Annotated in this window: 216 protein-coding genes, 8 tRNA genes and 1 pseudogene (2 of these 225 cut by a window edge); 145 read left to right on the top strand and 80 right to left on the bottom strand. The window is 64.3% G+C overall.

Features of this window, described 5'->3' with window-relative positions; translation table 11 throughout:
- Positions 1–375, bottom strand: the 5' portion of a protein-coding gene (gene ompA, locus NCR39_RS09980; protein WP_250452023.1) for an outer membrane protein OmpA. Its footprint begins 291 nt before the window's first position; the window shows 375 of its 666 coding nt (coding positions 1–375); the start codon lies at positions 373–375; the stop codon falls past the left edge of the window.
- Positions 376–1,051: 676 nt separating this feature from the next.
- On the opposite strand from ompA, the gene gyrA reads away from it, so the two are divergent.
- The 16 genes from gyrA (at position 1,052) to cysM (ending at position 19,106) form a co-directional block, all read left to right on the top strand.
- On the top strand, positions 1,052–3,700 hold the full coding sequence (gene gyrA, locus NCR39_RS09975) for a DNA gyrase subunit A (protein WP_250452022.1): 2,649 nt from the start codon (positions 1,052–1,054) through the stop codon (positions 3,698–3,700).
- Positions 3,701–3,879: 179 nt separating this feature from the next.
- Entirely contained in the window at positions 3,880–4,488 is a 609-nt protein-coding gene (locus NCR39_RS09970; protein WP_040049557.1) for a DUF2059 domain-containing protein, read from the top strand.
- Positions 4,489–4,693: 205 nt separating this feature from the next.
- Positions 4,694–5,776, top strand: a complete 1,083-nt coding sequence (gene serC / locus NCR39_RS09965; protein ID WP_250452021.1) for a 3-phosphoserine/phosphohydroxythreonine transaminase — start codon at positions 4,694–4,696, stop codon at positions 5,774–5,776.
- A gap of 28 nt (positions 5,777–5,804) precedes the next feature.
- Entirely contained in the window at positions 5,805–6,887 is a 1,083-nt protein-coding gene (gene pheA, locus NCR39_RS09960; RefSeq protein ID WP_250452020.1) for a prephenate dehydratase, read from the top strand.
- Positions 6,888–6,949: 62 nt separating this feature from the next.
- The gene (locus NCR39_RS09955; protein ID WP_250452019.1) at positions 6,950–7,882 is read left to right on the top strand and encodes a prephenate dehydrogenase; all 933 of its coding nucleotides are present in this window, start codon (positions 6,950–6,952) and stop codon (positions 7,880–7,882) included.
- A gap of 19 nt (positions 7,883–7,901) precedes the next feature.
- Complete coding sequence (gene aroA / locus NCR39_RS09950) at positions 7,902–9,206, top strand: 3-phosphoshikimate 1-carboxyvinyltransferase (RefSeq protein ID WP_040049513.1); 1,305 nt, start codon at positions 7,902–7,904, stop codon at positions 9,204–9,206.
- Positions 9,207–9,281: 75 nt separating this feature from the next.
- Entirely contained in the window at positions 9,282–9,962 is a 681-nt protein-coding gene (cmk, locus tag NCR39_RS09945; RefSeq protein WP_087128384.1) for a (d)CMP kinase, read from the top strand.
- A 155-nt stretch (positions 9,963–10,117) separates the two neighbouring features.
- Positions 10,118–11,851 carry a 30S ribosomal protein S1 gene (gene rpsA / locus NCR39_RS09940; protein WP_250452018.1) on the top strand — a complete coding sequence of 578 codons (1,734 nt, stop codon included), beginning with the start codon at positions 10,118–10,120 and terminating at the stop codon, positions 11,849–11,851.
- A 22-nt stretch (positions 11,852–11,873) separates the two neighbouring features.
- The gene (locus tag NCR39_RS09935; RefSeq protein WP_035959682.1) at positions 11,874–12,203 is read left to right on the top strand and encodes an integration host factor subunit beta; all 330 of its coding nucleotides are present in this window, start codon (positions 11,874–11,876) and stop codon (positions 12,201–12,203) included.
- A gap of 317 nt (positions 12,204–12,520) precedes the next feature.
- Positions 12,521–12,814, top strand: coding sequence for a LapA family protein (locus NCR39_RS09930; RefSeq protein ID WP_250452017.1), 294 nt, complete (start codon positions 12,521–12,523; stop codon positions 12,812–12,814).
- 93 nt (positions 12,815–12,907) lie between these two features.
- A complete protein-coding gene (gene lapB / locus NCR39_RS09925; RefSeq protein ID WP_040051334.1) occupies positions 12,908–14,083 on the top strand; it encodes a lipopolysaccharide assembly protein LapB in 1,176 nt (391 codons plus the stop codon).
- 71 nt (positions 14,084–14,154) lie between these two features.
- Positions 14,155–15,558: a UDP-glucose dehydrogenase family protein gene (locus NCR39_RS09920; protein ID WP_250452016.1), complete on the top strand. Its 1,404-nt coding sequence runs from the start codon at positions 14,155–14,157 to the stop codon at positions 15,556–15,558.
- Positions 15,524–16,501, top strand: coding sequence for a D-glycero-beta-D-manno-heptose-7-phosphate kinase (gene rfaE1, locus NCR39_RS09915; protein ID WP_250452015.1), 978 nt, complete (start codon positions 15,524–15,526; stop codon positions 16,499–16,501). Before NCR39_RS09920 ends, rfaE1 begins: the two co-directional genes overlap by 35 nt.
- A 19-nt stretch (positions 16,502–16,520) precedes the next feature.
- Positions 16,521–17,513, top strand: coding sequence for an ADP-glyceromanno-heptose 6-epimerase (gene rfaD, locus NCR39_RS09910; RefSeq protein WP_250452014.1), 993 nt, complete (start codon positions 16,521–16,523; stop codon positions 17,511–17,513).
- A gap of 72 nt (positions 17,514–17,585) precedes the next feature.
- A complete protein-coding gene (locus NCR39_RS09905; RefSeq protein ID WP_250452013.1) occupies positions 17,586–17,954 on the top strand; it encodes a ComEA family DNA-binding protein in 369 nt (122 codons plus the stop codon).
- Positions 17,955–18,203: 249 nt separating this feature from the next.
- A complete protein-coding gene (gene cysM / locus NCR39_RS09900) occupies positions 18,204–19,106 on the top strand; it encodes a cysteine synthase CysM (RefSeq protein ID WP_250452012.1) in 903 nt (300 codons plus the stop codon).
- A gap of 56 nt (positions 19,107–19,162) precedes the next feature.
- On the opposite strand, the gene mltB is transcribed toward cysM, so the two are convergent.
- A complete protein-coding gene (gene mltB, locus NCR39_RS09895) occupies positions 19,163–20,320 on the bottom strand; it encodes a lytic murein transglycosylase B (protein WP_250452011.1) in 1,158 nt (385 codons plus the stop codon).
- A gap of 307 nt (positions 20,321–20,627) precedes the next feature.
- Between mltB and NCR39_RS09890 the strand changes: the two genes are divergently transcribed.
- Positions 20,628–21,551, top strand: a complete 924-nt coding sequence (locus NCR39_RS09890; protein WP_250452010.1) for a histone deacetylase family protein — start codon at positions 20,628–20,630, stop codon at positions 21,549–21,551.
- Here the strand turns inward: NCR39_RS09890 and NCR39_RS09885 are convergent.
- The gene (locus NCR39_RS09885; protein ID WP_250452009.1) at positions 21,548–22,429 is read right to left on the bottom strand and encodes an alpha/beta hydrolase; all 882 of its coding nucleotides are present in this window, start codon (positions 22,427–22,429) and stop codon (positions 21,548–21,550) included. The genes NCR39_RS09890 and NCR39_RS09885 overlap by 4 nt on opposite strands.
- A 175-nt stretch (positions 22,430–22,604) precedes the next feature.
- On the opposite strand from NCR39_RS09885, the gene NCR39_RS09880 reads away from it, so the two are divergent.
- The 6 genes from NCR39_RS09880 (at position 22,605) to NCR39_RS09855 (ending at position 28,877) form a co-directional block, all read left to right on the top strand.
- Positions 22,605–23,639, top strand: a complete 1,035-nt coding sequence (locus tag NCR39_RS09880) for a methionine ABC transporter ATP-binding protein (protein ID WP_250452008.1) — start codon at positions 22,605–22,607, stop codon at positions 23,637–23,639.
- The gene (locus NCR39_RS09875) at positions 23,629–24,282 is read left to right on the top strand and encodes a methionine ABC transporter permease (RefSeq protein ID WP_250452007.1); all 654 of its coding nucleotides are present in this window, start codon (positions 23,629–23,631) and stop codon (positions 24,280–24,282) included. Before NCR39_RS09880 ends, NCR39_RS09875 begins: the two co-directional genes overlap by 11 nt.
- 25 nt (positions 24,283–24,307) lie before the next feature.
- A complete protein-coding gene (locus tag NCR39_RS09870; RefSeq protein WP_087128241.1) occupies positions 24,308–25,102 on the top strand; it encodes a MetQ/NlpA family ABC transporter substrate-binding protein in 795 nt (264 codons plus the stop codon).
- A gap of 190 nt (positions 25,103–25,292) precedes the next feature.
- Positions 25,293–26,042: an electron transfer flavoprotein subunit beta/FixA family protein gene (locus NCR39_RS09865; protein WP_250452006.1), complete on the top strand. Its 750-nt coding sequence runs from the start codon at positions 25,293–25,295 to the stop codon at positions 26,040–26,042.
- Complete coding sequence (locus NCR39_RS09860; RefSeq protein WP_250452005.1) at positions 26,042–26,977, top strand: electron transfer flavoprotein subunit alpha/FixB family protein; 936 nt, start codon at positions 26,042–26,044, stop codon at positions 26,975–26,977. The genes NCR39_RS09865 and NCR39_RS09860 overlap by 1 nt, the downstream gene beginning before the upstream one ends.
- A gap of 109 nt (positions 26,978–27,086) precedes the next feature.
- Positions 27,087–28,877, top strand: a complete 1,791-nt coding sequence (locus NCR39_RS09855; protein ID WP_250452004.1) for an acyl-CoA dehydrogenase — start codon at positions 27,087–27,089, stop codon at positions 28,875–28,877.
- 61 nt (positions 28,878–28,938) lie between these two features.
- Here NCR39_RS09855 and NCR39_RS09850 read toward each other — a convergent pair whose 3' ends face one another.
- Entirely contained in the window at positions 28,939–30,231 is a 1,293-nt protein-coding gene (locus tag NCR39_RS09850; protein ID WP_250452003.1) for a D-amino acid dehydrogenase, read from the bottom strand.
- 139 nt (positions 30,232–30,370) lie between these two features.
- On the opposite strand from NCR39_RS09850, the gene NCR39_RS09845 reads away from it, so the two are divergent.
- A complete protein-coding gene (locus tag NCR39_RS09845; RefSeq protein ID WP_087128234.1) occupies positions 30,371–30,859 on the top strand; it encodes an Lrp/AsnC ligand binding domain-containing protein in 489 nt (162 codons plus the stop codon).
- Positions 30,860–30,929: 70 nt separating this feature from the next.
- Positions 30,930–32,054: a PA0069 family radical SAM protein gene (locus NCR39_RS09840; RefSeq protein ID WP_250452002.1), complete on the top strand. Its 1,125-nt coding sequence runs from the start codon at positions 30,930–30,932 to the stop codon at positions 32,052–32,054.
- Between the two features lie 9 nt (positions 32,055–32,063).
- Here the strand turns inward: NCR39_RS09840 and NCR39_RS09835 are convergent, their stop codons facing one another.
- Positions 32,064–32,555: an NINE protein gene (locus NCR39_RS09835; RefSeq protein ID WP_250452001.1), complete on the bottom strand. Its 492-nt coding sequence runs from the start codon at positions 32,553–32,555 to the stop codon at positions 32,064–32,066.
- Positions 32,556–32,799: 244 nt separating this feature from the next.
- On the opposite strand from NCR39_RS09835, the gene rpsP reads away from it, so the two are divergent.
- The 6 genes from rpsP (at position 32,800) to NCR39_RS09805 (ending at position 37,109) form a co-directional block, all read left to right on the top strand.
- Positions 32,800–33,054 (top strand): 30S ribosomal protein S16, encoded by a 255-nt coding sequence (gene rpsP / locus NCR39_RS09830; RefSeq protein ID WP_035925539.1) that lies wholly within the window; start codon positions 32,800–32,802, stop codon positions 33,052–33,054.
- 112 nt (positions 33,055–33,166) lie between these two features.
- Positions 33,167–33,895 (top strand): ribosome maturation factor RimM, encoded by a 729-nt coding sequence (gene rimM / locus NCR39_RS09825; RefSeq protein WP_250452000.1) that lies wholly within the window; start codon positions 33,167–33,169, stop codon positions 33,893–33,895.
- A gap of 42 nt (positions 33,896–33,937) precedes the next feature.
- Entirely contained in the window at positions 33,938–34,708 is a 771-nt protein-coding gene (trmD, locus tag NCR39_RS09820; protein WP_250451999.1) for a tRNA (guanosine(37)-N1)-methyltransferase TrmD, read from the top strand.
- Between the two features lie 137 nt (positions 34,709–34,845).
- On the top strand, positions 34,846–35,235 hold the full coding sequence (gene rplS, locus NCR39_RS09815; RefSeq protein ID WP_040051354.1) for a 50S ribosomal protein L19: 390 nt from the start codon (positions 34,846–34,848) through the stop codon (positions 35,233–35,235).
- A 146-nt stretch (positions 35,236–35,381) separates the two neighbouring features.
- Positions 35,382–36,035 (top strand): CoA pyrophosphatase, encoded by a 654-nt coding sequence (locus NCR39_RS09810; RefSeq protein WP_250452052.1) that lies wholly within the window; start codon positions 35,382–35,384, stop codon positions 36,033–36,035.
- A gap of 135 nt (positions 36,036–36,170) precedes the next feature.
- Positions 36,171–37,109: a CobD/CbiB family protein gene (locus tag NCR39_RS09805; protein ID WP_040051355.1), complete on the top strand. Its 939-nt coding sequence runs from the start codon at positions 36,171–36,173 to the stop codon at positions 37,107–37,109.
- Between the two features lie 4 nt (positions 37,110–37,113).
- On the opposite strand, the gene NCR39_RS09800 is transcribed toward NCR39_RS09805, so the two are convergent.
- From NCR39_RS09800 to NCR39_RS09790, 3 genes are read right to left on the bottom strand one after another with little or no spacing between them, the layout of a single operon-like run.
- Entirely contained in the window at positions 37,114–37,437 is a 324-nt protein-coding gene (locus NCR39_RS09800; RefSeq protein ID WP_250451998.1) for a putative signal transducing protein, read from the bottom strand.
- Complete coding sequence (rsgA, locus tag NCR39_RS09795) at positions 37,434–38,369, bottom strand: ribosome small subunit-dependent GTPase A (RefSeq protein WP_250451997.1); 936 nt, start codon at positions 38,367–38,369, stop codon at positions 37,434–37,436. The genes NCR39_RS09800 and rsgA overlap by 4 nt, the downstream gene beginning before the upstream one ends.
- A complete protein-coding gene (locus tag NCR39_RS09790; protein WP_250451996.1) occupies positions 38,366–39,634 on the bottom strand; it encodes a M48 family metallopeptidase in 1,269 nt (422 codons plus the stop codon). Before NCR39_RS09790 ends, rsgA begins: the two co-directional genes overlap by 4 nt.
- 120 nt (positions 39,635–39,754) lie before the next feature.
- Here NCR39_RS09790 and orn point away from each other — a divergent pair, with 120 nt between their 5' ends.
- Complete coding sequence (gene orn / locus NCR39_RS09785; RefSeq protein WP_250451995.1) at positions 39,755–40,357, top strand: oligoribonuclease; 603 nt, start codon at positions 39,755–39,757, stop codon at positions 40,355–40,357.
- Here the strand turns inward: orn and mog are convergent.
- Positions 40,354–40,974, bottom strand: a complete 621-nt coding sequence (gene mog, locus NCR39_RS09780; protein ID WP_250451994.1) for a molybdopterin adenylyltransferase — start codon at positions 40,972–40,974, stop codon at positions 40,354–40,356. The genes orn and mog overlap by 4 nt on opposite strands.
- Positions 40,958–41,587 carry a ribosome biogenesis factor YjgA gene (gene yjgA, locus NCR39_RS09775; RefSeq protein WP_250451993.1) on the bottom strand — a complete coding sequence of 210 codons (630 nt, stop codon included), beginning with the start codon at positions 41,585–41,587 and terminating at the stop codon, positions 40,958–40,960. Before yjgA ends, mog begins: the two co-directional genes overlap by 17 nt.
- 218 nt (positions 41,588–41,805) lie before the next feature.
- Between yjgA and pmbA the strand changes: the two genes are divergently transcribed.
- Entirely contained in the window at positions 41,806–43,176 is a 1,371-nt protein-coding gene (gene pmbA, locus NCR39_RS09770; RefSeq protein WP_250451992.1) for a metalloprotease PmbA, read from the top strand.
- 252 nt (positions 43,177–43,428) lie between these two features.
- Here pmbA and NCR39_RS09765 read toward each other — a convergent pair whose 3' ends face one another.
- Both NCR39_RS09765 and NCR39_RS09760 read right to left on the bottom strand, forming a co-directional pair.
- Positions 43,429–43,941: a dihydrofolate reductase gene (locus NCR39_RS09765; RefSeq protein ID WP_250451991.1), complete on the bottom strand. Its 513-nt coding sequence runs from the start codon at positions 43,939–43,941 to the stop codon at positions 43,429–43,431.
- A gap of 112 nt (positions 43,942–44,053) precedes the next feature.
- Positions 44,054–44,248: a hypothetical protein gene (locus tag NCR39_RS09760; protein WP_250451990.1), complete on the bottom strand. Its 195-nt coding sequence runs from the start codon at positions 44,246–44,248 to the stop codon at positions 44,054–44,056.
- A gap of 662 nt (positions 44,249–44,910) precedes the next feature.
- On the opposite strand from NCR39_RS09760, the gene NCR39_RS09755 reads away from it, so the two are divergent.
- Together NCR39_RS09755 and NCR39_RS09750 are read left to right on the top strand one after the other, a co-directional pair.
- The gene (locus tag NCR39_RS09755) at positions 44,911–46,290 is read left to right on the top strand and encodes a sigma-54 dependent transcriptional regulator (protein WP_040051363.1); all 1,380 of its coding nucleotides are present in this window, start codon (positions 44,911–44,913) and stop codon (positions 46,288–46,290) included.
- Positions 46,291–46,437: 147 nt separating this feature from the next.
- Complete coding sequence (locus tag NCR39_RS09750; protein ID WP_250451989.1) at positions 46,438–47,409, top strand: thymidylate synthase; 972 nt, start codon at positions 46,438–46,440, stop codon at positions 47,407–47,409.
- A gap of 32 nt (positions 47,410–47,441) precedes the next feature.
- Here NCR39_RS09750 and NCR39_RS09745 read toward each other — a convergent pair whose 3' ends face one another.
- Positions 47,442–48,158 (bottom strand): ArsR/SmtB family transcription factor, encoded by a 717-nt coding sequence (locus NCR39_RS09745; protein WP_250451988.1) that lies wholly within the window; start codon positions 48,156–48,158, stop codon positions 47,442–47,444.
- A gap of 143 nt (positions 48,159–48,301) precedes the next feature.
- Between NCR39_RS09745 and NCR39_RS09740 the strand changes: the two genes are divergently transcribed.
- Both NCR39_RS09740 and NCR39_RS09735 read left to right on the top strand, forming a co-directional pair.
- Entirely contained in the window at positions 48,302–48,451 is a 150-nt protein-coding gene (locus NCR39_RS09740; RefSeq protein WP_250451987.1) for a hypothetical protein, read from the top strand.
- Positions 48,452–48,509: 58 nt separating this feature from the next.
- Entirely contained in the window at positions 48,510–49,037 is a 528-nt protein-coding gene (locus tag NCR39_RS09735) for an acyl-CoA thioesterase (protein ID WP_250451986.1), read from the top strand.
- A gap of 28 nt (positions 49,038–49,065) precedes the next feature.
- Here the strand turns inward: NCR39_RS09735 and fumC are convergent, their stop codons facing one another.
- The 5 genes from fumC to NCR39_RS09710 all read right to left on the bottom strand — a co-directional run bounded on the left by fumC (position 49,066) and on the right by NCR39_RS09710 (position 55,856).
- Complete coding sequence (fumC, locus tag NCR39_RS09730) at positions 49,066–50,472, bottom strand: class II fumarate hydratase (protein ID WP_250451985.1); 1,407 nt, start codon at positions 50,470–50,472, stop codon at positions 49,066–49,068.
- A gap of 25 nt (positions 50,473–50,497) precedes the next feature.
- Positions 50,498–52,171 (bottom strand): phospholipase D family protein, encoded by a 1,674-nt coding sequence (locus NCR39_RS09725; RefSeq protein WP_250451984.1) that lies wholly within the window; start codon positions 52,169–52,171, stop codon positions 50,498–50,500.
- Between the two features lie 215 nt (positions 52,172–52,386).
- The gene (locus NCR39_RS09720; RefSeq protein ID WP_250451983.1) at positions 52,387–53,598 is read right to left on the bottom strand and encodes a glycosyl hydrolase; all 1,212 of its coding nucleotides are present in this window, start codon (positions 53,596–53,598) and stop codon (positions 52,387–52,389) included.
- Positions 53,599–53,989: 391 nt separating this feature from the next.
- On the bottom strand, positions 53,990–55,438 hold the full coding sequence (locus tag NCR39_RS09715) for an MATE family efflux transporter (RefSeq protein ID WP_250452051.1): 1,449 nt from the start codon (positions 55,436–55,438) through the stop codon (positions 53,990–53,992).
- 190 nt (positions 55,439–55,628) lie between these two features.
- Positions 55,629–55,856 (bottom strand): RNA-binding S4 domain-containing protein, encoded by a 228-nt coding sequence (locus tag NCR39_RS09710; protein ID WP_250451982.1) that lies wholly within the window; start codon positions 55,854–55,856, stop codon positions 55,629–55,631.
- A gap of 307 nt (positions 55,857–56,163) precedes the next feature.
- Here NCR39_RS09710 and NCR39_RS09705 point away from each other — a divergent pair, with 307 nt between their 5' ends.
- The 3 genes from NCR39_RS09705 to NCR39_RS09695 all read left to right on the top strand — a co-directional run bounded on the left by NCR39_RS09705 (position 56,164) and on the right by NCR39_RS09695 (position 59,209).
- Entirely contained in the window at positions 56,164–56,580 is a 417-nt protein-coding gene (locus NCR39_RS09705; protein WP_250451981.1) for a hypothetical protein, read from the top strand.
- Between the two features lie 70 nt (positions 56,581–56,650).
- A complete protein-coding gene (locus NCR39_RS09700; RefSeq protein WP_250451980.1) occupies positions 56,651–56,908 on the top strand; it encodes a hypothetical protein in 258 nt (85 codons plus the stop codon).
- Between the two features lie 210 nt (positions 56,909–57,118).
- Positions 57,119–59,209, top strand: a complete 2,091-nt coding sequence (locus NCR39_RS09695; protein WP_502800200.1) for an ATP-dependent helicase — start codon at positions 57,119–57,121, stop codon at positions 59,207–59,209.
- Between the two features lie 12 nt (positions 59,210–59,221).
- Here NCR39_RS09695 and NCR39_RS09690 read toward each other — a convergent pair whose 3' ends face one another.
- From NCR39_RS09690 to NCR39_RS09665, 6 genes are all read right to left on the bottom strand, one after another.
- Positions 59,222–59,986, bottom strand: a complete 765-nt coding sequence (locus tag NCR39_RS09690) for a DUF4088 family protein (RefSeq protein ID WP_250451979.1) — start codon at positions 59,984–59,986, stop codon at positions 59,222–59,224.
- 141 nt (positions 59,987–60,127) lie between these two features.
- Positions 60,128–60,451, bottom strand: coding sequence for an AzlD domain-containing protein (locus NCR39_RS09685; protein ID WP_250451978.1), 324 nt, complete (start codon positions 60,449–60,451; stop codon positions 60,128–60,130).
- Positions 60,448–61,119 (bottom strand): AzlC family ABC transporter permease, encoded by a 672-nt coding sequence (locus NCR39_RS09680; RefSeq protein WP_250452049.1) that lies wholly within the window; start codon positions 61,117–61,119, stop codon positions 60,448–60,450. The genes NCR39_RS09685 and NCR39_RS09680 overlap by 4 nt, the downstream gene beginning before the upstream one ends.
- Before the next feature lie 178 nt (positions 61,120–61,297).
- Positions 61,298–62,125 (bottom strand): helix-turn-helix transcriptional regulator, encoded by an 828-nt coding sequence (locus tag NCR39_RS09675; protein WP_250451977.1) that lies wholly within the window; start codon positions 62,123–62,125, stop codon positions 61,298–61,300.
- A gap of 61 nt (positions 62,126–62,186) precedes the next feature.
- Positions 62,187–62,666 (bottom strand): CreA family protein, encoded by a 480-nt coding sequence (locus NCR39_RS09670; protein ID WP_250451976.1) that lies wholly within the window; start codon positions 62,664–62,666, stop codon positions 62,187–62,189.
- Positions 62,667–62,950: 284 nt separating this feature from the next.
- The gene (locus NCR39_RS09665) at positions 62,951–63,721 is read right to left on the bottom strand and encodes a FadR/GntR family transcriptional regulator (RefSeq protein WP_250451975.1); all 771 of its coding nucleotides are present in this window, start codon (positions 63,719–63,721) and stop codon (positions 62,951–62,953) included.
- A 123-nt stretch (positions 63,722–63,844) separates the two neighbouring features.
- Here NCR39_RS09665 and NCR39_RS09660 point away from each other — a divergent pair, with 123 nt between their 5' ends.
- From NCR39_RS09660 to NCR39_RS09650, 3 genes are read left to right on the top strand one after another with little or no spacing between them, the layout of a single operon-like run.
- Complete coding sequence (locus NCR39_RS09660) at positions 63,845–64,588, top strand: (Fe-S)-binding protein (protein ID WP_250451974.1); 744 nt, start codon at positions 63,845–63,847, stop codon at positions 64,586–64,588.
- Positions 64,585–65,976, top strand: a complete 1,392-nt coding sequence (locus NCR39_RS09655) for a lactate utilization protein B (protein ID WP_250451973.1) — start codon at positions 64,585–64,587, stop codon at positions 65,974–65,976. The genes NCR39_RS09660 and NCR39_RS09655 overlap by 4 nt, the downstream gene beginning before the upstream one ends.
- A complete protein-coding gene (locus NCR39_RS09650; protein ID WP_250451972.1) occupies positions 65,973–66,557 on the top strand; it encodes a LutC/YkgG family protein in 585 nt (194 codons plus the stop codon). Before NCR39_RS09655 ends, NCR39_RS09650 begins: the two co-directional genes overlap by 4 nt.
- A 13-nt stretch (positions 66,558–66,570) precedes the next feature.
- On the opposite strand, the pseudogene NCR39_RS09645 reads toward NCR39_RS09650, so the two are convergent.
- The 4 genes and pseudogenes from NCR39_RS09645 to fdxA all read right to left on the bottom strand — a co-directional run.
- A pseudogene (locus NCR39_RS09645) lies at positions 66,571–66,762 on the bottom strand (lipid A hydroxylase LpxO); the annotation flags it as partial.
- A gap of 101 nt (positions 66,763–66,863) precedes the next feature.
- Positions 66,864–66,939, bottom strand: a tRNA-Asn gene (locus NCR39_RS09640).
- Positions 66,940–67,015: 76 nt separating this feature from the next.
- Positions 67,016–67,091: transfer RNA gene (locus tag NCR39_RS09635), tRNA-Asn, on the bottom strand.
- Positions 67,092–67,228: 137 nt separating this feature from the next.
- Positions 67,229–67,552, bottom strand: coding sequence for a ferredoxin FdxA (fdxA, locus tag NCR39_RS09630; protein WP_035959621.1), 324 nt, complete (start codon positions 67,550–67,552; stop codon positions 67,229–67,231).
- A 267-nt stretch (positions 67,553–67,819) separates the two neighbouring features.
- On the opposite strand from fdxA, the gene pncB reads away from it, so the two are divergent.
- The 5 genes from pncB to NCR39_RS09605 all read left to right on the top strand — a co-directional run bounded on the left by pncB (position 67,820) and on the right by NCR39_RS09605 (position 73,663).
- Positions 67,820–69,010 (top strand): nicotinate phosphoribosyltransferase, encoded by a 1,191-nt coding sequence (pncB, locus tag NCR39_RS09625; protein ID WP_250451971.1) that lies wholly within the window; start codon positions 67,820–67,822, stop codon positions 69,008–69,010.
- Between the two features lie 122 nt (positions 69,011–69,132).
- Positions 69,133–69,804, top strand: a complete 672-nt coding sequence (locus NCR39_RS09620; protein ID WP_087128200.1) for a LutC/YkgG family protein — start codon at positions 69,133–69,135, stop codon at positions 69,802–69,804.
- Between the two features lie 47 nt (positions 69,805–69,851).
- Positions 69,852–71,219, top strand: a complete 1,368-nt coding sequence (locus NCR39_RS09615; RefSeq protein WP_250452048.1) for a sodium:proton antiporter — start codon at positions 69,852–69,854, stop codon at positions 71,217–71,219.
- Positions 71,220–71,228: 9 nt separating this feature from the next.
- Entirely contained in the window at positions 71,229–72,209 is a 981-nt protein-coding gene (locus NCR39_RS09610) for a 2-hydroxyacid dehydrogenase (RefSeq protein ID WP_250451970.1), read from the top strand.
- Positions 72,206–73,663, top strand: coding sequence for a DNA recombination protein RmuC (locus NCR39_RS09605; RefSeq protein ID WP_250451969.1), 1,458 nt, complete (start codon positions 72,206–72,208; stop codon positions 73,661–73,663). Before NCR39_RS09610 ends, NCR39_RS09605 begins: the two co-directional genes overlap by 4 nt.
- A 7-nt stretch (positions 73,664–73,670) precedes the next feature.
- Here NCR39_RS09605 and NCR39_RS09600 read toward each other — a convergent pair whose 3' ends face one another.
- The 6 genes from NCR39_RS09600 to NCR39_RS09575 form a co-directional block, all read right to left on the bottom strand.
- Positions 73,671–74,099, bottom strand: coding sequence for a GNAT family N-acetyltransferase (locus NCR39_RS09600; protein ID WP_250452047.1), 429 nt, complete (start codon positions 74,097–74,099; stop codon positions 73,671–73,673).
- A 56-nt stretch (positions 74,100–74,155) separates the two neighbouring features.
- Positions 74,156–74,431 (bottom strand): hypothetical protein, encoded by a 276-nt coding sequence (locus NCR39_RS09595; protein WP_250451968.1) that lies wholly within the window; start codon positions 74,429–74,431, stop codon positions 74,156–74,158.
- 69 nt (positions 74,432–74,500) lie between these two features.
- Positions 74,501–75,817 (bottom strand): molybdopterin molybdotransferase MoeA, encoded by a 1,317-nt coding sequence (moeA, locus tag NCR39_RS09590; protein WP_250451967.1) that lies wholly within the window; start codon positions 75,815–75,817, stop codon positions 74,501–74,503.
- Between the two features lie 109 nt (positions 75,818–75,926).
- Positions 75,927–76,547: a molybdenum cofactor guanylyltransferase MobA gene (gene mobA, locus NCR39_RS09585; RefSeq protein ID WP_502800195.1), complete on the bottom strand. Its 621-nt coding sequence runs from the start codon at positions 76,545–76,547 to the stop codon at positions 75,927–75,929.
- Between the two features lie 14 nt (positions 76,548–76,561).
- Positions 76,562–77,668: a GTP 3',8-cyclase MoaA gene (gene moaA / locus NCR39_RS09580; RefSeq protein WP_250451966.1), complete on the bottom strand. Its 1,107-nt coding sequence runs from the start codon at positions 77,666–77,668 to the stop codon at positions 76,562–76,564.
- Between the two features lie 224 nt (positions 77,669–77,892).
- Positions 77,893–81,303, bottom strand: a complete 3,411-nt coding sequence (locus NCR39_RS09575; RefSeq protein ID WP_250451965.1) for an Rne/Rng family ribonuclease — start codon at positions 81,301–81,303, stop codon at positions 77,893–77,895.
- Positions 81,304–82,195: 892 nt separating this feature from the next.
- Here NCR39_RS09575 and rluC point away from each other — a divergent pair.
- From rluC to NCR39_RS09555, 4 genes are read left to right on the top strand one after another with little or no spacing between them, the layout of a single operon-like run.
- Positions 82,196–83,191, top strand: coding sequence for a 23S rRNA pseudouridine(955/2504/2580) synthase RluC (rluC, locus tag NCR39_RS09570; RefSeq protein WP_250451964.1), 996 nt, complete (start codon positions 82,196–82,198; stop codon positions 83,189–83,191).
- Positions 83,192–83,851, top strand: coding sequence for an HAD-IIIA family hydrolase (locus tag NCR39_RS09565; RefSeq protein ID WP_087128187.1), 660 nt, complete (start codon positions 83,192–83,194; stop codon positions 83,849–83,851).
- Positions 83,848–84,243 carry a Rieske (2Fe-2S) protein gene (locus NCR39_RS09560; RefSeq protein ID WP_250451963.1) on the top strand — a complete coding sequence of 132 codons (396 nt, stop codon included), beginning with the start codon at positions 83,848–83,850 and terminating at the stop codon, positions 84,241–84,243. Before NCR39_RS09565 ends, NCR39_RS09560 begins: the two co-directional genes overlap by 4 nt.
- Positions 84,244–84,287: 44 nt before the next feature.
- Positions 84,288–85,256, top strand: a complete 969-nt coding sequence (locus tag NCR39_RS09555) for a S49 family peptidase (RefSeq protein ID WP_250451962.1) — start codon at positions 84,288–84,290, stop codon at positions 85,254–85,256.
- 3 nt (positions 85,257–85,259) lie between these two features.
- Here the strand turns inward: NCR39_RS09555 and NCR39_RS09550 are convergent, their stop codons facing one another.
- Positions 85,260–85,979, bottom strand: a complete 720-nt coding sequence (locus tag NCR39_RS09550) for an SAM-dependent methyltransferase (RefSeq protein ID WP_250451961.1) — start codon at positions 85,977–85,979, stop codon at positions 85,260–85,262.
- The gene (locus NCR39_RS09545) at positions 85,976–86,587 is read right to left on the bottom strand and encodes a Maf-like protein (protein ID WP_250451960.1); all 612 of its coding nucleotides are present in this window, start codon (positions 86,585–86,587) and stop codon (positions 85,976–85,978) included. The genes NCR39_RS09550 and NCR39_RS09545 overlap by 4 nt, the downstream gene beginning before the upstream one ends.
- Before the next feature lie 332 nt (positions 86,588–86,919).
- Between NCR39_RS09545 and NCR39_RS09540 the strand changes: the two genes are divergently transcribed.
- The 22 genes from NCR39_RS09540 (at position 86,920) to nagZ (ending at position 106,819) form a co-directional block, all read left to right on the top strand.
- Complete coding sequence (locus NCR39_RS09540; RefSeq protein WP_250451959.1) at positions 86,920–87,537, top strand: DUF177 domain-containing protein; 618 nt, start codon at positions 86,920–86,922, stop codon at positions 87,535–87,537.
- 133 nt (positions 87,538–87,670) lie between these two features.
- The gene (gene rpmF / locus NCR39_RS09535; RefSeq protein ID WP_250451958.1) at positions 87,671–87,850 is read left to right on the top strand and encodes a 50S ribosomal protein L32; all 180 of its coding nucleotides are present in this window, start codon (positions 87,671–87,673) and stop codon (positions 87,848–87,850) included.
- Between the two features lie 138 nt (positions 87,851–87,988).
- On the top strand, positions 87,989–89,137 hold the full coding sequence (plsX, locus tag NCR39_RS09530; RefSeq protein WP_250451957.1) for a phosphate acyltransferase PlsX: 1,149 nt from the start codon (positions 87,989–87,991) through the stop codon (positions 89,135–89,137).
- Complete coding sequence (locus NCR39_RS09525) at positions 89,137–90,126, top strand: beta-ketoacyl-ACP synthase III (RefSeq protein WP_040051399.1); 990 nt, start codon at positions 89,137–89,139, stop codon at positions 90,124–90,126. The genes plsX and NCR39_RS09525 overlap by 1 nt, the downstream gene beginning before the upstream one ends.
- A 130-nt stretch (positions 90,127–90,256) precedes the next feature.
- A complete protein-coding gene (gene fabD, locus NCR39_RS09520) occupies positions 90,257–91,189 on the top strand; it encodes an ACP S-malonyltransferase (RefSeq protein ID WP_250451956.1) in 933 nt (310 codons plus the stop codon).
- 17 nt (positions 91,190–91,206) lie between these two features.
- Entirely contained in the window at positions 91,207–91,947 is a 741-nt protein-coding gene (gene fabG / locus NCR39_RS09515; protein WP_250451955.1) for a 3-oxoacyl-ACP reductase FabG, read from the top strand.
- A gap of 239 nt (positions 91,948–92,186) precedes the next feature.
- Positions 92,187–92,426 (top strand): acyl carrier protein, encoded by a 240-nt coding sequence (gene acpP, locus NCR39_RS09510; RefSeq protein WP_004197638.1) that lies wholly within the window; start codon positions 92,187–92,189, stop codon positions 92,424–92,426.
- Between the two features lie 146 nt (positions 92,427–92,572).
- The gene (gene fabF, locus NCR39_RS09505; protein ID WP_040051402.1) at positions 92,573–93,811 is read left to right on the top strand and encodes a beta-ketoacyl-ACP synthase II; all 1,239 of its coding nucleotides are present in this window, start codon (positions 92,573–92,575) and stop codon (positions 93,809–93,811) included.
- A 90-nt stretch (positions 93,812–93,901) separates the two neighbouring features.
- Positions 93,902–94,306: a protein YgfX gene (locus NCR39_RS09500; protein WP_250451954.1), complete on the top strand. Its 405-nt coding sequence runs from the start codon at positions 93,902–93,904 to the stop codon at positions 94,304–94,306.
- Positions 94,307–94,401: 95 nt separating this feature from the next.
- Positions 94,402–95,001 carry an RNA polymerase sigma factor RpoE gene (gene rpoE, locus NCR39_RS09495; RefSeq protein ID WP_159836660.1) on the top strand — a complete coding sequence of 200 codons (600 nt, stop codon included), beginning with the start codon at positions 94,402–94,404 and terminating at the stop codon, positions 94,999–95,001.
- A gap of 83 nt (positions 95,002–95,084) precedes the next feature.
- Positions 95,085–95,735 (top strand): sigma-E factor negative regulatory protein, encoded by a 651-nt coding sequence (locus NCR39_RS09490; RefSeq protein WP_250451953.1) that lies wholly within the window; start codon positions 95,085–95,087, stop codon positions 95,733–95,735.
- A gap of 57 nt (positions 95,736–95,792) precedes the next feature.
- Positions 95,793–96,779 carry a MucB/RseB C-terminal domain-containing protein gene (locus NCR39_RS09485; protein WP_250452045.1) on the top strand — a complete coding sequence of 329 codons (987 nt, stop codon included), beginning with the start codon at positions 95,793–95,795 and terminating at the stop codon, positions 96,777–96,779.
- A 22-nt stretch (positions 96,780–96,801) separates the two neighbouring features.
- Complete coding sequence (locus NCR39_RS09480; RefSeq protein WP_250451952.1) at positions 96,802–98,331, top strand: DegQ family serine endoprotease; 1,530 nt, start codon at positions 96,802–96,804, stop codon at positions 98,329–98,331.
- Between the two features lie 9 nt (positions 98,332–98,340).
- Positions 98,341–98,598, top strand: a complete 258-nt coding sequence (locus NCR39_RS09475) for a glutaredoxin family protein (protein ID WP_250451951.1) — start codon at positions 98,341–98,343, stop codon at positions 98,596–98,598.
- A gap of 123 nt (positions 98,599–98,721) precedes the next feature.
- Positions 98,722–100,512 carry a translation elongation factor 4 gene (gene lepA, locus NCR39_RS09470; protein WP_250451950.1) on the top strand — a complete coding sequence of 597 codons (1,791 nt, stop codon included), beginning with the start codon at positions 98,722–98,724 and terminating at the stop codon, positions 100,510–100,512.
- Positions 100,513–100,575: 63 nt separating this feature from the next.
- The gene (gene lepB, locus NCR39_RS09465) at positions 100,576–101,469 is read left to right on the top strand and encodes a signal peptidase I (RefSeq protein WP_250451949.1); all 894 of its coding nucleotides are present in this window, start codon (positions 100,576–100,578) and stop codon (positions 101,467–101,469) included.
- A 141-nt stretch (positions 101,470–101,610) separates the two neighbouring features.
- Positions 101,611–102,678 (top strand): ribonuclease III, encoded by a 1,068-nt coding sequence (rnc, locus tag NCR39_RS09460; RefSeq protein WP_250451948.1) that lies wholly within the window; start codon positions 101,611–101,613, stop codon positions 102,676–102,678.
- A 60-nt stretch (positions 102,679–102,738) separates the two neighbouring features.
- Positions 102,739–103,638, top strand: a complete 900-nt coding sequence (gene era / locus NCR39_RS09455; RefSeq protein WP_250451947.1) for a GTPase Era — start codon at positions 102,739–102,741, stop codon at positions 103,636–103,638.
- A 16-nt stretch (positions 103,639–103,654) separates the two neighbouring features.
- Positions 103,655–104,560 (top strand): DNA repair protein RecO, encoded by a 906-nt coding sequence (recO, locus tag NCR39_RS09450; protein ID WP_250451946.1) that lies wholly within the window; start codon positions 103,655–103,657, stop codon positions 104,558–104,560.
- On the top strand, positions 104,557–105,330 hold the full coding sequence (gene pdxJ / locus NCR39_RS09445) for a pyridoxine 5'-phosphate synthase (protein ID WP_250451945.1): 774 nt from the start codon (positions 104,557–104,559) through the stop codon (positions 105,328–105,330). Before recO ends, pdxJ begins: the two co-directional genes overlap by 4 nt.
- A 10-nt stretch (positions 105,331–105,340) precedes the next feature.
- Positions 105,341–105,745 (top strand): holo-ACP synthase, encoded by a 405-nt coding sequence (gene acpS, locus NCR39_RS09440; protein WP_250451944.1) that lies wholly within the window; start codon positions 105,341–105,343, stop codon positions 105,743–105,745.
- A gap of 45 nt (positions 105,746–105,790) precedes the next feature.
- On the top strand, positions 105,791–106,819 hold the full coding sequence (gene nagZ, locus NCR39_RS09435; protein WP_250451943.1) for a beta-N-acetylhexosaminidase: 1,029 nt from the start codon (positions 105,791–105,793) through the stop codon (positions 106,817–106,819).
- Positions 106,820–106,898: 79 nt separating this feature from the next.
- On the opposite strand, the gene NCR39_RS09430 is transcribed toward nagZ, so the two are convergent.
- From NCR39_RS09430 to earP, 4 genes are all read right to left on the bottom strand, one after another.
- Positions 106,899–108,284: a sigma-54-dependent transcriptional regulator gene (locus tag NCR39_RS09430; protein ID WP_040051415.1), complete on the bottom strand. Its 1,386-nt coding sequence runs from the start codon at positions 108,282–108,284 to the stop codon at positions 106,899–106,901.
- A 185-nt stretch (positions 108,285–108,469) separates the two neighbouring features.
- The gene (locus NCR39_RS09425) at positions 108,470–108,802 is read right to left on the bottom strand and encodes a BON domain-containing protein (RefSeq protein WP_250451942.1); all 333 of its coding nucleotides are present in this window, start codon (positions 108,800–108,802) and stop codon (positions 108,470–108,472) included.
- A 315-nt stretch (positions 108,803–109,117) separates the two neighbouring features.
- Positions 109,118–109,675 (bottom strand): elongation factor P, encoded by a 558-nt coding sequence (gene efp, locus NCR39_RS09420; RefSeq protein WP_250451941.1) that lies wholly within the window; start codon positions 109,673–109,675, stop codon positions 109,118–109,120.
- A gap of 176 nt (positions 109,676–109,851) precedes the next feature.
- Complete coding sequence (earP, locus tag NCR39_RS09415) at positions 109,852–111,030, bottom strand: elongation factor P maturation arginine rhamnosyltransferase EarP (protein WP_250451940.1); 1,179 nt, start codon at positions 111,028–111,030, stop codon at positions 109,852–109,854.
- 122 nt (positions 111,031–111,152) lie between these two features.
- Here earP and uvrC point away from each other — a divergent pair, with 122 nt between their 5' ends.
- The 6 genes from uvrC (at position 111,153) to NCR39_RS09385 (ending at position 115,120) form a co-directional block, all read left to right on the top strand.
- Positions 111,153–113,225 (top strand): excinuclease ABC subunit UvrC, encoded by a 2,073-nt coding sequence (gene uvrC / locus NCR39_RS09410; RefSeq protein WP_250451939.1) that lies wholly within the window; start codon positions 111,153–111,155, stop codon positions 113,223–113,225.
- Between the two features lie 135 nt (positions 113,226–113,360).
- Positions 113,361–113,957, top strand: coding sequence for a CDP-diacylglycerol--glycerol-3-phosphate 3-phosphatidyltransferase (gene pgsA, locus NCR39_RS09405; protein ID WP_250451938.1), 597 nt, complete (start codon positions 113,361–113,363; stop codon positions 113,955–113,957).
- Positions 113,958–114,121: 164 nt separating this feature from the next.
- Positions 114,122–114,197 (top strand) — tRNA-Gly (locus tag NCR39_RS09400).
- An 80-nt stretch (positions 114,198–114,277) separates the two neighbouring features.
- Positions 114,278–114,353: transfer RNA gene (locus NCR39_RS09395), tRNA-Gly, on the top strand.
- A gap of 91 nt (positions 114,354–114,444) precedes the next feature.
- A tRNA-Cys gene (locus NCR39_RS09390) sits at positions 114,445–114,518 on the top strand.
- 107 nt (positions 114,519–114,625) lie between these two features.
- Positions 114,626–115,120: a GNAT family N-acetyltransferase gene (locus NCR39_RS09385; RefSeq protein WP_250451937.1), complete on the top strand. Its 495-nt coding sequence runs from the start codon at positions 114,626–114,628 to the stop codon at positions 115,118–115,120.
- On the opposite strand, the gene NCR39_RS09380 is transcribed toward NCR39_RS09385, so the two are convergent.
- Positions 115,027–115,935, bottom strand: coding sequence for a cytochrome c oxidase assembly protein (locus NCR39_RS09380; protein WP_250451936.1), 909 nt, complete (start codon positions 115,933–115,935; stop codon positions 115,027–115,029). The two genes, NCR39_RS09385 and NCR39_RS09380, sit on opposite strands and share 94 nt — an antisense overlap.
- Before the next feature lie 2 nt (positions 115,936–115,937).
- Positions 115,938–116,579, bottom strand: coding sequence for an SCO family protein (locus NCR39_RS09375; RefSeq protein WP_250451935.1), 642 nt, complete (start codon positions 116,577–116,579; stop codon positions 115,938–115,940).
- A 264-nt stretch (positions 116,580–116,843) separates the two neighbouring features.
- Here NCR39_RS09375 and otsB point away from each other — a divergent pair, with 264 nt between their 5' ends.
- Both otsB and otsA read left to right on the top strand, forming a co-directional pair.
- On the top strand, positions 116,844–117,596 hold the full coding sequence (gene otsB, locus NCR39_RS09370; protein ID WP_250451934.1) for a trehalose-phosphatase: 753 nt from the start codon (positions 116,844–116,846) through the stop codon (positions 117,594–117,596).
- Positions 117,593–118,975 (top strand): alpha,alpha-trehalose-phosphate synthase (UDP-forming), encoded by a 1,383-nt coding sequence (gene otsA, locus NCR39_RS09365; protein WP_250451933.1) that lies wholly within the window; start codon positions 117,593–117,595, stop codon positions 118,973–118,975. Before otsB ends, otsA begins: the two co-directional genes overlap by 4 nt.
- Before the next feature lie 66 nt (positions 118,976–119,041).
- On the opposite strand, the gene NCR39_RS09360 is transcribed toward otsA, so the two are convergent.
- Positions 119,042–120,865, bottom strand: a complete 1,824-nt coding sequence (locus NCR39_RS09360) for an ABC transporter ATP-binding protein (protein ID WP_250451932.1) — start codon at positions 120,863–120,865, stop codon at positions 119,042–119,044.
- Positions 120,866–121,763: 898 nt separating this feature from the next.
- Here NCR39_RS09360 and NCR39_RS09355 point away from each other — a divergent pair.
- From NCR39_RS09355 to NCR39_RS09345, 3 genes are all read left to right on the top strand, one after another.
- Positions 121,764–122,825 (top strand): glycosyltransferase family 4 protein, encoded by a 1,062-nt coding sequence (locus NCR39_RS09355; RefSeq protein WP_250451931.1) that lies wholly within the window; start codon positions 121,764–121,766, stop codon positions 122,823–122,825.
- 291 nt (positions 122,826–123,116) lie between these two features.
- Positions 123,117–123,947 (top strand): hypothetical protein, encoded by an 831-nt coding sequence (locus NCR39_RS09350; protein WP_250451930.1) that lies wholly within the window; start codon positions 123,117–123,119, stop codon positions 123,945–123,947.
- A gap of 44 nt (positions 123,948–123,991) precedes the next feature.
- Positions 123,992–124,465 (top strand): DUF2214 family protein, encoded by a 474-nt coding sequence (locus NCR39_RS09345; protein WP_250451929.1) that lies wholly within the window; start codon positions 123,992–123,994, stop codon positions 124,463–124,465.
- A gap of 108 nt (positions 124,466–124,573) precedes the next feature.
- On the opposite strand, the gene NCR39_RS09340 is transcribed toward NCR39_RS09345, so the two are convergent.
- The 4 genes from NCR39_RS09340 to NCR39_RS09325 form a co-directional block, all read right to left on the bottom strand.
- Positions 124,574–124,648: transfer RNA gene (locus tag NCR39_RS09340), tRNA-Val, on the bottom strand.
- A 67-nt stretch (positions 124,649–124,715) separates the two neighbouring features.
- Positions 124,716–125,453 (bottom strand): DNA polymerase III subunit epsilon, encoded by a 738-nt coding sequence (gene dnaQ / locus NCR39_RS09335; RefSeq protein WP_250451928.1) that lies wholly within the window; start codon positions 125,451–125,453, stop codon positions 124,716–124,718.
- Positions 125,454–125,478: 25 nt separating this feature from the next.
- Positions 125,479–125,937, bottom strand: a complete 459-nt coding sequence (gene rnhA, locus NCR39_RS09330) for a ribonuclease HI (RefSeq protein WP_250451927.1) — start codon at positions 125,935–125,937, stop codon at positions 125,479–125,481.
- Positions 125,937–126,758 carry a class I SAM-dependent methyltransferase gene (locus NCR39_RS09325; RefSeq protein ID WP_040051430.1) on the bottom strand — a complete coding sequence of 274 codons (822 nt, stop codon included), beginning with the start codon at positions 126,756–126,758 and terminating at the stop codon, positions 125,937–125,939. The genes rnhA and NCR39_RS09325 overlap by 1 nt, the downstream gene beginning before the upstream one ends.
- A 17-nt stretch (positions 126,759–126,775) precedes the next feature.
- Here NCR39_RS09325 and gloB point away from each other — a divergent pair, with 17 nt between their 5' ends.
- From gloB to NCR39_RS09290, 7 genes are all read left to right on the top strand, one after another.
- Entirely contained in the window at positions 126,776–127,615 is an 840-nt protein-coding gene (gene gloB, locus NCR39_RS09320; RefSeq protein WP_250451926.1) for a hydroxyacylglutathione hydrolase, read from the top strand.
- A gap of 160 nt (positions 127,616–127,775) precedes the next feature.
- Entirely contained in the window at positions 127,776–129,416 is a 1,641-nt protein-coding gene (locus tag NCR39_RS09315; RefSeq protein ID WP_250451925.1) for a transglycosylase SLT domain-containing protein, read from the top strand.
- Between the two features lie 115 nt (positions 129,417–129,531).
- Positions 129,532–130,764, top strand: a complete 1,233-nt coding sequence (locus tag NCR39_RS09310) for an MFS transporter (protein ID WP_250451924.1) — start codon at positions 129,532–129,534, stop codon at positions 130,762–130,764.
- A 335-nt stretch (positions 130,765–131,099) separates the two neighbouring features.
- Positions 131,100–132,242, top strand: coding sequence for a glutamine-hydrolyzing carbamoyl-phosphate synthase small subunit (gene carA, locus NCR39_RS09305; protein WP_250451923.1), 1,143 nt, complete (start codon positions 131,100–131,102; stop codon positions 132,240–132,242).
- Positions 132,243–132,276: 34 nt separating this feature from the next.
- The gene (gene carB, locus NCR39_RS09300) at positions 132,277–135,531 is read left to right on the top strand and encodes a carbamoyl-phosphate synthase large subunit (RefSeq protein ID WP_250451922.1); all 3,255 of its coding nucleotides are present in this window, start codon (positions 132,277–132,279) and stop codon (positions 135,529–135,531) included.
- A 114-nt stretch (positions 135,532–135,645) separates the two neighbouring features.
- Positions 135,646–136,122: a transcription elongation factor GreA gene (gene greA / locus NCR39_RS09295; RefSeq protein WP_250451921.1), complete on the top strand. Its 477-nt coding sequence runs from the start codon at positions 135,646–135,648 to the stop codon at positions 136,120–136,122.
- Positions 136,122–136,637, top strand: coding sequence for a DUF4149 domain-containing protein (locus NCR39_RS09290; RefSeq protein ID WP_250451920.1), 516 nt, complete (start codon positions 136,122–136,124; stop codon positions 136,635–136,637). Before greA ends, NCR39_RS09290 begins: the two co-directional genes overlap by 1 nt.
- A 54-nt stretch (positions 136,638–136,691) precedes the next feature.
- On the opposite strand, the gene NCR39_RS09285 is transcribed toward NCR39_RS09290, so the two are convergent.
- Positions 136,692–137,231 (bottom strand): YhbY family RNA-binding protein, encoded by a 540-nt coding sequence (locus tag NCR39_RS09285; protein WP_087128690.1) that lies wholly within the window; start codon positions 137,229–137,231, stop codon positions 136,692–136,694.
- A 344-nt stretch (positions 137,232–137,575) separates the two neighbouring features.
- On the opposite strand from NCR39_RS09285, the gene NCR39_RS09280 reads away from it, so the two are divergent.
- The 11 genes from NCR39_RS09280 (at position 137,576) to phoR (ending at position 149,788) form a co-directional block, all read left to right on the top strand.
- A complete protein-coding gene (locus tag NCR39_RS09280; protein ID WP_250451919.1) occupies positions 137,576–138,250 on the top strand; it encodes an RlmE family RNA methyltransferase in 675 nt (224 codons plus the stop codon).
- Between the two features lie 173 nt (positions 138,251–138,423).
- Positions 138,424–140,310 (top strand): ATP-dependent zinc metalloprotease FtsH, encoded by a 1,887-nt coding sequence (gene ftsH / locus NCR39_RS09275; protein WP_040051438.1) that lies wholly within the window; start codon positions 138,424–138,426, stop codon positions 140,308–140,310.
- 189 nt (positions 140,311–140,499) lie between these two features.
- The gene (gene folP / locus NCR39_RS09270; protein ID WP_250452044.1) at positions 140,500–141,312 is read left to right on the top strand and encodes a dihydropteroate synthase; all 813 of its coding nucleotides are present in this window, start codon (positions 140,500–140,502) and stop codon (positions 141,310–141,312) included.
- A 113-nt stretch (positions 141,313–141,425) separates the two neighbouring features.
- Positions 141,426–142,784, top strand: coding sequence for a phosphoglucosamine mutase (gene glmM / locus NCR39_RS09265; protein ID WP_250451918.1), 1,359 nt, complete (start codon positions 141,426–141,428; stop codon positions 142,782–142,784).
- Between the two features lie 225 nt (positions 142,785–143,009).
- Positions 143,010–144,041, top strand: coding sequence for a phosphate ABC transporter substrate-binding protein PstS (gene pstS, locus NCR39_RS09260; protein WP_250451917.1), 1,032 nt, complete (start codon positions 143,010–143,012; stop codon positions 144,039–144,041).
- A 145-nt stretch (positions 144,042–144,186) separates the two neighbouring features.
- Positions 144,187–145,170 carry a phosphate ABC transporter permease PstC gene (pstC, locus tag NCR39_RS09255; RefSeq protein WP_250451916.1) on the top strand — a complete coding sequence of 328 codons (984 nt, stop codon included), beginning with the start codon at positions 144,187–144,189 and terminating at the stop codon, positions 145,168–145,170.
- Positions 145,171–145,220: 50 nt separating this feature from the next.
- Complete coding sequence (gene pstA / locus NCR39_RS09250) at positions 145,221–146,054, top strand: phosphate ABC transporter permease PstA (RefSeq protein ID WP_250452043.1); 834 nt, start codon at positions 145,221–145,223, stop codon at positions 146,052–146,054.
- 15 nt (positions 146,055–146,069) lie between these two features.
- Positions 146,070–146,945 carry a phosphate ABC transporter ATP-binding protein PstB gene (pstB, locus tag NCR39_RS09245; protein ID WP_250451915.1) on the top strand — a complete coding sequence of 292 codons (876 nt, stop codon included), beginning with the start codon at positions 146,070–146,072 and terminating at the stop codon, positions 146,943–146,945.
- 45 nt (positions 146,946–146,990) lie between these two features.
- On the top strand, positions 146,991–147,695 hold the full coding sequence (gene phoU / locus NCR39_RS09240) for a phosphate signaling complex protein PhoU (protein WP_040051445.1): 705 nt from the start codon (positions 146,991–146,993) through the stop codon (positions 147,693–147,695).
- 36 nt (positions 147,696–147,731) lie between these two features.
- Positions 147,732–148,433: a phosphate regulon transcriptional regulator PhoB gene (phoB, locus tag NCR39_RS09235; RefSeq protein WP_040051446.1), complete on the top strand. Its 702-nt coding sequence runs from the start codon at positions 147,732–147,734 to the stop codon at positions 148,431–148,433.
- A gap of 41 nt (positions 148,434–148,474) precedes the next feature.
- On the top strand, positions 148,475–149,788 hold the full coding sequence (gene phoR / locus NCR39_RS09230) for a phosphate regulon sensor histidine kinase PhoR (RefSeq protein WP_250451914.1): 1,314 nt from the start codon (positions 148,475–148,477) through the stop codon (positions 149,786–149,788).
- A 14-nt stretch (positions 149,789–149,802) separates the two neighbouring features.
- Here phoR and ppk1 read toward each other — a convergent pair whose 3' ends face one another.
- Entirely contained in the window at positions 149,803–151,866 is a 2,064-nt protein-coding gene (gene ppk1, locus NCR39_RS09225; RefSeq protein WP_250451913.1) for a polyphosphate kinase 1, read from the bottom strand.
- 258 nt (positions 151,867–152,124) lie between these two features.
- Between ppk1 and ppx the strand changes: the two genes are divergently transcribed.
- Entirely contained in the window at positions 152,125–153,639 is a 1,515-nt protein-coding gene (ppx, locus tag NCR39_RS09220) for an exopolyphosphatase (RefSeq protein ID WP_250451912.1), read from the top strand.
- Positions 153,640–153,642: 3 nt separating this feature from the next.
- Here ppx and NCR39_RS09215 read toward each other — a convergent pair whose 3' ends face one another.
- Positions 153,643–154,434: a GNAT family N-acetyltransferase gene (locus NCR39_RS09215; RefSeq protein ID WP_250451911.1), complete on the bottom strand. Its 792-nt coding sequence runs from the start codon at positions 154,432–154,434 to the stop codon at positions 153,643–153,645.
- A gap of 119 nt (positions 154,435–154,553) precedes the next feature.
- Positions 154,554–155,012, bottom strand: a complete 459-nt coding sequence (locus tag NCR39_RS09210) for a SixA phosphatase family protein (protein ID WP_250451910.1) — start codon at positions 155,010–155,012, stop codon at positions 154,554–154,556.
- 108 nt (positions 155,013–155,120) lie between these two features.
- Between NCR39_RS09210 and NCR39_RS09205 the strand changes: the two genes are divergently transcribed.
- The 3 genes from NCR39_RS09205 (at position 155,121) to NCR39_RS09195 (ending at position 155,705) form a co-directional block, all read left to right on the top strand.
- Positions 155,121–155,197 (top strand) — tRNA-Pro (locus tag NCR39_RS09205).
- A gap of 73 nt (positions 155,198–155,270) precedes the next feature.
- Positions 155,271–155,447 carry a hypothetical protein gene (locus tag NCR39_RS09200; RefSeq protein ID WP_167550974.1) on the top strand — a complete coding sequence of 59 codons (177 nt, stop codon included), beginning with the start codon at positions 155,271–155,273 and terminating at the stop codon, positions 155,445–155,447.
- A 114-nt stretch (positions 155,448–155,561) separates the two neighbouring features.
- A complete protein-coding gene (locus NCR39_RS09195; protein WP_250451909.1) occupies positions 155,562–155,705 on the top strand; it encodes a hypothetical protein in 144 nt (47 codons plus the stop codon).
- 9 nt (positions 155,706–155,714) lie between these two features.
- Here the strand turns inward: NCR39_RS09195 and NCR39_RS09190 are convergent, their stop codons facing one another.
- The 3 genes from NCR39_RS09190 to NCR39_RS09180 form a co-directional block, all read right to left on the bottom strand.
- Positions 155,715–156,044: a hypothetical protein gene (locus NCR39_RS09190; protein WP_250451908.1), complete on the bottom strand. Its 330-nt coding sequence runs from the start codon at positions 156,042–156,044 to the stop codon at positions 155,715–155,717.
- Between the two features lie 29 nt (positions 156,045–156,073).
- Entirely contained in the window at positions 156,074–156,805 is a 732-nt protein-coding gene (locus NCR39_RS09185; RefSeq protein ID WP_250451907.1) for a peptidoglycan DD-metalloendopeptidase family protein, read from the bottom strand.
- A gap of 106 nt (positions 156,806–156,911) precedes the next feature.
- Positions 156,912–157,826: an aldose epimerase family protein gene (locus tag NCR39_RS09180; protein WP_250451906.1), complete on the bottom strand. Its 915-nt coding sequence runs from the start codon at positions 157,824–157,826 to the stop codon at positions 156,912–156,914.
- A 550-nt stretch (positions 157,827–158,376) separates the two neighbouring features.
- Here NCR39_RS09180 and NCR39_RS09175 point away from each other — a divergent pair.
- From NCR39_RS09175 to NCR39_RS09165, 3 genes are all read left to right on the top strand, one after another.
- Complete coding sequence (locus NCR39_RS09175) at positions 158,377–159,207, top strand: undecaprenyl-diphosphate phosphatase (RefSeq protein ID WP_250451905.1); 831 nt, start codon at positions 158,377–158,379, stop codon at positions 159,205–159,207.
- Positions 159,208–159,267: 60 nt separating this feature from the next.
- Positions 159,268–159,344: transfer RNA gene (locus tag NCR39_RS09170), tRNA-Arg, on the top strand.
- 330 nt (positions 159,345–159,674) lie between these two features.
- Positions 159,675–160,133 (top strand): response regulator, encoded by a 459-nt coding sequence (locus tag NCR39_RS09165; protein WP_250451904.1) that lies wholly within the window; start codon positions 159,675–159,677, stop codon positions 160,131–160,133.
- Between the two features lie 68 nt (positions 160,134–160,201).
- Here the strand turns inward: NCR39_RS09165 and NCR39_RS09160 are convergent, their stop codons facing one another.
- The gene (locus NCR39_RS09160; RefSeq protein ID WP_250451903.1) at positions 160,202–161,764 is read right to left on the bottom strand and encodes an acid phosphatase; all 1,563 of its coding nucleotides are present in this window, start codon (positions 161,762–161,764) and stop codon (positions 160,202–160,204) included.
- 183 nt (positions 161,765–161,947) lie between these two features.
- Here NCR39_RS09160 and NCR39_RS09155 point away from each other — a divergent pair, with 183 nt between their 5' ends.
- From NCR39_RS09155 to NCR39_RS09145, 3 genes are all read left to right on the top strand, one after another.
- Entirely contained in the window at positions 161,948–163,345 is a 1,398-nt protein-coding gene (locus tag NCR39_RS09155; protein ID WP_502800194.1) for a cytochrome-c peroxidase, read from the top strand.
- Positions 163,346–163,438: 93 nt separating this feature from the next.
- Positions 163,439–163,837 (top strand): RT0821/Lpp0805 family surface protein, encoded by a 399-nt coding sequence (locus tag NCR39_RS09150; protein ID WP_250451902.1) that lies wholly within the window; start codon positions 163,439–163,441, stop codon positions 163,835–163,837.
- Between the two features lie 22 nt (positions 163,838–163,859).
- A complete protein-coding gene (locus NCR39_RS09145; protein ID WP_250451901.1) occupies positions 163,860–164,321 on the top strand; it encodes an NUDIX hydrolase in 462 nt (153 codons plus the stop codon).
- A 21-nt stretch (positions 164,322–164,342) separates the two neighbouring features.
- Here the strand turns inward: NCR39_RS09145 and NCR39_RS09140 are convergent, their stop codons facing one another.
- Complete coding sequence (locus NCR39_RS09140; protein WP_502800199.1) at positions 164,343–165,251, bottom strand: transporter substrate-binding domain-containing protein; 909 nt, start codon at positions 165,249–165,251, stop codon at positions 164,343–164,345.
- A gap of 160 nt (positions 165,252–165,411) precedes the next feature.
- Positions 165,412–167,121: a glutamine--tRNA ligase/YqeY domain fusion protein gene (locus NCR39_RS09135; RefSeq protein WP_250451899.1), complete on the bottom strand. Its 1,710-nt coding sequence runs from the start codon at positions 167,119–167,121 to the stop codon at positions 165,412–165,414.
- 318 nt (positions 167,122–167,439) lie between these two features.
- Between NCR39_RS09135 and NCR39_RS09130 the strand changes: the two genes are divergently transcribed.
- Entirely contained in the window at positions 167,440–167,652 is a 213-nt protein-coding gene (locus tag NCR39_RS09130; protein ID WP_040051459.1) for a hypothetical protein, read from the top strand.
- A gap of 15 nt (positions 167,653–167,667) precedes the next feature.
- Here the strand turns inward: NCR39_RS09130 and NCR39_RS09125 are convergent, their stop codons facing one another.
- Positions 167,668–168,888: a CaiB/BaiF CoA transferase family protein gene (locus NCR39_RS09125; RefSeq protein ID WP_250451898.1), complete on the bottom strand. Its 1,221-nt coding sequence runs from the start codon at positions 168,886–168,888 to the stop codon at positions 167,668–167,670.
- A gap of 282 nt (positions 168,889–169,170) precedes the next feature.
- Between NCR39_RS09125 and alaS the strand changes: the two genes are divergently transcribed.
- The 11 genes from alaS (at position 169,171) to NCR39_RS09070 (ending at position 179,221) form a co-directional block, all read left to right on the top strand.
- The gene (alaS, locus tag NCR39_RS09120) at positions 169,171–171,795 is read left to right on the top strand and encodes an alanine--tRNA ligase (RefSeq protein WP_250451897.1); all 2,625 of its coding nucleotides are present in this window, start codon (positions 169,171–169,173) and stop codon (positions 171,793–171,795) included.
- 138 nt (positions 171,796–171,933) lie between these two features.
- Positions 171,934–172,170, top strand: coding sequence for a hypothetical protein (locus NCR39_RS09115; protein WP_250451896.1), 237 nt, complete (start codon positions 171,934–171,936; stop codon positions 172,168–172,170).
- A gap of 123 nt (positions 172,171–172,293) precedes the next feature.
- Positions 172,294–173,349 carry a threonine aldolase family protein gene (locus tag NCR39_RS09110; RefSeq protein WP_250451895.1) on the top strand — a complete coding sequence of 352 codons (1,056 nt, stop codon included), beginning with the start codon at positions 172,294–172,296 and terminating at the stop codon, positions 173,347–173,349.
- Positions 173,350–173,441: 92 nt separating this feature from the next.
- On the top strand, positions 173,442–174,590 hold the full coding sequence (gene gbd, locus NCR39_RS09105; protein WP_250451894.1) for a 4-hydroxybutyrate dehydrogenase: 1,149 nt from the start codon (positions 173,442–173,444) through the stop codon (positions 174,588–174,590).
- A gap of 3 nt (positions 174,591–174,593) precedes the next feature.
- A complete protein-coding gene (locus NCR39_RS09100) occupies positions 174,594–175,031 on the top strand; it encodes an acyl-CoA thioesterase (RefSeq protein ID WP_250451893.1) in 438 nt (145 codons plus the stop codon).
- 70 nt (positions 175,032–175,101) lie between these two features.
- Positions 175,102–175,983 carry a branched-chain amino acid ABC transporter permease gene (locus NCR39_RS09095; RefSeq protein ID WP_250452041.1) on the top strand — a complete coding sequence of 294 codons (882 nt, stop codon included), beginning with the start codon at positions 175,102–175,104 and terminating at the stop codon, positions 175,981–175,983.
- Positions 175,976–177,064, top strand: coding sequence for a branched-chain amino acid ABC transporter permease (locus NCR39_RS09090; RefSeq protein ID WP_250451892.1), 1,089 nt, complete (start codon positions 175,976–175,978; stop codon positions 177,062–177,064). The genes NCR39_RS09095 and NCR39_RS09090 overlap by 8 nt, the downstream gene beginning before the upstream one ends.
- Positions 177,061–177,798, top strand: a complete 738-nt coding sequence (locus NCR39_RS09085) for an ABC transporter ATP-binding protein (RefSeq protein ID WP_250451891.1) — start codon at positions 177,061–177,063, stop codon at positions 177,796–177,798. The genes NCR39_RS09090 and NCR39_RS09085 overlap by 4 nt, the downstream gene beginning before the upstream one ends.
- The gene (locus NCR39_RS09080) at positions 177,795–178,493 is read left to right on the top strand and encodes an ABC transporter ATP-binding protein (protein ID WP_250451890.1); all 699 of its coding nucleotides are present in this window, start codon (positions 177,795–177,797) and stop codon (positions 178,491–178,493) included. Before NCR39_RS09085 ends, NCR39_RS09080 begins: the two co-directional genes overlap by 4 nt.
- A gap of 63 nt (positions 178,494–178,556) precedes the next feature.
- Positions 178,557–178,805, top strand: coding sequence for a FitA-like ribbon-helix-helix domain-containing protein (locus NCR39_RS09075; protein ID WP_250451889.1), 249 nt, complete (start codon positions 178,557–178,559; stop codon positions 178,803–178,805).
- Positions 178,802–179,221, top strand: a complete 420-nt coding sequence (locus tag NCR39_RS09070; RefSeq protein ID WP_250451888.1) for a type II toxin-antitoxin system VapC family toxin — start codon at positions 178,802–178,804, stop codon at positions 179,219–179,221. The genes NCR39_RS09075 and NCR39_RS09070 overlap by 4 nt, the downstream gene beginning before the upstream one ends.
- Before the next feature lie 7 nt (positions 179,222–179,228).
- Here the strand turns inward: NCR39_RS09070 and iolB are convergent, their stop codons facing one another.
- The 7 genes from iolB to NCR39_RS09035 all read right to left on the bottom strand — a co-directional run bounded on the left by iolB (position 179,229) and on the right by NCR39_RS09035 (position 188,007).
- Positions 179,229–180,035 carry a 5-deoxy-glucuronate isomerase gene (iolB, locus tag NCR39_RS09065; protein ID WP_250451887.1) on the bottom strand — a complete coding sequence of 269 codons (807 nt, stop codon included), beginning with the start codon at positions 180,033–180,035 and terminating at the stop codon, positions 179,229–179,231.
- The gene (gene iolE / locus NCR39_RS09060; RefSeq protein WP_502800198.1) at positions 180,032–180,949 is read right to left on the bottom strand and encodes a myo-inosose-2 dehydratase; all 918 of its coding nucleotides are present in this window, start codon (positions 180,947–180,949) and stop codon (positions 180,032–180,034) included. The genes iolB and iolE overlap by 4 nt, the downstream gene beginning before the upstream one ends.
- Before the next feature lie 12 nt (positions 180,950–180,961).
- Positions 180,962–182,818 carry a 3D-(3,5/4)-trihydroxycyclohexane-1,2-dione acylhydrolase (decyclizing) gene (iolD, locus tag NCR39_RS09055; protein ID WP_250451885.1) on the bottom strand — a complete coding sequence of 619 codons (1,857 nt, stop codon included), beginning with the start codon at positions 182,816–182,818 and terminating at the stop codon, positions 180,962–180,964.
- On the bottom strand, positions 182,815–184,806 hold the full coding sequence (locus tag NCR39_RS09050) for a bifunctional 5-dehydro-2-deoxygluconokinase/5-dehydro-2-deoxyphosphogluconate aldolase (protein WP_250451884.1): 1,992 nt from the start codon (positions 184,804–184,806) through the stop codon (positions 182,815–182,817). Before NCR39_RS09050 ends, iolD begins: the two co-directional genes overlap by 4 nt.
- Positions 184,807–184,817: 11 nt before the next feature.
- Positions 184,818–185,606 (bottom strand): ATP-binding cassette domain-containing protein, encoded by a 789-nt coding sequence (locus tag NCR39_RS09045; RefSeq protein WP_250451883.1) that lies wholly within the window; start codon positions 185,604–185,606, stop codon positions 184,818–184,820.
- Between the two features lie 10 nt (positions 185,607–185,616).
- Positions 185,617–186,786: an ABC transporter permease gene (locus tag NCR39_RS09040; RefSeq protein WP_250451882.1), complete on the bottom strand. Its 1,170-nt coding sequence runs from the start codon at positions 186,784–186,786 to the stop codon at positions 185,617–185,619.
- Positions 186,787–186,954: 168 nt separating this feature from the next.
- Positions 186,955–188,007: a sugar ABC transporter substrate-binding protein gene (locus tag NCR39_RS09035; RefSeq protein WP_250451881.1), complete on the bottom strand. Its 1,053-nt coding sequence runs from the start codon at positions 188,005–188,007 to the stop codon at positions 186,955–186,957.
- 234 nt (positions 188,008–188,241) lie between these two features.
- Between NCR39_RS09035 and NCR39_RS09030 the strand changes: the two genes are divergently transcribed.
- Genes NCR39_RS09030 through NCR39_RS09020 form a run of 3 tightly spaced genes read left to right on the top strand, consistent with a single transcriptional unit; the run spans position 188,242 to position 191,127 of the window.
- The gene (locus tag NCR39_RS09030; RefSeq protein WP_250451880.1) at positions 188,242–189,120 is read left to right on the top strand and encodes a MurR/RpiR family transcriptional regulator; all 879 of its coding nucleotides are present in this window, start codon (positions 188,242–188,244) and stop codon (positions 189,118–189,120) included.
- On the top strand, positions 189,110–190,114 hold the full coding sequence (gene iolG, locus NCR39_RS09025) for an inositol 2-dehydrogenase (RefSeq protein WP_250451879.1): 1,005 nt from the start codon (positions 189,110–189,112) through the stop codon (positions 190,112–190,114). The genes NCR39_RS09030 and iolG overlap by 11 nt, the downstream gene beginning before the upstream one ends.
- Positions 190,111–191,127 carry a Gfo/Idh/MocA family protein gene (locus NCR39_RS09020; protein WP_250451878.1) on the top strand — a complete coding sequence of 339 codons (1,017 nt, stop codon included), beginning with the start codon at positions 190,111–190,113 and terminating at the stop codon, positions 191,125–191,127. The genes iolG and NCR39_RS09020 overlap by 4 nt, the downstream gene beginning before the upstream one ends.
- Positions 191,128–191,155: 28 nt before the next feature.
- Here the strand turns inward: NCR39_RS09020 and NCR39_RS09015 are convergent, their stop codons facing one another.
- Both NCR39_RS09015 and NCR39_RS09010 read right to left on the bottom strand, forming a co-directional pair.
- Positions 191,156–191,491, bottom strand: coding sequence for a helix-turn-helix domain-containing protein (locus tag NCR39_RS09015; protein WP_250451877.1), 336 nt, complete (start codon positions 191,489–191,491; stop codon positions 191,156–191,158).
- Complete coding sequence (locus NCR39_RS09010) at positions 191,488–191,841, bottom strand: type II toxin-antitoxin system RelE/ParE family toxin (RefSeq protein ID WP_250451876.1); 354 nt, start codon at positions 191,839–191,841, stop codon at positions 191,488–191,490. The genes NCR39_RS09015 and NCR39_RS09010 overlap by 4 nt, the downstream gene beginning before the upstream one ends.
- 225 nt (positions 191,842–192,066) lie before the next feature.
- Between NCR39_RS09010 and NCR39_RS09005 the strand changes: the two genes are divergently transcribed.
- The gene (locus tag NCR39_RS09005) at positions 192,067–192,294 is read left to right on the top strand and encodes a sulfurtransferase TusA family protein (RefSeq protein WP_040051477.1); all 228 of its coding nucleotides are present in this window, start codon (positions 192,067–192,069) and stop codon (positions 192,292–192,294) included.
- 71 nt (positions 192,295–192,365) lie between these two features.
- On the opposite strand, the gene galU is transcribed toward NCR39_RS09005, so the two are convergent.
- A complete protein-coding gene (gene galU / locus NCR39_RS09000; protein WP_040051478.1) occupies positions 192,366–193,247 on the bottom strand; it encodes a UTP--glucose-1-phosphate uridylyltransferase GalU in 882 nt (293 codons plus the stop codon).
- Between the two features lie 76 nt (positions 193,248–193,323).
- On the bottom strand, positions 193,324–196,200 hold the full coding sequence (locus tag NCR39_RS08995) for a valine--tRNA ligase (RefSeq protein WP_250451875.1): 2,877 nt from the start codon (positions 196,198–196,200) through the stop codon (positions 193,324–193,326).
- Between the two features lie 177 nt (positions 196,201–196,377).
- On the opposite strand from NCR39_RS08995, the gene NCR39_RS08990 reads away from it, so the two are divergent.
- The 5 genes from NCR39_RS08990 to NCR39_RS08970 all read left to right on the top strand — a co-directional run bounded on the left by NCR39_RS08990 (position 196,378) and on the right by NCR39_RS08970 (position 202,314).
- On the top strand, positions 196,378–198,744 hold the full coding sequence (locus NCR39_RS08990) for a UvrD-helicase domain-containing protein (RefSeq protein WP_250451874.1): 2,367 nt from the start codon (positions 196,378–196,380) through the stop codon (positions 198,742–198,744).
- Complete coding sequence (locus tag NCR39_RS08985) at positions 198,741–199,493, top strand: 5'-methylthioadenosine/adenosylhomocysteine nucleosidase (RefSeq protein ID WP_250451873.1); 753 nt, start codon at positions 198,741–198,743, stop codon at positions 199,491–199,493. Before NCR39_RS08990 ends, NCR39_RS08985 begins: the two co-directional genes overlap by 4 nt.
- Before the next feature lie 120 nt (positions 199,494–199,613).
- Positions 199,614–199,865, top strand: coding sequence for a hypothetical protein (locus NCR39_RS08980; RefSeq protein WP_250451872.1), 252 nt, complete (start codon positions 199,614–199,616; stop codon positions 199,863–199,865).
- The gene (locus NCR39_RS08975) at positions 199,862–200,323 is read left to right on the top strand and encodes a hypothetical protein (protein ID WP_250451871.1); all 462 of its coding nucleotides are present in this window, start codon (positions 199,862–199,864) and stop codon (positions 200,321–200,323) included. Before NCR39_RS08980 ends, NCR39_RS08975 begins: the two co-directional genes overlap by 4 nt.
- A 92-nt stretch (positions 200,324–200,415) precedes the next feature.
- On the top strand, positions 200,416–202,314 hold the full coding sequence (locus NCR39_RS08970; RefSeq protein ID WP_250451870.1) for a propionate--CoA ligase: 1,899 nt from the start codon (positions 200,416–200,418) through the stop codon (positions 202,312–202,314).
- A 57-nt stretch (positions 202,315–202,371) separates the two neighbouring features.
- Here NCR39_RS08970 and NCR39_RS08965 read toward each other — a convergent pair whose 3' ends face one another.
- Entirely contained in the window at positions 202,372–203,610 is a 1,239-nt protein-coding gene (locus tag NCR39_RS08965) for an MFS transporter (RefSeq protein ID WP_250451869.1), read from the bottom strand.
- 308 nt (positions 203,611–203,918) lie between these two features.
- Here NCR39_RS08965 and NCR39_RS08960 point away from each other — a divergent pair, with 308 nt between their 5' ends.
- Positions 203,919–205,541 (top strand): methyl-accepting chemotaxis protein, encoded by a 1,623-nt coding sequence (locus NCR39_RS08960; protein WP_250451868.1) that lies wholly within the window; start codon positions 203,919–203,921, stop codon positions 205,539–205,541.
- Between the two features lie 769 nt (positions 205,542–206,310).
- Here NCR39_RS08960 and NCR39_RS08955 read toward each other — a convergent pair.
- Positions 206,311–207,783 (bottom strand): HDOD domain-containing protein, encoded by a 1,473-nt coding sequence (locus tag NCR39_RS08955; RefSeq protein WP_250451867.1) that lies wholly within the window; start codon positions 207,781–207,783, stop codon positions 206,311–206,313.
- Between the two features lie 142 nt (positions 207,784–207,925).
- Positions 207,926–209,800, bottom strand: coding sequence for a putative bifunctional diguanylate cyclase/phosphodiesterase (locus NCR39_RS08950; RefSeq protein ID WP_250451866.1), 1,875 nt, complete (start codon positions 209,798–209,800; stop codon positions 207,926–207,928).
- A 509-nt stretch (positions 209,801–210,309) separates the two neighbouring features.
- Between NCR39_RS08950 and NCR39_RS08945 the strand changes: the two genes are divergently transcribed.
- The 3 genes from NCR39_RS08945 to NCR39_RS08935 are packed head-to-tail and all read left to right on the top strand — an operon-like array spanning position 210,310 to position 212,716.
- A complete protein-coding gene (locus tag NCR39_RS08945) occupies positions 210,310–211,590 on the top strand; it encodes an EAL and HDOD domain-containing protein (protein ID WP_250452040.1) in 1,281 nt (426 codons plus the stop codon).
- Between the two features lie 40 nt (positions 211,591–211,630).
- Positions 211,631–212,200: a peroxiredoxin gene (locus NCR39_RS08940; protein WP_250451865.1), complete on the top strand. Its 570-nt coding sequence runs from the start codon at positions 211,631–211,633 to the stop codon at positions 212,198–212,200.
- A gap of 36 nt (positions 212,201–212,236) precedes the next feature.
- A complete protein-coding gene (locus tag NCR39_RS08935; RefSeq protein ID WP_250451864.1) occupies positions 212,237–212,716 on the top strand; it encodes a hypothetical protein in 480 nt (159 codons plus the stop codon).
- Positions 212,717–212,729: 13 nt separating this feature from the next.
- On the opposite strand, the gene cydB is transcribed toward NCR39_RS08935, so the two are convergent.
- A complete protein-coding gene (gene cydB, locus NCR39_RS08930) occupies positions 212,730–213,737 on the bottom strand; it encodes a cytochrome d ubiquinol oxidase subunit II (protein WP_250452039.1) in 1,008 nt (335 codons plus the stop codon).
- Between the two features lie 42 nt (positions 213,738–213,779).
- Complete coding sequence (locus NCR39_RS08925) at positions 213,780–215,249, bottom strand: cytochrome ubiquinol oxidase subunit I (RefSeq protein WP_250451863.1); 1,470 nt, start codon at positions 215,247–215,249, stop codon at positions 213,780–213,782.
- 216 nt (positions 215,250–215,465) lie between these two features.
- Between NCR39_RS08925 and sugE the strand changes: the two genes are divergently transcribed.
- The 7 genes from sugE (at position 215,466) to NCR39_RS08890 (ending at position 222,042) form a co-directional block, all read left to right on the top strand.
- Positions 215,466–215,786: a quaternary ammonium compound efflux SMR transporter SugE gene (sugE, locus tag NCR39_RS08920; protein WP_250451862.1), complete on the top strand. Its 321-nt coding sequence runs from the start codon at positions 215,466–215,468 to the stop codon at positions 215,784–215,786.
- A gap of 232 nt (positions 215,787–216,018) precedes the next feature.
- Entirely contained in the window at positions 216,019–216,648 is a 630-nt protein-coding gene (locus NCR39_RS08915) for a DUF4126 domain-containing protein (protein WP_250451861.1), read from the top strand.
- On the top strand, positions 216,645–219,248 hold the full coding sequence (locus NCR39_RS08910) for an ABC transporter permease (protein WP_502800193.1): 2,604 nt from the start codon (positions 216,645–216,647) through the stop codon (positions 219,246–219,248). The genes NCR39_RS08915 and NCR39_RS08910 overlap by 4 nt, the downstream gene beginning before the upstream one ends.
- Before the next feature lie 19 nt (positions 219,249–219,267).
- A complete protein-coding gene (locus NCR39_RS08905) occupies positions 219,268–219,702 on the top strand; it encodes a group II truncated hemoglobin (protein ID WP_250451860.1) in 435 nt (144 codons plus the stop codon).
- An 85-nt stretch (positions 219,703–219,787) separates the two neighbouring features.
- Complete coding sequence (locus tag NCR39_RS08900) at positions 219,788–220,519, top strand: alanyl-tRNA editing protein (RefSeq protein WP_250451859.1); 732 nt, start codon at positions 219,788–219,790, stop codon at positions 220,517–220,519.
- A gap of 2 nt (positions 220,520–220,521) precedes the next feature.
- Positions 220,522–221,100, top strand: a complete 579-nt coding sequence (locus NCR39_RS08895) for a DUF924 family protein (RefSeq protein ID WP_250452037.1) — start codon at positions 220,522–220,524, stop codon at positions 221,098–221,100.
- A gap of 66 nt (positions 221,101–221,166) precedes the next feature.
- The gene (locus NCR39_RS08890) at positions 221,167–222,042 is read left to right on the top strand and encodes a DUF5672 family protein (RefSeq protein ID WP_250451858.1); all 876 of its coding nucleotides are present in this window, start codon (positions 221,167–221,169) and stop codon (positions 222,040–222,042) included.
- Positions 222,043–222,066: 24 nt separating this feature from the next.
- On the opposite strand, the gene NCR39_RS08885 is transcribed toward NCR39_RS08890, so the two are convergent.
- The 6 genes from NCR39_RS08885 to NCR39_RS08860 all read right to left on the bottom strand — a co-directional run.
- Positions 222,067–222,813: an SDR family oxidoreductase gene (locus tag NCR39_RS08885; protein WP_250451857.1), complete on the bottom strand. Its 747-nt coding sequence runs from the start codon at positions 222,811–222,813 to the stop codon at positions 222,067–222,069.
- Between the two features lie 11 nt (positions 222,814–222,824).
- A complete protein-coding gene (locus NCR39_RS08880) occupies positions 222,825–223,409 on the bottom strand; it encodes an LOG family protein (protein WP_250451856.1) in 585 nt (194 codons plus the stop codon).
- Entirely contained in the window at positions 223,409–224,146 is a 738-nt protein-coding gene (locus NCR39_RS08875; RefSeq protein WP_040051500.1) for a TetR/AcrR family transcriptional regulator, read from the bottom strand. Before NCR39_RS08875 ends, NCR39_RS08880 begins: the two co-directional genes overlap by 1 nt.
- Before the next feature lie 171 nt (positions 224,147–224,317).
- Positions 224,318–224,848, bottom strand: a complete 531-nt coding sequence (locus NCR39_RS08870; protein WP_502800197.1) for a diacylglycerol kinase — start codon at positions 224,846–224,848, stop codon at positions 224,318–224,320.
- Entirely contained in the window at positions 224,806–225,837 is a 1,032-nt protein-coding gene (locus tag NCR39_RS08865) for a glycosyltransferase family 4 protein (protein WP_250451855.1), read from the bottom strand. The genes NCR39_RS08870 and NCR39_RS08865 overlap by 43 nt, the downstream gene beginning before the upstream one ends.
- 28 nt (positions 225,838–225,865) lie before the next feature.
- On the bottom strand, positions 225,866–225,926 hold the 3' end of the coding sequence (locus NCR39_RS08860; protein ID WP_040051503.1) for a UDP-2,3-diacylglucosamine diphosphatase. It continues 851 nt past the right edge of the window; 61 of the gene's 912 nt are visible here — the last part of the coding sequence; the start codon falls outside the window, past its right edge; its stop codon occupies positions 225,866–225,868.

Genomic DNA, 225,926 nt, shown 5'->3' with positions numbered 1-225,926 from the left:
CTTCGATGCCAGATCGTCCAGCGCGGTCTTGCCAGCCGGCTTCAGAACAGCCTTGTCGAAGTCGAACAGAGCGTCAGCTTGGTACGTGACCTTCTGCGACTGGATTTGCTGCGGCGGCGGCGGCGGCGGAACGACTGCCGGAGCCGGTGCCTGCGCAACCAGTGCGCCGTCGCACTTTGCGTTAGCCGTTGCCGGCGTCCAGAACGCGTCGCGCCAGCACAGTTCGTTCGTGCCGTTCATCCACACATACTCGCCCGTACCGTTCACCCAGTTGTCATTCACGGCTTGTCGCGAGGCCGGCACCGACTGTGCCGAGGCCGATGCAGCCATAACTGCGGTAGCTGCAATGAACGCGAGCTTTGAAAGTTTATTCATATTTCTCCTCTCGAAATTGAGATTACCGCAGGTTTACTGCGAGCCTGTAGACGAAGACAAGTCATACATTGCTCGAAGTATAACATTCCCCGCGGTGCAAAACGCTGTGTGTAGACTTCGAGCAGTGTCTAACTTTGTGCGTTCGCATTTTGCCATATCGTTCCCTTGCAACGATAAAAATATCCCCGCACCCAGTCTGCCCGCAACCTTATGTGGTGCGTCCGCAACAAGAAAGGGACAGGAGACTGCGAGCGTCAGCGAAGGCGCCCCACATGCGCATTTCGCGTGCCCGAAACCCCTTTCCTGCGTATTCCCGTCGCGGGCGATTGCGCGCGATGGAAACCGGTGAGGCGGCATGATAGCCCGCCTTCATGACGAATTGCCGGAAAACGTTCCCCACTTTTTGTAAGTAATTGGTACGAGAGTGCGGAAGCGCCGCTTCGATCTGCAAACGGCGCTTTCAACGGCCTCTTTTGACGCCACAACACTATGTATACGGTGACGGTCGGGCGCGAATATCCCGCATGGTAGAATCTTGGGATGCGCTGCGTTCGCGGCGCCGCAGCGTACGTCGGCTGCGCGCCTGCCCGGCGCGGGCCGCGCGGCCGGCGGATGGGTCTCGCGAGTTTCCTGAGCGCGCTGCCGTGTCGCTGCTGCACAGTTGAAGACACGGATAATGGATCAATTCGCCAAAGAGACTCTGCCAATCTCCCTCGAGGAGGAAATGCGCCGTTCGTATCTCGATTACGCGATGAGCGTAATCGTCGGGCGTGCGCTTCCCGATGTCCGCGATGGCCTGAAGCCGGTGCATCGCCGGGCGCTGTACTCGATGCACGAACTGAACAACGACTGGAATCGCGCATACAAGAAGTCGGCGCGTATCGTCGGGGACGTGATCGGTAAGTACCATCCGCATGGCGACGCGTCCGTCTACGAGACGATCGTTCGCATGGCGCAGCCGTTCTCGCTGCGCTACATGCTCGTGGACGGTCAGGGCAACTTCGGTTCCGTCGACGGCGACAACGCCGCGGCCATGCGTTACACCGAAATCCGCATGGCGAAGATCGGCCACGAGCTGCTGGCCGACATCGACAAGGAAACCGTCGACTTCGGCCCGAACTACGACGGCAGCGAAAACGAGCCGCTCGTTCTCCCGGCGCGCATCCCCAATCTGCTGATCAACGGCTCGGCCGGCATCGCCGTCGGCATGGCGACGAACATTCCGCCGCACAATCTGCGCGAAATCGTCGATGCCTGCCTGCATCTGCTCAACACGCCCGAGGCCACCGTCGACGAACTCATCGAGATCGTGCCCGCGCCGGACTTCCCGACCGCCGGCATCATCTACGGCGTCGCGGGCGTGCGCGACGGTTATCGCACGGGACGCGGGCGCGTCGTCATGCGCGCGGCCACGCACTTCGAGGAAATCGATCGCGGGCAGCGTATGGCGATCATCGTCGACGAGATTCCGTATCAGGTGAACAAGCGCACGCTGCTCGAGCGCATCGCCGAACTCGTCAACGAAAAGAAGATCGAGGGCATTTCCGACATTCGCGACGAATCCGACAAGAGCGGCATGCGCGTCGTGATCGAGCTGAAGCGCGGCGAAGTGCCGGAAGTCGTGCTGAACAACCTGTACAAGCAGACGCAGCTTCAGGACACGTTCGGCATGAATCTGGTCGCGCTCGTCGACGGCCAGCCGAAGCTCCTGAATCTGAAGGAAATGCTGGAGTGCTTCCTGTCGCACCGGCGGGAAGTGCTGACGCGGCGCACTGTATACGAACTGCGCAAGGCGCGCGATCGCGGGCACGTGCTCGAAGGTCTCGCCGTCGCGCTCGCGAACATCGACGAATTCATCGCGATCATCAAGGCCGCGCCCACGCCGCCTATCGCGAAGCAGGAGTTGATGAACCGTCCGTGGGACTCGTCGCTCGTGCGCGAAATGCTCACGCGCACCGAAACCGAGGCATCGGGCGGGCGCATCGCGTATCGGCCGGAAGGACTCAATCCGGCGTACGGTCTGCAGGAAGACGGTCTCTACAAGCTGTCGGACGTGCAGGCGCAGGAAATCCTGCAGATGCGTCTGCAGCGCCTGACCGGTCTCGAACAGGACAAGATCGTCGGCGAATATCGCGACGTGATGGCGCAAATCGCCGATTTGCTCGATATCCTCGCGCGTCCGGAGCGTATTCGTCAGATGATCGTCGACGAACTCGGCCAGGTGCGTACCGAATTCGGCGACGAGCGCCGTTCGCGTATCGAAATGAACGCGACCGAGCTGAACACCGAAGACCTGATCACGCCACAGGAAATGGTCGTGACCATGTCGCACGCGGGCTACGTGAAGTCGCAGCCGCTTTCCGAGTATCGCGCGCAGAAGCGCGGCGGTCGCGGCAAGCAGGCCACGCAGATGAAGGAAGACGACCTGATCGACACGCTGTTCATCGCGAACACGCACGATCACATGCTGTGCTTCTCGAATCGCGGCCGCGTCTACTGGATCAAGGTCTACGAGGTGCCGCAAGGCTCGCGCAACTCGCGCGGCCGTCCGATCGTCAACATGTTCCCGCTGCAGGACGGCGAGAAGATCAACGTCGTGCTGCCGATCAAGGAATTCTCGGCGGACGCCTACGTGTTCATGGCGACCTCGCTCGGCACCGTCAAGAAGACGCCGCTGGAAGCATTCAGCCGGCCGTTGAAGAAGGGCATCATCGCGGTCGATCTGGACGAGGGCGATTACCTCGTCGGCGCGGCGATCACCGACGGCGCACACGACGTCATGCTGTTCTCCGACGCGGGCAAGGCCGTCCGCTTCGACGAGAACGACGTGCGCGCCATGGGCCGCGGCGCGCGCGGCGTGCGCGGCATGCAGCTCGAAGACGGGCAGCAGGTCATCGCGATGCTGGTCGCGGGCGGTGAAACGCAGTCGGTGCTGACGGCGACCGAGAACGGCTTCGGCAAGCGCACGCCGATCAACGAATACACGCGCCACGGCCGCGGCACGAAGGGCATGATCGCGATCCAGACTTCGGAGCGCAACGGCAAGGTCGTCGCGGCGACGCTCGTCGAGCCGGAAAGCGAGATCATGCTCATCACCACGGCAGGCGTGCTGATCCGCACCCGCGTTTCCGAGATACGCGAAATGGGCCGTGCAACCCAAGGTGTTACACTCATCAGCCTTGACGAAGGGACGAAGTTGTCGGGACTGCAGCATATCGCCGAGGCAGAGGCTGAAGCCGAACTCGACGAAGCCGATGCAGCCGCGAACGGCGCCGCGCCCACGCCGGGCGACACGGAAAACGGAGAAGGTGGCGAAACCGCCTGATATTTTTTGTGTCGCCGGTTTCCCGTTATCGCTTTTGTAAGCCTGGATTGGTTAAGCTGCGCGACGTGAGCTTCGTGCCGGCGCTGCGCTTCGCTTCCCGTGAAGCCGGCGTCGAGCGCATATCGGCATGTAAGGCTCGTCGCCAGGGCTGAACTGAATATTTTTTACAGGGAGTAATGATGCAAGGACGTTTCAAGCAGTGGATGTTGCTGGCCGCTTTCGTGCCGACTTTCGCGATGGCTCAGTCGCTTCAGAACCAGGCGCCGAACCAGGCGGCGGCACCGGCCGCAGCAGCACCGGTTGATCCGGCCAAGCAAGCCGCGATCAAGGATCTGCTCGACGCAATCGACGCGCAAAAGCTCGTCGGCGCAATCGGCAACAGCGCACAGATGCAGGCAAAGCAGCTGGTCCCGGCGATCCTGTCGGACGCGCTGTCGGAAAACAAGTCGCTGAACGACAAGCAGAAGCAAGCCGCTGTTCCGACGCTGCAAAAGAACGCAGTGCCGAAGCTGGTTGATTCGGCAGGCCAGGTTTTCGCAACGGACAGCTTCCGTCAGGACGCCATGAAGGCTCAGTACGACGCGTACGCGAAGTACTACTCGACCGACGAAATCAAGGACCTGACGAACTTCTACAAGAGCACGACGGGCCGCAAGTTCATCCAGGTTCAGGACCAGGTTGGCCGCGACGTGGTGAACGGTCTGATGCAGAAGTACATGCCGCAAGCCATCAAGGCAACGCGCACGCAAGCGGATTCGGAAGTGGCAAGCGTCAAGCCGGCCAAGTAAGTTCGGACCCGCCGTCCGCGGGAATTCGCCGCCGGGGCATGCCGCCCCGCGCGTTGGCGGGTTTTCAAGACGATGCGATAATGGCTGTTTGCGCGCGAGCGCAAGCAGCCATTTCTTTTTCAGGCGCGGCGCGACGAAAGAGAGGAGCGGAACGTCTCTTCGCCAGTCCAACTCCCGGCCAGCGCCTGCCAATCAGGACCTTCAGATGCGCGTGTTCAATTTCTCCGCCGGCCCCGCCGCGATGCCCGAAGAAGTGCTGAGGCAAGCTGCCGATGAAATGCTCGACTGGCAAGGCAGCGGCATGAGCGTGATGGAAATGAGCCACCGCGGCGCCGAATTCATGTCGATCCACGAGGCGGCGCTCACCGACCTGCGCGAATTGCTGAACGTGCCCGCGTCGCATCGCATTCTGTTTCTGCAGGGCGGCGGCATCGGCGAAAACGCCATCGTGCCGATGAACCTGCTCGGCACGAAGAAGACCGCGGATTTCGTCATCACCGGTTCATGGTCGACGAAATCGTTCAGGGAAGCGCACAAGTACTGCACGCCGCACATGGCGGCCACCGGCAAGACCGAAGCGGGCTTCACGCGCGTGCCGGGCGTCGACGAATGGAAGCTGTCGGACGACCCCGCCTACGTGCATCTGTGCACGAACGAAACCATCGACGGCGTCGAAGCCTTCGACATTCCCGATCTCGGCGACGTTCCGCTCGTCGCGGATGCGTCCTCGCATATCCTCTCGCGCCCGATGGACGTCGCCAAGTACGGCGTGCTCTTCGGCGGCGCGCAGAAGAACATCGGAATGGCGGGCGTGACGGTGGTGATCGTGCGCGAAGATCTGCTGGACCGCGCGCTGGCCATCTGCCCGTCGGCGTTCGAATGGAAGACGGTCGCCGAGAACAATTCGATGTACAACACGCCGCCCACGTATGCCATCTACATCGCCGGGCTCGTCTTCAAGTGGCTGAAGAAGCAGGGCGGCCTGCAGGCGATCGAAGCGCGCAACGTCGAGAAGGCGAAGCTGCTGTACGACACCATCGATTCGAGCGATTTCTACATCAACAAGATCGAGCGGCAGAACCGTTCGCGCATGAACGTGCCGTTCTTTCTCGCCGATGAATCGCGCAACACCGACTTCCTGGCCGGCGCAAAAGCGCGCGGCCTGTTGCAACTGAAGGGCCACAAGTCCGTCGGCGGCATGCGGGCATCGATCTACAACGCGGTGCCGGTCGAGGGCGTACGGGCCCTCGTCGAATACATGAAGGAATTCGAGCGCGAAAGCGCCTAATACCTCGCCTCAGACCTCAAAGCACCGCATGGACGACGATCTCAATTCAAGACTCAAACCGCTGCGCGAGCGCATCGACGCGCTCGACGCGCAACTCATCGCGTTGCTGAATCAGCGCGCTTCCGTCGCGCTCGAAGTCGGCGAAGTGAAGAAGCATTTCAACGCGCCGGTTTTCCGTCCGGAGCGCGAGATGCAGGTCATCGCGCGGCTGCAGGAAATGAGCGAAGGCCCGCTCGCGGACGATCACATCAGCGCGATCTGGCGCGAGATCATGGCGGCGAGCCGCTCGCTCGAACAGACCATCCGCGCCGCGTTTCTGGGGCCGGTCGGCACGTACAGCGAACAGGCGATGTTTGAATACTTCGGCCATTCGATCGAAGGCATGCCGTGTCCGTCCATCGATGAAGTGTTCCGCTCCGTCGAGGCGGGCGCGGCGCAGTACGGCGTCGTGCCGGTCGAGAATTCGGCGGAAGGCGCGGTGTCGCGCACGCTGGATCTGCTCTTGCAAACGCAGTTGCTCATCGGCGGCGAACTCGCGTTGCCGATTCATCACAATCTGCTGACCGCGTCCGGCACGCTCGATGGCGTCACGCGCGTGTGCGCGCATCCGCAGGCGCTCGCGCAGTGCCAGCGTTGGCTCACGGCGCACGCGCCGCGTCTCGAGCGGCAAGCGGTGTCGAGCAATGCGGAAGCGGCGCGCATCGCGGTGTCGGATCCGACGGTCGCGGCCATCGCCGGCGATCGCGCGGCCACGCATTACGGCCTGGGCGTCGTCGCTCCGATGATTCAGGACGATCCGCACAACCGCACGCGCTTCGTCGTCATCGGCAAGCAGCCGACCGGCGCGAGCGGTCACGACCAGACTTCGCTCATCGTCTCGGTGGCGAACGAGCCGGGCGCGGTGTTCAAGCTGCTGGAACCGCTCGCGAAGCACGGCGTCTCCATGACGCGCTTCGAGTCGCGGCCCGCGCGCATCGGCACGTGGGAGTATTACTTCTATATCGACGTGGAAGGCCATCGCGACGATGCCGCCGTCGCCGCCGCACTCGATGAACTTGGTCAAAAGGCCGCGTTCCTGAAGATTCTCGGGTCGTATCCGCGCGCCCGGTAAAATCCGCGCTTTGATCCGTTTGATCGTTCCGCGTCCTCGCGACGCGTTTTTCCCGGTGTTCCGTGACCGCGTTCACATTCAATAAACTGGTTATTTTCGGCGTCGGCCTGATCGGGGGCTCGCTCGCGCGCGCGCTGCGCGAACGGGCGGGGCTGGCGGGGCGCGTCGTCGGCGTCGGGCGCTCGGCGCAGTCGGTGGCGCGCGCGCTGGAAATCGGCGTGATCGACGAAGCCGCCGCCCTCGACGACGACGCCGCGCTCGCCCGCGCGCTCCAAGGCGCGGACGTCGTGCTGCTCGCCGCGCCGGTCGCGCAGACCGGGCCGCTGCTCGCGCGCATGGCGCCGTTTCTGGATGCGCGGACCATCGTGACCGACGCGGGCAGCACCAAGAGCGATGTCGTCGCGGCGGCGCGTTCGGCGCTCGGCGTGCGCGTCGCGCAGTTCGTGCCGGGGCATCCGATAGCCGGGCGCGAATCGAGCGGCGTCGATGCCGCATTGCCCGAACTTTATGTCGATCGCAACGTGGTGCTGTGTCCGCTCGCCGAGAACGCGCCGGAGACGGTCGAGCGCATCGCGGCGATGTGGCGCGCGACCGGCGCGTGCGTGCGTCAGATGAGCGAGGGGCAGCACGATCGCGTGTTCGCGTCGGTGAGCCATCTGCCGCATGTGCTGTCGTTCGCGCTCGTCGAGCAGATTCTCGAAGCGCCCGACGCGCAACTCAAGTTTTCATTCGCCGCGGGCGGTTTCCGCGATTTCACGCGCATCGCTGCGTCGAGCCCGGAAATGTGGCGCGACGTGTGCCTCGCGAATCGCACCGCGCTGCTCGCCGAACTCGACGCGTACACCGACGTGCTCGCGCGTTTTCGCGCGGCCATCGACGCATCCGACGGCGCCGCGCTCGAAGCGGCGTTCGCGCGTTCGCGCGTCGCGCGCCAGGAATGGCAGGAACGCGGCGGCATCAGAAATTCCGGCGACGGCGATCGCGCCGCGAAATAGGCACATCCCAGGACACACCATGGAACATCTCGATCTCGGACCTTTTGCTCGCGCGTCCGGCACGGTGCGGCTGCCCGGCTCGAAGAGCATCTCGAACCGCGTGCTGCTGCTCGCGGCGCTGTCGGCGGGCGAAACCACGATCACCAATCTGCTCGATTCCGACGACACGCGCGTGATGCTCGCCGCGCTCGAAACGCTCGGCGTTTCGGTAGAGCGCGATGGCGAGCGCGTGATCGTGACCGGCACGGGCGGCGCGTTTCCGTCGAAATCGGCGGAGCTTTTTCTCGGCAACGCGGGCACGGCGGTGCGCCCGCTCACGGCGGCGCTGGCCGTCAACGGCGGCGAATATCGCGTGCACGGCGTGCCGCGCATGCACGAGCGGCCGATCGGCGATCTCGTCGACGGCTTGCGCCAGATCGGCGCGTCGATCGACTATGAGCAGAACGACGGCTTTCCGCCGCTCAGGATTCACGCGGCGAAGATCGCCGTCGACAAGCCCATCCGCGTGCGCGGCGACGTGTCGAGCCAGTTCCTCACCGCGCTCCTGATGAGCCTGCCCGTGATCGAAGGCCGCAGCGGCCCGGTCACGATCGAAGTCGAAGGCGAACTCATCTCGAAGCCATACATCGAGATCACGATCCGGCTGATGGAGCGCTTCGGCGTCACGGTCGAGCGCGACGGCTGGGCCAGCTTCACGGTGCCGGCGGGCGCGGGCTACCGTTCGCCGGGCGCGATCATGGTCGAAGGCGATGCGTCGTCGGCGTCGTATTTCCTCGCGGCGGGCGCGATCGGGCATGGCCCGGTGCGCGTCGAAGGCGTCGGGCGGTCGAGCATTCAGGGCGACGTCGGTTTCGCGGACGCGCTCAATCGCATGGGCGCGAACGTGATGATGGGCGACGACTGGATCGAAGTGCGCGGCGTGGAGTCGGACGACGGCAGGCTCGCGCCCATCGACATGGACTTCAACCTGATTCCCGATGCCGCGATGACCATCGCCGTGGCCGCGCTTTTCGCGAGCGGCACGACGACGCTGCGCAATATCGCGAGCTGGCGCGTGAAGGAAACGGACCGCATCGCCGCGATGGCGACGGAACTGCGCAAGGTCGGCGCGACGGTGGAAGAGGGCGCGGATTACCTCGTCGTCACGCCGCCCGCCACGCTCACGCCGAACGCCGCGATCGACACCTACGACGATCACCGCATGGCCATGTGTTTTTCGCTCGTGAGCTTGGGCGGCGTGCCGGTGCGCATCAACGATCCGAAGTGCGTCAACAAGACGTTTCCCGATTATTTCGACCGTTTCGCGACGCTCGTGACGGCATGACCGGAGCGATGCATCGTGAAGCGCGACGATTTTCAGTTCAACGACCGCAACAACGGGCCTGATGGGCCACACGCAATGAAACCGACCCGTCCTTTCGACCCCATTTCAGTGATCACCATCGACGGGCCGACGGCTTCGGGCAAGGGAACCGTCGCGGCGCTGGTCGCGGCCACGCTCGGCTTTCACCTGCTCGACAGCGGCGCGCTCTACCGGCTCGCGGCGCTGGCGAGCATCCGCTACGGCATCGACAACGGCGACGCCGCCGCGCTTGCAAAACTCGTCGGCGACCTGCATATCACCTTTCGCGAAGGATGCGCGCAGCTCGACGGCGTCGACGTATCGAGCGAAATCCGGGCGGAAGAAGTCGGCAATCGCGCGTCCGCCATCGCCGTTCATCCGGAAGTGCGGCAGGCGCTGGTCGCCCGCCAGCGCGCGTTCCGCAAGCGTCCGGGCCTCGTCGCGGACGGCCGCGACATGGGCACCGTGATCTTTCCGGACGCCACGCTTAAGGTCTTTCTTACCGCGAGTGTCGAGGCCCGCGCGGCGAGGCGCCATAAGCAATTGATGCAAAAAGGCTTTTCTGCTAATATGGATGACTTGCTGCGCGATTTGCGCGAACGCGACGCCCGGGACACCAACCGCGCCGCCGCGCCGCTCAAGCCCGCGGCGGATGCGAAGACGCTGGATACCTCCGGCTTGTCCATCGACCAGGCGGTCGAGCAGATCATCGGCTGGTACAGCGCGGTTCGCGTCTGATTTCTCGTAGTAGCCCAGTAGTAGCTGTGTCGTAAAGCAAGGTGTTCCGCCATGAGGCGGAGCGTGTGTTAAACCCCTTAACCCCGTACGGCTTCGCGCACTTACCGGTCCAGCGCCCGGCAATCCGGACCACCGAGGACCATCGCGCCAAGGCTGTGCAAATATCGATTTTTATGTCCGACCTGCAAACCTCCACCCCGAATAACGAATCTTTCGCGGCTCTGTTCGAAGAGTCGCTGACCAAGCAAGACATGCGCGCCGGCGAAGTGATCTCCGCCGAAGTCGTGCGCGTCGACCACAACTTCGTGGTCGTCAATGCTGGTCTCAAGTCCGAAGCCTATATTCCGCTCGAAGAGTTCCTGAACGACGCGGGTGAAGTGGAAGTGCAGGCGGGCGACTTCGTTTCCGTCGCGATCGACGCGCTGGAAAACGGCTATGGCGACACCATTCTGTCGCGCGACAAGGCGAAGCGTCTTGCTTCGTGGCTGTCGCTGGAAAAGGCGCTGGACAACAACGAACTCGTGACCGGCACGATCACCGGCAAGGTGAAGGGCGGCATGACCGTGATGGTCAACGGCATCCGCGCGTTCCTGCCGGGTTCGCTCGTCGACACGCGTCCGGTCAAGGACACGACGCCGTACGAAGGCAAGACGCTCGAATTCCGCGTCATCAAGCTCGACCGCAAGCGTAACAACGTCGTGCTGTCGCGCCGCGCCGTCATCGAAGCGACGCAAGGCGAAGAGCGCGCGAAGCTGCTCGAGACGCTGAAGGAAGGCGCGATCGTCGAAGGCGTGGTCAAGAACATCACCGACTACGGCGCGTTCGTGGACCTCGGCGGCATCGACGGCCTGCTGCACATCACCGACATCGCATGGCGTCGTGTGCGTCACCCGTCGGAAGTGCTGTCGGTCGGCCAGGAAGTCACCGCGAAGATCCTCAAGTTCGACCAAGAGAAGAACCGCGTTTCGCTCGGCATCAAGCAACTGGGCGACGATCCGTGGGAAGGCATCTCGCGCCGTTACCCGTCGGGCACGCGCCTGTTCGGCAAGGTCACGAACATCACCGACTACGGCGCATTCGTCGAAGTGGAATCGGGCATCGAAGGCCTGGTTCACGTGTCGGAAATGGACTGGACCAACAAGAACGTCGCGCCGTCGAAGGTTGTTCAGCTCGGTGACGAAGTCGAAGTCATGGTCCTCGAAATCGACGAAGACCGCCGCCGTATCTCGCTCGGCATGAAGCAGTGCAAGCCGAATCCGTGGGATGACTTCAGCCGCAACTTCAAGAAGGGCGACAAGATCAGCGGCGCCATCAAGTCGATCACCGACTTCGGCGTGTTCATCGGTCTGCCTGGCGGCATCGACGGTCTGGTTCACCTGTCGGATCTGTCGTGGTCGGAAACCGGCGAAGAAGCCGTCCGCAAGTACAAGAAGGGCGACGAAGTCGAAGCCGTGGTTCTGGGCATCGACGTCGAGAAGGAGCGCATTTCGCTCGGCATCAAGCAGCTCGAAGGCGATCCGTTCAGCAACTTCGTCGCGATCAACGACAAGGGCGCTATCGTCGACGGCGTCGTGAAGTCGGTCGATCCGAAGGGCGCGGTCATCACGCTGTCGGGCGAAGTCGAAGGCTACCTGCGTGCTTCGGAAATCGCGCAAGACCGCGTGGAAGATGCCCGCAACGTCCTGAAGGAAGGCGACAAGGTCAACGCGATGATCATCAACATCGATCGCAAGTCGCGCGGTATCAACCTGTCGATCAAGGCGAAGGATTCGGCCGAACAGCAGGAAGCCATGCGCGGCCTGCAGGCTTCGGATTCGAACGCCGCCGCGACCGGTACGACCAACCTCGGCGCGCTGCTCAAGGCCAAGCTCGACGGCCAGAACAGCTAAGCCTTAAAGGCACTGCTGCAGTATGACCAAAAGTGAATTGGTCGCCCAGTTGGCGCTGCGATTTCCGCAACTTGTCCTCAAGGACGCGGATTTCGCAGTGAAGACGATGCTCGATGCAATGTCGGAGGCTTTGGCCAACGGTCATCGCATCGAGATTCGCGGCTTCGGCAGCTTCGGGCTCAATCGTCGTCCGTCGCGCGTGGGTCGCAATCCCAAGTCGGGTGAAAAGGTGTTGGTACCGGAGAAATTCGTGCCGCACTTCAAGCCGGGCAAGGAATTGCGCGAACGCGTCGATGGCCGCGCGGGCGAGCCGCTGAAGGCGTCGAATGACGACGATGCGGACGATCTCTGATCGGCGCGCATCGGTGCCGGCCGGTACCTGCGTATGCGGGAAGACCGATCGTCGCGACGTCCGGCCATGAGGCAATCGACCAGAAAGCACCCCTCGGGGTGCTTTTTTTACGTCCGCCGCGCGCGCTTCGCGCCGACGTTGCCGTCCGCACGTTCGGTAGCGCACACAGACGCTTACATTCCGGCCGAAGCGCTGCGCGTGCTTCGATGCGTCCGGCCGAACGCATACATTACAATACCGGTCACTTTGACTCGGGTAATCACGTAGGCCGACCGGCGGGAAGGCCGCGAGATGCAACCGCTCTTGCGAGACCCCACATGAAATTCATTGTCTGGCTGATCCGCGTTCTGGTCTTCGTGCTGCTGCTGGTGCTGGCGCTCGCCAACACTCAAACGGCGGAACTGAAATTCCTCGCAGGCTATGTCTGGCAGGCGCCGCTGATTCTCATCGGGCTCGCGTTCTTCGGCGTGGGCCTGCTGGCGGGGCTCGTCTCGGCGGTCACGCCCATGCTGCGCCTGCGCATGGAGAACGGCCGCCTGCGGCGCGAACTGCGCGTCGCGCGCGAAACGCCGGTGGTCCGGGAAGAACCGCCGATGCCGCCGCTCATCTGAGCGCATCGCGCGCACCGGCGACGCGGCGGGCTTCGCAACCGCCTTAAAAACTGCGAAACGGCAGACACCTAACCGACTCAACGACAAATTCGCATGGATCTAGACTTTTGGTGGCTGCTCGTCATCCCCGTGGCCTTCGCGCTGGGCTGGATGGCGTCGCGTTACGATCTCAAAACGCTGCTGTCGGAGAATGCGAACCTGCCGCGCTCGTACTTTCGCGGCCTCAATTTCCTGCTCAACGAGCAACACGACAAGGCGATCGACGCGTTCATCGAAGTCGCCAAGCTCGATCCCGAAACCATCGAACTGCACTTCGCGCTCGGCAATCTGTTTCGCCGGCGCGGTGAGACGGATCGCGCGATCCGCGTGCATCAGAATTTGTTGAGCCGTGCGGATCTTCCCGCCGCCGAACGCGATCACGCGCTGTATGAACTCGGTCAGGACTTTCTGAAAGCGGGCCTTCTCGATCGCGCCGAAGAGACGTTCCGGTCGCTCGAAGCGGGCGAATACTCGCTCGGCGCGCAGCGCGCGCTGCTCACCATTTACGAGATCGAAAAGGACTGGCCCAAGTCCATCGCGACGGCGGAGCGCATCGAGAAAATGGGCGCGCCTTCTCTGCACATGGAAATCGCGCATTTCCATTGCGAACTCGCCCAGGAAGCGTTGCAGCGCAAGAATCTCGACGATGCGCGCGCCGAACTGAAGCTCGCGCTGGCATCGAACCCGGACAACGTGCGCGCGACCATTCTCGCCGGCGATGTCGAAGCCGCCGCCGGCAATCTCGACGCCGCGATTGCGGGATGGAAGCGCGTCGAAGCGCAGAACGAGGCGTATCTGCCGCTCGTCGCGGAAAAGCTGATGAAGGCTTACGCCGCGCTCGGGCGCAAGGAAGAGGGCGTCGATCTGCTGATCGACTACGCGACGCGCTATCCGTCGAACGATCTGCTGGATGTCGCGTACAAGCACGTTCAGGAACTGCGCGGCCTCGATGCGGCGCACGCGCTCGCACGCAGGCAGATGCAAAGCGCGCCGAATCTCGCCGGCATGACGCGCCTGCTCGAAGCGCAGGAAGCGACCGCCGAGGAGCCGCGCCGAGGCGAACTCGAACTGATGCGCACGCTCGTCAGGCAGCGCACGAAGAATTTGCCGCGATATACCTGTCAGACGTGCGGCTTCCGCGCGCGTCTATTCTATTGGCAGTGTCCTGGATGCAGCGGCTGGGAAACATACACGCCGCGACGCGTCGAACCCATCACGAGCCCGGCCTGAATCGCCGTGAAGGCGGGCGTGTGCTTTTCAACGCCCGCCACGGCCGGCTCCTTTGAAACCAACGGAGAGCTATGAAAGTTACCATCGTGGGTACGGGTTATGTCGGTCTGGTGACCGGCGCATGTCTCGCTGAAATTGGCAATGATGTGTTTTGCGTCGACGTCGATCCGCGCAAGATCGATATCCTCAACAGTGGCGGCGTGCCGATTCACGAGCCGGGCCTTCAGGAAATGCTCAAGCGCACGCGTGCAGCGGGGCGCATTCAGTTCTCCACCGACGTCAAGGCGAGCGTCGAACACGGCGATATCCAGTTCATCGCGGTCGGCACGCCGCCCGACGAAGACGGTTCCGCGGACCTGCAGTACGTGCTCGCGGCGGCGCGCAACATCGGGCGCTATTCGAACGGCTTCAAGGTGATCGTCGACAAATCGACGGTGCCGGTCGGCACGGCGCTGCAAGTGAAGCGCGTCGTCGAAGAAGAACTGAAGGCGCGCGGTCTCGACGGCGCGGACAAGCACGGCTTCTCCGTCGTATCGAATCCGGAGTTCCTGAAGGAAGGCGCGGCGGTGGACGACTTCATGCGACCGGATCGCATCGTGATCGGCATCGACGACGATCAGGCCGGCAATCGCGCGCGCGAAATGATGAAGCGCCTCTACGCGCCGTTCAACCGCAACCACGAACGCACGCTGTACATGGACGTGCGTTCCGCCGAATTCACGAAGTACGCCGCGAACGCGATGCTCGCCACGCGCATCTCGTTCATGAACGACCTTTCGAATCTCGCGGATGCCGTCGGCGCGGATATCGAATCGGTGCGCCGGGGTATTGGCTCGGACCCGCGAATCGGCTATCACTTTCTGTATGCGGGCTGCGGTTATGGCGGCTCGTGCTTCCCGAAGGACGTGCAGGCGCTCGTGCAGACGGCGCGCGAGAACGGGCATCGGCTGCGGATTCTCGAATCCGTGGAAGAGGTCAACAACGGCCAAAAGGAAGTGCTCGTCAACAAGATCATCAAGCGCATGGGCGAAGACCTGCGCGGCCGCACGTTCGCCGTGTGGGGACTCGCGTTCAAGCCGAACACGGACGACATGCGCGAGGCGTCGAGCCGCCGCCTGATCGCGTCGCTATTGGAGCGCGGCGCGACGGTGCGCGCGTATGATCCCGTCGCGATGCAGGAAGCGCAGCGCGTCTTCGCGCTCGATCTTGCCGATCGCAACGACGACATGCAGCGTCTCAATTTCGTGAACACGCAGCAGGAAGCGTTGACGGGCGCCGATGCGCTCGTCATCGTGACGGAGTGGAAGGAATTCAAGAGCCCCGACTTCGGGCACTTGAAGAGCGAGCTGAAGATGCCGGTGATCTTCGATGGCCGCAATCTGTATGAACCGGAAACGATGGCCGAACTGGGCATCGATTATTTTGCAATAGGACGTCCCCATGTCGAACTCGACGGCAATGGCAGCCGGCAATAAGCCGGCCAATATCCCTGTGGTGCCGCGCGCCCGCATTTCGGCGGCGCGCGTGCTGGTGGTCGGCGATGTCATGCTCGACCGGTACTGGTTCGGCGATGTGAACCGCATCTCGCCCGAAGCGCCGGTGCCGGTCGTGCACGTGCAGAAGAAGGAAGATCGTCTGGGCGGCGCGGCGAACGTCGCGCGCAACGCGGCGGCGCTCGGCGCCCAGGCGGGCCTGCTCTGCGTGGTGGGGCATGACGAACCGGGCGAGCGCATCGTCGAATTGCTCGGCGAGAGCAAGGTGACGGGGCATCTCGCCCGCGATCCCGAACTGCTCACGACCATCAAGCTGCGTGTGTTGTCGCGCCAGCAGCAACTGCTGCGCGTCGATTTCGAGAACACGCCGAACCACGAAGTGCTGCGCGCGTGCCAGGAACGCTTCGCGGAACTGCTGCCGCAGCACGACGTCATCCTGATGTCCGATTACGCAAAGGGCGGCCTGACGCACGTCACGCAGATGATCAGCGACGCCAAGGCCGCCGGCAAACCCGTGCTCGTCGATCCGAAAGGCGACGACTGGGAGCGCTATCGCGGCGCGACGCTCATCACGCCGAATCGCGCGGAGTTGCGCGAAGTCGTCGGCCAGTGGAAGTCGGAGGAAGACTTGCACGAACGCGTGACGAAACTGCGCGCGGACCTCGACCTGAGCGCGCTCCTGCTCACGCGTTCGGAGGAGGGCATGACGCTCTTCACGGAGAGCGAAGTGCTGCACAATTCGGCCGAAGCGCGTGAAGTGTATGATGTATCGGGTGCCGGCGACACCGTCATTGCAACGGTCGCAACGATGCTCGGCGCGGGCGTGCCGCTCGTGGACTCCATCGTCTACGCCAATCGCGCGGCGGGTATCGTCGTGGGCAAGCTCGGCACGGCGACCGTCGAATACAACGAACTCTTCGCCTGATCCACTTCCACACATCGCCATGACTTTTATCGTTACCGGAGCGGCCGGCTTCATCGGCAGCAATATCGTCAAGGCGCTCAACGAGCGCGGTGAGCATCGCGTGATCGCGGTTGACAACCTCACCCGCGCCGACAAATTCAAGAATCTGGTCGATTGCGAGATCGACGATTACCTCGACAAAACGGAATTCGTCGAGCGTTTTCGTCGCGGCGATTTCGGCCGCGTGCGTGCCGTTTTCCACGAGGGCGCCTGTTCGGACACGATGGAAACCGACGGCCGCTACATGATGGACAACAACTTCCGCTACAGCCGGGACGTGATGGACATCTGTCTCGAGCAAGGCGCGCAGTTTCTGTACGCGTCGTCGGCGGCGACTTACGGCGGTTCGAGCCGCTTCGTCGAAGAACGGGAACTCGAGAAGCCGCTCAACGTGTACGGCTATTCGAAGTTCCTGTTCGATCAGATCGTGCGTCAGATCCTGCCGAAGGCGGGCAGTCAGATCGTCGGCTTCCGCTACTTCAACGTCTACGGGCCGCGCGAGACGCATAAAGGGCGCATGGCGTCCGTCGCGTTCCACAACTTCAACCAGTTCCGCGCGGAAGGCAAGGTCAAGCTCTTCGGCGAGTACAACGGTTATGCGGCGGGCGAGCAGACGCGCGATTTCGTGTCCGTCGAAGACGTGGTGAAGGTCAATCTGCACTTCCTCGATCATCCGGAGAAGTCGGGCATTTTCAACCTCGGCACCGGGCGGGCGCAGCCGTTCAACGACATCGCGTCCACCGTCGTCAATTCGCTGCGGGCGATGAACGGCGAAGCGCCGCTGTCGCTCGCCGAACTCGTGCAGCGCGGGCTGATCGAATACGTTCCGTTCCCCGATGCGCTGCGCGGCAAGTACCAATGCTTCACGCAAGCCGATCAATCGCGCCTGCGCGCAGCCGGCTACGACGCGCCGTTTTTGACCGTTCAGGAAGGCGTCGATCGCTACGTGCGTTGGCTATTCGGCCAGCTATAAACGGCCTCGAAGTCTCTCTACACTGGTCTCGCGGTCGGCACTGTTCGCCGGCCGGTTCTTCTGGAGACCAGTATGTTCAAGCAAGCACTCTCAACCATCGTCGCGTTCGCGCTCACCCTTTCCATCGGGTCGGCGCTCGCGGCGGTCGACGTCAATACCGCCAATACCGATGCGCTGCGCGGCATCAAGGGCATCGGTCCGGCGAAAGCGAAAGCCATTCTCGACGAACGTCAGGCGCACGGCCCGTTCAAGGACGCAGCCGATCTCAGCTCGCGCGTGAAAGGCATGGGCGGCAAGACCGTGCAGCGTCTGGAGGCGGAGGGCCTGAGCATCGGCAACGCGCCGAAGACGGCAGCCGCCGGGACTAACGGCGCTAACGGCGTGAACGCGACGCCGGTGGTGTCGTCGGCGGCTTCGAAGCCGGTCGTCGTCAAGAAGTAAGCAGCGCGGCGTGCCGGCGCTGCCTCCGCGCCGGCACGCCGGATCGGATCACGCTCCTTCAGCCTTCGGATGGTTTGGGCTCCCCGCGGCTGTCTCGCCGCGGGTTTTTGCGTGAGCGCGGAAGCCATCCGCGCAAGAGGGGCGCGACGCATCCGGGAGACCGGTGGGCTACAATCGATCAATTCCTACCTCACAATCCCCCGAGCGCCGCCGATGCGTTCGCCGCGGGATTCGACATCCGGTCCGCTTATGGCTTACATGACTATCGAAGACACGATCGGCAACACGCCGCTCGTGCAACTCGTCCGCGTCGTGGACGATGAAATCCGCAGCCGCAATAACGTCGTGCTGGGCAAGCTCGAAGGCAATAACCCGGCGGGCTCGGTGAAAGACCGTCCGGCCTTGTCGATGATCAGGAAAGCTGAAGAGCGCGGCCGCATCAAGCCGGGCGACACGCTGATCGAAGCGACGAGCGGCAACACGGGCATCGCGCTCGCCATGGCCGCCGCCGTGCGCGGCTACAAGATGGTGCTGATCATGCCGGAGGATTTGTCGATCGAACGTCGCCAGAGCATGGGCGCGTACGGCGCGCAGATCATCCTGACGCCGGTGACGGGCGGCATGGAATACGCGCGCGATCTCGCCGAGCAGATGCAGCGCGACGGCAAGGGCATCATCCTCGATCAGTTCGCGAATCCGGACAATCCGCTCGCGCACTACGAAACGACCGGCCCGGAACTCTGGCAGCAGACCGACGGCCGCATCACGCACTTCGTCTCGTCGATGGGCACGACGGGCACGATCATGGGCGTGTCGAAGTATCTGAAAGAGAAGAACGCGAATATTGAGATCGTCGGCGCGCAGCCGGAAGAAGGCTCGCGCATTCCGGGCATTCGCAAGTGGCCGGAAGCGTATCTGCCGAAGATTTTCGATCGCAGCCGCGTCGATCGCGTGGAGAACGTGAGTCAGGCGGCGTCGGAAGCGATGGCTCGGCGGCTCGCATCGGTGGAAGGCATTTTCGCCGGCATTTCGTCGGGCGGCGCGTGTGAAGTCGCGTTGCGCGTGGCGCGCCAGGTGGAGAACGCGACCATCGTGTTCGTCGTGTGCGACCGTGGCGACCGCTATCTGTCGACGGGCGTTTTCCCCGCCTGAACGAACAACGCGCGGTCGCCGCAACCGGCGAACCGCGCGTTTTTATCGGATGCCGCTTACTGGCTGGCGCTCGTCGCCGCCATGCGTGCTTTCACCGCTTCGCCGAGCTGATACACCGCGAGCGCATAAAAGAAGCTGCGGTTATAGCGCGTCAGCACGTAGAAGTTCTTGAGGCCGAGCGTGTACTCGGTCGCGCGGCCGGGCGTCGGCAGATCGACGACAGTCAGCGGCGTCGCCGCTTCAGCCGCGACATCCAGTCCCGGCTCGGCCATCAGCATGCCGGCCTTCGTCAACTGGGCGAGCGACCAGTGCGGCTCCGCCTGACCATCGGCGGCGGCTTGCGCGATGCCCTGGCTGCCTTCATCGCCCGCAATGCGCCACACGACCGGACGGCCCGGCTCCCAGCCGTTCTGCTTCAGATAATTCGCGACGCTGCCGATGGCATCGGCCTGGCTCGTGCGCAGATCGATGCGGCCGTTGCCGTCGAAATCCACCGCGTATTGCACGATGCTGCTCGGCAGGAACTGCGGAATGCCGATCGCGCCGGTGTACGAGCCGAGCACGGTCGACGGATCGATCTGCGAATCGCGCGTCCACACCAGCAGGTCTTCGAGATTCTTGCGGAACGTCGCCTGACGTTCGAGGCGGTTCGGCGTGTTCGGGTAATCGAACGTGAGCGTGGTCAGCGCATCGAGCGCGCGAAAGTTGCCCATGTAGCGGCCGTAGATGGTCTCCACGCCGATGATCCCGACGATCACCTCCGGCGGCACGCCGAACTGCGCGGACGCGCGTTGCAGCGTCGCCTGATTCGCGCGCCAGAACTTCACGCCCGCGTCGATGCGCACCGGCTCGATGAAGCGCGACTGATATACGCGCCAGTTCTTCGTCGACGGCGTCGGCGACGGCAGCACCAGTTTCACGGCCGTCGCGGAATAGCTCACGCGATTGAAGAGATCGTGCAGCTTCGCGGAATCGAAGTCGTAGCGCGCGACCATGTCGTTGATGAACGCTTCGACATTCGGGTTGTTCGCGTAACGCTGCGGCACGATCTCTTCTTCGAACACTTGCCCTTGCTGCGTGGCGTTTTGCGGCTGCTGGGACTGCGCCACGGCACTGGTGCCGGACATGACGCCGATCGCGCAGAAGAGGGAAGCGATGAACGCGCGCGTCAGCGGCCTGAAGGCGGAGTCGAGCGGGGCAAACTGAAAAGTCATAGTGTGCGTGATGAGGCGATAGGGGGCGATGCCGGATATTCGAGCGCGCTTTCTTCGACGCGCCGCCGTTCCCGATGCAACGATTCTCGACCGGACGCAACGTCCTGCAACATGCCGTCGATCATGGCCCGGCCTGCCGAGGCGTCGGGGCAGTATAACCGACGCCCCACGCGCGCAAGCCCGATGCCCGCCCGGAAGCAGCGGTTCGGAACGGTGTGGTAACTTAACGCCAAAGACGCGGCGCGGGAATCGCGTATGACGAAAAAACACGAGACGAGAGCCGACGACAACGGCACTGCGAGACATCATGGCCACCGGCTTCTATACCCATCCCGACTGCCTGCAGCATGACAACGGCCAGTGGCATCCCGAGTGCCCGGCGCGGCTGCAGGCGATCGAAGACCAGCTCATCGCGAGCCGCATCGATTCCCTGATCGAGCGCGAAGAAGCGCCGCTCGCCGAGGAGATCGATCTCGCGCGGGTGCACACGCAGGCGCATATCGATTACATCAAGAGCCGGACGCCCGAGCACGGGCGCAGCGAGCTCGATCCCGATACGTCGATGTGCCCGGCGTCGTATCGTGCGGCGCTGCGAGCGGCGGGCGCGGCGATCGCCGCCACCGACGCGGTCATCGAAGGGCGTTACGACAACGCGTTCTGCAGCGTGCGTCCGCCGGGGCATCACGCGGAGCCCGCGCGCGCGATGGGCTTTTGTCTCTTCAACAACGTCGCGATTGCGGCGCGTCACGCGCTCGAAGTGCACGGCTTGCAGCGCGTCGCCGTGATCGATTTCGACGTGCATCACGGCAACGGCACCGAAGCCGCCTTCACCGGCGACTCGCGCGTGCTGATGTGCAGCTTCTTCCAGCATCCGTTCTATCCGTTCAGCGGCGCGGACAATCACGCGTCGAACATGGTGAACGTGCCGCTGCCCGCGCGCACGAAAGGCATGGCGGTGCGCGAGGTCGTCGATCTGATGTGGCTGCCGCGTCTGGACGAGTTCAAGCCGCAGATGATCTTCGTGTCAGCCGGCTTCGACGCGCATCGCGAGGACGATCTCGGCAACATGGGCCTCGTCGAAGACGACTACGCGTGGATCACCGAGCAGATTCGCGCGGTGGCGAAGCGCCACGCGCAAGGCCGCATCGTGAGTTGTCTGGAAGGCGGATACAACCTGTCGGCGCTCGGGCGTAGCGTGGTCGCGCACTTGCGCTCGCTCGCGGAAATCTAGACCGGGCGGCTGCGCGCATAGTCCGCGCGCACCGTCGTCCAGTCGATGATCGCGCGGATCACGCGGTCGCGGTCGAGGTCGTTCAGCGTCTCGTGATAGCTGCCTTCGTAGATGGCGAGCGTCGCGTCGGTCGAACCGGCGCTGGCTTCGAATTCGCGTGTGCCCGCCGGATCGCAGATGGCGTCGGCGGCGCCGTGGAAGATCAGATACGGCAACTCGATTTCGGCGCGTTTCGCCGCGATACGTTCCATCGCCGCGAGAATCTGCGCGGCGGTGCGCGCGGTAATGGGTCCGTGATGCACGAGCGGATCGCGCCGATATGCCTCCACGACGCCCGGTGCCCGCGACAGCAACGCGGCATCGATTTCGAACGCGCGCCAGCGCGGCAGCAGCGTCCCGACGATCCGGCTCAGCTTCACTTTCCAGCGCGGCATTTGTTGACCGGGCACGAGCGCCGGACTCGACAGAATCAGTCCGGCGAGTTTGCGCGTCTGCGCGCGTTCGGCGGCGTACAGGGCGGCGATCGTTCCGCCCATGCTGTGGCCCATCAGGAAGAGCGGCGTATTCGTCGGCGGGGTGGCGGCGCACGCTTCGAGCAGCACGTCGGCATCGCTCAGATAGTCGCTGAAAACGCGCACGTAGGCGCGCTCGCCCGTCGACTTGCCGTGTCCGCGCAAATCGAGCGCGATCAGTTCGATGCCCGCCGCGTTCAGCGCCAGCGCGAGCGCGTCGTAGCGGCCGCCGTGCTCGCCCAGTCCGTGCAGCAGCGCGATGCGCGCCCGCAGTTCGGTCGGCGGCGCAGGCTGCCAGCGATGCAGAAAGAGTTCGACGCCTTGCCGTGTCGTAATCGTGCTCGTCGAATAAACGTTCCGTGCCATGAGCCTTTAAATATCCCGCAGTAATTAGTCGATCGGAATTCATTATTAAACAGAATGATGGCCGTCCTGTAAAATTACGCTTCTCATAAAACAGCAGAAAAACCAGCGGCGGCCGGCTGCGCGGGTGTCTTCACCCGGCGAAGCCTTCCGCCGTTTGCATTTTCATGACCGGCGCATGATCGAAATTCGTAATCTCTCGCAGCGCTTCGCGGGACCCCGAGGCTGGGTCGAAGCGCTGCATAACGTCAATCTGGCGATTCCCGCCGGCGAAATCTTCGGCATCATCGGGCGCAGCGGGGCGGGCAAGAGCACGCTGGTCCGCACGATCAACCTGCTCACGCGTCCGAGCGAAGGCAATGTCGTCGTCGATGGACGCGATCTCACCACGCTCGGCAAGGACGATCTGCGCGCCGCGCGCCGCGACATCGGCATGATCTTTCAGCACTTCAATTTGCTGTCGTCGCGCACGGTGTTCGGCAATGTCGCGCTGCCGCTCGAACTCGCGGGCAAGAATCGCGCGGAGATCGAAGAGACCGTTCTGCCGCTGCTCGATCTCGTGGGCCTCACGCAGCACAAGGACAAATATCCGGCGCAGATCAGCGGCGGCCAGAAGCAGCGCGTGGGCATCGCGCGGGCGCTCGCGAGCAAGCCGAGCGTGCTGCTGTCCGACGAAGCCACCTCCGCGCTCGATCCGGAAACCACGCGCGCCATTCTGGATTTGCTGCGCAAGATCAATCGCGAACTCGGTCTGACGATCGTGCTCATCACGCACCAGATGGAAGTGATCAAGCAGGTCTGCGATCGCGTCGCGGTGCTCGATGCCGGTCGCGTCGTCGAAGAAGGCAAGGTGGTCGATGTCTTCATGCAGCCGCGTCACGAAGTCACGCGCGCGCTGATCGGCGATGTCATCGCGCACGAGTTGCCGCCTGCGCTGAAGGCGCGCGTCGCGGAGCGTCTTTCGACCGGCAGCGGCCATTTGCTGCGGCTCGCGTTCACGGGCTCGGGCGTCGATCAGCCGATTCTCTCGGAAACGATTCGCCGCTACGAACTCGATTTCAACATCCTGCACGGCCAGATCGATGAGATTCAGGGCCAGGCGTTCGGCTCGCTCGCGGTACTCGCGGGCGGACAGCCGGTGAAGGTCGCCGAGGCGATCGCTTATTTGCGCTCGCAAGGCGTCGTGGTAGAGGAGCTTTCCCATGTTGAGTGAAATGTTCGACATGTTCGTGCAGTCGTTTTGGGAGACGCTGGTCATGGTCGGCATCTCGGGACTCGTCGGCGCGGCGCTCGGCTTGCCGCTCGGCGTGCTGCTCTATCTGACCGATCGCGACGGCGTGCTGCAGAACGTCGGCGTGAATCGCGTGCTCGGCGGCGTCGTCAACGCGGTGCGCTCGACGCCGTTCATCATCCTGCTCGTCGCGGTGATTCCGTTCACGCGGCTCGTCGTCGGATCGTCGATCGGCACGGCGGCGGCAGTCGTGCCGCTGACCATCGCGGCGGCGCCGTTCATCGCGCGTCTCGTCGAAACCGCGCTGCGCGAAGTGGACCGCGGGCTCATCGAAGCGGCTCAGGCGATGGGCGCGACCACGAGCCAGATCGTGTTCAAGGTGCTGTTGCCGGAATCGCTGCCGGGCGTCGTCGCGGGGTTGACGATCACGTTCGTGTCGCTCGTCGGCTATTCGGCGATGGCGGGCGCGATCGGCGGCGGCGGCCTGGGCGATCTGGGCATCCGCTACGGCTATCAGCGCTTCCTGCCCGAAGTGATGCTGACGGTCGTCGTGATCCTGATCGTCTTCGTGCAGCTCGTGCAGTCGTTCGGCGACTGGCTCGTGCGCCGTCTGAGTCATAAATAAAACCATCGAAAGGAAAGGTCAGCAGATGCAACGTCGATTCATTCTGAAGTTCGCAGCCGCGCTGGGCGCGGCGTCGCTGTTCGGCGCGGCTCATGCCGATGACAACGCCATCAAGGTCGGCGTGACGGGCGGCCCGCACGCGCAGGTCATGGAAGTGGTGAAGCAGGTCGCCGCGAAGAACGGGCTGAAGATCACCGTCATCGAGTTCTCGGACTACGTGCAGCCGAATGCCGCGCTCGCCGCCGGCGATCTCGACGCGAACAGCTATCAGCATCAGCCGTATCTCGACGCGCAAGTGAAGGATCGCGGCTACAAGCTCATCAAGGTGGCCGATACCGTTACGTTCCCGATGGGCATCTATTCGAAGAAGCTCAAGTCGCTCTCCGAATTGCAGAACGGCGCGCGCATCGCGGTGCCGAACGATCCGACCAACGGCGGCCGCGCCTTGCTGCTGCTTCAGAAGCAAGGCTTGCTGAAGCTGCGCGCGGACGCGGGGCTGAAGGCGACGCCGCTCGATATCGTCGAGAATCCGAAGAAGCTGAAGATCGTGGAACTGGACGCGGCGCAGATTCCGCGCTCGCTCGCCGACGTGGATGCCGCCGCCATCAACACGAACTTCGCGATGGAAGCGGGCCTCAAGCCGAAGTCGGACGCGATCGCCATTGAAGATCCGCACGGCCCGTACGCGAACATCATCGCGATCCGCGCCGCCGACAAGAACAAGCCGTGGGTCGGCAAGCTCGTCGCCGCGTATCACTCGGCAGAAGTGAAGCAGTTCATCGAAGGCAAGTACGCGGGCGCGGTCATCACGGCGTGGTAATCGCGGCGACGGCTGTTGGGGTTTTTTGGGATTGAAATCGAACGGTCGTTCTTTTACATTGGACGCAAGCTCGATTCAATCCCAATCTATTGCACGCTGACCCGGCCCACCCGTTTAAGGGGGGAAATGGCGGACGCGCCGCTCGTATAATGAGCCTGGGTTGACGTAATCGTAACTTTGGAGCGTGTGCATGAAAATTCTGGTGCCAGTCAAGCGCGTGGTCGACTACAACGTGAAGGTCCGCGTGAAGTCGGACAACACGGGCGTCGATATCGCCAACGTGAAGATGTCGATGAACCCGTTCGATGAAATCGCCGTGGAAGAGGCGGTTCGTCTGAAGGAAGCGGGCGTGGCGACTGAGGTGATCGCCGTGTCGTGCGGCGTGACGCAGTGTCAGGAAACGCTGCGCACGGCGCTCGCGATCGGTGCGGACCGCGCGATTCTCGTCGAGTCGAGCGAAGATCTGCAGCCGCTCGCCGTCGCGAAGATTTTGAAGGCGCTTGTCGATCAGGAAAAGCCTGAACTGGTGATTCTCGGCAAGCAGGCCATCGACGATGATTCGAATCAAACCGGTCAGATGCTCGCGGCGCTGGCGGGTCTGCCGCAAGCGACGTTCGCATCGAAAGTGACCGTTGCCGATGGCAAAGCCACCGTATCGCGCGAAGTCGATGGCGGCGCGGAAACGCTGTCGCTCAAGCTGCCTGCCGTGGTCACAACCGACCTGCGCCTGAACGAGCCGCGCTATGTGACGCTGCCGAACATCATGAAGGCGAAGAAGAAGCCGCTGACGACGGTGAAGCCCGCCGATCTGGGCGTCGATGTCACGCCGCGTCTGAAGACGCTGAAGGTCGTCGAGCCGCCGAAGCGCAGCGCGGGCGTCACGGTGCCCGACGTCGGCACGCTGGTCCAGAAGTTGAAGAACGAAGCAAAGGTGATCTGATGACGACTCTCGTAATAGCTGAACACGATAATGCGTCGATCAAATCGGCGACGCTGAACACGGTCGCGGCAGCGGCCAAGATGGGCGGCGACGTGCATGTGCTCATCGCCGGTTCGAACGCGCAAGGCGCGGCGGATGCGGCGGCGAAGATCGCGGGCGTGTCCAAGGTGCTGCTCGCCGATGCGCCTCAACTCGCCGAAGGCCTCGCTGAGAACGTCGAAGCGACGGTGCTGAACATCGCGAAGGATTACTCGCACATCGTCGCGCCGGCTACGGCTTACGGCAAGAACGTTGCGCCGCGCATCGCGGCTCATCTCGATGTCGCCCAAATCAGCGACATCACTGCAGTCATCAGCGCCGATACCTTCGAGCGCCCTATCTACGCGGGCAACGCAATCGCGACGGTTCAATCGAGCGATCCGATCAAGGTCATCACCGTTCGCGGCACCGGCTTCGATGCGGTCGCGGCGGAAGGCGGCAATGCATCGGTCGAGAAAATCGAAGCGGCGCCGGATGCGGGTATCTCGTCGTTCGTGAGCCGTGAAGTGACGAAGCTGGATCGGCCGGAACTGACGAGCGCGCAAATCATCGTGTCGGGTGGTCGTGGGCTTGGCAGCGGCGAGAACTACACGCAAGTGCTGGAACCGCTCGCCGACAAGCTCGGCGCGGCGCTCGGCGCATCGCGTGCGGCGGTCGATGCGGGTTATGTCCCGAACGACTATCAAGTCGGTCAGACGGGCAAGATCGTCGCGCCGCAGTTGTATGTCGCGGTCGGCATCTCGGGCGCGATTCAGCACCTGGCCGGCATGAAGGACAGCAAGGTTATCGTGGCGATCAACAAGGACGCCGAAGCGCCGATCTTCAGCGTGGCCGATTATGGCCTCGTCGGCGATCTGTTCGCGGTCGTGCCGGAACTGGTCAAAGAGCTCGGCTGAGCGCGCGCGGCGTGAGCCGCTGCACGCTGGAGCGAAGGGCGCGACGACCGTTGCGCCCTTTTTTGTATCCGCTGGACGAGAAAGCATTGCAAATGGAGGAGAGACGACAATGAGCTACCGCGCCCCGATCAAGGACATGCTGTTCGTCATGAGGGAACTGGCGGACCTGGACAGCATCGCCACGCTGCCCGGTTTCGAAGACGGCAACCTCGATACCGCGCAGGCCGTCGTCGAAGAAGCCGCGCGTTTTTGCGGCGAAGTGATCGCGCCGCTGAACGTCGCGGGCGATCGCGATCCGAGCGCATGGTCGAACGGCGAAGTGCGCACGACACCCGGCTTCAAGGACGCGTTTCGCCAGTTCGCGGAAGGCGGCTGGCAAGGCGTCGTGCATCCGTCCGAGTTCGGCGGACAAGATCTGCCGAAGCTGATCGCCACCGCGTGCATCGAAATGCTGAACTCCGCGAATCTTTCGTTCGCGCTGTGTCCGCTCTTGACCGACGGCGCGATCGAAGCGCTGCTCACCGCCGGCACCGACGAGCAGAAGGCGCGCTATTTGCCGAAGTTCATCGCGGGCGAATGGACCGGCACGATGAATCTCACCGAGCCGCAAGCCGGCTCCGATCTCGCGCTGGTGCGCACGCGCGCCGAACCGCAGGGCGATGGCACGTACAAGGTCTTCGGCACGAAGATCTTCATCACGTACGGCGAGCACGACATGGCGGAGAACATCGTGCACCTCGTGCTCGCGCGCACGCCCGACGCGCCCGAAGGCGTGAAAGGCATATCGCTTTTCATCGTGCCGAAGTTTCTCGTCAACGACGACGGCTCGCTCGGCGCGCGCAACGACGTGCATTGCGTGTCGATCGAGCACAAGCTCGGCATCAAGGCGAGCCCGACCGCGGTGCTGCAGTTCGGCGATCACGGCGGCGCAACCGGCTATCTGATCGGCGAGGAAAATCGCGGGCTCGAGTACATGTTCATCATGATGAACGCGGCGCGCTTTGCTGTCGGCATGCAGGGCGTGGGCGTGTCGGAGCGTGCGTATCAGCACGCGGTCGCGTACGCGAAAGAGCGCGTGCAAAGCCGTCCCGTCGATGGCAGCGTGAAGGAAGCGGCGACGATCATTCATCATCCCGACGTGCGCCGCATGCTCGCGACGATGCGCGCGTACACCGAAGGCGCGCGTGCGCTCGCGTATGTCGCCGCCGCGCACAGCGATATCGCGCATGCGCATCCGGACGAGGCGCAGCGCAAGAAGCATCAGGCGGTCTACGAATATCTCGTGCCGATCATCAAAGGGTTCAGCACGGAGATGTCCGTCGATGTCGCGAGCATCGGCGTGCAGGTTCACGGCGGCATGGGCTTCATCGAAGAGACGGGCGCCGCGCAGTATTACCGCGATGCGCGCATTCTGCCGATCTACGAAGGCACGACCGCGATTCAGGCGAACGATCTGATCGGCCGCAAGACCGTGCGCGACGGCGGCGCGACCGCGCAACTGCTGCTCGCGCAGATCGATCAGACCATCGCGGCGCTTTCCGATGTCGAAGGCCAGCCGTTCAAGTCGATGCATCGGCATTTGAGCGCGGGCAGCCTGTCGCTCGGGCGGTCGATCGAATTCGTCGTCGCGAAAGTGAAAAGCGATCCGAACGCGGTGTTTCTCGGCAGCGTGCCGTATCTGCGGCTTGCGGGCATCGTGCTGTGCGGATGGCAAATGGCGCGCGCCATGCTCGTCTCCCACACGCGGCGCGCGGAAGACGAGCCGTTTCATTCGGCGAAAATCGCGACGGCGCAGTTCTACGCGGAGCACATTTTGTCGCTCGCGCCGGGACTCGAAGCGGCGATCGTCAGCGCGAACGGCAGCGAAGGCGTGCTCGCGCTGAGCGAAGATCAGTTCTAGAAACGACAACGGCGCCTTCGATTTCGAAGGCGCCGTTTTCTTGCCGGATGCAACTCTACGATCAGACTTCCGCGTAAGCCGGACGCGTATTTCTGCCGACATCGCCGGTATAGCGATGCACCGACAAGTCGTCCGAGCGGATGGCCGGCTGCCTGCCCGACATCAGATCGGCGAGCAATTGGCCCGAGCCGCACGACATCGTCCAGCCGAGCGTGCCGTGGCCCGTGTTCAGGAACAGATTCGGCACCGGCGTGCGGCCGACGATCGGCGTGCCGTCCGGCGTCATCGGGCGCAGACCGGTCCAGAATCTCGCGCTGGCCGTGTCGCCGCCGCCGGGGAACAGGTCGTTCACGCACATTTCGAGCGTCTCGCGGCGCGCCTGCTTCAGCGTCTTGTCATAACCGACGATTTCCGCCATGCCGCCCACGCGGATGCGGTCGTCGAAGCGCGTGATCGCGATCTTGTACGTCTCGTCGAGCACCGTCGAAACCGGCGCGCGGTTCGCGTCGACGATCGGCGCGGTAATCGAATAGCCCTTCAGCGGATAGACCGGAATCTTGACGAGATCGCCCAGCAGCTTCGGCGAATAAGAGCCGAGCGCGACGACATACGAATCGCCCGTGACAAGCTCCGCGCCGCATTTCACGCCCGCGATCCGGCCGTTGTTGACGGCGAGGGCATCGATCGGCGTGTTGTAGCGGAACTTGACGCCGAGCGCTTCGGCCATCGCGGCCAGGCGCGTGGTGAACATCTGGCAGTCGCCGGTTTCGTCGTTCGGCAGACGCAGGCCGCCCGTCAGCTTGTGCGACACGGCGGCGAGCGCCGGCTCGGCCTTCGCCAGTTCCGCCGACGACAGCAGCTCGAACGGCACGTTCGCATCCTTCAGCACTTCGATGTCCTTCGCGGCGCCGTCCAGTTGTTGCTGCGTGCGGAAAAGCTGCAGCGTGCCGCCCGTGCGGCCTTCGTACTGAATGCCGGTGTCGGCGCGCAGCGCCTGCAGGCAATCGCGGCTGTATTCGGCGAGCCGCACCATGCGGCCCTTGTTCACCGTGTAGCGCTCCTGCGTGCAGTTGCGCAGCATTTGCCACATCCACTGAAGCTGATTCGCCGTGCCGTCGAGACGAATGGCGAGCGGCGCGTGTTTCTCGAACATCCATTTGACGGCCTTCAGCGGCACGCCCGGCGCGGCCCACGGCGACGCGTATCCCGGTGAAATCTGTCCCGCGTTGGCGAAACTCGTTTCCAGCGCGGGGCCGGCTTCGCGGTCGATGACCGTGACTTCGTGTCCGGCGCGAGCCAGATAGTAAGCACTCGTCACGCCGACGACGCCGCTTCCGAGAATAACGATACGCATGAGATCTCCGTTTCTTCGATGGACGGGACACGGCAGCCAACGTGGTCTGCGACAGATTGTCCGTCTAGTGTTATCGCCTATAATATTGAGAGCGAGCCAGTTTTAGTTATCGTATTTGGCGGATTTTCAGGAATAACACATGAGAACGCAGCGAAATCCAGTCCGGGCGCTCGACAAGCTCGACCACAAGATCCTGAATATTCTTCAGCAGGACGGACGCATTGCGATGAAGGATCTGGCGGAGCGCGTCGGGCTGTCGGTGACGCCGTGCATCGAGCGCGTGAAGCGCATGGAACGCGATGGCGTCATCACCGGTTATTACGCGCGCGTGAATCCCACGCACCTCGGCGCGGCGCTGCTGGTTTTCGTCGAGATCACGCTGGATCACAAGAGCGGCAACATGTTCGAGCAGTTCCGGCGCGAAGTGCAGCGCATCCCGGAAGTGCTCGAATGCCATCTCGTTTCGGGCGACTTCGACTATCTGATCAAGGCGCGCATCGGTGAAATGGCGGATTACCGAAAGCTGCTCGGCGACATCCTTTTGCAATTGCCGGGCGCGGTGCAATCGAAGAGCTATGTGGTGATGGAAGAGATCAAGGAGACGCTGACCATCCCCGTCGAAGTGTGAAATTTCCGCTTGCGGTGACGTGCTAATACTGTATATTTATACAGGTATATCGACGAACGTACTCACCGCAATGCCCACGCCGGACCGCGAATTTCCCGTTGCTCCGCCTGCGCCGCTCAAAGGGCGCGGCGCGGTCACGAACATGCAGGGGCGGTACGAGAAGGACGCGCGCGAATCCGTCGATGACGGGTGGACGCACGAAACATCCGAAGACGAAGGCGCGCCCGTGTTGCGCACGCAGGTCTTCGAGGAGCGCGCGAAGAGCATCCTCACGCGCAACAACTCGCCGGACATTCCGTTCACCGTTTCGCTGAATCCGTATCGCGGTTGCGAGCACGGCTGCATCTACTGTTTCGCCCGGCCGACGCACAGCTACCTCGGGCTGTCGCCCGGGCTCGATTTCGAAAGTCGCATCTACGCGAAGGTCAATGCCGGCGAACTGCTGGAGCGCGAGCTTGCGAAGCCGAACTATCAACCGGATCCCATCGCGCTGGGCGTCAACACGGACGCCTATCAGCCGGTCGAGCGCGACCTGAAGCTGACGCGCCGCGTGATCGAAGTGCTGCACGACTGCGGGCATCCGTTCGCGGCGATCACGAAGTCGTCGCTGATCGAGCGCGATATCGATCTCCTCGCGCCCATGGCCGAGCGCGGGCAGTTCATGGCGGCGATCACCGTCACCACGCTCGACGCCGACATCGCGCGCACGCTGGAACCGCGCGCGGCCACGCCGTCGCGCCGGCTACGCACCATCCGCACGCTCGCCGAGGCGGGCATTCCGGTGGGCGTGAGCATCGCGCCGGTCATTCCGTTCGTGACGGAGCCGGATCTCGAGCGCGTGCTCGAAGCGTGCGCGGAGGCGGGCGCCACGTCCGCGAGCTATATCGTGCTGCGCTTGCCGTGGGAAGTCGCGCCGCTTTTCAAGGACTGGCTCGCCGCGCATTTCGCCGGGCGCGCGGATCGCGTGATGAGCCGCGTGCGCGACATGCGCGGCGGCAAGGACTACGACTCTGATTTCGCCAAGCGCATGAAGGGCGAGGGCTTATGGGCCGACATGTTGAAGCAGCGCTTCCATCAGGCAACGAAGAGGCTCGGACTGAATCAGCGCAATCGCGGCATTCTGGACATGTCGGATTTCAAGCGGCCGGCGATCGTGAAAATGCCACCAAAAACTGGGCAGCTCGACTTGTTCTGAGGCCGGCGATTACTGCGACAGCGTCTTCGCAGCCTCGACCTGGCCTTCGAAGTAAGTCTGGAACGTCAGCGCCAGTCCGGTCATGAGCAGGAAAGCGCCGATCAGCAACGAGAAGATCACGACGAAGATGACGGTCCACCCGGAATTGCTCTGACGATTCGTATGCGCGTTGAACTGCGCGTCCCACTTTGCGTCGGGACGCAGGCCGTAGACGATCGCCGACAGAAACGCCGCCAGCAGCGAGATGGCGCCGGGCACCGCAAGCGCCCAGCCGAGCACCGACGTGCGCTCGGTGGCCGCGAGCAGCAGATAGCCGAACGCGCCCATCACGATGCCGACGATATGCGCCCAGCCGTACTTGTCGCGCAGGCCATACAGATAGAAGCGGTGCAAACCGATGCTGCCGAAGAAAAACGCCAGCGCCGCGGTGAGCGTCTTCGAGCGAAAGTAAGTCGGATTCGGCTTCGGGGCGGAATGCGCGGCGACGGACGGGGAAGTCATCAGCGAAAGCAGTGTTTAAGTGGTGAGCGCGCGCGGAGGCGGCGCAATCCGTCATTCTACGACGCGGGCGACAGCGGCAACAGAACGTCACATTGCGGCTTTTCGGGCGGCCGGGCGTCGGTCAAAAATCTTCCCAAGCGCACGCCGTTCGCGAAAAATGCGTTAAGTGTTTGTTCGCGCTTTGGTTTCCCGCTATAATCGCGTGTTCTGGTAGTTCCGAACCCCGGTTTTCAAGGATTTCAGCATGGTCATCATCCGTCTGGCTCGTGGCGGCTCGAAGAAGCGCCCGTTCTACAACATCGTCGCAACCGATTCGCGTAGCCGCCGTGACGGCCGCTTCATCGAGCGCGTGGGTTTCTACAACCCGGTCGCCACGAAGGGCGAGTCGCTGCGTATCGCTCAAGATCGCCTGACCTACTGGCAAGGCGTTGGCGCGCAACTGTCGCCGACCGTCGAGCGTCTGGTCAAGCAGTCGCAGCAAGCTCAGCCGGCTGCCTAAGTCAGCTTTCGAGGCTGGCTTACAAGTCGTCTGATCGATCGAAGCGATCCATTCGCGCTGCAGAGCGCGGCTTGATCGCCGAGTCGTTCCAAATTTGCCCAAAGGTTCGCTGATGCCCGCGCGTGATCCCCAAAACGGCCGCGAAACCGGCGCCATCGGTCAACCGAAGCCGGGGCAACAGGAAGGTGCCGCCACGTTTGGCGCGTTCGCCCGCAAGCCGGGCGCGCGCCGCGTGGCGGCCGGCGCTTCTGCCGTTGTCAAGGAAGAGCCCGCCGGCGGTATCGAGTCAGTCGAGCAGCTTCCGGAAGACGCGGTGGAAGTCGGTTTCATTGCGGATGCCTACGGCCTGAAGGGATGGGTCAAGGTCATGCCGCATGCGAACGGCAAGTCGGGCGGCGACGCATTGCTGGCCGCGAAGCGTTGGTGGCTCGTCAAGAACCGCGATCGCAAGTCCGCGCGCTGCATGCAGTCGAAGGTGCACAGCGATTCGATCGTCGCGCGCCTCGCAGGCTGCGACGACCGCGACGCCGCGCTCGCGCTGAAGGGTCATACGGTGCATATCGCCCGTAGCGACTTTCCGAAGCTCGACGACGAAGACGAGTTCTACTGGGTCGATCTGATCGGCATGGAAGTCGAAAACGAGGCGGGCGTTGCGCTCGGCCGCGTCGCCGACATGATCGACAACGGCGCGCATTCCATCCTCCGGATCGAGTATCCGAGCGCGACGAAGGATGGCGAGCCTGTCACCGGCGAGCGGCTCGTTCCGTTCGTCGGCGTGTATGTGAAGACGGTGGATCGGGCGGCGAAGCGCATCATCGTCGACTGGGACGCCGACTATTAATCCGGTGTTCGTTTCAGGCATCGGCAGAAAACGGAGAGGGCGATGCAGTTCGATGTCGTGACGCTCTTTCCCGAGATGTTTCGCGCATTGACCGACTGGGGTATCACCAGCCGGGCGGTGAAGCAGGCGCGATTCGGCCTGCGCACGTGGAATCCGCGCGATTTCACCACGGACAACTATCGCACGGTGGACGATCGCCCGTACGGCGGCGGCCCCGGCATGGTGATGCTGGCGCGTCCGCTGGAAGATGCGATCGCGGCGGCGAAAGCCGCGCAGCGCGAGCAGGGTATCGAAGGCACGCGCGTCGTGATGATGTCGCCGCAAGGCGCGAAGCTCGACCACGATCGCGTCATGCGTTATTCGCAGGAACCCGGCCTCGTGCTGTTGTGCGGCCGCTATGAAGCGATCGACCAGCGTCTGATCGACCGCGTGGTGGACGAGGAAGTCAGTCTCGGCGACTTCGTGCTGTCGGGCGGCGAATTGCCCGCGATGGCGTTGATGGACGCCGTGGTGCGCCATCTGCCCGGCGTGTTGAACGACGCGCAATCGGCCGTGCAGGACAGTTTCGTCGACGTGTTGCTGGATTGTCCGCACTACACGCGGCCCGAGGAATACGAAGGCGTGCGCGTGCCGGATGTGCTGCTCGGCGGCCATCACAAGGAAATCGACGCCTGGCGCAGGCGCGAAGCATTACGCAATACCTTTTTCAAGCGGCCCGATCTGATCGAGCGGGCGCGCGCAAGCAAGATGCTGAGCCGGGCCGACGAGGCGTGGCTCGCAGATCTCGCGAAGGAAGCGTCGAAGCGGCAGTAGCGCATCGCGCCGACGAGCGGGACACATGGGGGCGCCGAGTCATGTCGGCGCCGGAAGTAAACCCATCCTCTACCGGGGCCTCATCAAGAAGCTGTGCGAGGCACACAACTCCGGCAAGATGGCACAAGGAGTCAGTAATGAATCTGATTGAACAACTCGAGAAGGAAGAGATCGCGCGCGTGCTGGGCGAGAAGTCCATCCCCGACTTCGGTCCGGGCGACACGGTCATCGTCAACGTGAACGTCGTCGAAGGTACGCGTAAGCGCGTTCAGGCTTACGAAGGCGTCGTGATCGCAAAGCGCAATCGTGGCCTCAACTCGAACTTCATCGTCCGCAAGATTTCGTCGGGCGAAGGCGTCGAGCGTACGTTCCAGACCTACTCGCCGCTGCTCGCGAGCATCGTCGTGAAGCGCCGCGGTGACGTCCGTCGCGCGAAGCTTTACTACCTCCGCGAGCGTTCGGGCAAGTCGGCTCGAATCAAGGAAAAGCTGGTCTCGAAGGACCGCGCTGCTCCCGCCGCCGAGTAAGTGGCTCAGTAGTTCGCTGCACCGGAAAAAGCACCCCTCGCGGGTGCTTTTTTCTTTGATGTGTTCCAATCGTATCTTCCCCATTCAGGCTTGAGACCGTGTCCACCGGCAAGACATCGACTCCGCGCATTCTCGAACCCGAACGGATGCCCGTTCTCTCGACCGGCAAAAGCATGCCGCCGGTCGCGCCCGAACTTCTCACGCCGGACGGCCTGCGCGCACGATTCGCGAAGGAACTCGAATGGACGCAGGAGCCGCCCGAGCAGCGCATCAAGGCGATCGGCGGCGATCCGCGCGTGGCGTCGGTGCTCGTGCCGCTCGTCGTGCGCGAGGGCGGGCTGACCGTGCTGCTGACACAGCGCGCCGATCATCTGTCGGATCACGCGGGCCAGATCAGCTTTCCCGGCGGACGACGCGAGCCAGAAGACGTCGATGCCGCCGCGACCGCGTTGCGCGAAGCCCGCGAGGAAGTCGGCTTGGGCGCGGCGCATTGCGAAGTGATCGGCGCGATGCCCGACTATCTGACGGGCACTGGTTTTCGCGTGACGCCGGTCGTCGCGCTGGTTCATCCGCCGTTCTCGCTCGAGGCCGACACGCGTGAAGTCGCCGATATCTTCGAAGTGCCGCTCGCGTGGTTGATGGATCCGTCGAATCACGAAGTCCGCGTGTTCCGATGGGAAGGCGGCGAGCGCCGATTTTTCGCCATGCCTTACACGCCCGGCGAGCGTAAGGCGCCGTATTTCATCTGGGGCGCGACAGCCGGCATGTTGCGCAACTTCTATCGCTTTCTCGTCGCGTGAGCGCTGCATGAGCGCCTTCGCGCGAAGCCGTGCGTGATGCGCGCGCGCCACGCGATTGTCCCGCGTGCGAAACGCGCGAGGTGCTGTGCTATCGTTACGCGAAACTCGAACTAACCGACTGTTTCGGCGCTGCGCATGACTTTTTTTTCCGTATTGCTGGCCCTCATCATTGAGCAAGTGCGCGCGCTCACGCCGCACAATCCTGTTTCGGCGTTGCTTCACTATCATGCGGAGTCCACTGCGCATGGCTTCGATGCCGGCAAGCAGAAGCATGGCATCGTAGCGTGGCTCGTCGTCGTGCTGCCGTGGACGCTGGCAGTCGGCCTCGTCTATTACGTGCTTTATCGCATCAACTTCGTGCTCGCGTTCTTGTGGAACGTGGTCGTGGTCTACTTCACGCTCGGCTTTCGCCAGTTCAGCCACTACTTCACCGATATCCACCTCGCGCTCAATAACGACGACGTGCCTCGCGCGCGCGAAGTGCTCGCCGAGTGGACCGGGCTCGATACCGTCGATATGCCCGTCAGCGAAATCGTGCGTCATACGCTGGTTCATGCGGTGGTGGCGTCGCATCGGCATGTGTTCGGCGTGTTCTTCTGGTTCCTGATCCCGATCGGACCGGCCGGCGCGGTCTTCTATCGCATCGCGGAGTATCTGGCGCGCGCGTGGGCCGCGCCGAGTCCGGAGCGCACCGCCGAGTTCTCGTCGTTCGCGCAGCGCGCGTTCTTCGTGATCGACTGGATTCCGACGCGCCTCACCGCGATGGGCTTCGCCATCGTCGGCAATTTCGAGGACGCGATCTACGCGTGGCGCAATCACGCGCGCCAGTGGCCGGACGCGAATCAGGGCGTGTTGCTTGCGGCCGGCAGCGGCGCGTTGGGCGCGCGTCTCGCGGGGCCGCTCGCGGAGCCGCTGAGCGTGGAAGCGCTGGCTGTCGGCGATGCAAGCCCGCTGCCCGTCGGCGACGACTGCACGCCGCGCACGCTGCAATCGGCGGTGGGCCTCGTGTGGCGCGCGGTCATTCTGTGGATGTTGCTGCTGCTGATGCTGACCATCGCCGTATGGCTGGCGTGAGCGGTCAATCGTCGAGCGGATCGCGTTCCGTCTGACACTGCCAGCACACGGTGAACTGCGGTTCGAGCCATTCGCCGCAATGCTTGCAAATCCAGGGCCGGGCGTTCGCGTCCGGCCCTTTTTGCGCGCGCTCGAGAATGCGCTGCGCCAAGGTCTCGTCGCGATCGTCGACTAGCCAGATTTCCGGCGCGCACTGATCCGCCGGAATCTCGCCCATCGCGCCGTTCAGATAGCGGTTATGCAACTCGCACGGCACGCCCGCCGTCTTCAACACGTTCAACCAGTGATGCGCGGTGATGAGGTTGGGCGCGCGCGTGAGCCGTTTCATCGCACGATCTGGCTGGCTTCGTGGACCAGTTGCGCGTAGAGCGCGTGGCGCTCCGGCCTGATCTTGCCGGCATCGACCGCTTCGAGCACCGCGCAGCCCGGCTCGTGCAGGTGATGGCAGTTGTAGAAGCGGCAGTGGCCGAGATACGGCCGAAAGTCCGCGAACGCGCGCTCCAGTTGGCCTTCGGACAGATGATGCAGGCCGAACTCCTGGAAACCGGGCGAATCGATCAGCGATCCGCCGCCCGGCAACGCGTAAAGCCGCGTGAACGTGGTCGTGTGGCGGCCGCTGTTCAGCGCCGACGAGATTTCGCGCGTGGCGGCGTCGGCGTCGGGGACGAGGAGGTTCACGAGCGTCGATTTCCCCATGCCGGACTGGCCGAGCAGAATCGTCGCGCGATCTTTCAGATGGGCGTCGAGTTGAGAATGCACCTCGCCCGGCTGCATCTTCGCCGACAGCTCGATGACCGTGTATCCCAGCTCGCGATACGGCGCGAGCCGCTCGCGCGCCAGCGGCAGCGCGCCTTCGACATCGATCTTGTTGAGCACGATCAGCGACTCCAGCCCGTGCGCTTCCGCGGCGATCAGCGCGCGCCCGAGCAGGTCTTCGCTGAAATGCGGCTCCGTCGCGAGCACGACGAGCAGTTGATCGAGATTCGCGGCAAAGAGCTTCGACTTGAACTGATCCGACCGATACAGCAGGTTGCGCCTTTCCCCGATCTCGACGATCACGCCCTGATCCGCCGACGACTGCTCGTACAGCACGTGATCGCCGACGGCAACCTCGCTGCGCTTGCCGCGCGGGAAGCACTGAAGCATCGGGCCGCCGTCGCCGGGCGTGACGAGATAGTGCCGCCCGTGCGCGGCGATGACCGTGCCCGCGAGACGTCCGGCGGCCGCCGCGCCGCCCTTGCGCGTGGGACGCGCGGTCATGCGGCGTGCTGCATCAGGCGATCGATGCGTTGCGATGCCGGCGGATGCGAGTAATAAAACGCCGTGTAGAGCGGATCGGGCGTGAGCGTCGACGCGTTGTCCTCGTACAGCTTCACGAGCGCGTTGACGAGATCCTTCGGATCGGTCTGGCTGGCCGCGAACGCGTCCGCTTCGAACTCGTTCTTGCGCGAAGTGAGACTGCCGAGCGGCGTGATGAAGAACATGAACACGGGCAGCACCAGCATGAAGAGTACGAGCGCGAGTCCGTTATTGCCGCCGACGAGCGACGGCCGCACGCCCAGCCCTTCGTAGAACCACACGGTCTGCGCGAGCCAGCCGAGCAGCGCGAGCATCGCGAGGCTGATGCCGAACATCACGACCATCAGCTTCAGCACGTGGCGGCGCTTGAAGTGGCCGAGTTCGTGCGCGAGCACGGCTTCGATTTCGCTGCCTGACAGACGCGCGAGCAGGGTATCGAAGAAAACGATGCGCTTCGTCGCGCCGAAGCCCGTGAAATACGCGTTGCCGTGCGCCGAGCGGCGGCTGCCGTCCATCACGAAAAGCCCTTTCGCCGCGAAGCCCGTGCGCGACATCAGATTTTCGATGCGCGCGACGAGCGCCTCGTCCTTCAGCGGCTCGAACTTGTTGAAGAGCGGGGCGATGAACGTGGGATAAATGACCATCGCGAGCAACTGGAACGCGACCCAGACCATCCACGTCCAGAGCCACCAGTACGCACCGGCGCGGTCCATGAGCCACAGCGTCAGAAGCAGAAGCGGCGCGCCGACGATGACGCCGATCAGCGCGCCCTTCACGAGATCCGCGAAAAACAGCTTCTTCGACATGCGATTGAAGCCGAATTTTTCCTCGATCACGAAGTGGCGGATGTAATCGAACGGCAGGTCGATGACGCTCGTGATCACCACGACCGACGCCACCAGCGCGATCTGCCCGAGATAGCCGCGCCCGAGCCAGTCGGTGATGGCGTTGTCCAGCGCCTGCACGCCGCCGAAAAGCGTCAGCACGACGAGCACGACGGCGCTCGTCACCACTTCGATCATCGTGAGCCGCGTGCGCTCGACCGTGTAATCCGCCGCGCGCTGATGCGCCGTGAGCGGGATCGTGCCGGTGAACTGCGGCGGCACGCCGTTGCGGTGCGAGGCGACGTGCCGGATCTGGCGCGACGCGAGCCAGAGCTTGGTCGAAACCATCGCGACCAGGGCGACGACGAAGATCGTCGAGAAAGCGAGAGTGAGATTGGTCATCCGGGAATTCCGATTGAACTATGCGAGAATTATAGGTTCTTGGCTCTGCCGCCGTCGTCACATCATGCCATCGCGCGACGGGCGCGCACGCGGCCTCATCCTCTTCCCTGGGCAGCACTCATGACCGACTCTTCCAGCCTTCCCGCCGAACCCGTTCTCGCGCGCAGCGACATGAATCTCGTGTGGCTCGACATGGAGATGACGGGGCTCGATCCCGACAACGACCGCATCATCGAGATCGCGGTGGTCGTGACGAATTCGACGCTCGACAAGATGGTGGAAGGCCCGGTGCTCGCCATCCACCAGTCGGAGGAAGCGCTCGGGCGCATGGACGAATGGAACCGCAACACGCACGGCCGCTCGGGGCTGACGGAGCGCGTGAAGGCATCGACGGTGGATGAAGCCGAAGCCACGCGGCAGATTCGCGAATTCCTCGGCCAGTACGTGCCGCCCGGCAAGTCGCCGATGTGCGGCAATTCGATCTGCCAGGATCGCCGCTTCATGGCGCGCTGGATGCCGGAACTGGAGACGTTCTTCCACTACCGCAATCTCGACGTCAGCACGCTGAAGGAACTGTGCCGCCGCTGGCAGCCGGCCATTTACAAGGGCTTCCAGAAGCGCGCGATGCACACGGCGCTCGCCGATATCCACGAATCCATCGACGAGCTGAAGTATTACCGCGAGCACTTCCTGATTCCGTCGGCGGTGGCCGACGCGTCTTAATCCTTCGGCGGACGGATCGCGCTTTTCGGACGGAACGCGGCGACTACTTCGGCCCGCGTTTCCATGTACGGCCCGCCGATCAGATCGATGCAGTACGGCACCGCCGCGAAGATGCCCGGCACGGCCGTCTTGCCTTCGGCGTCTTTCACGCCTTCGAGCGTTTCGCGGATCGACTTCGGCTGTCCCGGCAAATTGATGATGAGCGCGGCGTGATCGGCTGTTTCGCGGATCACCGCGACCTGCCGCGAAAGAATGGCGGTCGGCACGAAGTTCAGGCTGATCTGCCGCATCTGCTCGCCGAAGCCGGGCATTTGCTTCGTGGCGACGGCAAGCGTCGCTTCCGGCGTCACGTCGCGGCGCGCGGGGCCGGTGCCGCCCGTGGTCAGCACGAGATCGCAGCCGAGCGTATCGACGAGTTCGATAAGCGTCGCTGAAATGGTCGCGGTGTCGTCCTGAATCAGCCGCGTTTCGGCGCGCCACGGCGACGACAACGCCTCGCCCAGCCACGCCTGAAGCGCCGGCAAGCCTTTGTCCTCATAGACGCCCTGCGACGCGCGATCGCTGATCGACACGAGCCCGACGATCAGCTCGTCGGGATGATTACGCTTCGGAATCATCGCGGTCCTCGTCGTCGCTCTCGTCGCCTTCGGCCAGTTCGTCGATGTCGTCGTCGGCTTCGACGCCCGCCGCGTTCTTGATCCACTGGAACAGCTCGCGATAGTAGCGCGGCGGCTTCTGCTGCTCGCGCTCCTTGCGCGTGTTGCGAATGATCGTGCGGCCTTCCTGCGCATCGACGCCCGGATGCTGGCGGATGAATTCGGTGAGCGCGGCGTCGTCGGCGAGCAGCTTGTCGCGCGTGCGTTCGATCCAATGCAGCCGCGCCGTTTCCGCCTTGTTCACGCCCCGATGCGTGTCGAGCGCGGTGCGCAGCGCGGCGATCTGTTCCTCGCCGAGCGAGCGCATGACCTTGCCGACATACTGCAACTGACGGCGCTTGCCTTCGTGATCGGTGATGCGGCGCGCCTCGCGCACGGCGTCGCCCAGGTCTTCGGGCATCGGCATGCGCTTGAGCGCGTCCTTCGGCAGCGCGATGAGCGCCGCGCCCAGTTCCTGCAGCGCGTGCATGTCGCGCTTCAGTTGCGATTTGCTCGGGCGATCGTAGCCGTGATCGTCGGCGTCGCCGTCGTTGCGATCGGCTGCGATGGGTTGAATGCGGGTTTTACGGTTCATCCCGTCATTGTAGCTTGCGCCCGCGCGGCGCCGGCGCGGCCGACGCGTGCCGGCGAGTGAATGCACGCCGTCCTTGCTATGATCGCGTGACGGGTCGATGCGTCAGCGAATGCTTCGCGCATCGGCCGGCATCGTCACCGAATTCCGGAATGACCCGAAGACCCGAAGGCGTGTACTCGCCCGGCTCCCGCAGTCAACGAAACCCAAGGCAACGACAAATGGCAGCAGACATCGACGTCAAGCAGCGCTTTTTCCCGCATACGCAAGACGAACTGAAGGAGATCGCCTCCGACATCCTGCGCTACGCGAAGGAGTTGGGCGCGAGCGATGCCGCCACCGAAATCTCCGAAGGCGACGGCCTCTCGGTGAGCGTGCGGCGCGGCGAAGTGGAAACGATCGAGCACAACCGCGACAAGATGGTCGGCGTGACGGTGTTCATCGGCAAGAAGCGCGGCAACGCAAGCACCGCCGACTTCACGCGCGAGGCGTTGCGCGACACGGTCGCGGCGGCGTACAACATCGCGCGATTCACGGCGGAAGACAGCGCGGCCGGGCTCGCCGAGGAAGATTTGCTCGAGAAGGCGCCGCAGGATCTCGATCTGTATCACCCTTGGGACATCGACGCCGACGAAGCCGCCGAGATCGCGCGCCGCGCCGAGCAGGCCGCGTTCGCCGTCGACAAGCGCATCAGCAATTCGGAAGGCGCGAGCGTGTCCGCGCAGCATTCGCAATTCGTGCTCGCGACGTCGCGTGGCTTCGTGGCGGGGTATCCGTATTCGCGGCATTACATCGCGTGCGCGCCCATCGCGGCGAGCGGGCGCGACATGCAGCGCGACGACTGGTACACGTCCAAGCGCGATGCCTCGCAACTCGCCGATCCCGAAGCCGTCGGGCGTTACGCTGCCCAGCGCGCGCTTGCTCGTTTGAACGCGCGCAGCCTCGATACGCGCAAGTGCCGCGTGCTGTTCGAAGCGCCGCTCGCGGCGGGCATTCTCGGCGCGTTCGTGCAGTCGGTGAGCGGCGGTGCGCTTTATCGCAAGACGACGTTTCTCGTCGATAGCCTCGGCAAGCCGGTGTTCGCGCCGCACGTTCAGATCGTCGAAGACCCGCATGTGCGCGGCGGCATGGGCAGCGCCCCGTTCGACGAAGAAGGCGTGCGCACGCAGAAGCGCAATGTCGTCGAGGATGGCGTCGTGCAGGGGTATTTTCTGTCGACTTACTCGGCGCGCAAGCTCGGCATGCAGACGACCGGCAACGCCGGCGGTTCGCATAATCTTTCCATGCGAAGCACGCATACGCGGCCCGAGGATGATTTCGAAGCGATGCTCAAGAAGCTCGGCACCGGGTTGCTGCTCACCGAGTTGATGGGGCAGGGCGTGAATTACGTCACCGGGGATTATTCGCGCGGCGCGTCGGGGTTCTGGGTCGAGAATGGGCAGATTCAGTATGCCGTCGAGGAAATTACTGTCGCTAGCACGCTGCAGGAGATGTTTCGACACATCGAAGCCATTGGCGCCGATACCGTCGTGCGTGGCACTAAAGCTATCGGGTCTGTGCTCATCGAAAGGATGACTGTCGCGGGACAGTAAGCCTTTTTTCGGGGAGCTTGTTTTCGGGGAGCTTGTTTTCGTGTCGGTCTATTAGGTCGCCCCTCCCCGGGGCGGGGGTCACTTTCTTTGCTGCTGCAAAGAAAGTAACCAAAGAAAGCAGCTTTTTCGCCCGCTGTTCGTTTCGATGGTGCACTCCGTAGAAACACGTTGGCACTCAGCTTGACACAACCCTGAATCACCTTCCGCGCCCGCTGAGCGCCACGTCCTCCGAGCCCCTCGGCTCGTTAACACCTACGCGTCTTTCGTTTTATTCGCGCGTTCGTAGGTCACGAACGCATAGTCAAACTCATTCGGGGGCGCCGCCCTATGGCGCTCGCGCGATACTTCCCGCCATCGCAGCGCGTCCGGTGCTTCGAAGTGCGCGTTGCCCTCGAAATCCGCATCGATCTCCGTCACGATCATCTTTTGCGCGCGACCGATTCCGTCGCCGTACAGTTGCGCGCCACCTATCAGGAACGCCTCCGCCGCACCATCCGCCGACGCCAGCGACAGCGCCTCCTCAATGCTCGTCACCGTATCGCAGCCCTCATAGCGGCGCGCCGCATCGCGCGTCACCACGATGTTGCGTCGGCCCGGCAGCGGCCGACCAATCGACTCATGCGTCTTGCGACCCATGATGATCGGCGCACCCATCGTCGTGCGCTTGAAAAAGGCCAGGTCCTCAGGAAGGCGCCACGGCAGTTGGTTGTCACGCCCAATCACGCCATTGCGCGACCGCGCGACAATCAAAGTCAACGTCGTCATGTGCAGTAGAAAGTCAGGCCACAACGGCCGGGCACGATTCTAACCCGCGCACGCAAGCCGCCGTGACCATCGGCACGAATGGCGAACGTCGCGGGGAGTGCCGTCGAGGCCGTCAGGCGTCCGGCGAATCGTCGTCGCGGTCAGGCATCGAACGCTGAATCTCCGGCGATACCTCGTCCCACAGCGTCACGCTATGACTCACGCCCGCCGGACGTTCAATCACGCGCCAGCCGATGTCTGCACTGCGCTCCGAATTCCAGCCCGAGCCGTCGGTTTCGTCGCCATCGGCGAATTGCGCGGCGGCCAAGGCGCCACGCGGTAAATTCTTGTCGAGAGCCATCATTGACCACGAAAATACCAGCAATTTATTCCGGGACGCTATTCGCGGAAATAAAGTTATTAGAAACCCGGTATGAAAGGCATTACCGGAAAATCATTCCGGTTACGCTCGCCGTCGCGGCAGATATGTCGTGCGCAACGCGAGCGCAATTAAGCCAAATGCGTGCCATTCTCGGTTGGCGCTTGCTGCACATGGCTTCGAGGCAATCTCGTGTAAAGTGTTGGCGTGCAATCGCGCGAAAACGTTTCAATCGTGATACGCCACGCGAGAAAAACCTGAATTTCCGTCGGATACGTTATATGCTTTCGTCCTATAAAAATGGGGACGCAAATTTTTAACCGACGCGTGTGAAGATCGTGCGGAGCCACAGCCAGTAAGGTTTCGTGGCTATTGCCGCGCCTTTTCATGGTATTTGTTTTCGCTGTTTCTGGGTTATAGTAGTCTCTCCATCGCGGCGCAGAATCATACAAAAAGGGTTTCGCGGAAGGGGCGCAGGTGTTTCGTGCGCGTGTTCCCGGGGGCAACGTATTGAAATTGCAAGTCCGTTCGACGCACCTGCGAAGTCTGCATGTAGCGAGAGCCTGAACTACGCGACCTTTTCAACGAACGTTGAACCAAGGATCTGAATAATGGACGTCGCTCGGCGGCAACTCATCTATGTGACTCGCGATCCCAGCGAGACGCTATGCGCGCGTTTCGAGGAGCGCGGCTGGCAAATCGAGATCGTGGCGAGCGCGCGCGATACGCGCAAGGCGCTGCGCAGCGACCTGGCAATGGGCGGGCTGCTGGATCTCTCGAGTCATTTCGAATCGCACGAACTCGCGGCATTCGAATCGTCGCTGACCATGACCAACGTCGGCTGGGTCGCGGCAACCATTTCCGGCCAACTGGAAGACGCCGCCGTGCGCCGGCTGATCCGCGATTATTGTTTCGACTACGTGACGCTGCCGACGTCGAATGACCGCATCGTCGATTCCGTGGGCCACGCGTTCGGCATGGTCTCGCTGCACGACGCCGCCTCGAACGATCCGCGCATCGAAGGCCGCGCGGAAGGCGAAATGGTCGGTTCCTGCGACGCCATGCTCGCGCTGTTCCGCTCCATCCGCAAAGTCGCCATGACCGACGCGCCCGTGTTCATCTCCGGCGAATCGGGCACCGGCAAGGAACTCACGGCAGTCGCCATTCACGAGCGCTCGGCGCGCCGCGATCAGCCGTTCGTCGCGATCAACTGCGGCGCGATCCCCGCGCATCTGCTGCAATCGGAACTCTTCGGCTACGAACGCGGCGCATTCACGGGCGCGAACCAGCGCAAGATCGGGCGCGTGGAAGCGGCCAACGGCGGCACGCTGTTCCTCGACGAAATCGGCGATCTGCCGCTCGAAAGCCAGGCGAGCCTGTTGCGCTTCCTGCAGGAGCGCAAGGTCGAACGTCTGGGCGGACACGGCTCGACGCCGGTGGACGTGCGCATCATCTCGGCGACGCACGTGGACATGCAAACCGCGATGATCGAAGGGCGCTTCCGCGCCGACCTCTATCACCGCCTGTGCGTGCTGCAGATCGACGAGCCGCCGCTGCGCGCGCGCGGCAAGGACATCGAACTGCTCGCGAAGCACATGCTCGACCGCTTCAAGAAGGACGCGAGCCGCCGTCTGCGCGGATTCTCGCCGTGCGCCATCGCGGCGATCCACAACTACGGCTGGCCGGGCAATGTGCGCGAGCTGATCAACCGCGTGCGCCGCGCCATCGTCATGTCCGAAGGGCGGCAGATCACCGCGCGCGATCTCGAACTGGGCGAATACGTCGAAGTCGCGCCCGTTTCGCTTGCGCAGGCGCGCGAAGCGGCGGAGCGGCAGGCGATCGAACTTGCGCTTCTGCGCCATCGCGGACGCCTGGGCGACGCCGCGCACGAACTCGGCATTTCGCGCGTGACGCTGTATCGGCTGCTGAGCGCGCACGGCATGCGCCACATCGAAGTCGATGCCCCGCCGGAACACGCCACGCGCGGCTGATCCTGCAAGATTGCTGCTGGAAAACGGGCGCCGGAAGGCGCCCGTTTCTATTTTCGCGACGCGGCGCAGCCCGTTGTTCCGCTTGGTAAAATCGATTTTTTTCCGCCTCTTCTCGCGCGGCACGTGCCGGCATCCAAGGAACATCGAATGAAACAGTATCTCGAGCTCGTCCAGACGATCCTCGATACCGGCACCTGGCAGGAAAACCGCACCGGCATCCGCACGATCAGCATGCCCGGCGCCATGTTGCGCTTCGACCTGCAGCAAGGCTTTCCCGCCGTGACCACGAAGAAGCTCGCGTTCAAGTCGGCGATCGGCGAAATGGTCGGCTTCCTGCGCGCGTCGCGCAGCGCGGCGGACTTCCGGGCGCTCGGCTGCAAGGTCTGGGACGCCAACGCGAACGAAAATCCGCAGTGGCTCGAGAACCCGTATCGGCAGGGACCGGACGATCTCGGCGATGTCTACGGCGTGCAATGGCGTCAATGGCCCGCGTACAAGCTGATCGACGCGAGCGCGGGCGAGCAGATCGCCGACGCCACGAATCGCGGTTACGAACTGGTGACGAGCTTCGTCGAAAACGGGCGCGAGCAGGTGCTGCTGTACAAGGCCATCGACCAGTTGCGCCAGTGTCTCGACACGATCATCGAGCGTCCCACCGACCGGCGCATTCTGTTTCATGCATGGAACCCGGCCAAGCTCGACGAGATCGCGCTGCCCGCGTGCCACTTGCTTTACCAGTTCCTTCCGAACGTGACGAAGCGCGAGATTTCGCTGTGTCTGTATATCCGCAGCAACGACGTCGGGCTCGGCACGCCGTTCAATCTGACGGAAGGCGCGGCGCTGCTGCATCTCGTCGGACGGCTCACGGGTTATACGCCGCGCTGGTTCACGTACTTTATCGGCGATGCGCACATCTACGAGAATCAGCTCGACATGCTCAACGAGCAGTTGAAGCGCGAGCCGTATCCGTCGCCGCAACTGATCATTTCGGATCGCGTGCCGGACTACGCGGTCACGAAGCGGTACGAGCCGGAGTGGCTGGAGAAGGTCGAGCCGGCGGATTTCGCGCTCGAAGGGTACAAGCATCACGATCCGATTAGCGCGCCGATGGCGGTCTGATCGAACGAAGCGCGGTTTCAGCCGCGCTTTTTTTACGCCTGCCGCCGGGACAGGAAGTCGTCGAAATGCCGCTGTCCGGCGGGCGTCACGCGCAACACGCGACGCTTCGCCGTCCGCTCGATCCATCCGTGCGTCTCGCAGGCGTCGAGATAAGCCGCGCCCAGCGCGCCGCCCAGATGCGGACGCCGCTCGCTCCAGTCGATGCACGTGCACGCAAACCGCCGACGCCGCGCGCGCTGCGCATTCAGATCGATGCCGAGCCGCGCGAACGCCATCGCACCGTCGGGCGTGGCGTCGAGCGCTTCGGATGCCGCCGTGAGCCATCCACGGGCCATCATGCCGTCGAAAAGCCGCACGGCGAGTTCGCCCGCGAGGTGGTCGTAGCAAGTGCGCGCGTAGCGCATTTCCAGCGGCACCGCGCTCGGCCGATGCTCCGTCGCGCGTTGCGGCGCGCTCGCGCGGGCGAGATTGGCGAGCGCTTCGATGGCAGCGGCGATATCCGCCGTCGCGATCCTGTAATAGCGATGCCGCCCGCTGACTTCGAGCGCCAGCAGCCCGCCCTCGGTCAGCCGCGCGAGATGCCCGCTCGCAGCGGACGGGGAAACGCCCGCGATCATCGTGAGTTCGCCGGCGGGGCGCGCGGCGCCGTCCATCAGCGACCAGAGCATCGCGGCGCGGCCGGGATCGGCGAGCAGCGCGCCGATGCGCGACAGGCCGGGAAAATGCCGGGAGCGGGAGTCGTCGTTCATGTCGATTGATCCGAAAGCAGTCGATGCTCTCACTCTAACGCGCCCGCGCAACCGACGTTTCACGGCTGCATGAAATGTCGATGCAAGACGTGCGGCGCTAAAATGGCCGCTCGCATTGCACGCACGTCGGAAGGGGAGTGAGCATGTCCAGATTCATCGCCATCGGCGCCGCGCTCGGCGCCTTGATGCTCTGCGCGGGATGCGCGGGCGGGCCATCGTCGGCGTCGTCGGGTTCGGGCGGCAGCATCACCATGTACGGCACCATCGATCAGGGCATCACCGTGCGTAACTAGCCGCGCGTTTTGTCGGTCCTATAATGCGCGCTTCGTCACTTTGCGCTTCGCCATCGCCATGAACACGCCGATTCAGTCTTCCGCCGCCGCGCCCGCGCCGCCCAACGGCCGCGCCGAAACCACGTTTCGCTTTCTCGCCGAGCCAAGCTCGGTCAACTTCGGCGGCAAGGTGCACGGCGGCGCGTTGATGAAGTGGATCGACGAAACCGCCTACGCCTGCGCCGCGATGTGGTCCGGGCGCTATGCGGTGACGGTGAGCGTCGGCAACATCCGCTTCCGGCGGCCCATTCTCGTCGGCAATCTGGTGGAACTGCGCGCGCGCGTCGTCGCGACGGGCCGCACGAGCATGCACATCCATATTTCGGTTCACGCGGGCGATCCTAAAGTCGGCGAGCTTGCACAGACCACGGATTGCCTGATGGTCTTCGTCGCCGTCGATGAAACCGGCCAGCCGACGCCCGTGCCCGCGTTCGTGCCGGAATCGGACGAAGAGAAGCGCCTCGCGCGTTACGCGATGGACGTGAAGGACGCGCTCGACGCGATCGTCGAGCTGAAGCCGGAAGAAGTGGCGGCGGGCAAGGTCTGACCCGCCGCGCGGTGCCCGAGGAAGCCGCTCAACCGTTGCCGACCATGTCCTGCGGCTTCACCCATTCGTCGAACTGCTGCTCGGTCACATGGCCGAGCGCGAGCGCCGCGGCCTTCAGCGTGGTGCCTTCCTTGTGCGCTTTCTTCGCGATCTGCGCGGCCTTGTCATAGCCGATGTGCGGATTGAGCGCCGTCACCAGCATCAGCGATTCGTTCAGCAGGCTCTCGATGCGCGCCTCGTTCGCCTCGATGCCGACCGCGCAGTTGTCGTTGAAGCTCTGCGCGCCGTCCGCGAGCAGGCGCACCGACTGCAGCACGTTATGCGCGATCATCGGCCGGAACACGTTCAGCTCGAAGTTGCCGCTCGCCCCGCCGATGTTCACCGCGACGTCGTTGCCGAACACCTGGCAGCAGAGCATCGTGACGGCTTCGGACTGCGTCGGGTTCACCTTGCCCGGCATGATGGAACTGCCCGGCTCGTTCTCCGGAATCGACAATTCGCCGAGCCCGCAGCGCGGTCCGCTCGCGAGCCAGCGGATGTCGTTGGCGATCTTCATCAGGCTCGCGGCGACGGTTTTCAGCGCGCCGTGCGCGGCGACGAGCGCATCGGCGGCGGCCATCACTTCGAACTTATTCGGCGCGGTTTCGAAGGGCAGGGCGGTGAGCTTGCCGATCGCCTGCGCGACCTTCACCGCGAATTCCGGATGCGCGTTGAGTCCCGTGCCGACCGCCGTGCCGCCTTGCGCCAACTGATACAGATGCGGCAGCGTGGCTTCGACGTGACGAATGCCCTGATCCAGCTGCGCGACGTAGCCTGAAAATTCCTGGCCGAGCGTGAGCGGCGTCGCGTCCTGCAGATGCGTGCGGCCGATCTTCACGATATCCGCGAACTGCTTCGATTTCTGATCGAGCGTCGCGCGCAGCGTCTTAAGCGACGGCACGAGATGCTTGACGATCGCGTACGCGGCGGCGACGTGCATCGCGGTCGGGAACACGTCGTTCGACGACTGGCCGCGATTCACGTCGTCGTTCGGATGCACGAGCCGTTCCTCGCCGCGCGGCCCGCCGAGAATCTCGCTCGCGCGATTGGCGATGACCTCGTTCAGGTTCATGTTCGTCTGCGTGCCGGAGCCCGTTTGCCAGACCGCGAGCGGAAATTCGTCCGGATGCTTGCCGTCGATGATCTCGTCGGCGGCCTGCATGATCGCCTGCGCCTTTTTCGCGTCGAGCTGCTTGAGTTCCGCGTTCACTTCGGCGGCGGCGCGCTTGATGACGGCGAGCGCGGTGATCAGTTCGGGCGACTGCTTCTCCGACGAAATCCTGAAGTTTTGCAGCGAGCGTTGCGTCTGCGCGCCCCAAAGCTTGCCGTTCGGCACGGCGATCTCGCCGAACGTGTCCTTCTCCATGCGTACATCGCCCTGCGCGTTCTGTGTCATGGTGCGAAGTTCCTCGTGAGTTTCATCAAAGCTGATTGTCGACGGGCAGCAGCATGAAGAGGCCGGTCATCATATTGCGGTAAAGGCCGGCTTCAGGGTCCAGGTCGTAACTGACCGTGCCTTTGTCTTCGTGCGTCGTCCAGACGAGGCCGGATTGCGGCGACCCCGTGCGGCGCCGTTCCGCCGTCACCGCCGCGCTCGCCAGTTCCACGCGATAGCTCGCTTGCGGCGAGATTCCGCGATCGAACAGGCCGGCGGCTTCTTCCGCGATTGGCTTGCTGTGGATCACGAGCGCGAGTTCGGTGTTGAGTTGCGCCGAGCGCGGATCGAGATTCATCGAGCCGATCACGAGGATACTCCGATCGATCACATACGCCTTGGCGTGCAGGCTCGCGCGCGACTGCGACCCGAACAGCCCCGCGCGCGGGCGGCCTTCGCCTTCGGCCTGCAGCGGCTTGAATTCGTACAGTTCGACGCCGTTCTCCAAAAGCGGAATGCGATACGGCGAATAGCCGGCGTGGACCGCGACGGCATCGGTGGCGGCGAGCGAATTCGTCAGCACCGCGACGCGCACGTTCCGGTGCGAGACATCGGCGAGCGCCTTCACGCCGACGTCGTGCGGCACGAAATACGGCGAGAGGATCAGGAATTCGCTCTGCGCGTTCTTCAGCAGATCGACGAGACGCGTCATCGGCGGGCTTTTGTAGTCGTCGCTCGGATGCTCGATCTTCGACGGCGAATCCACCTGGAATTCGATCGGCGCCCACGTGAGGCTCATTTCCTCGCGCGCGATCTGCTGCGCGAGCGGCGTCGCGTTGAGCGGCTTCGCGTTGAGCGGCTCGGCGTCGTGCCGCCAGTGCGCGCGCAGGTCTTCGCGCGTCTTGTCGAGATCGGCGGGATCGAACTTCTGCTTGTTCAGAACGCGCAGCGGATACGAGAGCGTGCTGTTCCAGTAATCGTCGAAGCTCGCGGAAATCTGCTGCGTGACGGGGCCGGCGGCGAAGGCGTCGAGGTCGCGGAACTGCAGCGTCGGACTGGCGCTGAAGTATTCGTCGCCGAGATTGCGCCCGCCGACAATCGCGATCTGGTTGTCCGCGATCATCGCCTTGTTGTGCATGCGGCGCGTGAAGTGATCGAGGTTCGTGAAGAAGTTGCGCGTGCGCTCGGAGAAGCTGCGCTGCGCGCTGCCGTACGGATTGAAGACGCGAATCTCGATGTTGTCGTGCGAGTTGAGCGCCGCCATGATGCGGTCGATGTCCTTGAAATTCAGGTCGTCGACGAGCATGCGCACGCGCACGCCGCGATCCGCCGCATAGAGCGCGGCCCCGAGCAGCAGCTTGCCGGTGTTGTCTTCCTCGGCGATGTAGTACTGCATGTCGAGCGTCTTCGTCGCCGCGCGAGCGAGCGCGATGCGGGCCTGCAACGCATCGGTGCCGGTGGGAAGCAGGCGCACGGCGGATTCGTCCGGATGCTGCTTTTCGAGCGGCGCCAGCGCGGCGGCGAGCGGCGTTTCCACGCTGGTCGCGAGCGCGTGACTCGGCGGACGATCGAAGGCCGTCGCGGGCGGACGGGTCGCGCAGGCGGTGAGCGCGAGCGCGGCCGAGGCGGCTAACGTGGCGATGCATCGCGCCGCGATGTTCCGCGCGCTCGATGCATTCCGTCCTTCGTTCTTTACAACCTTATTTGCAGCTTCTGACATTCCCCGGCTTTCGAACACTGGCAACCTCTTCTTGTGATCGTCTTGGCCCGGCTCGAGCGAATGCGAGCGCGGTATGTAAGTTCGCGCGGAGCAAGGAACGTGCTCGGTACTTTTTATTTTGCCGGAAAGATTCCGGGGCGACGGACGATCACGCGCGCTTCACACGCGGTGCGGCGGGCGCCGGCAGGAACCCGCCTGAAGGTTGCGTACTCGAATTACGCCGGGTTCGCCGCGACGAAATTCTTGAACACGGCGTAGGCCGGATTCTTCGTCACGCCGTCGGCCTGAATGAGACCGTAGTCCGCGTCGATCACCGCGTACATCATGATCGACTGGATGTTGTAGCGGTCCTTGATCGCGCGATACTGCGCGAGCGCCTTCGCCGTGTACGCAGCAGCCGACTGCGGCGTGTCGTTCGCGCCGGACCAGCCCCATTCGGTCAGCCAGATCGGCACGTTGAACGAATCCTTCAGCACTTGCAGCACGTCGACGCACGCGTTGTTGCGGCCGCCGCACTGGATATCGCCCGAACTCTTGTACCAGTGATACGTCGTGAAGTCCCAGCGCAGCGATGCCGCGCCGCTCACGCCTTGCGCCGTGCCGTCGGGCGCGATGCCGTTCCACAGCATTTGCAGCGCGCGATAGGCCATCGGGATGCCCACGTTGACGCCGCACTGGATGGTCGGATCGATCGCGCGCACGCCGTCGATCATGCCGCGCAGCACGCCGCGGAACGACGGCCAGCACGCCGGATCCCAGTCGGCGGTCGAGCTGCCGTCGCCCGCGATCTTCAGATCCACGTCGAGTTCGTTGCCGCACTCGATGTACTTCACGAGTCCCTTCAGCGGACGCGTGCAGCGCACGGCGAGGTCGTAGCCGAGCGAGTAGGCATCGGCTTCGCTGCTGTGCGGGTCCCAGTGCGCGGAAAGCGGATTGAACACCGGCAGGATCGATACGCCGCTGTTGGCGAACGGTCCCTTCAGCGCGTTGGCGAGCGTGGTCGCCATGCCGCCGTCCGCGATGTCGCAGCGATAGTTCGTCACGCCGAGATCCTGCAGGATGGCGAGCTGGGCGGCGGGCGGCATCGTCTTGTAGATGCCGTCGCCCCACGCCATGTGACCGTTGATGCCGTAGAAGAGGCCATCCGATGCGGATGCCGATGCGCTTTGCGTCGCGGTCTCGGTCTCGGTCGCCGATTGCGCGGCGCTGTTTGCGTTCGTGCTCGTGTTCGTGCTTGCGCTGGTGCTGGTGCTTGCGCTCGTGCTCGTGCTCGTGCTCGTGCTCGTGCTCGCGGTGCCGGTTGCCGCCTGCGTGCCGGCATCGGGTGTCGGCGTTGCCTTGGTGGCGCTGCCGGGAACCTGCGCGCTGCCGCCACCGCCGCCGCCGCAACCGGCGAGCACGGCGCTGCCGGCCGACGCGAGCATCATCGCGAGAAACGTCCTGCGCTTTGGCGAATTGAGTGGATCGGTTGAAACGGCAAGAGGACGTCGTGAGGCTTCGTTGTGAGCGTGCATGGCCGCAAAGGGTGGCGTTGATGCTCACGTTTACGGCGATGCAAAGAGGGGCTTGACCCGTCTTGAGTGCGTCCGCTTAAAAACATTCGATGCGCGCCGACACTTTTACCGATGCATGCGCGATCGGGCTGCTGACGGGACGCAACACACGACATGCCAATCGAGCCGGCGAAAAAAAGCCCGCTCGGCAGAGCGGGCCTACAACCCCTGTTACTGGAGTCTCAAGGAGGAGACGGCTTCATCGTAGCAACGCGGCGCGCGCGGCCCAACCAAGCATTCATGCTTTGCATATGCAAGCGCGAACTCAGGCTGCGCGACGCGGCGACGGATCGACGGAAGCCGCCGAAGGCGCCACGCCCGACGCCACGAGCCGCTTGCTGATGCGATGAAACCGCAGCGTCATCAGCACCGCGACGCTCGCGAGTCCCGCCGCGAGTCCCCACCACAAGCCCTTCGCGCCGAGGCCGAAGTGGAACGCGAGCGCATAGCCCGTCGGGAACCCGACGCCCCAGTAGCCGAACGCCGCCGCGAGCATCGGCACGCGCGTGTCCTTCAGACCGCGCAGGCAGCCGGAGCCGACCGTCTGCATGCCATCGACGATCTGGAACACGGCCGCCACGCCCAGCAGCGACGCCGCGAGCGACACGGTGTGCGCGTTGGCGGGATCGTCGAGATGGAGATACAGGCCGACGATCGCGTGCGGCGCGGTAATCAGCACGAGCCCTGAGCACATCATGAAGCCGACGCCCAACGCCAGCGCGACGAAGCCCGCATGCCGCGCGGCGACCGGCACGCCCGCGCCGACCCAGTAGCCGACGCGCACGTTCGCCGCCTGGCCGATGGCAAGCGGCACCATGAACGCCACCGACGCGACGTTCAGCGCGATCTGATGCGCGGCGAGCGGCGCTTCGCCGAGCAGGCCGACCATCATGCCGGTCGCGAGAAAGAGCGTGGATTCGACGCCATACGTGATCGCCACCGGCCAGCCGATGCCGAACAGTTCGCCGAGCAGCGGCAGATGCGGACGCGCCGCCACCACGAAATGCCGGTAACGCGGACGCAGATGCAACAGCGCGACGAGCGCGAAAGCCGTCAGCCACACGGTGATGGTCGTCGCCGCCGCCGAGCCGACGAAGCCCTCGCGCGGCAGGCCGTATGCGCCGTGAATCAGCCCGTAGTTGAGAAAGCCGTTGACGAACACGCCGCCGATCGACACCCACAGAAGCCGCTTCGCCGCGCCGATCGCGGGCAGGAACGCACGCATCATCCCGATGCCGATCAGGCTGCCCGGCGTGCCCCAGCGCAGCATCGCGCAATATTCGCCGACGTTGCGCGCGAGCGTCGCGGGTTCGTGGAACGCGAGCAGAATCGGCTCGGCGTAGCTCAGGAGCACGAACGCGGGCACCGCGAGCAGCACGGAAAGCAGCAGCCCCGTCCAGTAGATGCTGGGCACGCGCTCTTCCGCGTTCGCGCCGCGCGCATGCGCCACCGATACGCTCACCGACGTCAGCACGCCTTGCAGCAGCGTCACCACGACGAAGAACAGGTTCGCGCCGAGGCCGCCGGCCGCGAGCGCGTCGGGGCCGAGCGAGCCGAGCAGGATGGTGTCGGTGACGCCCATCGCCATTTGCGAAAGCTGCGCGATGGCGAGCGGCGCGGCGAGGCGCGCGGTATCGACGGCGTGGCGCGAGAGCGTCGGCGGCCCCTGATGCGCGTGTTGCGCGTTCTTCACGCGCGTGGTGTGCGATTGCATGATCGAAGGAAACTGAGCGGGAACGGGCGGCAACGGCCAGGCGCGGTCCACGCTCGAAAGGCTTGAACCGGGGCGCTGAAACCCGAACGAAAGACGACTAGCTTATTGCGTGGCGCGCGGCATGTCGATGACGCGTCCTGTTATGGCCGGGTTTTGACAATCCGGCGGCGCTTTCGCGCAAGCGCTGCGCTCACTCGGCGGCGGGCGCGCGCACGCGGATCTTCTGCCCGTCGAGCATCACCACCTGGCCCGCGCGGATCTTGCAGGTCTTGCGCAGTTCCACTTTGCCGTCGACGGTGACATCGCCCATTGCGACGCGCGCCTTCGCGGAGCCGCCGCTGTCGGCCAGGCCCATCAGCTTGAGCAGGTTGTGGAGTTCGACGAAGTCGCCCGTGAGGGTGAAGTGAAGCTGGGGCATGGCGGGCGGGGGAGAGCGGTGCAAAGACAGCCATCATAAATCATCGGGTACGCGTCGTGCTCCTGCTTCGTGGACCGCGAACGATCGAACGGAAAGCCGGTTCGATCCATTCAGCGGCGGGACCGGCGGGAAATGTAGCCAAGTGAAACGGTCGGTAACAGTGACTGATTTCGTGAAACTCGACGGGTGATCGCCCGGTCTCTCAGTTTGATCGATGCAGCTTCGGTCATCTTCGAAACGACAAGCGTCGTGCGCTGCGCTTCTCCTGAAGCCACGCGTTCGCGCTACCAAAAGAGAGGAATCGCTCATGACTAAGGCTCGAATTCTGATGATCAGTACCGCTTTCGCGGCCCTCGCCACCACTGCCGCGCACGCGCAGACCGCCCAGCCGATGCAGGCCGCGCCGGGCGCCGACGCGCAAGGCCAGGTCTCGATGCAGGCCCAGCAGCCGATGTCGCCGCCGCCGCAGAACATGGTCGCGCCGGCATCGCAGGATCCGCTGGTGCAAAAGCGCAACGCCGACGCGCAGGCGAACGCGGAATATCGCGCGTCGAAGAAGGCATCCAAGGCCGAAATGAAGGCCGCGAACAAGGAAGCCAAGGCGCAATACAAGCAGCAAGTGCGCAACGCGAAAATCAACAAGAAGGCCGACAAGGAAACCGCGAAGGACGATCTGAACGCCGCGGCCGACCACGCGCCGAAGGATCAGGGCGAGCAGCACTAAGCTGCCGGACTGAGACAAGCCGCGAGGCTCCCGGCCGGGACTTCGCGGCAGCCACCAACGGGAGGACACCATGACACGACGCACGAATGCACTGCTGGCCGCGCTCGTCGCGGGCGCGCTGGCGAGCGTGAGCGCGGCATCGATCGCGCAAACGGCCAACGCTCCGGCGACGCACGCCGACAAGAAGGCCGCGAAGAAGCAGGCCGAAGCCGACAAGGACGCCACTGTCGCGCAGGCGAAGGCCGACAAGAAGAAGACGGAATCGCAATCCGAAGCAAACGAAGCCGCAGCGGACGCGAAGCTGAAGGACGCCAAGAAGGCGGACTGACGCGTGTGATTCGACGCAGAGACGGCCCGGGCCAGTTGCCCGGGCCGTTTGCTTTTTAGGGCCAAAAGGCGAGCGCCGACAAAGGGTTGCACGCGCGCATTGTATGGATATACAGTGTCGCGTCGCTTCCATCCGCCGTCCATTCCCGTGCTCACCGTTCCCGACAGCCCCGCCGACACCGCCGCCGACACCGCCGCCGATGCGCCGCCCATTCAGGATCGAGCCGCCGCAGCGTATCTCGCGAAACTCAACGACGCGCAGCGGCAAGCCGTCGAATTCGGCGTCGACGAACCCGGCCGCTGCGGCGGGCCGCTGCTCGTCATCGCGGGCGCGGGATCGGGCAAGACGAACACGCTCGCGCATCGCGTCGCGCATTTGCTGGTGAAGGGCGCGGACCCGCATCGCATTCTGTTGCTCACGTTTTCGCGGCGCGCGGCGCTCGAAATGACGCGGCGCGTGACGCGCATCGCGACGAACGCGCTCGGCAACAAAAGCGCCATCGCGCAGGGCCTGACGTGGTCCGGCACGTTTCACAGCGTCGGCGCGCGGCTCTTGCGCGATTACGCCGATATCGTCGGGCTCGCGCCGTCGTTCACCATCAACGACCGCGAAGATTCCGCCGATCTCATGAACCTCGTGCGGCACGAACTCGGGCTGTCGTCGAAGGAAAAGCGCTTTCCGGCGAAATCCACGTGCTTCAGCATTTACTCGCGCGTGGTCAACACGGGCGCGTCGCTCGCGACCGTGCTCGACCAGTGGTATCCGTGGTGCCGCGAGTGGGAAGCCGACCTGAAGCGCCTGTTCGCCGCGTACGTCGGCGCGAAGCAGTCGCAAAGCGTGCTCGATTACGACGACCTGCTGCTCTACTGGTCGCATCTCGCGGCCGAGCCGGCGATTGCCGCAGATTTGTCGAGCCGTTTCGATCACGTGCTCGTCGACGAATATCAGGACACGAACCGCCTGCAGGCCACCATTCTCCTCGCGATGAAACCGGACGGGCGCGGCCTGACCGTCGTCGGTGACGATGCGCAGTCCATCTATTCGTTTCGCGGCGCGACGGTGCGCAACATCCTCGATTTTCCACAGCACTTCACGCCGCCCGCCGCGACCGTCACGCTGGACCGCAATTACCGTTCGACGCAGCCGATTCTCGAAGCGTCCAACGCGGTCATCGGGCTCGCCGCCGAGCGCTACACGAAGGACTTGTGGACCGACAAGGCATCGGCGCAGAAGCCGCGCGTCGTCGCTGTCGCGGACGAGGCGGATCAGGCGCGCTATGTCGTCGAGAAAGTGCTGGAGGCGCGCGAGGGCGGCATGAAGCTGAAGTCGCAGGCGGTGCTGTTTCGCGCGGCGCATCACAGCGCGACGCTCGAAATCGAGCTGACGCGCAAGAACATTCCGTTCGTGAAGTTCGGCGGACTGAAGTTTCTGGATTCGATCCACGTCAAGGACGTGCTCGCGGTGCTGCGCTGGGCCGAGAATCCGCGCGATCGCGTCGCGGGCTTTCGTGTCGCGCAATTGCTTCCGGGCGTCGGCCCGGCGATCGCGGGGCGCCTGCTCGACAGCGTGAGCGCGCCGGACGCGGTGGCATCGAACGCAATCGCGGGCTTTCAGGCGCCCGCGCGCGCGAGCGAAGACTGGCCGCGTTTCGTCGCGCTGATGGCGAAGCTCTGCGGGCGCGAGTCCGGCTGGCCCGCCGAGTTCGAAATGATCCGCCGATGGTACGAACCGCACCTCGAACGCAATCACGAGGACGCGGCCATCCGCATCGGCGACGTGATGCAGATGGAGAGCATCGCGTCCACGTATCCGACGCGCGAGCGCTTCCTGACCGAACTCACGCTCGATCCGCCCGACGCGACGAGCGACGAATCGGGCGTGCCGCTCATCGACGAGGACTATCTGATTCTGTCGACCATCCACTCGGCGAAGGGCCAGGAATGGCGCAACGTGTTCGTGCTGAACGGCGTGGACGGCTGCATTCCGTCCGATCTCGGCACGGGCAGCGAAGAGGAAATCGACGAAGAGCGCCGCCTGCTCTATGTCGCGATGACGCGCGCGAAGGAAGACCTGCACATCATCACGCCGCAGCGCTTCTACGTGCACAACCAGACGAATCTCGGCGACCGGCACGTGTGGGCGCAGCGTACGCGCTTCATCCCGCCGCATCTGATGCAGAACTTCGAGGCCGCCGCCTGGCCGCCGGCGCCGGTTGCCGCCGCGCCGACGGCAGCGGGGCTCGCGGCCGCCGCGAAAGCGAAGATCGATATCGCGGCGCGGCTGAAGGGAATGTGGGAGTAGGGCGCGGGCCGCTCAGCGCGACGCCCGCGTGGGTTTCGGCACGCGCGGCGCGTTGCCGAAAATGCTTCGGAGCCATGCGGCGAAGCGCGTGAAGCCGTCGTAAGGCTCGTCGATGAAAAGCTCCGGCCGCAGCGACCGCAAATATTCGAGCAATTGCTGCGCTTCCTGCTTCTGCACCGATCCGTAGAAAATCGCGAGCCGCAGCAGCGCGCGCAGTTCGCCGAGCTTCTCGCGCGCCGCCGAGCCGACGTTCGCTTCCACCGCGATCTTCCCTTCGTACACGCGCTGGCGCAGCGAATCGGCGAGACGCCACGCGGGCGTCTGCATCTTTTCCTCGACCTCGCGGATATCCGCCGCCGCCGACTTGATCTGCGACGCGAGCACGTCCACTTGCGATTCGTCGCCCTTTGCCTCGGTGACGATCGCCGTCGCCCACGCACGCGACGCCTTCAGCAGATCCTCGGCGCTCCAGTCGGAACGGATCGCGAACGCGAAGCCGTGCTCCGCCGCCTGACGGATCAGAATTTCGACGACGTCCGGAAACTCCTTGTCGAGCGCGCGCTTCGCCCACGCGTACTGGCCGTGCGTGAGCATGCGCTGCACGGCTTGCTCGGTGAGCGGCGTGTCGTTGTCGAGCAGCTTCGCGCGCAGAAAATCCTCGAACGACGGCGTGATGAACTGCGGATCGAGCTTGAGCGAAAGACGCAGGAACGCCTCGAAATCGCGTTGCAGCGAAGCGATCGTTTCGTCGCGAAGCGAAAGGGTGATTTGACGCATGTTGGTTTCCGGTTCCGCGCTGGGGTGGCCTGGGCGGGAAATGCTGTCGGCCCGCCGCAAAAGCGGAAGGCCATTCGTTTCTGATATCGGCGCGGGAGCCGGAAACTTGAGGGGTATTTGAAAGGCGCGAGGCTGCGATGTCTAGCGCAGCACGACCAGTTGCCAGAAGAAGAACACCGCGAGCGACACGGCGATGGTCAGCAGCGCGCGCCGCGTCAACGCGCACACGATAACCGCGACAGCCGCCGCCACGAGCTGCGGATTGCGCCACGTGATTTCCGCGCCGTTGCCGTGCGGCGAGACGGTCATCGGCACGATGATCGCGGTCAGCACCGTCACCGGCACGAAGCCGAGCGCGGTCCGCACGACGGGCGGAAACGCGAGCCGCTCGCCGAGCACGAACACGGCGGCGCGGATCAGATAGGTGACGAGCGCCATTCCGAGAATCAGCACGACATAGTTCATTGCGCGCGCTCCTTGTCGAGGCGAGGCTTCGCTTCGAGCATCGTCAGCATCATGCCGACCGCGACGCCCACGAGCACCGCCGCCAGCAGCCCGAGCTTGTACGGCCAGTCCTGCCACGCGAACGACAGCACGCCCGACGCGAGCGCCGCCGCCACGAAGCGCAGCGCGACGAGCTGCGGCACGATGATCGCGATGAACGTGGCGACCATCGCGAAGTCGAGCCCGAGCGATTTGAGCCCCGGAAACGCCGCGCCGAAGAAGAGGCCGACGAGCGTCCACGCCTGCCAGTTCAGATACATCGCGACGCCGGAGCCGAAGAAGTAATGCGGGCCGATCTCGCCCGCCGCGCGCTTCTGATAATGCGCGTACGCGACGGCGAAGACTTCGTCGGTCATGAGGCCGGCAAGCGCCCAGCGCCAGCGCGCGGGCAGATGCGCGACGTAAGGCGCGAGCGTCGCGGAATAGAGCACGTGCCGCAGATTGACGACGAAGGTCGTCGCCCAGATCACCGCGAAGCTCGCGTTGCCCGCGATCATGCCGGCCGCGATGAATTGCGCCGATCCCGCGAACACCGCGAGCGACATGAACTGGCCGTGCCACAGCGCGAGCGGACTCGCGGTGACGAGCGTGCCGAAGATGACGCCGAACGGCGCGGCGCCGATCATCATCGGAATGGTGTCGCGTGCGCCGGCGGCGAATTCGTTGAGGGCGTTGGGCGATGCTGCGGTCAAGATTGTTTCCTCCTGCTGGCCGGAAACCGTTCCGGCCGATACGACGTGATGGCGGAGGATAAGCCAACGCCGCCCTTGCTGGCTTGTACGTTCTTGCGGTCGCGTCGTGGGAAAACTAGCGCCAGCGTCCCGGCGCAACGCCGAACGCGCGCTTGAAATGCCGCGTGAAATGACTTTGATCGGTGAAGCCGCTGGCCGCCGCGACATCCGCGATGGACGCCCCCGCGCGCAACGCCGGCAACGCCCGCACGATGCGCAACTGATTGCGCCACGCGTGCGGCGCAAGCCCCGTCTCGCGCGTGAAAAGCCGCGCCGCATGGAACGTCGAAAGCCCGACCGTGCGCGCGAGTTCCGTGAGCGTGACCGGTTCGAGGATATCGTCGGCGAGGCGGGCTTTCATCGTGGCGACGCGCGCGGCGTCGGCGGCGGGCGGCGCGGCCGATGGCCTCTCGAGCGCATGGCGCGCGAGCAGCGTGCTGACGGCATCGACGAGCGCGGTTTCGGCGGCGAGCGGATCGGCGCGGTCGCCCGCGTTTTCCAGCGCGCGATGCGCGATCACGAGGCGCCGCGCCAGATCGGCATCGCGGATGATCTCGGCGGCGAACCACGGCGACGCGGCGCGCGGCGACATCTCGCGCGCGATGCCTTCGACGAACGGCACCGGCAGATAGAACACGCGATACCGCCATCCGGCATCGACGGCACGCGCGCCGGTATGCAGTTCGCCCGGATTGATGACCGGCACCGAGCCCGCTTCGGCCACGTAGCGCGAGCCGCGATAGTCGTAGCATTCCGCGCCCGCTTCGATGACGGGCACCGTGTACGCGTCATGCCAGTGCGGCGTGAACTCGTGGTCGTAGTACTCGGCGGTGACCATGTCCGCGTCCGGCACGAGCGGCGAGCGCCAGTAGCGTGCGGCGTTGGAAAAGCGCGGAGCGTTCATGGCGTGGCTCGGTCGAAGGCGAATCGTTCAGTTTACAACTTCGCCGGCCCGCGAGCCGCGCTCACTTCACCGGGATCGCCGTGCCTTCCGGCACCGGCACGGCCGTCACGCTGTTCTTCGCGCTGCCGCTCGCAATGCGGTCGCTGTACGTCAGATACACGAGCGTGTTGCGTTTGGCATCGACGATCCGCACGACATGCAGCGTCTTGAAGATGAACGACATGCGGTCCGTGAAGACATCGCTCTTTTGCTTGAGCGGCCCGGCGAACTTCACCGGCCCGACCTGACGGCACGCGATGGACGCTTCCGTCGGATCTTCCGCGATGCCGAGCGTGCCCTTCACGCCGCCCGTGCGCGCCCGCGACACATAGCACGTGACGCCGCCGACGAGCGGATCGTCGTAAGCCTCGACGCTCACTCGGTCCGAACCGGTGATGCGGAAGTTCGTGTTGACGCTCGCAATCTCCTCGCCGTGCGCGACGGTCGCGCCAAGCGAAAGTACGAGCGATGCGGTTGCTGCAAAACGGGCGGCGCGGTTCATCGCAATCCTTCAGGGAAAAAGAAAAGGGCGTCGTATTGTAACGACGCCCTTCGTTCGCTTTGATGCGGTCTTGCGGCCGCCCTCCAACCTTCAATGGAAGATCAGATACAGGATCACCAGCACCACGACCGGCACACCGAGCAGCCATCCGAGAAGATAAGGCATGTTGTCCTCCTTGCTCATGTTGTTTTAGACGGTTCCAGTATCGCGGAGCCGCGAAGCGCGCGTTAGCCGTGTGCGTCCGAAATGCGTGTAGGTGAAGTCCTATCGTCTATTACGCGGGCTTACGGATTGGTCATGTCATCGTGAGAAAGGCGGCTGCGCGTTCGTCTGGCCGGCCGGTCGCGATAAAGCGCGCGCACGTAGTCCAGATGCGCGCCGGCGCAGTCGCGGGCGCGCGCGGGATCGCGGGCGACGATCGCATCGAGCATCGCGCGATGCTGGGCGAGCAGGTCGGCTTCGACTTCGTCGTCGTAATCGACGAGACGATGCGAGCTCAGCATCGATTCGCGCACGAGTTCATTCAGCCCGTGCATCACATGCGCGAGCGCGATGTTGTGCGTCGCGTCCGCGATGGCCAGATGGAACGCCGCATCCTTCTCCGCGATGCGCGCGCTTTTCTCGGCGACGGCGGCCTGTAGCGCATCGAACGCAGCGGCGATGCGCGCGAGATCGGCTTCGGTCGCGCGCTCGGCGGCGTAGGCGGTCGCGAGCGTTTCGAGGCCGTGACGCAGTTCGAGCACGTCGGCGCTCGCGTTCGGCTGCTGTTCGAGCAAGGCCGCGAGCGGCAGCGACACGAGCGGCGCCGTCACGTCCGACACGACGAAGCCGCCGCGCGCCACCGCGCGGATGAATCCATCGGATTCGAGACGAATGAGCGCCTCCCGCAACGATGGCCGCGACACGTTCAACTGCTCGGCCAGATCGCGCTCGGCGGGCAGGCGCTGGCCGGGCAGCAGCGTGCCGTTCGAAATCAGTTCCCGGATCTGGCCGGACACGACATCGGACAGGCGCACGCGGGAATATGAGTGGGAATGGACGGGCTGGAAAGTCATCGTTCGGTTGAAACGCAATTGCAGGGACGCTGGATTAACCTAGTTTGACACGAAAGCCCCGCATCCTTAAAGTCTTGGTCAGACCAAACTGACCAAGACGCAGTTTTCTTCCCCACGATGCCCATGAAAGTTGCCCTGTTCGTCCCCTGTTTCATCGATGCGTTCTATCCGCAGGTCGGCATCGCCACGCTCGAATTGCTGGAGCGGCTGGGCGTCGATGTCGATTATCCGCAAGATCAGACGTGCTGCGGCCAGCCGATGGCCAACAGCGGCGCGCACAAGGATGCCGCCGGCGCGGAGCGCGTGTTCGCGCGCAATTTCGCGGATTACGACTACGTGGTCGGGCCGTCGGCGAGTTGCACGCATCACGTGCGCGAGCATTTCACGGCGATCGAGCAGACGAGCGACGTGCAGAAGGTTCGGCGCAACACGTACGAACTCGTCGAATTCCTGCACGACGTGCTGAAGGTCCGCGAGTTTCCGTGGGCCGAGTTTCCGCATCGCGTCGGGCTGCACAACAGTTGCAGCGCGGTGCGGCATCTGCGCGAGACATCGAATTCGGAAGTCGCCGGGACGCGCTTTTCGAAACCGCGCGCGTTGCTCGAAGGCGTGAAGGGCATCGAGTTCGTCACGCCCGCGCGGCCCGACGAGTGCTGCGGCTTCGGCGGCACGTTCTCGGTGACCGAGGAAGCGGTGTCCGTGCGGATGGGGCAGGACAAGGTGCGCGATCACATCGGCGCGGGCGCGGAGTACATCGTGTCGGGCGACATGTCGTGCCTCATGCATCAGCAAGGCTGCGCGGAACGCATGAAGCTCGACGCGCGGTTCATCCACATCGCGCAGGTCTTGAACGGAGCGCGCGCATGAGCAAGACCGTGAAGATCGACCACGCGAAGGCGGCGGGCGCGTTCCTGCAGAAGACCGATCACGTCGCGTTCCACGACAAGCGCCTCTGGGACTTGCGCAGCAAGCGCGATGCGCAGGCGCACGGCATTCCCGAATGGGAAGCGATGCGCGAACTCGCCTCGGGCATCAAGGAACACACGCTGTCGAATCTCGCTGATTACATTACGCAGTTCGTGGAACAGGCGGAGAAGAACGGCGTCGTCGTGCATTTCGCGGCGAACGCGGAAGAGCACAACGCGCTCGTCCACACGCTGATGAGCGAGCGCGGCATGACCACGCTCGTCAAGAGCAAGTCGATGCTCACCGACGAATGCTATATGCGCGACTATCTGGAGCCGCGCGGCATCACGGTGATGGAAACCGATCTCGGCGAGCGCATCCAGCAGCTCGATCATCAGGACCCGAGCCACATGGTCGTGCCGGCCGTGCACAAGCTGCGCGCGGACGTGGCCGAACTGTTCGGCCGCACCATCGGCACCGATCCCGCCAACAGCGACATCCACTATCTCGCCGAAAGCCAGCGCATGAACACGCGGCCGTACTTCGTGCGCGAGAAGACGGCGGGCATGACGGGCTGCAACTTCGCGGTCGCGGAAACGGGCACGGTCGTCGTGTGCACGAACGAGGGCAACGCGGATTTGTCGGCGAACGTGCCGCCGCTGCATATCGCGTCGATCGGCATCGAAAAGCTCATTCCGACGATCGCCGATCTCGGCGTGTTCGTGCGCATGCTGTCGCGCAGCGCGCTCGGCTCGCCGATCACGCAATACACGTCGCACTTTCGCGCGCCGCGTCCGGGCACGGAGATGCACTACATCCTCGTCGATAACGGACGCTCCGAGCGGCTCGCGCTCGACGACTTCTGGTATTCGCTCAAGTGCATCCGCTGCGGCGCGTGCATGAACACGTGCCCGGTGTATCGGCGAAGCGGGGGACTGTCGTATGGAGGCACGTATTCCGGGCCGATCGGCGCGATCATCAACCCGACTCACGATCTGAAGCGCTATAGCGCGCTGCCGTTCGCCTCGACGATGAACGGCAGTTGCACCAACGTCTGCCCGACGAAGGTCAACATTCACGAGCAGATCTACAAGTGGCGCGAGGTGATCGCGGAGAAACACGAAGTGCCGTTCGTGAAGAAGGAAGTGCTGAAGATGGCGGGGCGCCTGCTCGCGAGCCCGACGCTTTATCGCGCGACGGTCGCATCGCTCGGCGGCGCGCTGAAGCGCTTGCCCAACTTCGTGCTGTACAACCCGCTCAACATCTGGGGGCGTCAGCGCGATCTGCCCGAAGCGCCCGCCGAGACCTTTCACGAGTGGTACAAGAAAAACAGGAAGCCCGCCAAATGACGACTCGCGAAGCGTTTCTATCGAAGATTCGCGCGGCGCAGCCCGCATCGCGCCCGCGCCCGGAAGTGCCCGTGTTTCCGTCGCCCGAAGGCGATCTCATGACGCGCTTCATCACCGCGCTCACCGCGATGGGCGGCACCTGCGCGCACGCGCACGGCATCGACGAAGTCAACGCGATGATCGCCGCGCGCTTCGGCGAAGACGCGGTGGTGGCGTCGGCGGTGGAGGGCATCGCGGCTACGCGCGCGCTGTCGCCGGATACCGTGCCGTCGTCGCTGCAGGACGTCGACGTAGGCGTCGTGCGCGGGCGCTTCGGCGTCGCGGAAACCGGCTCCGTGTGGTTCAGCGAAGCGGAATACGTCGTCAATTCGATCGGTTATCTCGCGCAGCATCTCGTCGTGCTGCTCGATCCGGCGCAACTCGTCGACGGCTTGCAGCAGGTTTATCGACGGCCCGATTTCCAGTCCGCGCGCTATGCGGTGCTGGTCACGGGACCGTCGGCGACGGCGGATATCGAAGGCGTGCTTATTCGCGGCGCGCAGGGCGTGCGCTCGCTGACGGTCGTGTGGCTGGCCAAATAAGACTCAAGATCGCCAAAATAGCGACCGCGATGCCGCCGAACAGCAGCCACTTCACGATGTAGTAGGCGGTCCGGTTTCACGACTTCAGGCGCTTGCCGACGAGCCAGATCGAATAGAGATACTTGAACGCTCGATTGAGGCCGCCGGTGCGCTCGCCGCTTTCGTTCGGCGACGCCGCCGTGCGCATCAGAAAGCCGCCGACCGCGTTGTCTTGTTCTTGAAACGCGTACTGAAATGCGGCGGGAAGGGCAGAAACAAGCGCGGAAAAGCAAAAAGCCCAGTCGAATGACTGGGCTTTCAATGCTTTGGCTCCCCGACCTGGGCTCGAACCAGGGACCTACGGATTAACAGTCCGGCGCTCTACCGACTGAGCTATCGGGGAACATCTACCACTAAAAATCGATTAAAAAACCCAGCAATCCGACTGGGTTTTTGAAAAACTGACGTTGCTGAAGTGTTGGCTCCCCGACCTGGGCTCGAACCAGGGACCTACGGATTAACAGTCCGGCGCTCTACCGACTGAGCTATCGGGGAACATCTACAGCAGAGAAGCGGAATTATAAGGAGCGACTTTTAGCCTGTCAACGCCGAATTCTGACTCAATACAACTTGTTTCATTGCATCGAACTTGTCCTAAATGAACAAACGCGCTGCCGAAACACCGCCGTGCTTTAACGTTCGAGCAGATTCAGCTTGTCCTTCACGTCCTTGAATTCTTCGGCTTCGGGCAGCGGCGCCTTCGTCTTGGTGATGCTCGGCCAGTTGCGTGCGAGTTCGGCGTTCAGCTCGGTGAAATGCTGCTGATCGCCCGGAACGTCTTCCTCGGCGTAAATGGCGTTCACCGGGCACTCGGCCACGCAGACGGCGCAGTCGATGCACTCGTCCGGATCGATCGCGAGAAAGTTGGGACCTTCACGGAAGCAATCCACCGGGCACACATCCACACAGTCGGTGTAGCGGCACTTGATGCAGCTTTCGGTCACAACGTGAGTCATTCAGGCTCCTGCATGCGGAATTCGTGGGGGGCGCCCGGCGCGCTGCGTGGCGCGGCGGGTCTTCGCCAAAACGCATATTGTAGCTTAACGATAAAAACCGGCGCGAAGGCCAGCGGGCGCGGCTTATATCGATTTGCAATGTATGTATGCGCGGTTTCTTTAAAGGGTACGCATGGTCATGCCCGGCCGCGCATTCGGGTAACATGGCCCAAAGGCCCGCTGCGCATCGTCGCGCGGTCTGCTCGCTTCGCTGTCCCAGCCAGAACCATGATCATCAATTCGCTGCTCGATACCGATCTCTACAAGTTCACGATGATGCAGGTCGTGCTGCATCACTTCCCGGCCGCGCATGTCGAATATCGCTTCCGGTGCCGCACGCCGCAGGCCGATCTCGTGCCGTACATCAACGAGATCCGCGATGAAGTGCGCCACCTCTGCAGCCTGCGCTTCAAGGAAGAAGAGCTCGACTATCTGCGGCGCATGCGCTTCATCAAGAGCGATTTCATCGACTTTCTGGCGCTTTTTCATCTCAGCGAGAAGTCCATCGACATCTCGCCGTCGAAGAATAACAACGGCGAGATCGACATCGTGATCGAAGGGCCGTGGCTGCATACGATCCTCTTCGAGATTCCGGTGCTCGCGATCGTCAACGAGGTCTACTTTCGCAACACGCAGCGCAAGCCCGAGTATGAAACCGGCCGCGAGCGTCTGCGCGACAAGATCAAGCTGCTCGCCACGCCGCCCGAATATTCGGATTGCAAGATCGCCGATTACGGCACGCGCCGCCGGTTCTCCAAGCAGTGGCACGAAGAAGTGGTGCTGACGCTGAAAGAAAGGCTCGGCGAGCAGTTCGCCGGCACGAGCAACGTCTTCTACGCGATGAAGCACGGACTGCGTCCGCTCGGCACCATGGCGCACGAATATCTTCAGGCGTGTCAGGCGCTCGGTCCGCGCCTGCGCGATTCGCAGATCTTCGGCTTCGAAATGTGGGCGAAGGAATATCGCGGGGATTTGGGAATCGCGCTGTCGGACGTGTACGGCATGAAGGCGTTCCTGCGCGACTTCGACATGTACTTCTGCAAGCTCTTCGACGGCGCGCGCCACGATTCCGGCGATCCCTTCGACTGGGGCGAGCGTCTTCTCAAGCATTACGAGGAAAATCGCTGCGATCCGCGCACGAAGGTGCTCGTGTTCTCGGACGCGCTCGATATCCCGAAAGTGCTGCAACTCTACGAACGCTTTCGCGGACGCTGCCAGCTCGCGTTCGGCGTCGGCACGAATCTCACCAACGATCTCGGCTATCAGCCGCTGCAGATCGTCATCAAGATGGTTCGCTGCAACGGCCAGCCGGTGGCCAAGCTCTCCGATTCGCCGGGCAAGAACATGTGCGACGACAAGGCGTACCTCGCCTATCTGCGTCAGGTTTTCGGCATCGAGCAGCCTGCCGAGGAAGGCTGATTCAGACTCGGCCTATGCCGTTCGGATGAGGTCCGTGCGCGCGGACCGGTCGATATAATTTGCTTCGCGTCGCGGATCGATCGCCGCGAACGTTTCCCCGCAGGCAATATGAGGACGGCACCATGGACACATCGGCCGCGCGCCGCAATATTCTCGCGCGCATCCGCAGCGCGCAGGGCAGGCGAGGAGCGCCGACGGACGCCGAACGCGCCGCCGCCGAAGATTATCTGACGCGGCATCCCGCTGGCCCGCGTCCGCCGCTTCCCGTCACGCGCGACGAACTGATCGCGCGTTTCAGTCTCGAAGCCGAACGGCTCGCCACGACCGTCGCCGAAGTCGATTCTTTGGACGACGCGCCCGCCGAAGCCGCGCGCTATCTGCACGCGCTCGATCTTTCATCCGATGTCGTCGCGTGGCCCGCGCTCGCCGGTCTGCCGTGGGCGAACGCGGGCATTCAGGCGTCGCTGCGCAAACCGGCGGACGCGGATCTCGTCGGCATCACCGGCTGTTTTTGCGCGACCGCCGAAACCGGTTCGCTCGTGCTGCTGTCGGGCGCCGAAACGCCTGCATCGGGCGCGCTGCTGCCGCAGACGCATATCGCGATCGTGCCGGCGTCGCGCATCGTGGCTTCGCACGAAGACGCGTTCGCGCTGATCCGCGCCGAGCGGGGCGAGTTGCCGCGCGCCGTGAACTTCGTGTCGGGACCGTCGCGCACGGGCGATATCGAGCAGACCATCGTGCTGGGCGCGCATGGGCCGTATCGCGTGCATGTGATCGTCGTGCGGGGAGCGTGAGCAGCGTGCGGCGTTTCGTTTTCGGCTTCCTGCCGCCGCTTTTCGCGATGTCCGATGCAACGGCCGCCACGCTCGATGGCGCATCGCTGTCCGCGGCGTGGGGCATTCCGTTCGTCGGCATCCTGCTTTCCATCGCGGTGTTGCCGCTCGTCGCGCATCGGCTGTGGCATCACCATTTCGGCAAGATCGCGGCGGCGTGGGCGCTTGCGCTGCTCGCGCCGTTCGCCGCCGCGTTCGGCGCAGGCGCGGCGTTCGGCGTGCTCGTCCACGCCATGCTCGAAGAGTACGTGCCGTTCATCGTCCTGCTGGCGTCGCTTTACACGGTGGCGGGCGGCATCTGCGTGCGCGGCAATCTGCACGGCTCGCCTGCCGTCAACACGGCGCTTTTGGCACTCGGCACCGCGCTCGCCAGCATCATGGGAACGACGGGCGCGGCCATGCTGCTCATCCGCCCGCTCTTGCGCGCGAACGACAACCGCAAGCACGTCGTGCATGTCGTCGTGTTCTTCATTTTTCTGGTGGCGAACGCGGGCGGTTCGCTGTCGCCGCTCGGCGACCCGCCGCTCTTTCTCGGCTTTCTGAACGGCGTCGGGTTCTTCTGGACCACGCTGCATCTCGCGCTGCCGATGCTCTTCATCTGCGGCATCCTGCTCGCGCTGTTCTATGTGATCGACCGCTACTACTGGCGCAGGAAAGAAGAAGCGCGATCCGCCTTTCTCGATCCGACGCCGGACACGCATGGCCTGGGCATCGACGGCAAGATCAACTTCGCGCTGCTTGCGGCAATCGTCGCGCTCGTGCTGATGAGCGGCCTCTGGAAGCCCGGAATCGAGTTCAGCGTGTTCGGGACGCACGTCGCGCTGCAGAACATCGTGCGGGACGCGGCGCTCGTGATCGTGCTGTTCGCATCGCTCGCGCTCACGCCGAAGAGCGCGCGCGCGGGCAACGCATTCGGCTGGGCGCCGATCCAGGAAGTCGCCAAGCTCTTCGCGGCCATCTTCGTGACTATCGCGCCGGTCATCACGATCCTGCGCGCGGGCGAGGCGGGCGCGTTCGCGGGCATCGTGCACGCGGTATCGGATGCGAACGGCAAGCCGGTCGATCTCGCGTATTTCTGGGCGACCGGCCTCTTGTCCTCGTTTCTCGACAACGCGCCGACCTATCTCGTGTTCTTCAATCTCGCGGGCGGTGATGCACAGACGTTGATGACCACCGGCGCGACGACGCTCGCCGCCATCTCAGCGGGCGCGGTATTCATGGGCGCGAACACGTATATCGGCAATGCGCCGAATTTCATGGTGAAGGCGATCGCGGAATCGCGCGGCATCCGCATGCCGGGTTTCTTCGGCTATATGGGCTGGTCGTGCGTCGTCCTGTTGCCGCTTTTCGCTGTTTCCGGCTGGCTTTTTTTCTAGGAGCAATCGATGAAGAAGGTACTTGTCGCACGTCCCACTTTTCCCGATGTGATCGAGCGCCTAAAGCAGCATTTCGAAGTCGATCTGAACCCGGGCGACGTGCTCCCTCAAGACGAGTTCGCGCGGCGTCTCGCCGACAAGGACGGCGCGTTCACGGCGGGCGAGATGGTCGGCGAGAAGGAACTGGCGGGCGCGCCGAACCTGAAAGTCGTCGCGAACATGGCGGTCGGCTACAACAACTTCGACATGCAGGCATTCGACGCGCACAAGGTGCTCGGCACCAACACGCCGAACGTGCTGAACGAAAGCACCGCCGATTTCGGCTGGGCGCTGATGATGGCGGCCGCGCGCCGCGTGACCGAGTCGGAGCACTTTCTGCGCGCGGGCAAATGGCAAAAGTGGTCGTTCGACTCCTTCCTCGGCGCCGATGTGTACGGCTCGACGCTCGGCGTGATCGGCATGGGACGCATCGGTCAGGCGCTCGCGCGGCGGGCGAGCGGCTTCAACATGCGCGTGATTTATCACAACCGCTCGCGCGTCGCGCCGGAGATCGAGGCCGAACTGAACGCGGAGTACGCGTCGAAGGAAGACTTGCTCAAGCGCGCGGACCATGTCGTGCTCGTGGTGCCGTACTCGAAGGAAAGCCACCATACGATCGGCGCGGCCGAACTCGCGCTGATGAAGCCGACGGCGACGCTGACGAACATCGCGCGCGGCGGAATCGTCGATGACGCCGCGTTGATCGCGGCGCTGCGCGAAAAGCGCATCGCGGCGGCGGGCCTCGATGTGTTCGAAGGCGAGCCGAACCTGAACCCCGGTTTCCTGGCGCTGGAAAACGTCGTGCTGACGCCGCACATCGCGAGCGCGACCGAATCCACGCGCCGCGCGATGGCGAACCTCGCCGCCGACAACCTGATCGCCGCGCTCGGCGAAGGACCGCGCGCCGGCAATCCGCCGAATCCCATCAACCCTGGCGTGCTCGCGAAATGATCGAACTGCTGTACGGCGCGGTCGCGGTGCTCGCGGTCGCGTTAGTCATCGTGCTGTTCGCGCTGCTCTCGACGATGCGGCGCGGATCGAACGTCGATCTCGAAGAGGAATTCGCGGCGCTCACCGATCGCGTGAACGACATGGGCGAAGCGCACGCGCGCGCGCAGGAGCGGCTCGAACGCGGCTTGCGCGGCGATATCGCGGAGAGCGCGCGCGTGTCGCGGATGGAATCGCAGGGCGGCTTCGCGCAATTTCATCAGACGCTTTCGACACAACTCGCCAGCACGTCGAGCGTGCAGAACGCGCAGTTCGACGCGCTCGCGCAGCAACTCGCGCAGCAAAGCCAGCAGGCGCGCGAGGATCAGGGCAACGCGCTGAAGCGCTTCGCGGATTCGATGACGCTGCATCTCGCGCAACTGTCCGAGACCAACGACCGTCGGCTTGCCGAAGTGCGCGCGACGCTCGAAGCGCGTCTCAAGGACATCGAAGCGAACAACGCCGCAAAGCTCGAGGAAATGCGCCGCACCGTCGACGAAAAGCTGCACGCCACGCTGGAGCAGCGGCTCGGCGAATCGTTCAGGCTGGTGTCCGAGAGGCTGGAGCAGGTGCATCGCGGGTTGGGCGAGATGCAATCGCTGGCGGCGGGTGTCGGCGATCTGAAGAAGGTGCTCACCAACGTCAAGACGCGCGGCATTTGGGGCGAAGTGCAGCTCGAATCGCTGCTGGAGCAATTGCTCACGCCGGACCAATACGCGAAGAACGTCGCGACCATTCCGAAGAGCAGCGAGCGCGTGGAGTTCGCGATCAAGCTGCCGGGGCGGCACGACGCGCCGGGCGTCGCCGGTTCATCGGGCGATGTCGCCACGCCCGTGTGGTTGCCCATCGACGCGAAGTTTCCGCGCGAGGACTACGAGCGGCTCATCGATGCGCAAGAGCGCGCGGACCCGGTCGCGGTGGAAGACGCATCGCGTGCGCTGGAAGGGCGTTTGCGCGCCGAGGCGAAAGCCATCGCGCAGAAATACGTCGCGCCGCCGCATACCACCGACTTCGCGTTGCTCTTTCTGCCGACCGAGGGACTGTACGCGGAAGTGCTGCGTCGTCCGGGCCTGAGCGACTTCCTGCAGCGTGAATATCGCGTGAGCGTGGCCGGACCGACAACGCTCACCGCGCTGCTCAACAGCCTGCAGATGGGTTTCAGGACGCTCGCCATCGAGAAGCGGTCGAGCGAGGTGTGGCAGGTGCTCGGCGCGGTGAAGACGGAGTTCGGCAAGTTCGGCGACGTGCTCGCGCGAACGAAGGCGCAGCTCGAAACCGTCACGCGATCCATCGAGGCGGCGCAGACGCGCACGCGTCAGATGGGCAAGCGCCTGCGCGACGTCGAGGCGTTGCCGCATGAACAGGCGGCGGGATTGCTCGGGGATGCGTCGTCGCCCGAAAGCGACGACGAACTGTGATGAACCGTCAGGCGGCGTGGTTGGCGAGGCGGTCGAGCGAATCGCCCGTCACGCGCACCACGCGCCAGTCCGGCAGCACCGTCGCGCCCATCTTCTCGTAGAAGTCGATCGCGTTCTGGTTCCAGTCGAGCACCGACCATTCGAATCGTCCGCACTGGCGTTCGACCGCGAGCGCGGCCAGCTTCTTCAGGAGCATGGTGCCGAGGCCGCTGCCGCGCATCGCCGGGCGCACGTACAGGTCTTCGAGATACAGGCCGCGCCTCGCGAGGAATGTCGAAAAGTTGTGGAAGAAGAGCGCATAGCCGACGATCTCGCCCGCGTGTTCCGCGACCAGCGCTTCCGCCGCGGGCCGCGCGCCGAAGAGCGCATCGTGCAGGGCGCTTTCGGTCGCGACGAAAAGATGCGTGAGCTTCTCGAATTCGGCCAGCTCGTACATCAACGCGAAGATCGCGCCGACATCGGCGGGCGTGGCGGCACGAACGGACGCGGCGCTCACGCTTCCTCCGGCGCGTCGGACAGCACGATCTCGATGCCGCCGAAACGCGACGCCACCCAGTTGTACGCATGGCACGCGATCCACAGCAGCACGAAGCCGAGAATTGCGTTCAGGAGCAGCGCGCTCGTGACCGTGGAGACTTCGACGGAGCCGTATCGCACGAAGGCGACCACCACGCCCAGCAGCACGATCGGCACGCTGAACGTGAGATACACGAGGATCAGCGCCTTCGCGGTCTGCCCCGGCGCGATGAATGAAATCTGCTTTTTCATGGAAGGAAAACCCCGTCTGTCGATGATTGGAGTGGTTGCCGCGGCGGCGCGTGCCTGTCTTGGCCGCCGTCAGATGAGGCCATCGAAGGGAACGATGTCCACTTCGTCGCCGGGTTCGACGTTCTCGCGCGCGTGTTCGAGCACGATGAAGCAGTTCGCGTCGCTCATCGAACTCAGCACGCCCGAGCCTTGCGGACCGGTCGTGACGACGCGCCATTGGCCTGCGTCGTCGCGCGTGGCGCTGCCGCGCTGGAACTCGGTGCGGCCCGCGCGTTTCTTGATCCGCTCGCCGGCGTGCGCGCGAACGGTCACGAGCGTGTGCGGCGCCGCGCCGGACATCGCGAGAAGCGCCTCGCGCACGATGAAGTAGAACGTCGCCATGACCGCGACGGGATTGCCCGGCAGTCCGAAGAACAGGGCGGATTTGCCCGCGCCCGCGCGCTCGCCCGACCAGAGGCGGCCGAACGCGAGCGGCCGGCCCGGGCGCATCGCGATCTTCCAGAACGCGACGTCGCCGAGCGAATTCATCAGTTCGCGCGTGAAGTCGGCATCGCCGACCGACACGCCGCCCGAACTGATGACCACGTCCGCCGCTTCCGTCGCCCGGCGCAGCGCGTTTTCGAGCGATGCGCGGTCGTCGCGGACGATGCCGAGATCGACGGTTTCGACGCCGAGCCGGCGCAGCATCGCGAAGAGCGTGTAGCGGTTGCTGTCGTAGAGGCTGCCCGGCGTCAGCGGTTCGCCGATGGAGCGCAGTTCATCGCCCGTCGAAAAGAATGCGACGACGATGCGCTTTCGCACCGCCACGTCCGCGATGCCGAGCGACGCGAGCAGCCCCAGATCCGACGCGCGCACGATGCGTCCCGCGCGCAACGCTGGCTTTCCGCGCGCGAGATCCTCGCCCGAAAGCCGCCGGTTTTGGCCTGCGCGCACGGCGGTGGCGGGGAAGCGGACGGCGTCGCCGTCGCGCATCGCGAGTTCCTGCGGGATGACGGTATCGCAGCCGGGCGGCATCAGCGCGCCCGTCATGATGCGCACGCACTGGCCGGCATCGGCTTGCGCCGTGAACGGCTGGCCGGCGAACGCGGTGCCCGCCACGTTCAGCTCCACCGTTTCGCGCGCCGATGCGAGCGCGGATGCGAGCGACCCGCCGGCGAACGCGTAGCCGTCCATGGCGGAGTTGTCGAAGGCGGGCACGTCGATGGGCGAAATCACGTCTTCCGCGAGCACGCGGTTGAGCGCGTCGAACAGGCCGACGCGTTCCATGCGCGCTTCGTGCTCTCGCGGCATCGCCCATTGACGCACGATTTCCCGCGCCGCTTCGACGGGCAACGCGTTGGGATCGTAGTGGGCGACGCAACCGGAGAGTGGCTTCAACGTGGTCATGAATCGGAGTGAGGCGCGACGAACGCCGAGCGAGGAATGGCCGCGAGGCCGTGTGACGACAGCGCGCCGGGCGGCTGGCGCGAGCGGCTGAGCGCGACCGATGCTTCGGTTACCGGCGCTCCAGCTCGGCTAGCTGGCGCAAATCATTGATATTGTAAAACGCACGATCATCGTCAAAAGGCACTTGCACCGCCTTGTGGCGTTCGTACCACGCGCGCACTTTGCGCTCGCCGGACGCGAGCCAGGCGTCGAGATCGTCCGCGAGCGACGCCCGCACGAGCGCGAACACCGGATGCGGCATGCGCTCGCCCGAAGTCTCCGTCGTCGCGGCATAGGCGATGTCGGCTTGCGCTTCGTCGAGCGCGTGCGCCAGCAGGACGCCGAGCCGCGCATCGACGAACGGGGCGTCGCACGGCGCGGTCAGCACGAACGGCGTCTGCGCGGCGCGCAGGCCGGCCGCGATGCCCGCGAGCGGGCCGGGATAATCGGCGAGCGCATCCGCGATGACGCGTGCGCCGAACGGCGCGGCCAGTTGCGCGTAGGCTTCGGCGTTGCGGTTGGCGCTGACGAGCATCGCGCCGACTTGCGGTTGAAGCCCGCGCAGTACGTGGAGAGCAAGCGGCTCGCCGCGATAAGGCTGCATGCCCTTGTCGACGCCGCCCATGCGCGAGCCGCGTCCGCCCGCGAGCACGAGCCCGGTGATATTGGAGGGAGAAGCGGGGACGGCCACGAGCGACGCGTCCGTCAGCCGCCGATGTACGACATTTCCACGCGCGGCCCGTCTTCGCGCGAAACCGCCGACGCGCTGCCGCGCAATTGCGAATAGCGGTCGCCGCGCGCTTCCCAGATTCGCGCGATGGCCGTCGCGACGGCTTCATCGCTCGCGCCGCCGCGGATGAGTCCGCGCAAGTCGTGGCCGGCCGTCGCGAAAAGGCAGAGATAGAGCTTGCCTTCGGTGGAAAGCCGCGCGCGCGTGCAGGTGCCGCAAAACGCGCGCGTGACGCTGGAAATGACGCCGATTTCGCCGCTGCCGTCGCGATAGCCCCAGCGCTGCGCGGTCTCGGCGGCGGTGTGCGCTTCGAGCGGCGCGAGCGGGAAGTATTCCGAGATCCGCTCGACGACTTGCGCCGACGGCAGCACTTCGCTCATGTTCCAGCCGTTCGACGCGCCGACATCCATGTATTCGATGAACCGCAGGACCGCGCCGCTTCCCTTGAAGTGACGCGCCATCGGCACGATTTCCTCGTCATTCGTGCCGCGCTTGACGACCATGTTGACCTTGACCGGCGATAGCCCCACGGCTTGCGCGGCGGCGATGCCGTCGAGCACGTCGGCGACGGCGAAATCGGCGTCGTTCATGCGGCGAAATAACGCATCGTCGAGGGCGTCGAGACTGACGGTGACGCGCGTCAGGCCGGCATCCTTCAGCGATTGCGCCTTGCGCGCGAGCAGCGATCCGTTGGTGGTCAGCGTGACATCGAGCGGGCGGCCTTCGGGCGTGCGCAGCAACGCGAGGCGCTCGATCAGGAATTCGATGTTCTTGCGCAAAAGCGGCTCGCCGCCCGTCAGCCGGATTTTTTCGACGCCATGCGCGACGAACACACGCGCGAGCCGCTCGATTTCCTCGAACGAGAGCAGCGCGGAATGCGGAAGGAACTGATAGTTCTTGTCGAAGACTTCGCGCGGCATGCAGTAGACGCAGCGGAAGTTGCAGCGGTCCGTCACCGAAATGCGCAGGTCGCGCAACGGGCGCGCGAGCGTGTCCGTCAGCAGCCCGGATGGCGACGACACGCCGCCGGAGAAATCCGGAATCGCGCTGACATCGGCTAAGGGGATGATGCGTCGGGACATAGGGCGTTGGCGAGGCGTTGGACTCGGTTCGGACAATGCTGAATCGTCCCATTTTAGCGGAAGCGCGTCAGACAAGTCGGCGTCGTCCGTGGCGCGGCGGCTCGGGCTTTCCACTACGTTTCATTGCGCCGGGCGAAAAAAAACGCCATCGACCGGAATCGATGGCGTTTTCGGTTACTTCCCATGCAGCCGGACTTGCCGGCCACATGTCTACGCGATACCGCTCAATGCTCGTTCTTCGCGGTTTCGACTTGCTGCATCGGCGCGGTGTCGGCCGGCGGAAGCGGCTTGCGCTCGCGCGGCACGCGCGCCGGCTGCGGCTCACGCGCGGCGGCGTCGCTGGCTTCGCGCAGCTTGTCGGCGTCGGTGTTGACCCAGACGAGGCCGGCGGTTTCGAGCATCGGCTTGAGCGAGTCCGTTCCCGTCGACGATGCCTTTGCCGTCGTCGTCACCGTCGATGCCGGCTTTTCCACCGATACCGCCGATACCGCCGATACCGCCGTTGCTTCCGGCGTCGACGCGACCGCTTCGGTCTTCACCGGCTCGGACTCGATCGCGAGCGGCTCCGTGCTGGCCGTTGCGACCGGTTCGGCCGACTTGATCGGCTCGACGGAGGTTGCTTCCGGCGTGCTGGCGATCGCCGCGGGCTTCAGCGGCGCGGACAGTTCCGCCGCTTCGACTTCGTCGGCCGTCTGAGCCGGCTTCGACGCTTCCGCCGGGGCGGGCGCGAACGGATCGGCCATCTTCGTTTCGGCGACCTTCGGCGTCGGGCCGAACGGATTCTCGACCGGCGCCGCGGGTGCGGGCTTCGCGAAGATATCCGGCGTCGGCGCGGCTGCCTGCGGCGTTTCCACCGACTCCGGCTTCGCTTCGACCTTGGGTTCAACCTTGGCTTCCAGCGGCTCGGCTTGCGCGGGCGGAACTTCTGCCATGACCGGCGCGGATTCCACCGGCTTCACGTCGCTTTCGGCGGCTGCCGGCTGCTCCGCAGCGGCGGGGCGCGGTTCGCGGCGTGCGGCGGCTTCCTGGTCGGCTTCGGTGTCGAACACGCCGGCTTGCGCGGACATGCTGTCGGCTGCGCCTTCCGCTTCGGCGACATCCGCGGCGTGATTCACCGTGATGCCTTCTTCCTCGCGATCGCGCCGGCCACCACGACGGCCACGGCGGCGACGACGGCGCTCTTCGCCATCGCGCGCGGCGGCCTGATCGGCGGAAGCGGCGTCGAAACCTTGCTGCTCGGCATCGGCGTTGAGCTGCGCTGCGTCGACGATATCGGACTCAACCGGCTCCGCTGCCGTCAGCGCCTCGACGGCTGCGTCGGGTTGCGGCTGCTTGCGGCGTTCGCCGCGTTCCGGACGCTCGGCGCGTTCCGAACGTTCTGCACGTTCTGGGCGCTCGGCACGCTCCGGACGCTCGACGCGCTCACCGCGTTCCGCACGTTCCGGACGCGGCGCGCGCTCGGCGTTGCGATCCTGGTTGCGTTCGCGTGCCTCACGCGGCTCACGGCCTTCGCGCGGCTCGCGTGCTTCACGCGGTTCGCGAGCCTCACGCTGTTCACGTGCTTCGCGCGGTTCACGGGTTTCACGCGGCTCGCGAGCTTCACGCGGTTCACGTGCTTCACGCGGCTCACGCACTTCGCGCAGTTCACGACCTTCGCGGCCGCCACGCGCCTCGCGATCTTCACGACGCGCGCCCTGACGACCCGCACCGTTACCGCCGGTCGCAGCACCGGCAGCACCTGCCGCCGCGCCTTCACGCCCTGCGCCACCACGACGATTGCGACTGCGATCGCCACCGCCCGCGCGCTCGCCACGTTCCGTGCGTTCGGTGCGCTCGCGTTGCGGACGCGCCGCCGGCTGTGCCTCGACGGGCGCCGGAGCCGGTTTCACTTCCGGCTGAATGCCGAACAGATTCTTGATCCACGCGATGAAACCGCCGCTCGCAGCCACCGGAGCCGGTGCCGGTGCGGGCGCGGCCTCGACCGGCGCGGGCTTCACCGGCGCGCTCGGCGCCGGCTTTTCGGGCGTGATGCCCTTGACCGCCGCTTCCTGCTTCGGCTTCACTTCTTCGGTGCGCTTGCTGTAACCGGTCTCCGATTCCAGTTCGCTCGCCGCTTCGACGGCCATCTTCCACGATGCGCGCGGATCGTCGAGGCGTGCATCGTCGTGACGCAGACGTTCCAGCTTGTAGTGCGGCGTTTCGAGATGCTTGTTCGGAATCAGAACGACATTGACCTTGAAGCGCGACTCGATCTTGTTGATCTCCGAGCGCTTTTCGTTCAGCAGGAAGGCGGTCACCTCGACCGGCACCTGGCAATGGATCGCCGCGGTGTTTTCCTTCATCGCTTCTTCCTGAATGATCCGCAGCACTTGCAGCGCGGACGATTCGGTATCGCGGATATGGCCCGTTCCGTTACAGCGCGGGCACGTCACGTGGCTGCCTTCGGAGAGCGCCGGACGCAGACGCTGACGCGACAGCTCCATCAAACCGAAACGCGAAATCTTGCCCATCTGCACGCGCGCGCGATCGTGCTTCAGCGCGTCTTTCAGACGCTGCTCGACTTCGCGCTGGCTCTTGGCCGATTCCATGTCGATGAAATCGATCACGATCAGCCCGCCCAGATCGCGCAGACGCAACTGGCGCGCGACTTCGTCGGCGGCTTCGAGGTTGGTGCGCGTGGCGGTTTCCTCGATATCCGCGCCCTTGGTCGCGCGCGCCGAGTTCACGTCGATGGCGACGAGCGCCTCGGTGTGATCGATCACGATCGCGCCGCCCGACGGCAGCGGCACCGTGCGCGAGTACGCGGTTTCGATCTGATGCTCGATCTGGAAGCGCGAGAAGAGCGGCACGTCGTCGTGATAGCGCTTCACCTTCGAGAGGTTGTCGGGCATCACGATATCCATGAAGGCGCGCGCCTGATCATGGATTTCGGTCGTGTCGATGAGGATTTCGCCGATATCCGGCTGGAAGTAGTCGCGAATCGCGCGGATGACGAGGCTCGATTCGAGATAAATGAGCATCGGCTGGCCGGCGACGCCGCTCTGCGACGCGGCTTCGATCGCGCGCCAGAGTTGCATCAGGTAGTTCAGGTCCCACTGAAGCTCTTCCGCCGAACGGCCGATACCCGCCGTGCGCGCGATGATGCTCATGCCTTCCGGCAGTTCGAGCTGCGCCATGGTTTCGCGCAGTTCCTGCCGCTCGTCGCCTTCGATCCGGCGCGACACGCCGCCGCCGCGCGGGTTGTTCGGCATCAGCACGAGGTAACGGCCGGCCAGCGAGATGAACGTGGTCAGCGCCGCGCCCTTGTTGCCGCGCTCTTCCTTTTCGACCTGGACGATGAGTTCCTGGCCTTCGCGCAGCGCGTCCTGGATGCGCGCGGAGCGCATCTCGACGCCGTCGCGGAAATACTGGCGGGCGACTTCCTTGAACGGCAGAAAGCCGTGGCGGTCTTCGCCGTAGTTGACGAAGCAGGCTTCGAGCGACGGCTCGATGCGGGTGACGACTCCCTTGTAGATGTTGCCTTTGCGCTGTTCGCGCCCGGCGGTTTCGATGTCGATATCGATGAGCTTCTGCCCATCGACGATGGCGACGCGGAGTTCTTCCTGCTGCGTCGCATTAAACAGCATGCGTTTCATTGAACGGCTCCAGAGCAGCTCTGCCGTCCCTCGTCTTGCGAATCGCCGCCGTGAGTCGACATCGGGCGCGCGAAGCGGGAGGGCGGGCATGCCACGCTTCTTGTGTGTTGTCACAAAGCACGCTGGAGCGGAACTTCTGGCGGGAGAATTGCCGAAAGCTGGCTTCGGCGCGAAAGCGGCGGCGAAGCCATGGGGCACATGCGACAACCGAGGCGCCGAGGGCGATGCGGCCCGCGTGAGGATGAACGGCGGCGCCGGGATTCCGCGTCTCAGAATAGACGCGCCGAACCCGCTGCGCTCTTCAAGCAGAGCCTTGTCCTCCCGACGGCGATCGCGACGCGAAGAGCGGGCTTCAGGCAGTGTCGCGCGAACCGGCGCGATGCCTGGTTACCGTTCTTCGTCATTGCGGTCGTGCCGCGCGGCGGCCGCGGGCTCACGTGCTCCCGGCGGCTTGCCGTGTCTCGCCTCGATGCGACGCTTATCTAGCGTCTCGCGCTTCGCCGGAATCAGCGCAGCAGCGAGTTGCGTCGTCAGTTGTTCGCAAACCGGCGAGCCGCGATGTGCCGTTTTCGCCCGATGCTCGATGGCAGGGCTGAATCGGGCGAGCGTCCGGTTCTACGCCGGGCGCCAATCGCTTCTCGCCGATGAAATTCTTTTTGACCAGAAATCCGTTACCGTCGGCGATCGACCCGACCGAACGCGCCTGTGGGCTCCGTCCCTGCCGGTGATATCGCCGTGCGTGCAACTCGTCGCTCGATTTTCCGGGTGAGCAACCGGCCCTGGGCGCAAGTAAAATGATGGTTTATTGCTTGCGCCTGTACAGTCTGATCAATCGCGGCTGCGGCTCTTATTCACCGCAGCCCATTCAGGCTGCTCGCAAATTATATTCAGAATGAATGAGTTAGGCAAAACATCCCATAAACCGGTCGCAAGCGAGCAGGTGTCGATGATCGAAATCGACGAAAACGCCGCCGGGCAGCGCATCGACAACTTCCTTTTACGCGTCTGCAAAGGCGTGCCGAAAAGCCACATTTATCGCATTTTGCGCAGCGGCGAAGTGCGCGTGAACAAGGGCCGGATCGATGCCGCGTATCGGCTGGAACTGGGCGATCTCGTGCGCGTGCCGCCCATTCGCGTCGCGCAGGCCGAGGAAGCGCCGGTGTCGTCGAATGCGCCCGCCGCCGAATTCCCGATCATTTTCGAAGACGACCACCTGATCGTCATCGACAAACCGTCGGGCGTCGCGGTGCACGGCGGCAGCGGCGTGGCGTTCGGCGTCATCGAGCAATTGCGCAATGCGCGGCCGCACGCGAAGTTCCTCGAACTGGTGCATCGGCTGGACCGGGAAACGTCGGGCATTCTGATGCTCGCGAAAAAACGCGCCGCGCTCGTGAATCTGCACGAGCAGATCCGCGAAAATCGCGTGGACAAGCGTTATTACGCGCTCGGCCACGGCGAATGGCAAAGCGATTGGGGACGGCGGCGCATCGTGAAAGCGCCGCTGCACAAGTACGTCGCGGCGGACGGCGAGCGGCGCGTGCGGATTCAGGAAAACGGCCTGCCGTCGCATACGGTCTTCAATCTGATCGAGCGCTGGGAGGATTACGCGTGGGTCGAGGCCGAACTGAAGACCGGCCGCACGCATCAGATTCGCGTGCATATGGCGAGCATCGGCCTGCCGATCGCGGGCGACGCCAAATACGGCGACTTCGCGCTGAACAAGGAACTGGCGCGGCCGAGCGCGAAACCCTCGCTCAAGCGCATGTTTTTGCACGCGTATCGCCTGAAAATCACGCATCCGGCGACGGGCGCGCCGCTGCAATTCGAAGCGCCGCTTCCGGCGGAGTGCCGGCGCTTCATCGAACAACTCAAAAACCGAGAGACATAAATGGCGCGGCAGCAATTCGATCTGATCGTTTTCGACTGGGACGGCACGCTGATGGATTCCACCGTCCACATCACGCGCAGCATTCAGGCGGCCTGCCGCGACCTGGGGCTGCCCGTTCCCGCCGATGAATCCGCGAGCTACGTCATCGGCCTCGGGCTGAAAGACGCGCTGCAGATTTGCGCGCCGACGCTCGATCCGAAGGACTATCCGCGTCTCGCCGAGCGTTATCGCTTCCATTTTCTGACGACGGGCCAGCAAACCGAGCTGTTCAAGGGCGTGCGGGAACTGCTGCAGGAATTGCGCGACGAGGGCTATTTTCTGGCGGTCGCGACGGGCAAGAGCCGCGTCGGGCTGAACCGGGCGCTGGATCAGTCGCGGCTGACGAGTCTTTTCGACGGCACGCGCTGCGCCGACGAAACCTTCTCGAAGCCGCATCCCGCGATGCTGCACGAACTGACGCGCGAACTCGGCCAAGACTTGTCGCGCACGGTGATGATCGGCGACACCACGCACGATCTTCAAATGGCCATCAACGCGGGCGCGGCGGGCGTGGGCGTCGCGTACGGTGCTCATCCGGCGGATTCGCTCACGGCGCTGCAACCGCGTTTTTGCGCGGATAGCGTCGCGTCGCTGGCAGGCTGGCTGCGGGAGCACGCATGAGCGAACCATTGCGGGAAACGGCGGACGCGGTGCGCGTGTGCGCATCGGGCGAACTCGTCGACGGCGGCGCGGGCGTGCGCGTCGATGCGAAGGAAGCGAGCGGCGAGGCCGTCGTGTTCTTCGTGCGATACGACGGCAAGCCCTACGGCTACCTGAACCGCTGCGCGCACGTGCCGATGGAACTCGACTGGGCCGAAGGCCAGTTCTTCGAAAGCTCCGGCCTGTATTTGATGTGCGCGACGCACGGCGCCATCTACGAGCCCGACACCGGCAAATGCGTCGGCGGACCGTGCCGCGGCGGGCGTCTTCGACCCGTGAACGTCGAGGAACGCGAGACGCCGGAAGGCCGCGCGGTCTTCTGGCTACCCGACGACACGCTTCGCCCCGCCTGACCCTTTTTCTACTTTGACGCGGCTGCACGCCCGAACGACCACGCATGTCCGATAACCTTTCTCCCAATCCGCGCGGCAACGACAACTGGGAGCGCGACGCACTCGAGCGCATTGCGCTCGCCGCCATCCGCGAGCAGCGCGCGGCCCGGCGCTGGCGCATCTTCTTCCGGTTCGTGTTTCTCGCGGTGATTCTCTTCATCGCGTGGGGCGTGTTCGATTTCACCGGCGATCACGTGTCGAAGGCGACGAAGCACACCGCGCTCATCGACCTGCAAGGCGAAATTTCCGCCAACAGCGACGCCAGCGCCGACAACATCGACGCCGCGCTCGAAAGCGCGTTCGAGGACGACGGCACGGCGGGCGTGATCCTGCGCATCAACAGTCCGGGCGGCAGCCCGGTGCAGGCGGGCATCGTGTATCGCGAGATCGGGCGGCTGCGCGCGAAGTATCCGAAGACGCCGCTCTACGTCGTCGTCGACGACATGTGTGCGTCGGGCGGCTACTACATCGCGGCGGCGGCGGATCGCATTTATGTCGACAAGGCGAGCATCGTCGGGTCGATCGGCGTGCTGATGGACGGCTTCGGCTTCACCGGCCTGATGGACAAGCTGGGCGTCGAGCGCCGCATGCACACGTCCGGCGCGAACAAGGGCGCGTTCGATCCGTTCTCGCCCGAGACGCCGAAGATGACCGCGCACGCGCAGGACATGCTGGACCAGATCCACGCGCAGTTCATCGACGCCGTGAAGCAGGGCCGCGGCAAGCGCCTGAAGGACGATCCGGACCTCTTCTCCGGCATGTTCTGGACGGGCGAAAAGAGCGTGCAACTCGGTCTCGCCGATGGCTTCGGCGACGCGAATTACGTCGCGCGCGAAGTTATCAAGCAGCCGGATATCGTCGATTACACGCAGAAGGAAAGCATCAGCGAGCGCGTGGTGCGGCGCTTCGGGGCGTCGATCGGCGATGCCGCCGTGCGCGCGCTGACGCTCGGCGGCAAGGTGCAGTTGCGTTGAGTCTTACGACGCCAGCAGCAGGAAGATCGCCGGGCGCTTTTGCAGTTCGGGCGCGGCGGCTTTCTTCCAGTCCGCCGCGGTGCGCGTGACGATGGTTTCGCCCGGCAGCGTCAGATCGACGGCCACGCAAATCAGCGTCGACGGCGCGCAGGCAGCGATGAGCGTATCGAGCATCTGCCGGTTGCGATAAGGCGTCTCGATGAAAATCTGCGTCTGGTTCGCCTTGCGCGACAGTTGCTCCAGCTCGCGCAGGCGCTTGCCGCGCTCGGCGGCATCGACCGGCAAATAGCCGTTGAACGCGAAGCTCTGGCCGTTCATGCCGGACGCCATCAACGCCAGCAGAATCGAACTCGGACCGACGAACGGCACCACTTTCACGCCACGCTGATGCGCGCGCCGCACGAGCAGCGCGCCCGGATCGGCGACGGCGGGGCAGCCCGCTTCCGAGACGAGGCCGGCGTCCGCGCCCGCGAGAATCGGCGCGAGCAGCTTGTCGATTTCGGCGGGCGGCGTATTCACGTTCAACTCGCGAATCTCGATTTCCTGAATCGGCCGCACGGTGCCGACTTTCTTCAGGAACGCGCGCGTGGTCTTCGCGTTTTCGCCGATGTAATAGCCGAGCGCGGCGGCCTGCGTGCGCACCGGTTCGGGCAGGACGTGCGCGAGCGCGTCGGCGTCGCCTTCGCCGAGCGTGTTCGGGATCAGATAGAGAACGCCGCTCATGCCGCCCCCAGCATCGGAAAACCGGCGGCGCGCAGCATTTTCGTCAGCGCGATGAGCGGCAGGCCGATGAGCGCGGTCGGGTCGTCGGACTCGATCGCATCCAGCAGCGCGATGCCCAATCCCTCCGATTTCGCGCTGCCCGCGCAGTCGTAGGGCGTTTCGGCGCGCAGATACGCTTCGATCTCGCCGTCGGTGTAATCGCGAAAACGCACGCGCGTGACGATATCGGCGGATTGATGGCCGCCCGTGCGGGAATCGAACACGCAGAGCGCGCTGTGGAAATCGACCGCGCGGCCGCGCATCGCCCGAAGCTGCGCGACGGCGTTCTCGTGCGTGCCGGGCTTGCCGATCTGACGGCCATCGAACGTCGCCACCTGATCGGACCCGATGACGAGCGCGCCGCCCGCGTGCCCGACGCGCCCGGCCGCAGCGCGCGCCTTCGCGATGGACAGCCGCACGGCCGTCGCCTCGGGCGTTTCGCTGGGCAGCGGGGTTTCGTCGATATCGGGCGAAATGACGTCGAACGGAATGCGCAGGCGTTCGAGCAACTCCCGCCGATACGGCGAGCTGGACGCGAGGACGAGGTGCGGTAAGTCTGTAGCCGGCATGAACGAAATGGGTGAAAGATGAAGAAAGGAACGGCGGGGCGCGCGTGCAACAGTGGCGCACCCTTAAGTGTTTGACTCGAAAGAATAAAGCCTATATGATTTTGGGCTTTTCATCGCCTGGCCGGTTGAGCCTTGTTCGATGAAGCGCGGGCGCCAGTGAGAACGCGAGTGCCGCCGGTGCGGCTGGTGCGGCGGTTGGCAATCGGGCTAAGCCACGCCTGCGATCGTGCAACCAAGATGCGGCGGACGGTGCATACTGAGCCCACGCCATGTCCGGCGCGCCGGACATGCTTGAAACGCAAGATGAACAAACGGCATAGGCAGGAGCGCACATGACTCAGAATCCTGGCAAACCTGCGAGCCCCGCCGATCTGCGCGCGCTCGACCTCTACGATTTCGCCGAACACAAGCGGCAGGCCGCGGGCGCGCTGCGTGTTTCGCAATTGCCGCGCATGTTAGCCGAAGTCCCGGCGGATGCGCCAGAGCGCGACACCGTGTTCACCTGGCAGGGCGAGGGTTCCACCCAGCCGGAATTGCAGGACGACGGCACGGAAGCGCCGCAGCCTTATCTGCGCCTCGCGGTGCACGGTTCGGTGTGGCTCATGTGCCAGCGCTGTCTTTCGCCGTACTCGCAACATCTCGACGTCGACGCGACGTATCGGATCGTGGCGACGGAGGAAGAAGCGGACGAATTTCCGCTCGACGAAGATGAAGTCGAAGTGATCGTCGGCTCGCGCCAGTTCGATCTCGTCGACCTGATCGAAGAAGAGTTGTTGTTGTCGCTGCCGCTCGTGCCGAAGCACAGCGTTTGTCCGGAAGTGCACGAGAGCCTGCTCTCGGGCAGCGAAGAGGACGAGGCGGTCGAGGGCGGCGAGAGCGACGAGAAACCGAATCCGTTTGCCGTGCTGGAAAAGCTCAAATCGAGCGATCCGAACGACAAGAAGCATTGATGTGGCGGCGCGGCGAAGTCATGGCCGCGCGGCGACCTCCCGCTTCAGGCGGTGGGCCAGACGGCCCGGCAGTTCCTCCGCGAACGCGGAGTTGGGCCTGTGTTAGAATTCGCAAAATTTTTCTGGAGTAATCATGGCAGTTCAGCAAAACAAGAAGTCGCCGTCGAAGCGCGGCATGCACCGTTCCCACGACTTCCTCACGACGGCTCCGCTGGCTGTCGAGCCGGGCACGGGTGAAGTGCATATGCGTCACCACGTGAGCCCGAACGGCTACTATCGTGGCAAGAAAGTCGTCAAGACGAAGAACGACTAAGCGTTCGTTCAACGCTTTGCCGCATGCGCGTGGCCGTTCTGCGGCCTTGCGCGCCTGGCACGCTTTGACACTTTCCCGGTGCGACAAGAAGGCGGCATTTCACTGCCGCTTTTTTGTGCCTGAAATTCGTCGCTTTCCATGACCGTAAAGATAACCATTGACTGCATGGGAGGCGACCACGGACCGGCCGTGACCGTTCCCGCCGCCGTCAATTTCGTGCGCTCGCATCCCGATGCGCACCTGATGCTCGTCGGCATCGAGCAAGCGATCCGCGCGCAGCTCAAAAAGGCGAAGGCGCAGGACGAGCCGCGGCTGACGGTCGTTCCCGCGACCGAAGTGGTCGCCATGGACGATCCCGTCGAAGTCGCGCTGCGCAAGAAGAAAGATTCGTCGATGCGCGTCGCGCTGAACCTCGTCAAGGACGGCGAGGCGCAGACCTGCATTTCCGCCGGCAACACCGGCGCGCTCATGGCCGTGTCGCGCTATGTGCTGAAGACGCTGTCGGGCATCGAGCGCCCGGCCATCGCGTTCGCCATGCCGAGCCAGAAGGGCTACACCACGGTGCTCGATCTCGGCGCGAACGTCGACTGCGAGCCGGAGCATCTGCTGCAGTTCGCGGAGATGGGCCACGCGCTCGTCTCGGCGATCGAAGGGCGCGATCGCCCCACCATCGGGCTGCTCAATATCGGCGAAGAAGTCATCAAGGGCAACGAGACGATCAAGCGCGCGGGCGAACTGCTGCGCGCGAGCACGCTCAACTTCTACGGCAACGTGGAAGGCAACGACATTTATAAAGGCACCACCGATGTCGTCGTGTGCGACGGTTTCGTCGGCAACGTCGCGCTGAAGACCTCCGAAGGTCTCGCGAAGATGCTCTCCGACATGATCAAGGAAGAGTTCACGCGCTCGCTGTCCAGCAAGCTGATGGCGCTCGTCGCCATGCCCGTGCTCAAGCGCTTCAGAAAGCGCGTCGATCCGGCGCAATACAACGGCGCCGCGCTGCTCGGCCTGCGCGGGCTCGTCATCAAGAGTCACGGTTCGGCGGAAGCCTACGGCTTTGAGTGGGCGATCAAACGCGGGTATGATGCCGTCAAAAATGGCGTGCTCGAACGCCTCGTACGCGCGATGGAAGAGAATGCTCAGCCCGCGCGCGACGCCGGCCCGAGCGCAGCGGCTACCGATGCCGCCAGTCCCGCCGATGCAGCAACCGGCGCTGCGGCCGCTCAGCCGAATTCCCTGCCAAACCCGCCGGACGCGTCCGGCACCGCGCTACCCACGAAGGCATAATGGCTCAATCCAATCTTTACGCTCGCGTGCTGGGCACCGGCAGCTATCTGCCGTCCGAGCGCATCACGAATCAGGCATTGGCGGATCGTCTCGCGTCGCAAGGTGTCGAGACGAGCGACGAGTGGATCGTCGCGCGCACCGGCATCCATGCACGCCACTTCGCGGCGCCGGATCAGACCACGAGCGATCTCGCGCTGATCGCATCGCAGAAGGCCATCGAGGCCGCGGGCATCGATCCGCAGTCGATCGATCTCATCATCGTCGCGACGTCCACGCCGGACTTCGTGTTCCCGAGCACCGCGTGCCTGCTGCAGAACAAGCTGGGCATCAAGAATAACGGCGCGGCCTTCGACGTGCAGGCCGTGTGCTCCGGCTTCGCGTACGGCATGGCGACGGCGGACAGCTTCATTCGCAGCGGGATGCATCGCACGGCGCTCGTCGTCGGCGCGGAAACGTTCTCGCGCATTCTCGACTTCAAGGACCGCACGACCTGCGTGCTGTTCGGCGACGGCGCGGGCGCGGTCGTGCTGCAGGCGTCCGAGGAACCGGGCGTGCTGGCGAGCGCGCTGCACGCGGACGGCAGCTATGCGGACATTCTCTGCACGCCGGGCAACGTGAACGGCGGCGTGGTCGCGGGCAGCGCGTTCCTGCACATGGACGGCCAGGCGGTGTTCAAGCTCGCGGTCAACGTGCTGGAGAAGGTCGCGATCGAGGCGCTGCAAAAGGCGAAGCTCACGCCGCAGGAAATCGACTGGCTGATTCCCCATCAGGCCAACATCCGCATCATGCAGAGCACGTGCCGCAAGCTGCACTTGCCGCAGGAGCGCATGGTGGTGACGGTCGGCGATCACGGCAATACGTCGGCGGCGTCGATTCCGCTCGCGCTCGACGTCGCGGTGCGCGACGGCCGCATCAAGCGCGGACAGAATGTGCTGATCGAAGGCGTGGGCGGCGGCTTCACCTGGGGCGCATCGGTCTTCCGCTACTGATCCGTTCATCCATCCCCTCTATTCATCTGCAACTGATCCTCTTCACGACCGCCGCCGCGCGCCGCACGCGCGCGCGGCCCGCGCGACAGCCCGTGAAGGCCTCCGGATCATTCCAATCAACGAGGACGATATGAAATTTGCGTTCGTTTTTCCGGGCCAAGGCTCGCAATCGATCGGCATGCTCAACGCATTCTCCGATCACGCCGTGGTGCGCGAGACCGTGCAGCAGGCATCCGATGCGCTCGGGCAGGACCTAGGCAAGCTGATCGCGGAAGGCCCGGCGGAAGAGCTCAATCTCACGACGAACACGCAGCCCGTGATGCTGACCGCGGCCTACGCGATCTATCGCGTGTGGGAAAAGGAAACGGGTCTTGCGCCCGCGCTCGTCGCCGGCCATAGCCTGGGCGAGTACACGGCGCTCGTCGCGGCAGGCGCGCTCGCTTTCGCCGATGCCGTCCCGCTCGTGCGTTTCCGCGCCCAGGCGATGCAAAACGCGGTGCCGGTCGGTGAAGGCGGCATGGCAGCGATCCTCGGCCTCGACGACGACACGGTGCGCGCGGTGTGCGCCGAAGCCGCGTCGGCGGGCGTGGTCGAAGCGGTCAACTTCAATGCGCCCGCGCAGGTGGTGATCGCCGGCGCGAAGGCGGCGGTCGAGAAGGCATGCGAAGTGGCGAAGGCGAAGGGCGCGAAGCGCGCGTTGCCGCTGCCGGTGTCGGCACCGTTCCATTCGTCGCTGCTGAAGCCCGCATCGGACCAGTTGCGCGAGTATCTCGCCAAGGTCGAGATCAAGGCGCCGCGCATTCCGCTGATCAATAACGTCGATGTCGCGATCGTCTCCGATCCCGCCGCCATCAAGGACGCGCTCGTGCGTCAGGCGGCCGGTGCCGTGCGCTGGGTCGAGTGCGTTCAGGCGATGGCGCGCGAAGGCGTCACGCACGTCGTCGAATGCGGGCCGGGCAAGGTGCTCGCGGGCTTGACGAAGCGCATCGACGGCAATCTGGTCGGCGGCTCGATCTTCGATCCGGCGTCGCTCGAGGAAACGCGCAAACTGATCGCTGGATAAGCAAGAGAGAGAACGACATGAACTTGGACAATCAGGTAGCCATCGTCACGGGCGCGTCGCGTGGCATCGGACGCGCGATCGCGCTGGAACTGGCGCGCCAGGGCGCGACGGTCATCGGCACGGCCACGAGCGAAAGCGGCGCGGCGGGCATCGGCGAAGCGATCGCGCAGGCGGGCGGCAAGGGCCGCGGCGCGGTGCTGAACGTGAACGACGCGGCAGCCGCCGATGCGTTCATCGACGCGGCCGTGAAGGAATTCGGCGGCCTGAACATTCTCGTGAACAACGCGGGCATCACGAAAGATCAGCTCGCGATGCGCATGAAAGACGACGAATTCGACGCCGTCATCGACACGAACCTGCGTGCCGTGTTTCGCCTGTCGCGCGCCGTGCTGCGCCCGATGATGAAGGCGCGCGGCGGACGCATCATCAACATCACGTCGGTGGTGGGCAGCTCGGGCAATCCCGGCCAGGCCAACTACGCGGCGGCGAAGGCCGGCGTCGCGGGCATGACGCGCGCGCTCGCACGCGAGATCGGCAGCCGCGGGATCACGGTGAACTGCATCGCGCCGGGCTTCATCGACACGGACATGACCAAGGTTCTGCCGGAAGAGCAGCGCACCGCGCTGACCGCGCAGATTCCGCTCGGCCGGCTCGGCAGCCCGGACGATATCGCGCATGCGGTGGCGTTCCTGGCGTCGCCTTTCGCGGGCTACATCACGGGCACGACGCTGCACGTGAACGGCGGCATGTACATGTAATAGGCATTTCGCCGAAATTCGCTTAATATCCGCGCCGGAGACGGGCGCGCGAAATGCTTGACCGGCATGCGCGCACCGTCGGAAGCGCGGCGGCAACAAACGATGCGACCCGTCACGAACGCCCTTGATGAAGCGCAGCGGGCGGCGGAGCATGAACTGAAGCGCCGTATTTTGCGGGACCAAACCTGATAAAATGCGCGCACTTGTATTTTTGAACTTTTATTCCCTCGGAGGGTTGCATGGACAACATCGAACAGCGCGTGAAGAAGATCGTCGCCGAACAACTGGGCGTGGCGGAAGCCGAAATCAAGAACGAAGCGTCGTTCGTGAACGATCTGGGCGCTGACTCGCTCGATACCGTTGAACTGGTGATGGCGCTGGAAGACGAGTTCGGCATGGAAATTCCCGATGAAGAGGCGGAGAAGATCACCACGGTTCAGCAAGCGATCGATTACGCTCGCGCGAACGTCAAGGCCTAAGGCCGGACGCGTCGGCGACTCGTCGCTCTTCGAGCTTGAAGCATCGTCGCTGCGAAAACCGATTTAACAGCCACAGGGCACACAGGGCGGTTTCCTGTGGCCGCTGTGGCTTTTGCTTTTTGTCATTCTATGGATAAGGGGTTACCGTGAGCCGTCGTCGAGTTGTTGTTACAGGCCTTGGGCTCGTTTCGCCTGTCGGCAATACCGTTGCCGACGGCTGGGCCAATCTGGTGGCGGGCAAGTCGGGCATTGCCAATATCACGAAGTTCGATGCCACGAACTTCTCGACCCGTTTCGCGGGCGAGGTGAAGGGCTTCAACATCGAGGACTACATGCCCGCGAAAGAAGCGCGCCACATGGATACCTTCATCCATTACGGCTTCGCTGCGGGCGTCCAGGCAATGCAGGACAGCGGCCTCGAGATCACCGAAGACAACGCCGAGCGCGTGGGCGTGGTGGTCGGCTCGGGCATCGGCGGTCTGCCGATGATCGAAGTCACGCAGACCGAATTGCTCAATCGCGGTCCGCGCCGCATTTCTCCGTTCTTCGTGCCGGCGTCGATCATCAACATGATCTCCGGCCATCTGTCGATCCGCTTCGGTCTCAAGGGCCCGAATCTCTCGATGGTCACCGCGTGTACCACCGGTCTGCACTGCATCGGCGAGGCGTCGCGTCTGATCGAATACGGCGACGCCGACGTGATGATCGCGGGCGGCGCCGAAGCGACGGTGTCGCCGCTTGGCATCGGCGGGTTCGCGGCGGCGCGTGCGCTTTCGCAGCGCAACGACGATCCGGCCACTGCCAGCCGTCCGTGGGACAAGGACCGCGACGGCTTCGTGCTCGGCGAAGGCGCGGGCGTGATGGTGCTCGAAGAGTACGAGCACGCGAAGGCGCGCGGCGCGAAGATCTACGCTGAAGTGCTGGGCTACGGCATGAGCGGCGATGCGTACCACATGACCGCACCGCCCGAAGACGGCGACGGCGGCCGCCGCGCGATGGTCAACGCGCTGAAGAACGCGAAGGTCAACGCGGACGAAGTGAACTACGTGAACGCGCACGGCACGTCCACGCCGCTCGGCGATATCGCGGAAACCATCGGCATCAAGCGCGCGCTCGGCGATCAGGCGAAGAACGTCGTCGTGAATTCCACCAAGTCGATGACCGGCCACCTGCTGGGCGGCGCGGGCGGGCTCGAGTCGGTGTTCACGGTGCTCGCGATCCACAACCAGATCTCGCCGCCGACCATCAACATCTTCGACCAGGACCCGCAGTGCGACCTGGACTACTGCGCGAACACCGCGCGGGAAATGAAGATCGATGTCGCGGTGAAGAACTCGTTCGGCTTCGGCGGCACGAACGGCTCGCTCGTCTTCAAGCGTCATTGAGCTGAAGCGCTCGCCGGAACGGGGAACGTGATGTCGGGCGCGCATGAAAATCGGCCGCATCGGGAGACAGGCACACCGCCGCGCATCCCGATGCGGCCGTCTCGCTTTCTGCTCGTCGCGCTTGGCGCATTCGTCGCACTGGCGGGCACGGCGGTCTTCGATTGCGCGGCCGGCCATTTCGGCGCGTGGCACGGCGCAGTGGCGGCATTCGTCGTCGTCGCGCTGCTCGGAATCGCAGCGTTCCGATGGGCGCGCCGCCAGCCGGCCGCGATCGGCCTGCACGGGAACGGCGTCACCGTCTGGGATCGTGCGGGCGAGGCGGAATTTCTCGCCATCACCGGCTGCGCGCAATGGAGCGGGCGGCTGCTCGCGCTGACCGTGTCGTCGGGAAAAGGCCGTCCGCGCACGCTTTTCGTCGCCGCCGATTCCATCGACCCCGACGCCTTCCGCCAACTTGCAGTGCGTGCCCGCCGCGCCGCGAGCGCATTCCTGTAACGACTGTAACGGTGCATGAGCATCGGGGATAACGCGAAGTCGGTAACGCTACAATAGCCGTCCGCGAACAGCCCCCATGTCAAACGGATTCCCAGGTGAGCGAAAAAGAAATCGACCAAGTGCTGGTCGAACGCGTGCAGAAGGGTGACAAAGCCGCGTTCGAACTGCTGGTCGCCAAATACCACCGCAAGATCATTCGACTGATCTCGCGCCTCGTGCGCGACCCCGCCGAGGTCGAGGACGTCGCCCAGGACGCCTTCATCAAGGCTTACCGCGCGCTGCCGCAATTTCGGGGCGAATCCGCCTTCTATACCTGGCTGTACCGGATTGCCGTCAACACGGCAAAGAACTACCTTGCCACGCAGGGCCGCCGCGCTCCCACTTCTACCGAAGCAGATGCGGAAGAGGCGGAAACTTTCTCCGACGCCGACCAACTAAGGGATATCAACACGCCCGAGTCGATGTTGATGAGCAAGCAGATCGCGCAAACGGTCAATGCTGCGATGGCCCTGCTGCCGGAAGAACTGCGCACCGCCATCACGCTCCGGGAAATAGAAGGATTGAGCTACGAAGAAATCGCTGAAATGATGGATTGCCCGATCGGCACCGTCAGATCGAGAATTTTCCGTGCTCGCGAAGCCATTGCGGCAAAATTGCGTCCGTTGTTGGACACTCCCGAAGGCAAGCGCTGGTAGGCGGCGAAATCCACGGGACAGGGACGCGATATCTGGGTTAGGTGGTGTCACTACGGGGTGGTATCAGAGGATTGGGGAGCATCATGGGGTCGGTCTCGATGCAAGCGCACGGAAATTCGCAGACAAATTCTCAGGCGGGCACGCGCGGCGAGCGCATGTCGGCGTTCGTCGACGGTGAATCGCTCGACGAAATTCAAAACATCAGCCAGTTCCTTGCGGGACTGACGAGCCAGGACCGCGCGGCGTGGTCCGACTATCATCTGATCGGCGACGCGCTGCGTTCCGACGATCTTGCCGAAAGCCCCGTGCGGAGCAGCGCGTTCATGGCTTCGTTCTCCGCGCGTTTCGAGGCCGAAGCGCATGTGCTCGCGCCCGCGGCGCTCCCGGCGGCGTCGAAGGCGCGCGGCGGCCTGCTGCGCCGGCGCGTGGTGCCGGCGTTCGCGGTGGCGGCTGCGGCGGCCACGCTGACGTGGATCGTCGTGCCGCAGATGCAGGGCATCGGCAGCCGTTCGGGCGCGCAAGTGGCGAGCGTCGCGCAGCCGGATGCGGTGCAGCGCGTGGCGCTGGCGTCGGTGCCGGCGGTGAGCACGGGGTCGCCGGTCGTGGAGGCGAACATCATCCGCGACGCGAATCTCGATCAATATCTCGAAGCGCATCAGCAGTTCTCGCAGCAGCCTGCGATGCCCGGCTCCATGCCTCTGATTCGCGCGGCCGTGACTTCGCAAAGCCAATAACCGAGGGCGGATGTGCGGTTGAACAAAACTAGATATTGGGGGCGGCTGCCGGCATTGATGTTCTGCGCAGCCGCGTTGTTGTCGGCGGCATCGAGTTCGTTCGCTGACGGCAACGACTCCGCGCAGCGCAAGACAGCGGCCAGCCTGCTCAACCGCATCCACGAAGCGGCCCAGCAGCAGAATTACGAGGGCACTTTCGTCTACCAGCGCGGCACGACCGTGCAGTCGTCGCGCATCACGCATGTCGCGACGCGCGGCGACGGCGAATACGAATCGCTCGAAAGCCTCGACGGCGCCCCGCGCCGCATGCTGCGTCACGACGACGACATGATGACGTTCGTCCCGGAGCGGCATTTGCTCGTGATGGAGCATCGGCAGAGCCGGGACTCGTTCCCCGCGTTGCTCGCCACGAGCGGCGACCAGGTCTTGTCCGTGTACGAGCCGAAGCTGCTCGGCAACGACCGCGTGGCGGGCGTGGACAGTCAGGTCATCGAGCTCGATCCCAAAGATTCCTATCGTTTCGCCTACAAGCTCTGGGCCGATGCCAAAACCGGCCTGCTGCTGCGCGCGCAAACGCTCGATCCGGACGGCCAGGTGCTCGAACAGCTTTCGTTCTCGCAGGTGAGCATCGGCGGGGCGATCGACAAGGCGTCGATTGCGAACGGCATGCGCAGCACGTCGGGCTGGACCGTCGTGCGGCCGCCGGTGCAGCCGGTCGACATGGAAGCGCAAGGCTGGCAACTGAAGCCGACCATCCCGGGCTTCAAGAAGATCCGCGAATTGCGCCGGCCGATGGCGTCGAGCCAGCAAGGTCAGGCGCCGATTCCCGTCGATCAGGCCGTGTTCTCGGATGGCCTCGCCGCCATTTCCGTGTTCGTGGAACCGGTCGAGAAGAGTTCGCGCAAGGAAGGCGCGGGCAATAGCGGCGCGACGCACGTGCTTGTGAAGCGCCGTGGCGATTTCTGGATTACCTTGCTTGGGGAAGTGCCGCAAGCCACCTTGCAGCAATTTGCCTCTACCATAGAATACAAGCCTTCCCGGTAATCGAATCCCTCGCCTCCAGCCTATGAGCCACTACTCGCTGCGCAAGTTCATCGCGGCCGCGGCGCTCGCCGTGTGCCTGCCGTTCGTCTCGCAGACGGCGGCGGCGGTGCCCACGGTGAACCTGCCGGATTTCACGTCGCTCGTCGACAAGGTCGGGCCCTCGGTCGTGAATATCCGCACGACATCGCGCGTCGGCACCGCGAACGATCTGCGCGGTCTGCCGCCCGGCCTCGATGAAGGCGACATGTCCGAGTTCTTCCGGCGCTTCTTCGGCATTCCGATGCCCGGACAGCCCGGCTCGCCACGCGGCGGTGGAGGCGGCGGTGGCGGCGGCGATCAGGGCAAAGGCGGCAGCCGCAGCCTTCCGCCCGACGACAGCCAGGACAACTCCGAGCAAAGCAGCGGCGTCGGCTCGGGCTTCATCCTGTCGACGGACGGCTACGTGATGACCAACGCGCACGTCGTCGACGACGCGGACACCATCTACGTCACGCTCACCGACAAGCGCGAGTTCAAGGCGCGGCTCGTCGGCGTCGACGAACGCACGGACGTCGCGGTCGTGAAGATCAGCGCGGCGAACTTGCCGGCCATCACCATCGGCGATTCGAACAAGGTGCGCGTCGGCGAATGGGTGCTGGCGATCGGCTCGCCGTTCGGCCTCGACAACACCGTGACCGCGGGCATCGTCAGCGCGAAGGGGCGCGATACGGGCGACTACCTGCCGTTCATCCAGACCGACGTGGCGGTCAATCCCGGCAATTCGGGCGGACCGCTCATCAACATGGCGGGCGAAGTCATCGGCATCAACTCGCAGATTTACAGCCGCACCGGCGGCTTCATGGGCATCTCGTTCGCGATTCCGATCGACGAAGCCATGCGCGTCGCCGATCAATTGAAGACGTCGGGCAAGGTCGTGCGCGGGCGCATCGCGGTGGCCATCGGCGAAGTGACGAAGGACGTCGCGGATTCGCTCGGGCTGGCGAAGGCGCAGGGCGCGCTCGTGAGCAGCGTCGAGTCGGGCGGTCCCGCCGACAAAGCCGGCGTGCAGCCGGGCGACATCATCCTGAAATTCAACGGGACGAATGTCGAAACGGCGACGGATCTGCCGCGCATGGTCGGCGACAGCAAGCCCGGCACGAAGGCGACCATCACGATCTGGCGCAAGGGCCAGTCGCGCGACCTGCCGATCACCATCGCCGAAATGCAGCCGGACAAGGTCGCGAAGACCGAGCAGCGCCGCACGCCGCAGCCGAAGGAGCGCGCGAGCAATTCGCTGGGTCTCGCCGTGAGCGACATTCCCGCCGAGCAGAAAAAGGCGCTGAAGCTCACGACCGGCGTAATGGTCGATGCCGTGGAAGGGCCGGCCGCGCGCGCGGGCTTCCAGAAGGGCGACATCATCATGCGTATCGGCGATACGGACATCACGAGCGCGAAGCAGTTCGAAGCGGTCGCCCAGAATCTCGATGCGAGCAAGATGGTCGCGGTTCTCGTGCGCCGTGGCGACAACACGCAGTTCGTGCCGTTGCGCCCGCGCGTGCCGGCGCAGAAGTAACGTTCGACGATGATCGAAGAAGGCGCGCCTTTTGTCCTGTACGGGCGCGCCTGGTGTCATCTGTGCGAGGACATGCGCGCCGAACTCGAACCCATCGCAAAGCGGTTCGGCGTCGGGATTCAATGGATCGACATCGACGAAGATCCGCTGCTCGAAGCGCGTTATAACGAGCGCGTGCCGGTGCTGATGCTCGACGGCATCGAATTGTGTCACTACCGGCTGGACCGGGACGCCGTGCACGCGGCGCTCCGGCGGCGCCGCTCATGAGCCATCCGAAGCCGAAAACGCCTGTACACCCCCTTTTCGGCTAAAATGCAGAAGTTTTCCCCAAATTTTCAAGGCGTGCTCCGCGTGTGTGAGGGCGCGCCTTTTTCGCTTGATCGGCACTGAATGAATCATATTCGTAACTTCTCGATCATTGCGCACATCGATCACGGTAAATCGACGCTCGCCGACCGCATCATCCAGTTGTGCGGCGGCCTGTCGGATCGTGAGATGGAAGCGCAGGTGCTCGATTCGATGGACCTGGAACGCGAGCGCGGCATCACGATCAAGGCGCAGACCGCCGCGCTGAGCTACAAGGCGCGCGACGGCCAGGTCTACAACCTCAACCTGATCGACACGCCCGGGCACGTCGACTTCTCCTACGAAGTCAGCCGCTCGCTGTCGGCGTGCGAAGGCGCGCTGCTCGTCGTCGATGCCAGCCAGGGCGTCGAAGCGCAGACCGTCGCCAATTGCTACACGGCGATCGAGCTCGGCGTGGAAGTCGTGCCGGTGCTGAACAAGATCGACCTGCCCGCCGCGAACCCCGAGAATGCGATCGCCGAAATCGAAGACGTGATCGGCATCGACGCGACCGACGCCGTGCATTGCAGCGCGAAGACAGGCCTGGGCGTCGAGGACGTGCTCGAATCGCTGATCGCGAAAGTGCCGCCGCCCAAGGGCGATCCGGACGCGCCGGTGCAGGCGCTGATCATCGATTCGTGGTTCGACAATTACGTCGGCGTCGTGATGCTCGTGCGTATCGTCAACGGCACGCTCAAGCCGAAGGACAAGATCAAGATGATGGCGACCGGCGCGCAGTATCCGGTCGAGCATCTCGGCGTGTTCGCGCCGAAGTCGACGAACCTCGCGCAGTTGTCGGCGGGGCAGGTGGGCTTCGTGATCGCGGGCATCAAGGAATTGACCGCTGCCAAGGTCGGCGACACGGTGACCGTCGCCAGCCGTCCGGCGCAAGAGCCGCTGCCGGGCTTCAAGGAAGTGAAGCCGCAGGTGTTCGCGGGACTTTATCCGGTCGAAGCGAACCAGTACGACGCGCTGCGCGAATCGCTCGAAAAGCTGAAGCTGAACGACGCTTCGCTTCAATTCGAGCCGGAAGTGTCGCAAGCGCTCGGCTTCGGCTTCCGTTGCGGCTTCCTCGGCCTTCTGCACATGGAAATCGTGCAGGAACGGCTCGAGCGCGAATTCGACATGGACCTCATCACCACGGCGCCGACCGTGATCTATGAGGTCGTCCAGCGCGACGGCACGACGATCTCCGTCGAGAATCCGGCGAAGATGCCGGAGCCGCAGAAGATCGAGGAAGTGCGCGAGCCGATCGTCACCGTGAACCTGTACATGCCGCAGGAATATGTCGGCTCGGTCATCACGCTGTGTACGAACAAGCGCGGCCAGCAGACGAACATGCAGTATCACGGCCGCCAGGTGCAGCTCACCTACGAAATTCCGATGGCGGAAATCGTGCTCGATTTCTTCGACCGCCTGAAGTCGACGTCGCGCGGCTATGCGTCGATGGACTACGAGTTCAAGGAATACCGCGCGGCCGATGTCGTGAAGGTGGACATGCTCATCAACGGCGACAAGGTGGATGCGCTCTCGGTCATCGTGCACCGCTCGCAGAGCCAGCATCGCGGCCGCGAAGTGGCGTCGAAGATGCGCGAACTCATTCCGCGCCAGATGTACGACGTGGCGATTCAGGCGACCATCGGCTCGAACATCATCGCGCGTGAAAACATCAAGGCGCTGCGCAAGAACGTGCTCGCGAAGTGTTACGGCGGCGACATCAGCCGCAAGAAGAAGCTGCTCGAAAAGCAGAAGGCGGGCAAGAAGCGCATGAAGCAGGTCGGATCGGTCGAGATTCCGCAGGAAGCCTTCCTCGCCATCCTGCGCGTGGACGAATGACGTTCGCGCGCCGCAACCCGGCGCAGAACAACAACAACCGACGATAACAACCGGAAGCGTTTGATGAATTTCGCACTGATTCTTTTGATCCTCGTCGTGGTGACGGGTATTGCATGGGTGCTCGACAAGCTGGTGTTCGCGCCGCAACGCCGCCGCGCGGCGGATGAAGCCGCGGCCGAATTCGACCGTCAGCAGGAACGCGTCGGCGAGCGTTTCGCCGATGAAAACGCCGCCGAAACGCGCGCGCGTCTGCGCAACGAGCGGCTGCGCCAGCCGTGGTGGCTCGAGTACACGGCGAGCTTCTTCCCGGTGATTCTCGCGGTGTTCGTGGTGCGCTCGTTCATCGTCGAGCCGTTCAAGATTCCGTCGGGATCGATGGTGCCGACGCTGCTCGTCGGCGACTTCATCCTCGTGAACAAGTACGAATACGGTCTGCGCATGCCGATCAGCAACACCAAGCTGACCAACGGCAAGCCGCTCACGCGCGGCGACGTGGTGGTGTTCCGCTATCCGAAGGACGAATCGGTCGACTACATCAAGCGCGTGATCGGCTTGCCGGGCGACACCGTCGCGTACGAAAACAAGCAGCTCACGATCAACGGCAAGCCGGTGCCCGAAGCGCCGCAGCCGGATTACTTCGACGAAGAGCGCATCGGTTACGCGAAGCAGTTCGTGGAAGACCTCGACGGCCGCAAGAACGCCATCCTCAACAATCCGCAAGTGCCGCCGTTCGTCATGGGCGCGGACGATTTCCCCTATCGCGACAACTGCGTCTACAACGCGCAAGGCGTGACGTGCAAGGTGCCGCCGGGCCATTACTTCATGATGGGCGACAACCGCGACAACAGCGCCGACAGCCGCTACTGGGGCTTCGTGCCGGACAAGAACATCGTCGGACGGGCGTTCTTCATCTGGATGAACTTCAGCAACCTGAAGCGCATCGGCTCGTTCCAGTGATGATTCGCGCGCGCCGCCGGGAACGTGCCGGCGCGCGCTTCGAAACGGCGTGAAGAAGCGCGGCTAACACCGTCTCGCCACGCGTTTTCCCGGCCCGCCGGGCGGAATCAGCCGCCTTGGCGGGCGCGTTATACTCTGTCCATGCCCTCTTCTCCGTTGGAAAGCCGGCTGCGGTACGAATTCCGCAATGCGGAATTGCTGCGCCAGGCGATGACCCACCGCAGTCACAGCGCCACGCACAACGAACGGCTCGAATTTCTCGGCGATTCCGTTCTAAATTGCGTGGTAGCTGCGCTTTTGTTTCAGCGATTCGGCAAACTCGACGAAGGCGACCTGTCGCGCGTCCGGGCGAATCTGGTCAAACAGCAATCGCTTTACGAAATCGCGCAGGCGCTGAACGTGTCCGAAGGGCTGCGGCTCGGCGAAGGCGAACTGCGCAGCGGCGGTTTCCGCCGTCCGTCGATTCTCGCCGACACGCTCGAAGCCATCTTCGGCGCCATCTTCCTCGACGGCGGTTTCGACGCCGCGCACACCGTCATCAAGCGTCTCTATACGCCGGTGCTCGATCACATCGATCCGCGCACCATCGGCAAGGACGCGAAGACGCTGCTGCAGGAGTATCTCCAGGGCCACAAGATCGCGCTGCCGACTTACACGGTCGTGGCCACGCACGGCGCGGCGCACAACCAGCAGTTCGAAGTGGAATGCTCGGTGCCGAAGCTCGACGTGAAAGTGTCGGGCTCGGGCGCGAGCCGTCGCGCGGCGGAACAGGCTGCGGCGAAAAAGGCGCTCGACGAAGTCGTGGCCGCCGCGCCGACGCTCGGCGTGAAGCCGAAGCGCAAGGGCGCGCGGGCGGCGAAGCTGGCGGAGCACGACGCGATGCCGGGCGGCATCGGCGTGCAGGCCGCGCTCGATTTGCGCTCGCCGGATCGGCGGGAGCGGGATCGTCAGCGCAGCCATGCAGCGGAGGACGCGCACGAAGCCGCGCCGCTCGCGGTGATCCGCGCGACGCACGTCGAACCGTCCGCGGGCGCGTACGCCACCGCCGACAAACCCGAGCGGCACGTGATTCATCGTCCGGAGAAGGCGGCGAAAAGCGATGCGTCCCAGCCATCCGCCGAACGCGACGACGGACCGGAAACCAACAGCAGCGCGAGCGGCGACGCCCCGGCGAACCGCGTCGTGCGCGCCGCCGACGCCGGCCACTGACGCGCACGCCCCACGCGCATCCGCTTAAACGCGCCCAACGAATTCAGGCTGCACACCACTATGAACGCTTCCACATCTTCCGGTTTCCGCTGCGGCATGGTCGCCATCGTCGGCAGGCCGAACGTCGGCAAATCGACGCTCATGAACGCGCTCGTCGGCCAGAAGGTGAGCATCACGTCGCGCAAGGCGCAGACGACGCGTCATCGCATCACCGGCATCAACACGTTCGACGACGCGCAGTACATCTTCGTCGATACCCCCGGCTTCCAGACGCGTCACAGCGGCGCGCTCAACCGCTCGCTGAATCGCGCGGTCACGTCCACGCTCACATCGGTCGATGCGATTCTCTTCGTGATCGAAGCCGGCCGCTTCGGCCCCGACGATCAGAAAGTGCTCGACCTGATCCCGGCCGGCACGCCGACGCTCCTGATCGCGAACAAGCTGGACCGCGTGGGCGACAAGGATTCGCTCTTTCCGTTCATGCAGCAGATGTCCGCGTTGCGCGACTTCCGCGAGATCGTGCCGCTGTCGGCGAAGCATCCCGAGGACATCAAGCGATTGATGTCGGTCGTGAAGCCGTATTTGCCGGAAGGCGAGCCGATTTACGGCGAAGACGATCTCACCGATCGCAGCGAGCGCTTTCTGGCCGCCGAAATCCTGCGCGAAAAAGTGTTCCGCTGGACCGGCGACGAGTTGCCGTACACGAGCACGGTGCTCATCGACAAGTTCGAGACGGAAGGGCGCCTGCGCCGCGTCTTTGCGACGATTCTCGTCGATCGCGACGGCCACAAGGCGATGATCATCGGCCAGAAAGGCGCGAAGCTGAAGCAGATCAGCACCGAGGCGCGGCTCGACATGGAGAAGCTCTTCGACGGCCCCGTGTATCTCGAAACCTTCGTCAAGGTGAAGAGCGGCTGGGCGGACAACGAAGCAGGCTTGCGCGCTTACGGCTACGAGTGACGCATGGAACGAAGCCATGAACGCCATCGACGCCGGCACGAACGACGCGTGGATGTCGCCGCCCGCCGACGATCGTCCTGACGACGACTTCGACGCGCCCGAGCGTCCCGCGCGGCCGGCTCCGAAGCGGCGGCGCGCGCCGTCGTCGTCATCGTCCGCTGCCGGCGGCGCGGATAGACCCAAACCGCCGCGCGCCGCGCCGCGCTCCGATTTTCGCGTCAGCGAGCAGCCGGGCTTCGTGCTGCACAGTCATCCGTATCGCGAAACCAGTCTCGTCATCGATGTCTTCTCGCGCGATCACGGGCGCATCGCGCTCGTCGCGAAAGGCGCGAAGCGTCCGCATTCGGCGCTGCGCGGCGTGTTGCAGACGTTCCAGCCGCTCGGCCTTTCGTGGACGGGCAAAGGCGAAGTCCGCACGCTGACCACGGCGGAATGGGTCGGCGGCATGCTGCCTTTGACCGGCGATGCGCTCCTTTGCGGCTTCTACGTCAACGAACTGCTCGTGAAATTCTGCGCGCGCGAAGACGCGCATCCCGCGCTCTTCAATCATTACGTGCTGACGCTCTCGCGCCTCGCGCACGGCGAACCGGCGGTGCAAGTGCTGCGCTCCTTCGAACGCGTGCTGCTGCGCGAAACCGGCTATGCGATGGCGCTCACGCGCACCGTCGCGCGCGACAGCGTGCTGCCCGAACGCCGCTACACGTTCGATCCCGAGCGCGGCGTGCGCGAAGCCTCCGACGATCTTCCCGCGCAATGGCCGGTCATCGCCGGGCAGACGCTGCTCGACATGGAGCGCGACGACTACAGCAGCGGCCAGACCGCCGTGCAAAGCAAGACGCTGATGCGTTTCCTGCTGAATTACCACCTGGGCGGCGCGCCGCTCGCCACCCGTCAGATTCTGATCGACCTGCAAAATCTATGAGCTTCTTTCTCTCATCGCCCGCGAGCGTGATCGATCTCGGCGTGAACATCGATCATGTCGCCACGCTGCGCAACGCGCGCGGCACGTCCTATCCCGATCCCATCCGCGCCGCGCTCGCCGCCGAAGAAGCGGGCGCGGATGCGATCACGCTGCATCTGCGCGAGGATCGCCGTCATATCGTCGATGCCGACGTGCGCACGCTGCGGCCGCTCCTCAAGACGCGCATGAATCTCGAATGCGCGGTGACGCGCGAGATGCTCGACATCGCGTGCGAAATCAAGCCGCACGATGTCTGCCTCGTGCCGGAAAAGCGCGAGGAATTGACGACCGAAGGCGGTCTCGATGTCGCCGGCCAGTTCGAAGCGGTGAAGGCCGCGTGCAAGCAGTTGGCCGATGCGGGCATCCGCGTGTCGCTGTTCATCGATCCGGACGAGACGCAGATTCGCGCCGCGAAGGAAGCGCAGGCGCCCGTCATCGAGTTGCACACGGGCCGCTACGCCGAAGCGCACGACGAAGCCGAACAGCAGCGCGAGTTCGAGCGCGTCGCGAAGAGCGTCGATTTCGGCAATTCGCTCGGGCTCAAGGTCAACGCGGGCCACGGTCTGCATTACACCAACGTCCAGCCGATCGCCGCGCTGGAAGGCATCGTCGAGCTGAACATCGGTCATGCGATCGTCGCGCACGCGATCTTCGCGGGCTGGGACAACGCGGTGCGCGAGATGAAGGCGATCATGGTCGCATCGCGGCTCGCGTCCCAAACCAGGCGCTGAGCGCGGCATCATGGCGATCTACGGAATCGGCACGGATCTCGTGCAAGTCAGCCGCGTCGCGGCGGTCATGGAGCGCACCAAGGGACGCTTCGCCGAAAAGGTGCTCGGCCCCGACGAACTGCGCATCTACCACGCGCGGCGCGCGCGCTCCGAAGTGCGCGGCCTCGCGTTCCTCGCGACGCGCTTTTCCGCGAAGGAAGCGTTCTCGAAGGCGATCGGCCTCGGCATGCACTGGCCGATGACCTGGCGCGCGCTGCAAACGCTCAACGAGCCGAGCGGCAAGCCCGTGATCGCGGCATCGGGCGAACTGGCCGAATGGCTCGCGCAACGCGGCATCACCGCGCAAGTGACCGTCACCGACGAGCGCGATTACGCGGTGACTTTCGTCATCGCGGAAGTGGCGGACAAAGCCTGAAGCGCACATCTCAATCCAACCATCACAAGAAGCCAATTGAATCCGATGAAACGCACTCCCGGCCCCGTCATGCTCGACGTCGCCGGCACGACGCTCTCCGAGGCGGATATCGAGCGCCTTACGCATCCGATGACGGGCGGCGTCATTCTCTTCAAGCGCCATTTCACGGATCGCGCGCAGCTCGTCGCGCTGACCGACGCGATCCGCGCAGTGCGCGACGACATCCTCATCGCCGTGGATCACGAAGGCGGGCGCGTGCAGCGCTTTCGCACCGATGGCTTCACGGTGCTGCCCGCGCCCGGCACGCTCGGCGCGCTGTGGGACAAGGACGTGCTCCTCGCCACCAAGACGGCCACGGCGTTCGGCTACGTGCTGGCCGCTGAATTGCGCGCGTGCGGCATCGACATGAGCTTCACGCCGGTGCTCGATCTGAATTACGGGCAGTCGCAAGTGATCGGCGATCGCGCGCTGCACAGCGATCCGCGCGTCGTCGCGATGCTCGCCAAGAGCCTGAATCACGGTCTCGCGCTCGCGGGCATGGCGAACTGCGGCAAGCACTTTCCGGGGCACGGCTTCGCATCGGCGGATTCGCACGTCGCGCTGCCGACGGACGATCGCCCGCTCGACGACATCCTCGCCGCCGACGTGCGCCCGTACGACTGGCTCGGCATGTCGCTCGCATCGGTGATCCCGGCGCACGTGATCTACACGCAAGTCGACGACAAGCCCGCCGGCTTCTCGCGCATCTGGCTGCAGGACATTCTGCGCGGCAAGCTCGGCTTCAACGGCGCGATCTTCAGCGACGATCTTTCGATGGAAGCGGCGCGCGCGGGCGGCACGCTCACCGAAGCCGCGACGGCCGCGCTGACGGCGGGCTGCGACATGGTGCTGATCTGCAATCAGCCGGAAGAGGCGGGCAAGGTGCTGGAGCAATTGCGCTTCTCGCCGTCGAAGTCGTCGCAGCAGCGCATCTCGCGCATGCGTGCGCGCGGCAAGGCGTTGCGCTGGAGCAAGCTGCAGAATCAGGCGGACTATCAGGCGGCGCGGGCGCTGATCGCGAGCACGCTGGGCTGAAGTTCGCAGGCCGCAAAAATAAACGCCACGGCATTGAAACTGCCGTGGCGTTTTTGCGTGAAGGCCGAGCCTTTACTTACTATTCGAGCTTCATGCGCTGCAGCTTGTTGTAGAGCGTCTTCGGGCTGATGCCGAGCAGCGTCGCCGCGCGATGCCGCGTGCCGCCGACCGCTTCGAGCGTCGCGCGAATCAGCATGTCTTCGACATCCGCGAGCGCGGTGCCGACCGTCACCTGGACGCTGCTGCCGTTCAGACCACGCCCGCCCGGGCCGCCTTGTTCGTCCACGCGCAGCGTTTCGATCGTCTCGCCCGATGCGTGATACGCGCGCCGCACGCGATCGCGCATCTCGCGCACGTTGCCCGGCCATTCGTTCGCGATGCACTCGCGCAGGAACGACGGACTGATGCGCTTCGGCGATCCGCTCGTGATGCCCGCGATATGGTTCTCGCGATTCAATTCATCGACGAATTGCTCGGCCATCAGCGCGATGTCGTCGTCGCGTTCGCGCAGCGGCGGCAACATGATCGACGACGCCGACAGCCGCTGGAACAAGTCCTCGCGCAGCGCGCCGCTCGTGACCGCATCGCGTGCGGGCGTGCGCGACGCCGCGATCAGGCGGAAGTCCGTCATGATGCGATTGCTGCCGCCCACGCGCATGAACGTCTGCGAATCGAGCGCGCGCAGCAATGCTTCCTGTTGCGCGGCGGGCAGCGAATCGATTTGATCGAGGAACAGCGTGCCGCCGCCCGATTGCTCGAGCAAACCCGGCTCGCGATTTTCCGCGCCCGCGAACGCGTTGCGCTCGTGGCCGAAGAGAATGCTTTCCATCGAACGGAGCGGGCCGTCGTCGCGCGCGGTCGAGCAATCGAAGCTGACGAACGGTCCCTTGCGGCGGCGGCTCAGCTGGTGAATCGTGCGCGCGGCCAGCTTCTTGCCCGTGCCCGGCTCGCCGCAGATCAGCACGGCGGCTTCGGTCGGCGCGGTGTGCTCGATCTGGTCGTAGACCTGCTGCATGACCGCGCTGCGGCCGAGCATCTCGCCGAAATGACCCAGCTCGCGCAAAGTCGAGCGCAGCGACTGCACTTCCTCGGTCAGCTCGTAGGGACGCGGAATGCGCGCGAGCAGGCTGCGCAGGCGCGGGATGTTCACCGGCTTGAGCAAGTAGTCCCAGATGCCGTGTCGCAAGCCTTCGATCGCGCTTTCCACCGTCGCGTTGCCGGTCATCACGATGACGGGCAGCGCGCCGTCAGGCGGTTGCGCCGGCAGGCTCGGCAGCAGATCGAGGCCGCTGCCGTCAGGCAGGTTCAGGTCGATCAGCACGACATCGGGGATGAAACGCGTCAACGCGGAACGCGCTTCGGCGAGCGTCGTCGCGGTATCGACGGAGAAGCCATCCGCGGACAGAATCGCGGACAGGCCAGAGAGGCTGTTGGGATCGTCTTCGACAATCAGTGCGTGTGGCATGGCAGACACAACGTATCAAAATAGACTGTAATCACCGTTGCCGCATGCGTCGCCGGGCAAAGGGCGACGCTTGGAACTCGGGCGCTCGTGGGCGGGCAAGGAGGCTTCATCCTGCATCGATGACGCGGCGCCTCGTCCCGCTGTTGTTTGTTCTTGTCCTGCGCTTGCGGTTATCGACTATTGCGTCATTGCGGCTTGATGTGCAGATCGTTGTTGATGGATTGCACGCCCGACACGCTTCGGGTCACGGCGACGGCCTTCTGAATCTCTTCCTCCGAATTCACGTTACCGGACAACTGCACGACGCCGCGATAAGCCGCGACGCTCACGGCGAGCGATTTCAAGCCCGGATCGGCGAGAAGCGCGGCTTTGACACGCGCGGTCACCGAGGCATCCGATGCGTAATCCCCAGCCGATTCGCCGGCCGGAGTCGACTTGCAGCCCGCGACGAACGCCACGGGCATCGCAAGCGTCGCGACGATCACCAGTCGGCCAAGAATCGAATACTGGTTTCGCATGTCGTGCAGTCCAGTCCGGATGCGTAGAAAAAGCAGAAATCGTGCCAATTCATTCGATACGCGTTTGCGGCGTTAAACAGCCATGTAAATGCAGCAGAAACAGGGAGCTAGCGGAGAATCGGCCGGCTTGTCGACATGAAAAGCGTTGCTCGCAAGCGGTAAAGTTTGCCTGAATTTGTCAAAAAATTCATGCAAAAGAAAAAGCGCCCGCGATGGGGCGCTTTTTTGTGACAGCCTTGACAGACGGTTGCGTAACCGCCGCCCGCCGCCGGAAAAACCGGCGTAAGGCTTACGCAAGCCGCTTATGCAAGTCGCTTACGCGCGGCTGCGGTACTCGTTCGTGCGCGTGTCGATTTCGATCTTGTCGCCGATATTGCAGAAGAGCGGCACTTGCAGTTCGAAGCCCGTGTTCAGCTTCGCGGTCTTCAGCACCTTGCCCGACGACGTGTCGCCCTTGACGGCCGGTTCCGTGTAGACGATCTCGCGAACCAGCGTGGTCGGCAGTTCGACCGAGATGGCCTTCTCGTTGTAGAACACGACTTCGCACGCCATGCCGTCTTCGAGGTAATTGAGCGCGTCGCCCATCATTTCGGCTTCGACTTCGAACTGGTTGTAGTCGGCGTCCATGAACACGTACATCGGGTCGGCGAAGTACGAGTAGCTCACTTCCTTGCGGTCCAGCACGACGACGTCGAACTTGTCGTCGGCCTTGTAGACCGTTTCCATGCCGGCGTTCGTCAGCAGGTTCTTGAACTTCATCTTGACGACCGCTGCGTTACGGCCGGACTTGTTGTACTCGGCACGCTGCACGACCATGGCATCGTTGCCGATCATGACGACGTTGCCGACGCGGAGTTCTTGTGCGGTCTTCATAAAAACTGGGTCCTTACAAATGAATTTGGCTTGTGTGTTGCCGTGGATTGCTGATCGGATGATTCTGGCCGGAGCGCCGCTAAAGCGTTGATGCCAGCGGCCCGCCGCTCGGATAACCGCTTATTTTAACTGAGTTTTTGCCTCTTTGACCAGTCGGGCGGGGGCGCGCGGCCGCTTCACGCGGTGAGGCGCAGAGCCATTCGCGCGTCCACGTGCGCCGCGAGATTGCCCGCCAGATCGCCGATGCCCGCGAGTTCGTCCGCCCATTGCGATGCGCGCGCCCCGAATTCCCGCCGATGCCGCCAGAAGTCCGCCCAGTCGGGTGCGCCGGCGCCGTTCCACGCGTGCCAGAAGCGGCCGATCGACTGCTGCGCTGCGTGCGTGAGTCCGCGCGCGTAGTGGGCGAGGGCGGCATCGAGCTTCGGCAGATGGGCGTCGTCGGCTTGCGGGTAGATGTGCCAGACGAACGGCTTGCGCGCCCATTGCGCGCGCACGAACGAGTCTTCGCCGCGCACGAAGTTGATGTCGGCGGCCCAGAGCAATTCGTCGAAACGCGGCTGCTCGACGAAGCCGAGCGCATGCGCTTTTAGCGCACCCGCGCGCGCCGATGCGCCCGCCGCGAACGTCGGCAGCCCGAAAAAACGCGCGACCGCGCCGGAAATGCGTCCTTCGGGCACGAGCAGGACGACGTTCGAAGCGCCATCGCGCCACTGGGCGAGGAGCGCATCGACGGCCGGATTTTCGTACGCGAAAAGCGACACGACCGTCGATGCCGCGTCCGGCCGCTCGATGCCGACGCGCTCACGCCACCACGAAGCCGCATCGAATTGCTCGCGCGCCGCGTCGAGGCCGCGCTCCTTCGGCACGCCGCCCGTGCCCGCGCCCAGGCCGGGGAAGAAGAAGCTCTTCTCGAGCGGATAGCGCGGATGCGGCGACGGCCGCGTATGAAAATCCGCGACCCAGTCTTCGCCGCTCAGATATTCGAGATTGATCCACACGGGCTTGCGCTCGCGACGCGCCATCGCCGCGATATACGCATGCGGAATCTCGCACGCGAACGCTTCGACGACGACATCCGCGATGTCGAGCGCGTCGCCCGCATGCGCCGGTTCGCGCCAGTGCTCGATCACGACGCCCGCCGCTTCCTGCCGCGCGAGCGATGCATCGACGGCGGGACACAGCGCATGGAAGACCGCGAGATCGTCGACGAAGAGCCGCACGCGCCAGCCATGTTCCGCGCGAAGCTGACGCGCGAGCCGCCAGCACACGCCGATATCGCCGAAGTTGTCGACGACCGCGCAGAAGATGTCGCAGGCGAGTTCAGGACCGGCAAGAGGCGTCGAGGGCGTGGACATGGGCGTCGTACGCGGCCGACGGGACCGCGTCGTAATGATCTAAACTGGCGATTCTATGACACCGTCCGCCGCGCGGTGCCGCCTGCCTTGACCCTTGCGCGCATCGTCACGATATTCGCTGCATGACCCAGACCGACGCTCCCGATTCCACTTTCGACCCGAAAAAGACGCTCACGCAGTTGCCGCATCTGCCGGGCGTGTACCGCTATTACGACGGCGACGGCAACGTGCTCTACGTCGGCAAGGCGCGCAATCTCAAGAAGCGCGTGTCGAGCTATTTCACGAAGACGCTGCATTCGCCGCGCATCGCGATGATGGTCACGCGCATCCGCAAGATCGAGACGACCGTCACGCGATCGGAAGCGGAAGCGCTGCTGCTCGAAAACAATCTCATTAAGGCGCTCGCGCCGCGGTACAACATCCTGTTTCGCGACGACAAGTCGTATCCGTTTCTCAAGCTCACCGGGCACGCGTTCCCGCGCATGGCGTATTACCGCGGCGCCGTCGACAAGAAGAATCAGTACTTCGGGCCGTTTCCGAGCGCATGGGCGGTGCGCGAGAGCATCCAGATCCTGCAGCGCGTGTTCCAGTTGCGCACGTGCGAGGACTCGGTGTTCAGCAATCGCACGCGGCCGTGCCTGCTGCATCAGATCGGGCGATGCACCGCGCCGTGCACCGGCCTCATCAGCGAGGAAGATTACGCGCGCGACGTGTCGAACGCATCGCGCTTTCTGCTCGGGCGGCAGGGCGAAGTGATGAAGGAGCTCGAAGAAAAGATGCACGCGTTCGCGGCGGATCTCAGGTTCGAGCAGGCGGCGGCGGTGCGCAACCAGATGAGTTCGCTCTCGACCGTGCTGCATCAGCAGGCGATCGAGGTCGGCAGCGAAAGCGACGTCGATATCCTCGCGGTGGTCGCGCTCGGCGGCAAGGTGTGCGTGAATCTGGCGATGGTGCGCGGCGGCCGGCATCTCGGCGACAAGGCGTATTTCCCGGCGCACGTCGAGAGCGCGATGGCGCTCGGCGCGGACGACGACGAGATCGAGGACGGCGAGCCGGGCGAGGCTGTCGCGGATGCGGATGTCGTGGAAGCCGTGACCGACGCAATCACGAACGCCGACACCGAACCCGAATCCGAACCCCGCGAAGGCGCGCTCGAAGCCGAAGTGCTCGAAGCGTTCATGGCGCAGCATTACATCGGCAATCGCGTGCCGCCGGTGCTCGTCGTGAGCCACGCGCCGGCGAGCCGCGAACTTGTCGATCTGCTGATGGAGCAGGCCGGTCACAAGGTGACGCTGCTGCGTCAGCCGCAGGGACAGAAGCGCGTCTGGCTCTCGATGGCCGAGCAGAACGCGAAGCTCGCGCTCGCGCGTTTGTTGTCGGAGCAGGGTTCGCAGCAGGCGCGCACGCGCTCGCTCGCGGAAACGCTCGGGCTGGAAATGGACGATCTCGCGCTGATGCGCATCGAGTGCTTCGACATCAGTCATACGATGGGCGAGGCGACACAGGCGTCGTGCGTCGTGTATCACCATCACAAGATGCAGTCGGGCGAATATCGGCGGTACAACATCACCGGCATCACGCCCGGCGACGATTACGCCGCCATGCGTCAGGTGCTTACGCGCCGCTATGAAAAGATGGTCGCGCAGGCGGCGGCGAACGCGAACGAGGAAGCCACGACCTTGCAACCCGACGCCGCCGCCGATCCCAACGTCACGCCCGATGCCGCGCCGGCCGTGGCGGCGGGCGGAACGCTGCCGAACATCGTGCTGATCGACGGCGGCAAGGGACAGGTGGAAATCGCGCGGCAGGTATTCTCGGAACTCGGGCTCGATCACGGCATGCTGGTGGGCGTCGCGAAGGGCGAGGGGCGCAAGGTCGGCCTCGAAACGCTGATTTTCGCGGATGGCCGTCCCGCGCTCGAGCTTGGCAAGGAAAGTGCGGCGTTGATGCTCGTCGCGCAGATCCGCGACGAAGCGCACCGCTTCGCGATCACCGGCATGCGCGCGAAACGCGCGAAGGCGCGCCAGACGTCGCGGCTGGAAGAACTGGAGGGCGTCGGCGCGAAGCGTCGTCAGCGGCTGTTGTCGCGCTTCGGCGGATTGCGCGGCGTGCAGGCGGCGAGCGTCGAGGACCTCGCGAGCGTCGAAGGCATTTCGCTTGCGCTCGCACAGCAGATTTACCGGCAGTTGCACTGACGCGCATCGGCGTCAGGGCCGGCCGCGCGGCCCGCTGCAAGCCGCGCGGCGCGTGAGTCCGCGCCTTGTGAGCGTCGGACCGACGCGGCACAATGGCACCTCCCTTACATCTCGCTCTCGCAATCACTTTCGCCCATGCCGTTCAATCTACCGATCTTCCTGACGTGGCTGCGAATCGTGCTGATTCCACTCGTCGTGGGCGTGTTCTATTTGCCGGACATGATGCTGAGCCTCGAGCACCGCAATCTGCTCGCGATGATCATCTTCGTGCTCGCCGCGCTCACCGATTGGTTCGACGGCTTTCTCGCGCGCAAGCTCGACCAGACGTCCGCGTTCGGCGCGTTTCTCGATCCCGTCGCCGACAAGCTGATGGTCACCGCCGCGCTGCTCGTGCTCGTGCAGCTGGCGCGGCTCAACGCGGTGATCGCGCTCGTGATCGTCGGACGGGAGATCACCATTTCGGCGCTGCGCGAGTGGATGGCGCAGATCGGCGCATCGAAGAGCGTGGCGGTGAATTCGCTCGGCAAGTTCAAGACCGTCTGCCAGATGGTCGCCATTCCGATGCTGCTGTTCTACGGGCGCCTGCCCATCGCCGGTACGCACTGGGTGCTCGATTCGCGCGTGTGGGGCTTGTGGCTCATCAACGTGGCGGCGTTCCTCACCGTCTGGTCGATGTTCTACTACATGAAGCTCGCCTGGCCGCAGATTCGGGAACGCGGCGGCATGCTCTGAAACGGTCCGGACGATAATCGCAAAAAATTGCGTCATACCCGAAAAAACCGCAGACAAAACAGTTGACAGCTTGCTTTGGCTTCTACATAATCTCGTTTCTCTGATGCGCGACACGAAGCAGTGAACAAAGCAGCAAGGTGAAGCGAGTCAGATAAGCAGCACATGCGGGAGTAGCTCAGTTGGTAGAGCGCAACCTTGCCAAGGTTGAGGTCGCGAGTTCGAGACTCGTCTCCCGCTCCAGATTTGGAAGTTCGGTGTGAGCAGCGCTAATCGGTTCGGTCGGCGAAGCGGCATCGGAAAGCAGTAGCAGTGCAGGATACGCGGGAGTAGCTCAGTTGGTAGAGCGCAACCTTGCCAAGGTTGAGGTCGCGAGTTCGAGACTCGTCTCCCGCTCCAGTCAAAGGGGAAGCAGCGCTTCCCTTTTTGTTTGGCAGTCTTTGTTGGTATCTGGCTGGCTTAAGGCCGGTCGGCGAACCACACCGCTCGTGGCGCGATAGCAAAGCGGTTATGCAGCGGCCTGCAAAGCCGTTTAGACCGGTTCGACTCCGGTTCGCGCCTCCACTCAAAAAGCCCTGACTCGTCAGGGCTTTTTCTTTTTCCGCGCCGATTTGCTTCCGCTGCCGCGCGGCATAATTGCGGCACGCCGAAAGGCCCACGATACCAACATCATGACCACCGAACTCTCCGACCTTGAATGGCGCTGGAAGCGCTTCGACGACCTGACGACCGCCGAGGTCTACGACATGCTCGCCGCCCGCAGCGCGGTGTTCGTCGTCGAGCAGAATTGCGTGTATGGCGACATCGACGGACTCGATGTCGACGCGTGGCATCTGCTGGCGTACGGGGAAGGCGAGACGCGTCCGAAGCTCGCGGGTTATCTGCGCGTGCTGCTGCCGGGCTTTCCGGACGCGAACGAGAAAGACGTGCGCATCGGCCGCGTGCTGACGACCGCCGGCTTTCGCGGCATGAAGCTCGGCAACGCGATGCTCGAACGCGCGCTCGAAGAAATCCTGAAGCAATGGCCCGATCAGCCGGTCAGCCTGCACGCGCAGGCGCATTTGCAGCGCTTTTACGGGGCGTTCGGTTTCGTCGCTTCGTCGGGCGTGCATGACGAGGACGGCATCCCGCACGTCTGGATGCGCCGTCCCGGCTTCGATTCCTGACGCAGCCGCGAGCGCGCCGACAGCCGCAGCCAGTGCCGCAGCGCGATCAGCGCGCCGATCACGCTCATCATCGAGCCGGGAATCCAGAGCAGCAGACCGCCGACCTGCTGGTCGCGCATCGGCGTGATCCAGGTGAAGGCGCGGCCGCAGATCGAATAGATCGGATAAAGCTCGTGCGATGAAAAAAAGATAAACGCACCGAGAATGATCTGCGGCGGAATGGCGGCGATGACCACGAGAATGCGTCGCCCCGGCGCGAGACGGGCGGGCGGCGCGGGGCGCGGATCGAGCACGAGCCACCAGAAGAGCAGGCCGTCGATCACCATGCTCCAGTTCATCACGCGATAGAGCCGATAGTCGAGCATCGCCTTGAAATGGATGGGCGAGAGCAGCCAGAAATAGATCAGTCCGACGAACAGCACCACCGCGACCACCGGATTGAACACGATATCCGCCGCCACGCGCGCCACCCGCGTTTGCGCAACGGGACGCAGCCAGCGGCGTCGCCATTCGAGCGGCACGCCCGCGCGCAGCGCCGCGCCGGGATACGACAGCGCGATCAGAAAAGGCCCGAGGTGATGCAGCACCAGATGCTGCAGCCGATGCATGAAGAACTCGTGCTCGAAGAAGTAATCGAGCCGCGTATGCAGCGCCACGTAGAGCGCGCCCAGCCCCAGCCAGAACGCGATTCGGCGCGACACCGACACCCGCGCATGCCGCGCGCCGCGCGCGAACAGCACGGCGGCGATCAGCACCGCGATGACGACCGTCGGCGACGGCTCCCACGGATCGAGCCAGTAGAGAAGCGTCGTCATGGTCATGCGTCCTTCGAGCGGATCACGCGGCGCAGGTCGGCGGCGATGGCGTCGATCGAATCGCGGTCGGTCGCGAGCAGGCGCGCGTGGCCGTCGCGATCGAAGATATAGACCGCCGAGCTGTGCGTGACTTCATACGCGCCGCTCGGATCGCGCTTTTCCATCTGATACGCGATGCGATACCGCTGCGCCACCGCTTCGATCGCGCGATCGTTGCCCGTGAGGCCGACGGCGTGCTTGTCGTCGAACGCGCGGACGTAGGCGTGCAGAAGCGCGGGCGTGTCGCGCGCGGGATCGACGGAGACGAACACGATGCGCGCCTTGTCCGCATCCGGCCCGAGCTGCTGAAGGACTTGCATGAGGCGCGCCATCGTTTCCGGGCAGACATCCGGGCAATGCGTGTAGCCGAAATAGACGAGCGTCGCGCGGCCCTCAAACGACTGGCCGGTGACGTGCGCGCCGGTGTCGTCGGTGAGCGCGAAGTCCAGATCCGGCAGATGCCCGGAAACGTCGGTGAGATGCCACGGTTCGGCAGGACGCGAGCAGGCGGCAAGCGTGCAAAGCGCCAGAAGCGCGATGATTCCGCGCCAGCGCGCGGAGCGCCGAGCGGGCGAAAGCGGTGAAGCAGGGAACGAAGCGGGCATCGAAATGAGTGAAAGCGGCGTGCGGCGGGGTTTTGAAGGCTGAAACATCTATCGCAAAATACACGCCTTCAGGGCTGCAGGTGGCGCATGATCTAGCTTGCGGCCTATTTTTGAGACGATTTGCCGCATACTTCAGGCTCGCCGAAAGCCTGCCGATTTCGTCCGTAAGCGCGACGAGATGGAAACCGAAAGGTTTCGCACGTAACATGCGCGCCTCAGCGCCGGCTCGCGCCCCATTCAAGGCAAACCACAGGCCCAAGATCGATGCAAATTCTTCCCGATTCCCTGTCTCTTGCCGAGACCGCGTTTTTCTTCGATTTCGACGGCACGCTCGTCGAGCTCGCCTCCACGCCCGACGGCATTTTCGTGCCGCGTTCGGTGCCGGACATCCTGGCGTCGCTGCGGCGCGCGACGAACAGCGCGGTCGCGGTGCTGTCGGGGCGCGCCATCGATGCTATCGACGGATTCCTGCAGATGCCCGATCTGCCGGTCGCCGGCATGCACGGCGCGGAGCGGCGCGACGCCAACGGCGATGTCCAGCGCATCGGTTTCCACGACGAGCGGCTTTTGCGCATGGAGCACGTGCTCGAAGCCGTCGTCGGCGCGAACCCCGGCATGCTGCTCGAAATCAAGGGCGCGGCGCTCGCGCTGCACTATCGCAACGCGCCCGAACGCGAGCCGACCGCGCGCGCGGCCACTGAGCGTCTGGTGAAGGAATACGCCGACGCCTACGTGCTTCAGCCGGGCAAGATGGTCTACGAAATCAAGCCGAAGGACGTCGACAAGGGCCGCGCGCTGCGTGCGTTCATGGCCGAGCCACCGTTCACGGGCCGCAAGCCCGTTTTCATCGGCGACGATCTGACGGACGAAAAAGGCTTCGCGGTCGTCAACGAATTCGATGGCCTGTCGATCAAGGTCGGCCCCGGCGATACCATCGCGCGGGCGCGCATCGAATCGGTGGAACTGCTGCTCGACTGGCTGCAGGTGATCGCGGGCACGGCGGGGAAGCACGCGTGAGCCGGCTCATCATCGTGTCGAACCGGGTCGCGCCGATTTCCGAAGGCGGCCCGGCGGCAGGCGGACTCGCGGTCGGCGTGTACGACGCGCTCAAGGAAACCGGCGGCGTGTGGTTCGGCTGGAGCGGCGACGTGCTCGCCGCGCCGCCCGAGGCGATCAGCCTGGAAGAGCAGGGGCCGGTGACGTTCGCGACCATCGGACTCGCGCGCCGCGATTACGACCAGTACTACCGCGGCTTTTCGAACGCGACGCTGTGGCCTGCGTTCCACTATCGCCCGGATCTGATCGAATTCGATCGCAACGAATACGACGGCTATTGCCGCGTGAACCGATGGCTCGCCGCGCAGCTCGCGCCGCTGCTCAGGCCGGACGACGTCATCTGGGTTCACGACTACCACCTGATTCCGTTCGCGCAGGCGTTGCGCGAGCTGGGCGTCGAGAATCGCATCGGCTTCTTTCTGCACATTCCGTTTCCGGCGTCGCAGATTCTGCTGAGCGTGCCGCGTCATCGCGAACTCGTCGAAGCGTTGTGCGCGTTCGATCTGCTCGGCTTTCAGACGGAGCCGGATCTGCGCGCGTTCTGCGATTACGTCGAAACCGAAGCGGGCGGCGCGCTCACGCGGCACGCGCAGAAGCCGGTCGAAGTCCGCGCGTTCGGCAAGACGCTGAAGGCGGCGGCGTATCCGATCGGCGTGTATCCGGACGAAGTCCGCGCGCTCGCGAAGGACGGCGAAAGTGGCCGCGACGTGCAGACGGTCAAGGCGACGCTGCACGAACGCAAGCTCGTGATGAGCGTCGACCGGCTCGATTATTCGAAGGGGCTCGTCGAGCGCTTCCGGGCCTTCGAGCGCCTGATGGAGCACGATCCGCAGCAGCGCAACAACGTGTCGTTTCTGCAGATCGCGCCGCCGACGCGCTCGGACGTCGACGCTTACCGCGACATCCGCCTGCAGCTGGAAGCGGAATCCGGCCGCATCAACGGGCGATACGCCGAACTCGACTGGACGCCGATCCGCTATATCCATCGCCAGTACGAGCGGCCCGTGCTGGCCGCGCTTTTTCGCGAGGCGCATGTCGGCTTCGTCACGCCGCTGCGCGACGGCATGAATCTCGTCGCGAAAGAGTACGTGTCCGCGCAGGATCCGGACGATCCCGGCGTGCTCGTGCTCTCGCAATTCGCGGGCGCGGCGCGCGAGCTGACGGCGGCGCTGATCGTGAATCCGCTCGATATCGACGGCATGGCGGAGGCGCTCGCCACCGCGCTCGCGATGCCGCTCGATGAACGCCGCGCGCGGCATCGGGAAATGTATGCGCTGCTGCGCGACAACAACGTTTCCGTGTGGCGCGACAACTTCCTGCGTGATCTGAAGACTCGTTGAACCCGCGCTGAACGCAAAAAAGCCGCGCTTCCTTTCGGAGAGCGCGGCTTTTTTTGTCTCGATGCTTCAGGCCGGCTGCTTGTGCGGCGTCGCGACGATCGACGGCAGCTTGCCGTGCTGCTTCGCCAGCAACTCGCGATACAGCCCCGGACGCTCGCGCAGTTCTTGCGGCGAGCCGTCGTCGATGACCTTGCCCGCGCTCATCACGATGATGCGGTCGAAGTTCTGCAGCGTCGACAAACGGTGCGCGATCGCGATCACCGTGCGGCCGACCATCAGCCGGTCGAGCGCCTGCTGAATCGCTTCTTCCGATGCGGAATCGAGCGCGGACGTCGCTTCGTCGAGCAGCAGGATCGGCGCGTTCTTGAGAATGGCGCGCGCAATCGCGATGCGTTGCCGCTGGCCGCCCGACAGCTTCACGCCGCGATCGCCGACGATCGTATCGAAACCTTCCGGCATCGCTTCGATGAAGTCCGTGCAGCGCGCTTCGCGGGCAGCGGCGAGCACTTCCTCGCGGCTCGCGTCCGGACGCCCATACGCGATGTTCTCGAACACCGTGCGATGGAACAGCGAAATGTCCTGCGGCACGAGCGCGATCGCGTGACGCAGGCTGTCCTGCGTGATCGCGCCGATGTCCTGGCCGTCGATCTTGATGCTGCCCTTCTGCGTCTCGTAAAAACGCTGCAGCAGCGCGAGCACGGTCGACTTGCCCGCGCCCGACTTGCCGATCAGCCCGACGCGCTGGCCCGGCTCGATATGCAGATGGAAGTTGTCGAGAATCGGGCGGCGGCGCGGATAGGCGAACGTGACGCCTTCAAAATCGACGCGTCCGCCTTGCGGCACGAGTTCCGTCGCGTCCGAGCGATCCGGCATGCCATGCGGCTCCAGCAGCGTCTGCACGGCTTCGGCGAGACGCGCGACGTGCTGCGTGACATCGACGAGCGCGACGGCGAGATCGCGCGTGCCGTGCAGGATCGTGAAGCCGAGCGAGCTGACGAGCACGATGTCGCCGGACGTCGCCTGGCCTTTGGACCACAGCCACAGCGCCCAGCCGAGCAGCCCGGCGGACAGGATCGCGGTCACGACTGCATGGAACAGGCGCAGCTTTTCCAGATACAGCAGGCTTTGCTGACGCGCGACCATTTCGGCCTTCACGGTGGAGCCGAAGCGCTTCTGCTCGCGGAAGGTCATGCCGAACGCGCGCACGAGCGACATGTTGCCGATCACGTCGACGAGTTCGCCATCCACCGACGCCGCCTTCGACGCGAAGCTGTGATGCCGCGCCGAGCCGCGCTTCGCGAGCCGGTACAGGATGAACGCGAGCAGGAGCGAGCAGCACATCAGCCCGGCGGCCATCAGCGGATTCACCGCGACGATCATCACGATCGCGCCCAGCACCGCGATGCACGGCGGCAGGACGTTCCATGCCATCACGTTCTCGGACGTGTAGATCGCGTTCGATGTCGCCGTGATGCGGCTCGCGAGCATGCCCGGCTGCTTCTCGGAGAAGTACGTCGGCGAGTGGCCGCTCAAATACGAGAAGAGATCCTTGCGCAAGTCGCCGGTCACGATCACGAAGACATGCGCGCCGACCCAGCCGCCGACCCGCCACAGCAGGTTGTCGGCGGCGATCAGGCCGACCAGGATCATGAACGCGCCCCAGAGCGGACCGGGATGGCCGCGGCCCTGGCCGAGCACGTCGATCAGATGCTTGATTGCGTATTGCGACGCCAGTGCGCAACCGACCGCGGCGAACACGCTGAAAAGCACGATGGCATGAGCGACCGGGTGCCGGCGGATGTAGCGCAGGAGGAACGCGAGCGGGCGATTCGCGTAGCTCGCGAGCTTCGCGTTGTGCGCGTTACGCTGGGAGACGGTGAGTTGGTCCAATGGTCTTTTTTGGTCGTAAAGCGGTTGAGCGTATGTTGCGCCTTCGGGCGATGCCGTTCAGATTGCACGTCTTGCCGATACGCGCGCCCGCTGCGGCGCGATTGACGTCAAACCGGGCGACGCAGCGCCGTCTCCACTGGCTGAATTGTAGCCAGTAACGCGACGGACGAACGTCATTCAGGCAAATGATGCGCGGAACATGTTGCCGGCCGAACATCGGCAGGCGTACTTCCAGTCAGCCACCTCGACGCTGCCTCGCGCCGCTGCTGCATGAGTCGCGCGAACTGCCCCAGGTGGCTTCGGGCTTGGGCGCGCATTGTAAGCACAACGTGCGCTTTTTTGCGATGAAGCGTTGCCGGCGACGCTCGCCGCTTCCGCACCCGTGGCGCCTTCGCGACAGCGGGGACGAAAGCACGCGCCGCGCCAGCATCGCACTGAGAAGCCGCCGCGTTCGGCGAACGCGAAGACGTTCCCGTGCATCGCCGCGGCACGTGTCCAATGTAGAACAACCTTAATAAACACGGGTTTGCAAAGTGTTTCCCCGGTGTAACAAGGTAAATAAGTTGAAATGACCGCCGGTAGCCGGTGTAAAAGGCTCCATAATCCGCTCCGGGTTTTCACCTAGCTTTTTTGACAGGTTTCTGTAGGAAGCCGTCAACCTGGCGGGCGGAAGCGCGTTATTTCCATGCGTGGCGTTTTTTGAGATATGGTCTCGGACTTGCTTTGCTCCGGATCGCGCCAACCAAGTGATCGGCGACCCCGCTTTTTTTCTCGAGCACCAAGCTCCTGCGCCGCAGCGACTGCGCGGCGGCTGCTTTCGCCCGAGCCGAGCGATTCGCTTTCGACGTCAACATGACAGCAGTACTTTGCCTGACCTTTCATTAGGAGTTTCACGACAATGCGAATCGCTCAAATCGCGCCCCTCCACGAGGCTGTTCCGCCGAAGCTGTATGGCGGCACGGAACGCGTGGTGTCCTATCTGACCGAGGCGCTCGTCGAGGCCGGACACGACGTCACGCTCTTCGCGAGCGGTGATTCGCAGACGTCCGCGAAGCTCGAAGCCTTCTGGCCGCAGGCGTTGCGTCTGGATCCGACGATCCGCGACACCATGGCTCCGCACATGCTGCTGCTCGAAGAAGTCCGCCGCCGCGCCGACGAATTCGACGTGCTGCACTTCCACATCGACTATTACCCGTTCTCGCTGTTCGCGCGCCAGCCGGTGCCATTCCTGACGACGATGCACGGCCGTCTCGATCTGCCCGAACTGCAGCCGATCTTCAGCACGTTCAACGACGTGCCGGTCGTGTCGATCTCGGACAACCAGCGCCAGCCGCTGCCGCAGGCGAACTGGCTGTCGACGGTCTATCACGGTCTGCCGGAAAATCTGCTGACGCCGATCCCGAACGTGAAGCCGGGCTATCTCGCGTTCCTCGGCCGCATTTCGCCGGAGAAGCGCGTCGACCGGGCGATCCGCATCGCGCAGGCCGCGGGCATGAAGATCAAGATCGCCGCCAAGCTCGACAAGGCCGATCGCGCTTATTACGAAGAAGAGATCAAGCCGCTCTTCGCGCTGCCGCACGTTGAGTACATCGGCGAAATCAGCGAAAGCGAGAAGACCGAATTCCTCGGCAATGCGCACGCGCTCTTGTTCCCGATCGACTGGCCGGAGCCCTTCGGTCTCGTGATGATCGAGGCGATGGCTTGCGGCACGCCGGTGATCGCGTTCAATCGCGGTTCGGTGCCGGAAGTGATCGAGAACGGCGTGTCGGGCTTCGTCGTCGAAGACGAACTGTCGGCGATCGCTGCCGTCAAGCGCCTCGACACGCTGTCGCGCGCGAAGGTGCGCGAAGCGTTCGAAACGCGCTTCTCGTCGAAGGTCATGGCTGCGCGTTACGTGCAGAACTACGAAGAACTGCTGCGTCAAAAGCGCCGCACCGTTCTGCGCGAAGCCAACGCCTGAGCGTTCCCGCTTCGACCGTGCCGCAGCGATGCGGCATGAACACGCCCCGCGCGCCGGAAGGTTCGCGGGGCGTTGTCGTATTGAAACAGTAAGATCGAGAATGGAGCGCCGCACCGCTTACCGCGCGCGAAACCTCTGACGAGACGCGCAATCTCCCTATAATGACCGGGCTTCGCGGCGCGCGAAGCGCATCGCCGCGCGGCGGCGTGCATGATGTATCGACAGCAACTCATTGCATGGGACCGGGCAGGGCGCTCGAAGCGCCGATTCCGGTCGACAGGAGCGCACGTTTTGGCGAGACCCAAGCAAACCACCGCGGCCCCGGCACCGGGCGCAGGCACCGTTTTCGCGCTGCGGGCCATCGGCGTGGTACTCGCGGCGCGATGGGCGTTCTCGATGTCCCAGATGGGCTATCTGTCCTCGCTGCGCGCGATGACTTCATCGCCGTGGGCGTGCCTCAATCTCGTCCTCATCTTTCTGCTGATCGTGCTGCCCGGCGCCAGGGCGCGCATGGAGCGGCCGCTGCATCCGCTGCCGCAGTGGCTTCGGCAAGCGCTGCGCTTCATCGCGCTGCTCGCGTTCGGATTCGCGGTTTTCTCGGTCGGCGCGTTCGTCTGGGCGGCCGGCTGGCGGCGCTTCGTGCATGCGCTTGCCGAAAGCAACGGCTGGGTGGCCGTCGGGCCGGCGCTCTATGCGGTCGTCATGTGGATTTGCCGGCCGCGCGCGCTGTGGCGCACGAACATCGCGGCGCGGCGCTTCGCCATCGGCCGATACGCCATTTCACTCGATCCCGTCACCCGCACCGCGATGGTCTGGGCGGAAAGCCGCAAGCTCGGCCAGTACGATGCGCGCGAGCTTTCGGTCAAATGGCCGATGCCGCCGGAACCCGGCCCATCGCCCGCGCCGATGCTGACGCCATCGACGCACCCGCCCACGCCGTCGGTGCAATCGAGCGGCGTCGCGCGGCGTAGCTGGTTCGCGCGCCGTCCGAAAGTCGAGCTGCTGTGGGATTCGCCCGCCGCCGCCGGGCACAACCGCAAGACGGTGTTTCGCGCGCCGCTCGCAACAGAAGGCGACCGCAGCGCGGCGCGCGCGCTCGACGCGACCTTGCATCAGGTCTGAGCCGTTGTAGAGCAGGTCTTTCTTGTCGATCGTGGGAGGAAAGGATGCTGATACGCTGGTTGCTTGCCGCGCTCCATCTGCTTGGTTTCGGCTTCGCGCTCGGGTCCGTGCTCGCGCGCGCCCGCGCGTTGCGGCGGCTCGATGCCGCGCAGTCGGTGCAAGCCAATGAAACGCGTCTGCGCGACGTGTTCCGTTCGGATTCGGTGTGGGGCGTGACGGCCATCGTGCTGATCGTGACCGGCGTGATGCGCGCGTTCGGCGGCTTCGAGAAGGGCGGCGCGTACTATCTGCACGAGCCGCTCTTCCACTTGAAGATGACGGCGCTCGTGGTGATCCTGCTGATCGAAGTATCGCCGATGCTCATGCTGATTCGCTGGCGCATCGCGTTGGCGCAGGGCGGCGCGATCGATCTTACGCGGGCGCGGCGCTTCGCGTGGATGAGCGATCTGCAAGCGGCGCTCGTCATCGTGATGGTGATCGCGGCAAGCGGAATGGCGCGGGGCGTGTGGGCGAGCTGAGATTTGCCAACTGACGATGCCAGCCGGCGGACGAAATGAAAAAGGCCCAAGTCGTGAGACTTGGGCCTTTTGGTCTTCGGTGTCTTGGCGTTACCAGCACCAGAATTCTGGTGGGTAGTACTGGGATCGAACCAGTGACCCCTGCCGTGTGAAGGCAGTGCTCTACCGCTGAGCTAACCACCCGAAGAGATTGAGATTATGTCAGGACGATCGCTGTTCGTAAAGTCCTTCTTAAAGAAAAATCGAAAATTTATGCGGCAACCGCGTCGCGCTCGGCGGCCGGCGCTTCGACGCGCCACACGCTCGTGCCCTTGACCGCCTTGTCGAGATCGTTGAGCACGGCTTCGTGGGAGGCGAGTTCGTCGGCGGTGGCGGCGATCACAGGCAGATCGAGATCGTCGAGCGAGATGCGCGGCGCGGCGCTCGTGCCTTCCAGTTGCGCGTCGCCCAACATGTCGATGACGAGGCTTTCCTGGCCGCGCGTCATCGCGAGATAAACCTCGGCGAGCAGCTCCGAGTCGAGCAGCGCGCCGTGCAGCGTGCGATGCGCGTTGCTGATGCCGAAGCGGTCGCACAGCGCATCCAGCGAATTGCGTTTGCCGGGGAACATCTGCTTCGCGTGCGCGAGCGAATCGATCACGCCGGCGCACATCTCGGTCACCTTCGGCAGCCCGAGCAGCGCGAACTCCGTGTCGAGGAAGCCGATATCGAACGGCGCGTTGTGAATGATCAGCTCCGCGCCGGTGATGAAGTCGCGCAACTCGGCGGCGATTTCGGCGAACTTCGGCTTGTCGCTCAGGAACTCGGTCGTGAGGCCGTGCACCGCGAGCGCGCCGGGATCGCTGTCGCGCTCGGGGTTCACGTAGAGGTGCAGGTTGTTGCCCGTCAGCCGGCGATTCACCAGTTCGACGCAGCCGATTTCGATGATCCTGTCGCCCGTGCGGGCATTCAGGCCGGTGGTTTCCGTATCCAGTATCAGTTGGCGCATGAAGTGTCTTTGTCGGTGCGTACGTTCAGCTGTCCGCGAGCGATGTCACGCCGCGATTGGCGAGCGCATCGGCGCGTTCGTTTTCGGGATGTCCCGCGTGGCCTTTCACCCAGCGCCATTCGATCTCATGTTGCGCGACGAGCGCATCGAGCCGCTTCCAGAGATCGGCGTTCTTGACGGGCGTTTTCGCGGCCGTCATCCAGTTCTTTTTCTTCCAGCCGTGAATCCACTCGCTGATGCCTTTCTGCACGTATTGCGAGTCGGTATGGATCACGGCGCGGCAGGGACGCTTGAGCGCTTCGAGCGCGGCGATCACCGCCATCAGTTCCATGCGGTTGTTGGTGGTGGCGGCTTCTCCGCCGAACAGTTCCTTTTCCAGCGATCCGAAACGCAACAGCGCGCCCCAGCCGCCGGGGCCGGGATTGCCCTTGCAGGCGCCGTCCGTGTAAATGTCGATTACTTTGGTCGATGCGGATTCAGTCATCAATGCTCGTTGCGAGTGTGCGGGGCGGCGACGGGCGCGAGGCCGGGCGCGAGCGCCGGCTTTTTCAGCTTGCGCGGGCCGATGAGCCGCATGCCGCGCACGCGCTTCACCGCCGTGATCATGTAGGCCGCGCCGAAAATGGGCCACCAGCGGTCGCCCGCGGGTTCCATGAACTGATAGCGCTGCAGCCATTTGTCGGTGAGAAGCGGCGGACGATAGCAGCCAAAGCGCCCGCGTTCAAGGTCGAATCCGAGCAGCTTGATCCAGTCCTTGATCCGCGTGAACGCGATCATCTCGTGCGCCGCGGGCACGAACGGCCGTCCCGCCACCTTGCCGAGCGATTGCCGCGCGCCCCAGAGACTCAGCGAATTGAAGCCGAGGATGATCAGCTGGCCTTCGGGCACGAGCACGCGCTCCGCCTCACGCAGCAGCCGATGCGGATCGCGCGAAAATTCCAGCGTATGCGGCAGCACGAGCAGATCGACGCTTTGCGCCTCGAACGGAAGATCGAGGAGATCGCACCAGACCGTGCTGCGGCCTTCCGGCGAGCTTGCGACCGGAAGCGCGCTCACGCCTTTGCCCGGCGCGAGCGGCAGCGTGTAAGGCGCGCTCGCGCCGCTTTCGGCATCCAGCACGAGCGCGCGGCCGGTCATGCGGTTTTCGCGCAGGGCGTCGAGCTGAGGCATGCCGAGCTGCAGCGCGTGATAGCCGAAAATGTCCGACACCACGCGGTCCAGCTGCGCCTGCTCCCATTCGAGCACGTAGCGTCCGGGCGCGGAGTTCGTCCAGGCGGGCCAGTCTATAATCGCTCGGTCAGACATGTTCGGATGCCGCGTAGATGATCGCCATGGATTCTCTTGCTGAAGATTCGTCCAAGCCCGCGCTTGAATACGTGCCGGTTCCGGCGTTCGAAGACAACTACATCTGGATCGTCTCGGACTCGCGCGATGCCGTCGTCATCGATCCGGGCGACGCCGCACCCGTCGAGGCTTACCTCGCCAGACGCGGCTGGCGGCTGACCGCTATTTTACTCACGCACCATCATCACGACCACGTCGGCGGCGTGAAAGCGCTGCTCGATAGCCGAACGGCAGAGGGCGGGGTGCCCGTGTACGGCCCGGCGGGCGAGCGCATCGAGCATGTGACGACGCGCGTCGCGGGCGGCGACACGGTCAACATCGCGCGGCCGGCGCTGGAATGTTCGGTCATCGACGTTCCCGGCCACACGGCGGGACACATCGCCTATTTTCAGGCGGCCGGCACGCGCGGCACGCCGCATCTTTTTTGTGGCGATACGCTGTTCGCGAGCGGCTGCGGTCGTCTCTTCGAAGGCACGCCGAAGCAGATGCTCGCATCGCTCGATGCGCTCGCCGCGTTGCCCGACGCCACGCTCGTGCACTGCGCGCACGAGTACACGCTGTCGAACATCCGCTTCGCGCGCGCGTGCGAGCCGGACAGCGCGGCGCTCGCCCGCTGGCACGACGAAGCGCAGGCGTTGCGCGCCGCCGGCAACCCGACGCTGCCGACGACCATCTCGCACGAAAAGGCGGTGAATCCGTTCTTGCGCGTGGACGAACCGGCCATTCAGGCGACGCTTGCGGCGCAATCCGGCGAGGCAATTTCGAGCCGACTGGACGCTTTTCGCGTGATGCGAAGCTGGAAAGACAAGTTCCGCTGAGCCGAAAACTTTGCGGCGAAGTTCATCCGATACATTGGAAACAGCGTTAGATGCAAGATTTTGCAGGGGTTTTACGCGCATTCTTATTGACGTCCTAGGTGCGGTTCCGTACTATCGGCTCCAAATTTCCAAGCATCACCTTTTGGAAGCAGAGACGTTCATGCGACTAACACTGAGTGCGCTATCCGTCCTGATGCTGGCCGCCTGTGCCAGCCAGGGGCCGACAGCGCCCGCCTCGAATACAACTTCCGCTACTCCTACCGCCGCCTCGCAGCAACAAGTCGCCGACACGATTCGCCGCACCGCAGCCGCCAAGGAAACCATCAACGTCGACAAGACGCCCGTCACCTCGCTCGCGGGGTCGGCCGATTTGTGGAGCCGCATCCGCGGCGGATTTCAGATTCCCGATCTGCAAAGCGACCTCGTCGACATGCAGGCGAACTGGTACGCGCAGCGGCCGGACTACGTCGAGCGCATGACGACGCGTTCGCAAAAATACCTGTATCACATCGTCGAGGAACTCGAGCAGCGCCATATGCCGACCGAACTGGCGCTGCTGCCGTTCATCGAATCGGCGTTCAATCCGCAGGCGCTTTCGGTGGCGAAGGCCGCCGGCATGTGGCAGTTCGTGCCGGGCACGGGCCGCGACTACAACCTCAAGCAGAACATGTGGCAGGACGAGCGGCGCGACGTGCTCGCGTCGACGAGCGCCGCGCTCGACTACCTCTCGCGTCTGCACGACATGTTCGGCGACTGGCATCTCGCGCTCGCCGCATACAACTGGGGCGAGGGCAACGTGCAGCGCGCCATCGCGCGCAACGAAGCGGCCGGCCTGCCGACCGACTACGAAAGCCTGCGCATGCCCAACGAGACGCGCAACTACGTGCCGAAGCTGCAGGCGGTCAAGAACATCGTGATGAATCCGCAGCAGTACGGACTCACGCTGCCGGACATTCCGAATCACCCGTACTTCGTGACCGTGACGACCGCGCGCGATATCGACGTGACCATGGCCGCGAAGCTCGCCGGCATGAGCGTCGAGGAATTCCGCTCGCTGAACCCGTCGTTCGCGAAGCCGGTCATTCTCGGCGCGACGAATCCGCAAATTCTGCTTCCGTTCGACAACGCCGCCACGTTCCAGCGCAATCTCGGCTCGTACACGGGCGCGCTGTCGTCGTGGACTACGTACACGGTGACGGAGCGGGCGCGTCCCGCCGCCATCGCCGAAAAAATCGGTGTCGATGCCGACACGCTCATGTCGGTCAACCGCATTCCGGCGGGCATGCGTCTGAAGCCGGGCTCGACCATCGTCGTGCCGCGCACGGATGACGACGACGAAGACATCAGCGCCGATGTCGCCGCGAACGCCATTCTCGCCGTCGAACGCGACGTGCCGGACACGCGCAAGATGGCTATCCGCGTGCGCCGCAAGCAGTCGATCACCATGCTGGCGGATCGTTACAACGTGTCGGTGGCGCAGGTGAAGGCCTGGAACCGCACGAATCGCGATGTCATCATGCCCGGTCAGGTCGTCGTGCTGCACGTGCCGTACGGGCGTCCGGTTCCGGCCGAACCCGGTCCGGTGCGCGTCGAGACGGTGTCGGCATCGAGCCGCTCGTCGGGCGGCGTGAGCAGGATCGGCACGCACGTGACGGCAAAGAGCGCTCACGGCAAGGCACCGGCGCGCACGGTGACGCGCGTATCGGCGTCCGGCGGCGGCAAGCCGGCCAAGTCCGCGCCCGCGAAGGCGACCAAGCCCGTCGCCGCTCATTCGGCCAGCGCCAAGAGCAAGAAGAAGTAATCGGCGGCGGCTCGCGCCATCGTGTTATCCACGCCGTCACCAAGGTGACGGCGTTTTCAATTGGCGACGCAGTTAAACTGGCGTCCCAGAAGAATCAAATAAGCACATCAAACGCATGCCGTCCTCCGTTCGTCTCCGGGTATTTCTGCTGTTCGCCGCCGGATACTTCGTCTCGTACGTTTTCCGGGGCGTCAATCTGGGCTTCGCGCCGCTCATCACGCACGATCTCGGCCTGTCCGCCGCCGATCTCGGCCTGCTGACGTCGCTGTACTTCATCGGCTTTGCCGTGGCGCAGATTCCCGTCGGCGTGATGCTCGACCACTTCGGGCCGCGCCCCGTGACCGCCGGCATGCTCGTGTTCGCTGCGGCGGGCATCTGGGTGTTCGGGGCGTCGGGTAGCCTGGCCGGGCTGATGGTTGGGCGTTTGTTGATCGGCGTCGGTGTTTCTGTCTGCCTGAGCGCGGCGTTCAAGGCGTCGGCGCAGCATTTTCCGGTCGCGCGCCTGCCGCTCGTCAACGGCTTCACGATGGCGGTCGGCGGCCTGGGCGGCGTCGTGGTCGGTTCGCCGCTTGCGTCGCTGCTGCATGTCGCGAGCTGGCGGCAAGTGTCCGTCGGGCTCGGCGTGATGACGCTCGCGGTCGCCGCGGCGATCGCGCTGTTCGCGCCGCGCACAACGGACACGCGTCATCAGGCCGATGTCATCAGCCAGTTCAAGGGCACGTGGCACATTCTGAAAAGCGGCGCATTCTGGAAAATCGGGTCGTTTTCCGTCGTCACGCAGGGCGTCTTCTACGCGATGCAATCGCTCTGGATCCGTCCCTATCTGCTCGATGTGATGGGCCTTACGCCCGCGCACGCCGCGGCGCTCGTCTCTGTGCTCGGTTTCGCGATGATGCTCGGCTGCGTCGGCTTCGGCGCGGCGGCGCGCGGGATGGAGCGGCGGGGCGTATCGGTCTATGCGTTCTGCGGCGTGGGCATGGCGCTGTATGTCGTCGTGCAATTGCTGATGGTGCTGCGCGTGCCGCTTCCGCCGGCGACGCTGCTCGCCGCCTACGGCATTTTCGGCGGCACCGGCATTCTCAGCTACGCGGTGATGGCGGAGCACTTTCCGTCCAACATGATCGGCCGCGCGAATACCACGCTCACGCTCGTGATCTTCCTGCTGATCTTCGGATTTCAGGTCGGTATCGGCGCGATGCTCTCGCTTTGGCCGGCCGAGAGCGGGCATTTCCCGGCGGCGGCGCATCAGACGGTGTGGGCGGTGCTGATCGCGTTGCAGGTTGCGAGCGCGGTCTGGTACGCGCTGCCGAGCCGCGTGCTCCGGAAGACCGGGGAAAGAGCGACTTAAAGGGTCAGCTATCGCCGTCCGCCGCAAGCGGAAGATTCCCGAAAAGTGGCCAAACCGTTGACATCGCGCTATAATTCGAAGGTTTGAGCATATCAACCCGCACCCTAGCGCCTACCTCCCATTCCCCGTCGTTCGCTGCGCCTGGCAGCGCGCGCCGCACGCCGCCGATCGTTCGCTTCGACAAGCACTTGCAGCGCAAGTCAGCCGGTTCGAGCACGACGCCCGCCTGTGAGCCGCCGCCCATGTGCGAAGGAAACCCGCGCTTCGAAGCGCGGACCCAAGCCTGAATTTCGGACAGACAGGTCGGTAACAGGGTGTTCCCCAAGGAGCTTCCCGTGTTGCCGTCATTCTCCCCAGCATTACTCGCACTTGCCGACGGCACGGTCTTTCGTGGTCATTCCATCGGCGCCGCCGGTTCGACGATCGGCGAAGTGGTGTTCAACACCGCCATCACCGGCTATCAGGAAATCCTGACCGATCCGAGCTATGCCCGCCAGATCGTTACGCTGACCTATCCGCATATCGGCAACGTCGGCGTGAATGCCGAAGACGTCGAAGCCACCAAAGTCCATGCCGCCGGTCTCATCATCCGTGACCTGCCGGTGCTCGCCTCGAACTTCCGTTCCGAGCAAACCCTTTCCGATTATCTGAAAGCGCAAGGCGTCGTCGGCATTGCCGGCATCGACACGCGCAAGCTCACGCGCGTGCTGCGCGAGAAAGGCGCGCAAAACGGCTGCATTCTCGCCGGCAGCGACGACGAAGCCGAAGCGCTGCGTCTCGCGCGCTCGTTCCCCGGTCTCGCGGGCATGGACCTGGCGAAAGTCGTGTCGACGAAAGAGCGTTACGAGTGGACGCAGAGCGAATGGCGTCTCGGCAGCGGCTATGGCGAGCAGAAGTCGCCGAAATTCCGCGTCGTCGCGTTCGATTACGGCGTCAAGTACAACATCCTGCGCATGCTGGCCGAGCGCGGCTGCCACGTCACCGTGCTGCCGGCCGAAGCCAGCGCCGCTGACGCCCTCGCGCTCAATCCGGACGGCGTCTTCCTGTCGAACGGCCCCGGCGATCCCGAGCCGTGCGACTACGCGATCCGCGCCACGCGCGAATTCATCGAGCGCGGCATTCCGACGTTCGGCATCTGCCTCGGGCATCAGATCATGGGTCTCGCGGTCGGCGCGAAGACCATGAAGATGAAGACGGGCCACCACGGCGCGAATCATCCGGTGAAGGACATGGAAGACGGCCGCGTGGTCATCACGTCGCAGAATCACGGCTTCGCGGTCGATGCATCGACGTTGCCTGCGAACGCGAAGGTCACGCACGTTTCGCTCTTCGACGGCACGCTGCAAGGCTTCGCGCTCACCGACAAGCCCGCGTTCTGCTTCCAGGGCCACCCGGAAGCGTCGCCCGGCCCGCACGACATCGCGTATCTGTTCGACCGCTTCATCAAGCTGATGGAGACGGCGAAGGTCGCCGCTTAAGAACGAACAGAACCGAACACCACAGAGCACAGTTATGCCGAAGCGCACAGACATCAAGAGCATCCTCATCATCGGCGCGGGCCCGATCATCATCGGCCAGGCGTGCGAGTTCGATTATTCGGGCGCGCAAGCCTGTAAAGCGCTGCGGGAAGAGGGCTACAAGGTCATTCTCGTCAACAGCAATCCGGCGACGATCATGACCGACCCGAACACGGCCGACGTCACGTACATCGAGCCGATTTCGTGGGAAGTGGTCGAGCGCATCATCGCGAAAGAGCGGCCCGATGCGATCCTGCCGACCATGGGCGGACAGACCGCGCTCAACTGCGCGCTCGACCTGTTCCATCACGGCGTGCTGGAAAAGTACAAGGTCGAGCTGATCGGCGCGTCGCCGGAAGCGATCGACAAGGCGGAAGACCGCCAGAAGTTCAAGGACGCGATGACGAAGATCGGCCTCGGATCGGCCAAGTCGGGCATCGCGCATTCGATGGAAGAAGCGCTCGCCGTGCAGGCGCAGATCGCCGAAGCTACGGGCAGCGGCGGCTATCCGACCGTCATTCGCCCGTCGTTCACGCTGGGCGGCTCGGGCGGCGGCATCGCGTACAACAAGGAAGAGTTCGAAGAGATCTGCCGTCGCGGTCTCGATCTGTCGCCCACGCGCGAACTGCTGATCGAAGAATCGCTGCTCGGCTGGAAAGAGTATGAGATGGAAGTTGTCCGCGACAAGAAGGACAACTGCATCATCGTGTGCTCGATCGAAAACCTCGACCCGATGGGCGTGCACACCGGCGACTCGATCACCGTCGCGCCCGCGCAGACGCTCACCGACAAGGAGTATCAGGTTCTGCGTAACGCGTCGCTCGCGGTGCTGCGCGAAATCGGCGTCGACACCGGCGGTTCGAACGTGCAGTTCGCGATCAACCCGAAGGATGGCCGCATGGTCGTCATCGAGATGAATCCACGTGTGTCGCGTTCGTCGGCGCTGGCGTCGAAGGCGACCGGTTTCCCGATCGCCAAAGTCGCCGCGAAGCTCGCGTGCGGCTACACGCTCGACGAACTCAAGAACGAAATCACCGGCGGTCAGACGCCGGCATCGTTCGAACCGACGATCGACTACGTCGTCACGAAGGTACCGCGCTTCGCGTTCGAGAAATTCCGCGAAGCCGATTCGCGCCTGACGACGCAGATGAAGTCCGTCGGCGAAGTCATGGCGATGGGCCGCACGTTCCAGGAATCGTTCCAGAAGGCGCTGCGCGGTCTGGAGGTCGGCGTCGACGGTCTCGATGAAAAAACCACGAGCCGCGACGAAGTCATCCGCGAAATCGGCGAGCCGGGCCCGGACCGCATCTGGTATCTCGGCGACGCGTTCCGTCTCGGCTTGACGATGGAAGAGATCTTCGAAGAGACGTCGATCGATCCGTGGTTCCTCGCGCAGATCGAACAGATCATCCTGAAGGAAAAGGCGCTTCAAGGCCGCACGCTCGAAAGCCTCACGCGCGATGAACTGCTGTATCTGAAGAAGAGCGGCTTCTCGGACCGCCGTCTCGCGAAGCTGACCGGCTCGACGCAGGCCGACGTGCGCAAGAAGCGTCACGCGATGAACGTGCGCCCGGTGTACAAGCGTGTCGATACGTGCGCCGCCGAATTCGCGACGAAAACCGCGTACATGTACTCGACCTACGAGGAAGAGTGCGAAGCGAATCCCACGGACAAAAAGAAGATCATGGTGCTCGGCGGCGGGCCGAACCGGATCGGGCAGGGCATCGAGTTCGACTACTGCTGCGTGCATGCCGCGCTCGCCATGCGCGAGGACGGCTATGAAACCATCATGGTCAACTGCAACCCGGAAACCGTGTCGACCGACTACGACACGTCGGACCGCCTGTATTTCGAATCGCTGACGCTGGAAGACGTGCTCGAAATCGTCGATCTGGAAAAGCCGGTCGGCGTGATCGTGCAGTACGGCGGCCAGACGCCGCTCAAGCTCGCGCTCGATCTCGAAGCGAACGGCGTGCCGATCATCGGCACGTCGCCGGACATGATCGATGCAGCCGAAGACCGCGAGCGCTTCCAGAAGCTCCTGAAGGACCTCGATCTGCGTCAGCCGCCGAATCGCACGGCGCGCGCGGAAGACGAAGCGCTGAAGCTCGCCGAGGAAATCGGTTATCCGCTGGTCGTGCGTCCGTCGTACGTGCTGGGCGGCCGCGCGATGGAAATCGTCCACGAGCCGCGCGACCTGGAGCGCTACATGCGCGAGGCCGTGAAGGTGTCGAACGATTCGCCGGTGCTGCTCGACCGCTTCCTGAACGACGCGATCGAATGCGATGTCGACTGCATCTCGGACGGCGAAGCGGTGTTCATCGGCGGCGTGATGGAGCATATCGAACAGGCGGGCGTGCATTCGGGCGATTCGGCTTGCTCGCTGCCGCCGTATTCGCTGTCGAAGGAAACGGTGGACGAGCTGAAGCGGCAAACCGCCGCAATGGCGAAGGCGCTGAACGTCATCGGTCTGATGAACGTGCAGTTCGCCATTCAGCAGGTTCCGCAGGACGACGGCTCGAAGAAAGACATCATCTACGTGCTGGAAGTGAACCCGCGTGCATCGCGCACGGTGCCGTACGTGTCGAAAGCGACGAGCCTGCCGCTCGCGAAGATCGCCGCCCGCGCGATGGTCGGTCAGAAGCTCCAGGCACAAGGCGTGACGAAGGAAGTGATTCCGCCGTATTTCAGCGTGAAGGAAGCCGTGTTCCCGTTCGTCAAGTTCCCGGCGGTCGATCCGGTTCTCGGGCCGGAAATGCGTTCGACCGGCGAAGTGATGGGCGTGGGCCGCACGTTCGGCGAGGCGCTCTTCAAGTCGCAGCTGGCGGCGGGCTCGCGTCTGCCGGAATCGGGGACGGTGTTGCTGACGGTGATGGACGCCGACAAGCCGAAGGCCGTCGAAGTCGCGCAGATGCTGCACGAACTCGGCTACCCGATCGTCGCGACCAAGGGCACGGCGGCGGCCATCGCGGCGGCGGGCGTGCCGGTGAAGGTCGTCAACAAGGTGAAGGACGGCCGGCCGCATATCGTCGACATGATCAAGAACGGCGAGATCGCACTCGTCTTCACGACGGTCGACGAAACGCGCGCGGCCATCGCCGATTCGCGTTCCATCCGCATGAGCGCGCAAGCCAACAAGGTCACGTACTACACGACCATGTCGGGCGCGCGCGCGGCGGTCGAGGGCCTGCGTTATCTCCGCGATCTGGAAGTCTATGATTTACAAGGGCTGCATGCTCGCCTAAACTAAGGCTTCGATTACTGGTCCAAGCATCACGAGCCGCGGTTAAGCGGCGTCTCTTCGTCTCGAGGAGATGCGCTTAACCGCGGTAATTTTTTTGACGATTTTGTTTCTGGGTTGTCTATGAGCACGATTCCCTTGACGAAGCGCGGCGCGGAGTTGCTGCGCGACGAATTGCAACGCCTGAAGGCTGTCGAGCGTCCGGCGGTCATCAACGCGATCGCGGAAGCGCGCGCGCAGGGCGATCTCTCTGAAAACGCGGAATACGACGCCGCGAAGGAAAAGCAGGGTTTCATCGAGGGCCGCATCGCGGAAATCGAATCCAAGCTGGCCGCCGCGCAAGTGATCGACCCGACGACGGTCGACGCCGATGGCCGCGTCGTGTTCGGCGCGACGGTGGAGCTGGAAGATCTCGAATCGGGCGATACGGTCACGTATCAGATCGTCGGCGACGACGAAGCGGACATCGACCACGGCCTCATTTCCGTCAGTTCGCCGATCGCGCGCGCGCTGATTTCGAAGACGGAAGGCGACGTGGCCTCGGTGCAGGCGCCGAGCGGCGCGCGCGAGTACGAAATCATCGCGGTCCGTTACGTCTGATGGCGCACCGGCTCTTTCGTATCGTCACGATGATCTGGGTGGGCAGTCTGCTGACCCTCGGTCTCGTCGCGGCGCCCGTTCTTTTTTCGATGCTGGACCGCGCGGCGGCCGGATCGGTGGCGGCGCAACTCTTCCGGATCGAGGCGTTCGTCGGCGTGGTAAGCGCGCTGATCCTCATTCTGATCGGCAATCGCTTCGTGAAAAGCGGCATCGCGGACTACAAGCGCGTGCGGTGGATCGTCGCGGTGATGCTCGGTTGCGTGCTCGTCGGGTATTTCGCGCTGCAGCCGTTCATGGAATCGCTGCGCGTGGCGGCGCAGGAGTCGGGCGTCGCGCTTGCCGATTCGCCGTACGCGAGGCAGTTCGGCATTCTGCACGGCATTTCGAGCGCGATTTATCTGATCGAGTGCCTGTTCGGCATTGCGCTCGTCTGGCGTTTGCCGGGCAATGCGCCCACCGCCGTCGTGCCGAAGAACAAGTCGGCGAAGGTCGCGGCCAAGCGGGCGCGAAGCTGAGACGGTCTTTCGATCACGGCGCGAACGTGAAGCAAAACGTCCGCGCCGCGTCGATCACTTCACTGCCTGGTGCTGGCGCTTCGAACCCGATTGACGCTTCTTCGCGCGCTTGACGTTGCCGCCAGCCGTGACGCGCTCGTTGCCGAGCACCTTGAGCGTCTGCTTGCGCGGCTTCTTGACGGCGGGCGCATCGCGCGTGATCTTCACGGCCTTGACGATGCGCGGCGCGCGGCCCTTCGCGGGACGCTCAACGGCTTCGCCGGCGCTCGGCGGCATGGTGCTGCGCGTGCGCGTGGAGCGGCTCTTGGCCGGCGCGGCGCCTTCCGGTCGCCAGATCACGAGGAGCTTGCCGATATGCTGGATCGGCGCGGCGTCCAGGCGGTCGCAGATTTCGTCGTAGATATCGACGCGCGTCTGGCGCTCGTCGCCGAACACGCGGATCTTGATGAGCTGGTGCGCATCGAGGTGCACGCCGATTTCCTTCAGCACGGCGTCCGTCAGACCCTCCGCGCCGACGAGCACGACGGGCTTGAGCGCGTGAGCCTGGGAGCGCAGGTCGGAACGTTGGGCGGGAGAGAGTTCAAGAGCTGGCATGAGAAATTTGGGACTCGACTAAAATGGGCGGCGCGTGCGCCTGGCGGCACGCGAAAAACGCGATGTGCGGGAAGCCTGACGACGCGGCGTCTGTGCCGGGAGGGTCCGGCGCGGCGTGATTCACCGCCGCCACAAACAAAATAGGCCGGATACGCGATTGCCGGGCGCATTCGAGCGCCCGCGGAAACGTTCCGGCCGACAAGACGCGTATTATCCGCTAAAAGCATCGCGCGTTGCAGCAAGATTACACGCGCAACCTTCACGCAACACGCATCGGCGCCGGTCCGGCGCGTAATAGAAACATGTCCCGAGGCGCGTACGCGCGCATCAAGAGTTCAGTTTGAATGGCAAAGAATCGCTTCAATCATTCGTGGTTGCATGACCACATCAACGATCCCTACGTGAAGATGGCCCAGCGCGAGGGCTACCGCGCGCGCGCCGCCTACAAGCTCAAGGAGATCGACGAGCAGGACAAGCTCATCAAGCCGGGGCAGGTGATCGTCGATCTCGGCTCGACGCCCGGCAGCTGGAGCCAGTACGCGCGAAACAAGCTCGCGCAGGGTTCGAAGCGCGACGCAGAGCGCGAAGGCGGCATAGATGGCACGATTATCGCGCTGGATATTCTGCCGATGGAGCCGATCGCCGACGTGACCTTCATCCAGGGCGACTTCCGCGACGACGCGGTGCTCGCGCAACTGGACGAAATTGTCGGCGAGCGTCAGGTGGACCTTGTAATTTCGGACATGGCCCCCAACCTCTCAGGCGTGGCGAGTGCGGACGCCGCGCGGATCGAGCATCTATGCGATCTCGCGCTGGAATTCGCGCAGAACCATCTGAAACCGGAGGGTGCGCTGTTAGTCAAATGTTTTCATGGCAGCGGTTATAGCCAGATTGTCGAGAAGTTCAAGCACCAGTTCAAAGTGGTTGCGCCGCGCAAACCCAAGGCGTCTCGCGACAAATCGTCGGAGACTTTTATCCTCGGGCGGCGGCTCAAACATCCGGCTGCAGGAGCCGTTTAAACGGACCCGGCGAAAATCGGCGATATTTTCACCGAATTTGCCGAAAAAAGACCCTCTTCCGCTATTTAAGCGGTAGGGAAACCTTATGGCAGGGGTTAGCGGTCTGGATTAGAATGCTTTGGTGGCGCTGCAAGGTTTATGTAGGCGCCCGTCTATGAGTGAGGAGTGGTGCTTTGAACAACAATATGTTCTCTAAAGCGGCAGTGTGGCTCGTGATCGCACTGGTGCTGTTTACGGTGTTCAAGCAGTTCGATAAGCCCCGCGTCCAGGAAGGCGTGTCGTATTCGCAGTTCATGGACGACGCCAAGAACGGCAAAGTCAAGAACGTTACCGTTCAGGGCCGCAATCTCACGGTCACTCCGAACGACGGCCAGAAATACCAGATCGTGTCGCCCGGCGACATCTGGATGGTCGGCGATCTGATGAAATACGGCGTTCAGGTCAGCGGCAAGGCTGACGATGAACCGAACGCGCTCGTCTCCGCGCTGTACTACCTCGGGCCGACCATCCTGATCATCGGCTTCTGGTTCTACATGATGAGGCAGATGCAGGGAGGCGGCAAAGGCGGGGCGTTTTCGTTCGGTAAGTCGCGGGCGCGGCTCATCGACGAAAACAACAACGCCATCAACTTCACCGACGTAGCCGGCTGCGACGAAGCGAAGGAAGAAGTGTCCGAACTGGTCGACTTCCTGCGCGATCCGCAGAAGTTCCAGAAGTTGGGCGGGCGCATTCCGCGCGGCGTGCTGCTCGTCGGCCCTCCGGGTACCGGTAAGACGCTGCTGGCGCGCGCCATCGCCGGCGAGGCGAAGGTGCCGTTCTTCAGCATCTCGGGTTCGGACTTCGTGGAAATGTTCGTCGGCGTGGGCGCGGCGCGTGTGCGCGACATGTTCGAACAAGCCAAGAAGCATGCGCCGTGTATCGTGTTCATCGACGAAATCGACGCGGTCGGCCGTCATCGCGGCGCCGGCATGGGCGGCGGCAACGACGAACGCGAGCAGACGCTGAACCAGATGCTCGTCGAAATGGACGGCTTCGAAGCGAATTCGGGCGTCATCGTTATCGCGGCGACGAACCGTTCGGACGTGCTGGACAAGGCGCTGCTGCGTCCGGGCCGTTTCGACCGTCAGGTGTATGTCGGTCTGCCGGATATCCGCGGCCGCGAGCACATCATGAAGGTGCACCTGCGCAAGGTGCCGATCGCGAACGACGTGGATGCATCGGTCATCGCACGCGGCACGCCGGGTTTCTCGGGCGCGGATCTCGCGAACCTCGTGAACGAAGCGGCGCTGTTCGCGGCGCGTCGAGGCAAGCGCATCGTCGAGATGCAGGATTTCGAAGACGCGAAGGACAAGATTTTCATGGGTCCGGAGCGCAAGTCGGCTGTCATGCGCGAGGAAGAGCGCCGCAACACGGCGTATCACGAGTCGGGCCACGCGGTGGTGGCGAAGCTGTTGCCGCATGCCGATCCGGTGCACAAGGTCACGATCATGCCGCGCGGCTGGGCGCTGGGCGTGACCTGGCAGTTGCCGGAGCATGACCGCGTGAATCTGTATCGCGACAAGATGCTGGAAGAAATCGCGATTCTGTTCGGCGGCCGGGCAGCGGAAGAAGTGTTCATGAACTCGATGTCGACCGGTGCTTCCAACGACTTCGAGCGCGCGACGAAGATGGCGCGCGACATGGTCACGCGTTACGGCATGTCGGACGTGCTCGGCACGATGGTCTACGTCGATACCGAGCCTGAAGGCATGTTCGGCAAGCTGGGCGCGAAGACGGTGTCGGAAGCCACGCTGCAGAAGGTCGACGCGGAAATCCGCCGCATCCTGGACGAGCAATACGCGCTCGCTCGCAAGCTGCTGGAAGACAACCGCGACAAGGTCGAAGCCATGACCAAGGCGCTGCTCGAATGGGAAACCATCGACGCGGACCAGATCGGCGACATCATGGCGGGCCGTCCGCCGCGTCCGCCGAAGAACCTGCCGCCGCCGTCGGGCGACACGCCGTCGAGCGGCAACAGCGGCACCGAGGTCAAGCCGGGCAGCGCGACAGCGCCGGCGTAACTTCTTCCAGTCCGACAATGGGCCGGTGTGCACTGCACGCCGGCCCATTTTGCTTTAGGGCCCGCTTCCGGGCCAGTCTTCTGTCCCTCGCTCCGCAGGCATCGCTTGACCACATTCTCTCCATCCTTCGTGTCCGCGCAGCCGCTGCAATGCGGTCGCTTCACGCTGAGCTTCGAACGCCCGCTCGTCATGGGCATCCTCAACGTCACGCCCGATTCGTTTTCGGACGGCGGCCGCTTCCTTTCCCGCGACGCGGCCCTCGCGCGCGCCGAGCAGATGATCGCGGATGGCGCCGACATGATCGACATCGGCGGCGAATCCACGCGTCCCGGCGCGCCGCCCGTGCCGCTCGATGAGGAACTTGAGCGCGTCGTGCCTATCGTCGAGGCGTTGCGCGCGGTGCAGGTTCCGCTTTCCGTCGATACCTACAAGCCCGCCGTGATGCGCGCCGTGCTCGATGCCGGCGCCGATATGATCAACGACATCTGGGGCTTTCGTCAGGAAGGCGCGATCGATGCCGTCAAGGACAGCCAGTGCGGTCTGTGCGTGATGCACATGCTGGGCGAGCCGCGCACGATGCAGCTCCACGAGCCGGTTTATGACGATGTCGTCGCCGCCGTGCGCGATTTCTTCGCCGAACGGCTGTCGGCGTTCGAGCGCGCGGGCGTCGCGGGAAATCGCATCAGTCTCGATCCGGGCTACGGGTTCGGAAAGACGATCGGGCATAATTACACGCTGCTTGCCGATCTCGCCGCAACGCGGCCGGCCGGCACGCATCATCCGCTGCTGGCTGGCATGTCGCGCAAATCGATGCTCGGCGGCGTCACCGGACGCGGCGCGGGCGAGCGCCTGCCGGCGAGCCTCGCGGCCGCGGTGTGCGCGGCGGAACGCGGCGCGGCGATCATCCGCGTTCACGACGTCGCCGAAACCGTCGATGCACTGAAAGTCTGGCAGGCTACTCAGGACGCAACCCGGGACGCAACCCGTCGCGGGCATCATTGAAACCGGCTTCGAATCAGATAGGACTGCCGCGAAGGCGCTCGCAGGCAGCGTAGTCAACACAACACCGCGGACCCAAAACAGGCGCCGACAGTCCGCGAGGAGGGTCAACAACGATGGCACGACGATATTTCGGAACCGACGGCATTCGCGGACGCGTAGGCGCGGCCCCGATCACGCCCGACTTCGTTCTCAAGCTCGGCTACGCGGCCGGCAAGGTGCTCGCCGGCGCGGACAAATCGGCGCAGAAGGGCAATCGCCCGACGGTGCTGATCGGCAAGGACACGCGCGTGTCGGGCTACATGCTCGAAGCCGCGCTGGAATCCGGCTTCTCGGCGGCGGGCGTCGACGTGATGCTGGCCGGCCCGATGCCGACGCCCGGCATCGCGTATCTGACGCGCGCGCTGCGGCTGAACGCGGGCGTGGTCATCAGCGCGTCGCATAATCCTTACGCCGACAACGGCATCAAGTTCTTCTCCGCCGACGGCAACAAGCTGCCCGACGAAGTCGAACTCGAAATCGAGGCGCAACTCGAGCAGCCGATGGAATGCGCGCCGTCCGAGCGTCTCGGCAAGGCGCGGCGTCTCGACGACGCGGGCGGCCGTTACATCGAGTTCTGTAAAAGCACGTTCCCGGCGAGCTTCGACCTGCGCGGCATGAAGCTGGTGGTGGATTGCGCGCACGGCGCCGCATATGACGTCGGCCCGCACGTCTTTCACGAACTCGGCGCGGAAGTGGTGTCGATCGGCGTGTCGCCGAACGGCTTCAATATCAACGACGGTGTCGGCGCGACCGCACCGGACGCGCTCGTGCGCGCGGTGAAAGAGCACGGCGCGGACATCGGCATCGCGCTGGACGGCGACGCGGATCGCGTGCAGATCGTCGATTCGACCGGCCGCCTCTACAACGGCGACGAATTGCTCTACGTGCTGGTGAAGGACCGCATCGCGACGCACGGAAAGGTGGAAGGCGCGGTCGGCACGCTCATGACCAACATGGCGGTCGAAGTCGCGCTGAAGACGTCCGGCGTGCAGTTCGTGCGCGCGGCGGTCGGCGACCGCTATGTGCTCGAAAAGCTGCGCGAGCACGGCTGGCAGCTCGGCGCGGAAGGGTCGGGGCATATTCTGTCGCTGGACCGGCATTCGACCGGCGACGGCATCGTGTCCGCGCTGCTCGTGCTCGCGGCCATCAAGCGCAGCGGCAAATCCATCGCCGAACTGCTCGATGGCGTGAGTCTCTTCCCGCAGAAACTGATCAACGTCCGCATGAGTCCCGGCGCGGACTGGAAAAGCAGCGACGAAATTCGCCGCGCCGTCGAGCAGGCGGAGCGTGCGCTGGAATCGAAGGGACGCGTGCTGATTCGCGCATCGGGAACCGAACCGGTCCTGCGCGTGATGGTGGAAGCCGCCGCGCAGCAGGACGCCGTTCGGCACGCGGAAACGATTGCGCAAGTGGTAAAGGACGTGACTTCGTAGGCGTTCGCGAAACTTTGTCGTTTTCACTAAACAGCGGGCTTCGGCCCGCTTTTTTTTTGCCCGCCGCCACCTGACAAGTGACCACTCGATCGACTTTCGACCCGTAAGAGAACTGTCACGGAGTCATCACGGAGCGTCACATTACTGTCACAGAGAGTGCCTATATTTCGCCGTGTCGATTCACACGCCGACAAAGACTCACACGCTCACAACCCTGGAGGTCTCATGAAATTGATGCACACCGCGCTGGCTGGCGTAATTGGCGCACTGTTCGCCATCTCTGCGCAAGCGGCCGATATCACCGGCGCGGGCAGTACCTTCGCAGCCCCGATCTACACGAAGTGGGCAGACGCTTACCAGAAAAGCGGCGGCGGCAAGGTCAACTACCAGGGCATCGGTTCGTCGGGCGGCATCAAGCAGATCGTCGCCAAGACCGTGGATTTCGCGGGTTCTGACGCTCCGCTGAAGGACGATCAACTCGCGAAGGACGGCTTGTTCCAGTTCCCGACGGTGGTCGGCGGCGTCGTGCCGGTGATCAACGTGCCGGGCGTGAAGGCGGGCGAAGTGACGCTGTCGGGCGAAGTGCTCGGCGACATCTACCTCGGCAAGATCAAGAAGTGGAACGATCCGGCCATCGCCGCGCTCAATCCGAAGGTCAAGCTGCCGGACACGGACATCGCCGTGGTGCGCCGCGCCGACGGTTCGGGCACGAGCTTCATCTGGACGAACTATCTGTCGAAGGTGAACACCGAGTGGAAGTCGAAGGTCGGCGAAGGTTCGACGGTCAACTGGCCGACGGGCACGGGCGGCAAGGGCAACGACGGCGTCGCGGCTTTCGTGCAGCGTCTGCCGGGCGCGATCGGCTACGTCGAATGGGCGTACGCCAAGCAGAACAAGATGACCTACGTCGGCATGAAGAACGCGGCCGGCACGATCGTCGAGCCGGAAACGAAGACGTTCAAGGCGGCCGCTGCGGGCGCGGAATGGTCGAAGTCGTTCTATCAGATTCTGACGAACGAGTCGGGCAAGGACGCATGGCCGATCGTCGGCGCGACCTTCGTGCTGCTGCACGCGACGCAAGAGAAGCCGGCGCAAGGCACGGAGACGCTGAAGTTCTTCGACTGGGCGTTCAAGAACGGCGGCCAGGCGGCGAACGACCTGGACTACATCTCGCTGCCGGACTCGGTCGTCGCCGAAATCAAGACGCAATGGAAGGCGAAGGTGAAGGACGCGTCGGGCAAGCCGGTCGCGGAGTAAGCATCGCCGTACGCGCAGTACGCGTAGTACGCGGAGTTTGAAACTGTCCTAAGCTGCTGTGGCGGGACAGGAAGCAGCACCAAGCCGCGCGGCGCGCCGAAAAGGCCCGTCGCGCGGTCTGACACGTAGCGTAACCAAGGCTCCCATGTCGGACATCAACCTAGCGTCGGCACCGCCGGCGGCGCACACGCAGCGCGCGCCCGGCCGCACCGGCGACATCATATTCGGCGGCATCACGCGGCTCGCGGCCGTCGTGACGCTGCTCCTTCTCGGCGGCATCATCGTTTCGCTGATCGTCGCGTCGATGCCGACCATCGAGAAATTCGGCCTCAGCTTTCTCTGGCGCGCGGAGTGGGATCCACCGAGCGACAGCTTCGGCGCGCTCGTGCCGATCTACGGGACCATCGCGACGTCGCTCATTGCGCTCATCATCGCCGTGCCGGTGAGCTTCGGCATCGCGCTCTTTCTCACGGAACTGTCGCCCGCGTGGCTGCGCCGGCCGCTCGGCGTGGCGATCGAACTGCTCGCGGCGATCCCGTCGATCGTCTACGGCATGTGGGGCCTGCTCGTATTCGCGCCGATCTTCGCCAAGTACTTCGAGAAGCCGCTCGGCGCCGCGCTCGGCGGCGTGCCGCTGATCGGCGCGTTGTTCCAGGGGCCGGCGATCGGCATCGGCATTCTGTGCGCGGGCGTCATCCTGGCGATCATGATCATTCCGTATATCGCGTCCGTCATGCGCGACGTGTTCGAAGTCACGCCCGTGCTGCTGAAGGAATCGGCATACGGCATCGGCTGCACGACCTGGGAAGTCATGTGGAAGATCGTGCTGCCGTACACGCGAGCCGGGGTCATCGGCGGCGTCATGCTCGGACTCGGCCGCGCGCTCGGCGAGACCATGGCCGTCACCTTCGTGATCGGCAATACGAATCTGCTCGATAACGTGTCGCTCTTTTCGCCGGGCAACAGCATCACGTCCGCGCTCGCCAACGAATTCGCGGAAGCGAGTCCGGGCCTGCACACGTCGGCGCTGATGGAGCTGGGCCTCATTCTGTTCGTCATTACGTTCTTCGTGCTCGCGCTCTCCAAGCTGATGCTGCTGCGCATGGAACGCGGGGAGGGTGCAAAGTGAGCCGTCCCGCCACGTTCGATCAGGACCAGGACCGCGTGCAAGCCACGCGCATGAAACTGCAGCGCCGCCGCCGCGGCACGAATGCGATCGCGCTGACGCTGTCGCTCGCGGCAATGGCGTTCGGCCTCATCTGGCTCGTGTGGATTCTCTTCACGACGCTCAAGCTCGGCGTCTCCGGCCTCTCGATCGATCTCTTCACGCAATCGACGCCCCCGCCGAACACCGATGGCGGCGGTCTCGCGAACGCGATCGTCGGCAGCCTGATGCTCGTCGTGCTCGCGACGTGCATCGGCACGCCGCTCGGCATTCTCGCGGGCGTGTATCTCGCGGAATACGGGCAGAAGCGCTGGCTCGCGAACGTCACGCGCTTCATCAACGACATCCTGCTGTCGGCGCCGTCGATCGTCGTCGGGCTCTTCGTGTATGCGCTCGTCGTCGCGAAGATGGGGCGCTTCTCCGGCTGGGCCGGCGTGATCGCGCTCGCGCTGCTGCAGATTCCGATCGTCATCCGCACCACGGAGAACATGCTGAAGCTCGTGCCGAATGCGCTGCGCGAAGCGGCGTTCGCGCTCGGCACGCCGAAGTGGAAGATGGTGATGTCGATCACGCTGAAGGCGTCGGTGGGCGGCATCGTCACGGGCGTGCTGCTGGCGGTCGCGCGGATTGCCGGTGAAACGGCGCCGCTGCTTTTCACCGCGCTGTCGAACCAGTTTTTCTCGATGGACATGAATCAGCCGGTGGCGAATCTGCCGGTGACGATCTACAAGTTCGCGATGAGTCCGTTCCCGCAATGGCAGGTGCTCGCGTGGGCCGGTGTGTTCCTGATTACGCTCGGCGTGCTGGGTCTGAACATCCTGGCGCGTGCGATCTTCACGAAGAAATAAGGGCGGAGTGATTCCATGAATCTGGTCGAAAGTGGTGTCAACCACCTTGATTCGAAGGCCGGCAACGCGAACGTCGAACGCGGTCCCGTGCCGGGCAGCGTGCGTCCGACGCACGCCTCGCAGCCGGCCGACTCGATCAAGCCGAAGATCGAGGTGAACAACCTCAACTTCTTCTACAACAAGTATCACGCGCTGAAGAACATCAACCTGCGCATTCCCGAGAAGAAGGTAACGGCGTTCATCGGACCTTCGGGATGCGGCAAGTCCACGCTTCTGCGCACGTTCAACAAGATGTATGCGCTTTATCCGGAGCAGCGCGCGGAAGGCGAAATTCTGATGGACGGCGCGAACCTGCTCGAAACCACGCGCGATATTTCGCTTTTGCGCGCGCGCATCGGCATGGTGTTCCAGAAGCCGACGCCGTTTCCGATGTCCATCTACGACAACATCGCGTTCGGCGTGAAGATGTTCGAGCAGCTTTCGCGCTCCGAAATGGACGATCGCGTCGAATGGGCGCTCACGAAGGCCGCGCTCTGGACCGAAGTGAAGGATAAGCTGCAGCAAAGCGGCTATGGACTGTCGGGTGGCCAGCAGCAGCGTCTGTGCATCGCGCGCGGCATCGCCATTCGTCCGGAAGTGCTGTTGCTCGACGAACCGTGCTCCGCGCTCGATCCGATTTCGACGGGCCGCATCGAAGAGCTGATCGCGGAATTGAAGAACGACTACACGGTCGTGATCGTTACGCACAACATGCAGCAGGCCGCGCGCTGCTCGGACTACACTGCCTATATGTATCTGGGTGAATTGATCGAATTCGGCGATACCGAGAAGATCTTCATCAAGCCCGCCCGCAAGGAGACGGAAGACTACATCACGGGCCGGTTTGGCTGAAGCGACAGCTCAGCGAATCGCAAAAAAGGACTACAGGAGCAGAGCATGTCCGATAAGCATCTGTCGAGCCAGTTCGACGCCGATCTCAACGCGGTGTCGTCGAAAGTGCTGCAAATGGGCGGTCTCGTCGAGTCGCAGATCATCGCGGCGATGCACGCGCTGAACGAGTTCGACATACAGGTGGCGGATCAGGTGATCGCCGCGGAAGCGCGCCTGAACATGATGGAAGTGGAAATCGACGAGGAGTGCAGCAACATCATCGCGCGCCGTCAGCCGGCCGCGCGCGATCTGCGTCTGCTCATGGCGATCTCGAAGACCATCACGAATCTCGAACGCGCCGGCGACGAAGCCGAGAAGATCGCGAAGCGCGTGAAGCGCATCAACGAAGACGGCGCGGGACGCACCGTGAATATCGCGGAAATCAAGCTGTCGGGCGAAATGGCGGTGTCGATTCTTCGCCGCGCGCTCGATGCCTTCGCGCGCCTCGACACGGTCGCCGCCGCGCAGATCGTGCGCGACGACAAGGCCATCGACGAAGAATTCCGCGCCTTCGTGCGCAAGCTCGTCACGTACATGATGGAAGACCCGCGCACCATTTCGGCGGGACTCGATTACCTGTTCATCGCGAAGGCGGTGGAGCGCATCGGCGATCACGCGAAGAACATCGCCGAGTTCATCATCTACATCGTGAAGGGCACGGACGTGCGCCATATCTCGCGCGACCAGCTCGAACGCGAAGCGCTCAGCTAACCACTTCCACTTCAAGAAAAGGTCACAGAGGTGCCGATGCCCAGCAGTATCCTCGTCGTCGAAGACGAACCCGCGATTTCCGAACTGATCGCGGTGAACCTGCAACATGCGGGACATTGCCCTATTCGCGCATACAACGCCGAGCAGGCGCAGAACCTCATCAGCGACGTGCTGCCCGATCTCGTGCTGCTCGACTGGATGTTGCCGGGCAAGTCGGGCGTCGCGTTCGCGCGCGAACTGCGCAACCACGAGCGCACGAAGCACATTCCGATCATCATGCTCACCGCGCGCGGCGACGAGCAGGACAAGGTGCTGGGCCTCGAAATCGGCGCGGACGATTACGTCACGAAGCCGTTCTCGCCGAAGGAACTGATGGCGCGCATCAAGGCGGTGCTGCGCCGCCGCGCGCCGCAATTGACCGAAGACGTGGTCGCCATCAACGGGCTGCGCCTCGATCCGGCGACGCATCGCGTGGCTGCGAGCCATTCGGGCAACGACATCAAGCTCGATCTCGGCCCGACCGAATTCCGTCTGCTGCATTTCTTCATGACGCATCCGGAGCGCGTGCACAGCCGCACGCAACTGCTGGATCAAGTCTGGGGCGATCACGTGTTCGTCGAGGAACGAACGGTCGATGTGCATATCAAGCGCCTGCGCGCCGCGCTCAAGCCCGCCGGCTGCGATGCTATGATCGAAACGGTGCGCGGCAGCGGCTATCGGCTCGCGAAGGGCGCTTGAGCCCTGCGCATTCTTTCGCGGTCATCTGATCTACCGACAACATGAACATCATCTGGACGCGTTCCATCGTGTCCCTTGTCCTGCTCGCCGCGATCAGCGCCGCGATCGGCGCGATCGCCGGCGTGCGGGCGGCGCTCACGTTCGCGGTGGTCATGCTCGTCGTGCAGGCGTTCTTCAGCACGTTTCACACGCAGCGTCTGTGGCGTCTGCTCGATGCGCCCGTCTACGGCGAAGTGCCGAGCGCGCTCGGCATCTGGGGTGAAATCTATTACCGCCTGCACAAGCTCGCGAAGCGCTGGCACGCGCAGGTGCGGCAAGTCGAGCAGCAGCATTCGCGCTTCATTCAGGCCATTCAGGCGTCGCCGAACGGCGTCGCGATGCTCGACGATCACGACCAGATCGAATGGTGCAACGCCATCGCCGAGAAGCACTTCGGGCTCGATGCGAAGCGCGACCTGCGCCAGCACATCACGCATCTCGTGCGCCAGCCGGACTTCATCCGCTATCTGAATTCGCATCATTACGAAGAGATGCTCATCATGCGCGGCATGGGCGAAAACCGGCAGCGGACCATCTCCGTGCAGGTGTTTCCTTATGGCGAGCATCGCAAGCTCATTCTCACGCAGGACATCACCGAACTCGAACGCACGGACTCGATGCGCCGCGATTTCGTCGCGAACGTATCGCATGAACTGAAGACGCCGCTGACGGTGCTGTCCGGCTTTCTCGAAACGCTGCGCGAACTGCCGCTCGAGGAAGCCGACCGCATGCGCTATCTCGACATGATGGACAGCCAGGCGACGCGCATGCAGAACATCGTGCGCGACCTGCTCGTGCTCGCGAACCTCGAAGGCGATATCCGTCCGCCCGGCGACGAACTGCTCGACATGCGCGCGGTGCTCCGTCATCTGGAAGAGGATGCGAACAGCCTGTCGGGCGGGCGTCATCGCATCGGCTTTCATATCGACGATTCGCTGACGGTCGCGGGCGCGGAGACGGAAGTGGTGAGCGCGCTCGGCAATCTCGTGACGAACGCGGTGCGCTATACGCCAGAAGGCGGAGCCATCGACGTGACCTGGGCGCGCGAACACGATCGCGCCGTGTTCATGGTGAAGGACAGCGGGCCTGGCATCGCCGCCGAACATATTCCGCGTCTGACGGAGCGGTTCTATCGAATCGACCGCAGCCGTTCGCGCGATACGGGCGGCACGGGACTCGGGCTCGCCATCGTCAAGCATGTGCTGCAACGGCATCACGCCGAACTCGATGTGAAGAGCGAAGTGGGGCGGGGCAGCACGTTCATCGTGCGCTTTCCTGCATCGCGCACGGCGTTGAGGAAGTCGCTCGCGGCCTGAGTTGCTTTAGCGCCTCAGGAACAGAACTTCGCGAGCAAGCCTAACTGTGCATTGCGAATGGCTTTGCCCGAGCGGCGCTTGCGATAGTGCCCATCGCTTTGCATGACCCACGCGGACTGATTGTCGCCGAGACATACGGACAGTCCTTCGGCGATCACGCGGCGCTTGAGCCGCCTGTCGCGAATGGGAAACGCCACTTCCACGCGACGGAAGAAGTTGCGGTCCATCCAGTCGGCGCTCGACAGATACACGTCTTCCTTGCCGTTCGCATAAAAATAGAAGATGCGATGGTGCTCCAGAAAGCGCCCGACGATGGACCTGACCGTAATGTTCTCCGAGAGATCCTCGACGCCCGGCTTAAGCGAACACACGCCGCGCACGATCAGATCGATCTTCACGCCCGCATGCGATGCATCGTAGAGCGCGGCGATCACGGTCGGTTCGAGCAGCGCGTTCATCTTCGCGACGATGCGTGCGCGCCGGCCCGCACGCGCGTGCTCGGCTTCGGCGCGAATCGCTTCGATGAGCTTTGCATGCAGCGTGAACGGCGACTGCCATAGCTGCTTCAGCGCGATCTCGCCGCCGATGCCCGTCAGTTGCTGAAACACGTGATGCACGTCTTCGCAGACTTCCTGATCGGCGGTCATCAAACCGAAGTCGGTATAAAGACGCGCCGTGCGCGGATGATAGTTGCCCGTGCCGAGATGCGCGTAACGCTTGAGCACGCTCTTGCCGTTCTGCGACACGCGCCGCACGATCAGCATCATCTTCGCGTGGCACTTGTGGCCGACCACGCCATACACCACATGCGCGCCCACCGCTTCCAGTTGCGACGCCCAGTTGATGTTCGTCTCTTCGTCGAAGCGCGCGAGCAGTTCCACGACGACGGTCACTTCCTTGCCGTTGCGCGCGGCCTGCATGAGCGCGTCCATCAGCGGCGAATCGGTGCCGGTGCGATAGATCGTCTGCTTGATCGCGACCACTTGCGGGTCCTTGGCGGCCTGCAGCAGCAATTCGAGCACGGGCTGAAAGCTCTCGTACGGATGATGCAGCAGGAGATCGCCTTGATCGATCGCATCGAAGAGATTGGTCGTGGTCGCGATGCTCTTCGGCACTGCCGGAATATGCGGCACGAACTTGAGGTCGGGCCGGTCCACCATCTCGGGCAATTGCATGAGCCGCACGAGATTGACGGGACCGTTCACGCGGTAGCAATCGCGCGCGTTCAACTGGCTTTCGTCGAGCAGGCGGCGAATGAGATGCGGCGGCGTTTCAGCCGATACTTCGAGCCGCACCGCGTTGCCGAGATGCCGCGCCGGCAGTTCGCCCTGCAACGCGACGCGCAGATTCGTGATTTCGTCTTCGTCGACGAAAAGCTCGCTGTTGCGCGTGATGCGAAACTGATTGCAGTTGCGCACGAGAAGATGCGGAAACAGTTCGCTCACGAAGCGCTGCATGAACGAGCTCAGCAGCACGAAGCCATGCGGATACCCCGACAGCGCTTCCGGCATGCGCACGAGGCGCGGCAGCGCGCGCGGCGCCTGCACGATGCCCATCACCGCCTGACGGCCGAACGCATCCGTGCCTTCCAGTTCGACGACGAAGTTCAGGCTCTTGTTCAGCACGCGCGGAAACGGATGAGCGGGATCGAGACCGATCGGCGTCAGCACGGGCAGCAGTTCGTTCAGGAAGTATTCGCGCGCCCACGCTGTCTGCTGCTCGCTCCAGCTTTCGACGCCATGAAAATAGATGCCTTCCATTTCGAGCGCGGGAAGGACGATATCGTGCAGCATCGCGTATTGTTGATGCACGAGGCGTTGCGCGCGTTCGGAAACGAGATCGTAGACGTGCTGCAGCGACATGCCGTCCGGCGTGAGCGAGCCGGGGTTGTCGCGCATCTGCTCCTGGAGGCCCGCCATGCGGACTTCGAAGAATTCGTCGAGATTACTGCTGGTGATGCAAAGAAAGCGCAGGCGTTCCAGCAAGGGCACCGAAGTGTCAGCCGCTTGCGCGAGTACCCGCTCGTTGAAACCTAGAATGCCCAGTTCACGGTTGAAGAGCGGATAGCGTATGGACATCGGTTGTGAGGATGGGATCTCGATTGGAAGGGCAAAGGAACGCTCAGATAATCTCACAGTAAGATGTCTTTATTGTGACAGAACGATTGTCACAAATTCTACTCACATTGCGGATAGCGTCGCTAGCGCGAGGCGCGCGTTCCCGGTCCGATCCTTCGTCGCGCGGCATGGAATAGAATTCGTGCGCTGCAACAGCGCGGCATAGCCCGCGCGCAGTGCGTTCTCACTTCACGCTCATTCACGATTCCCGGATCTCCGATGGTCACACATCCTCATCTCCTTGCCGCCGTCGACCTCGGCTCGAACAGTTTCCGGCTGATCGTCGGACGCGTCGAGGAAACGCCTGCGGGCAGCCAGATCTATCAGGTCGATGCGTTGCGCGAACCCGTGCGGCTCGCCGCGGGCCTTTCGCGCGACAAGATGCTCGACCGTGCATCGCAGTTGCGCGGCTGGGACGCGCTCAAGCGTTTCGGCGAACGCCTGCGCGACTTTCATCCGGATCAGGTGCGCGCCGTCGCGACGAACACGCTGCGCGTGGCCAAGAACGCGCACGACTTTCTAATCGAAGCGGAGAACGCGCTCGGCTTCCCGATCGAAGTCATCGCGGGCCGCGAGGAAGCGCGCCTCATTTACGCGGGCGCGGCGCATTCGGTGCCGGCGAGCGCGGGCAAGCGGCTCGTCGTGGATATCGGCGGGGGATCGACGGAATTCATCATCGGCTCGCATTACACGCCGATCCACATGGAGAGCCTCTATATCGGCTGCGTGAGCCACAGCCGCCAGTTCTTTCCCGCCGGCAACGTCGACGAATTCACGATGCGTCAGGCCGAACTCGCCGCCAAGCGCGAAATCCAGATCATCTCGCGCGAATACAAGCAGACCGGCTGGGATCAGGCGATCGGTTCGTCCGGCACGGCGCGCGCGCTCGCCGAGCTCGTCGAAGCGAACGGCTTCAACGATCCGCAATACACGCACGGCATTTCGCGCGGCGGCCTGGAGCGCCTGAAGCGCGCGCTCATCAAGGCGGAGAACGTGAACCGGCTGAAGCTCGTCGCGCTCAAGCCCGACCGCATTCCGGTGCTCGCGGGCGGTCTTTCGATCATGCTCGGCGTGTTCGAGGAACTGGGCATCGATTACGTCGATACCACCGACGGCGCGCTGCGTCTCGGCGTGCTCTACGACCTGCTCGGCCGCTCGCAACATCAGGACATGCGCACGGTGACGGTGGAAGGCTTCAAGCGCCGTTATGCGGTCGATGCCGCGCAGGCCGAGCGCATCGGCGATCTCGCGATCAGCTTCTACGATCAGCTTGGCGAACCCGACGATGCCGAGCGTCGGCAGGAAAATCGCATGTTCCTCGCATGGGCGTCGTCGCTGCACGAGATCGGCTTGTCGATTGCGCATAGCGCGTATCACAAGCATTCGGCGTATATCGCGAGCAACGCGGACATGCCCGGCTTCTCGCGCACGGATCAGGCGCGGCTCGCGGCGCTCGTGCTCGGCCACGCGGGCAAGCTCGGCAAGCTCGCGCAGGCGCGCGACGTCGACTGGACGCTGCTTTTCTGCCTGCGGCTCGCGGCGTTGCTGTCCCGGCGACGCACGGACGTCGGGCTGCCCGGCATCGAGGTGAACGCGACGGCGGGCGGCTTCGACGTGCGCCTGCCGAGCGAGTGGGTCGCGAATAATCCGCTCACCGACTACAGCCTCGTGCAGGAAGCGATGGAATGGGAAAAGATCGGGCGCCCGTATCGCGTGGTCTATACGGGCGAGTGACGTTCAGCGGGCCGCATCGCCGATGAAATGCCGCGCGTAACGCGCATTGATCTCCGACAGGCGGAACAGCGTCAGAAAGTCCGCCGTGTTGAAGTCCGGATCCCACGCGGGCGCGCCGCAAATTTTCGCACCCAGGCGCAAGTAGCCCTTCACGAGCGGCGGCGCGCTGACCGTCACGCCCGTGCGCAGCTCCTCGACGGGCAGCGGCGTATGCGGGAACGCGCGATACTCCGGCGCGCAGAGCGCATCGGCGGGCAGCGAACCGTAGAGATTCGCGGCGTAGTGGCCGCCATCGTTCATGCCGACGCTCGCGCAGCCGAGCATCGTCTCGTAGCCGTTGTGCTTCATGTACGCGGCGAGGCCGCCCCAGAGCGACATGATGACCGCGCCGCTGCGGTAATCGGCATGCACGCACGAGCGTCCCACTTCGACGAGGTTCGGCCGCAGATGCGCGAGACGCGAGACGTCGAATTCGCTTTCGGCGTACAGCCGCCCGATGCGCGCGGCCTGATGCGGCGGCAACACGCGATACGTGCCGACCACTTTCAGCGTATCGAGATCGCGCACGAGCAGGTGATCGCAGAAGGAATCGAACTCGTCGACGTCGAGGCCCGCTGGACCCGTGAGGCGCGCGCCCATTTCGTCGGAGAACACGCGATAGCGCAGGCGTTGGGCCTCGCGCACTTCGTCTTCGGTCCGCGCCCACGCGACTTGCAGCCGATGCTGGCTGGTAACGGTTTCGGCGGTGCGGGGAAGGTGGCGGCGCGAATGGACGCGCGTCGGCAGATCTTGCATGGGCATTCCTCGGCAGGACGTGGCTTGAAGTCCCCGCCAATGTAGTAACGCCCGGTGACGCTCGCATGGCTCTGCAATGACGTTTCGATGAAACGACACACGCCCGCGCGACGCGCCTTCTACAACATGTCCGGATTCATCACCGCGCGCAGGACGATCTGCCCGTCGCCGCCGCGCGTGCGGCCCTGGAACCACCAGATGCCCGTCTTCTTGATCGACCACTCCGCTTCGTGGCCGGTCAAGAGCGACGCCGCGACGCGTCCGAGCGTCGGCTGGTGTCCGACGATCACGACGGTACCGGCGGCGCCGTCGGGCCAGCCGGCGGCATCGAGCACGTGCTGGGCGGTCTTGCCGGGCGCGAGGTCATCGACGACGCGATAGCGGTCGCCGAACGCCTCGGCGGTCTGGATGGTGCGCGTGGCGGGACTGACGAGGAAGAGGGCGTCGTCGTCGATGCGCGCCTTCAGCCACTTCGCGATGCCCTGCGCCTGCTTGCGTCCGCGCGGCGTGAGCTGGCGCGCGAGGTCGCTCGATGCCTGGTCTTCCGCTTCGGCGTGACGCCAGAGAATGAGGTTCATCGATCGTCTCCGTGTGAGGGGTCGTGTGCGTTTTTACCGTGCGTAGAACGATGCGTGCCTGGGCTGGATTGCGGTTCGCAATCATCGACGCTACAATACGCGGCTTGTCGGAGCGTAGCGCAGCCTGGTAGCGCATCTGATTTGGGATCAGAGGGTCGAAGGTTCGAATCCTTTCGCTCCGACCACGAAACACACGAAGGGGTTACAAGTTGCGGCTTGTAACCCCTTCGTTTTTTTCGACACCCGCAAAGAGGCCCCATGCCGCGTCACGTTCTTTCTCTCGCCTGCGCCGCGTTCGTCGCGCTTGCCCTTTCAGCATGCGCCGATTCTTCGACGCCCCACAAGCACCCGCCGCAGGATCCGCCCGACTACAAGGGCGTGCCGACCGACACGCGTCCGCCGTCGATGCTGATCGCGCCTGCGCAGCCGGAGTAGCGGAGTCGGAAAAATCGGTCATCGCTACTGGGTGAATCCCTCTATCGCCTATTCAAGCGAAAATTTTGCCGCGCGATTATGATCGCAACACCTCGTTGCAATCGGTTATTCGTCATGAATCTGCTGTGGATTTTCGCGGCTGTTGCGCCCGTCGCGCTCGCTTCGCTCGTGGCGTTCGCCGCGCATATCGATCCGTTGTCGGGCCACTGGCGATCGCTGAACTTCAAGGGCCGCAAGCGCGAAGCATCGGGCGCTTGAGTTCGCGTTTTACTGTTTGCAGCGAATGACCATCGATCGATTCTTGATGTTCGCGCCGAAGATTCCCGCCACCGATCCGCCCGCCGTCGCGCCGTTGTCCGCGTCTTTCGACACCACGTCGTAGCCGTACGCGCCGCATACTTCGCCCGCTTGCTTGTAGCACGCCGCCCAGCTCGTGCTCGCGTCGCTGCCGCTGCAGTTGATGGCGAAGCCGGTGTCGCCCGAGGGCAGGTAGGTCATCGTCGCGGTGTGGGCGCAGCCGCCAAGCGTCGCGGTGAGCGCGGCGGCCGCGAGAACCAGGGCCGTCACCGCCGCGTTCGTCTTCTTCGTCGATCTCATCAATCTTCCTCGTTACGCCGTCACGCGTTTCAGCGCGGCGGCAGATAGCGCGACGGGTCCGTCGAGCGGCCCATGTAGCGCACTTCGAAATGCAGCATCGTGCGATCGCTGTCGGTGTCGCCCATTTCGGCGATCTTCTGCCCCTGCTGCACGGTCTGGCCTTCCTTGACGAAGAGCGTCTTGTTGTGGGCGTAGGCGGTGAGGTAATCGTCGTTGTGCTTCACGATCAGCATGTTGCCGTAGCCGCGCAAACCGTTGCCCGCATACACGACACTGCCGGCCGCCGCCGCGACGATCGGCGTGCCCGCCGCGTTCGCGATGTCGATGCCCTTCGAACTCTTGCCGTCGAAGCCGCGAATGACCGTGCCTTGCGTCGGCCACGCGAGCGAGACGCCGGGGCCCGGCGTGGTCGGCGCGGGCGCGTCGGCGCTGGATTCGCTCTTCGCGACGCTCGGACCGCCCGAAGCATTCGAACCGCTCGACGCATTCGATCCGCCCGAACTGCGCGATGCCCCCGAAGCCATCGCCGTGCCGGCGGGCGGCTGGACGCGCAGCACTTGTCCGACTTCGATCGAATCCGGATTCGTGAGCGTGTTCCAGCGTGTGATGTTTCTGACCGATGTGCGGTTCTCGCGCGCGATCTTGGACAGCGTGTCGCCTTGCTGCACGCGATAGAACCCCGGCGCGACCGGACCCGTGCCGCAAGCGGTCAGCACGGCGGCAAGCGATGCGCAGACGAACAGTCGAATTCTTTTTTGCAAAACCTGACCTCGCTAGGCGCAGCCGTTCCCCGGTGCGCGCGGCAAATCGAAAGGCAGGATTCTACCGTTTCGGCTTTCGTCGGACAGAACGGCGCATCTCGCTGCCTCAATCGGCAATCGGCGTGACGACGAGCCGAAGCAGCGCCGTCTCCGTCTTGCCGGGCGCGAGCCAGCGCAGTCCGCGCCCGTTGTGGATGGCGTCGGGCAGGCCGATCCACGGCTCCACGCAGTAGAAATCCGCGGTGTCCGACTCGGTCCACGTCGTGACGGCGTACCAGGGCACCGAATCCGGCTGATGCAGCTCGAAATTGACGACGCGACGAAGCCCCGGCGTCACGAGGCGCACGGGCTCGTCGGACGGTCCCGTCAGGCAGTGGAAGCAATCGATGATGCTGTCGTCGCCCAGCGAATAACGCGGCGCGCCGGGCTCGGCGTCCGTGATGGAGCCGTCCGCGCGTTGCCGGCGCCGCTCGGTGCGCGGCAGCTCGACACTACTTTCGGCGCGCTGCGCGTGCGGCAGATGAAAATAGAAGTGATGCCCCGTGTAATACGGCAGCGCGACTTCGCCGGGATTGGACGTGGTGAGTTCGACTTCGAGCGTGGTCGCATCGACGATGCGGTAGGCCGCCTCGAAGCGGAACGCGAACGGATAGCCGTCGCGGGTGGCGTCGCTGTCGACGAGCGTCATGCGCAGGCCGTGGCCGTCGGCATCGCGCGTGGCGGAGAAGGGCAGATTGCGCGCGAAGCCGTGCGTCGGCAGCGAATGGACGACGCCGTCCGGATCGCGCCATTTGCCGATCTCGCCATCGACGAAATGCCGGCCGAGGAACGGGAACAGCAGCGGATTGCCGCCGCGAATCTTGGCGGCGTTCGACCAGGCGGCGTCATCGAGCGGATCGGGCCAGTGAATGACCGGCTCGCCGTCGACGCGCCAGGTCATGAGCCGTCCGCCCGCGTGCGGCGCGAGCTGGATGGCGGCGCCGTCGCGCTCGATTTCGATGATGTCTTTGTCGGATGACATGATGGCAACGCACTCCGTCGATAGGCGGCGCGCGGCTTGGGTGTGTGAGCCGGCGACTGGTGATTGGTGATTGGTGATTGTTGAGGCGGATGAGCCGATTCTGCCTCGCTTTTTCATGCGGAGAAACCCTCTGCGGGAAATTGCGCCTTTCGAAGCAAATTGCAATGTGTTGTTATACGCAGCGAATGTTGGGAATCAGACGGACAGGAGTCACCATGGATTTGGCGATGGCAATGGGCGTCGCGATGTTCGGCCTTTTCGGCGCGAGCACGGCACTCTTTCTCTACAAACTCAAGGCTTGATCGACACCGGCGAAATTGTTCCGTTCTTTCGATTCGCCTGATATTGCCTTGCAGGTTCTTATCTCTCGCCGACACTTTGCTGTCGGTGCCTTTTTGTGTGCGCATAGCGCTTGGCGCTCCAATTGCCGCTAGGCATAATCGGTTCCGGCTTGCGCGCCGCACCATTTATTTCCCTTCATACGGCCTTTTCGTTCGTCGAGAAGCGGCTGCGGCGCGTCCTCTTTCCTCTTCACGACAAGGACCGTCGCGTGACTCTCTGGTTTCTCGTTTTTCTCAGCGTTCTTCAGGGCGTGACCGAACTCTTCCCGGTCAGCAGCCTCGGCCATACGCTGCTCGTGCCTGGCGTCATCGGCATGCATATCGACAAGCATGCGCCGCAATTGCTGCCGTTTCTCGTCGCGCTGCATCTCGGCACGGCGCTCGCGCTGCTCTGGTATTTCCGCAAGCGCTGGGTTGCGCTGATCGGCGGCTGGTTCGCGTCCCTGGGCGGCCGACGCAACGAGGAAGGCCACATGATGTGGGCGCTCATCATCGGCACGATTCCGACGGGCATCGTCGGGCTGGTGCTCGAAAAGCGGCTCGAAGCCATCTTTCACGACTTGCGGATCGTCGCGGCGGCGCTGATCGTCAATGGCGTGCTGCTGTGGCTGGGCGATCGTTTGCAGCGAAGCCGTGCATCGCGCGCGCCGGAGAAGCTCACGTTCAAGCAGGCGTTTCTGGTGGGCTTGGCGCAGATCGGCGCGCTGATTCCGGGCTTTTCGCGCAGCGGCCTGACGATGATCGCGGGCGTGGGCGCGGGTCTGACGGCGGAAGCGGCGGCGGAGTTTTCGTTCCTGCTCGGCACGCCGATCATCTTCGCGGCGGGCGTGCTCGAATTGCCGAAGCTCTTCCACGCGCCGGCGCAAATGGCCGATGCGCTGCTGGGCGGCGTGCTGACGGGCATCGCGGCGTATCTGAGCGTGCGTTTCCTGATGCGCTATTTCGAAGGCCACGGCAAGCTGGCGTCGTTCGGCGTGTATTGCGTGATCGCGGGGATCTTCTTCCTCGGATGGTTCATGACGCACACGCAGCCCGTGTAACGACTGCTGGACGCGCGGCAGGGCGGATGAGGTAAAATCCCGGGCTCTGCTGCGCCATACCCGCCCTTAGCTCAGTTGGATAGAGCAACGGCCTTCTAAGCCGTAGGTCACACGTTCGAATCGTGTAGGGCGGGCCAAGTGGAAGTCGTCAGGATTCAAGCAAAACGCCGCCTTTGAGGGCGGCGTTTTTGTTTTTCCTTGGCCGATTGCGCGCGATGATGGTGGTCATGCCTGGACTGCGGCGCACTACCGGTATTCGTCAATCCAACACCCCCCTGGCCCACTTCCTGCCCACATTTCGCCCCGTGTCCCTGCGCGCGGCCCGCCCGTCAACCGCGAAGCCCCGCGCCTCAACCAACCGGCAGGATCGAACCGGCGCGCTCCCGCATCGCACCGATCCGCATTGGTGCGCGCATGCATCGCGATGGCGCGTCATGCACCGGATGAATCGTCGAAAGAGGGCGACATTGAACAACCGAGCATACGAAACCAGTCCGGCGCAATGCTCGCTTTGGAACCGCAAGCGACTGCGCGTGCCAGCCGATTCACGACGCGTCCTCGTCGCGCAGACGGAGCGCGCGCTCGGCGAATCGCTCGTGTCGCTGTTCGACCTGAAGGGCTTTCCCGCGCGATACGCGCCCGATGTCTCATCGCTCAGAAGCGGCGTGAGCGAATGGCGGCCGCACGCGGTGTTCGTCGACACGCGCATCGGCGGTTGCGCCAACTATGCGCTCGTGCGCGAACTGCGCGTGCATCACGATGACGACGCGCATCGCCTCGTCATAGCGATGAGCGGCTTCCTGCCCGAAGAGCCGCTCGCGCATCTGAAGGAAGCAGGCTACGACGGTCATTGCCGCCGCCCCTGTCCCGTGTGGCAGATGACCGATATCCTCGACGAATTCTTCGCCTGTCATCTCGTGCGCTGAATCGCCCAAAGAAAGCAAAGCGGGCCGCATCGTGAAGACTGCGGCCCGCTGCATCGCGCGAGAAAAACTTACTGCGAGAAGTCCAGCGCGTTCGTCAGATCGCCCATCGCCTTGCCGCCGTTCGTGGTCAGCGCGGCGTCGCGGGCGGAGATGCCCGGCAGCGTCGGCAGCGAGAAGCGCTTGGTGATGAAGCGCAGGATCGACGTCGTGTCGTACTGCGTATGATCGATGAAGCCCTTCTTTGCATACGGCGACACGATCAGCGCCGGAATGCGCGTGCCCGGACCCCAGCGATCGCCCTTCGGCGGCGACACGTGATCCCAGAAACCGCCGTTTTCATCGTACGTGACGACGACGACCATGTTCTTCCACTGCGGGCTGTTCTGCAGATGCGTGATGAGATCGGCAATGTGCTGATCGCCCGATGCCACATCCGTATAGCCCGCGTGCTCGTTCAGGTTGCCCTGCGGCTTGTAGAACGACACCTGCGGCAGCGTGCCCGCGTCGATCGCCTTGATGAACTCGGAGCCGTTCGTGCCGCCATCGAGCAAGTGCTGCGCGCGATTGGCCGTGCCCGGCGCGAGGTCGGCGAAGTAGTTGAACGGCTGATGGTGCGTCTGGAAGTTCGGCACCGAATTCGTCGAACCGCCGATGACCGAGCGATTCGCCAGCGCCGCGGCCCACGATCCGCCGTACCACGCCCAGCTCACGCCCGCGTTGTTGAGCAGGTCCCCGATGTGCGTCTGCGTTTGCGGCGGCAGCGTCGTCGCGACGGTCGGATCCGCGAGCGTCGCATCGCCGCCCGAAGCCGGCGGGTTGCCGCTCGGCTGATACGGCGGCTGCATCGTGTTGATCGCGAAGAAATCGGGCGTGAGGTTGCCCGAGTTCACGAACTTCGGAATGCCCGAGAGCGCCGAAACCGGGCTGTTCGATGCCACCGTGAGCGAGACGCCATCCGGATTCACGACCGAAATCGAGCCCTTCGCGACGCTCTTGTCCGCGTTCGGATACACCGGCGTGCACGCGCAGACGAGCCACTGGTGATTCAGGAACGAGCCGCCGAACGCGCCCATGAAGAAGTTGTCCGCGAGCGTGTATTGCTGCGCCACCTTCCACAACGGCAGCTTCGCGGGCGGCGTGCTGTAGTGGCCCATCACGAGACCGCCCGAATCGGCCCAGGCGGCGAACTTGTCGTTCTTGCCGCCGTCGATCTGCATCTGGTTCTCGTAGAAGCGGTGATACAGGTCGCGCGTCGTGACCGACAGCGGCGTGTTGAAGCCATTGGGATCGTCGATCGCGAAGGGTGCGTTCGGCAGATTCGCCGTCATCGCTTCGCCGATCGCGGGCGTGACGCCCGTCGCCGTCAGACCGGTCCAGATCTTCGGCAACGTGGCCAGCACGCTGCCGTCGCGATCGAGCTGCTGCGCGCTCGCGGCCGTCACGTTCTGCAGGCCGTTCGCGCCCGGAAAGCTGCCGTAGAGATTGTCGAAGCTGCGGTTTTCCGCATAGATCACCACGACGTTCTTCACCGACGAAATATCGCTGTTGCGATGATCGTCGCCGCCGCACGCATACAGGCCGAATGCGAGCGCCGATGCGAGCGGCACTGCGCAAACGAGTTTCTTGTTCATTGGGCTCTCTCTTGTGTTGGGGAGCCGGCGCGTGACGTTTATCCGCTGCATCCGGCGTGCGCAGTGTGCCGTCGCTCTTTTACGCAGTCATGTAATTAGCCTTTCGTCGCCGTAATATTCGACGCGGCCCAGCGCGTGAATGCGCGCGTGAGCTGCGCCGATGAAGGAATCGAGGCTTGTCACATGAAAGAAATATTGCGGACCTACGCTGCGGCATCTTTCAATTTCGCCGTCACGTTCATGCCTTCGATGCGTCTTCCGTTCGTTCTGTGTTCAATCGCGCTGGCTGCGCTGTCGGCGGCACTGAGCGGGTGCGATTCCCGGGAGGCGCAGGCAGCGACGAACCCGGCGGCGACTCCTGCGGCGAACGCATCCACGCAAGGCCAATCGCGCGCCGAAGTCTTCGCGCACGTGAAGATGATGTCGTCGGTCGGCGAGAAGCTCTTCCTCGATCCCTCGCTGTCCGGCTCGGGCAAGCTCGCGTGCGCGTCGTGCCATAGTCCGGGGCATGCGTTCGGTCCGCCGAACGCGCTGCCGGTTCAGCTCGGCGGCAGCGACATGCATCGGCCGGGCTTTCGCGCGGTGCCGTCGCTCAAGTATCTGCAATCGGTGCCGCAGTTCACCGAGCATTTCCACGATTCCGACGACGAAGGCGACGAAAGCGTCGATGCCGGTCCGACCGGCGGCCTCACGTGGGATGGCCGCGTCGATCACGGCGCGGATCAGGCGCGCATTCCGCTCCTGTCGTCGTTCGAAATGGGCAGCACGCAGGCGAAGGTGACGCAGGCGGTGAAGGCATCGCCGTATGCGGACGATTTCCGCCGCGCGTTCGGCGCGAACGTCTTCGATAGCGACGACAAGACGTTCGCCGCCGTGCTCGCATCGCTCGAAGCGTTCGAACAGACGCCGCAGAAGTTCTTCCCGTACACGAGCAAGTTCGACGCGTTCCTCGCCGGCCGCGCGAAACTCAACGATGCCGAGCTGCACGGCCTCGAGCTTTTCAACGACGAGAAGAAGGGCAACTGCGCGTCGTGTCACATCAGCCAGCGCGCGAAGGACGGCTCGCCGCCGCAATTCAGCGATTTCGGGCTGATCGCGATCGGCGTGCCGCGCAATCGCGCCTTGCCGATCAACCGCGACGCGAACTTCCACGATCTCGGCGCATGCGGTCCCGAGCGCACGGACCTAAAGGGCCGCGACGAATTCTGCGGACTCTTCCGCACGCCTTCGCTGCGCAACGTCGCGACGCGCAAGACGTTCTTCCACAACGGCATCTACCATTCGCTCGACGACGTCGTGCGCTTCTACGTCGAGCGCGATACGAATCCCGAGAAGTTCTATCCGGTATCGAAGAAAGGTGTCGTGCAGAAGTTCGACGACCTGCCGCGCCGCTACTGGGAGAACATCAACACGGAGCCGCCGTTCGATCGCAAGCGCGGCGACAAGCCCGCACTCGACGAAGCCGAGATCAAGGATGTCGTCGCGTTCCTCAACACGCTCACCGACGGCTACGATCCCGCGAAAGACAAGGACGCGCAAAAGGGCACGGCGCTGAAGGACATGAAGGCGGCCGCCGACTGAGCCAAGGTGCGCGGCTGCGCGCGGGCCTCGTGATATTCTCGTTGCGTTTCGGCGGCACGCCCGCCGGACGATTTCGCAACGAGGAGAAACTCCATGCCGATTCATCATCGAGCGCACGCTCAAGCCTGCATCCGGACGATCGCGGCCGCCGCGCTCGCTGTCGCCAGCGCAGGCGCATTCGCCGCCAATCTCGGTTTCCTGAACAACACGCCGATCACCTACATGAAGCAGCGCGACCTGCAGCTGCTCAACAAGGCCGCGCAAACCGCGCTCGAAACGAAGAAGGACGGCGAAGCGCTCGAATGGAACAATGAGGGCGCGGGCAATCCGGTGCCGGTCAGCGGCACGGTGACGCCGCACGAGACGTTCGAATCGGACGGCCTCAAGTGCCGGAAGATCACGCTCATCGCCAACGCGAAAGGGCAGACGCAGACGTGGATGCCCACGGCCTGCCGCCAGCCGGACGGCAAGTGGAAGCTGAAGAAGCAATGACCACGACGCGAGCTATCGCGCGATGACCGGCCGCACCGTATCGTGCGGCGTGGTCATGCTGAACGCGCAAGGCGACGTGCTCTTGTGCCACGCCACCGAAACCACGCACTGGGACGTGCCGAAGGGCCAGGCCGATCCCGGCGAGCACCCGCGCGACGCCGCGTTGCGCGAACTCGTCGAAGAGACGGGCATCGTGCTGTCGCCCGAACGGCTCGAGCATCTGAAGGATCTGGGGCGCTTCGTGTATCGGCGCGACAAGGACCTGCATCTGTTCGCGGTGCGCGTGACCGACGGCGAAGTGGATCTCGCGAAATGCGTCTGCGAGTCGTACTTCCCGCGCTATAGCGACGGCACGATGATTCCCGAAATGGATGCCTACCGCTGGGTCAGTCCGGTGGATGTCGACCGCTTCGCGAGCCGCAGTCTCGCGCGCCTTTTTCAGACCACGCTGTCGCTTGCCGAACTCGACGAAGCGCTCGACTGAGCTTTCGTCGAACGCGGCGAATCAGTCGAGCGTGCGGTCGTTGGGATTCGCGAAGAGCGTCTTCATTTCCGCCGACATCGGGAACTGCAGATTGACGCCATCGGGCGGAATGGGCTGCATGAACCACGCTTCGTAGAGCTTCGCCGCTTCGCCGGAGCGCTGCATGCTCGCGATCACGTCGTCGACGATGCGCTTGAACACGGGATCGCCCTTGCGCATCATGCAGCCGTACGTCTCGTTTCCAAGCGATTCGCCCGTCACCCGATAATCGTCGCGTGCCTTGCCTTGCAGCGCGATCTGGCCGTAGAGCAGCGGATCGTCCATCACGAACGCGACGGCGCGATCGGTCTTGAGCGCGGCAAAGGCTTCGCCGTGATCGCGCGCGCTGATGATGCGCATGTCGAGCTTGCGATCCATCGTCATTTGCCGAAGGATGCGCTCGTCGGACGTGCCCGCCGTGGTCGCGACGGTCTTGTGCGCGAGATCGGCGTAATCGCGAATGCCGGACTTGCGCTTCACGGCCATGCGGATGCCGTACTGGAAGAAGCTGTTCGAAAACGCGACGAGCGGATCGCGTTCCGCGAGATGCGCGGTCGAGCCGCACTCCAGATCGACCTGATTGTTGACCACGTACGAGATGCGGTTCGCGGACGTGACGACCACGTTCCTCACCGCGAGATTCGGCATCTTGAGCCGCCGCTTGACCTCGTCGACGACCTTGAGCGCGATCGCGTACGAGTAGCCGGTGGGCTGCTGCTTCACCATGTACGAAAACGGAATCGACGATTCGCGCGCGCCGAGCACGATCGCGCCGTTCTCCGCGATCTTGCGCAGCGTGGCCGACGGCGGCATCTGATCGACGAGCGCCTGCGCCGATGCGATCTCGGCGGCGGTCGCCGCATGCGCGACAGGAGAAGCCAACGTCGCCATCGAGGCGATGGCGCACGCGATGCGACGCAAGGAGCAATGCGGCAGCTTCATGATGTCCTCGTTCGAAGCGGCGGGGTGCTGCGCGTAGGTTCTGCAAAAGACAGACGCCGCATGGCCGTGCGGCGTCTTTTTGATCGATGCAGCGGCGTTTCAGCCAACGTCAGGCCGGTTTGCCCCAACTGTCGCGCAGGCTGACGATGCGGTTGAACACCGGCTTGCCAGGCTGCGAGTCCACGCGATCCGCGACGAAATAGCCGTGCCGCTCGAACTGGAAGCGGTCTTCGGCGTTCGCGTCGCGCGCGCTCGGCTCCAGATACGCGTTCACGATGCGCTTCGATTCCGGATTGAGCGCATCCAGGAACTCCGCGCCGCCCGCGCCGGGCTGCGGCTCCTTGAAGAGCCGGTCGTAGATGCGCACTTCGGCGGGATACGCGGTGGCCGCGCTGACCCAGTGGATCGTGCCCTTCACCTTGTACGCGTTCGCGCCTTCCGTGCCCGACTTGCTGTCCGGGAAGTAATTGCAGTGGACGGCGATCACGTTGCCGTTTTCGTCCTTGTCCGCGCCCGTGCATTCCACGACGAAGCCGTACTTCAGGCGCACCTTGTTGCCCGGGAACAGGCGGAAATAGCCCTTCGGCGGCGTTTCCTGAAAGTCTTCGCGCTCGATCCACAATTCGCGCGAGAACGGAAACGTGCGCGTGCCGCGATCCGGATGATGCGGATGCACCGGCGCGCTGCACTCGTCGGTCTGGCCTTCCGGATAGTTGTCGATGACGAGCTTGAGCGGATCGAGCACGGCGATCGCGCGCGGCGCTTTTTCGTCGAGATCGTCGCGCAGTGCGCCTTCGAGAATGCTCATGTCGATCCACGAATCGACCTTCGTCACGCCGACGCGCTCCACCATCAGGCGGATGCTTTCCGGCGTGAAGCCGCGCCGCCGCACGCCGACGATGGTCGGCATGCGCGGATCGTCCCAGCCGTCGACGTGATTTTCCTGCACGAGCTGCAGCAGCTTGCGCTTGCTCGTGATCGCATACGTGAGGTTCAGGCGCGAGAACTCGATTTGCTGCGGCAGCGGACGCGCGAACACGCCGTCGTCCGCGAGTTGCGCGAGGAACCAGTCGTAGAGCGGCCGATGATCCTCGAATTCGAGCGTGCAGAGCGAATGCGTGATGTTCTCGAGCGCGTCCGACACGCAATGCGCGTAGTCGTACATCGGGTAGATGCACCACGTGTCGCCCGTGCGGTAATGATGCGCGAAACGGATGCGGTAGATCACCGGATCGCGCATGTTGAAGTTCGGCGACGTCATGTCGATCTTCGCGCGCAGCACGTGCTCGCCTTCCTTGAACTCGCCCGCCTTCATGCGGCGGAAGAGGTCCAGGTTTTCCTCGGGCGTGCGGTCGCGATACGGCGAGTTGATGCCCGCTTCCGTGGCCGAGCCGCGCGTGGCGCGCATTTCCTCGGCGCTCTGGCTGTCGACATACGCCTGGCCCTTTTCGATGAGCTTTTCGGCGAACGCGTACAGCTTGTCGTAGTAGTCGCTCGCGAAATACTTGTGCTCGCGGCCGTCCTTGTTCCAGTCGAAGCCGAGCCACTTGACGGCGTCGATGATCGAATCGACGTATTCGACGCTTTCTTTTTCGGGGTTCGTATCGTCGAAACGCAGATGGCACACGCCGCCGTAATCCGCCGCCAGCCCGAAGTTCACGCAGATGCTCTTCGCATGGCCGATGTGCAGATAGCCGTTCGGCTCGGGCGGAAAGCGCGTTTCGACGCGCTGCGCCCATTTGCCGGAGCGGTTGTCGTCTTCGATGATGTTGCGAATGAAATTGGATGGCGCCGGGGCGTCGTTGCGATCGGTGTTCATGCGAAAGAGAGTGCCAACGTGCTGCTGCGTGGGGGATCGGTTCGGGAAGCGTTCCTCACGGCTGGAACGCGTTCGAATGCATTGAATATCGGGTCGATTCTACCTTACGCAACCTCCGCGGGCATGGTTGCGCCCTCGCGCGCGGCGGATGGCGCGGGCGCGGATCGTAACGACCGTAACGGGAGGTAAATCGGCTTGTGGACGCGGTTCGGGGAATTTTAAGATCGGCTCGCCTTGTCCGGTACGAGCACCGCTGCAGGTTCCGCGTGCCGGCTGCGCCACACAACACATCACAACGACAACACAAGGAATTCGACCATGAACAAGATCGCCAGGACGACCATCAAGCTCGCGGCTGCCGCCGCGCTGGTTTCGAGCCTCGCCGCATGCTCCGGCATGTCGCGCCAGCAAGCGCACGCGGCCATCGGCGCGGGCGCGGGCGGCGCGCTCGGCTACGTGCTGACGGGCGGGCCGATCGGCACTATCGCCGGGGCGGCGGCGGGCGGGCTGATCGGCGCGGGGACGCGCTAACGAGGCAACGCGTCCTCAGATCACGCTTTTATCGCGCAACTGAGCGATGCGCGCGTCGTCGTAGCCCAGCACGTCCGATAGCACGCTCGCCGTGTGCTCGCCGAGCATCGGCGGATGCGTGCGCGCTTCGGGCGGCGTCGCGCTCATCTTGATCGGACTGGCGACGAGCTTCACCGCGCCCGCTTCCGGATGCGGCAGATCGATCTGCATCTTGCGCGCGACGACTTGCGGATCGTCGAAGACTTCGCCGAGATCGTTGATCGGCCCGCACGGCACGCCCGCCGCTTCGAGCGCCGCGAGCCATTCGTGCTTGCCTTTTAGCCGCACCATGTCGGCGAGAATCGGCACGAGCACGTCGCGGTTGCGCACGCGCGACGGGTTCGCCGCGAAACGCGCGTCGTCGGCGAGTTCCGCGCGTCCGCCCGCTTCGACGAACTTGCGGAATTGCCCGTCGTTGCCCACCGCGACGATGATCCAGCCATCGCTCGTCTGGAACGTCTGGTACGGCACGATGTTCGGATGCGCGTTGCCCCAGCGCACCGGCGGCTTGCCGCTCGCGAGGAAGTTCGTGTTCATGTTGGCGAGCATGGCGACCTGCACGTCGAGCAGCGCCATGTCGATATACTGCCCTTCGCCCGTGCGGTCGCGATGGCTCAGCGCCGCCAGCACGCCGACCGTCGCGTACATGCCGGTCATCAGGTCCGCGATCGCCACGCCGGCTTTTTGCGGGCCGCCGCCCGGCTGGCCGTCGCGCTCGCCGGTGATGCTCATGAATCCGCCGATGCCCTGAATGATGAAGTCGTAGCCCGCGCGCTGCGCATACGGCCCGGTTTGCCCGAAGCCCGTCACCGAGCAATAGACGATGTCCGGCTTCACGGCCTTCAGCGATTCGTAGTCGAGTCCGTACTTTTTCAGTTGACCGACCTTGTAGTTTTCCAGCACGACATCGCTTTGCGCGGCCAGCTCGCGCACGATGCGCTGTCCTTCCGGCGTCGCGATATCGACCGTCACGGAGCGCTTGTTACGGTTCGCCGCGAGGTAGTACGCGGCTTCGCGCGTGTCGCCGCCGTCGGGCGTCTTGAGATACGGCGGGCCCCAGTGACGCGTGTCGTCGCCGGTGCCGGGGCGCTCGATCTTGATGACGTCCGCGCCGAGATCGCTCAAGGTCTGCGCGCACCACGGACCCGCCAGCACGCGGGTCAGGTCCAGTACGCGGATGTGGCTCAGGGCTCCCATTCGATGTTTTCTCGCTTGGCTAGAAGTTTCGATGTCCGGCTGCGCTTTTCGCGACCATTTCCACGACTCTCGCACGAAACGCCGCGTGCGCGAAAGCCAGGCGAATCGCCGCGCGCCGGCGCGAGACTGGCCCGAGCACCGAACGGCGCGCTGTCCGGCGGCCCGCAACGGCGAATCCCGTATAATCGAAAACCAACTTTGCCCGGCGAAAAATCCCTTCCGAAGGGCCGTTCCGGGCAACACCGAAACCGCATCAAAAAACGCAGAGCCGCCCCGTACGCCATGAAAGCCGCCGAAATACGCGAGAAGTTCCTGAAGTTTTTCGAATCGAAGGGCCACACGATCGTCCGCTCGTCGAGCCTCGTGCCGGGCAACGACCCGACGCTGCTTTTCACCAACTCGGGCATGGTCCAGTTCAAGGACGTGTTCCTCGGCGCCGAATCGCGGCCGTACACGCGCGCGACCACCGCGCAGCGCAGCGTGCGCGCGGGCGGCAAGCACAACGATCTCGAGAACGTCGGCTATACCGCGCGTCATCACACGTTCTTCGAGATGCTCGGCAACTTCTCGTTCGGCGACTATTTCAAGCGCGACGCCATCCACTATTGCTGGGAGCTGCTGACCAAGGTCTACATGCTGCCGGCCGAGAAGCTGACCGTCACCGTCTACAAGGAAGACGACGAAGCCTTCGACATCTGGGCGAAGGAAATCGGCGTGCCGGTCGAGCGCATCATCCGCATCGGCGACAACAAGGGCGCGCGCTACGCATCGGACAATTTCTGGCAGATGGCCGATACCGGCCCGTGCGGTCCGTGCTCCGAAGTGTTCTACGACCACGGCCCGGAAATCTGGGGCGGGCCGCCGGGATCGCCGGAAGAAGACGGCGACCGCTTCATCGAGATCTGGAATCTCGTGTTCATGCAGTTCAACCGCGACGCGCAAGGCAACATGACGCCGCTGCCCAAGCAGTGCGTCGATACCGGCATGGGCCTCGAACGTCTCGCCGCGGTGCTGCAGCACGTGCACAGCAACTACGAGATCGATCTCTTCCAGACGCTCATCAAGGCGGCCGCGCGCGAAACCGATACCGCCGATCTGAACAACAACTCGCTGAAGGTCATCGCCGACCACATCCGCGCGTGCTCGTTCCTGATCGTCGATGGCGTCATCCCCGGCAACGAAGGCCGCGGCTACGTGCTGCGCCGTATCGTGCGCCGCGCGATCCGTCACGGCTACAAGCTCGGCAAGAAGGGCGCGTTCTTCCATAAACTCGTGGCCGATCTCGTCGCGGAAATGGGCGCGGCGTATCCCGAACTGAAGGACGCCCAGCAGCGCGTAACCGACGTATTGCGTCAGGAAGAAGAGCGCTTCTTCGAGACCATCGAGCACGGCATGTCGATCCTCGAAGGCGAACTCGCCGACCTGGACAAGAAGGGCGTGAAGCAACTGGACGGCGAACTCGCGTTCAAGCTGCACGACACCTACGGCTTCCCGCTCGACCTGACCGCGGACGTGTGCCGCGAGCGCGGCGTGACGGTGGACGAACCCGCGTTCGACGACGCCATGGCCCGCCAGCGCGATCAGGCGCGCGCGGCCGGCAAGTTCAAGCTCGCGGCGGGACTCGAATACTCGGGCGCGAAGACCACGTTCCACGGCTACGAAAAGGACATTTTCGACGACGCGAAGATCGTCGCGGTGTATGTCGAAGGCGCGTCGGTGCAGCAGGCGCAAGCGGGGCAGCAGGCCGTCGTCGTGCTGGATCACACGCCGTTCTACGCGGAATCCGGCGGTCAGGCGGGCGATCAGGGCGTGCTCGTGAACGCCGCGACGCGTTTCGAAGTGGCGGATACGCTGAAGGTGCAGGCCGATGTCGTCGGTCATCACGGCACGGTCGCGCAGGGCACGCTCAAGGTCGGCGACGTGGTGAAGGCGCAGATCGACGGCATCCGCCGCGCCCGCACCGCGCGCAATCACTCGGCGACGCACCTGATGCACAAGGCGCTGCGCGAAGTGCTCGGCGGCCACGTGCAGCAGAAAGGCTCGCTCGTCGATGCCGACAAGACGCGCTTCGACTTCGCGCACAACGCGCCGATGACGGACGAGGAAATCCGCCGCGTCGAGGAAATCGTCAATGCGGAGATTCTGGCGAACGCGCCGGGCGTCGTGCGCGTGATGCCTTACGACGAAGCGGTGAAGGGCGGCGCCATGGCGCTCTTCGGCGAAAAATACGGCGACACGGTGCGCGTGCTCGATCTCGGCTTCTCGCGCGAACTCTGCGGCGGCACGCACGTGCAGCGCACGGGCGACATCGGCCTGTTCAAGATCGTGATGGAAGGCGGCGTGGCGGCGGGCATTCGCCGTGTCGAAGCCATCACCGGCGACAACGCCGTGCGCTACGTGCAGGAACTCGACGCGCGCATCAACGCGGCGGCGAACGTCCTGAAGGCGCAGCCCGCGGAACTCACGCAGCGCATCGCGCAGGTCCAGGAGCACGTGAAGTCGCTGGAAAAGGAACTGTCCGCGCTGAAGTCGAAGCTCGCAGCGAGCCAGGGCGATGAACTCGTCTCGCAAGCCGTCGATGTTTCCGGCGTGCAGGTGCTCGCCGCGCAACTCGAAGGCGCCGACGTGAAGACGCTGCGCGAAACCGTCGACAAGCTGAAGGACAAGCTGAAGAGCGCGGCCATCGTCCTCGCCTCGGTCGATGGCGGCAAGGTCAGCCTGATCGCGGGCGTGACGCCGGATGCATCGAAGAAGGTGAAGGCAGGCGAACTCGTGAACTTCGTCGCGCAGCAAGTGGGCGGCAAGGGCGGCGGACGTCCCGACATGGCGCAAGCGGGCGGCACCGAGCCGGCCAAGCTGCCGGAGGCGCTCGCCGGCGTGACGGGCTGGGTGCAGCAGCAGCTCTGAGCATCGCGTTAAAAGCATTCGAAGCAGGATGAAGCGGCCCGGTCGGCTCACGTCGACCGGGCCGTTTTTCATTACAGGCTGTCAGGCATACCGCGTGCAACCGCAGGTGCATTCCCAACGACGAAAAGGAGATGAACCATGAATCGCAAGATTGCATCGATGCTGCTGGCCGCCACGATGATCGCCGCGACCGGCGCCGCACAGGCGAAGGGCTGCGTCGAGGGGGCGGCAGTCGGCGGCGTGGCGGGGCACATGGCCGGCAAGCACGGCACCGCGGGCGCGGTCGGCGGCTGCGCGATCGGCCATCACGAAGCCAACAAGAAGGAAAAGAAGGCGCAGGAGTCCGCGGCTGCCAGTGCGCCGGCCGCGAAGTAATCGACTGGGCGCGCCTGCCGGTTCCGAAGCGCGGGACCGCGCGGGCACCCGCTAAAATGGCCGGCAATCCGGGCGCGCGCTGCATCCACGCGCGCGCCGTCCAACCAGCCGACTAGCCATCCCATGACAGCGCCCACGCCTCTCACTCAGCACTTCGCCTCCGACAACTACGCCGGCATTTGTCCCGAAGCGCTCGCCGCGCTCGTCGAAGCGAACACGAGCGGCCACGAGCCCGCTTATGGCGACGATTCGTGGACCGCGCGCGTCTGCGACCGCATCCGCGAACTGTTCCAGACCGATTGCGAAGTGTTCTTCGTGTTCAACGGCACGGCGGCGAATTCGCTCGCGCTGGCGTCGCTGTGTCAGTCGTATCACTCGGTCATTTGCCACGAGCTTGCGCATATCGAAACCGACGAATGCGGCGGCCCCGAATTCTTTTCCGGCGGATCGAAACTGCTCACCGCGAAGGGCGAGAACGGCAAGCTCACGCCGGACGCCATCGAAGACCTCGTCACGAAGCGCGCCGATATCCATTATCCGAAGCCGAAGGTCGTCGCGCTCACGCAGGCGACCGAAGTCGGCACCGTGTACACCGTCGAGGAAGTGCGGGCGATCGCGGCCATCGCGAAGCGCCGGCATCTGAAGGTGCATATGGACGGCGCGCGTTTCGCGAACGCGGTCGCCACGCTGAACGTGCATCCGTCGGAAATCACGTGGCGCGCGGGCGTCGATGTGCTGTGTTTCGGCGGCACTAAAAACGGTCTGCCGGTGGGCGAGGCGGTCGTGTTCTTCGACAAGGCGCTCGCCGCCGATTTCGCGTATCGGCTGAAGCAGGCGGGGCAGCTCGCATCGAAGATGCGCTTCATTTCCGCGCCGTGGCTCGGCTTGCTCGATGACGACGTCTGGCTGCGCAACGCGCGTCATGCGAACGCGATGGCGCAACTGATGGCCGAGCGTCTCGCCGATATCCCCGGCGTCAACGTGCTCTTCAAGCCGCAATCGAACGCGGTGTTCGCGGAATTGCCGGCGCACGTATCGGCGGGGCTGCGCGCGAAGGGCTGGCGCTTCTATCAGTTCATCGGCTCGGGCGGCTGCCGGCTGATGTGCGCGTGGGACACGGCGCAGGAGACTGTCGAGCGTTTCACCGACGAAGTGCGCGCGCTCGCCGCCGCACGCTGACGCGCCTCGCGTCGAACCCCCGATTGACACGCGCGCCGCGCGGCTCCTAACATGGCCGCACCGTCAACCTTCCGATCCGGTCGCCGCCCGCCATGGCCTTCATTTTCTATCTGACGCATATCCATCTCGGCTACGACTCGCTCGCGATGCTGCAAGGCGAATGCGAGCGCATCGGCATGAAACGGCCGCTCGTCATCACCGACAAGGGCGTGGCGGCGGCGGGGCTGTCGGGGCGCGTGATCGAAAGCGCGAAGCTCGGCGCGCTGCCCGTGTTCGACGATACCCCGTCGAATCCGACCGAAGCGATGGTCCGCCAAGCCGCCGATCAATACAAACGCGAAGGCTGCGACGGGTTGATCGCGGTGGGCGGCGGATCGTCGATCGATCTGGCGAAGGGCGTCGCGATCGCGGCCACGCACGACGGCGCGCTCACGACTTACGCGACCATCGAAGGCGGCAGCGGCAAGATCACCGAGCGCGCCGCGCCGCTGATCGCGGTGCCGACCACGTCGGGCACGGGCAGCGAAGTGGCGCGCGGCGCGATCATCATTCTCGACGACGGACGCAAGCTCGGCTTTCACTCGTGGCATCTGCTGCCGAAATCCGCAATCTGCGATCCGGCGCTCACGCTCGGCCTGCCGCCCGGCCTGACCGCCGCGACGGGCATGGACGCCATCGCGCATTGCATCGAGACGTTCCTCGCGCCCGCGTTCAATCCGCCCGCCGACGGCATCGCGCTCGATGGCCTCGAACGCGCGTGGGCGAACATCGAGCGCGCGACGCACGACGGCCAGGACCGCGACGCGCGGCTCAACATGATGTCCGCATCCATGCAGGGCGCGATGGCGTTTCAGAAGGGCCTGGGCTGCGTGCATTCGCTGTCGCATCCGCTGGGCGGACTGGCGGTGAACGGGCGCACGTCGCTGCATCACGGCACGCTGAACGCGGTCGTGCTGCCCGCCGTGCTGCGCTTCAACGAAAGCGCGCCGACGGTCGTGGCCGAGCGGCGCTTCGAACGCATGCGCCGCGTGATGAATCTCGCCGATAACGCCGATGTCGCGCAAGCCGTGCACGACATGACCGAGCGCCTCGGCCTGCCGACGCGTCTTTCGCAGATGGGCGTCGATGCGGGCATGTTCGACAAGGTCGTGAAGGGCGCGCTCGCGGATCATTGCCACAAGACGAATCCGCGCGAGGCGAGCGCCGAGGACTATCGGCGCGTGCTGACGGAGTCGCTCTGAACGATGACGAAGCCGGTTCCGACCACGCGCGCGGACTATCCGCACTTTCTGTCGATCAGCACGCGCTGGTCCGATAACGACGTCTACGGCCACATCAACAACGTCGTCTATTACAGCTACTTCGACACGGTGGTGAACGAGTATCTGCTGCGCGCGGGCGTGCTCGATTTCAGCGAGGGCGAGACCATCGGCCTCGTCGTGGAGACGCATTGCAATTTCTTCGCGCCCGTCGTGTTTCCGCAGCGGATCGATGCGGGCTTGCGCGTCGAAAAGCTCGGCAACACGAGCGTGCGCTACGAGGTCGCGATCTTCGCGCAAGGCGCTGATGAAGCCGCCGCGCAAGGGCATTTCGTGCATGTGTACGTGGATCGCGTGACGCGCCGGCCGGTGCCGTTGCCCGCGCCTCTCGTCGATGCGTTGAAGCCGCTCGTCAACGCTTGAGGTTTTCGTGGCGCTTCAGTGGTTCACCGTGAGCCTGCTCAACGGCGTGAGCGTCGGGCTGCTGCTTTTCATGCTGTCGGCGGGTCTCACGCTGATTTTCTCGATGCTCGGCGTGCTCAACTTCGCGCACGCGAGTTTCTACATGCTGGGCGCGTATGTCGCGCAGGCGCTCGCGGTTCATCTCGGCTTCTGGGCTGCGCTCGTGCTTTCTCCGGTCGTCGTCGGCGCGCTCGGCGCGCTGTTCGAGCGATGCCTCTTGCGGCGCGTTCACGCACGCGGCGCGCTCGCCGAACTGCTCCTGACTTTCGGCGCGGCGATGGTGATCGGCGAGAGCGTGAAGCTCGTCTGGGGACTCGGGCCTTTGCCCGCGACGATCCCCCCCGCGCTCGACGGCCCGCTCTTCACGCTCTACGGCGCGGCGTTTCCGCGCTATCGCGTGTTCATGATGGCGCTTTCCATCGCGATGCTCGGCGCGCTCGCCCTCGTGCTGCGCACGTCGAAGACGGGCCTCGTGGTGCGCGCGGCGCTGACGCATCCGGCGACGGTCGAAACGCTCGGCCATGACGTGCCGCGCGTGTTCACGACGGTCTTCGCCGCCGGTTCGGCGCTGGCCGCGCTCGCGGGCGTGATCGGGGCGCCGCTCGCCGTCGTCGAACCCGCGATGGCCGATGCAATGGGACCGATCGTGTTCGTGGTCGTCGTGATCGGCGGGATCGGGTCGCTCCCGGGGGCGCTGGTTGCATCGCTCGTGGTCGGCTGCGTGCAGACGTTCGCGGTGGCGTCGACGGCATCGGCGGGCAGCATCGCCGCCACGTTCGGCTTGCGCTTGCCGGATGCGTGGGCCGCGCTGACCGTCGCGCAAATCGCGCCCGTGCTGCCGTATGCGCTGCTCGTCGCGATGCTGGCCGCGCGGCCGCACGGTTTCCTCGGCGAGCGCACGCGCGATGCGTAAGTTCGTCGCGCTTATCGCGTTCCTCGCGCTGCCGCCGCTCGTCGTCGATCAATCGTGGCTGCTCGCGTATCTCGCGCAAACCGCGACGCTGATCGTCTTCGCGCTCTCGTACAACCTGTTGCTCGGCGAAACGGGCTTGCTGTCGTTCGGGCATGCGGTCTATGCGGGACTCGGCGCGTTCGCCGCCGCGCACGCGTTCAACGCGTTCGGCGTGCCGTTGCCGCTCTTGCCGCTCGTCGGCGGATGCGCTGCCGCGCTCGCGGCGTTGCCTATCGGCGCGATCTCGACGCAACGCGCGGGCACGCCGTTCGCGATGATCACGCTCGGCATCGGCGAACTCGTCGCGGCGAGCGTGTGGCTCGTGCCGGGCTGGTTCGGCGGCGAGGCGGGCGTGACGATCGATCGCGCGAGCGGCCCTTCGTTCTTCGCGTGGACGTTCGGCCCGCTGCGCCAGGCGTATGCGCTGATCGCGTGCTGGTGCGTGGTGTCGTCGATGGCGATGTTCGCGTTCTCGCGCACGCCGATGTGCCGTCTCGCCAACGCCGTCCGCGACAATCCCGCGCGCGCGGCGGCCATCGGCTTCGCGCCGCGCGGCGTGCGCTTTCACATGCTCGTCGTCTCGGCGTTCTTCGCGGGCATCGCAGGCGTGCTCTCGTTGATCAACGTGGAGTTGGTGTCGTCGGAAAGCGTCGGGCTTGCGCGCTCGACGGGCGTGCTGGTCGCCACCGTCATCGGCGGGACGGGCTCGTTCTTCGGACCGATGATCGGCGCGGTGCTGCTGACGTTCTTCAGCGTGGCGGTCGCGAGCGTGTCCGCTGCGTGGCCGATGTATCTCGGACTCTTTTTCGTGTGGGTGGTCGTGGCGTCGCCGGATGGCGTCGTCGCTTGTTTCAAGGGCGATGCGCGTTCCATCGTGCTTCGCGTGACGAGCGCGGTCGTCTGGTGCGCAGCGTCGGTGATCGCGATCGAAACGCTGTACGCGCGTGCCGATATGCCGCGCACGATGTGGCTCGCCGCCGTGCCGCTCGTGCCGCTCGTGTTGGTGGGCGCGTGGCTCGCGCGACGGAGACCCGCACGATGAGCGCCGCGCTCGACATACGCGGCGTCGTCAAACGCTTCGGCGCGACGCACGTGCTGCGCGGCGTCGATCTGCGCGTCGAAGAAGGCGAGCGGCACGCGATCATCGGTCCGAACGGCGCGGGCAAATCCACGCTCTTCGATGCGATCTCGGGACGCACGCGGCTCGACGAAGGACGCATCGTCGCGCGAGGCGTCGATATCACAGGACGCGCGCCGCATCGCGTGAGCCGCGTGTTGGCGCGCAGCTTCCAGACGACGAGCGTGTTCAGCGGCCTGACCGTGCTCGACAATCTGCGATGCGCGGCGCTGGGCGCGGCTTCATCGCGCGTGCTGGATCGCTGGCTGCATTCGCGTTCGATCGATGAACGCGCCCGCGCGATGCTCGACGCGATCGGCCTGTCCGCGCGCGCCGACGATCTCGCCGCGCGCCTCACCTACGCGGAGCAACGCGCGCTGGATTTGGGCATCGCGCTCGCGACCGATGCGCCGCTCATCCTGCTCGACGAACCCACCGCGGGCATGAACCGCGCCGAGGCTGCACGCGCGCTCGCGTTGATTCGCGCGACGACGCAGGGGCGCACGCTGCTCGTCATCGAACATGACATGGACGCGGTGTTCGCGCTGGCGGATCGCATTTCGGTGCTCGTGCGCGGGCGCGTGATCGCCTCCGATACGCCCGCCGCGATTCGCGCGAGCCGCGACGTGCAGGACGCGTATCTCGGAGCGGCGCCATGAGCGTGCTGCTGAGCATCGACGGCTTGCGCGCGTGGTACGGCGCGGCGCAAGTGCTGCACGGCGTGAATCTCGCGATAGGCGAGTGCGAAGCGGTCGCGCTCGCCGGACGCAACGGCTCGGGACGCTCGACGCTCGCGAAGGCCATCATGGGCCTCGTGCGATGCGAGGGCGACATGCGTTATCGCGGCGTGCAGCTGGTCGGCATGCGGGCGTTTCGCATCGCGCGGCTGGGCATCGGCTACGTGCCCGAAACGCGCGATGTCTTTCCGACCCTGACCGTGCGCGAAAATCTCGTGCTCGGTGAGAGGAAGGGCGCGCGGTTCAAGATCGACGATGCGTATCGCGCGTTTCCGTCGTTGCATGAACGGGCGGCGGTGAAGGCCGGCGCGCTATCGGGCGGCGAACAGCAGATGCTTGCGCTCGCACGCACGCTGATGGGCGATCCATCGCTGATCGTGATCGATGAGCCGGGCGAAGGACTCGCGCCGCGTGTGATCGAGCAAGTGGCGCAATCGCTTGCGATGCTGCGTTCGCGCGGCGTCGCGATGCTGCTGATTGAAGAGCGTCTCACGATCGCGCGCATGCTGAATGCGCGCGTCGCGGTGATGGGCCACGGCGCCGTGCAGTTCGACGGCGCGCTGGACGAACTCGCGCGGCGCGAGGATGTGGTGCGGGAGTGGCTGGCGGTGGGTTAGGCCAAACGATTGGCGTTAATATGACGGCGATCGGCATTCAACATTCGCAGGACGGAGGCAGACATGGCCGCCATGATAATCAACGACATCGACGCTCAGCTGGAAGCGCGTTTGCGCCATCAGGCGGCCATGCACGGCCGCTCGATGGAAGACGAGGCGCGCGACATTCTTCGGGCCGCGCTATCGACGGATCCTGTGCAGGGCAAGAGTCTGGTGGAATCCATTCGCCGCCGTATCGAGCCGTTGGGCGGCGTCGAGCTGAGCCTTCCGGCTCGCGATGCGATTCGTGATCCGTCGGGCTTCGGCGAATGATCGTTCTCGATACCAACGTGTTGTCGGAAGTGCTGCGTCCGGCGCCGGAGCCGCGCGTGTTGTCGTGGCTCGCAAACCAGCCGCGCGCCGCGCTGTTCACAACGAGCGTGACGCGTGGCGAGATTTTCTATGGCATTCGCCTGTTGCCGGCTGGCGCTCGTCGCGAAGCGCTGTGGGCCGCGACTCAGGTGATCTTCGATGAAGACTTCGCAGGTCGCGTGCTGAACTTCGACAGCGATGCAGCCGATGCATACGCCCGCATCGCCGTATCGCGAAGAAGCGCGGGCAAGCCGATCAGTCAGTTCGATGCGATGATCGCCGCCGTGACGCTTTCGCGAGGCGCATCGCTCGCGACGCGCAACGTGAAAGACTTCGTGGAGTGCGAGATCGAGATCATCGATCCCTGGAACGTTTAGGGGTGAGTCACCCCTTGCTATCCCTCTCCACGATCCACTCATGTTTCGGATCGTTCCTGAAGTGCCACGTGCGCTTGTCGCCGGCCATCACGTTGAGATAGTAGTTGTCGTACCCATAAGGCACGACGACCGGATGATATCCGCGCGGCACCATCACGACGTCGTGATCCTCGACGGCCATCGTTTCATCGAGATCGCGCTCGTCGGTATAAACACGCTGGAACGCGAAGCCTTGCGGCGGGTTCAGCCGATGATAATACGTCTCTTCCAGTGCGCTCTCATTTGGTACGTTATCCTGATCATGTTTATGCGGCGGATAGCTCGACGCATGCCCGCCCGGCGTCCTCACTTCCACCACGAGCAGCGACTCGGCGGCCTCGGTTTGCGGAAGAATATCGCAGACGTAGCGCGTATTTGCATGCTTGCCGCGCGTCGAGCGCTTCATCTGCGACGGCTCGATGAGACGCGGCGGATACACGCCCGTCGCCGGTGCGCTCGCCACGCCGATCTCCGATTCGCGTTCCGCACGCACGATGGCCGCGAGCTTCGGCGGCACGTACACCGCGTACGGCGCGGCGTCCTCGAACACACTGTCGCGCGAGCCGATGGACGGCCAATGCTCATCGCCCGCTTCGACGCTCACCGTGCCCGTCAACACGACGATGCAGCTTTCGCGCTGCGCATCGTAGACATGCACGACATCGCCCGCATCCAGGCGATACGCGGCGAAACCCACATGCTTCCAGCCCGCGGAATCGGGCGTGACGCGCGCGATGGTTTGCCCTTCGCGCGATGCTTTCACTAGCAGGCTCATGCGGCCTCCTTCGAGTTGTGCGGCTGCGTGGCATCGACGAGTGCGCGCAGCGTGCGGTATCCCTTTTCGGCATACGTATAACTCGGCGCTATAACCGGGTCCTGTTCCGCTTCCACCACGAGCCAGCCGCGATAATCATGCTCCGCGAGGCACGCGATGATGCCCGGATAATCCACCGCGCCATCGCCCGGCACGGTGAACGCGCCGTTGATCACGGCTTCGAGAAAGCTCCAGTTGCGATTGCGCGTGAGCTTCACGATCTCGGGACGCACGTCCTTGCAATGCACATGGCACACGCGCGCGATGTGCTTCTTCAGCACGGTGACCGCATCGCCGCCGGCGAACGTGATGTGGCCCGCGTCGAAGAGCAGGCCGACGGCATCACTGGTCGATGCCATCAGTCGGTCCACGTCCGCAGGCGTTTCGACATACGCGCCCATGTGATGATGATAGGCGACGCGCACGCCCTTGGACAGCGTGTATTCCGCGAAGCGGTTCAAACGTTCGGCGTATTGCGACCATCGCGCGTCCGAGAAGAAACGGGGCCGCTGATATAGCGGACGCGGCGCGCCCTGAATCGAATCCGCGACTTCGCCGTACACCATGACGGTCGCGCCGTTTTGCGCGAGCAATTCCAGATGCGGACCGGCCGCTTCGATCTCTTCTTCCGCGCTGCGTTGCGCGAGCCTGCCCGAATACCAGCCTGAAACAAGGGCTAAATCGTATTGCGCGAGCAGCGCCTTCAGCGCTTGCGGTTCACGCGGAAACTTGTTGCCCAGTTCGAAACCTTCATAGCCGATCTCGCGTCCTTCGGTCAGTGCGACGGACAAAGGCGTTTCGCCGCCGAGCGAAGGCAAGTCGTCGTTCATCCACGACAAGGGATTGATTCCGATGCGCACGTGCAAGGGCATGATGTTCGTCCTCGACTAGTCGTGAATGCCGTTGCGCGCCTTGACGGCGCGTTCATAGTCGGCGCGCGCCGACATGACCGCATCGCGATCCGATACTTCCGGCACCGCGACTTCCCACCACCATCCGCCTTCTTCGGTGGTGCGTGCGGGATCGGTATCGATGGAGATCAGATAGCTGCGGTCCGCCGCACGCGCGCGCTTCATGGCAGCCTGCAATTCGTCGATGTTAGCGACGTGCTCTGCAAGCGCACCCATCGAACGTGCGTGCATGGCGAAATCGATACGCGGTGCGCCGAGCGAACCTTGCTTGCAATCGTCGAGCAGGTTGTTGAACGGTACGCCGCCGCACGCCTGCTGCAAGCGATTGATGCAGCCATAGCCGCGATTGTCGAGCAGCACGACGATCAGCTTCGCGCCCAGCATCACGGACGTGGCGAGTTCGCTATTCATCATCAGATAGCTGCCGTCGCCGACGATCACGATCACTTCGCGCTCGGGCAGCGCAAGCTTCACGCCGACGCCGCCGGCAATTTCATAGCCCATGCACGAGTAGCCATATTCGACGTGATAGCCGCCCGGCGCGCTCGTGCGCCACAGCTTCTGCAGATCGGCGGGCAAGGTGCCTGCTGCGCACACGACGATATCGCCCGCGGGCGAAGCATCGTCGGAACGCTGCACCGCGCCGATGACATCCGCTTCGCGCGGCAGCCGGCCATCGGGCACAGGCATGTTCGTGACATGCGCGACGGTCTCGCGCCAGTCGTTCGCCGCGCGATGCGCACGTGTCGTCCATTGCGGCGATGCGCGCCAGTCGCCGAGCGCTTGCGAAAGCGCATCGAGCGCGAGACGCGCATCGGCTTCGATGGCGGCCGCGTTCTGCTTGAGCGCATCGAATGGATTCGCGTTGATCGCGACGAGCCGTGCCTCTGAGAAGAGCGTGTTCGATCCCGTCGTGAAGTCCTGCAGGCGCGTGCCGACGGCGAGCACGCAATCGCTTGCATGCGCAAGCTCGTTCGCCGACGACGATCCCGTCACGCCGATGCCGCCGACGTTCAATGCATCGTCCCATGCAAGCGCGCCTTTGCCCGCCTGCGTTTCCGCGACCGGAATGCCGTGCTTGTGCGCGAAGTCACGCAATGCATCGCTCGCGAGGCCATAGAGCACGCCGCCGCCCGACACGATGAACGGCTCGCGCGATTCACGCAGCATCGCGGCGGCGCGTTCGATCTCGCGCGGCAATGCAGCGGGCGCGTGAAACTCGATCGTGCGCGGCTCGAAGAACGAAGCAGGGTAGTCGTAGGCCATTGCCTGCACGTCTTGCGGCAACGCGAGCGTGACGGGACCGCAAGAGGCTGCATCGGTGAGCACGCGGATCGCGCGCGGCAATGCGCTCAGCAATTGCGCCGGATGCACGATGCGATCGAAGTATCGCGATACGGCTTTCAACGCATTGTTTGCTGATGTTTCGCCATCCTGATTATCTTCCACTTGCTGCAACACGGGATCGGGCGCGCGCGAGACGAAGATATCGCCCGGCAGCAAGAGCACGGGCAAGCGGTTCACATGCGCGAGCGCCGCCGCGGTCACGAGATTGGTCGCGCCGGGACCGATGGATGTCGTCACGGCCATCATGCGGCGTCGCATATGCGCCTTCGCACACGCGATCGCGCTATGCGCCATCGCCTGCTCGTTGTGCGCGCGATACGTCGGCAACGTCTCGCGATGCCGATACAGCGCTTCGCCCATGCCCGCGACATTGCCGTGCCCGAAGATCGCGAACACGCCGCCGAAAAGCGGCTCGCCGTTATCCGTGCGCAGCGCCGCGAGATAGCGCACGAGCGCTTGCGCAACGGTGAGTCTGACGACGTTCATGCGGCTTGCTCCTGAGTGGTGTCGGCGGGCGCATGCGACGATGCACGCGCCTCGCGCCATGCTGCGATCAAGGTTTCGAATGTGCGGCGCACGCGCGCGATGAGTTCGTCATCGTCGATCTCGCGTGCAAGCCACGCCTGGCTCGGCTCATGAAAAATGGTGCGGCCGACGGTGAAGCCCTTGCATGTCTTCGATGACGCCGCAGCGCGAAAGCCCTCGCGCAACTGATCGACGCCCGCCGACAAGCCCAGCAGCACGACGCCACGGCAATACGGATCACGTTCGCCGATGAGCGCATCGATCGCTTGCCATTGCTTCGCGTTCATTGGTTCGAGCTTCCACCATTCCGGGACTATCCCGAGGTTATAGATGCGCTTCAACGCGCGATAAACCGTGTCTTCGTCCGCAGGCGGCCCGTTCTTCGGCACGATCACTTCGAGCAGCAACTCGTGGCCGCTCGCCTGCACGGCATCGTAGAGCGCGCGCAACTGCGCTTCCTGTTCGAGCCGCACGTCATGCGGATGATCCGGGTGATAGTGAACGAGGCACTTCGCGACATGCTCGCGCGGCCATTCGATCAACGTCGTGCCGATCGAGCGGCCATGATCGAAGACGAGTGGCATCGAACCCGGCAACTCCACCGGCCTGCCGATCCACCAGCCGCGTCCCGTCGCCGCGTTGAGCGCATCTTGTCCGTAGCGGTCATCGATCAATACGCCGATGCGTCCTGCAAGTCCCAGTTGCTTCTCCGTTTGCGCGACGGCATCGACGAACAAGCCCTTGAGCGTCGCGATGCGCGCTTCGCTCGCGCCCGCCTGTTGCGCCAACTCGAAGAACTGATTGCGATGATCGAACGCGAAGCCGAGCACTTCGTCCCATTGCTTGCGCGCAGGGCTCACGCGATGCAGCCGCGCAAGCGTCGCATCGCGATCGGGGCGGCGCATGCGTGCCGGATCTTGCCGTGCAGCTTCGAGGAAGTAGTCGAGTTCGGCGGGCGTCGGCATGGCGGGCGCGCAGCCGTGCCGCGATACGACGAGCGCGCCGCATGCATTCGCCGCGCGCGCGCATGCTTCGAGCGGTTCGTCGCGCAGCCATCCCGAGAGAAAGCCCGACGCGAACGCATCGCCTGCGCCGAGCACGTTGAGCACTTCCACTTCGACACCGCCGTGAACGGGCGCATCGTCGATGGAAGCGGGCACCGCGCCTTCGATGATCGAGCAGCCGAGCGGCCCGCGCTTCACGACGAGCGTGGCGTGCGTCACGGCGCGCACCATCGCGAGGGCATCGATCAAACGATCCTTGCCGCCCGCGATGCGAAACTCTTCTTCGGTGCCGATCACGAGATCGATGAGCGGCAGAATGCGCTGCAAATGCGCGGTCACGCCTTCATTCGCGATGAAGCGCGTCTCGCCATCCGCCTTGCCCGTGAGTCCCCACAGCACCGGCCGATAATCGATGTCGAGGATCGTGCGGACGTCGTTGCGCCGCGCGTATTCCAGCGCACGGCGGCTCGTGCGGTTCACTTGCTCCGTCGAGAAGTGCGTGCCGGTGATGAGCAACGCCTTCGACGACGCGATATACGCTTCGTCGAAATCGCTTTCGTCCACGGCCATATCCGCGCAGTTCTCGCGATAGAACACGAGCGGAAACGTATCGCGGTCTTCGATGCCGAGCAGCACGAGCGCCGTGAGCCGGTCCTGATCGATGCGAACGTGGCTCACGTCGCAGCCTTCGCGATCGAGCGTTTCGGTCAGAAAGCGGCCCATGTGGTCGTTGCCGACGCGCGCGAGCATCGACGACTTCAGTCCCAATCGCGCGCAGCCGAACGCGATGTTCGCCGACGATCCGCCGAGATACTTCGCAAACGACGACACGTCTTCGAGCCGCGCGCCGACCTGCTGCGCATACAGATCGACGGCAAGACGCCCGAGACACACGATGTCGCGCGTGCGATTCGCCGCGAAGCGTGATGGTTGTTGTGCTGACATGGCTGCCGTCCTCATATCGTCGCGCCTTCGAGTTCGCTGATCATCTTCTGCATTTCCGCGCCGCCCGCCATCATGTCGAGCACTTCGTTCTTCGTGATCGTGTCCTTCGTGAAGGTGCCCATCGAACGTCCGCGATTGAGCAGCGTGAATGAATCGCCGATGGGGTACGCGTGATGCACGTTATGCGTGATGAAGATCACCGAGATGCCTTTCTCGCGCGCCTTGTGAATCAGCTTGAGTACGTTGAAGCTCTGCTTCACGCCGAGCGCGGCGGTCGGCTCGTCGAGAATCAGCACGCGCGCGCCGAAGTGAATGGCACGTGCAATGGCAAGACATTGCTTCTCGCCGCCGGACATCGTGCCGATAGGCTGATGCGGATCGCGCACGTTGATGCCCATTTCACCGAGCTTCGCGCGCGAGGTTTCAGCGGCCAGGTCCAGGTCCAAAACCTTAAGGATGCCGAAGCGTGTCTTTCTCGGTTCGCGTCCCATGAAGAAATTGCGTGCGACCGACAGCAGCGGCACGAGCGCGAGATCCTGATAAACCGTCGCGATGCCGAGATCGAGCGCTTCTTTCGGAGACTCGAAATGCACGGGCTTGCCATCGACGAGATATTCGCCGGAAGAGGGCGCATGCACGCCCGCGAGCGTCTTGATGAGCGTGGACTTGCCCGCGCCGTTATCGCCGAGCAGGCAGTGCACTTCGCCGCGTTTGAGCCGCAAGGTCACGCCGTTCAGCGCGATCACCTTGCCGAAAAACTTGCTGACGTTTTCGAGCGCGAGAATGGTGTCGTCGTTCATGGTCTTCTCCTCATTGCGCCTGAGATACGCGGCGGCGCACGTAATGATTGAAGAGCACGGCGATCAGGAGCATCACGCCGAGAAACACGCGGAACCAGTCGGAACTCACGTTCGTATAAGTGATGCCGATCTGAACGACGCCGAAGATGAGCGCGCCGAAGCACGCGCCGACGACCGAGCCGTATCCGCCCGTCAGGAGCGTGCCGCCGATGACGGCCGCGATGATCGCTTCGAACTCTTTTTGCAGGCCGCGATCCGCCGCCGCCGATCCGATATCGCACACTTGCAGCACCGCGAAGAGGCACGAGCAGAACGCAGTGAGCACGAAGAGCGATATCTTCACGCGCTTGACCGGCACGCCGACGTTCTTCGCGGCGTTGGCATCGCCGCCGACCGCGAGTATCCAGTTGCCATAGCGCGTCTTGGCGAGCACGAACGCGCCGATCGCGGCGAGCGCGAGCCACCAGAGAATGACCTTCGGGATGCCCGGCACGAGCGGCTGGCCGCTATCGAGCAAGGTGCCGACGCCCATGTGCGCGAGCCAGGTGAAGAAGCCATGCAGCGCGACGCCATGAAAGAGCGTGTCCGCAATCCAGTCCTTTTGCGCGAGATCGCCGACGCCGGAGATGATCGTGCGGTCCGCGAACATGATTGAGAGCGCGAGCGTCAGGCCGCGCAAAATGAAGAGAAACGCGAGCGTCACGATGAACGACGGCAGGCGCGTGCGCATCACGAGATAGCCGTTGAGCGCGCCGAGCAGCATCGATGCGACGAACGCGAAGAGAATCGCAAGTGATATCGGCCAATGAAAATAGACCGATGGCAACGCGACCATCATGCCGGCGAAGCCGATCATCGAACCGATGGACAAGTCGAACTCGCCCGCGATCATCAAGAGGCACGCGCCGACCGCGAGCAAGCCGAGATACGCGGCCACTTGCGACCAGTTCATCACGCCGTCGAGATTGAACATGCCCGACGATCCCGCGCCGAAGCCGAACACGAGGAACACGAGCACGGTGCCTGAAATCGCGGCGAATTCCGGGCGATTCAACAGATGGCCGAACCACGATTGCCGGCGCACGCGTTCGTCCGACGGCTTGTCCCTGTCCGTTGCGGAATCAGCGTTGTCCTGCTGAGGGTTCGCGTGTGGAGGATAGTGCTTGCCGGCTACGCCCATGATGGCTCCTTGAATCGACAATGCATTGCAATACCGTACGGATACGCGAGGGATGCGTGCGCGCCTGCCGCGTCCGCGCGTGGGACGCAGCAAGAGCCGATGAAGAGAGAAACGCGGGCGGCGCGGCGTGTTTCGAACCGATGCCGCCCGAAGAAGGTCAGCCGCGCATCAGCGATACTGCCCGGCGTATTTCACGACCTTGTCGAGATTTTCTTTGGTGATGAAGCCCGGTCCCGACCGAATGTTCTTCGGCCCATACGAAGGCTGCAGGCCGTAGGTTTCGAGGCGCGCCTTGAACTTCGGGTTCGCTTCGAGAATCTGGCGGATCTTCGCGGGATCGGTGGTGTGCTCCTTCTTCGCGATGGCCAGCACCGCGACCGGAATATAGCCCTGCAAATACGGCTGCTGATCGATGGCGAACTTGATCGTGCCGTCCTTGATCGCCTTCGCGATGTCGTCGGAGAAGTCGAACGTCACGAAATAGATCTTGTTTTGCAGGCCCATTTGCGCAACGGCCTTGAGCGTCGCGGAGGCGGGCGTCGGTCCGAGCGTGAGGATCGCCTGCGTATCCGGATGATTGCGCAGATACGCCGATACCTTCGATTGAATCTCGGTCGGGTCCTGTCCCGAATCGATGGTCGATGCCTTGTAGTCGATGCCGAGCGCATCCGCGAAGCCCTTGCATCGATCGAAGGAAACGGTGTTGGTCGCAATGTGATTCACGCACAGAAACGACTTCACGCCGGCCGCTTTCGCCTTCTCGCCCGCCGCCTTGCCCGCGACGTATTCGGGCTGGCCCACATGCATGATCGCGCCGAGTTGCGCGCTTTGCTCCTCGGTGCCCGAATTGATCGTCACCAGTGGAATCTTCTTCGCGGTGACCTTGTTGAGCGCGCTCTTCAGCACGTCGAAGTCCGCGATGGTGGTGATCACGCCGTCGTAGTTGCGCGCGGCGGCCTGCTCGATGAGACGTGCCATGTCCGCGATATCGCCGTTGGGCGGATTGCGGTAGTCGGTCTGCACGTTGAAGTCCTCGTCGGCCTGCTTGATCGAGTTCTTGATGGTGTTCCACCACGAGTCCGAGTCCGGCGCGTGGCTGATGAGCACAAACCTGGCGTCCGGCGCGGCGTGCGCGGTGGACGTCGTCAACAACGCGGCGCTGCACAACGCAGCAGCAGCCGCCAGCGCGCGCAGCGCGGCCCGACCGTTGCAAAGGATCATCGTCTCCACCTATCTCGGTTGTTGTTCGGTGTGATCTCGTGCGAGCCGATGCGAGCCGTGGACAGACCGCAAGTCGATGCATCGTGCTCACGACCGAGATTAGGTCAGTTTTCGGCGACCTGCAATAGGTATTTCATCGGTGCGACAAATAGAAAATGCATTCCAATTTGCTTGCGGCCTTCCTATAATCGCTTCACTGGCGCTCATTTCGAACGCCGACGACACGAGCTTCCCATGCAGGATGAAACCAGCACCGACGCACCCGGCGTCGACGAACTGATGCAGCGGATCACCGATGCGTACGACTCCTTGCCGCGCCAGTTGAAGAGCGTGGCGACGTATATCGAGCAGCATCGGCCGAGCGTGATGATGGATCGCACGAGCGACATCGCCGCGTCGTGCGGCGTGCATCCGTCGGCGGTGGTGCGGTTTGCGCAGCGCTTCGGCTTCTCGGGCTTTTCGGACTTGCAGGCGGTGTTCAGGCAGGCGTACACGGGCGGCAGCGCGTCGCAGAGCTATCAGCAGCGCATCCGCAAACTGATCGACGAGAAAGCGGGCGAGGCGTCGGGCGTATCGGTGGCGCGCGAATTCATCGCGGCGAGCCGCGCGGGGCTCGACGAACTCGAAGCCGGCCTCGACGATGCGCAGTTCGAAGCCGCCGTCGAAATGCTTCAGCAGGCGGAGAACATCTACGTGATCGGCGTGCGCCGGTCGTTCGCGGTGGCGAGTTACATCGTGTATGCGCTGGGGCATACGAAGAAGCGCGTGCATCTCGTGTCGGGCATCGGCGGGATGATTCACGAGCAGATTCGCAGCGTGAAGAAGGGCGATGTGGTGATCGCGATCAGCTTCGCGCCTTACGGCAAGGAGACGCAGTATTGCGTGCGCGCGGCCCAGCATCACGGCGCGAAGACGCTCGTCGTCACCGATAGCCAGCTTTCGCCGCTCGCGCGACATGCGAGCGCCAGCCTGCTCGTGAAGGAGGGCAGCGCGTTCGCGTTTCGCTCGCTGACGAGCACCATCTGCCTGTGCCAGGCGCTGTTCATCGCGCTCGCGTATCGGCTCGAATTGAACGTCGAGGAATCCAGGGAGACAAGCGGCTATGACGATTGACGTGGCGGTGTTCGGAGCGGGGCGCATCGGCAGGATTCATGCGGCGAATCTGGCGCGGCAGCCGGGCGTGCGGCTCAAATACGTGGTCGATGTGAACCGCGAGGCGGCCGCCGCGCTCGCGCAGCAACACGGCGCGCAAGTCGCCGATGTCGATGGCGCGATGGGCGACGCGTCCATCGGCGCGACGGTGATCTGTTCGAGCACGGACACGCATGCGGACCTGATACTCGCATCGGCGGCGCAGAAGAAGCACGTGTTCTGCGAGAAGCCCGTCGATCTGACGCTCGCGCGTGCACGCGCCTGCGCCGACGCGGTCGCGCAGGCGGGCGTCGTCTGCATGATCGGCTTTCAGCGCCGCTTCGATCCGACGTTCTCGGCGTTGAAGGCGCGCGTCGATGCGGGCGAGATCGGCGATCCGGAAATGCTGATCGTGACGAGCCGCGATCCGGGCGCGCCGCCCGTCGAATACATCCGGCATTCGGGCGGCATCTTCAAGGACATGCTGATTCACGACTTCGACATCTTCCGCTGGATGCTCGACGACGAAGCCGACACGCTGCACGCGACCGGCAGCGTGCTGTCCGATCCGGCCATCGCGGAGGCGGGCGATATCGATTCGACGGCGGTCACCATCCGCACGAAGCGCGGGCGGCTGTGCCAGATCAACACGGCGCGGCGCGCGGCGTATGGCTACGATCAGCGTTTCGAGTTGCTCGGCAGCGCGGGCATGCTGCAGGCGGGCAACGTGCGGCCGACCGAAGTCACCGCGTACTCGAAGACGGCCGTGTCGAGCGACGTGCCCGAGGCGTTCTTCCTCGAGCGTTATCGCGCGGCGTATGCGCTGGAAATGGCGCATTTCTTCGATGCGGTCAGTCACGGCAAGCCGGTGCGCACGACCGTCGCCGACGGCATGAAGGCGCTCGAACTCGCCGAAGCCGCGACGCTTTCGTGGCGCGAGAATCGCGTGGTGCGGCTCGGGGAGAACGCGGCATGAACGCGGTGCGCGTGGGCATCGTCGGGCTTGGACGGCTCGGGCGGCGGCATGCGGAAAACCTCGCGTGGCGCGTGCCGGGCGCGCGGCTCGCGGCGGCGTGCAGTCCCGTGCAGGACGAACGCGACTGGGCCAAGACGCATTTTCCCGAGACGGCGATTCATACGCACTACGAATCGATGTTAGCCGACGCGTCGATCGATGCCGTGTGGCTCGTCACGCCGACATCGCTGCACGCGACGCAGATCATCGCCGCGTTGCGCGCGGGCAAGCATGTGTTTTGCGAGAAGCCGCTGTCGCTCGATCTCGCCGAATGCGATGCCGTGATCGAAGCGCACGCGCGTCATGCGCATTTGCGCGTGATGATCGGCTTCGTGCGACGCTTCGACGCCAGCTATCGCGATGCGTTCGAGAGCATGACGCGCGGCGCGATCGGCCGGCCCTTCATGGTGCGCTCGCAGACCTGCGACAAGAACGATCCCGATGGCTTCTTCGTGCGATTCGCACCGACATCGGGCGGCCTGTTTCTCGATTGCAGCGTGCATGACATCGATCTTGCGCGCTGGCTGCTCGGCAATCCGCGTGCGAAGCGCGTGTTCGCGAGCGGGACTATCGCGATCCACGAAGGCTTGCGCGAATGCGGCGATATCGATAACGGCGTGGGCGTCGTCGAATTCGACGATGGCCGGCTCGCGGTGCTGTACGCATCGCGCACGATGGCGCACGGGCACGATACGCAGACCGAGGTGATCGGCACGGCGGGGGCGTTGTCGGTGGGGCGCAATCCGCGGTTGAACCGCGTGGAGATCGCGGATGAGCATGGCATGCGCAACGCGTGCACGCCGACCTTTTTCGAGCGATTCGAGGATGCGTTCTTGCGCGAGGCCCAGGCGTTCGTCGCTTCTGTCGCCGATGGCACGCCGACGGGGCTCACGCTCGACGATGCGCGGGAAGCGACGCGCATCGGTATCGCGCTTCGCGAGGCGTACGCGAGCGGGCGTCCGGTGGATCTTTGACCGCACGCACCCCCGCGCATGACGGCGTTCAGCCTACGACCATCGTGACCGGCTTGCCGATGCGCGCCAGCATCTCGACGAGCGTGTCTATCGTGAACTTGCTCGTCTTCTTGTTGACGACATCGGATACGCGCGGCCGCGTCACGTGCAGAATTTCGGCCGCATCGGCTTGTTTCAGATGATGAGCCTCGATCCACGACGCAAGCTCGTCCATGAGTTGTTCCTTGAGCACGAGCGTCTGGCCGATGAGCGCCCGCGATTCGGCCTGATACTGGCGCGCTTCGTCGGGCGCGAAGCCAAGGTCGGCGAACAGATTCGCCCCGGGTTTCGTCACGTGCCGGACCTTGGTGTCTACCTTGTTCATGTTTGCGCCTTCCTTTCCCGCATTTCGCGGACGATTGCCCGATAGCGGATCGCTGTGATTTCTTTGTCCTGCTTCGACGTCGCCTGGGTTTTCTTCTGAAAGCAATGCAATACGAAGACCGCTTCTTCGAACTTGGCTACGTACATCACGCGATAAATGCCGTTGATGTCCCTGATGCGGATTTCCCGAACGCCGGGGCCGACGTCGTCGAAGGGCTTCCAGTCTTCGGGATCGAGTCCGGCCTGAAGGCGGCCAAGCTGAAAACCCGCCTCGCGCCGTGCGGCAGACGGGAATTCGAGAATGTCGTCATAGGACGAGCCGACCCAGCGAATCTCGCGTTCATCGATCATTGTACAAAATTTTATACAGCACATCGTGCGTCCGAATAGGACCAGCGCAACGCGCGTTGAACAGAACGCACAATCTAGTCGCTGGAACGCGGCGCGTGAACGAGAGAACTCTCAACTAGGGGGCGAGGCGTACGCGAGCGGGCGTCCGGTGGATCTTTGACCGCTGCGTTAAAATCGGGCTTTCGCAGCGCTCAATCACGCAGGCCCACGGAAGGTTCAATCGCGATGGAAGTTCACAAGGAAGTCGACGCGCGCGGGCTCAACTGCCCGTTGCCGATTTTGCGCGCCAAAAAGGCGCTCGCCGACATGACGAGCGGCCAGATTCTGAAAGTGCTCGCCACCGATCCCGGATCGCAGCGCGATTTCGCGGCATTCGCGAGGCAAACCGGCAACGAAATCGTCGAATCGACGTCGCAGGACAAGACGTTCATCTTCCTGATGCGGCGTCGTTAAAAACAGTAGGCACAAAGCAAAATGCCCGTCACGATTCGTGACGGGCATTTTTTTAGGCGAAGGAGAAAACCTTAGCCTTCGAGAATCGGCGAGCGCGTGCGCAGATATTCTTCGAAGTCCTTCGCCACTTCCGGATGACGCAGCGCGAACTCGACCGTCGCCTTCAGATAACCGAGCTTGCTGCCGCAGTCGAAACGCGTGCCGTGATACTTGTACGCGAGCACTTGTTCATCCGACAGCAGCGATTGAATCGCGTCCGTCAGTTGCAGTTCGCCGCCCGCGCCCGGCTTCAGCGCGCGGATGTGATCGAACACGCGCGGCTTCAGCACATAACGGCCGACCACGCCGAGATTCGACGGCGCCACCGAGGGCTCCGGCTTCTCGACGATGCCCGACAGCTTCACGATGTTGTCTTCCCATTCCTTGCCGTCGATCACGCCGTACGACTTCGTGTCTTCCGGCGGAATCTCTTCGACGCCGATCACCGAGCTGTGATAGTGATCGAACACTTCGATCATCTGCGTCAACACGGGCGGCTTGCCGTACAGCAAGTCGTCCGCGAGGATCACGGCGAACGGGTTGTCGCCGACGAGCTTTTCGGCGCACAGCACTGCGTGGCCGAGACCGAGCGCTTCGGCCTGACGCACGTAGAAACAGTCGACATGGCTCGGCTTGATGCTGCGCACGAGTTCGAGCAGCTTTTCCTTGCCGCGCGCTTCGAGCTCGGCCTCGATCTCATACGACTTGTCGAAGTGATCTTCGATGGCGCGCTTGCTGCGGCCCGTCACGAAGATCATTTCGGTGATGCCGGCGGCCATGGCTTCTTCCACCGCGTATTGAATCAGCGGCTTGTCGACGACCGGCAGCATTTCCTTCGGGCTGGCCTTCGTCGCGGGAAGAAACCGCGTACCGAGACCCGCAACCGGGAAAACTGCTTTGGTAACTTTTAGCATGTGATAACCCTGATCCTGTTAAACATCCGGAACTTCGAGCGATTCGGCTCAACGGGAGTCGGTATAAAACTCCGGTTCAAGCGGGCAGCCGCAATAATTGCGCCTGGAGCTTCTCGATGGTGGTCTCATATTCTGCCAGCCTTTTGCGCTCCTGATCAACGACAGCCGCCGGCGCTTTTGAAACAAAGCTTTCATTTCCGAGCTTGCCGTTACATTTAACGATTTCGCCCTTGAGCCGATCCACTTCCTTCGTGAGACGCTCGCGTTCGGCGGCGACATCGATCTCGACTTTCAGCACCAGTTTGTGCGTGCCGACGATCGCAACCGGTGCGCCGTGCGCCTCCTTGTCGAGCGCGGCTTCGTCGTCGATGATCTTCACTTCCGAAAGACGCGCGAGCGCCGCGACGTAAGGCGCGAACGTGGAAAGACGCGCCGCGTCGCCGTGCGCGAGCAACGGCACTTTCACCGCGGGCGACAGATTCATTTCGCCACGCAGATTACGACATGCGTCGATGACCGCCTTCAGTTCGGCGGCCCACTGTTCCGACGATTCATCGATCTTCTTCGCTTCCGCGCGCGGATACGGCTGCGTCATGATCGATGCTTCGCCTTCCTTCGCGCCCGCCGGATACGCATCCGTCAGCGGCGCGACCTTCTGCCACAGCGCTTCGGTGATGAACGGAATGATCGGATGCGCGAGGCGCAGCACCGTTTCCAGCACGCGCAGCAGCGTGCGGCGCGTGGCGCGCTGCTGCTCGGGCGTGCCGTTCTGGATCTGCACCTTTGCGAGTTCCAGATACCAGTCGCAGTACTCGTCCCACACGAACTTGTAGATCGCGCTCGCGACATTGTCGAAACGATAATCCGCGAAGCCTTTCTCGACATCCGCTTCCACGCGCTGCAAGAGCGAGACGATCCAGCGGTCCGCCTGCGAGAAATCCGTATAACCGCCGGGGCCGCAATCGCCCGGTTCGCACGCGCCGGGTTTCGAGAAGCCGCAATCGTGGCCTTCGCAATTCATCAACACGAAGCGCGTGGCGTTCCAGAGCTTGTTGCAGAAGTTGCGATACCCCTCGCAGCGCGCGAGATCGAAGTTCACGTTACGGCCGAGCGTGGCCATCGACGCCATCGTGAAGCGCAGCGCGTCCGTGCCGAACGACGGAATGCCATCGGGAAACTCTTTGCGCGTCTTCTTCTCGATCTGCGCGGCCTGCTTCGGGTTCATGAGGCCGGTCGTGCGCTTGGCGACGAGCGATTCGAGATCGATGCCATCCACGATATCGATCGGGTCGAGCGTGTTGCCCTTGCTCTTCGACATCTTCTGGCCTTCGGCGTCGCGCACGAGGCCGTGCACGTAGACGGTGTCGAAGGGCACCTTGCCCGTGAAATGCGTGGTCATCATCACCATCCGGGCGACCCAGAAGAAGATGATGTCGAAGCCCGTCACGAGCACCGACGACGGCAAGAACGCCTTCAGTTCAGGCGTTTCGTTCGGCCAGCCGAGCGCCGAGAAGGGCACGAGCGCGGACGAGAACCACGTGTCGAGCACGTCTTCATCGCGCTTGAGCGCGCCCTTGTAGCCTTGCGCGTCGGCTTCGGCGCGCGCTTCTTCTTCGCTCTTCGCGACGAAGATTTCGCCGTTCTCGCCGTACCACGCGGGAATCTGGTGGCCCCACCACAACTGACGCGAAATGCACCAGTCCTGGATGTTTTCGAGCCATTGATAGTAAGTCGTGGTCCAGTTCTCCGGCACGAACTTGATCTGGCCGTTACGCACGACTTCGAGCGACGTTTCCGTGATCGACTTGCCCGGATTGAACGTGCCGAATGTGGCATCCGGCGCGGGCTTGGTCATGGCGACGAACCACTGGTCCGTGAGCATCGGTTCGATGACGACGCCCGTGCGATCGCCGCGCGGCACCATCAGCTTGTGCGGCTTCACGGAATCGAGCAGGCCGAGCGCTTCGAGGTCCGCGACGACTTGCTTGCGCGCATCGAAGCGGTCCATGCCGCGATACTTTTCCGGCGCGTTGTCGTTGATCTTCGCGTCGAGCGTGAGGATTTCGATCTGCGGCAGCTTGTGGCGAAGGCCGACGGCGTAGTCGTTGAAATCGTGCGCGGGCGTGACCTTCACGACGCCGGTGCCGAATTCGCGATCCACGTAGTCATCGGCGATGACGGGAATTTCGCGATCGCACAGCGGCAGCACGACCGTCTTGCCGATCAGGTGCGCATAACGCTCGTCTTCCGGATGCACCATCACGGCGACGTCGCCGAGCATGGTTTCGGGGCGCGTGGTCGCGACCGTCAGATGGCCGGAGCCGTCCGGCAGCGGATACTGGATATGCCACAGGCTGCCGTTCTCTTCCTCGCTCACCACTTCGAGATCCGACACGGCGGTGCCGAGCACCGGGTCCCAGTTCACGAGGCGCTTGCCGCGATAGATCAGCCCTTGCTTGTAGAGCGTGACGAAGACGTCGCGCACGGCGGCGGACATCTTGTCGTCCATCGTGAAGTATTCGCGCGACCAGTCGATCGACGCGCCGAGCCGGCGCACTTGCCCCGTGATGGTCGAGCCGGATTCCTGCTTCCACGCCCACACGCGCTTCAGAAACTCCTCGCGGCCGAGATCATGGCGCGAGATGCCTTGCGCATCGAGCTGACGTTCGACGACGATCTGCGTCGCGATGCCCGCGTGGTCCGTGCCCGGCACCCACAGCGTGTTCTCGCCGAGCATGCGGTGATAGCGCGTCAGGCCATCCATGATGGTCTGGTTGAACGCGTGGCCCATGTGCAGCGTGCCGGTGACGTTCGGCGGCGGAAGCTGAATGGAGAAATTCCTGGCGCCTTCCTTGAAAGTGGGCGCGGCGAGACCGCGCTTTTCCCATTCCGGGCCCCACTGGGACTCGATGTTTTGAGGCTCGAAGCTCTTCGCAAGCGTGTTGTCGCTCATCGTGAAATCTGCCGAAAAATGCGTGAAAAAGTGCGGGGAATCCCCAATTATAAGGTTCGCCAAGGCTCCATCGGATGAATTGCGCCTTCGGCCGGACGGCATAGGCCCGAACGCCGCCATCGGCGCGGTCTTATAATGGTCGGCCGCCTTCTGCCTCACCCGCGTCCCTAATTCCCCATGCCCGATTTACTCGCCAATCTGAATCCCGAACAGCTCGCCGCCGTGACGCTGCCCAACGAGCCCGCGCTGATCCTCGCGGGCGCGGGCAGCGGCAAGACGCGCGTGCTCATCACGCGCATCGCGTGGCTGATCCAGCAGGGCTATGCGTCGCCGCCGACTATTCTCGCCGTCACGTTCACGAACAAGGCCGCGCGCGAAATGCTGTCGCGGCTGTCCGCGCTCTTGCCCATCGACACGCGCGGCATGTGGATCGGCACGTTCCACGGCCTGTGCAACCGCATGCTGCGCGCGCATTATCGCGACGCGGGCCTGCCGCAGACCTTTCAGATTCTCGATACCGCCGACCAGCTTTCCGCGATCAAGCGGCTCATGAAGGGCCTGAACGTCGACGACGAAAAGTATCCGGCGAAGAACCTGCAGTACTTCATCAACAACGCGAAGGAACAGGGTCTGCGCCCCAAAGATGTCGACGCGACCGACAACTTCAATCGCAAGTTCGTCGAGCTGTACGAGGCTTACGATCAGCAGTGCCAGCGCGAAGGCGTCGTCGATTTTCCGGAGCTGCTGCTGCGCTGCTATGAACTGCTCGCGCACAATCCGCCGCTGCGCGCGCACTATCAGGCGCGCTTTCGCAACATTCTCGTCGACGAGTTTCAGGACACGAACAAGCTGCAGTACGCGTGGCTGAAGCTGCTCGCGGGCGAGCACAACGCGATCTTCGCGGTCGGCGACGACGATCAATCCATCTATGCGTTTCGCGGCGCGAACGTCGGCAACATGCACGACTTCGAGCGCGAGTTCCGCGTGCGCAATCTCATCAAGCTGGAGCAGAACTATCGCTCGCACGGCCATATTCTCGATACGGCCAACTTCCTGATCGCGAACAATTCGCGGCGGCTCGGCAAGAACCTGCGCACCGACGCGGGCCACGGCGAACCCGTGCGCGTCTACGAAGCCGCGACCGATTCGCAGGAAGCGGGGTGGATCGTCGAGGAAATCAAGGCGCTCATCAACACGGGACTCGCGCGCGGCGAAATCGCGGTGCTGTACCGGAGCAACGCGCAGTCGCGCACGATCGAACATACGCTCGTGAACGCGGGCATTGCGTATCGCGTGTATGGCGGCCTGCGATTCTTCGAGCGTCAGGAAGTGAAGCACGCGCTCGCGTATCTGCGCCTGATCGACAACCCGAACGACGACACCGCGTTCGCGCGCGTCGTCAATTTCCCGACGCGCGGCATCGGTGCGCGTTCCATCGAACAACTCGCGGACGCGGCGCGTCTCTACAACTGTTCGATGGCCGCCGCCGTGCCGTATGTGACCGGCAAGGCGGGATCGAGCCTCGGGGCGTTCGCCACGCTCATCGCGAAGATGCGCGCCGAAACGCAGCAGATGAGCCTGCCGGAAACGGTCGAATACGTCGTGCGCGCAAGCGGTCTCGCGGCGTTCTATGAGACGGAGCGCGAAGGGCAGGACCGGCTGGAGAACTTGCAGGAACTCGTGAACGCGGCGGCGGCGTTCGTTTCCGAAGAAGGCTACGGACTGGACACGCCCGCGCGTTCCATTCCGCTGCGTCCGGGCGCGACGGCCGTGCCGGAAATCGTCAGCGAGGACGGCGAAATCGAAGTGCTGGATGCGCCCGGCATCGCCGATCCCGCGCAGAATCCCGACACCATGACGCCGCTCGCGGGCTTCCTGTCGCATGCATCGCTCGAAGCAGGCGACAACCAGGCGCAAGCCGGCCAGGACGCCGTGCAACTGATGACGGTTCACGCCGCGAAGGGGCTGGAATTCACGGCGGTGTTCATCACCGGGCTGGAGGAAGGGCTTTTCCCGCACGAGAACAGCGCGCAGGAATCGGACGGGCTGGAAGAAGAGCGGCGGCTCGCGTATGTCGCCATCACGCGGGCGAAGGAGCGGCTGTATCTGTCGTTCGCGCAAAGCCGGATGCTGCACGGGCAGACGCGCTACAACATCCGCTCGCGTTTCTTCGACGAACTGCCGGAAGGCTCGCTCAAGTGGCTCACGCCGAAGGTCGAGCCGGGCGCGCGCTGGGGCGGACGCTCGGACAACGCCGGCTGGGGCCGCGACTGGTTCGCGCGGCCGGGGCAGGAGCGCGGCGGTTCGTCCGGCTATGCGCGCGACCAGGGCGCGAGCGCGGCGTTGCCGTCGTTCGCGAACGAGCAGCGCGCGGCGGAAGGCGGCTTCAAGGTCGGTCAGGCCGTCTTCCACACGAAGTTCGGCGAAGGCACCGTGATCGCGCTCGAAGGGGCAGGCGGCGATGCGCGCGCGCAAGTGCGCTTCAAGCGCCACGGCGAGAAATGGCTCGCGCTGGCGGTCGCGAAACTGCAAGCCGTCGAATGAAGCGGCTCGGGATCATGGCGGCGCTGCCGCAGGAACTGGGCGATCTCATCGCGCAGATGCGCACCGTCGGCGACGTGCGCACGGTCACGCTCGGGCAGCGCGAATATCACGTCGGCGAGGCGCACGGCGTTCGCGTCGTGGTGACGCTCGCGCGCATCGGCAAGGTCGCGGCGGCGGCCACGGCGAGCGCGCTCATCCACGTGTTCGAGGCCGATGCGATCGTGTTCACCGGCGTGGCGGGCGGCGTGCATCGCGATGTGCGCGTGGGCGATATCGTCGTCGCCGATGCCTTGCTCCAGCACGATCTCGACGCCTCGCCGCTTTTTCCGCGCTACGAGGTGCCGCTGCTCGCGCGCGCGCGTTTCGATGCGGACGGTTCGCTCTCGGATGCGCTCGCCGCTGCGGCGCGCGCGTTCGTCGAAACGGAGGCCGATGCGCTCGCCGAACGTTTCGCGGTGACGGCGCCGCGCGTGCATCGCGGGCTGATCGTGAGCGGCGATCGCTTCATCGCGAGCCACGATGCGGTAGCTGCGTTGCGCGATGCGTTGCCGGATGCGCTCGCCGTCGAAATGGAAGGCGCGGCGCTCGCGCAGGTCTGCTACGAGCATGGCGTGCCGTGCGCCGTCGTGCGCACGATTTCCGATACGGCGGACGCGGCGGCGCCCGTCTCGTTCGTGGAATTCCTGACGGCGCTCGCCGGGGCGTATTCGTCGGGCGTGCTCGGGCGCTTCCTGCAAGCGCGCGTCTGACCCTCACGGCGCTTTCCGCGCCATCTCGCCGCACATCCTCCACTCGGGCAAAATCCCGCTTGTTATTGAGAATGATTCTCAATACAATCGTCCGTGAGATGTATCCAGAGGACGCCCGACATGACGAACGATTCGAGAAACAAGGCGTACGGCGCGTGCGATGCGATAGAAGGCCGCGCCATCGCCGTGAACGCCGCGAAGGTGCTCGAGACCACGCGCCGCGCGTGGGCCGCCGCGCCCGCCGCCGAAACGCAAGCGCAGGCTGAGCGCCGGCCGCCGCGCGCGTCGAAACAGAAGCGCGTCGTGCCGCGGCGTTCGCACTGGCCGAGCCTCATCGCCGCCCTGAATCACTGGAGCCCGAAACCGCTGTGAACGCCGATCTCGCCACGAATCCCCCGCTCGCGCTCGACTCGCAACAGTTCGACGCCAGCCGCTTCCCGCTCGTCCGACTGCGCCGCCGCGCGATCCAGCCGGGCTTCGCCTTCGCCTGGGCCGCGCAGATGCGCCGGCTGCTCGCGCTCGCGACGCCGTTCGTGATCGTCGCCGAACATGCCGACGACGAAACCGCCGACGACTTCCGCCTGCGCGCCGCCTGGCTGCGCACGCATCGCGCGGCGCTCGGCGCGCATTGCCGCGGTTTCATCGTGATCGAACCGCGCATCGAGGCGCGCGCGACCACGCGCGAAACGCTGCGCCAACTCACCGACGGCAGCGGCGTGCGCACGGTCGTCGTGTCGAGCATGCGCGTGGCGGGCGAACTGACGCCGGTGCTGCTCAAGCACAGCGCCGTGCACGCGAATACGCGCATCTCGCAAAGCCGCGCGGTGTAGATGGTCGGACCGATCAGGGCGCGCCCTCTCTAGCCAGCGCTTCGCGGGCTGCTCTATCCTGTGGAGCCAACGCCCCTTCGCAGAGAACGCGCATGCCGACTTACCGAGAAGCGTATCGACGGTCGATCGACGAGCCCGAAGCCTTCTGGGCCGACGAAGCCCGCCGCATCCATTGGCACACGCCGTTTCACACGGTGCTCGACGCCAGCAACCCGCCGTTCGCGCGATGGTTCGTCGGCGGGAAGACGAATCTGTGCCATAACGCCGTCGATCGTCATCTGGCGACGCGCGCGCAACAAGACGCGCTCGTTTATGTATCGACGGAAACGGGCATCGAGCGCCGCTACACGTACGCCGAACTGCACGCCGAAGTGAACCGCATGGCCGCCGTCATGCGCTCGCTCGCGGTGAGAAAGGGCGACCGCGTGCTGATCTATCTGCCGATGATCCCCGAAGCGCTCTTCGCGATGCTCGCGTGCGCGCGCATCGGTGCGATCCATTCGGTCGTGTTCGGCGGCTTCGCGGCGCCGAATCTGGCGGCGCGCATCGACGATGCCGAGCCGGCGCTCATCGTCACCGCCGATGCGGGCGCGCGCGCGGGCAAGGTGATCGACTACACGCCGCTCGTCGACGAAGCGCTCTCGCGCGCCGAATTCAAGGTGCCGCAAGTGCTGCTGATCGACCGCCAGCTCGCGCCCGAGCGCTTGCAGGCGAGCTATCTCGTCGCGTACGAGCCGCTGCGCGAGCAGTATTTCGACGCGCACGTGCCCTGCGAATGGCTCGAATCGAACGAACCGTCCTACGTGCTCTACACGTCCGGCACGACCGGCCGCCCGAAAGGCGTGCAGCGCGATGTCGGCGGTTACGCGGTGGCGCTCGCGGCATCGATGGAGCACATCTTTCAGGGCGCGGCGGGCGACACCATGTTCACCGCATCGGATATCGGCTGGGTCGTGGGGCACAGCTACATCATCTATGCGCCGCTGATCGCGGGGCTCACCACGGTCATGTACGAAGGCACGCCGGTGCGCCCGGACGGCGGCGTGTGGTGGCGGCTCGTCGAGCAATACGGCATCAACCTGATGTTCACCGCGCCGACCGCGATCCGCGTGCTCAAGAAGCAGGACCCGGCGCTGATGGAGAAGTACGATCTGTCGAGCCTGCGCACGCTGTTCCTCGCAGGCGAGCCGCTCGACGAGCCGACCGCGCAGTGGATTCAGAGCGCGCTCAAGAAGCCCGTCATCGACAACTACTGGCAGACCGAAACCGGCTGGCCGATGCTCGCGATTCCGCGCGGCATCGAGGAATTGCCGTCGAAGCTCGGATCGCCTGGCGTGCCGTCGATGGGCTTCGCGCTTGCGTTGCGCAACGAGCTGACGGGCGAGGTCTGCGCGCCGGGCGAGAAGGGCGTCGTCACGCTCGGCTATCCGCTGCCGCCCGGCTGCATGCAGACGGTGTGGGGCGACGACCGGCGTTTCATCGACACGTACTGGCGCAGCGTGCCGAACCACACGGTCTATTCAACGTTCGACTGGGGCGTGCAGGACGAGGACGGCTATGTGTCGATTCTCGGGCGCACCGACGATGTGATCAACGTGGCGGGGCATCGGCTGGGGACGCGCGAGATCGAGGAAGCGCTGTCGGCGCATGCGGCGGTGGCGGAAGTGGCGGTCGTCGGCGTCGCGGATTCGGTGAAGGGGCAGGCGGCGACGGCGTTCGTCGTGCTGCGCGATGCCGAGCGCATCAACGCACCGGGCGCGCGCGAGGGCATGGAGGCGGAGTTGTGCCACGCGGTCGATACGCAGCTCGGCGCGATCGCGCGGCCGGCGCGCGTGCTGTTCGTATCGATGCTGCCGAAGACGCGCTCGGGCAAGCTGCTGCGGCGCGCGATCGCGGCGCTCGCGGAAGGCCGCGATCCGGGCGACCTGCCGACAATCGAGGATGCGGGCGCGCTGGCGCAGGTGAAGGCCGCGCTCGACGGCGGCGCTTAACGAAAAACGCCCGGCGCGGGCCGGGCGTTCGAGCGGTTCTTCAGGCCATCAGGATCATCAGACCTTCGCTTCCTTCGTCTTCGGCAGGAACACGGTCAGCACGCCGATCAGCGGCAGGAATGCGCACAGCTTGTACACGTAGTCGATGCTCGTCACGTCCGCGAGATGCCCGAGCACCGCCGCGCCGACGCCGCCCATCCCGAACGCGAAGCCGAAGAACAGGCCCGCGACCATGCCGACCTTGCCGGGAATCAGCTCTTGCGCATAAACGAGGATGGCCGAGAACGCCGACGCCAGCACGAGCCCGATGACGACCGAGAGCACGCCCGTCCAGAACAGGTTGACGTAGGGCATCAAGAGCGTGAACGGCGCGACGCCGAGAATCGAAACCCAGATCACCGCCTTGCGCCCGACCTTGTCGCCCACCGGCCCGCCGATGATCGTGCCCGCCGCGACCGCCGCGAGGAACACGAAGAGGTGGATCTGCGCGGCCTGCACGGACACGCCGAACTTGCTGATCAGATAGAACGTGAAGTAGCTCGTGATGCTCGCCAGATAGAAGTACTTCGAGAACACGAGCAGCACGAGCACGCTCATCGCCATGACGACCTTCTCGCGCGGCAGCGTTGCATGCGTTGCGTGCGCGCGGCCTTTCTTCGTCGCGGGATGGCGCTTGTACCAGCGGCCAATGTTCGCGAGCACGACCATCGCGAGCAGCGCCGCCGCCGAGAACCACGCGATGCTGCGCTGTCCGTGCGGAATGACGATGAGCGCCGCAAGCAGCGGCCCGAGCGACGATCCCGCGTTGCCGCCCACCTGAAACAGCGATTGCGCGAGTCCGTGCTTGCCGCCCGACGCCATGCGCGCCACCCGCGACGACTCCGGATGAAACACCGACGATCCGCAGCCGACCAGCGCCGCCGCGATCAGCAGCGTGCCGAAGCTGCCCGCGATCGACATCAGGAGGAGACCCGACAGCGTGAAGCCCATGCCGACGGGAAGCGAATACGGCTTCGGATGCTTGTCCGTGTACAGCCCGACGATGGGCTGCAGCAGCGACGCGGTGATCTGATACGTCAGCGTGATGAGCCCGATCTGCCCGAACGAGAGCGCGAATTCGCTCTTGAACATCGGGTAGATGGCGAGGATCAGCGACTGGATCATGTCGTTGAGCAGATGCGAGAAGCTGATCGCGCCCAGGACGGAATAAACGGTGCGCTGCACGGCCGGCGCGGCGGCGGTCGCGGCGGTCGCGTCGGCGGACGGGAACGCGCCCTTGTCGATACTCGTTTGCATGGTGATGAAGAAAAGGAAGCGGTTGTCTCGGAATTTTTCTGTACGCGATTCATGCGCGAACGGAATGTTTTTGAAGTGTAGGGTGTCTCGCGTGCGTTGTCCTGACAAGAATTGTTGCGAATCGGACATCGCTTGGCGGTGGAGGTTTTCATCGGACGCAAGCGATTTTTGGCCGGTTATAAGAACGAACGGACGTCCTCGCGCCTGAAGAGAACGGACGTTCCGCGGGCGCTAAAGAAAATAAGAACGCGTGCCGTAGAAGCGTTGAGGGCGTACCGCTCGACATGACAACAACGGGGATTCGATCGATGAAACTGTATTCGCTGCGCGCCGCAAAGGGCGCGGGCTTGCCGCCGGGGACCAGGCGCGGGCTATCCGTGAAGGCGTCGCTGCGCCTCGCGTTCGGGCTCGTGCTGGCCGGCACGCTCGGCATCGGCGCCATTTCGCTCACGCAGATCAGCCGTCTGAACGGCGCGACCGAATCCATCTACACGCAGGGCTATGTCGCGAGCCGCGCGGCGGAGGAAACGCGCGGTTATCTGCTGCGCGCGAGCCGTTCGCAGAAGATGCTGCTGACGGCGTCGACCGCGAAGGAACGTGACGAACTGGGCGATCAGATCGAAAGCGCGCTGACGGAGATCGGCAAGGAGCAGGCGCAGTTGTCGCAATACATCGATCACGCCGACACGGACGCGCTCGCGCAGCAAAAGCGCTTTTCCGCCGCGCTCGGCACGTGGAGCGGCAACCTGCGCACGTTCGTGAAGCTCGTGAAGGAGCAGCCGCTCGATCTGTCGCAGATGAACTGGCAGGTGGGCACGCAGGACGTGTCGCTGCTCGTCGAGACCGGCAAGCTGGAAAAGATGGTCGACGATCTCGTCACGCGACGCGGCGACGCTGCCAAGCGCACCATCGACGCGGCCGCGTTCATCTTCCATTCGTCGTTCGTGATGGTGCTCGCGCTGACGGCCGCGCTGTTCGTGCTGGCTATCGTCGTGAGCGAATGGATGGTGCGGCGTCTTTCCGGGCAGCTCGGCGGCGAGCCTGGCTATGCGAAGGAGATTGCGAGCCGCATTGCGTCGGGCGATCTCGCGTATCCGATCACGCTCAAGCGTCGCGACGATGCGAGCATGCTTTACGCGCTGTCCGAGATGCAGTCGGGTTTGTCCGCGACTGTCGGCGATATCGCGGCGAGCGCGGAGGCGATTGCGTCGGCGTCGAGCGAGATTTCGACGGGCAACGTCGATCTGTCGCGCCGCACGGAAGAGCAGGCCGTCGCGCTCGAAAAGACGGCGGCGAGCATGGAGCAACTGACGTCGACGGTGCGTCAGAACGCCGACAACGCGATGCAGGCGACGACGCTCGCGCACAATGCATCGGAGATTGCGGAGAAGGGCGGCGCGGTGGTGAATCGCGTGGTGGAGACGATGCAGCGTATCGATGCGAGCGCGAAGAGCATTGGCGACATCATCGGCGTGATCGAGGGCATTGCGTTCCAGACGAACATTCTGGCGCTGAACGCGGCGGTGGAAGCGGCGCGCGCGGGCGAGCAGGGGCGCGGCTTCGCGGTGGTGGCGGGCGAGGTGCGGAGTCTGGCGCAGCGGTCGTCGTCGGCGGCGAAGGAGATCAAGACCTTGATCGATACGTCGGTTTCGCGTGTGTCGGATGGATCGACCTATGCGCAGGAAGCGGGCGCGACGATGGACGAAGTCGTGAGAGCGGTGCGCCGTGTGACGGATATCATGGGCGAGATATCGGCGGCATCGGCGGAGCAGAAGTCAGGCATCGAGGCGATTGGACACGCTGTGTCGCAGATGGATGCTGGGACTCAGCAGAATGCCGCTCTCGTCGAGGAAGCGGCGGCTGCCGCCCAGTCGCTCGATGATCAAGCGCGCGCGCTTAAGGCGCTTGTTGGCAAGTTTCATTTGGTCTAAGCGGTTCTCTTTGCGCTCCGGCTCTTTGTCGGTGAGCTTGTATTCGTGTCGGTCTATTAGCATGCCCCTCCCCGGGGCGGGGGTCACTTTCTTTGCTGCTGCAAAGAAAGTAACCAAAGAAAGCAGCTTTTCTGGCCCGAAGCACTGACTCTCTGGTCACTCCGTAGACCCACGCTGGCACTCAGTTTGAAACAGCCCTGAATCACCTTCCGCGCCCGCTGAGCGCCACCCCATGCGAGCCCCCGGGCTCGACAAAACCAATGGGGCACCGCGCACCACTGGGAAACACCCCCACAAGAAACCATGGCGTGGGCGCGCCCGCGCCCAGGCCCGTGTTCGTCACGAGTCACGTAGTCTTTCTTGCGCCGTTGGTTTGCCTTCGCGTGGTAGGCGCATTTTTAGCGACTACCGCCGATGTGCGCGATTGGTGTTGTCGAGCCGAGGGGCTCGGAGGACGTGAGTGATCAGTGGGCGTGGAGGGTGATTCAGGGCTGTGTCAAGCTGAGTGCCAACGTGGTTCTACGGAGTGCACCGTGATTCAGAACAGCGGGCGAAAAAGCTGCTTTCTTTGGTTACTTTCTTTGCAGCAGCAAAGAAAGTAACCCCCGCCCCGGGGAGGGGCGAGCCAATAGACCGACGCGAAAACAAGCTCACCGACAGAGAGCCCGCCGCGCTAAAGCAGCAAAAAAAGTGTCGCGAACAGAAAGGCAGAAAGGCAGAAAGCCAGAAAGGCAAAAAAGCAGCGAGTCATCGAGCAATAACCGATCGCTCAGATCAACTCCACTTCCTTCCAGTTCGCGTTAAGAAAAAAACGGCTGAGTTCCCGCGTAAGCTCGTTGAGCGCGCTCATTTCCTGCGGCGAAATCTTGTGCACGCGCTCACCGAGCGTCCAGTCGCCGTACACGAGCGCGACCGTCGTATCGTTCGATTTCACCGGCAGCAGCACAAAAGCCTGCGCTTCGCCAAGCGTCTCCTTGTACCAGCGCGGCAGACGCGCATCGATACGCGCATCGTGTGCATTCTCGATAAAAATGCCCACCGGATTCGTGATCGCCAGATGAAACACGTCCGGCCGGAATTCGGCCGCAAAGTGCAGCGCCGGCAGCATCGCTTCGATGCCAGCCCCCAGCCCGAGCCGCGCCTGAAACTCGTTGTTGGCCTGCCGCACGAACACCACCGTGCGCGACAGCCCAAGCCCCGCAAGCACCGCCTCCGATGCCAGCGCAAGCACCGGCGCAAGCGCATTCTTCGACGGCAGCGACCGCAAATCCTCGAGGCTCGCGCCGATGCGCGCCTCCGCCGACACGCCCGCCCGCGCAATCGCGTCCGCATTCGCCTGCAACTCGACGATCTCGCGCATCACGCCGTCGCCGGTTTCTTCGTTGGCCAGCGCGAGACTCATCGCGGCGAGCGTTTCGGCATCCGCGTTGAGCGCGCCGCTATAGCGCTCCGCGATATCGACGAGCATCGATTCGCGCCCGCCCGCCGCCACGTTCTGCGCAGTCAGCGCATCGGCGACTTCGGTCGAATAGTTGGTCACGGCCTGCAGCCAGCGCACATGCTTCGGCACGGTTTCATCGGGCGGAGCAGTGGGATCGCTCGCGCGCATGCCCGCGCGGATCGTCTCCGGCAAACGCCAGCGGTCCGCCGCCTCGATGCCGATCTCCTCGAACGTCACGCCCAGCAACTCGGCGCACGCGTGGCTGTCGCTGATATTCTCGGCCGCAGCCTTGCGCCGCAACTGATCCCACTCGTGCTCCAGATAAAACGCGACGAGCAGCTTGCCGATCTGCCGCATCAGCGTGCAGACGACAGCCTCTTCCGCCGAGCGCAGATCGATGCGCTCGGTGACCTGCCGCGCGACCGTGCCCGACAGCAGCGTGCGGTTCAGTTCGAGCTTGGCGTCGATACGACGCGGCGCGCTGTGATGAAAGTGATCGACCAGCTTGAGCCCCACGACCAGATGGCCGACGGCGTCCATGCCGAGCACCATCAGCGCGCGCGTGACGGTCGTGATGTTGCCGCCGAACGCCATGTACATGGCTGAATTGGCGAGCCGCAGCACCTTCTGCGTGAGCCCGAAGTCCGACAGCACGACTTGCACGAGCGCCGTGAAGTCGAGGTCGTCATCGCTCATCGCGGACACGGTCGTGCGCAGCGCCTGCGAGAGCATCGGGAAATCCCCGCGCTCGCTCATGCGCCCCCACAACTTGTCCAGTAGTTCGGCCTTGGTGCGTGCCATGCTTAAAAAACCTATCGTTGCGCAACGGCTGGGCCATTGCGGCAGTAGCCCGATCCATCCATTCGGCGTCCCGGCCGCCTGGATACTGCGGCGACGGACGCACGGGGCGTGATCTTCGATTAGAACACGAACATGAACACTCTCATAATGTCTCGTGCAACAGCAGTGAGTTCGTCTGGAACGAGCGCGCCAGCTCGTCGGACGGCAGCGCGTGGCTGATGAGCCAGCCTTGCATGTGGTCGCAGCCGAGATCGGCGAGCAGATCGCGCTGCGCTTCCGTTTCGACGCCCTCGGCCACGAGTTCCAGCCCGAGCGATTGCGCAAGTCCCACCACCGCGCCGACGATCGCGCGGTTGTTGCGCGACGTGATCAGGTTCTCGACGAAGCTCCGGTCGATCTTCAGCTTCGACAGCGGAAAGCGCTGCAGATACGCGAGACTCGAATAGCCGGTACCGAAGTCATCGACGGCAAAGCGGATGCCGAGCGAGCGCAGCGCTTCGAGCAGGCGCGTGGCTTCCTCGGGGTCCTGCATCAAGAGACTTTCGGTGATTTCGAACACGAGCCGTCCGGCGTCGATGCCCGTCAACGCGATCGCTTCCTTCACCGCCGTGGTGAAGCGCTTGTCGCGGAACTGCTGCGGCGACACGTTCACCGACACGTAATCCAGCCGGATGCCGACCGAATCCCACTGCACGAGCTGCATGCACGCGGCCTTCAGCACCCAGTTGCCGAGATAGTTGATGAGCCCGATGGTCTCCGCGAGCGGAATGAACAGCGACGGCGGCACGAGCCCATGCACCGGATGATTCCAGCGCATCAGCGCTTCCACGCCGACGACCGCGCCCGTGCGGATCTTCGTGATCGGCTGGAAGAAGAGCGAGAACTCGCCGTTGCGCACGGCTTCGTAGAGATCGGCTTCGAGCTTCAGGCGCTCGGCGTCGGCGGGGTTGTCGTCGAGCGTATGGAACACGAGCGTGTTGCCGCCCGATGCCTTCGCCTGCGCAAGCGCCAGATCGGCCATGCGCAAGAGGCTCGCCTGAACGCCAGGTTCGCCGGGCTTCTGCGTGGCCGCATTGTCTGGATATAAAGCAACGCCCACGCTCGCCGACAAATGCGTGTGCTGCCCGCGATACCGGTAAGGCTGCGCGATCGCCGTCAGCAAGCGGCGGCCGAGACTTTCGGCGGCTTCCGCCGTCGCGCCGGCGGGCAGCAGCACGGCGAATTCGTCGCCGGCCATGCGCGCCACGCGCTCGCCGTGCGCGGCCGTGTGCTGGATGCGCCGCGCGGTCTCGCGCAGCATGTCGTCGCCGGCGTCGTAGCCGAGCGCGCGGTTGATGCGCTGGTAATCGTCGATATCGAGCAGCACGAGCGCCGCCTGCGTGCGCGCGTGTTCGGCCTGCGCCTGCGCCGCGCCGATGGCGGCTTCAAGCGCGGTCGCGTTTTCGAGGCCCGTCAGCGGATCGTGATGCAGCGCATGCACGAGCGAGAACTCGCGCTCGCGCCAGCGCGACACGTCGAAGGCCGCGAGCGCGAAGCCCGGCGTGCCCTGATCGGCGGTGGCCATGATCCGCAGCTCGACGCAGATCGGATACGTCAGCGACTTGACGAGATTGAGCGTCGCCGATTCGAGCTTGCCGCTCGCGCGCGCCCGGGCGATGAGCGCGTTCAGCGCCTCGGCTTCCTCCGACGGCACGAGATCGTGCAGCGTCAGCATGTTCAGATAGTCGCGGTGATAGCCGATGAAATCGATGCTCGCATCCGACACGTACTGGAAGCGCAGCGCGTCGTCGACCTGCGCGAGGAAATCGACGGCGGCGAGCGTCGGCTCCAGTTCGGGCACGCGGGCAGGGCGCACGGCGACGGCCTTGGGCGCGTCGTCGCCGGCCGAAGGCAAATCGTCGCGATCCGCGCGTTCGTCGTGATCGTCCTGCGCGGGGCTGCCCCATGCGCGGCGCAGCGCATCGAGCGCGATGCGCCAGGGCGCGCGGCGGGAGACATCGGTCCGGTTCGCTTGCATGGTCAGTTTGGGTTCTCGCTGCGGCACGCGCCGTCGCTGGGTCGATGCGGCATTGCGCATCGGACGCTCTCGGCGGCGCGGTCGCCGCTTCGGGCGGGTTCCGTGCGGGCCGTGCCGGAAACAGGCGCGGCACGTTCTATCAGGCGTGTTATCGGCGGCGCAGGGGATTTCTTTAACCTTTCCCTCCGATGCCGCGCCCGCCGCCCGCCGCGCGCGACGCATGTGTTGCGGCCCGATTTCGGTTACAGTGGCGCGTTTTGGCGTGCCGGCCGGTTCGACCGCAGCCGCATCCGCCACAGCCGCCGCCGCCGGGCGGGCATTGCGCGCCGCGCCGCCCGCTTCGAGAATCCGTCCCACCCGTTCCGCCTCATGATGCATGCCGTCACACAGCAGGACCGCGCACGTCGACAACGACGCACGACGCTCGCCGTGCGATGCATCGCGCAAACCTTTGCGCACGCGCGAGGCGCGACCGAATGCCGCAAACCAGCTTCCAGTCCGTTTCCGTCATGGCCGATTCATCCTTAAGGCGCTCGCCGCGCCCCGTTCACGAAGCGCGCGTCTATGTCGGACGCCAGCCGATTCTCGATGGCGCCGGCGCGCTCGCCGCCTACGAACTGCTCTTTCGCGACAGCCCCGACAATCGCGCGCGCGTCCACGACGACCTCCAGGCGACCGCGCATGTCGTCGCGCGCACGGTGGGCGAGCTGGGCGTGTCGGCGGTGCTCGGGCTGCACCCCGGCTACGTGAACATGAATCGCGAGCTGCTCTTCGACGACATCGTGCATCTGATGCATCCCGAGCGCTTCGTGCTGGAACTGCTGGAAAGCATCGTGTTCGACGACGCGCTCTTCAAGCGATGCGCGCAGTTGCGCCGCCAGGGTTTTCGCTTCGCGCTCGACGACATCACGCGCATCGACGATACGTTGCTCGGCGCGCTGCCGTCGGTGGATATCGTGAAGGTCGATCTGCTCGCGGCCGAGCGCGACCAGTTGCCCGAACTCGCGTCGCTCGCGAAGAAGCACGGCAAGCTGCTCGTCGCGGAGAAAGTGGAGACGCACGAGGATTTCATCGCGGCGCGCGAGCTTGGCTTCGATCTCTTCCAGGGCTATTTCTTCGCGCGGCCGCAGGTGCTCTCGGCGCGTCGCGCGAGTCCGGCGCGCGGCACGCTGCTGCGGCTGCTCGCGGTGCTCGGATCGGAACCGGGCATGCGGGAACTCGAAGCCGAACTCAAGCGCAATCCGGACATCGTGCTGCAACTCATGCGGCTCGCCAATTCGAGCGCGCATGCACGCGGGCGGCGCGTGTCGTCGTTGCGCGACGCGGTTGCCGCCGCCGGCACGCGCCAGTTGATGCGCTGGACGCAACTCTTGCTCTACGCGGACGGCAGCGGCCTGCCGTGGCGCTCGGACCCGCTCTTGCAACTCGTCGGCGCGCGGGCGCGTTTCATGGAACTGGCGGCGAACGTGCTGCGTCCAGCGGATGAAGCCTTCGCCGATGCCGCGTTCATGACCGGCGTGTTTTCCCTCGTGCACGTGGTGCTCGACATGCAGCCCGCGGAAATTGTCGATAAGCTGCATCTGGCGGCGGAGATCCGCTCGGCGATCCTGCGCGGCGAAGGCGCGCTCGGCGCGCTGCTGGGCATCGCGCAGGCGGCCGAACGCGGCGATGCGTCCGCCATCGACGCGTGCCGTCTCGCGCAGCCGGCGCTCGGCGCGCTCACGCCCGCGCTGCTCGCGAAGCTGCAAATGGAGGCGGCGGCGTGGTTCGCGGAGCAGCCGCTCGATTGAATCGCGCGCGTTCCATCAAACGTCACGGTGAGGCATGCACATGAACAAGAGGATTGCGGGAACGGTAGCCGGACTGGCAGCGGCGGCTGCGTGTCTCGTCGCGGCGTATCCGCTGACGGCGGGCGCGACGCTCAAGCCGGGCGATGCCGCGCCGGACTTCGTCGCGCAGGCGTCGCTCGGCGGCAACGTCTACGATTACTCGCTCGCCGATGCGTTGAAGAAAGGCCCCGTCGTGCTGTACTTCTACCCGGCGGCGTTCACGAAGGGCTGCACGATCGAGGCGCATGAGTTCGCCGAAGCGGTCGATCAGTACAAGGACGAGGGCGCGACGGTGATCGGCGTGTCGCATGACGACATCGACACGCTCAAGCGCTTTTCCGTGAGCGAATGCCGCAGCAAGTTTCCCGTCGCCGCCGACGCCGATTCGAAAATCATCCGCTCCTACGACGCGTCCCTGCCGATGAAAAGCTCGATGGCCAATCGCGTGTCGTATGTGATCGCGCCGGACGGCAAGGTCATCTACGAATACACGAGCCTCTCGCCGGACAAGCATGTCGCGAACACGCTGCAGGCCGTGCGCGACTGGAACGCGAAGCACAAGGCGCAGTGACGGCTACGTTGCGCGCGAACGCATAGGAAACACGCGATGCCGATCGTCCTTGCTCTCATCGCGCTCATCGCGCTGATTTATGGCGCAGTGCGGTCGTTCAACGCCATCGACGCGCGCTTCGGGCTGGGCGTGGCGATCGGCGTCGCGGCGGTCGTGCTGGCGGCGATCGCGGCGGGCATCGCTTATTGGCTCGCGCGGCGCCGCGAGGTCGCGCCGAATCTGCCGCGCGTCAAAGGCGACGAAGGCGCCGGCTGGACCCACGAACTCGCGCGCGACTGGGGCGGCGTGCGGCTCGCGGCGGGCAAGCGGCTGCTCGACGTGCGCGTGGGCGATGCGCGCGGCCATTACATCTTCGCGGACCTGCGCGGTGCGCGCATCGACGAAAGCGGCGGTTCGCACGTGCTGCTCGATGTCGCCGATCCCGCGCACGGCCAATGGCGTTTGCCGATGCGGAATCGCGCCGAGGCGCGGCAATGGGCGCGCATCCTGTCGCTCGCGGTAGCGCAAAAGCTCTGATCGAGAAGCCGCGTCATTCGACGTGATAGCCCATGTCGCCGCGCACCTTGCCGCGAAACACCCAGTACGACCACGTCACGTAGACCATCAGGACGGGCAGCAGGAACAACGTGCCGATCAGGAAGAACTGATGCGAGATCGGCGACGCCGATGCGTCCCACAGCGTCACCGAAGGCGGCGCGATGAACGGCCACAGGCTGATCACGAGCCCGGTGAACGCGAGAAAGAAGAGGCCCATCGAGCAGACGAAGGGCAGCGCTTCGCGGCCTTTCGCGAGGCTCGTCCATAGCGTCCACACGAGCAGCGCGGTCAGCACCGGCACCGGCGCGAACGCGAAGCTTCCCGGAAAGCCGAACCATCGCGCGGCGATGCGCGCATCCTTGAGCGGCGTCCACAAGCTGATGAGCACGATGAATGCGATCACGCCGACGAGCGCGTATCGCGCCATCCGGCGGCCCCAGTTTTGAAGATCGCCTTCGGTTTTCATGACGAGCCACGTCGAGCCTTGCAGCGCATAGCCGAAGATCAGCCCGACGCCCGTGAGCAGCGGAAACGGCGCGATCCAGTCCCAGCTCGTGCCGGCGAACTGACGGCCGCTGATCGGAAAGCCCTGGATGAACATGCCGAGCACGATGCCCTGCGCGAACGTGGCGACGAGCGATCCATACGCGAACGCGCGATCCCACAGCCACTTGCGCGCGCCGACGACTTCGCGAAACTCGAACGCGACGCCGCGAAAGATCAGCCCGAGCAGCATGAAGAGAATCGGGAAGTAGACGGCCGGAACGATGATCGCGAACGCGAGCGGAAACACCGCGAAGAGACCGCCGCCGCCGAGCACGAGCCACGTTTCGTTGAAGTCCCAGACGGGCGCGACGGAGTTGATCATCAGGTTGCGCTCGCCGGCGTCGCGGCGCAGGAGAAACAGCATGCCGACGCCGAGATCGAAGCCGTCGAGCAGCACGTACATGAACACGGCCAGCGCGAGAATGGCGGCCCACAGCGGCACGAGATCGAGCATCGCGGTCTCCGTTTGCATTGTTTCGATGAACTCAAGGCGCGGTCAGTTCGGCCGTCGCGGCGGCACGATGTCGTCGCTCGGCGCGACGCGTGCGGTGCCGCTCTTGCGCGCCGTCTCGCCGCCCGACGATACCGCCGAGAGCGGCCGCGCCGCCCGCGTCTGCGGCTGAAGCAGTTCGCTCTCGTGATCCTGCGCCACCGGCGATGGCCCCACGCGCACGAGCCGCCGCAGCAGAATGAACCCCGCGCCGAAGATCACCGCGTAGGCGAGGACGTAGAGCAGCCACGACAGCGCGACGTCGCCGGTGGTGAGCGAGGGCGTCACCGAATCGCGCGTGCGCAGCAGGCCATAGACCGTCCACGGCTGGCGGCCGGCCTCGGTCGTCGTCCATCCGGCGATCACCGCGATGAAACCGAGCGGCATCGCGAAGGTCGCGGCGCGCAGCCATCGGCGGCTGGTTTCGAGCTTGCCGCGCGCGAAGAGCACGATGCCCGACAGCACGACGGCGAACATCAACAGCGCGACGCCGACCATGATGTGAAACGCGAAAAACACGACGGCCACCGGCGGCCGGTCCTCGCGCGGAAAATCCTTGAGGCCGCGCACGACGCCGTTCGGATCGTGCGTGAGGTAGATGCTGCCGAGCACCGGTATCGACACTTCGAAGTGGTTGCGTTCTTCGTCCTGATCGGGAATGGAGAAGAGATTGGCCGGCACGCGCGATCCGGTTTCCCACAGCGCTTCCATCGCCGCGAGCTTGGCGGGCTGATGCTTGAGCGTGTTGAGGCCGTGCGCGTCGCCGATCACCATCTGCAGCGGCACCATGATGATCAGGAAGATAAGCGACATCTTCAGCATCACGCGGCTTTCCTCGATCGCGCGCCGCTGCAGCACGTACATGGCGCCGACGCCGAGAATCACGAACGCCGTCGTCACGAGAAACGCGGTCACGGTGTGCGCGAGCCGGTACGGAAACGACGGCGAGAAGATCACGTCGAAGAAGCTCACCACGTCGAAGCGCCCGTCCGGCAGGATGCGATAGCCCTGCGGCGTCTGCATCCAGCTATTGACGGCGAGAATCCAGAACGACGAGATGAGCGTGCCGATGGCGACGAACATCGCCGACATCACGTGCGCCCATTGCGGCACGAGCTTGCGGCCGAACAGCAGCACGCCGAGAAACGCCGATTCGAGGAAGAACGCGGTCAGCACTTCGTAGCCCATCAGCGAGCCGACGACGTTCGCGGTCTTGTCGGCGTAGCGGCTCCAGTTGGTGCCGAACTGGAACGGCATCACGATGCCCGATACCACGCCCATGCCGAACGACACCGCGAAGATCTTCAGCCAGAACGCGGACAGGCGGCGGTAGACGTCGCGCCGCGTGATCCACCAGTTGAATTCGAGCGTCGCGATGAAGCACGAAAGGCCGACCGTGAAGGCGGGCAGCAGGATATGGAACGCGACGACCCACGCGAACTGAAAGCGGGACAGCAGCACCGAGTCGATATGCATGAACGCTCCCTGGTCGATTCTTGCAACGAACGCGCCGAGTGATGCGCCTGTGCGCGTCGCTTTCTTGATACACCGTTTTTCAGGGCGCGGCACGGCGCCGCGCGCCCGCAGCGCTGGGATACAATGATCGGCTCGCTTCTTAGCCAACGCCGTGCCGGACGACCGCACGCGCTTCGATTCATCGGGGACGGCCCCATTTTCTGAGGGAGTCAACCGATGTCCTGGATTCTTCTTTTCATCGCCGGTGTGCTGGAAGTCGCGTGGGCGGCAGGGCTCAAATCGTCCGACGGCTTCACGCGGCTCGGACCGTCCGTCTTCACGCTCGTCACCGCCGTCGGCAGCTTCGTGCTGCTCGCCATGGCCATGCGCCAGTTGCCGCTCGGCACCGCTTATGCCGTGTGGACGGGCATCGGCGCGGTCGGCGCGTTCGTGTTCGGCATCGTGTTCATGGGCGAGGCGGTGTCGGCGGCGCGCATCGTGAGCGCGCTCTTGATCATCGCCGGGCTGGTCGGGCTCAAGCTGACCTCGGGGCATTGAGCGGCGCCGGCCGTTTCGCTTTCGTCAGCAAGCTGTAGCGGGCGCGCCAGGAACGGCGTTCGCTGGACGTCCGCTGCACCGCGCGATTTTGCGTGGATATAATGGTCTTAAGTCTGTCTTATGGGCGATGGAGCGGCGGGTCGAGCGCTGAAGCGTGAAATCCCGCCGGCAGCTTTGCATGGGGTGGCAGTCGGCGCGAAGGCGCTAACGGCCATCGACAAAGGAGACGGCAATGCTTGAGTCACTTTCGCTCGCGGCGGGCCTTTCATGGGCGAGCGGGCTGCGCCTGTATCTCACCGTGTTCATCGCCGGGCTGTTCGAGCGCATCGGCCTCATTCATCTGCCGGATTCCCTCGCCGTGCTCGCGTCGCCGTGGGTGATCGGCGTGGCGGGCGCGCTCACCATCGTCGAATTTCTCGCCGACAAAATTCCCGCGCTCGATTCCCTCTGGGACGCCATTCACACGTTCATCCGCATTCCGGCCGGCGCGGTGCTCGCGGCCGGTTCGCTCGGCCACGCCGATCCCACCATGCTCACCATCGCCGCGCTCGCGGGCGGCACGCTCGCCGGGGCGTCGCATTTCGCGAAGGCGGGCACGCGCGCGCTCATCAATCTGTCGCCGGAACCGGTGTCGAACTGGGCCGCGTCCGCGACGGAAGACATCGGCGCGCTCGGCGGCCTCGTGCTCGCGTTCTTCGTGCCCCTGCTGTTCCTCGTGATGCTGATCGCGTTCCTCTTCGCCGCCGGATGGGCGCTGCCGCGACTCGTGCGCGGCGTGCACGGCGGCGTCTCGCGCATGGCCAAACACATGCTGCCCGGCACGCATAACCCGATCAACCGACTGCGGAGCAAGCACGATTGAGTACCGCGGCCCGCAACGACAAACCCGCGGCCAAGGCGTCGCCCTCCATTCACGACACGCATCCGACAGCCGGACTCGACTTCCTGCAGACCGTGCGCCAGGCGTGGCGCATGACCGCGCGCGACTGGCGCGCCGGCGAGCTGACCATGCTCGTGCTCGCGCTGGTGCTGGCGGTCGCGGCGCTGTCGAGCGTCGGCTTTCTCGCGGATCGCATGCGGCAGGGCCTCGCCCGCGATGCGCGCCAGATGATCGCCGCCGATTTCGTCGTGCGCGCCGATCATCCCGTCGATCCGATGTTCGCGGCAGAAGCGCGATCGCTCGGGCTCGAAACCGCCGGCACGACCATCTTTCCGAGCATGATCAGCGGGACGTCGCGCGAAGCGGTGTCGCGGCTCGCGGCGATCAAGGGCGTGACGGCCGGCTATCCGCTGCGCGGCGCACTGCGCATCGCGCCCGGCCCCGACGCGCCCGACGCCCAAGCGCAAGGCATTCCCGCGCCGGGCACCGTCTGGGTCGATCCCGCGCTCCTCGACGCGCTCAAGACGAAAGTCGGCGGCACGGTGAAGGTCGGCACGCGCACGTTCACGGTGGCCGCGGTCATCACGCGGGAGCTGGATCGCGGCTTCTCGTTCGTTAATTTCTCGCCGCGCCTCATGATGCGCGCCGACGAAATCGCCGGGACGGGACTGCTCGGCTACGGCAGCCGCGTGACGTACCGGCTGCTGGTGGCGGGACCGGACGCGCAGGTGGAGCGCTTCGCCCAGTTCGCCCGCGATAAGGCCGACGGCGGCAAGCTGCGCGGCGTCGCGCTGGAATCGCTGTCGGACGGCCAGCCGCAGGTGCGGCAGACGATCGACCGCGCGAGCCACTTTCTCACGCTCGTGTCGCTCTTGACGGCGCTGCTCGCGGCGGTCGCCATCGCGATGGCCGCGCATCGCTTCGCCCGACGCCACCTCGACGGCTGCGCCGCGATGCGCTGTCTCGGCGTCAGCCAGCGCACGCTGCGCGCGCTCTTTCTGAACGAATTCCTGGCGATAGGCGTCATCGGCAGCGCGGCGGGCATCGTGCTCGGCTTCATCGGGCATCTGGTGCTGCTGAACTGGCTCGGCTCGCTCGTCGATGTCGAATTGCCGCAGGCGAGCGTGTGGCCGGCGCTCGAAGGCATCGCGATGGGACTCGTGCTGCTGCTCGGCTTCGCGCTGCCGCCGCTCTTGCCGCTCACGCGCGTGCCGCCGGTGCTCGTGATCCGCCGCGAACTGGGCGATGCCGGGCGCGTCGCTTACGCGGCGTACGGCGTCGGCGTGCTGCTGTTCGCGGCGCTGCTCGTGATCGCGGCGGGCGAGTGGAAGCTCGGCGGCATCGTCGCGGGCGGATTCGCGGCGGGGCTGCTGCTGTTCGGCGCGATCGCGCGGGCGGCGCTCTGGGCGGCGGCGCGCTTCGTGCGGCGCGACAAGAGCCGCGCGGGCGTCGGCTGGCGGTACGCGCTGGCGTCGCTGGAACGGCGAAGCGGGGCGAGCGCGCTGCAGATCACGGCGCTCGGCATCGGGCTGATGTGCCTGCTGCTGATCGCGATGACGCGCAACGATCTCATCAAGGGATGGCGCGACGCCACGCCGCCCGACGCGCCCAACGAATTCCTGATCGACATCCAGCCGGAGCAGCGCGACGGCGTGCTCGCGTATCTGCACGGTCACGGCCAGCCGCAGGCCGCGCTGTCGCCGATGGTGCGCGCGCGGCTCGTCTCCATCAACGGCACGCCGGTCAATCCGGACAGCTACGAGAAAGCCGATGCGAAGCGCCTCGTCGATCGCGAATTCAACCTGTCCTACACGACCGCGCTGCCCGACGACAACCGCGTGACGCAGGGCGCGTGGTTCGGCACGAGCGCGAAGCCGCAGGTGTCGATCGAAGAGGGCATCGCGAAGACCATCCGCGTGAAAATGGGCGACGTGCTGCGCTTCGATGTCGCCGGGCTGCCGGTGGAAGCGCCCGTGACGAGCCTGCGCAAGGTCGACTGGAATTCGTTCAAGGTCAACTTCTTCGTGCTGATGCCGCCCGAGGCGCTCGCCGACCTGCCCGCCACGTTCATCACGAGCTTCCACTTGCCCGCCGACGACCAGCGCATGATCGACGGCCTGATCGCCGCTTATCCGAACGTGACGGCCATCGATACCGCGCCGATCCTCGCGCAGATCCAGCGCACGCTCGCGCAGGTGATCGGCGCGGTCCAGTTCCTGTTCCTCTTCACGCTCGCGGCGGGCGTGCTCGTGCTGTACGCGGCGCTCGCCGGCACGCGCGACGAGCGCATGCGCGAATCGGCGCTGCTGCGGGCGCTCGGCGCGTCGCACAGGCAGGTGCGCTCGGTGCAGGTCGCCGAATTCGTCGCGGTCGGCGCGCTGTCGGGCCTGATGGCGGCGCTCGGCGCGCAGGGCATCGGCTACGTGCTGGCATCGCGCGTGTTCGAATTTCATATCGATTTCAATCCGTGGCTCGTGCCGGCGGGCGTCGTCGCGGGCATCGCGTGCGCGGGGCTCGGCGGCTGGCTGAGTTTGCGTCGCGTGCTGGCGCGTCCGGCGCTGCAGTCCTTGCGCGACGCCTAGTTTTCCTAGAATCAAGGCAATGAGCGAAGTGAATCAATCGTCTTCCGACGACGCAGCATCGAATCAGGACACCGCGCCGACCGCGTTCGAACTGGTCGGCGGCGAGGAACGCGTGCGCGCGCTCGTCGATCGTTTTTACGACCTGATGGACCTCGAACCCGAGTTCGCCGGCATCCGCGCGCTGCATCCGCCGACGCTCGACAATTCCCGCGACAAGACTTTCTGGTTCCTGTGCGGCTGGATGGGCGGGCCGGATCACTACATCAGCCGCTTCGGGCATCCGCGTTTGCGGGCGCGGCATCTGCCGTTCTCGATCGCATCGGGCGAACGCGACCAATGGCTGCGCTGCATGGCCTGGGCGATGGAAGATATCGGCCTCGCGGAGCCGCTGCGCGAGCGCCTGCTCACTTCCTTCTTCGATACCGCCGACTGGATGCGCAACCGTCCCGGTTGAATCGCCCGTTTTTGTATCGGGCGAGGCCGTGCTCGTTTGCGGCATCATCTGCCGGTTATCCAGGGCATTTCGAGGACATGAAGCCATGACCACACGCGCACTCTTTCGCGAGGACGCCTATCGGACGCAATGCGAGGCGGCCGTCATCGCCATCGACGAAGCGGGCATTCGTCTCGATCAAACCGTGTTCTATCCGCTCGGCGGCGGCCAGGCGGGCGACGCCGGCACGCTGACGCTCGCGGACGGCACGGTCATCGCCATCGCGGATACGCGCAAGGCCAAGTTCGAAGGCGCGACGCCCGACGACGCCGTGCACGTGCCCGCGCCGGGCCAGGAAGACGCGCTCGCGAAGCTGAAAGCGGGCGACACGGTGAGCGCGGAGATCGACTGGGCGCGGCGGTATCGGCATATGCGGCTGCACACGGCGAGCCATCTGATTTGCGCCGTGCTGCCGTATCCGGTCGACGGCTGCAGCATCACGACCGACTACGCGCGGCTCGATCTCGCGACCGTCGAGCCGATCGAGCGCGAAGAGGTGGAATCGAAGCTGCGCGCGCTCGTCGGCGGATCGCACGACGTGCGCACCGAATGGATCACCGACGACGAAATGTCCGCGCGCCCCGAACTCGTGCGCACGATGAGCGTGAAGCCGCCGATGGGCCTCGGCCGCGTGCGCCTGCTGCGCATCGAGGACGTGGATCTGCAGCCGTGCGGCGGCACGCACGTGCGCAACACGGGCGAGATCGGCGAATTGCGCATCGCGAAGCTGGAGAAGAAGAGCGCGCGCACGCGGCGGCTCGTGCTGGAGCTGGCTTGAGCATCGATCCGCGCGCGCAGGACGTGCTCGATGTCTGGTTCGGCGCGGCGGGATCGCCCGAATTCGGGACCGAGCGCAAGACGTGGTGGAAAAAGAAGCGCGCGTTCGACGCAATGCTCGCCGGGCGATTCGGCGCCTTGCTCGACGAAGCACAGGCGGGCGGCTTGCGCGACTGGGAACGCTCGCCGCTCGGCACGCTCGCGCTGATCGTGCTGCTGGATCAGTTCTCGCGCAATTGCCATCGCCATACGCCGCGTGCGTTCGCGGGCGACGCGCGGGCGCTCGCGCTGGCGAAATCGCTCGTCGAAACAGGCGACGATCTGCGCTTGCCGAGCGCGTTTCATCGCGCGTTCGCGTATATGCCGTTCCTGCACGACGAATCGATTGAAAGCCAGCGCGAATCGCTGTGTCTTTTCGGCAAGCTGAAGGACGAGACGGGCGTGTCGAGCTTCCACGAATCGGCGGCGGAGCACGCGGACGTGATCGGGCGCTTCGGGCGTTATCCGCATCGCAATCGCATTCTGGGGCGCGAGACGTCGCCCGAAGAAGCCTCGTGGCTCGCGGAATACGGCGGCTTCTAGAATTCCTTCGATAGCCGCGCGCCGCGTGCCGGCTTACTTTCATCGCTTTTATCTCCTCAGAGCGCGATGAAAGACTTCAGCAAGATCACCCTCGTTTCCGTGACGGGACTGCCGGACGCGACGCGCGCCGTGTACGCGCTCGTCCTGAGCCAGCGGCAGATGCCGGGCGCGCGCGCCGTGCTGTGCAGCCCGAACGCGCCCGCGAACCTGCCGGACGGCATCGAGCATCGCAAGATCGCGCCGCTCAGTTATCACGAATACTCGTGGTTCATGATGTACGCGCTCTGGCGCGTGGTCGACACGGAATTCGCGCTGATCGTTCAGGACGACGGCTGGGTGCTCGACACCGCCAACTGGAGCGACGACTTCCTCGACTACGATTACGTCGGCCCGGCGGCGCACGTGGGGCGCATCGATTCGGAAGCGGGCACGCGCTGGGTCACGCACTACAAATGGGGCGCCGAACTGGACAAGCCCGGCCACACGGTGATGCCGGTGATCAACGGCGGCTTCTGCCTGCGCAGCCGGCGCATGATGCGCGCGCTCATCGATCATCCCGAAATCAAAATGACGATTCCCGCGCCCGACAAGTTCGGCGGCGATGCGATCAAGGTGGAATGGACGAACTGCGCGCTCAACGAAGACGTGCAGCTTACGTGCGTGCTGCGACCCGAACTCGAAGCCGTCGGCCTGCGGTTCGCGCCGGTCGAGATGTGTCTGCGCTTCGGCATCGAACACGCGGGGCCGGTGCATCGCGAGGTCGACATGATGTCGCTCTTCGGCCAGCACTGCAAATGGCGGCGGCTTATCGGCATCGATCCGCCGGTCATTCAATATCGGACGAAGCGCAGCATCGCGGAGCGGGCGTTCCGCGAGATGGATATCGCACGCATGCTCGAAGCGCGCGGCTATCAGCTGCGTTTCGCGCCCGAGAACGCGTGACCACGCCTGACGCGCGGCGGGAAATCAGCGCCCGCCGGTCACGTCCAGAATCGCGCCCGTCACGTACGACGACGCATCCGACAGCAGCCACACGATGGTTTCGCCGACTTCATCGGCGGTGCCGGGACGCCCGAGCGGTGTCTGCACGCCGAGCACCTGCGCGCGGTCCGGACGGCCGCCGCTCGCGTGGATGTCGGTTTCGATGAGACCGGGGCGGATCGCGTTCACGCGCACGCCTTGCGGCCCGAGTTCCTTCGAAAGCCCGATGGTCAGCACATCGATCGCGCCTTTCGATCCCGCATAGTCGACGTATTCGTTCGGCGCACCGAGCCGCGCCGCCGCCGACGACACGTTCACGAGCGCGCCGCCCTTGCCGCCGCGCGAACGCGAAAGCCGCCGCGCCGCTTCGCGCGCGCAGAGATACGCGCCGAGCACGTTGGTGTCGAAGATGCGCCTGAGCCGTTCGATGTCCATCTCCGCCAGCGGCGATCCCGGAGCGACGATGCCCGCGTTGTTCACCACGCCGTCGAGCTTGCCGAAGGCTTCTTCGGTGGCGTCGAACATCGCGATGATCGCGGCTTCGTCGCGCACGTCGCCCTGAATCGCGATGGCCTTGCCGCCCGCGGCCCGCACGGCGGCGACGGTTTCATCGGCGGCTTGTGCGTTCGACGCGTAGTTCACGCCGACCGACCAGCCGCGCGCGCCCGCGAGCAGCGCAGCCGAGCGGCCGATGCCGCGGCTTGCTCCGGTAATCAGGATGACTTTCGACATCGATTCGGTCCTCAGACGACGTTGCGGTTTTCCGTCCACTTGTCGTGAACGGGCGGGGTGTAGGTTTCGAGCTTCGCGATCATCTCGCCGGGTTCGGCGGCGACCTGAATCAAGTCGAGATACGGCTTGCGCATGAAGCCCTCGTCGACGGTATGACGCAGCATCGACAGGAGCGGCTCGAAATAGCCGTTCACGTTCAAAAGGCCGACCGGCTTCTGGTGATAGCCGAGTTGCGCCCACGTATAGACTTCGAAGAACTCCTCGAAGGTGCCGACGCCGCCGGGCATCGCGACGAAGGCGTCGGAGAGATCGGCCATTTTCTTCTTGCGCTCGTGCATGTCGGGCACGACGTGCAGTTCGGTGAGATCCGTATGGCCCACTTCCTTCGCGAGCAGCAATTCGGGGATGACGCCGACCGCGCGTCCGCCGGCGGCGAGCACTTCATCGGCGATGAGGCCCATGAGGCCGACGCGGCCGCCGCCATACACGAGCGACAAATCGGCTTCGACGAGCGCGCGGCCGAATGCCTTGGCCGCTTCGGCATAGACGGGGCGGGCTCCGGTCGCGGAGCCGCAATAGACACAGACTGCCTTCATTATCGGGAATCCTTCGGTGTTTCGGTCTTCGATGCGCTGGCCGCATCGTCGCGCGGCGGAAGAAAATCCGCATATTCGCGCTTGGGTAGTTTACCGGACACCAGATCGTCGAAAAGCTGACGCGAGCGCCCGCGCAAATACGGCGCCATGATCGAGATGATGTGCACGCTCACCTGATGCAGTTCCGCGCGGATCGCTTCCTGATCGTTGTATTTGCGCGGATTCATCACGTACTGATACGACAGCCAGTACGTCGCGATCACGCCGATGTTTGTCGCGATCACCTCGATTTCCGCAGGCGTCGCGACCATTTCCTGATCGGCGACGAGCGCTTCGCACAACTGCCCGGCGAAGCGCACCTTGTGCGTGATGATCTGCTTGAAGTGCGTCTCGAGCGTGCGGTTGCGCGCGAGCAGATCGTTCAGGTCGCGGTACAGGAACCGGTACGTCCACAGGAAATCGGCCATGTACTGCAGATAGGACCACATCTCGTCGATCGTCGGACGATGGTCGTCCGGAAACCGCAGCCGCTTCTGAATCTGCTGCTCGAACTGCGCGAAGATGCTGTTGATGATGTCGTCCTTGTTCCGGAAATGGTAGTACAGGTTCCCTGGACTAATCTCCATTTCCTCGGCGATGGTCGTCGTGGTGACGTTCGGCTCGCCGATATCGTTGAACAACTTCAGTGACAGCTCGAGAATCCGTTCGCGGGTGCGGCGGGGAGGTTTGGCTTCCATGTCGTCCGACCTTGGCATCCGGCGCTCGCGAGCGTGCAGCGCGCGCCCGCGTCCGGTTCCGTTGCTATTTTTGAGAATATCGGACGATTATAAACTGCGCCTCTGCCGTTCCGGGCTTGGTTCCCGGGCGGGGTTTTCCCCTTTACGAGATGGTGTGGAAAAACGTTCGGATCACAGTGCGAGCCGTTCGAACCACGCGGCGAAGGCCGGCGCGAGCGGCCACAGGATCAGCGTCCAGGTGACGACGCACGTCGCGAGCGCGATCATCACGGCGCCGCTGCCGAAGTCCTTCGCGCGCTTCGAGAGTTCGTGGCGTTCAAGCGAGATGCGGTCGATGGCCGCCTCGACGCTCGAATTCAGCAGCTCGACGATCAGCACCAGCAGCACCGACGCGATCAGCGCCGCGCGCTCGACCGGCTCGACCGGCACGATCAGGCTGCACGGCAGCAGGATGGCCGCGAGCGTCAATTCCTGCCGGAACGCGCTTTCCTCGCGGATCGCGACGCGAAATCCCGAAATGGAATTCTTCATCGCGTGCCACGCGCGGGTGACGCCGCGATTGCCCTTGTAGGGATTGAAGGGCAGGTCGTCGGTGCTGAGCGGTTCGCCGCGCTCTTCTTCGTCGTCTTCGGCCCGTTGGTCGGCAAGCGCGCGACGCGTCATGCAGCCGCCCGGTCGGAACTCGGCGCGCGCGGCCCGAATCGCCGCAAATGCGATGCGAACTGCTCCGACGCCGCGCGCCACGAAAAGCGTTCCGCCCACGCGCGGGCGTCGGCGCGATCGATCGTCAGCGCCTTGAGACACGCCTCGCGCAAGTCTTCGTCGAGCGCGCCGGGGCCGTGCTGGCCGAGCACGTCGATCGGACCCGTCACCGGATACGCCGCCACGGGCGTGCCGCAGGCCATCGCTTCGAGGAGCACGAGGCCGAACGTATCGGTGCGGCTCGGGAACACGAAGACATCGGCGGCGGCGTAGACCTTCGCGAGTTCCGGCTGCGACAGCACGCCGAGATAGTTCACGTTCGTATAGCGCGACTTCAGCTCCGCGAGCGCCGGACCTTCGCCCGCGACCCACTTCGAGCCGGGCAAATCGAGCTTCAGAAACGCCTCCACGTTCTTCTCGACGGCCACGCGCCCCACGTACAGGAAGATCGGCCGCGCGGTGTTGAGCACCTTCGAGTCCATCGGATGAAAGATGTCGAGATCGACGCCGCGCGTCCACAGCACGACGTTCGTGAATCCGTAGCGCTCCAGATCGTCCTTGACGACGGGCGTGGGCGCCATCACCGCCTGCGAGCGCCCATGAAACCAGCGCAGGAATCGATACGTGAGCGGCAGCGGAACGCCGAAGCGCGCCTTCACGTACTCGGGAAAGCGCGTGTGATACGCGGTCGTGAACGGCAGCTTGTGACGCAGCGCATACGCGCGCGCGGCAAGGCCGAGCGGTCCTTCGGTCGCGATATGCAGCGCGTCGGGTTCGAAGGCATCGATACGTTCGGCGACATGGCGGCGCGGCATCAGCGAGAGACGAATCTCGGGATACGTCGGGCAGGGAATCGTCCTGAACTCGAGCGGCGTGAGCATTTCCACGCGATGCCCGAGCGCCATCAGTTCCTTGCCCGTGTTCTTGAGCGTCCGCACGACGCCGTTGACCTGCGGCTCCCATGCATCGGTCACGATCATGATTTTCATAGCGATTCCAGAAGGATGACGCGTGCGCTCAAACCGTGGCGCGCGTCTTGACGGGGCGTTGCTCGGGCGAGCGGATGACGGTCCAGTAG

This window comes from Caballeronia sp. ATUFL_M2_KS44 (assembly GCF_023630965.1).
Lineage (GTDB): Bacteria > Pseudomonadota > Gammaproteobacteria > Burkholderiales > Burkholderiaceae > Caballeronia > Caballeronia concitans.
The sequence above is the reverse complement of the archived record's forward strand: the minus strand, read 5'-3'. Positions and strand labels throughout refer to the sequence as shown.

Bases quoted from the DNA above. Each gene is read 5' to 3' on its own strand.
- NCR39_RS09090 (WP_250451892.1), top strand. From the start codon at position 175,976: ATGCGTAAGTTCGTCGCGCTTATCGCGTTCCTCGCGCTGCCGCCGCTC.
- NCR39_RS09875 (WP_250452007.1), top strand. From the start codon at position 23,629: ATGTTGAGTGAAATGTTCGACATGTTCGTGCAGTCGTTTTGGGAGACG.
- NCR39_RS09860 (WP_250452005.1), top strand. From the start codon at position 26,042: ATGACGACTCTCGTAATAGCTGAACACGATAATGCGTCGATCAAATCG.
- NCR39_RS09660 (WP_250451974.1), top strand. From the start codon at position 63,845: ATGAAAGTTGCCCTGTTCGTCCCCTGTTTCATCGATGCGTTCTATCCG.
- pstC (WP_250451916.1), top strand. From the start codon at position 144,187: ATGTCGGACATCAACCTAGCGTCGGCACCGCCGGCGGCGCACACGCAG.
- NCR39_RS09700 (WP_250451980.1), top strand. From the start codon at position 56,651: ATGACACGACGCACGAATGCACTGCTGGCCGCGCTCGTCGCGGGCGCG.
- NCR39_RS09885 (WP_250452009.1), bottom strand. From the start codon at position 22,429: ATGGCACGGAACGTTTATTCGACGAGCACGATTACGACACGGCAAGGC.
- NCR39_RS09180 (WP_250451906.1), bottom strand. From the start codon at position 157,826: ATGTCATCCGACAAAGACATCATCGAAATCGAGCGCGACGGCGCCGCC.
- NCR39_RS09375 (WP_250451935.1), bottom strand. From the start codon at position 116,579: ATGCCCGCTTCGTTCCCTGCTTCACCGCTTTCGCCCGCTCGGCGCTCC.
- NCR39_RS09750 (WP_250451989.1), top strand. From the start codon at position 46,438: ATGAAACAGTATCTCGAGCTCGTCCAGACGATCCTCGATACCGGCACC.
- NCR39_RS09610 (WP_250451970.1), top strand. From the start codon at position 71,229: ATGAAGAAGGTACTTGTCGCACGTCCCACTTTTCCCGATGTGATCGAG.
- NCR39_RS09100 (WP_250451893.1), top strand. From the start codon at position 174,594: ATGACGAAGCCGGTTCCGACCACGCGCGCGGACTATCCGCACTTTCTG.
- galU (WP_040051478.1), bottom strand. From the start codon at position 193,247: ATGCTAAAAGTTACCAAAGCAGTTTTCCCGGTTGCGGGTCTCGGTACG.
- NCR39_RS09690 (WP_250451979.1), bottom strand. From the start codon at position 59,986: ATGCGTCAAATCACCCTTTCGCTTCGCGACGAAACGATCGCTTCGCTG.
- cmk (WP_087128384.1), top strand. From the start codon at position 9,282: ATGAAACCGACCCGTCCTTTCGACCCCATTTCAGTGATCACCATCGAC.
- NCR39_RS09935 (WP_035959682.1), top strand. From the start codon at position 11,874: ATGACCAAAAGTGAATTGGTCGCCCAGTTGGCGCTGCGATTTCCGCAA.
- NCR39_RS09970 (WP_040049557.1), top strand. From the start codon at position 3,880: ATGCAAGGACGTTTCAAGCAGTGGATGTTGCTGGCCGCTTTCGTGCCG.
- NCR39_RS09540 (WP_250451959.1), top strand. From the start codon at position 86,920: ATGACTCAGAATCCTGGCAAACCTGCGAGCCCCGCCGATCTGCGCGCG.
- NCR39_RS09030 (WP_250451880.1), top strand. From the start codon at position 188,242: ATGCAGGATGAAACCAGCACCGACGCACCCGGCGTCGACGAACTGATG.
- NCR39_RS09015 (WP_250451877.1), bottom strand. From the start codon at position 191,491: ATGAACAAGGTAGACACCAAGGTCCGGCACGTGACGAAACCCGGGGCG.
- trmD (WP_250451999.1), top strand. From the start codon at position 33,938: ATGCAGTTCGATGTCGTGACGCTCTTTCCCGAGATGTTTCGCGCATTG.
- NCR39_RS09705 (WP_250451981.1), top strand. From the start codon at position 56,164: ATGACTAAGGCTCGAATTCTGATGATCAGTACCGCTTTCGCGGCCCTC.
- NCR39_RS09160 (WP_250451903.1), bottom strand. From the start codon at position 161,764: ATGAACAAGAAACTCGTTTGCGCAGTGCCGCTCGCATCGGCGCTCGCA.
- ppk1 (WP_250451913.1), bottom strand. From the start codon at position 151,866: ATGTCCATACGCTATCCGCTCTTCAACCGTGAACTGGGCATTCTAGGT.
- NCR39_RS09380 (WP_250451936.1), bottom strand. From the start codon at position 115,935: ATGACGACGCTTCTCTACTGGCTCGATCCGTGGGAGCCGTCGCCGACG.
- NCR39_RS09850 (WP_250452003.1), bottom strand. From the start codon at position 30,231: ATGCGTATCGTTATTCTCGGAAGCGGCGTCGTCGGCGTGACGAGTGCT.
- fumC (WP_250451985.1), bottom strand. From the start codon at position 50,472: ATGACACAGAACGCGCAGGGCGATGTACGCATGGAGAAGGACACGTTC.
- NCR39_RS09500 (WP_250451954.1), top strand. From the start codon at position 93,902: ATGCGGCCGTCTCGCTTTCTGCTCGTCGCGCTTGGCGCATTCGTCGCA.
- NCR39_RS09490 (WP_250451953.1), top strand. From the start codon at position 95,085: ATGGGGTCGGTCTCGATGCAAGCGCACGGAAATTCGCAGACAAATTCT.
- mog (WP_250451994.1), bottom strand. From the start codon at position 40,974: ATGATTCCGAAGCGTAATCATCCCGACGAGCTGATCGTCGGGCTCGTG.
- NCR39_RS09075 (WP_250451889.1), top strand. From the start codon at position 178,557: ATGGCCGCCATGATAATCAACGACATCGACGCTCAGCTGGAAGCGCGT.
- rimM (WP_250452000.1), top strand. From the start codon at position 33,167: ATGCCCGCGCGTGATCCCCAAAACGGCCGCGAAACCGGCGCCATCGGT.
- NCR39_RS09475 (WP_250451951.1), top strand. From the start codon at position 98,341: ATGATCGAAGAAGGCGCGCCTTTTGTCCTGTACGGGCGCGCCTGGTGT.
- NCR39_RS08925 (WP_250451863.1), bottom strand. From the start codon at position 215,249: ATGCATATCGACTCGGTGCTGCTGTCCCGCTTTCAGTTCGCGTGGGTC.
- NCR39_RS09890 (WP_250452010.1), top strand. From the start codon at position 20,628: ATGGCCACCGGCTTCTATACCCATCCCGACTGCCTGCAGCATGACAAC.
- NCR39_RS08885 (WP_250451857.1), bottom strand. From the start codon at position 222,813: ATGTCGAAAGTCATCCTGATTACCGGAGCAAGCCGCGGCATCGGCCGC.
- NCR39_RS09130 (WP_040051459.1), top strand. From the start codon at position 167,440: ATGAACAAGATCGCCAGGACGACCATCAAGCTCGCGGCTGCCGCCGCG.
- NCR39_RS09425 (WP_250451942.1), bottom strand. From the start codon at position 108,802: ATGCGAAACCAGTATTCGATTCTTGGCCGACTGGTGATCGTCGCGACG.
- moaA (WP_250451966.1), bottom strand. From the start codon at position 77,668: ATGTCCCGACGCATCATCCCCTTAGCCGATGTCAGCGCGATTCCGGAT.
- NCR39_RS09125 (WP_250451898.1), bottom strand. From the start codon at position 168,888: ATGGGAGCCCTGAGCCACATCCGCGTACTGGACCTGACCCGCGTGCTG.
- NCR39_RS09145 (WP_250451901.1), top strand. From the start codon at position 163,860: ATGACCGGCCGCACCGTATCGTGCGGCGTGGTCATGCTGAACGCGCAA.
- pheA (WP_250452020.1), top strand. From the start codon at position 5,805: ATGGACGACGATCTCAATTCAAGACTCAAACCGCTGCGCGAGCGCATC.
- carB (WP_250451922.1), top strand. From the start codon at position 132,277: ATGCCGAAGCGCACAGACATCAAGAGCATCCTCATCATCGGCGCGGGC.
- NCR39_RS09735 (WP_250451986.1), top strand. From the start codon at position 48,510: ATGAACACGCCGATTCAGTCTTCCGCCGCCGCGCCCGCGCCGCCCAAC.
- mltB (WP_250452011.1), bottom strand. From the start codon at position 20,320: ATGACTTTTCAGTTTGCCCCGCTCGACTCCGCCTTCAGGCCGCTGACG.
- glmM (WP_250451918.1), top strand. From the start codon at position 141,426: ATGGCACGACGATATTTCGGAACCGACGGCATTCGCGGACGCGTAGGC.
- NCR39_RS09115 (WP_250451896.1), top strand. From the start codon at position 171,934: ATGAATCGCAAGATTGCATCGATGCTGCTGGCCGCCACGATGATCGCC.
- NCR39_RS09050 (WP_250451884.1), bottom strand. From the start codon at position 184,806: ATGTCAGCACAACAACCATCACGCTTCGCGGCGAATCGCACGCGCGAC.
- NCR39_RS09685 (WP_250451978.1), bottom strand. From the start codon at position 60,451: ATGAACTATGTCGTGCTGATTCTCGGAATGGCGCTCGTCACCTATCTG.
- NCR39_RS09565 (WP_087128187.1), top strand. From the start codon at position 83,192: ATGGCGCGGCAGCAATTCGATCTGATCGTTTTCGACTGGGACGGCACG.
- phoB (WP_040051446.1), top strand. From the start codon at position 147,732: ATGCCCAGCAGTATCCTCGTCGTCGAAGACGAACCCGCGATTTCCGAA.
- alaS (WP_250451897.1), top strand. From the start codon at position 169,171: ATGAAAGCCGCCGAAATACGCGAGAAGTTCCTGAAGTTTTTCGAATCG.
- rnhA (WP_250451927.1), bottom strand. From the start codon at position 125,937: ATGACTGAATCCGCATCGACCAAAGTAATCGACATTTACACGGACGGC.
- NCR39_RS09310 (WP_250451924.1), top strand. From the start codon at position 129,532: ATGCCGTCCTCCGTTCGTCTCCGGGTATTTCTGCTGTTCGCCGCCGGA.
- rfaE1 (WP_250452015.1), top strand. From the start codon at position 15,524: ATGTCGAACTCGACGGCAATGGCAGCCGGCAATAAGCCGGCCAATATC.
- NCR39_RS09355 (WP_250451931.1), top strand. From the start codon at position 121,764: ATGCGAATCGCTCAAATCGCGCCCCTCCACGAGGCTGTTCCGCCGAAG.
- NCR39_RS08990 (WP_250451874.1), top strand. From the start codon at position 196,378: ATGCCCGATTTACTCGCCAATCTGAATCCCGAACAGCTCGCCGCCGTG.
- NCR39_RS09140 (WP_502800199.1), bottom strand. From the start codon at position 165,251: ATGGCGACGTTGGCTTCTCCTGTCGCGCATGCGGCGACCGCCGCCGAG.
- NCR39_RS09010 (WP_250451876.1), bottom strand. From the start codon at position 191,841: ATGATCGATGAACGCGAGATTCGCTGGGTCGGCTCGTCCTATGACGAC.
- NCR39_RS09790 (WP_250451996.1), bottom strand. From the start codon at position 39,634: ATGACCAATCTCACTCTCGCTTTCTCGACGATCTTCGTCGTCGCCCTG.
- NCR39_RS09605 (WP_250451969.1), top strand. From the start codon at position 72,206: ATGATCGAACTGCTGTACGGCGCGGTCGCGGTGCTCGCGGTCGCGTTA.
- pdxJ (WP_250451945.1), top strand. From the start codon at position 104,557: ATGAGCTTCTTTCTCTCATCGCCCGCGAGCGTGATCGATCTCGGCGTG.
- cydB (WP_250452039.1), bottom strand. From the start codon at position 213,737: ATGCTCGATCTCGTGCCGCTGTGGGCCGCCATTCTCGCGCTGGCCGTG.
- NCR39_RS08905 (WP_250451860.1), top strand. From the start codon at position 219,268: ATGAGCGAAGTGAATCAATCGTCTTCCGACGACGCAGCATCGAATCAG.
- NCR39_RS08960 (WP_250451868.1), top strand. From the start codon at position 203,919: ATGAAACTGTATTCGCTGCGCGCCGCAAAGGGCGCGGGCTTGCCGCCG.
- otsB (WP_250451934.1), top strand. From the start codon at position 116,844: ATGCAAATTCTTCCCGATTCCCTGTCTCTTGCCGAGACCGCGTTTTTC.
- rsgA (WP_250451997.1), bottom strand. From the start codon at position 38,369: ATGACCGCGCGTCCCACGCGCAAGGGCGGCGCGGCGGCCGCCGGACGT.
- pstA (WP_250452043.1), top strand. From the start codon at position 145,221: ATGAAACTGCAGCGCCGCCGCCGCGGCACGAATGCGATCGCGCTGACG.
- acpP (WP_004197638.1), top strand. From the start codon at position 92,187: ATGGACAACATCGAACAGCGCGTGAAGAAGATCGTCGCCGAACAACTG.
- NCR39_RS08980 (WP_250451872.1), top strand. From the start codon at position 199,614: ATGACGAACGATTCGAGAAACAAGGCGTACGGCGCGTGCGATGCGATA.
- gyrA (WP_250452022.1), top strand. From the start codon at position 1,052: ATGGATCAATTCGCCAAAGAGACTCTGCCAATCTCCCTCGAGGAGGAA.
- NCR39_RS08970 (WP_250451870.1), top strand. From the start codon at position 200,416: ATGCCGACTTACCGAGAAGCGTATCGACGGTCGATCGACGAGCCCGAA.
- rluC (WP_250451964.1), top strand. From the start codon at position 82,196: ATGAATGAGTTAGGCAAAACATCCCATAAACCGGTCGCAAGCGAGCAG.
- NCR39_RS09110 (WP_250451895.1), top strand. From the start codon at position 172,294: ATGACAGCGCCCACGCCTCTCACTCAGCACTTCGCCTCCGACAACTAC.
- NCR39_RS09800 (WP_250451998.1), bottom strand. From the start codon at position 37,437: ATGAAACGGCTCACGCGCGCGCCCAACCTCATCACCGCGCATCACTGG.
- NCR39_RS09190 (WP_250451908.1), bottom strand. From the start codon at position 156,044: ATGAGATCGACGAAGAAGACGAACGCGGCGGTGACGGCCCTGGTTCTC.
- NCR39_RS09745 (WP_250451988.1), bottom strand. From the start codon at position 48,158: ATGAACGACGACTCCCGCTCCCGGCATTTTCCCGGCCTGTCGCGCATC.
- lapB (WP_040051334.1), top strand. From the start codon at position 12,908: ATGGATCTAGACTTTTGGTGGCTGCTCGTCATCCCCGTGGCCTTCGCG.
- pmbA (WP_250451992.1), top strand. From the start codon at position 41,806: ATGGCAGCAGACATCGACGTCAAGCAGCGCTTTTTCCCGCATACGCAA.
- NCR39_RS08935 (WP_250451864.1), top strand. From the start codon at position 212,237: ATGCCGATCGTCCTTGCTCTCATCGCGCTCATCGCGCTGATTTATGGC.
- phoU (WP_040051445.1), top strand. From the start codon at position 146,991: ATGTCCGATAAGCATCTGTCGAGCCAGTTCGACGCCGATCTCAACGCG.
- NCR39_RS08865 (WP_250451855.1), bottom strand. From the start codon at position 225,837: ATGAAAATCATGATCGTGACCGATGCATGGGAGCCGCAGGTCAACGGC.
- fabD (WP_250451956.1), top strand. From the start codon at position 90,257: ATGAAATTTGCGTTCGTTTTTCCGGGCCAAGGCTCGCAATCGATCGGC.
- cysM (WP_250452012.1), top strand. From the start codon at position 18,204: ATGGCTTACATGACTATCGAAGACACGATCGGCAACACGCCGCTCGTG.
- NCR39_RS09045 (WP_250451883.1), bottom strand. From the start codon at position 185,606: ATGAACGACGACACCATTCTCGCGCTCGAAAACGTCAGCAAGTTTTTC.
- fdxA (WP_035959621.1), bottom strand. From the start codon at position 67,552: ATGACTCACGTTGTGACCGAAAGCTGCATCAAGTGCCGCTACACCGAC.
- ppx (WP_250451912.1), top strand. From the start codon at position 152,125: ATGGTCACACATCCTCATCTCCTTGCCGCCGTCGACCTCGGCTCGAAC.
- NCR39_RS08900 (WP_250451859.1), top strand. From the start codon at position 219,788: ATGACCACACGCGCACTCTTTCGCGAGGACGCCTATCGGACGCAATGC.
- NCR39_RS09725 (WP_250451984.1), bottom strand. From the start codon at position 52,171: ATGTCAGAAGCTGCAAATAAGGTTGTAAAGAACGAAGGACGGAATGCA.
- NCR39_RS09575 (WP_250451965.1), bottom strand. From the start codon at position 81,303: ATGAAACGCATGCTGTTTAATGCGACGCAGCAGGAAGAACTCCGCGTC.
- NCR39_RS09855 (WP_250452004.1), top strand. From the start codon at position 27,087: ATGAGCTACCGCGCCCCGATCAAGGACATGCTGTTCGTCATGAGGGAA.
- NCR39_RS09545 (WP_250451960.1), bottom strand. From the start codon at position 86,587: ATGCCGGCTACAGACTTACCGCACCTCGTCCTCGCGTCCAGCTCGCCG.
- efp (WP_250451941.1), bottom strand. From the start codon at position 109,675: ATGAAGACCGCACAAGAACTCCGCGTCGGCAACGTCGTCATGATCGGC.
- NCR39_RS09485 (WP_250452045.1), top strand. From the start codon at position 95,793: ATGTTCTGCGCAGCCGCGTTGTTGTCGGCGGCATCGAGTTCGTTCGCT.
- NCR39_RS09715 (WP_250452051.1), bottom strand. From the start codon at position 55,438: ATGCAATCGCACACCACGCGCGTGAAGAACGCGCAACACGCGCATCAG.
- NCR39_RS09865 (WP_250452006.1), top strand. From the start codon at position 25,293: ATGAAAATTCTGGTGCCAGTCAAGCGCGTGGTCGACTACAACGTGAAG.
- NCR39_RS08965 (WP_250451869.1), bottom strand. From the start codon at position 203,610: ATGCAAACGAGTATCGACAAGGGCGCGTTCCCGTCCGCCGACGCGACC.
- serC (WP_250452021.1), top strand. From the start codon at position 4,694: ATGCGCGTGTTCAATTTCTCCGCCGGCCCCGCCGCGATGCCCGAAGAA.
- earP (WP_250451940.1), bottom strand. From the start codon at position 111,030: ATGTCCACGCCCTCGACGCCTCTTGCCGGTCCTGAACTCGCCTGCGAC.
- NCR39_RS09740 (WP_250451987.1), top strand. From the start codon at position 48,302: ATGTCCAGATTCATCGCCATCGGCGCCGCGCTCGGCGCCTTGATGCTC.
- NCR39_RS09345 (WP_250451929.1), top strand. From the start codon at position 123,992: ATGCTGATACGCTGGTTGCTTGCCGCGCTCCATCTGCTTGGTTTCGGC.
- NCR39_RS09385 (WP_250451937.1), top strand. From the start codon at position 114,626: ATGACCACCGAACTCTCCGACCTTGAATGGCGCTGGAAGCGCTTCGAC.
- iolG (WP_250451879.1), top strand. From the start codon at position 189,110: ATGACGATTGACGTGGCGGTGTTCGGAGCGGGGCGCATCGGCAGGATT.
- NCR39_RS09285 (WP_087128690.1), bottom strand. From the start codon at position 137,231: ATGCCAGCTCTTGAACTCTCTCCCGCCCAACGTTCCGACCTGCGCTCC.
- NCR39_RS08945 (WP_250452040.1), top strand. From the start codon at position 210,310: ATGGCCGATTCATCCTTAAGGCGCTCGCCGCGCCCCGTTCACGAAGCG.
- NCR39_RS09650 (WP_250451972.1), top strand. From the start codon at position 65,973: ATGACGACTCGCGAAGCGTTTCTATCGAAGATTCGCGCGGCGCAGCCC.
- gloB (WP_250451926.1), top strand. From the start codon at position 126,776: ATGATCGCCATGGATTCTCTTGCTGAAGATTCGTCCAAGCCCGCGCTT.
- NCR39_RS09675 (WP_250451977.1), bottom strand. From the start codon at position 62,125: ATGAACGCTCCGCGCTTTTCCAACGCCGCACGCTACTGGCGCTCGCCG.
- sugE (WP_250451862.1), top strand. From the start codon at position 215,466: ATGTCCTGGATTCTTCTTTTCATCGCCGGTGTGCTGGAAGTCGCGTGG.
- rplS (WP_040051354.1), top strand. From the start codon at position 34,846: ATGAATCTGATTGAACAACTCGAGAAGGAAGAGATCGCGCGCGTGCTG.
- NCR39_RS09600 (WP_250452047.1), bottom strand. From the start codon at position 74,099: ATGTACGAGCTGGCCGAATTCGAGAAGCTCACGCATCTTTTCGTCGCG.
- NCR39_RS09095 (WP_250452041.1), top strand. From the start codon at position 175,102: ATGCTGTCGGCGGGTCTCACGCTGATTTTCTCGATGCTCGGCGTGCTC.
- gbd (WP_250451894.1), top strand. From the start codon at position 173,442: ATGGCCTTCATTTTCTATCTGACGCATATCCATCTCGGCTACGACTCG.
- moeA (WP_250451967.1), bottom strand. From the start codon at position 75,817: ATGACCACGTTGAAGCCACTCTCCGGTTGCGTCGCCCACTACGATCCC.
- NCR39_RS09080 (WP_250451890.1), top strand. From the start codon at position 177,795: ATGAGCGTGCTGCTGAGCATCGACGGCTTGCGCGCGTGGTACGGCGCG.
- NCR39_RS09595 (WP_250451968.1), bottom strand. From the start codon at position 74,431: ATGAAAAAGCAGATTTCATTCATCGCGCCGGGGCAGACCGCGAAGGCG.
- NCR39_RS09710 (WP_250451982.1), bottom strand. From the start codon at position 55,856: ATGCCCCAGCTTCACTTCACCCTCACGGGCGACTTCGTCGAACTCCAC.
- NCR39_RS09005 (WP_040051477.1), top strand. From the start codon at position 192,067: ATGGAAGTTCACAAGGAAGTCGACGCGCGCGGGCTCAACTGCCCGTTG.
- folP (WP_250452044.1), top strand. From the start codon at position 140,500: ATGGGCATCCTCAACGTCACGCCCGATTCGTTTTCGGACGGCGGCCGC.
- NCR39_RS09870 (WP_087128241.1), top strand. From the start codon at position 24,308: ATGCAACGTCGATTCATTCTGAAGTTCGCAGCCGCGCTGGGCGCGGCG.
- iolD (WP_250451885.1), bottom strand. From the start codon at position 182,818: ATGAACGTCGTCAGACTCACCGTTGCGCAAGCGCTCGTGCGCTATCTC.
- fabG (WP_250451955.1), top strand. From the start codon at position 91,207: ATGAACTTGGACAATCAGGTAGCCATCGTCACGGGCGCGTCGCGTGGC.
- NCR39_RS09480 (WP_250451952.1), top strand. From the start codon at position 96,802: ATGAGCCACTACTCGCTGCGCAAGTTCATCGCGGCCGCGGCGCTCGCC.
- NCR39_RS09155 (WP_502800194.1), top strand. From the start codon at position 161,948: ATGAAAGAAATATTGCGGACCTACGCTGCGGCATCTTTCAATTTCGCC.
- rnc (WP_250451948.1), top strand. From the start codon at position 101,611: ATGCCCTCTTCTCCGTTGGAAAGCCGGCTGCGGTACGAATTCCGCAAT.
- greA (WP_250451921.1), top strand. From the start codon at position 135,646: ATGAGCACGATTCCCTTGACGAAGCGCGGCGCGGAGTTGCTGCGCGAC.
- lepB (WP_250451949.1), top strand. From the start codon at position 100,576: ATGAATTTCGCACTGATTCTTTTGATCCTCGTCGTGGTGACGGGTATT.
- NCR39_RS09525 (WP_040051399.1), top strand. From the start codon at position 89,137: ATGGCTCAATCCAATCTTTACGCTCGCGTGCTGGGCACCGGCAGCTAT.
- pgsA (WP_250451938.1), top strand. From the start codon at position 113,361: ATGCCGTTCAATCTACCGATCTTCCTGACGTGGCTGCGAATCGTGCTG.
- NCR39_RS09555 (WP_250451962.1), top strand. From the start codon at position 84,288: ATGTCCGATAACCTTTCTCCCAATCCGCGCGGCAACGACAACTGGGAG.
- NCR39_RS08940 (WP_250451865.1), top strand. From the start codon at position 211,631: ATGAACAAGAGGATTGCGGGAACGGTAGCCGGACTGGCAGCGGCGGCT.
- aroA (WP_040049513.1), top strand. From the start codon at position 7,902: ATGGAACATCTCGATCTCGGACCTTTTGCTCGCGCGTCCGGCACGGTG.
- plsX (WP_250451957.1), top strand. From the start codon at position 87,989: ATGACCGTAAAGATAACCATTGACTGCATGGGAGGCGACCACGGACCG.
- NCR39_RS08995 (WP_250451875.1), bottom strand. From the start codon at position 196,200: ATGAGCGACAACACGCTTGCGAAGAGCTTCGAGCCTCAAAACATCGAG.
- NCR39_RS09195 (WP_250451909.1), top strand. From the start codon at position 155,562: ATGAATCTGCTGTGGATTTTCGCGGCTGTTGCGCCCGTCGCGCTCGCT.
- NCR39_RS09845 (WP_087128234.1), top strand. From the start codon at position 30,371: ATGAGAACGCAGCGAAATCCAGTCCGGGCGCTCGACAAGCTCGACCAC.
- NCR39_RS09670 (WP_250451976.1), bottom strand. From the start codon at position 62,666: ATGAACCGCGCCGCCCGTTTTGCAGCAACCGCATCGCTCGTACTTTCG.
- iolB (WP_250451887.1), bottom strand. From the start codon at position 180,035: ATGAGCCTGCTAGTGAAAGCATCGCGCGAAGGGCAAACCATCGCGCGC.
- pstB (WP_250451915.1), top strand. From the start codon at position 146,070: ATGAATCTGGTCGAAAGTGGTGTCAACCACCTTGATTCGAAGGCCGGC.
- NCR39_RS09680 (WP_250452049.1), bottom strand. From the start codon at position 61,119: ATGATGATCGGCGCCGCGCCGTTCGGCGTCATCTTCGGCACGCTCGTC.
- NCR39_RS08915 (WP_250451861.1), top strand. From the start codon at position 216,019: ATGCTTGAGTCACTTTCGCTCGCGGCGGGCCTTTCATGGGCGAGCGGG.
- NCR39_RS09215 (WP_250451911.1), bottom strand. From the start codon at position 154,434: ATGCAAGATCTGCCGACGCGCGTCCATTCGCGCCGCCACCTTCCCCGC.
- NCR39_RS08880 (WP_250451856.1), bottom strand. From the start codon at position 223,409: ATGAAGGCAGTCTGTGTCTATTGCGGCTCCGCGACCGGAGCCCGCCCC.
- NCR39_RS08875 (WP_040051500.1), bottom strand. From the start codon at position 224,146: ATGGAAGCCAAACCTCCCCGCCGCACCCGCGAACGGATTCTCGAGCTG.
- NCR39_RS08985 (WP_250451873.1), top strand. From the start codon at position 198,741: ATGAAGCGGCTCGGGATCATGGCGGCGCTGCCGCAGGAACTGGGCGAT.
- NCR39_RS09615 (WP_250452048.1), top strand. From the start codon at position 69,852: ATGTCCGATGCAACGGCCGCCACGCTCGATGGCGCATCGCTGTCCGCG.
- rpmF (WP_250451958.1), top strand. From the start codon at position 87,671: ATGGCAGTTCAGCAAAACAAGAAGTCGCCGTCGAAGCGCGGCATGCAC.
- NCR39_RS09430 (WP_040051415.1), bottom strand. From the start codon at position 108,284: ATGCCACACGCACTGATTGTCGAAGACGATCCCAACAGCCTCTCTGGC.
- NCR39_RS09325 (WP_040051430.1), bottom strand. From the start codon at position 126,758: ATGTCTGACCGAGCGATTATAGACTGGCCCGCCTGGACGAACTCCGCG.
- NCR39_RS09210 (WP_250451910.1), bottom strand. From the start codon at position 155,012: ATGAACCTCATTCTCTGGCGTCACGCCGAAGCGGAAGACCAGGCATCG.
- NCR39_RS09550 (WP_250451961.1), bottom strand. From the start codon at position 85,979: ATGAGCGGCGTTCTCTATCTGATCCCGAACACGCTCGGCGAAGGCGAC.
- yjgA (WP_250451993.1), bottom strand. From the start codon at position 41,587: ATGAACCGTAAAACCCGCATTCAACCCATCGCAGCCGATCGCAACGAC.
- NCR39_RS09905 (WP_250452013.1), top strand. From the start codon at position 17,586: ATGTTCAAGCAAGCACTCTCAACCATCGTCGCGTTCGCGCTCACCCTT.
- NCR39_RS09315 (WP_250451925.1), top strand. From the start codon at position 127,776: ATGCGACTAACACTGAGTGCGCTATCCGTCCTGATGCTGGCCGCCTGT.
- NCR39_RS09200 (WP_167550974.1), top strand. From the start codon at position 155,271: ATGCCGCGTCACGTTCTTTCTCTCGCCTGCGCCGCGTTCGTCGCGCTT.
- NCR39_RS09655 (WP_250451973.1), top strand. From the start codon at position 64,585: ATGAGCAAGACCGTGAAGATCGACCACGCGAAGGCGGCGGGCGCGTTC.
- NCR39_RS09150 (WP_250451902.1), top strand. From the start codon at position 163,439: ATGCCGATTCATCATCGAGCGCACGCTCAAGCCTGCATCCGGACGATC.
- NCR39_RS09665 (WP_250451975.1), bottom strand. From the start codon at position 63,721: ATGACTTTCCAGCCCGTCCATTCCCACTCATATTCCCGCGTGCGCCTG.
- NCR39_RS09755 (WP_040051363.1), top strand. From the start codon at position 44,911: ATGGACGTCGCTCGGCGGCAACTCATCTATGTGACTCGCGATCCCAGC.
- NCR39_RS09560 (WP_250451963.1), top strand. From the start codon at position 83,848: ATGAGCGAACCATTGCGGGAAACGGCGGACGCGGTGCGCGTGTGCGCA.
- NCR39_RS09290 (WP_250451920.1), top strand. From the start codon at position 136,122: ATGGCGCACCGGCTCTTTCGTATCGTCACGATGATCTGGGTGGGCAGT.
- rfaD (WP_250452014.1), top strand. From the start codon at position 16,521: ATGACTTTTATCGTTACCGGAGCGGCCGGCTTCATCGGCAGCAATATC.
- NCR39_RS09765 (WP_250451991.1), bottom strand. From the start codon at position 43,941: ATGACGACGTTGACTTTGATTGTCGCGCGGTCGCGCAATGGCGTGATT.
- NCR39_RS09040 (WP_250451882.1), bottom strand. From the start codon at position 186,786: ATGGGCGTAGCCGGCAAGCACTATCCTCCACACGCGAACCCTCAGCAG.
- NCR39_RS09085 (WP_250451891.1), top strand. From the start codon at position 177,061: ATGAGCGCCGCGCTCGACATACGCGGCGTCGTCAAACGCTTCGGCGCG.
- NCR39_RS08890 (WP_250451858.1), top strand. From the start codon at position 221,167: ATGAAAGACTTCAGCAAGATCACCCTCGTTTCCGTGACGGGACTGCCG.
- phoR (WP_250451914.1), top strand. From the start codon at position 148,475: ATGAACATCATCTGGACGCGTTCCATCGTGTCCCTTGTCCTGCTCGCC.
- nagZ (WP_250451943.1), top strand. From the start codon at position 105,791: ATGAAACGCACTCCCGGCCCCGTCATGCTCGACGTCGCCGGCACGACG.
- pncB (WP_250451971.1), top strand. From the start codon at position 67,820: ATGATCATCAATTCGCTGCTCGATACCGATCTCTACAAGTTCACGATG.
- uvrC (WP_250451939.1), top strand. From the start codon at position 111,153: ATGACCCAGACCGACGCTCCCGATTCCACTTTCGACCCGAAAAAGACG.
- NCR39_RS09920 (WP_250452016.1), top strand. From the start codon at position 14,155: ATGAAAGTTACCATCGTGGGTACGGGTTATGTCGGTCTGGTGACCGGC.
- acpS (WP_250451944.1), top strand. From the start codon at position 105,341: ATGGCGATCTACGGAATCGGCACGGATCTCGTGCAAGTCAGCCGCGTC.
- NCR39_RS09880 (WP_250452008.1), top strand. From the start codon at position 22,605: ATGATCGAAATTCGTAATCTCTCGCAGCGCTTCGCGGGACCCCGAGGC.
- NCR39_RS09135 (WP_250451899.1), bottom strand. From the start codon at position 167,121: ATGAACACCGATCGCAACGACGCCCCGGCGCCATCCAATTTCATTCGC.
- NCR39_RS09805 (WP_040051355.1), top strand. From the start codon at position 36,171: ATGACTTTTTTTTCCGTATTGCTGGCCCTCATCATTGAGCAAGTGCGC.
- pstS (WP_250451917.1), top strand. From the start codon at position 143,010: ATGAAATTGATGCACACCGCGCTGGCTGGCGTAATTGGCGCACTGTTC.
- dnaQ (WP_250451928.1), bottom strand. From the start codon at position 125,453: ATGCGCCAACTGATACTGGATACGGAAACCACCGGCCTGAATGCCCGC.
- NCR39_RS09020 (WP_250451878.1), top strand. From the start codon at position 190,111: ATGAACGCGGTGCGCGTGGGCATCGTCGGGCTTGGACGGCTCGGGCGG.
- NCR39_RS09035 (WP_250451881.1), bottom strand. From the start codon at position 188,007: ATGATCCTTTGCAACGGTCGGGCCGCGCTGCGCGCGCTGGCGGCTGCT.
- NCR39_RS09070 (WP_250451888.1), top strand. From the start codon at position 178,802: ATGATCGTTCTCGATACCAACGTGTTGTCGGAAGTGCTGCGTCCGGCG.
- orn (WP_250451995.1), top strand. From the start codon at position 39,755: ATGACCGACTCTTCCAGCCTTCCCGCCGAACCCGTTCTCGCGCGCAGC.
- NCR39_RS08955 (WP_250451867.1), bottom strand. From the start codon at position 207,783: ATGGCACGCACCAAGGCCGAACTACTGGACAAGTTGTGGGGGCGCATG.
- era (WP_250451947.1), top strand. From the start codon at position 102,739: ATGAACGCTTCCACATCTTCCGGTTTCCGCTGCGGCATGGTCGCCATC.
- NCR39_RS09720 (WP_250451983.1), bottom strand. From the start codon at position 53,598: ATGATGCTCGCGTCGGCCGGCAGCGCCGTGCTCGCCGGTTGCGGCGGC.
- NCR39_RS09280 (WP_250451919.1), top strand. From the start codon at position 137,576: ATGGCAAAGAATCGCTTCAATCATTCGTGGTTGCATGACCACATCAAC.
- rpsP (WP_035925539.1), top strand. From the start codon at position 32,800: ATGGTCATCATCCGTCTGGCTCGTGGCGGCTCGAAGAAGCGCCCGTTC.
- NCR39_RS09620 (WP_087128200.1), top strand. From the start codon at position 69,133: ATGGACACATCGGCCGCGCGCCGCAATATTCTCGCGCGCATCCGCAGC.
- lepA (WP_250451950.1), top strand. From the start codon at position 98,722: ATGAATCATATTCGTAACTTCTCGATCATTGCGCACATCGATCACGGT.
- NCR39_RS09840 (WP_250452002.1), top strand. From the start codon at position 30,930: ATGCCCACGCCGGACCGCGAATTTCCCGTTGCTCCGCCTGCGCCGCTC.
- NCR39_RS09930 (WP_250452017.1), top strand. From the start codon at position 12,521: ATGAAATTCATTGTCTGGCTGATCCGCGTTCTGGTCTTCGTGCTGCTG.
- NCR39_RS08950 (WP_250451866.1), bottom strand. From the start codon at position 209,800: ATGCAAGCGAACCGGACCGATGTCTCCCGCCGCGCGCCCTGGCGCATC.
- NCR39_RS09835 (WP_250452001.1), bottom strand. From the start codon at position 32,555: ATGACTTCCCCGTCCGTCGCCGCGCATTCCGCCCCGAAGCCGAATCCG.
- recO (WP_250451946.1), top strand. From the start codon at position 103,655: ATGAACGCCATCGACGCCGGCACGAACGACGCGTGGATGTCGCCGCCC.
- NCR39_RS09810 (WP_250452052.1), top strand. From the start codon at position 35,382: ATGCCCGTTCTCTCGACCGGCAAAAGCATGCCGCCGGTCGCGCCCGAA.